The organism is Kitasatospora sp. NPDC015120 (assembly GCF_043080305.1).
In the GTDB taxonomy this organism is placed as follows: Bacteria; Actinomycetota; Actinomycetes; order Streptomycetales; family Streptomycetaceae; genus Kitasatospora.
Map to the genome: position 1 here is coordinate 1 of NZ_JBIBVJ010000012.1, position 226,046 is coordinate 226,046.

General features: G+C 74.4%; 191 protein-coding genes, 7 tRNA genes, 1 other RNA gene, 4 pseudogenes and 1 riboswitch (1 of these 204 running past the window's edge). Of the genes and pseudogenes, 83 read left to right on the forward strand and 120 right to left on the reverse strand.

The window, feature by feature from the left end:
• Window positions 1–146: 146 nt before the first annotated feature.
• From ACF1AK_RS24460 to ACF1AK_RS24475, 4 genes are all read right to left on the reverse strand, one after another.
• Window positions 147–863 carry a nucleoside/nucleotide kinase family protein gene (locus ACF1AK_RS24460; RefSeq protein ID WP_391500968.1) on the reverse strand — a complete coding sequence of 239 codons (717 nt, stop codon included), beginning with the start codon at window positions 861–863 and terminating at the stop codon, window positions 147–149.
• Window positions 864–876: 13 nt separating this feature from the next.
• Window positions 877–1,833, reverse strand: coding sequence for an LD-carboxypeptidase (locus tag ACF1AK_RS24465; RefSeq protein WP_391500969.1), 957 nt, complete (start codon window positions 1,831–1,833; stop codon window positions 877–879).
• Window positions 1,834–1,940: 107 nt separating this feature from the next.
• The gene (gene trpS, locus ACF1AK_RS24470) at window positions 1,941–2,957 is read right to left on the reverse strand and encodes a tryptophan--tRNA ligase (protein ID WP_391501145.1); all 1,017 of its coding nucleotides are present in this window, start codon (window positions 2,955–2,957) and stop codon (window positions 1,941–1,943) included.
• Between the two features lie 328 nt (window positions 2,958–3,285).
• Window positions 3,286–4,731 (reverse strand): APC family permease, encoded by a 1,446-nt coding sequence (locus ACF1AK_RS24475; RefSeq protein WP_391500970.1) that lies wholly within the window; start codon window positions 4,729–4,731, stop codon window positions 3,286–3,288.
• Window positions 4,732–5,215: 484 nt separating this feature from the next.
• Here ACF1AK_RS24475 and ACF1AK_RS24480 point away from each other — a divergent pair, with 484 nt between their 5' ends.
• Both ACF1AK_RS24480 and ACF1AK_RS24485 read left to right on the forward strand, forming a co-directional pair.
• Window positions 5,216–6,322, forward strand: coding sequence for an ABC transporter substrate-binding protein (locus ACF1AK_RS24480; protein WP_391500971.1), 1,107 nt, complete (start codon window positions 5,216–5,218; stop codon window positions 6,320–6,322).
• A gap of 181 nt (window positions 6,323–6,503) precedes the next feature.
• On the forward strand, window positions 6,504–7,643 hold the full coding sequence (locus ACF1AK_RS24485; RefSeq protein WP_391500972.1) for a hypothetical protein: 1,140 nt from the start codon (window positions 6,504–6,506) through the stop codon (window positions 7,641–7,643).
• Here the strand turns inward: ACF1AK_RS24485 and ACF1AK_RS24490 are convergent.
• Window positions 7,610–8,146 (reverse strand): NUDIX hydrolase, encoded by a 537-nt coding sequence (locus tag ACF1AK_RS24490; protein WP_391500973.1) that lies wholly within the window; start codon window positions 8,144–8,146, stop codon window positions 7,610–7,612. The genes ACF1AK_RS24485 and ACF1AK_RS24490 overlap by 34 nt on opposite strands.
• Window positions 8,147–8,391: 245 nt before the next feature.
• Between ACF1AK_RS24490 and ACF1AK_RS24495 the strand changes: the two genes are divergently transcribed.
• On the forward strand, window positions 8,392–9,402 hold the full coding sequence (locus ACF1AK_RS24495; RefSeq protein ID WP_391500974.1) for an ATP-grasp domain-containing protein: 1,011 nt from the start codon (window positions 8,392–8,394) through the stop codon (window positions 9,400–9,402).
• 50 nt (window positions 9,403–9,452) lie between these two features.
• Here ACF1AK_RS24495 and ACF1AK_RS24500 read toward each other — a convergent pair whose 3' ends face one another.
• Both ACF1AK_RS24500 and ACF1AK_RS24505 read right to left on the reverse strand, forming a co-directional pair.
• Window positions 9,453–13,538 (reverse strand): ABC transporter ATP-binding protein, encoded by a 4,086-nt coding sequence (locus tag ACF1AK_RS24500; RefSeq protein ID WP_391500975.1) that lies wholly within the window; start codon window positions 13,536–13,538, stop codon window positions 9,453–9,455.
• A 344-nt stretch (window positions 13,539–13,882) separates the two neighbouring features.
• Entirely contained in the window at window positions 13,883–14,578 is a 696-nt protein-coding gene (locus tag ACF1AK_RS24505) for a TetR/AcrR family transcriptional regulator (protein ID WP_391500976.1), read from the reverse strand.
• A 134-nt stretch (window positions 14,579–14,712) separates the two neighbouring features.
• On the opposite strand from ACF1AK_RS24505, the gene ACF1AK_RS24510 reads away from it, so the two are divergent.
• The 4 genes from ACF1AK_RS24510 (at window position 14,713) to ACF1AK_RS24525 (ending at window position 21,152) form a co-directional block, all read left to right on the forward strand.
• Window positions 14,713–16,401, forward strand: coding sequence for a carboxyl transferase domain-containing protein (locus tag ACF1AK_RS24510; protein ID WP_391500977.1), 1,689 nt, complete (start codon window positions 14,713–14,715; stop codon window positions 16,399–16,401).
• Window positions 16,402–16,516: 115 nt separating this feature from the next.
• Window positions 16,517–18,823, forward strand: a complete 2,307-nt coding sequence (locus ACF1AK_RS24515; protein WP_391500978.1) for a biotin carboxylase N-terminal domain-containing protein — start codon at window positions 16,517–16,519, stop codon at window positions 18,821–18,823.
• A gap of 47 nt (window positions 18,824–18,870) precedes the next feature.
• Entirely contained in the window at window positions 18,871–19,839 is a 969-nt protein-coding gene (locus tag ACF1AK_RS24520) for a hydroxymethylglutaryl-CoA lyase (RefSeq protein ID WP_391501146.1), read from the forward strand.
• Between the two features lie 122 nt (window positions 19,840–19,961).
• The gene (locus tag ACF1AK_RS24525; protein WP_344337279.1) at window positions 19,962–21,152 is read left to right on the forward strand and encodes an acyl-CoA dehydrogenase family protein; all 1,191 of its coding nucleotides are present in this window, start codon (window positions 19,962–19,964) and stop codon (window positions 21,150–21,152) included.
• Between the two features lie 108 nt (window positions 21,153–21,260).
• Here ACF1AK_RS24525 and ACF1AK_RS24530 read toward each other — a convergent pair whose 3' ends face one another.
• From ACF1AK_RS24530 to ACF1AK_RS24540, 3 genes are all read right to left on the reverse strand, one after another.
• Window positions 21,261–22,031 carry a hypothetical protein gene (locus ACF1AK_RS24530; RefSeq protein ID WP_391500979.1) on the reverse strand — a complete coding sequence of 257 codons (771 nt, stop codon included), beginning with the start codon at window positions 22,029–22,031 and terminating at the stop codon, window positions 21,261–21,263.
• A 22-nt stretch (window positions 22,032–22,053) separates the two neighbouring features.
• A complete protein-coding gene (locus tag ACF1AK_RS24535; RefSeq protein ID WP_391500980.1) occupies window positions 22,054–23,916 on the reverse strand; it encodes a hypothetical protein in 1,863 nt (620 codons plus the stop codon).
• A gap of 432 nt (window positions 23,917–24,348) precedes the next feature.
• Window positions 24,349–24,828, reverse strand: a complete 480-nt coding sequence (locus tag ACF1AK_RS24540) for a universal stress protein (RefSeq protein WP_391501147.1) — start codon at window positions 24,826–24,828, stop codon at window positions 24,349–24,351.
• Between the two features lie 707 nt (window positions 24,829–25,535).
• On the opposite strand from ACF1AK_RS24540, the gene ACF1AK_RS24545 reads away from it, so the two are divergent.
• From ACF1AK_RS24545 to ACF1AK_RS24570, 6 genes and pseudogenes are all read left to right on the forward strand, one after another.
• Window positions 25,536–26,675 carry an HAD-IA family hydrolase gene (locus ACF1AK_RS24545; RefSeq protein WP_391500981.1) on the forward strand — a complete coding sequence of 380 codons (1,140 nt, stop codon included), beginning with the start codon at window positions 25,536–25,538 and terminating at the stop codon, window positions 26,673–26,675.
• Between the two features lie 1,488 nt (window positions 26,676–28,163).
• Window positions 28,164–29,166: pseudogene (locus tag ACF1AK_RS24550) on the forward strand (helix-turn-helix domain-containing protein); the annotation flags it as partial.
• A 721-nt stretch (window positions 29,167–29,887) separates the two neighbouring features.
• Window positions 29,888–30,490 carry an oligoribonuclease gene (orn, locus tag ACF1AK_RS24555; protein WP_391500982.1) on the forward strand — a complete coding sequence of 201 codons (603 nt, stop codon included), beginning with the start codon at window positions 29,888–29,890 and terminating at the stop codon, window positions 30,488–30,490.
• A 125-nt stretch (window positions 30,491–30,615) separates the two neighbouring features.
• Window positions 30,616–30,691, forward strand: a tRNA-His gene (locus ACF1AK_RS24560).
• Between the two features lie 180 nt (window positions 30,692–30,871).
• Window positions 30,872–31,318, forward strand: a complete 447-nt coding sequence (locus tag ACF1AK_RS24565) for a DUF4442 domain-containing protein (protein ID WP_391500983.1) — start codon at window positions 30,872–30,874, stop codon at window positions 31,316–31,318.
• Between the two features lie 227 nt (window positions 31,319–31,545).
• Window positions 31,546–32,349, forward strand: coding sequence for a hypothetical protein (locus tag ACF1AK_RS24570; RefSeq protein WP_391500984.1), 804 nt, complete (start codon window positions 31,546–31,548; stop codon window positions 32,347–32,349).
• 77 nt (window positions 32,350–32,426) lie between these two features.
• On the opposite strand, the gene ACF1AK_RS24575 is transcribed toward ACF1AK_RS24570, so the two are convergent.
• The 3 genes from ACF1AK_RS24575 to ACF1AK_RS24585 all read right to left on the reverse strand — a co-directional run bounded on the left by ACF1AK_RS24575 (window position 32,427) and on the right by ACF1AK_RS24585 (window position 34,474).
• A complete protein-coding gene (locus ACF1AK_RS24575) occupies window positions 32,427–32,891 on the reverse strand; it encodes a GNAT family N-acetyltransferase (protein ID WP_391500985.1) in 465 nt (154 codons plus the stop codon).
• Between the two features lie 54 nt (window positions 32,892–32,945).
• Window positions 32,946–33,878 (reverse strand): spermidine synthase, encoded by a 933-nt coding sequence (locus ACF1AK_RS24580; protein WP_391500986.1) that lies wholly within the window; start codon window positions 33,876–33,878, stop codon window positions 32,946–32,948.
• 101 nt (window positions 33,879–33,979) lie between these two features.
• Window positions 33,980–34,474 (reverse strand): hypothetical protein, encoded by a 495-nt coding sequence (locus tag ACF1AK_RS24585; protein ID WP_391500987.1) that lies wholly within the window; start codon window positions 34,472–34,474, stop codon window positions 33,980–33,982.
• Between the two features lie 371 nt (window positions 34,475–34,845).
• On the opposite strand from ACF1AK_RS24585, the gene ACF1AK_RS24590 reads away from it, so the two are divergent.
• On the forward strand, window positions 34,846–36,495 hold the full coding sequence (locus tag ACF1AK_RS24590; RefSeq protein WP_391500988.1) for a tetratricopeptide repeat protein: 1,650 nt from the start codon (window positions 34,846–34,848) through the stop codon (window positions 36,493–36,495).
• A 27-nt stretch (window positions 36,496–36,522) separates the two neighbouring features.
• Here the strand turns inward: ACF1AK_RS24590 and ACF1AK_RS24595 are convergent, their stop codons facing one another.
• Complete coding sequence (locus ACF1AK_RS24595) at window positions 36,523–37,173, reverse strand: histidine phosphatase family protein (protein ID WP_391500989.1); 651 nt, start codon at window positions 37,171–37,173, stop codon at window positions 36,523–36,525.
• Between the two features lie 207 nt (window positions 37,174–37,380).
• On the opposite strand from ACF1AK_RS24595, the gene ACF1AK_RS24600 reads away from it, so the two are divergent.
• The 6 genes from ACF1AK_RS24600 to ACF1AK_RS24625 all read left to right on the forward strand — a co-directional run bounded on the left by ACF1AK_RS24600 (window position 37,381) and on the right by ACF1AK_RS24625 (window position 43,184).
• Window positions 37,381–38,652 (forward strand): hypothetical protein, encoded by a 1,272-nt coding sequence (locus ACF1AK_RS24600; RefSeq protein WP_391500990.1) that lies wholly within the window; start codon window positions 37,381–37,383, stop codon window positions 38,650–38,652.
• Window positions 38,649–40,286, forward strand: coding sequence for a hypothetical protein (locus ACF1AK_RS24605; RefSeq protein ID WP_391500991.1), 1,638 nt, complete (start codon window positions 38,649–38,651; stop codon window positions 40,284–40,286). The genes ACF1AK_RS24600 and ACF1AK_RS24605 overlap by 4 nt, the downstream gene beginning before the upstream one ends.
• A gap of 8 nt (window positions 40,287–40,294) precedes the next feature.
• Window positions 40,295–41,665 carry an AAA family ATPase gene (locus ACF1AK_RS24610; RefSeq protein ID WP_391500992.1) on the forward strand — a complete coding sequence of 457 codons (1,371 nt, stop codon included), beginning with the start codon at window positions 40,295–40,297 and terminating at the stop codon, window positions 41,663–41,665.
• A gap of 277 nt (window positions 41,666–41,942) precedes the next feature.
• Window positions 41,943–42,350: a hypothetical protein gene (locus tag ACF1AK_RS24615; protein WP_391500993.1), complete on the forward strand. Its 408-nt coding sequence runs from the start codon at window positions 41,943–41,945 to the stop codon at window positions 42,348–42,350.
• Between the two features lie 141 nt (window positions 42,351–42,491).
• Window positions 42,492–43,022 (forward strand): bifunctional DNA primase/polymerase, encoded by a 531-nt coding sequence (locus tag ACF1AK_RS24620; protein ID WP_391500994.1) that lies wholly within the window; start codon window positions 42,492–42,494, stop codon window positions 43,020–43,022.
• A gap of 88 nt (window positions 43,023–43,110) precedes the next feature.
• Window positions 43,111–43,184 (forward strand) — tRNA-Lys (locus tag ACF1AK_RS24625).
• A gap of 154 nt (window positions 43,185–43,338) precedes the next feature.
• On the opposite strand, the gene pgi is transcribed toward ACF1AK_RS24625, so the two are convergent.
• Complete coding sequence (gene pgi, locus ACF1AK_RS24630; RefSeq protein WP_391500995.1) at window positions 43,339–45,000, reverse strand: glucose-6-phosphate isomerase; 1,662 nt, start codon at window positions 44,998–45,000, stop codon at window positions 43,339–43,341.
• 245 nt (window positions 45,001–45,245) lie between these two features.
• On the reverse strand, window positions 45,246–46,829 hold the full coding sequence (locus ACF1AK_RS24635; RefSeq protein ID WP_391500996.1) for a Na+/H+ antiporter: 1,584 nt from the start codon (window positions 46,827–46,829) through the stop codon (window positions 45,246–45,248).
• A gap of 198 nt (window positions 46,830–47,027) precedes the next feature.
• On the opposite strand from ACF1AK_RS24635, the gene ACF1AK_RS24640 reads away from it, so the two are divergent.
• On the forward strand, window positions 47,028–47,936 hold the full coding sequence (locus ACF1AK_RS24640; RefSeq protein WP_391500997.1) for an NADP-dependent oxidoreductase: 909 nt from the start codon (window positions 47,028–47,030) through the stop codon (window positions 47,934–47,936).
• Window positions 47,937–48,015: 79 nt separating this feature from the next.
• Window positions 48,016–48,089 (forward strand) — tRNA-Lys (locus ACF1AK_RS24645).
• A gap of 70 nt (window positions 48,090–48,159) precedes the next feature.
• Here ACF1AK_RS24645 and hemC read toward each other — a convergent pair.
• The gene (gene hemC / locus ACF1AK_RS24650; RefSeq protein ID WP_391500998.1) at window positions 48,160–49,095 is read right to left on the reverse strand and encodes a hydroxymethylbilane synthase; all 936 of its coding nucleotides are present in this window, start codon (window positions 49,093–49,095) and stop codon (window positions 48,160–48,162) included.
• Window positions 49,096–49,137: 42 nt separating this feature from the next.
• A complete protein-coding gene (locus tag ACF1AK_RS24655; protein ID WP_391500999.1) occupies window positions 49,138–49,878 on the reverse strand; it encodes a DUF2306 domain-containing protein in 741 nt (246 codons plus the stop codon).
• A 194-nt stretch (window positions 49,879–50,072) separates the two neighbouring features.
• Here ACF1AK_RS24655 and ACF1AK_RS24660 point away from each other — a divergent pair, with 194 nt between their 5' ends.
• A complete protein-coding gene (locus ACF1AK_RS24660; protein WP_391501000.1) occupies window positions 50,073–51,287 on the forward strand; it encodes a sensor histidine kinase in 1,215 nt (404 codons plus the stop codon).
• On the forward strand, window positions 51,284–51,994 hold the full coding sequence (locus ACF1AK_RS24665; RefSeq protein WP_391501001.1) for a response regulator: 711 nt from the start codon (window positions 51,284–51,286) through the stop codon (window positions 51,992–51,994). Before ACF1AK_RS24660 ends, ACF1AK_RS24665 begins: the two co-directional genes overlap by 4 nt.
• Window positions 51,995–52,003: 9 nt before the next feature.
• Here ACF1AK_RS24665 and ACF1AK_RS24670 read toward each other — a convergent pair whose 3' ends face one another.
• Window positions 52,004–53,221, reverse strand: a complete 1,218-nt coding sequence (locus ACF1AK_RS24670; RefSeq protein ID WP_391501002.1) for an MFS transporter — start codon at window positions 53,219–53,221, stop codon at window positions 52,004–52,006.
• Window positions 53,222–53,286: 65 nt separating this feature from the next.
• Between ACF1AK_RS24670 and ACF1AK_RS24675 the strand changes: the two genes are divergently transcribed.
• Window positions 53,287–53,649: a MerR family transcriptional regulator gene (locus tag ACF1AK_RS24675; RefSeq protein WP_391501003.1), complete on the forward strand. Its 363-nt coding sequence runs from the start codon at window positions 53,287–53,289 to the stop codon at window positions 53,647–53,649.
• A gap of 100 nt (window positions 53,650–53,749) precedes the next feature.
• On the opposite strand, the gene ACF1AK_RS24680 is transcribed toward ACF1AK_RS24675, so the two are convergent.
• Window positions 53,750–55,441: a chitinase gene (locus tag ACF1AK_RS24680; RefSeq protein WP_391501004.1), complete on the reverse strand. Its 1,692-nt coding sequence runs from the start codon at window positions 55,439–55,441 to the stop codon at window positions 53,750–53,752.
• A gap of 138 nt (window positions 55,442–55,579) precedes the next feature.
• Here ACF1AK_RS24680 and ACF1AK_RS24685 point away from each other — a divergent pair, with 138 nt between their 5' ends.
• The gene (locus ACF1AK_RS24685; RefSeq protein WP_391501148.1) at window positions 55,580–58,894 is read left to right on the forward strand and encodes a S41 family peptidase; all 3,315 of its coding nucleotides are present in this window, start codon (window positions 55,580–55,582) and stop codon (window positions 58,892–58,894) included.
• A gap of 80 nt (window positions 58,895–58,974) precedes the next feature.
• Here ACF1AK_RS24685 and ACF1AK_RS24690 read toward each other — a convergent pair whose 3' ends face one another.
• Window positions 58,975–59,241, reverse strand: a complete 267-nt coding sequence (locus tag ACF1AK_RS24690) for a hypothetical protein (RefSeq protein ID WP_391501005.1) — start codon at window positions 59,239–59,241, stop codon at window positions 58,975–58,977.
• Between the two features lie 231 nt (window positions 59,242–59,472).
• On the opposite strand from ACF1AK_RS24690, the gene ACF1AK_RS24695 reads away from it, so the two are divergent.
• Window positions 59,473–60,270 carry a phosphoribosyl-dephospho-CoA transferase MdcG domain-containing protein gene (locus tag ACF1AK_RS24695; RefSeq protein ID WP_391501006.1) on the forward strand — a complete coding sequence of 266 codons (798 nt, stop codon included), beginning with the start codon at window positions 59,473–59,475 and terminating at the stop codon, window positions 60,268–60,270.
• Between the two features lie 23 nt (window positions 60,271–60,293).
• Here ACF1AK_RS24695 and ACF1AK_RS24700 read toward each other — a convergent pair whose 3' ends face one another.
• The 4 genes from ACF1AK_RS24700 to snpA (ACF1AK_RS24715) all read right to left on the reverse strand — a co-directional run bounded on the left by ACF1AK_RS24700 (window position 60,294) and on the right by snpA (ACF1AK_RS24715) (window position 64,939).
• Entirely contained in the window at window positions 60,294–62,408 is a 2,115-nt protein-coding gene (locus tag ACF1AK_RS24700) for a phosphocholine-specific phospholipase C (protein WP_391501007.1), read from the reverse strand.
• Between the two features lie 215 nt (window positions 62,409–62,623).
• On the reverse strand, window positions 62,624–63,280 hold the full coding sequence (locus ACF1AK_RS24705; protein ID WP_391501008.1) for a pentapeptide repeat-containing protein: 657 nt from the start codon (window positions 63,278–63,280) through the stop codon (window positions 62,624–62,626).
• A gap of 254 nt (window positions 63,281–63,534) precedes the next feature.
• The gene (snpA, locus tag ACF1AK_RS24710; protein ID WP_391501009.1) at window positions 63,535–64,149 is read right to left on the reverse strand and encodes a snapalysin; all 615 of its coding nucleotides are present in this window, start codon (window positions 64,147–64,149) and stop codon (window positions 63,535–63,537) included.
• A 145-nt stretch (window positions 64,150–64,294) separates the two neighbouring features.
• Entirely contained in the window at window positions 64,295–64,939 is a 645-nt protein-coding gene (gene snpA, locus ACF1AK_RS24715) for a snapalysin (protein WP_391501010.1), read from the reverse strand.
• A 321-nt stretch (window positions 64,940–65,260) separates the two neighbouring features.
• Here snpA (ACF1AK_RS24715) and ACF1AK_RS24720 point away from each other — a divergent pair.
• Window positions 65,261–66,199, forward strand: a pseudogene (locus ACF1AK_RS24720) (LysR family transcriptional regulator); the annotation flags it as partial.
• Window positions 66,200–66,369: 170 nt separating this feature from the next.
• On the opposite strand, the gene ACF1AK_RS24725 reads toward ACF1AK_RS24720, so the two are convergent.
• Both ACF1AK_RS24725 and ACF1AK_RS24730 read right to left on the reverse strand, forming a co-directional pair.
• Window positions 66,370–67,578, reverse strand: coding sequence for a low temperature requirement protein A (locus ACF1AK_RS24725; protein WP_391501011.1), 1,209 nt, complete (start codon window positions 67,576–67,578; stop codon window positions 66,370–66,372).
• 519 nt (window positions 67,579–68,097) lie between these two features.
• On the reverse strand, window positions 68,098–69,804 hold the full coding sequence (locus ACF1AK_RS24730) for an ABC transporter family substrate-binding protein (protein ID WP_391501012.1): 1,707 nt from the start codon (window positions 69,802–69,804) through the stop codon (window positions 68,098–68,100).
• A 399-nt stretch (window positions 69,805–70,203) separates the two neighbouring features.
• Between ACF1AK_RS24730 and ACF1AK_RS24735 the strand changes: the two genes are divergently transcribed.
• The 5 genes from ACF1AK_RS24735 (at window position 70,204) to ACF1AK_RS24755 (ending at window position 75,448) form a co-directional block, all read left to right on the forward strand.
• Complete coding sequence (locus ACF1AK_RS24735; RefSeq protein WP_391501013.1) at window positions 70,204–71,187, forward strand: ABC transporter permease; 984 nt, start codon at window positions 70,204–70,206, stop codon at window positions 71,185–71,187.
• Between the two features lie 138 nt (window positions 71,188–71,325).
• Entirely contained in the window at window positions 71,326–72,282 is a 957-nt protein-coding gene (locus ACF1AK_RS24740; protein WP_391501149.1) for an ABC transporter permease, read from the forward strand.
• Window positions 72,279–74,450: a dipeptide ABC transporter ATP-binding protein gene (locus ACF1AK_RS24745; RefSeq protein WP_391501014.1), complete on the forward strand. Its 2,172-nt coding sequence runs from the start codon at window positions 72,279–72,281 to the stop codon at window positions 74,448–74,450. The genes ACF1AK_RS24740 and ACF1AK_RS24745 overlap by 4 nt, the downstream gene beginning before the upstream one ends.
• A 79-nt stretch (window positions 74,451–74,529) precedes the next feature.
• Complete coding sequence (locus tag ACF1AK_RS24750; RefSeq protein ID WP_391501015.1) at window positions 74,530–75,288, forward strand: DUF4239 domain-containing protein; 759 nt, start codon at window positions 74,530–74,532, stop codon at window positions 75,286–75,288.
• An 86-nt stretch (window positions 75,289–75,374) separates the two neighbouring features.
• Window positions 75,375–75,448, forward strand: a tRNA-Lys gene (locus tag ACF1AK_RS24755).
• Between the two features lie 101 nt (window positions 75,449–75,549).
• On the opposite strand, the gene ACF1AK_RS24760 is transcribed toward ACF1AK_RS24755, so the two are convergent.
• Both ACF1AK_RS24760 and ACF1AK_RS24765 read right to left on the reverse strand, forming a co-directional pair.
• Window positions 75,550–76,485 (reverse strand): alpha/beta fold hydrolase, encoded by a 936-nt coding sequence (locus tag ACF1AK_RS24760; protein ID WP_391501016.1) that lies wholly within the window; start codon window positions 76,483–76,485, stop codon window positions 75,550–75,552.
• A complete protein-coding gene (locus ACF1AK_RS24765) occupies window positions 76,482–77,186 on the reverse strand; it encodes a DUF998 domain-containing protein (RefSeq protein ID WP_391501150.1) in 705 nt (234 codons plus the stop codon). Before ACF1AK_RS24765 ends, ACF1AK_RS24760 begins: the two co-directional genes overlap by 4 nt.
• A 241-nt stretch (window positions 77,187–77,427) precedes the next feature.
• On the opposite strand from ACF1AK_RS24765, the gene ACF1AK_RS24770 reads away from it, so the two are divergent.
• The 3 genes from ACF1AK_RS24770 (at window position 77,428) to ACF1AK_RS24780 (ending at window position 81,538) form a co-directional block, all read left to right on the forward strand.
• Window positions 77,428–77,501 (forward strand) — tRNA-Lys (locus ACF1AK_RS24770).
• Between the two features lie 370 nt (window positions 77,502–77,871).
• Window positions 77,872–80,346, forward strand: a complete 2,475-nt coding sequence (locus ACF1AK_RS24775; RefSeq protein WP_391501017.1) for a transglycosylase domain-containing protein — start codon at window positions 77,872–77,874, stop codon at window positions 80,344–80,346.
• Window positions 80,347–80,431: 85 nt separating this feature from the next.
• Window positions 80,432–81,538: a DMT family transporter gene (locus tag ACF1AK_RS24780; protein ID WP_391501018.1), complete on the forward strand. Its 1,107-nt coding sequence runs from the start codon at window positions 80,432–80,434 to the stop codon at window positions 81,536–81,538.
• A 49-nt stretch (window positions 81,539–81,587) separates the two neighbouring features.
• On the opposite strand, the gene ACF1AK_RS24785 is transcribed toward ACF1AK_RS24780, so the two are convergent.
• The 3 genes from ACF1AK_RS24785 to ACF1AK_RS24795 form a co-directional block, all read right to left on the reverse strand.
• Window positions 81,588–81,902, reverse strand: a complete 315-nt coding sequence (locus tag ACF1AK_RS24785) for a hypothetical protein (RefSeq protein WP_391501019.1) — start codon at window positions 81,900–81,902, stop codon at window positions 81,588–81,590.
• Between the two features lie 69 nt (window positions 81,903–81,971).
• Window positions 81,972–82,760: a signal peptidase I gene (gene lepB / locus ACF1AK_RS24790; RefSeq protein WP_391501020.1), complete on the reverse strand. Its 789-nt coding sequence runs from the start codon at window positions 82,758–82,760 to the stop codon at window positions 81,972–81,974.
• Between the two features lie 114 nt (window positions 82,761–82,874).
• Window positions 82,875–83,237, reverse strand: coding sequence for a chorismate mutase (locus ACF1AK_RS24795; RefSeq protein ID WP_391501021.1), 363 nt, complete (start codon window positions 83,235–83,237; stop codon window positions 82,875–82,877).
• A gap of 305 nt (window positions 83,238–83,542) precedes the next feature.
• Here ACF1AK_RS24795 and ACF1AK_RS24800 point away from each other — a divergent pair, with 305 nt between their 5' ends.
• A complete protein-coding gene (locus tag ACF1AK_RS24800; RefSeq protein ID WP_391501022.1) occupies window positions 83,543–83,971 on the forward strand; it encodes an OsmC family protein in 429 nt (142 codons plus the stop codon).
• Between the two features lie 424 nt (window positions 83,972–84,395).
• A complete protein-coding gene (locus tag ACF1AK_RS24805) occupies window positions 84,396–86,540 on the forward strand; it encodes a putative bifunctional diguanylate cyclase/phosphodiesterase (protein ID WP_391501023.1) in 2,145 nt (714 codons plus the stop codon).
• Between the two features lie 21 nt (window positions 86,541–86,561).
• On the opposite strand, the gene ACF1AK_RS24810 is transcribed toward ACF1AK_RS24805, so the two are convergent.
• Window positions 86,562–87,683 (reverse strand): LLM class flavin-dependent oxidoreductase, encoded by a 1,122-nt coding sequence (locus tag ACF1AK_RS24810; protein ID WP_391501024.1) that lies wholly within the window; start codon window positions 87,681–87,683, stop codon window positions 86,562–86,564.
• 534 nt (window positions 87,684–88,217) lie between these two features.
• Here ACF1AK_RS24810 and ACF1AK_RS24815 point away from each other — a divergent pair.
• Entirely contained in the window at window positions 88,218–88,814 is a 597-nt protein-coding gene (locus ACF1AK_RS24815; protein WP_391501025.1) for a DedA family protein, read from the forward strand.
• Between the two features lie 249 nt (window positions 88,815–89,063).
• Window positions 89,064–90,359: a hypothetical protein gene (locus tag ACF1AK_RS24820; RefSeq protein ID WP_391501026.1), complete on the forward strand. Its 1,296-nt coding sequence runs from the start codon at window positions 89,064–89,066 to the stop codon at window positions 90,357–90,359.
• Window positions 90,360–90,372: 13 nt separating this feature from the next.
• Here the strand turns inward: ACF1AK_RS24820 and ACF1AK_RS24825 are convergent, their stop codons facing one another.
• The 6 genes from ACF1AK_RS24825 to ACF1AK_RS24850 form a co-directional block, all read right to left on the reverse strand.
• Window positions 90,373–91,344, reverse strand: a complete 972-nt coding sequence (locus ACF1AK_RS24825; protein WP_391501027.1) for an alpha/beta fold hydrolase — start codon at window positions 91,342–91,344, stop codon at window positions 90,373–90,375.
• Window positions 91,341–92,390 carry a branched-chain amino acid ABC transporter permease gene (locus ACF1AK_RS24830; protein ID WP_391501151.1) on the reverse strand — a complete coding sequence of 350 codons (1,050 nt, stop codon included), beginning with the start codon at window positions 92,388–92,390 and terminating at the stop codon, window positions 91,341–91,343. The genes ACF1AK_RS24825 and ACF1AK_RS24830 overlap by 4 nt, the downstream gene beginning before the upstream one ends.
• 161 nt (window positions 92,391–92,551) lie before the next feature.
• Window positions 92,552–93,418 carry a branched-chain amino acid ABC transporter permease gene (locus ACF1AK_RS24835; protein ID WP_391501028.1) on the reverse strand — a complete coding sequence of 289 codons (867 nt, stop codon included), beginning with the start codon at window positions 93,416–93,418 and terminating at the stop codon, window positions 92,552–92,554.
• On the reverse strand, window positions 93,418–94,197 hold the full coding sequence (locus ACF1AK_RS24840; RefSeq protein ID WP_391501029.1) for an ABC transporter ATP-binding protein: 780 nt from the start codon (window positions 94,195–94,197) through the stop codon (window positions 93,418–93,420). The genes ACF1AK_RS24835 and ACF1AK_RS24840 overlap by 1 nt, the downstream gene beginning before the upstream one ends.
• Window positions 94,194–94,934, reverse strand: a complete 741-nt coding sequence (locus ACF1AK_RS24845; RefSeq protein WP_391501152.1) for an ABC transporter ATP-binding protein — start codon at window positions 94,932–94,934, stop codon at window positions 94,194–94,196. The genes ACF1AK_RS24840 and ACF1AK_RS24845 overlap by 4 nt, the downstream gene beginning before the upstream one ends.
• Window positions 94,935–95,032: 98 nt before the next feature.
• Complete coding sequence (locus ACF1AK_RS24850; RefSeq protein ID WP_391501030.1) at window positions 95,033–96,295, reverse strand: substrate-binding domain-containing protein; 1,263 nt, start codon at window positions 96,293–96,295, stop codon at window positions 95,033–95,035.
• A 348-nt stretch (window positions 96,296–96,643) separates the two neighbouring features.
• Here ACF1AK_RS24850 and ACF1AK_RS24855 point away from each other — a divergent pair.
• The 4 genes and pseudogenes from ACF1AK_RS24855 to ACF1AK_RS24870 form a co-directional block, all read left to right on the forward strand.
• Window positions 96,644–97,399 (forward strand): annotated as a pseudogene (locus tag ACF1AK_RS24855) (CoA transferase subunit A); the annotation flags it as partial.
• Between the two features lie 72 nt (window positions 97,400–97,471).
• A pseudogene (locus tag ACF1AK_RS24860) lies at window positions 97,472–98,101 on the forward strand (3-oxoacid CoA-transferase subunit B); the annotation flags it as partial.
• A gap of 331 nt (window positions 98,102–98,432) precedes the next feature.
• Window positions 98,433–100,379, forward strand: coding sequence for a glycosyltransferase family 2 protein (locus tag ACF1AK_RS24865; RefSeq protein ID WP_391501031.1), 1,947 nt, complete (start codon window positions 98,433–98,435; stop codon window positions 100,377–100,379).
• 9 nt (window positions 100,380–100,388) lie between these two features.
• Window positions 100,389–102,320: a galactose oxidase-like domain-containing protein gene (locus ACF1AK_RS24870; RefSeq protein ID WP_391501032.1), complete on the forward strand. Its 1,932-nt coding sequence runs from the start codon at window positions 100,389–100,391 to the stop codon at window positions 102,318–102,320.
• Window positions 102,321–102,447: 127 nt separating this feature from the next.
• On the opposite strand, the gene ACF1AK_RS24875 is transcribed toward ACF1AK_RS24870, so the two are convergent.
• The 4 genes from ACF1AK_RS24875 to ACF1AK_RS24890 all read right to left on the reverse strand — a co-directional run bounded on the left by ACF1AK_RS24875 (window position 102,448) and on the right by ACF1AK_RS24890 (window position 106,634).
• A complete protein-coding gene (locus ACF1AK_RS24875) occupies window positions 102,448–103,506 on the reverse strand; it encodes a glycoside hydrolase family 6 protein (protein ID WP_391501033.1) in 1,059 nt (352 codons plus the stop codon).
• Between the two features lie 188 nt (window positions 103,507–103,694).
• The gene (locus tag ACF1AK_RS24880) at window positions 103,695–104,372 is read right to left on the reverse strand and encodes a uracil-DNA glycosylase (RefSeq protein WP_391501153.1); all 678 of its coding nucleotides are present in this window, start codon (window positions 104,370–104,372) and stop codon (window positions 103,695–103,697) included.
• Between the two features lie 168 nt (window positions 104,373–104,540).
• The gene (locus ACF1AK_RS24885; protein ID WP_391501034.1) at window positions 104,541–105,770 is read right to left on the reverse strand and encodes a low temperature requirement protein A; all 1,230 of its coding nucleotides are present in this window, start codon (window positions 105,768–105,770) and stop codon (window positions 104,541–104,543) included.
• Window positions 105,771–105,854: 84 nt separating this feature from the next.
• Window positions 105,855–106,634, reverse strand: a complete 780-nt coding sequence (locus ACF1AK_RS24890; protein ID WP_380290390.1) for an HAD-IIA family hydrolase — start codon at window positions 106,632–106,634, stop codon at window positions 105,855–105,857.
• Window positions 106,635–107,109: 475 nt separating this feature from the next.
• On the opposite strand from ACF1AK_RS24890, the gene ACF1AK_RS24895 reads away from it, so the two are divergent.
• The gene (locus tag ACF1AK_RS24895; RefSeq protein ID WP_391501035.1) at window positions 107,110–108,213 is read left to right on the forward strand and encodes a Gfo/Idh/MocA family oxidoreductase; all 1,104 of its coding nucleotides are present in this window, start codon (window positions 107,110–107,112) and stop codon (window positions 108,211–108,213) included.
• Between the two features lie 51 nt (window positions 108,214–108,264).
• Here the strand turns inward: ACF1AK_RS24895 and ACF1AK_RS24900 are convergent, their stop codons facing one another.
• On the reverse strand, window positions 108,265–108,687 hold the full coding sequence (locus ACF1AK_RS24900) for a type II toxin-antitoxin system VapC family toxin (RefSeq protein ID WP_380290386.1): 423 nt from the start codon (window positions 108,685–108,687) through the stop codon (window positions 108,265–108,267).
• Window positions 108,680–108,964, reverse strand: coding sequence for a type II toxin-antitoxin system Phd/YefM family antitoxin (locus tag ACF1AK_RS24905; RefSeq protein WP_391501036.1), 285 nt, complete (start codon window positions 108,962–108,964; stop codon window positions 108,680–108,682). The genes ACF1AK_RS24900 and ACF1AK_RS24905 overlap by 8 nt, the downstream gene beginning before the upstream one ends.
• A gap of 155 nt (window positions 108,965–109,119) precedes the next feature.
• Here ACF1AK_RS24905 and ACF1AK_RS24910 point away from each other — a divergent pair, with 155 nt between their 5' ends.
• The 5 genes from ACF1AK_RS24910 (at window position 109,120) to ACF1AK_RS24930 (ending at window position 114,142) form a co-directional block, all read left to right on the forward strand.
• The gene (locus ACF1AK_RS24910) at window positions 109,120–109,419 is read left to right on the forward strand and encodes a DUF6412 domain-containing protein (protein ID WP_391501037.1); all 300 of its coding nucleotides are present in this window, start codon (window positions 109,120–109,122) and stop codon (window positions 109,417–109,419) included.
• A 100-nt stretch (window positions 109,420–109,519) separates the two neighbouring features.
• Complete coding sequence (locus ACF1AK_RS24915) at window positions 109,520–110,242, forward strand: YidC/Oxa1 family membrane protein insertase (RefSeq protein ID WP_391501038.1); 723 nt, start codon at window positions 109,520–109,522, stop codon at window positions 110,240–110,242.
• A 111-nt stretch (window positions 110,243–110,353) separates the two neighbouring features.
• Window positions 110,354–111,124, forward strand: coding sequence for a CDP-alcohol phosphatidyltransferase family protein (locus ACF1AK_RS24920; RefSeq protein WP_391501039.1), 771 nt, complete (start codon window positions 110,354–110,356; stop codon window positions 111,122–111,124).
• 317 nt (window positions 111,125–111,441) lie between these two features.
• The gene (locus ACF1AK_RS24925; protein WP_391501040.1) at window positions 111,442–112,704 is read left to right on the forward strand and encodes a serine hydrolase domain-containing protein; all 1,263 of its coding nucleotides are present in this window, start codon (window positions 111,442–111,444) and stop codon (window positions 112,702–112,704) included.
• Between the two features lie 214 nt (window positions 112,705–112,918).
• A complete protein-coding gene (locus ACF1AK_RS24930) occupies window positions 112,919–114,142 on the forward strand; it encodes a serine hydrolase domain-containing protein (RefSeq protein ID WP_391501041.1) in 1,224 nt (407 codons plus the stop codon).
• A gap of 399 nt (window positions 114,143–114,541) precedes the next feature.
• Here the strand turns inward: ACF1AK_RS24930 and ACF1AK_RS24935 are convergent, their stop codons facing one another.
• A complete protein-coding gene (locus ACF1AK_RS24935) occupies window positions 114,542–114,904 on the reverse strand; it encodes an ATP-binding protein (protein WP_391501042.1) in 363 nt (120 codons plus the stop codon).
• Window positions 114,905–115,112: 208 nt separating this feature from the next.
• Here ACF1AK_RS24935 and ACF1AK_RS24940 point away from each other — a divergent pair, with 208 nt between their 5' ends.
• Together ACF1AK_RS24940 and ACF1AK_RS24945 are read left to right on the forward strand one after the other, a co-directional pair.
• Complete coding sequence (locus ACF1AK_RS24940) at window positions 115,113–115,958, forward strand: helix-turn-helix domain-containing protein (RefSeq protein WP_391501154.1); 846 nt, start codon at window positions 115,113–115,115, stop codon at window positions 115,956–115,958.
• A gap of 8 nt (window positions 115,959–115,966) precedes the next feature.
• On the forward strand, window positions 115,967–116,152 hold the full coding sequence (locus ACF1AK_RS24945; protein ID WP_391501043.1) for a DUF397 domain-containing protein: 186 nt from the start codon (window positions 115,967–115,969) through the stop codon (window positions 116,150–116,152).
• A gap of 236 nt (window positions 116,153–116,388) precedes the next feature.
• Here the strand turns inward: ACF1AK_RS24945 and ACF1AK_RS24950 are convergent, their stop codons facing one another.
• Both ACF1AK_RS24950 and ACF1AK_RS24955 read right to left on the reverse strand, forming a co-directional pair.
• Window positions 116,389–116,823: a MerR family transcriptional regulator gene (locus tag ACF1AK_RS24950; protein ID WP_391501044.1), complete on the reverse strand. Its 435-nt coding sequence runs from the start codon at window positions 116,821–116,823 to the stop codon at window positions 116,389–116,391.
• A 71-nt stretch (window positions 116,824–116,894) separates the two neighbouring features.
• On the reverse strand, window positions 116,895–117,476 hold the full coding sequence (locus tag ACF1AK_RS24955) for an NADPH-dependent FMN reductase (RefSeq protein WP_391501045.1): 582 nt from the start codon (window positions 117,474–117,476) through the stop codon (window positions 116,895–116,897).
• Window positions 117,477–117,667: 191 nt separating this feature from the next.
• Here ACF1AK_RS24955 and ACF1AK_RS24960 point away from each other — a divergent pair, with 191 nt between their 5' ends.
• From ACF1AK_RS24960 to ACF1AK_RS24970, 3 genes are all read left to right on the forward strand, one after another.
• The gene (locus ACF1AK_RS24960) at window positions 117,668–118,273 is read left to right on the forward strand and encodes an RNA polymerase sigma factor (RefSeq protein WP_380297096.1); all 606 of its coding nucleotides are present in this window, start codon (window positions 117,668–117,670) and stop codon (window positions 118,271–118,273) included.
• Window positions 118,270–119,298 carry a CU044_5270 family protein gene (locus ACF1AK_RS24965; RefSeq protein WP_391501046.1) on the forward strand — a complete coding sequence of 343 codons (1,029 nt, stop codon included), beginning with the start codon at window positions 118,270–118,272 and terminating at the stop codon, window positions 119,296–119,298. The genes ACF1AK_RS24960 and ACF1AK_RS24965 overlap by 4 nt, the downstream gene beginning before the upstream one ends.
• A gap of 116 nt (window positions 119,299–119,414) precedes the next feature.
• Window positions 119,415–120,089, forward strand: coding sequence for a peptidase inhibitor family I36 protein (locus ACF1AK_RS24970; RefSeq protein WP_391501047.1), 675 nt, complete (start codon window positions 119,415–119,417; stop codon window positions 120,087–120,089).
• A gap of 111 nt (window positions 120,090–120,200) precedes the next feature.
• Here the strand turns inward: ACF1AK_RS24970 and ACF1AK_RS24975 are convergent, their stop codons facing one another.
• On the reverse strand, window positions 120,201–121,727 hold the full coding sequence (locus ACF1AK_RS24975) for an MFS transporter (protein ID WP_391501048.1): 1,527 nt from the start codon (window positions 121,725–121,727) through the stop codon (window positions 120,201–120,203).
• A gap of 164 nt (window positions 121,728–121,891) precedes the next feature.
• Here ACF1AK_RS24975 and ACF1AK_RS24980 point away from each other — a divergent pair, with 164 nt between their 5' ends.
• Entirely contained in the window at window positions 121,892–122,620 is a 729-nt protein-coding gene (locus ACF1AK_RS24980; RefSeq protein WP_391501049.1) for a TetR/AcrR family transcriptional regulator, read from the forward strand.
• A 34-nt stretch (window positions 122,621–122,654) separates the two neighbouring features.
• Here ACF1AK_RS24980 and ACF1AK_RS24985 read toward each other — a convergent pair whose 3' ends face one another.
• The 9 genes from ACF1AK_RS24985 to ACF1AK_RS25025 all read right to left on the reverse strand — a co-directional run bounded on the left by ACF1AK_RS24985 (window position 122,655) and on the right by ACF1AK_RS25025 (window position 131,568).
• On the reverse strand, window positions 122,655–123,431 hold the full coding sequence (locus tag ACF1AK_RS24985) for an ABC transporter permease (RefSeq protein ID WP_391501050.1): 777 nt from the start codon (window positions 123,429–123,431) through the stop codon (window positions 122,655–122,657).
• Complete coding sequence (locus tag ACF1AK_RS24990; protein ID WP_391501051.1) at window positions 123,428–124,387, reverse strand: ATP-binding cassette domain-containing protein; 960 nt, start codon at window positions 124,385–124,387, stop codon at window positions 123,428–123,430. The genes ACF1AK_RS24985 and ACF1AK_RS24990 overlap by 4 nt, the downstream gene beginning before the upstream one ends.
• A 39-nt stretch (window positions 124,388–124,426) precedes the next feature.
• Complete coding sequence (locus ACF1AK_RS24995) at window positions 124,427–125,263, reverse strand: DUF4097 domain-containing protein (protein WP_391501052.1); 837 nt, start codon at window positions 125,261–125,263, stop codon at window positions 124,427–124,429.
• Window positions 125,264–125,373: 110 nt separating this feature from the next.
• A complete protein-coding gene (locus ACF1AK_RS25000) occupies window positions 125,374–125,940 on the reverse strand; it encodes a hypothetical protein (protein ID WP_391501053.1) in 567 nt (188 codons plus the stop codon).
• 168 nt (window positions 125,941–126,108) lie between these two features.
• Window positions 126,109–127,176 carry an adenosine deaminase gene (locus ACF1AK_RS25005; protein ID WP_391501155.1) on the reverse strand — a complete coding sequence of 356 codons (1,068 nt, stop codon included), beginning with the start codon at window positions 127,174–127,176 and terminating at the stop codon, window positions 126,109–126,111.
• An 89-nt stretch (window positions 127,177–127,265) separates the two neighbouring features.
• The gene (locus tag ACF1AK_RS25010; protein WP_391501156.1) at window positions 127,266–128,525 is read right to left on the reverse strand and encodes a DUF445 domain-containing protein; all 1,260 of its coding nucleotides are present in this window, start codon (window positions 128,523–128,525) and stop codon (window positions 127,266–127,268) included.
• A gap of 365 nt (window positions 128,526–128,890) precedes the next feature.
• Window positions 128,891–129,850 (reverse strand): ATP-binding cassette domain-containing protein, encoded by a 960-nt coding sequence (locus ACF1AK_RS25015; RefSeq protein ID WP_391501054.1) that lies wholly within the window; start codon window positions 129,848–129,850, stop codon window positions 128,891–128,893.
• A gap of 31 nt (window positions 129,851–129,881) precedes the next feature.
• Window positions 129,882–130,775, reverse strand: coding sequence for an ABC transporter permease (locus tag ACF1AK_RS25020; RefSeq protein ID WP_391501055.1), 894 nt, complete (start codon window positions 130,773–130,775; stop codon window positions 129,882–129,884).
• Complete coding sequence (locus tag ACF1AK_RS25025; protein ID WP_391501157.1) at window positions 130,768–131,568, reverse strand: ABC transporter permease; 801 nt, start codon at window positions 131,566–131,568, stop codon at window positions 130,768–130,770. Before ACF1AK_RS25025 ends, ACF1AK_RS25020 begins: the two co-directional genes overlap by 8 nt.
• Window positions 131,569–131,899: 331 nt before the next feature.
• Here ACF1AK_RS25025 and ACF1AK_RS25030 point away from each other — a divergent pair, with 331 nt between their 5' ends.
• Entirely contained in the window at window positions 131,900–134,380 is a 2,481-nt protein-coding gene (locus tag ACF1AK_RS25030; RefSeq protein WP_391501056.1) for a transglycosylase domain-containing protein, read from the forward strand.
• A gap of 4 nt (window positions 134,381–134,384) precedes the next feature.
• Here the strand turns inward: ACF1AK_RS25030 and ACF1AK_RS25035 are convergent, their stop codons facing one another.
• From ACF1AK_RS25035 to ACF1AK_RS25045, 3 genes are all read right to left on the reverse strand, one after another.
• A complete protein-coding gene (locus ACF1AK_RS25035; protein ID WP_391501057.1) occupies window positions 134,385–135,563 on the reverse strand; it encodes a winged helix DNA-binding domain-containing protein in 1,179 nt (392 codons plus the stop codon).
• A 109-nt stretch (window positions 135,564–135,672) separates the two neighbouring features.
• Complete coding sequence (locus tag ACF1AK_RS25040) at window positions 135,673–135,975, reverse strand: co-chaperone GroES (RefSeq protein WP_078881937.1); 303 nt, start codon at window positions 135,973–135,975, stop codon at window positions 135,673–135,675.
• A 199-nt stretch (window positions 135,976–136,174) separates the two neighbouring features.
• The gene (locus ACF1AK_RS25045; protein ID WP_391501058.1) at window positions 136,175–136,516 is read right to left on the reverse strand and encodes a DUF3618 domain-containing protein; all 342 of its coding nucleotides are present in this window, start codon (window positions 136,514–136,516) and stop codon (window positions 136,175–136,177) included.
• A gap of 141 nt (window positions 136,517–136,657) precedes the next feature.
• Between ACF1AK_RS25045 and bcp the strand changes: the two genes are divergently transcribed.
• Window positions 136,658–137,134 carry a thioredoxin-dependent thiol peroxidase gene (bcp, locus tag ACF1AK_RS25050; RefSeq protein ID WP_391501059.1) on the forward strand — a complete coding sequence of 159 codons (477 nt, stop codon included), beginning with the start codon at window positions 136,658–136,660 and terminating at the stop codon, window positions 137,132–137,134.
• Between the two features lie 185 nt (window positions 137,135–137,319).
• Entirely contained in the window at window positions 137,320–138,036 is a 717-nt protein-coding gene (locus ACF1AK_RS25055; RefSeq protein WP_391501060.1) for a hypothetical protein, read from the forward strand.
• A 96-nt stretch (window positions 138,037–138,132) separates the two neighbouring features.
• On the opposite strand, the gene ACF1AK_RS25060 is transcribed toward ACF1AK_RS25055, so the two are convergent.
• Window positions 138,133–140,508: a chitinase C-terminal domain-containing protein gene (locus ACF1AK_RS25060; protein WP_391501158.1), complete on the reverse strand. Its 2,376-nt coding sequence runs from the start codon at window positions 140,506–140,508 to the stop codon at window positions 138,133–138,135.
• A gap of 416 nt (window positions 140,509–140,924) precedes the next feature.
• Here ACF1AK_RS25060 and ACF1AK_RS25065 point away from each other — a divergent pair, with 416 nt between their 5' ends.
• The 3 genes from ACF1AK_RS25065 to ACF1AK_RS25075 all read left to right on the forward strand — a co-directional run bounded on the left by ACF1AK_RS25065 (window position 140,925) and on the right by ACF1AK_RS25075 (window position 141,861).
• The gene (locus ACF1AK_RS25065; RefSeq protein WP_391501061.1) at window positions 140,925–141,221 is read left to right on the forward strand and encodes a hypothetical protein; all 297 of its coding nucleotides are present in this window, start codon (window positions 140,925–140,927) and stop codon (window positions 141,219–141,221) included.
• Entirely contained in the window at window positions 141,218–141,769 is a 552-nt protein-coding gene (locus ACF1AK_RS25070) for an HNH endonuclease (RefSeq protein ID WP_391501062.1), read from the forward strand. Before ACF1AK_RS25065 ends, ACF1AK_RS25070 begins: the two co-directional genes overlap by 4 nt.
• 14 nt (window positions 141,770–141,783) lie before the next feature.
• A tRNA-Leu gene (locus tag ACF1AK_RS25075) sits at window positions 141,784–141,861 on the forward strand.
• 62 nt (window positions 141,862–141,923) lie between these two features.
• Here ACF1AK_RS25075 and rdgB read toward each other — a convergent pair.
• The 4 genes from rdgB to ACF1AK_RS25095 all read right to left on the reverse strand — a co-directional run bounded on the left by rdgB (window position 141,924) and on the right by ACF1AK_RS25095 (window position 144,294).
• Window positions 141,924–142,529, reverse strand: a complete 606-nt coding sequence (gene rdgB, locus ACF1AK_RS25080; RefSeq protein ID WP_391501063.1) for an RdgB/HAM1 family non-canonical purine NTP pyrophosphatase — start codon at window positions 142,527–142,529, stop codon at window positions 141,924–141,926.
• Window positions 142,530–142,567: 38 nt separating this feature from the next.
• Window positions 142,568–142,957, reverse strand: coding sequence for a hypothetical protein (locus ACF1AK_RS25085; RefSeq protein ID WP_391501064.1), 390 nt, complete (start codon window positions 142,955–142,957; stop codon window positions 142,568–142,570).
• Between the two features lie 194 nt (window positions 142,958–143,151).
• A complete protein-coding gene (rph, locus tag ACF1AK_RS25090) occupies window positions 143,152–143,886 on the reverse strand; it encodes a ribonuclease PH (protein WP_380294239.1) in 735 nt (244 codons plus the stop codon).
• 174 nt (window positions 143,887–144,060) lie between these two features.
• Window positions 144,061–144,294 (reverse strand): glucose PTS transporter subunit EIIB, encoded by a 234-nt coding sequence (locus ACF1AK_RS25095; RefSeq protein WP_063349220.1) that lies wholly within the window; start codon window positions 144,292–144,294, stop codon window positions 144,061–144,063.
• 381 nt (window positions 144,295–144,675) lie between these two features.
• Here ACF1AK_RS25095 and ACF1AK_RS25100 point away from each other — a divergent pair, with 381 nt between their 5' ends.
• The 4 genes from ACF1AK_RS25100 to ACF1AK_RS25115 all read left to right on the forward strand — a co-directional run bounded on the left by ACF1AK_RS25100 (window position 144,676) and on the right by ACF1AK_RS25115 (window position 150,488).
• The gene (locus ACF1AK_RS25100; protein WP_391501065.1) at window positions 144,676–145,965 is read left to right on the forward strand and encodes a PTS transporter subunit EIIC; all 1,290 of its coding nucleotides are present in this window, start codon (window positions 144,676–144,678) and stop codon (window positions 145,963–145,965) included.
• 407 nt (window positions 145,966–146,372) lie between these two features.
• Window positions 146,373–147,650 carry a PTS transporter subunit EIIC gene (locus ACF1AK_RS25105; protein WP_380294237.1) on the forward strand — a complete coding sequence of 426 codons (1,278 nt, stop codon included), beginning with the start codon at window positions 146,373–146,375 and terminating at the stop codon, window positions 147,648–147,650.
• Between the two features lie 460 nt (window positions 147,651–148,110).
• Window positions 148,111–149,202 (forward strand): LLM class flavin-dependent oxidoreductase, encoded by a 1,092-nt coding sequence (locus ACF1AK_RS25110; protein ID WP_391501066.1) that lies wholly within the window; start codon window positions 148,111–148,113, stop codon window positions 149,200–149,202.
• Window positions 149,199–150,488: an LLM class flavin-dependent oxidoreductase gene (locus ACF1AK_RS25115; protein WP_391501067.1), complete on the forward strand. Its 1,290-nt coding sequence runs from the start codon at window positions 149,199–149,201 to the stop codon at window positions 150,486–150,488. The genes ACF1AK_RS25110 and ACF1AK_RS25115 overlap by 4 nt, the downstream gene beginning before the upstream one ends.
• A 578-nt stretch (window positions 150,489–151,066) precedes the next feature.
• On the opposite strand, the gene ACF1AK_RS25120 is transcribed toward ACF1AK_RS25115, so the two are convergent.
• The 9 genes from ACF1AK_RS25120 to clpS all read right to left on the reverse strand — a co-directional run bounded on the left by ACF1AK_RS25120 (window position 151,067) and on the right by clpS (window position 157,249).
• Window positions 151,067–151,813, reverse strand: coding sequence for an MBL fold metallo-hydrolase (locus tag ACF1AK_RS25120; protein WP_391501068.1), 747 nt, complete (start codon window positions 151,811–151,813; stop codon window positions 151,067–151,069).
• Between the two features lie 186 nt (window positions 151,814–151,999).
• A complete protein-coding gene (locus ACF1AK_RS25125; protein WP_380294231.1) occupies window positions 152,000–152,203 on the reverse strand; it encodes a MerR family transcriptional regulator in 204 nt (67 codons plus the stop codon).
• Window positions 152,204–152,365: 162 nt separating this feature from the next.
• Window positions 152,366–153,334: a PLP-dependent cysteine synthase family protein gene (locus ACF1AK_RS25130; protein ID WP_391501069.1), complete on the reverse strand. Its 969-nt coding sequence runs from the start codon at window positions 153,332–153,334 to the stop codon at window positions 152,366–152,368.
• Between the two features lie 85 nt (window positions 153,335–153,419).
• On the reverse strand, window positions 153,420–153,698 hold the full coding sequence (locus ACF1AK_RS25135; RefSeq protein WP_391501070.1) for a MoaD/ThiS family protein: 279 nt from the start codon (window positions 153,696–153,698) through the stop codon (window positions 153,420–153,422).
• 103 nt (window positions 153,699–153,801) lie between these two features.
• Window positions 153,802–153,921: a putative leader peptide gene (locus ACF1AK_RS25140; RefSeq protein ID WP_317621128.1), complete on the reverse strand. Its 120-nt coding sequence runs from the start codon at window positions 153,919–153,921 to the stop codon at window positions 153,802–153,804.
• 150 nt (window positions 153,922–154,071) lie between these two features.
• Window positions 154,072–154,503 carry a Mov34/MPN/PAD-1 family protein gene (locus ACF1AK_RS25145; protein WP_380294228.1) on the reverse strand — a complete coding sequence of 144 codons (432 nt, stop codon included), beginning with the start codon at window positions 154,501–154,503 and terminating at the stop codon, window positions 154,072–154,074.
• A gap of 54 nt (window positions 154,504–154,557) precedes the next feature.
• On the reverse strand, window positions 154,558–156,015 hold the full coding sequence (locus tag ACF1AK_RS25150; RefSeq protein ID WP_391501071.1) for an amino acid permease: 1,458 nt from the start codon (window positions 156,013–156,015) through the stop codon (window positions 154,558–154,560).
• 243 nt (window positions 156,016–156,258) lie between these two features.
• Window positions 156,259–156,843 carry a DUF2017 domain-containing protein gene (locus tag ACF1AK_RS25155; protein ID WP_391501072.1) on the reverse strand — a complete coding sequence of 195 codons (585 nt, stop codon included), beginning with the start codon at window positions 156,841–156,843 and terminating at the stop codon, window positions 156,259–156,261.
• A gap of 112 nt (window positions 156,844–156,955) precedes the next feature.
• Window positions 156,956–157,249: an ATP-dependent Clp protease adapter ClpS gene (gene clpS, locus ACF1AK_RS25160; RefSeq protein ID WP_350544761.1), complete on the reverse strand. Its 294-nt coding sequence runs from the start codon at window positions 157,247–157,249 to the stop codon at window positions 156,956–156,958.
• Window positions 157,250–157,451: 202 nt separating this feature from the next.
• Here clpS and ACF1AK_RS25165 point away from each other — a divergent pair, with 202 nt between their 5' ends.
• Together ACF1AK_RS25165 and ACF1AK_RS25170 are read left to right on the forward strand one after the other, a co-directional pair.
• The gene (locus ACF1AK_RS25165) at window positions 157,452–158,768 is read left to right on the forward strand and encodes a nicotinate phosphoribosyltransferase (RefSeq protein WP_391501073.1); all 1,317 of its coding nucleotides are present in this window, start codon (window positions 157,452–157,454) and stop codon (window positions 158,766–158,768) included.
• A 182-nt stretch (window positions 158,769–158,950) separates the two neighbouring features.
• On the forward strand, window positions 158,951–159,541 hold the full coding sequence (locus ACF1AK_RS25170) for an isochorismatase family protein (RefSeq protein WP_391501074.1): 591 nt from the start codon (window positions 158,951–158,953) through the stop codon (window positions 159,539–159,541).
• Between the two features lie 22 nt (window positions 159,542–159,563).
• Here the strand turns inward: ACF1AK_RS25170 and ACF1AK_RS25175 are convergent, their stop codons facing one another.
• On the reverse strand, window positions 159,564–160,592 hold the full coding sequence (locus tag ACF1AK_RS25175; protein ID WP_391501075.1) for a hypothetical protein: 1,029 nt from the start codon (window positions 160,590–160,592) through the stop codon (window positions 159,564–159,566).
• Between the two features lie 256 nt (window positions 160,593–160,848).
• On the opposite strand from ACF1AK_RS25175, the gene ACF1AK_RS25180 reads away from it, so the two are divergent.
• Both ACF1AK_RS25180 and ACF1AK_RS25185 read left to right on the forward strand, forming a co-directional pair.
• Window positions 160,849–161,610 (forward strand): hypothetical protein, encoded by a 762-nt coding sequence (locus tag ACF1AK_RS25180; RefSeq protein ID WP_391501076.1) that lies wholly within the window; start codon window positions 160,849–160,851, stop codon window positions 161,608–161,610.
• Between the two features lie 553 nt (window positions 161,611–162,163).
• On the forward strand, window positions 162,164–162,661 hold the full coding sequence (locus tag ACF1AK_RS25185; RefSeq protein WP_391501077.1) for an RNA polymerase sigma factor: 498 nt from the start codon (window positions 162,164–162,166) through the stop codon (window positions 162,659–162,661).
• 49 nt (window positions 162,662–162,710) lie between these two features.
• Here the strand turns inward: ACF1AK_RS25185 and ACF1AK_RS25190 are convergent, their stop codons facing one another.
• Window positions 162,711–163,286, reverse strand: a complete 576-nt coding sequence (locus tag ACF1AK_RS25190) for a DinB family protein (protein WP_391501078.1) — start codon at window positions 163,284–163,286, stop codon at window positions 162,711–162,713.
• Window positions 163,283–163,792, reverse strand: coding sequence for a winged helix-turn-helix transcriptional regulator (locus ACF1AK_RS25195; protein ID WP_391501079.1), 510 nt, complete (start codon window positions 163,790–163,792; stop codon window positions 163,283–163,285). The genes ACF1AK_RS25190 and ACF1AK_RS25195 overlap by 4 nt, the downstream gene beginning before the upstream one ends.
• A gap of 139 nt (window positions 163,793–163,931) precedes the next feature.
• On the opposite strand from ACF1AK_RS25195, the gene ACF1AK_RS25200 reads away from it, so the two are divergent.
• Together ACF1AK_RS25200 and ACF1AK_RS25205 are read left to right on the forward strand one after the other, a co-directional pair.
• Window positions 163,932–164,579: an NAD(P)-dependent oxidoreductase gene (locus ACF1AK_RS25200; RefSeq protein WP_391501080.1), complete on the forward strand. Its 648-nt coding sequence runs from the start codon at window positions 163,932–163,934 to the stop codon at window positions 164,577–164,579.
• Window positions 164,580–164,638: 59 nt separating this feature from the next.
• Window positions 164,639–165,232, forward strand: a complete 594-nt coding sequence (locus ACF1AK_RS25205; RefSeq protein WP_391501081.1) for a GNAT family N-acetyltransferase — start codon at window positions 164,639–164,641, stop codon at window positions 165,230–165,232.
• On the opposite strand, the gene mycP is transcribed toward ACF1AK_RS25205, so the two are convergent.
• From mycP to ACF1AK_RS25235, 6 genes are all read right to left on the reverse strand, one after another.
• Window positions 165,223–166,479 carry a type VII secretion-associated serine protease mycosin gene (mycP, locus tag ACF1AK_RS25210; protein WP_391501082.1) on the reverse strand — a complete coding sequence of 419 codons (1,257 nt, stop codon included), beginning with the start codon at window positions 166,477–166,479 and terminating at the stop codon, window positions 165,223–165,225. The two genes, ACF1AK_RS25205 and mycP, sit on opposite strands and share 10 nt — an antisense overlap.
• 118 nt (window positions 166,480–166,597) lie before the next feature.
• Window positions 166,598–168,130: a PPE domain-containing protein gene (locus ACF1AK_RS25215; RefSeq protein ID WP_391501083.1), complete on the reverse strand. Its 1,533-nt coding sequence runs from the start codon at window positions 168,128–168,130 to the stop codon at window positions 166,598–166,600.
• A complete protein-coding gene (locus tag ACF1AK_RS25220) occupies window positions 168,127–168,579 on the reverse strand; it encodes a hypothetical protein (RefSeq protein ID WP_391501084.1) in 453 nt (150 codons plus the stop codon). The genes ACF1AK_RS25215 and ACF1AK_RS25220 overlap by 4 nt, the downstream gene beginning before the upstream one ends.
• 95 nt (window positions 168,580–168,674) lie before the next feature.
• On the reverse strand, window positions 168,675–169,391 hold the full coding sequence (locus ACF1AK_RS25225) for an endonuclease V (protein WP_391501085.1): 717 nt from the start codon (window positions 169,389–169,391) through the stop codon (window positions 168,675–168,677).
• 178 nt (window positions 169,392–169,569) lie between these two features.
• Window positions 169,570–170,286: an RDD family protein gene (locus tag ACF1AK_RS25230; protein ID WP_391501086.1), complete on the reverse strand. Its 717-nt coding sequence runs from the start codon at window positions 170,284–170,286 to the stop codon at window positions 169,570–169,572.
• Between the two features lie 90 nt (window positions 170,287–170,376).
• Window positions 170,377–171,810, reverse strand: a complete 1,434-nt coding sequence (locus ACF1AK_RS25235; protein WP_391501087.1) for an RDD family protein — start codon at window positions 171,808–171,810, stop codon at window positions 170,377–170,379.
• Between the two features lie 406 nt (window positions 171,811–172,216).
• Here ACF1AK_RS25235 and ACF1AK_RS25240 point away from each other — a divergent pair, with 406 nt between their 5' ends.
• On the forward strand, window positions 172,217–172,633 hold the full coding sequence (locus ACF1AK_RS25240; protein WP_380292894.1) for an SsgA family sporulation/cell division regulator: 417 nt from the start codon (window positions 172,217–172,219) through the stop codon (window positions 172,631–172,633).
• A gap of 32 nt (window positions 172,634–172,665) precedes the next feature.
• Here the strand turns inward: ACF1AK_RS25240 and ACF1AK_RS25245 are convergent, their stop codons facing one another.
• From ACF1AK_RS25245 to ACF1AK_RS25260, 4 genes are all read right to left on the reverse strand, one after another.
• Window positions 172,666–174,066: a glycosyltransferase 87 family protein gene (locus tag ACF1AK_RS25245; RefSeq protein ID WP_391501088.1), complete on the reverse strand. Its 1,401-nt coding sequence runs from the start codon at window positions 174,064–174,066 to the stop codon at window positions 172,666–172,668.
• Window positions 174,067–174,227: 161 nt separating this feature from the next.
• Window positions 174,228–175,886, reverse strand: a complete 1,659-nt coding sequence (locus tag ACF1AK_RS25250) for a cellulose binding domain-containing protein (protein ID WP_391501089.1) — start codon at window positions 175,884–175,886, stop codon at window positions 174,228–174,230.
• Window positions 175,887–176,097: 211 nt separating this feature from the next.
• Complete coding sequence (locus tag ACF1AK_RS25255) at window positions 176,098–177,669, reverse strand: sensor histidine kinase (protein ID WP_391501090.1); 1,572 nt, start codon at window positions 177,667–177,669, stop codon at window positions 176,098–176,100.
• Window positions 177,666–178,391 carry a response regulator transcription factor gene (locus ACF1AK_RS25260; protein ID WP_380292889.1) on the reverse strand — a complete coding sequence of 242 codons (726 nt, stop codon included), beginning with the start codon at window positions 178,389–178,391 and terminating at the stop codon, window positions 177,666–177,668. Before ACF1AK_RS25260 ends, ACF1AK_RS25255 begins: the two co-directional genes overlap by 4 nt.
• 154 nt (window positions 178,392–178,545) lie before the next feature.
• On the opposite strand from ACF1AK_RS25260, the gene ACF1AK_RS25265 reads away from it, so the two are divergent.
• On the forward strand, window positions 178,546–179,097 hold the full coding sequence (locus ACF1AK_RS25265; RefSeq protein ID WP_391501091.1) for a hypothetical protein: 552 nt from the start codon (window positions 178,546–178,548) through the stop codon (window positions 179,095–179,097).
• A 9-nt stretch (window positions 179,098–179,106) separates the two neighbouring features.
• Here ACF1AK_RS25265 and ACF1AK_RS25270 read toward each other — a convergent pair whose 3' ends face one another.
• Window positions 179,107–179,682, reverse strand: a complete 576-nt coding sequence (locus ACF1AK_RS25270; protein ID WP_391501092.1) for a VOC family protein — start codon at window positions 179,680–179,682, stop codon at window positions 179,107–179,109.
• 318 nt (window positions 179,683–180,000) lie between these two features.
• Here ACF1AK_RS25270 and ACF1AK_RS25275 point away from each other — a divergent pair, with 318 nt between their 5' ends.
• Window positions 180,001–180,462, forward strand: coding sequence for an Lrp/AsnC family transcriptional regulator (locus tag ACF1AK_RS25275; RefSeq protein WP_391501159.1), 462 nt, complete (start codon window positions 180,001–180,003; stop codon window positions 180,460–180,462).
• 84 nt (window positions 180,463–180,546) lie between these two features.
• On the opposite strand, the gene ACF1AK_RS25280 is transcribed toward ACF1AK_RS25275, so the two are convergent.
• From ACF1AK_RS25280 to ACF1AK_RS25300, 5 genes are all read right to left on the reverse strand, one after another.
• Complete coding sequence (locus ACF1AK_RS25280; RefSeq protein WP_391501093.1) at window positions 180,547–181,353, reverse strand: S16 family serine protease; 807 nt, start codon at window positions 181,351–181,353, stop codon at window positions 180,547–180,549.
• Window positions 181,354–181,430: 77 nt separating this feature from the next.
• Complete coding sequence (locus ACF1AK_RS25285) at window positions 181,431–182,081, reverse strand: IclR family transcriptional regulator (RefSeq protein ID WP_270146684.1); 651 nt, start codon at window positions 182,079–182,081, stop codon at window positions 181,431–181,433.
• 390 nt (window positions 182,082–182,471) lie between these two features.
• On the reverse strand, window positions 182,472–182,915 hold the full coding sequence (locus tag ACF1AK_RS25290; RefSeq protein WP_391501094.1) for a DUF2752 domain-containing protein: 444 nt from the start codon (window positions 182,913–182,915) through the stop codon (window positions 182,472–182,474).
• Window positions 182,916–182,918: 3 nt separating this feature from the next.
• Window positions 182,919–183,164 carry a TM2 domain-containing protein gene (locus ACF1AK_RS25295; protein ID WP_380292877.1) on the reverse strand — a complete coding sequence of 82 codons (246 nt, stop codon included), beginning with the start codon at window positions 183,162–183,164 and terminating at the stop codon, window positions 182,919–182,921.
• Window positions 183,165–183,431: 267 nt separating this feature from the next.
• Window positions 183,432–185,264 carry a DEAD/DEAH box helicase gene (locus ACF1AK_RS25300; RefSeq protein WP_391501160.1) on the reverse strand — a complete coding sequence of 611 codons (1,833 nt, stop codon included), beginning with the start codon at window positions 185,262–185,264 and terminating at the stop codon, window positions 183,432–183,434.
• 328 nt (window positions 185,265–185,592) lie between these two features.
• Here ACF1AK_RS25300 and ACF1AK_RS25305 point away from each other — a divergent pair, with 328 nt between their 5' ends.
• Window positions 185,593–186,024, forward strand: coding sequence for an SsgA family sporulation/cell division regulator (locus ACF1AK_RS25305; RefSeq protein WP_391501095.1), 432 nt, complete (start codon window positions 185,593–185,595; stop codon window positions 186,022–186,024).
• 111 nt (window positions 186,025–186,135) lie between these two features.
• On the opposite strand, the gene ACF1AK_RS25310 is transcribed toward ACF1AK_RS25305, so the two are convergent.
• Genes ACF1AK_RS25310 through ACF1AK_RS25320 form a run of 3 tightly spaced genes read right to left on the reverse strand, consistent with a single transcriptional unit; the run spans window position 186,136 to window position 190,717 of the window.
• A complete protein-coding gene (locus ACF1AK_RS25310) occupies window positions 186,136–188,742 on the reverse strand; it encodes a bifunctional lysylphosphatidylglycerol flippase/synthetase MprF (protein WP_391501096.1) in 2,607 nt (868 codons plus the stop codon).
• On the reverse strand, window positions 188,739–190,076 hold the full coding sequence (locus ACF1AK_RS25315; protein ID WP_391501097.1) for an alpha/beta hydrolase: 1,338 nt from the start codon (window positions 190,074–190,076) through the stop codon (window positions 188,739–188,741). Before ACF1AK_RS25315 ends, ACF1AK_RS25310 begins: the two co-directional genes overlap by 4 nt.
• On the reverse strand, window positions 190,073–190,717 hold the full coding sequence (locus ACF1AK_RS25320; protein WP_391501098.1) for a class F sortase: 645 nt from the start codon (window positions 190,715–190,717) through the stop codon (window positions 190,073–190,075). Before ACF1AK_RS25320 ends, ACF1AK_RS25315 begins: the two co-directional genes overlap by 4 nt.
• A 437-nt stretch (window positions 190,718–191,154) precedes the next feature.
• On the opposite strand from ACF1AK_RS25320, the gene ACF1AK_RS25325 reads away from it, so the two are divergent.
• Entirely contained in the window at window positions 191,155–192,405 is a 1,251-nt protein-coding gene (locus ACF1AK_RS25325) for a hypothetical protein (protein ID WP_391501099.1), read from the forward strand.
• A 37-nt stretch (window positions 192,406–192,442) separates the two neighbouring features.
• On the opposite strand, the gene ACF1AK_RS25330 is transcribed toward ACF1AK_RS25325, so the two are convergent.
• The gene (locus tag ACF1AK_RS25330) at window positions 192,443–193,882 is read right to left on the reverse strand and encodes an MFS transporter (protein WP_391501100.1); all 1,440 of its coding nucleotides are present in this window, start codon (window positions 193,880–193,882) and stop codon (window positions 192,443–192,445) included.
• A 101-nt stretch (window positions 193,883–193,983) separates the two neighbouring features.
• Window positions 193,984–194,298 carry a DMT family transporter gene (locus ACF1AK_RS25335; protein ID WP_391501101.1) on the reverse strand — a complete coding sequence of 105 codons (315 nt, stop codon included), beginning with the start codon at window positions 194,296–194,298 and terminating at the stop codon, window positions 193,984–193,986.
• Window positions 194,299–194,344: 46 nt separating this feature from the next.
• Window positions 194,345–194,410: riboswitch (guanidine-III (ykkC-III) riboswitch) on the reverse strand.
• Between the two features lie 248 nt (window positions 194,411–194,658).
• Here ACF1AK_RS25335 and ACF1AK_RS25340 point away from each other — a divergent pair.
• Window positions 194,659–194,730 (forward strand) — tRNA-Cys (locus ACF1AK_RS25340).
• A gap of 106 nt (window positions 194,731–194,836) precedes the next feature.
• Here the strand turns inward: ACF1AK_RS25340 and ACF1AK_RS25345 are convergent.
• The 6 genes from ACF1AK_RS25345 to ACF1AK_RS25370 form a co-directional block, all read right to left on the reverse strand.
• A complete protein-coding gene (locus tag ACF1AK_RS25345) occupies window positions 194,837–197,164 on the reverse strand; it encodes a xanthine dehydrogenase family protein molybdopterin-binding subunit (protein WP_391501102.1) in 2,328 nt (775 codons plus the stop codon).
• Window positions 197,161–198,459, reverse strand: a complete 1,299-nt coding sequence (locus ACF1AK_RS25350; protein WP_391501103.1) for a (2Fe-2S)-binding protein — start codon at window positions 198,457–198,459, stop codon at window positions 197,161–197,163. The genes ACF1AK_RS25345 and ACF1AK_RS25350 overlap by 4 nt, the downstream gene beginning before the upstream one ends.
• Window positions 198,456–199,322 carry an FAD binding domain-containing protein gene (locus ACF1AK_RS25355; protein ID WP_391501161.1) on the reverse strand — a complete coding sequence of 289 codons (867 nt, stop codon included), beginning with the start codon at window positions 199,320–199,322 and terminating at the stop codon, window positions 198,456–198,458. Before ACF1AK_RS25355 ends, ACF1AK_RS25350 begins: the two co-directional genes overlap by 4 nt.
• Before the next feature lie 322 nt (window positions 199,323–199,644).
• Window positions 199,645–201,252 (reverse strand): beta-N-acetylhexosaminidase, encoded by a 1,608-nt coding sequence (locus tag ACF1AK_RS25360; RefSeq protein ID WP_391501104.1) that lies wholly within the window; start codon window positions 201,250–201,252, stop codon window positions 199,645–199,647.
• A 90-nt stretch (window positions 201,253–201,342) separates the two neighbouring features.
• On the reverse strand, window positions 201,343–201,621 hold the full coding sequence (locus ACF1AK_RS25365; protein WP_391501105.1) for a DUF3039 domain-containing protein: 279 nt from the start codon (window positions 201,619–201,621) through the stop codon (window positions 201,343–201,345).
• A gap of 82 nt (window positions 201,622–201,703) precedes the next feature.
• On the reverse strand, window positions 201,704–202,288 hold the full coding sequence (locus ACF1AK_RS25370) for a YqgE/AlgH family protein (RefSeq protein ID WP_391501106.1): 585 nt from the start codon (window positions 202,286–202,288) through the stop codon (window positions 201,704–201,706).
• Window positions 202,289–202,587: 299 nt separating this feature from the next.
• Between ACF1AK_RS25370 and murA the strand changes: the two genes are divergently transcribed.
• Window positions 202,588–203,940, forward strand: a complete 1,353-nt coding sequence (gene murA, locus ACF1AK_RS25375; protein WP_391501107.1) for a UDP-N-acetylglucosamine 1-carboxyvinyltransferase — start codon at window positions 202,588–202,590, stop codon at window positions 203,938–203,940.
• A 75-nt stretch (window positions 203,941–204,015) separates the two neighbouring features.
• Here murA and ACF1AK_RS25380 read toward each other — a convergent pair whose 3' ends face one another.
• The 8 genes from ACF1AK_RS25380 to ftsE form a co-directional block, all read right to left on the reverse strand.
• Window positions 204,016–204,297, reverse strand: coding sequence for an HU family DNA-binding protein (locus tag ACF1AK_RS25380; protein WP_030308200.1), 282 nt, complete (start codon window positions 204,295–204,297; stop codon window positions 204,016–204,018).
• Window positions 204,298–204,855: 558 nt separating this feature from the next.
• A complete protein-coding gene (locus ACF1AK_RS25385) occupies window positions 204,856–206,328 on the reverse strand; it encodes an NAD-dependent malic enzyme (protein ID WP_391501108.1) in 1,473 nt (490 codons plus the stop codon).
• Window positions 206,329–206,705: 377 nt separating this feature from the next.
• Window positions 206,706–209,021, reverse strand: a complete 2,316-nt coding sequence (locus ACF1AK_RS25390; protein ID WP_391501109.1) for a HelD family protein — start codon at window positions 209,019–209,021, stop codon at window positions 206,706–206,708.
• Window positions 209,022–209,151: 130 nt separating this feature from the next.
• Window positions 209,152–209,533: a transfer-messenger RNA gene (gene ssrA, locus ACF1AK_RS25395) on the reverse strand.
• An 88-nt stretch (window positions 209,534–209,621) separates the two neighbouring features.
• Complete coding sequence (gene smpB / locus ACF1AK_RS25400) at window positions 209,622–210,098, reverse strand: SsrA-binding protein SmpB (RefSeq protein WP_391501110.1); 477 nt, start codon at window positions 210,096–210,098, stop codon at window positions 209,622–209,624.
• 44 nt (window positions 210,099–210,142) lie between these two features.
• On the reverse strand, window positions 210,143–211,291 hold the full coding sequence (locus tag ACF1AK_RS25405) for a S41 family peptidase (protein WP_391501111.1): 1,149 nt from the start codon (window positions 211,289–211,291) through the stop codon (window positions 210,143–210,145).
• 121 nt (window positions 211,292–211,412) lie between these two features.
• Window positions 211,413–212,324, reverse strand: coding sequence for a permease-like cell division protein FtsX (gene ftsX / locus ACF1AK_RS25410; protein WP_391501112.1), 912 nt, complete (start codon window positions 212,322–212,324; stop codon window positions 211,413–211,415).
• Window positions 212,325–212,400: 76 nt separating this feature from the next.
• The gene (gene ftsE / locus ACF1AK_RS25415; protein WP_380297594.1) at window positions 212,401–213,090 is read right to left on the reverse strand and encodes a cell division ATP-binding protein FtsE; all 690 of its coding nucleotides are present in this window, start codon (window positions 213,088–213,090) and stop codon (window positions 212,401–212,403) included.
• 349 nt (window positions 213,091–213,439) lie between these two features.
• Between ftsE and ACF1AK_RS25420 the strand changes: the two genes are divergently transcribed.
• Window positions 213,440–213,634 (forward strand): hypothetical protein, encoded by a 195-nt coding sequence (locus ACF1AK_RS25420; RefSeq protein ID WP_344325125.1) that lies wholly within the window; start codon window positions 213,440–213,442, stop codon window positions 213,632–213,634.
• Window positions 213,635–213,709: 75 nt separating this feature from the next.
• On the opposite strand, the gene prfB is transcribed toward ACF1AK_RS25420, so the two are convergent.
• The 4 genes from prfB to ACF1AK_RS25440 all read right to left on the reverse strand — a co-directional run bounded on the left by prfB (window position 213,710) and on the right by ACF1AK_RS25440 (window position 219,638).
• Window positions 213,710–214,822 (reverse strand): peptide chain release factor 2, encoded by a 1,113-nt coding sequence (prfB, locus tag ACF1AK_RS25425; RefSeq protein ID WP_391501113.1) that lies wholly within the window; start codon window positions 214,820–214,822, stop codon window positions 213,710–213,712.
• 125 nt (window positions 214,823–214,947) lie between these two features.
• A complete protein-coding gene (locus ACF1AK_RS25430) occupies window positions 214,948–216,207 on the reverse strand; it encodes a serine/threonine-protein kinase (RefSeq protein ID WP_391501114.1) in 1,260 nt (419 codons plus the stop codon).
• A gap of 240 nt (window positions 216,208–216,447) precedes the next feature.
• Window positions 216,448–217,632 carry a ricin-type beta-trefoil lectin domain protein gene (locus ACF1AK_RS25435; RefSeq protein ID WP_391501115.1) on the reverse strand — a complete coding sequence of 395 codons (1,185 nt, stop codon included), beginning with the start codon at window positions 217,630–217,632 and terminating at the stop codon, window positions 216,448–216,450.
• 65 nt (window positions 217,633–217,697) lie between these two features.
• On the reverse strand, window positions 217,698–219,638 hold the full coding sequence (locus ACF1AK_RS25440) for a protein kinase (RefSeq protein ID WP_391501116.1): 1,941 nt from the start codon (window positions 219,636–219,638) through the stop codon (window positions 217,698–217,700).
• 422 nt (window positions 219,639–220,060) lie between these two features.
• Between ACF1AK_RS25440 and ACF1AK_RS25445 the strand changes: the two genes are divergently transcribed.
• Entirely contained in the window at window positions 220,061–222,880 is a 2,820-nt protein-coding gene (locus ACF1AK_RS25445) for an FtsK/SpoIIIE domain-containing protein (protein WP_391501117.1), read from the forward strand.
• Between the two features lie 137 nt (window positions 222,881–223,017).
• Here the strand turns inward: ACF1AK_RS25445 and ACF1AK_RS25450 are convergent, their stop codons facing one another.
• On the reverse strand, window positions 223,018–223,233 hold the full coding sequence (locus ACF1AK_RS25450) for a DUF397 domain-containing protein (protein ID WP_391501118.1): 216 nt from the start codon (window positions 223,231–223,233) through the stop codon (window positions 223,018–223,020).
• Entirely contained in the window at window positions 223,230–224,114 is an 885-nt protein-coding gene (locus tag ACF1AK_RS25455) for a helix-turn-helix domain-containing protein (RefSeq protein ID WP_391501119.1), read from the reverse strand. The genes ACF1AK_RS25450 and ACF1AK_RS25455 overlap by 4 nt, the downstream gene beginning before the upstream one ends.
• A 240-nt stretch (window positions 224,115–224,354) precedes the next feature.
• On the opposite strand from ACF1AK_RS25455, the gene ACF1AK_RS25460 reads away from it, so the two are divergent.
• Together ACF1AK_RS25460 and ACF1AK_RS25465 are read left to right on the forward strand one after the other, a co-directional pair.
• Window positions 224,355–224,792 (forward strand): ATP-binding protein, encoded by a 438-nt coding sequence (locus ACF1AK_RS25460; RefSeq protein ID WP_391501120.1) that lies wholly within the window; start codon window positions 224,355–224,357, stop codon window positions 224,790–224,792.
• 394 nt (window positions 224,793–225,186) lie between these two features.
• Window positions 225,187–225,966 carry a hypothetical protein gene (locus tag ACF1AK_RS25465; RefSeq protein WP_391501121.1) on the forward strand — a complete coding sequence of 260 codons (780 nt, stop codon included), beginning with the start codon at window positions 225,187–225,189 and terminating at the stop codon, window positions 225,964–225,966.
• A 57-nt stretch (window positions 225,967–226,023) separates the two neighbouring features.
• Here the strand turns inward: ACF1AK_RS25465 and ACF1AK_RS25470 are convergent, their stop codons facing one another.
• On the reverse strand, window positions 226,024–226,046 hold the 3' end of the coding sequence (locus tag ACF1AK_RS25470) for a hypothetical protein (RefSeq protein WP_391501122.1). The gene runs 448 nt beyond the window's last position; only the last 23 of its 471 coding nucleotides appear in the window; its start codon lies beyond the right edge, outside the window; its stop codon occupies window positions 226,024–226,026.

Consider the following 226,046-nt stretch of genomic DNA (forward strand, 5'->3'; position numbering starts at 1 on the left):
GGCACGACAAATAAACCCTGAGCCGGAACGCGTCGAAAAGACAACGAAGCGCCTCGGCCCGTAACCGGGAAGAGGTGGTGTTTCAGAGGATTGGCCGCCCCGGGACCGTCCGCGCCGATGCGTGTCCGGTGCTCCCTGCCGAGCGACTAGAGAACACTACGCCCATGCGGGGGCGAAGGCAAACGGCCCACCCGGACGATGCGGGTGCAGACCGCGCGGCCGGCCTTCACGTACTCGCCGTTGGGGTGGTCGTTGCCGGTGACCCAGTGCCGGGCGGCGGCCTCGTCGCGGCCGCCGGCGCGGTGGCGGTCGAGCAGGCGGGCCTCGCGGACGACGTCGTCCGTCTCGACGTACCAGAGTTCGCGCAGCAGTCGGCGGGCCTCGGGCCAGGGGTGGTCGGCGGCGGCGAGGTAGTTGCCCTCGGTGACGACGAGGCGGGTGTGGGGGCGGACGACGTGCCGGGCGGCCACCGGCTCGTCGAGCGCGCGGTCGAAGTCGGGGGCGTAGATGTCCCGGAAGCGGTCGGTGGCGACCCGGTGGAGCAGGGCGATGTAGCCGTGGGCGTCGAAGGTGGCGGGTGCGCCCTTGCGGTGGCCGAGGCCGAGGCGGTCGAGCTGGGCGGCGGAGAGGTGGAAGCCGTCCAGCGGGAGGTAGGCGGCGCTGCCCGGGCCCTCGTGGCGTTCGACCTCGGCGACGAGGTGCCGGGCCAGGGTGGACTTGCCGGCGCCGGGCGGACCGGTGAGCCCGAGGACGGTGCGGGCGTTGCTGCCGGGGCCGCGCAGCAGGCGGAGGGCGAGGGCCGTGAGGCTGTCCGCGTCGAGGTCGGCCACGGCGGGTGTCCCCGTGGAGCGGTCCGCGTTCATGGCCGCACCCTACTCAGCGTTCGGCGAGGGCGGGAAGGTCCAGGGTGAGGGTGCCGGCGTCGGCGTCGAGCAGGGCGGGGACGCCGAGCGGGACGGTCAGGGTGGAGGGACCGTGACCGAAGCCCAGTTCCCAGACGACCGGTAGGCCGAGCGGGCCGAGGCGGTCGAGCATGACGTCCCGGACCCGGTCGAGCGGGCCGCAGCCCTCCCAGGAGCCGAGGGCGATGCCGGTGACGCCGTCGAAGGCGCCGGAGCGCAGCAGCTGGGTGAGGAGGCGGTCGAGCTGGTAGGGGTGCTCGTTGACGTCCTCCAGGACCAGGATGCTGCCGGCGTAGGAGGGCCGGGCGGCGGGGGTGCCGCGTTCGGCGGCGAGGACGTGGGTGCAGCCGCCGGCGGTGATGCCGCGGGCCCGGCCGGGAACGAGGGCGGTGGCGGTGGCCGAGGTGAGGACCGTCGTGGCGGCGGGGTCGAACAGGGTGCGGCGCAGGTGCTCGGCGGTGGGGCCGTCCTCGATGAAGGTGGCGGTGGCGCTCATCGGGCCGTAGAGGGTGGCGAGGCCGAGGCGCTGGGCGAAGGCCTCGTGCAGGGAGGAGACGTCGCTGAAGCCGATCAGGATCTTTGGCCGGACGGCGCGCAGGGCGTCCCAGTCGAGGAGGTCGACCATGCGGTGGACGCCGTAGCCGCCGCGGGCGCACATGACGGCGTCGACGGTGGGGTCGAGCCAGGCGGCCTGGAGGTCGGCGGCACGGTCGGCGTCGGTGCCGGCGAGGTGGCCGAGGACGGGGTGGGTGTCGAGGACGTGCGGGGCGACGGTGACGCGCAGGCCCCAGGAGCGCAGCAGGGCGGTGCCGGCGTCGAGCCGCCGGGGGTCGACGGGTCCGCTGGTGGCGACCACGGCGACGTGGTCCCCGGGGCGGAGGTGCGGCGGGCGGGTCAGTCCTCGGCCGGGAGTGGTCGGGTGGCGGTCCATGGCCGGGTTCCTTCCGGGCGCGGTCGCGGGTGCGACGTGGTCGCGGGTGAGGGGTGGGTCTCGGGGCCGGTGCGGACCGGCCCCGAGAGGTTATGCCCCTGACGCGTTCACAGCGATCCCATGACCTCGCGCACTTCGGCGAGGGTGGCGTCGGCGATCGTGTTGGCGCGTTCGTTCCCGGCGCGCAGGACGTCGCGGAGGTGGCCGCGGTCGGCGGCGAAGTCGGCGCGGCGGGCGCGGATCGGGCGGAGGTGCTCGTTGACGGCCTCGGTGACCGTCCGCTTGAGCGCGGCCGCGCCGCCGTCGCCGATCTCCTCGGCGACCTCCTCGGGGGTGCGGTCCTGGCAGAGGGCGGCGAGCAGGACCAGGTTGGAGACCTCGGGGCGGGTGGCGGGGTCGTAGGTGATGCGGCGGTCGGTGTCGGTCTTCGCGCCCTTGAGGAGCCGCGCGGTGGTGTCCTCGTCGGCGCCGAGCGGGATGGAGTTGCCGCGGCTCTTGCTCATCTTGCCGCCGTCGGTGCCGAGCAGCAGCGGGGCGGCGTCGAGCAGGGCGCGGGGGCGGGGGAAGACGGTGCGGCCGTCGGGGTGCGGGTAGCGCTCGTTGAACCGGCGGGCGACGGTGCGGCTGACCTCCAGGTGGGGCAGCTGGTCCTTGCCGACGGGGACGAGGTCGGCCTTGCAGAAGAGGATGTCGGCGGCCTGGTGGACGGGGTAGGTGAGCATCAGCCCGTTGACGGCGGACTGGCTGGAGTGGGCGATCTCGTCCTTGACGGTGGGGTTGCGGTGGAGCTCGGCGACGCTGACCAGGCTGAGGAAGGGCAGCAGCAGCTGGTTGAGGGCGGGGACGGCGCTGTGGGTGAAGATCGTGGCGCGGTCGGCGTCGATGCCGGTGGCGAGGTAGTCCAGGACGAGGTTCTCGGTGTGCTCGGCGAGGCGGTCGGCGACGTCCCGGTCGGTGATGACCTGGTAGTCGGGGATGACCAGGAACATCTCGACGCCCAGGCGCTGGAGGCGGACGCGGTTGCGGAGGCTGCCGAAGTAGTGGCCGAGGTGGAGCGGGCCGGTGGGGCGGTCTCCGGTGAGGACGCGGTGGGCGCCCGGGTCGCGGCGGACGGTCTCGTCCAGGGCGTCGAAGCCGGCGAGGTCGCCGGGCTCGGTGCGGTCACCGGGCTCGGTGCGGTCACCGGGCTCGGTGCGGTCACCGGGCTCGGTGCGGTCGGCGACGGTGGTGGTGGTCACGGGGTTTCTCCTCGGTACGGCGGTGGTGGCGGCCGTCCGGGGCTCGGGGCCCGTCCCGTCGGAGAAACGCAGCAGGGCCGTCCATCCCGGACGGCCCTGGTCAGGCGTGGCTGGTGGCCGTCCTAGGACGGCCACCAGCTGAGACCTGCGAAGCGCTTCATGGGTTCGAGGATAGCCGGTGCCCGTACGGGCCCGCTCGGCTCCCCGGGGGCCGTCAGTCCTCGACGACGAGGGCGGGCGTGTCCTTGCGGAGCGTCTCGCCGCGGAAGAAGGCGGGCCGGTAGACCCCGTACACGACCATGAGGACCGCGCCGAGCAGCAGGATGCCGACGCCGATGACGAACACCGAGCCGATGCCGAGGACGGCACCGCTGCCGTACTCCGGGTCCCAGGCGTCGGTGAGGGTCTGCAGGAAGACGCCGCTGAGCAGGACGCCGCCGAGCAGCGGGGCGATGCCCTTGACGGCGAGGTCGCGCAGGCTGTCGCGGAGCGAGCGGCGGAAGTACCAGACGCAGGCGAAGGCGGTCAGCGCGTAGTAGAAGCAGATCATCAGGCCGAGCGCCAGGATGGTGTCCTGGACGACGTTCTCGCTGATCACGCTCATGCCGACGTAGAAGGCGGCGGTGGCGATGCCCGCGGCGACGGTGGCGAAGCCGGGGGTGCGGTAGCGCGGGTGGACGGTGCCGAAGCGCGGCGGCACGGCCCGGTAGGCGCTCATCGCGAGCAGGGTGCGGGCGACCGGGATGAAGGTGGTCTGGAGACTGGCGGCGGCGCTGGCGACGACGGCCACGAAGAGCAGGATGCTCCACGGGGAGCCGAGCACGGGGCGGGCCAGGGCGGCGAAGACGTTGTCGGCCGTGTCGGGGTTGCCGAGACCGGTGCCGGTGGTGCCGACGCCGGCGAACATCTGGGCGGCGATCGCGACCAGCAGGTAGGAGCCGACCAGGGTGACCATCGAGATCATCGCGGCGCGGCCCGGGGTCTTGGCGCTGCCGCTGGTCTCCTCGTTCATGGTGAGGCAGGTGTCCCAGCCCCAGTACATGAAGATCGACAGGGACAGGCCTGCGGTGAAGGCGCTGAACGAGCTCACTTCGAGCGGGTTGAGCCAGGAGGCGGAGAAGCCGATCGAGTCGGGCAGGTCGCCGGCGGCGGCCTTGGCGATGGCGATGCCGGAGAACAGCAGCAGGACGGCGAGCTGGAGGCCGACCAGGCTGTACTGGAACCACTTGGTCGCCGTCATGCCGCGGTAGCTCATCGCGGTGGCGGCGGCGATCAACACCACGACGGTGGCCAGGTGCACGGCCTTGTTGTCGTTGAGACCGGCGACGGCACTGCTGCCGGTCATCTCGCCGAGCATCAGGTACAGGAAGTCGGTGGCCACCCCGGCGAGGTTGGACAGCACGATGATCGTGGCGACCGTCAGGCCCCAGCCGGCCATCCAGCCGACGCGGGGGCCGAAGGCCTTGACCGTCCAGGTGAAGGACGTGCCGCAGTCCGGGAAGTCCTTGTTCAGTTCCTTGTACGCGAACGCGACGAGCAGCATCGGCAGGAAGCCGGCCAGGAAGACCGCGGGCATCTGGACGCCGACGGCGGTGACGGTCGGACCCAGCGTCGCGGTCAGGCAGTAGACCGGGGCGACCGTGGAGACGCCCAGGACCACGCTGCTCAGCAGGCCGACGGAGTTGCCCCGTAGGCCCTTGTCCCCCGCTGCCCCCGCTGCCCCCGCCGCCTCCGGCGCAGCGCCGGGGGCTCCACCACTGGCGCCACTGACCGGGGCACCCTGCGGAGCGGCGGGCGCCGTTGCCCGGCCGCTGCTTCCGTGCTCTGAGAGCTGCTGATCAAACACCAGCGCACCCTAGGTGCGGGCGGCGAAGGTTGAGTAGTCCAACCGTGGGTGATCTGAGCCACTCCCTTCGATTTGCCTGAGTGTGATCAGCTGTTGCCCGACGATGCATGGGTTGTTAAGGCGTGTACCTTTATTTCTAAGGGTCGTTACCGAATTGATTTGCTGTGGTATGTCACGGTTTGTGATGTTTCGGGGATCGGCCGGGCCCCCCTCGGACGATCCGGCGGGGACTCCGGCGGGGCCGTCGGATAGGTTTGCCTCACCTAACCCCGACGCACCGTCCGTGAAGGAGTGCCGCGTGTCCCCCACCTCCGGCCGTCCGACCGCCAGCCCCACCCGCCGCACGCTGCTCACCGCGGCCCTCACCGGCGGAGCCGTGCTCGGCCTCGGCGGGCTGCTCACCGCCTGCGGCAGCTCGGGCGACTCCGGCACCGGCGGTTCCGGCGGCACGACCGCCAAGCCCTCCGGGGGTTCCGCTCCGGACCAGAAGTCGGTCAAGCAGGGCGGCGACGACTACGCCGCGGTGATCGAGAAGATGAAGGGCTTCGGCACCGACGCCGCGCCCGGCGTCTACCCCCGGACGATCAAGCACGCGATGGGCGAGACCGTCATCCCCGCCAAGCCGGTCCGGGTCGTGGTCCTCGACACCGGCGAGCTCGACAACGTCGTCTCGCTCGGCATCCAGCCGGTCGGCGTCGTCCACACCGACGGCTCCAAGACCATGCCGTCCTACCTCAAGGACAAGGCCGGCGCCCCGGCCAACGTCGGCACCATCAACAGCCTCAACCTGGAGGCCATCGCCGCGCTCAAGCCCGACCTGATCCTCGGCAGCCAGCTGCGCGCCCAGGACCAGTACGAGCAGCTCTCCAAGATCGCGCCGACCGTGTTCTCGCTGCGCCCCGGTTACCCGTGGAAGCAGAACTTCGTGCTCAACGCGAGCCCGTTCGGCCTGGAGGCGGAGGCCAAGGCCCAGCTCGACGCCTACCAGACGGCGGCCGCGGCGATCGGCGCCAAGCTCGGCGACAAGCGGCCGACCATCACGCCGCTGCGCTTCATGCCCGGCAAGACCCGGCTCTACGCGGAGCTGTCCTTCATCGGCACCATCCTCGGCGACACCCAGCTGCCGCAGCCCAAGATCATGCAGGTCAAGGAGCTCGCGGTGGAGATCAGCCCCGAGCAGATCGACAAGGCGGACGCCGACTGGGTCTTCTACGGCGTCTACGGCACCCCCAGCTCCACCAACCAGGACGCCGTGCTCGGCGGGGCGCTGTGGAAGACGCTCGGCGCGGTCAAGTCCGGGCAGGCCCGGCCGGTCCCGGACGAGACCTGGTTCCTCGGCCTCGGCGTGGCCGCGGCCAACGTCGTCCTGTCCGACCTCAAGGGCTTCGTGGCGCCCGGCGCCTGATCGGCGCTCGGGGGGGGGCGCCCCGGACGGACCGATGGGGCGTCAGGACGCGGGGCGGCCCGGACGGATGGGACGGACGGGGCGGAAGGGTGGCATGCGGCACACGGGGCGGAAAGGCGCTTGGAGCAGATCGCCCGGTACGGGAGGATCGACGGCACCGAACCCCGAAGGGCCCGTGCCAATGACCACGCTCGACCAGACCGCCGCCGACCGGCCCGCGTCGGCCACACCGTCCGCGCCGCCGGTGCCCCCGGTGTTCCCCGCGCCCCCGCTCCCGGACGGGACCGCGGGGAACACCGGGGAGGCGGGGCACACGGGAGTCACCGCCGGGGGTGCCGCACCCGGCGGCGCCTCCCTCTGCTCCATCGCGGCGGCGGGGGCCGACGGCCGGACGGGCGGCACCGCCGGTGTCCTGGCGGGCGGTTCCGTTCCACGGCCGCGCGGCGGTGGCGCCGCCCGGCGGGCCGTCGGGCCGGACGGCGGGCCGAGCAGCGGGCCGGACGGTGCGGCCGGGCCCGGCGCCGACCTCGGGACCGGGCCGGAGCGTGCGGAGGGCGGAGAGGGCGGCGAGGGCTTCGTACGGCTCCAGCAGCGGCCGGCCGCCCGGGACCGCAGCGTTCCCGTGCTGCGGGCGGCCCAGGAGGAACTGCGCACCGTCGTCACCAGGCGCCCCGCGCCGTCGCGCCGGCTGCGCCGGATGCATCCGCAGGCGGCCGGAGACCCCCGGCCGTCCGCCGTGGGCGCCGGCCCGGTGCCCACGGCGGACGTGACGGCCGTCCCGGGGCCGCGCACCGGCGACGACGACCGGAGCGGAGCGGGTGCGCGGGCGACGGGTGCCGAGGCACCGCTGGGCGTCCTGATCGGCGGTACCCCTCAGCTGCCGGAGGCCGCGGGAGGCCCCGGTCCGGCCGGAGCGGCCGGGCGTTCCGCGGAGCGGCCCGCCGTCCGGGCCACCGCCGAACTCGTCCGGCTCGGCCGGGGGACCTGTCTGGTGGTCCTGCCCGCCTGGCGGCCCGCGATCGCCGTGTCGGTGCCGACCGAGCACCTGCTGAACGCCACCGGCCTCGCCTACGAGCGGCTGGCCGGAGCCCGGCTCTCCGTCGTGATCAACCCCGACGCGCTGCACGACCGGGAACTGGAGCCACGGGACTGGCGGGCCGGTGCGCCCGGGCGGCGCGGCGGGCGGCGGACGGTCCAGGACCCGGCCGGGGCCGGAGCCGGAGCCGGAGCCGGAGCCGGAGCCGGGCGGTCGGGCAAGCACGCGGCCGGGCGGCCGGGAACGGGCGGTCAGGACCGGGCGGGCCGGGCGTTCGGGATGTAGCCGAGGTCGACGGGCTCGGGTGCACGGCCGTCGCTGAGCCAGCCCGGTCGGACGGCGGCCAGCAGCTCGGGCAGCCGGGGCGGCCAGAGGGCGTCCGCGTCGGCGTCGGCGAGGTCCTGCGGGGTCCACCAGCGCCAGTCGAGGATCTTGTCGGCGGCGTGCATCGCGCTGACGTCGCCGACCGGGCCCCGGTGCGGGCCGGTGGTGAGGTAGATGTGCTCATGCTGGCGGACGGGTGTGCCGTGCCAGGTGAAGTCGTGCTCCCAGGTGCAGAGCAGCGGGCCGGGTTCGAGGTCGGACCAGCCGGTCTCCTCCCAGAGCTCGCGACGCGCCCCCGTCCACGGCGTCTCGCCGGGTTCGATGCCGCCGCCCGGCATGGTCCAGTGCACGCCGACCTCGCTGTTGTCCGAGCGCAGGAGGAAGACGGAGCCCGACTCGTCCAGGACGACCGTGCGGGCCGCCTGCCGCGGGATCCTTCGCGCGTTGCGCCACAGGTTTCGCATCGGGTCACTCTCGCAGCGGACCGCTCCGGCCGTCGAGCGGATTCCCCGGCGGCCGGAATCCCGGCGGGCGGACTCCCGGCGGGCGGACTCCGCGGACTCCAAGGGCGGCCCGGGCGCGGTCGGCGGGCCCGGCGGAACCGGGCCGTCCGACCGTGGGCCGGGCCGACGCGTCCGAGCGGGTCGAGGCCTGTGACGTCGGGGTTTTGACGGCCCGCCGGTCGGCCGGTGGCCTTACCCTGACGCCCATGCCCGCTCCCGCCTTCCTCCTCCCCTCCCACCCGCTGGACCCGCGCCGGGTCGACCCGCAGTTCGCCTGGGAGGCCAGGCTGCTGCGCGACCTGGGCGGCGAGCACCACCTGGTCGACCACGACGCGCTGCTCGCCGGGGACGCCCACCCGGCCGTCCGCGGCGTGCCGGCGGGGCGCGGGCCGTTCTGGTACCGGGGGTGGATGCTCCCCTCCCACCGCTACGCGGAGTTCGCCGCCGCCCTGGCGGAGCGCGGCGGGCAGCTGCTGACCAGCCCGCCCGGGTACGCCTCGGCGCACGAACTGCCGGGCTGGTACGAGGTGTTCGAAGGGGCCACCCCGCAGAGCGTCTGGCTGCCGGCCGCGGGGACCGAGCCCTTCGGCGGGGCACGGTTGGCCGCGGCCGTCGCCCGGCTCGGCGGGCGGGGGCCGGCGATCGTCAAGGACTACGTGAAGTCCCGCAAGCACGAGTGGGACGAGGCCTGCTTCATCCCCGAGCTGGCGGATCTGCCCGCCGTCGAGCGGGTGGTCGCGCGGTTCGTGGAACTGCAGGCCGAGCACCTGGCGGGCGGTGTCGTGCTGCGGCGGTTCGAGGAGTTCACCCGGGTGGGGTGGGAGACCCGGGCCGCTCCGTCCGGCGACGGGCCCGACGGCGCCTCCGGCGGGGGTCCTGGTGCGGACCGGGACACTGACCGGAGCGCGGCCCGGGGCGCGGCCCGGCACGCGGGCGACGGGCGGCGGCGGGCGGTGGAGGCCCGGGTGTGGTGGCTGGACGGCGAACCGGTGCTGGTCGGACCGCACCCGGACCTGCCCGGCTGCCCCGCCGCTCCCGACCTGTCCGTGGTCCGGCCGCTGGTGCGGGCACTGGGCTGCCGGTTCGTCACCACCGACCTCGCCGAGCGGGCCGACGGCTCGGGCTGGCGGGTGGTCGAGGTCGGGGACGGGCAGGTGAGCGAGCTGCCCCGGGGGATCGATCCCTCGGGGCTGCTGATCGCCCTGCTCGCGGCGTGACCGGGGCGGCGGGACCGCTTCGGGTTCCCGCCGCCGTTCGGTGCGGGCGGTTATCCGACGATCATGTCCGCGGCCGGGGCGGGGGCGGCGTCGCTCCCGCCGTGGCCCTCCGCCACGAACGCCTGCCAGAGCCGGGTGTACACCCCGCCCCGGGCGAGCAGTTCGGTGTGCGTGCCGTCCTCGACCACCCGGCCGTGGTCCAGCACCACGACCCGGTCGGCGCGCTCGGCGGTGGTCAGCCGGTGGGCGATGACCAGCGTGGTGCGGCCGCCGCTCAGCCGGTCGGCGGCGTGGTTGACCGCCGCCTCGGTGGCCAGGTCGAGCGCCGCGGTGGCCTCGTCCAGCAGCAGGACGTCCGGATCGACCAGCTCCGCCCGGGCCAGCGCGATCAGCTGGCGCTGGCCCGCCGAGAGGTTCCGTCCCCGGCCCGTGACCTCGTGGTCGTAGCCGCCGGACAGCCGCACGATCATGTCGTGTGCGCCGACCGCCCGGGCCGCCGCCTCGACCTCGGCCGCCGAGGCGCCGGGCCTGCCGTAGGCGATCGCCTCGCGGACCGTTCCGGCGAACAGGTAGGCCTCCTGCGGCACCACGCCGAGCCGGTGCCGGTACTGCGCGAGGTCGTAGCGGGTCAGGTCCACGCCGTCGACCCGCACGGTGCCGGACGTCGCGTCGTAGAACCGGGCGACCAGCTTGACCAGGGTCGACTTCCCGGCACCCGTCTCGCCGACCAGCGCCACCGTCTGCCCGGCGGGGATCCGCAGGCTGATGCCGGTGAGGACGTCCGGGGCGCCGTCCGCGCCGCCGTTGTAGGCGAAGCCGACCCGGTCGAACTCGATCTCGCCGCGCAGTCCGGCCGGGACCGGCACCGGGTCGGCGGCCTGCGCGGTGCTGGTCGGGGTGCGCAGCAGCTCGCGGATCCGGCCCAGGCCCACGGCCGCCTGCTGGTAGCCGTCGAACACCTGGGAGAGCTGGTTGACCGGTGCGAAGAACAGGTCGATGTAGAGCAGGTACGCCACCAGCGCGCCGACAGTGAGCGTCCCGGCGTCCACCCGCGACGCGCCGACGATCAGCACCAGCGCGGCGGCCACGCTGGAGAGGAACTGCACGAACGGGAAGTACAGCGATATGTAGAGCTGGGCCCGGACGCGGGCGTCCCGGTAGGCGATGCCGCGGGCGACGAAGCGGTCCGTGTTGGTGTCCAGCCGGCGGAACGCCTGGACGATCCGCATGCCGGCCACGTTCTCCTGGAGGTCGGCGTTGACCGTGCTGATGAGGTCCCGGGAGATCTCGTACTGGGTCTTGGACTTCCGGCGGAACACCAGGGTCGCCACCACCAGCAGTGGCAGTACCGCGAAGACCGCCAGGGCGAGTCCGGCGTCGATCACCAGCAGGGCCGCCAGGATGCCGAGGAAGGTCAGCAGGCTGACCACGGCCGTGACCACGCCGGTCTGGAGGAACGAGGTGAGCGAGTCGAGGTCGGTGGTCATCCGGGTCATGATCCGGCCGGACAGCTCGCGCTCGTAGTAGTCGAGGCCGAGCCGGTTGAGGTGGGCGAAGATCTTGAGCCGGAGCGTGTAGAGCACCCGTTCGCCGGTGCGGCCGCTGACCCGGTTCTCGGCGCTCTGCACCAGCCAGTCCAGCAGGACGACCGCCAGGGCGGCGAGCGAGGCGGCCGTGACGCCGGTCATGACGCCCTTGCTGACGCCGTCGTCGATGCCGTGCCGGATCAGGATCGGCAGGACCAGGGCGGCGCCCGCGTCCAGGGCGACCAGCAGCAGGGCGAGGGCGAGCGGTGCGCGGAAGGGGCGCAGCAGGCGGCGGAGGCTGAAGTCGGGGTCGCCGCGCTCGGCGTCGGCGCGGGGGATCGCCGGGGTGTCGGTGGCCGGCGGGAGGGCGGCGACCTGGGCGAGCAGGGCGGGGGCCGCGGTGCGGGCCGCCTTGGCCAGGGCCGGGGTGGGCATCGCGGGGGGTGCGGGCGGCGCGGGGGCGGGGACCCGCTTCGGCGTGCTCGCCGTCGCCGGGTTCGCGCGGTTCGCCGGGTTCGTCGGGCTCGCCTGGTCGTTCGGGTCCGCGAGGGCGGCCGGGTCGGCCGGGTCGTCGGGCTTCTGCGCGGCGGGGGTGCGGCCGGCTTCGGGGTCGGTGATCAGGGCCCGGTACTGGGGACATCGGGCCTCAAGTTCCTCGTGCGTGCCGAGGTCCAGCAGCCGGCCGCGGTCGAGGACGGCGATCCGGTCGGCCAGCTGGAGGGTGGAGCGGCGGTGGGCGATCAGCAGCGTGGTGCGGCCGGCCATGACCGAGCGCAGCGCGTCGTGGATCTCCGCCTCGATCTGCGGGTCGACCGCGGAGGTGGCGTCGTCGAGGAGCAGCACGCGGGGGTCGGTGAGGATCGCCCGGGCCAGCGCGATGCGCTGGCGCTGGCCGCCGGAGAGGGTGAGGCCCTGCTCGCCGACCTTGGTCTCGTAGCCGTCGGGCAGCGCCCGGACGAACTCGTCGGCCTGGGCGGCGCGGGCGGCGGCGACGACCTGCTCGTCGGTGGCGTCCGGGCGCCCGTAGGCGATGTTGGTGCGGACCGTCTCGGAGAAGAGGAAGCTCTCCTCGGGCACGATGCCGACGGTGGCCCGGACCGAGTCGAGGGTCAGGTCGCGCAGGTCGTGGCCGTAGAGCCGGACGGCGCCGGAGGCCGGGTCGTAGAACCGGGGCACCAGCTGCGCGACGGTGGACTTCCCCGAGCCGGACGCGCCGACCAGCGCCAGGGTCTCGCCGGGGGCGAGGCGGAGGCTGAGGCCGTGCAGCACGGGCGCCGGGTGCTCGGGGTCGTAGCGGAAGCCGACCTGGTCGAACTCCAGCGCCACCTCGGTGGTGAGCGGGCCGGCCACGCGCGGGCCCGCCGCGGGCACGGCCGCGGCCGGGGTTCCGGCGGCGTCGGCACCGCGGACGGCGTGGGGGGTCCGTTCGCCGGCACGGTCGTCGACGGCCGGGAGGGAGAGGTCCAGGGTGACGGCGTCCGGGCGCTCGCGGACCAGCGGGCGCTCGTCGATCAGCTGGAGCACGCGCTCGACCCCGGCCCGGGCCTGCTGGCCGACGGTGATGACCATGGTCAGCATCCGGACCGGGCCGGTCATCTGTGCCACGTAGGTGGAGAAGGCGACGAAGGTGCCGAGCGAGACCCGGCCGTCGACCGCGAGCCAGCCGCCGAAGGCCAGCACCGCCACCTGGGCGAGCGCGGGGATCGCCTGCATGGCGGGGTTGTAGCGGCTGTTGAGCCGGATCGAGCGGAGCCGGGCCGCGTAGAGGTGGCCCGAGGCCGCCTCCAGCTTGTCGAGCTCCTGGGCCTCCTGGCCGAAGCCCTTGACCACCCGCACGCCGCCGATCGCCTCGTCGACCACGCCTGCGACGGCCGCGGCCTCCTGCTGGGCGGCCCAGGTGGCGGGGAAGAGCCGCTTGCGGCTGAGCGAGGAGACCCACCACAGGGCCGGGGCCATGACCAGGGCGACCAGGGTGAGCGGCGGCGAGAGCCAGACCATCACGCCGAGCGACATGGCGAACATGATCAGGTAGCCGGTCATCATGGGCAGCATCGACAGCAGCCCGTTGACCAGCTGGAGGTCGGAGGTCGCGCGGCCGACCACCTGGCCGGTGTCCAGGCGGTCCTGGCGGTGGCCGTCGAGCCTGCCGAGCGAGCGGAAGAGGTCGGCGCGCAGGTCGTGCTGGACGTCGACGGCGAGCTGGCCGCCGTAGTAGCGGCGGACCTGGGTGCAGCCGAACACGACGGCGGCCGCGAGCAGCAGGACCACGGCCCACGGGGCGAGCGGGCGGGTGTGCGCGGTGATGACGTCGTCGATGATCACCTTGGTGACCAGGGGCACCAGGGCGGTGACGGCCATGCCGAGGAGGGAGGCTCCGAAGGCCAGCAGCACGCTGCGCCGGGAGCGCCAGCAGTAGCCGAGCAGCCGTCGGAGCCAGCCCCGGCCGTCGCCGGCGTCGTGCTCGCCGCCGGCGGGGGTTCCGGCACCGGCCGTGGTCGTGGGGTCCGGGGCCGCGTCCGGTCGGGCGCGCCCGTCACCGGAGCCGCCCGGGGTGTCGGCTCGGGTGCCGCTCGGCGAAAGCTCCGCCGTAGATCCGTGAGTCTCAGGCATATTTAGGGATGCTAACCATTCCGTCGGGTGGCCGCCATGGAATTTCAGGCCAGGGCGAGCCGGAGGTGCCGGCCCGACGGAGGGGGCAACAGCCCGCAACCTGCGGTGATTCCCGGCGGACCGGACCGGCGCGCCCGCTACCAGGGTCCCCGACCGGGCCGGGGCGGGCCACCGCCCACCGGCTCAGGGCGCCGACCGCCCTTGGTCCTAGGCCGCCGGCCCGAGCGCACGGATCGCACGGATCGCACGGACCGCACGGACCGCACGGACCGGGCACCCCGGCGCGCACCGGCCGGGCGGGCCGGCTCCCCGGACGGCGCAACGCGGCCCGACGGAATCCGGGCTCAGGCCCGGACGGCCTCGGCGTCGGCCTGCGCGGTGCCGGCGGTGGCCCGCGCGGTGTCGGCGGCCACGGCGTCGGCGGCCGCCGAGAAGGCCCCGTGCGCCAGGCTGTGCAGCAGCGCGGCCATCGCGTCACGCGCGAGCCCGGCCCGTTCGTCCCCCTGGGCGGGGTTCGGCCCGTGGCTGTGGGGGGTGGAGTTGATCAGCCCGAAGACGGCGTGCACGGATGCCCGGGCGACCGGCTCGGCGGACGCGGCCGCGAGCGGCGGGTAGGCCTGGCGGACCACGTCGACCCAGAGCTCGACGTAGGCGCGCTGGAGGCGGCGGACGGTCCGGCGGTCCTCCTCGCGGAGGTTGAGCAGCTCCCGGTCGTGCAGGGTGATCAGGTCGCGGTCGTCCAGCGCGAAGTCGACGTGGCCGCCGATCAGCGCGTCCAGCGCGGCGGCCGGCCCCCCGGTGCCGCCCGCCCGGCGGCGGCCCTCCTCCAGCAGCCGCTCGCTGATGCCGACCAGGAGGTCGGCGAGCATGGCGTCCTTGCCGGCGAAGTGCCGGTAGAGCCCCGGGCCGCTGATGCCGACGGCCTTGCCGATCTCGTCCACGCCGACACCCAGGAAGCCCCGGGCCGCGAACAACCGGGCGGCCTCCTTGCGGATCTGGTCGCGGCGCGGGAGCCCGGAGGCGGGTGGAACGTTCGGCATGCGGCCCATCGTAGACAGTGGGGTTATCGGTCGTTAACCTGGGCAGCGGAAGTTAACGTTCATTAACGTGTGGGGGTCGCGGGCTCACCAGGCCCGCCGGCCCACCTGCCGCCGAGGGCAAGGGAGCTCTTGGGATGGTCATCTCCACCGCCGGCGCACCCACCGGCATCAATGGCAGCGCTGCCGCCGGCGCCCCGGGCGCCGCCGCCCCGGCACCCCGGCTGGGCACGGCCGTCGACCCCGGTTCCGAGGCGTACCGGGCGAACACCGCCGCGCACCGGGCACTGGTCGCGGAACTGCGCGAGAAGCTCGGCACGGCCGCGCTCGGCGGCGGCGCCAAGGCCCGCGCCCGCCACACCGCGCGCGGCAAGCTGCTCCCCCGCGACCGGGTGGACACCCTGCTCGATCCCGCCTCCCCGTTCCTCGAACTGGCCCCGCTGGCGGCCGACGGGATGTACGACGGCGCCGCCCCGGCGGCCGGGGTGATCGCCGGCATCGGGCGGGTCGCCGGGCGCGAGGTGGTCGTGGTCGCCAACGACGCCACCGTCAAGGGCGGCACCTACTACCCGATGACGGTCAAGAAGCACCTGCGCGCCCAGGAGGTCGCGCTGGAGAACCGGCTCCCCTGCGTCTACCTGGTCGACTCCGGCGGCGCCTTCCTCCCGATGCAGGACGAGGTCTTCCCGGACCGCGACCACTTCGGCCGGATCTTCTACAACCAGGCCCGGCTCTCGGCCGCGGGCATCCCGCAGATCGCCGCCGTGCTCGGCTCCTGCACGGCCGGCGGCGCCTACGTCCCAGCGATGAGCGACCAGGCCGTCATCGTCCGCAACCAGGGGACCATCTTCCTCGGAGGTCCGCCGCTGGTGAAGGCGGCGACCGGCGAGGTGGTGACGGCCGAGGAACTCGGCGGCGGCGACCTGCACGCACGGACCTCCGGCGTCACCGACCACCTGGCCGAGGACGACGCCCACGCCCTGTCCATCGTCCGCACCATCGTCGCCGGGCTGGGCCCGCGCGCGGCCCGCCCGTGGCCGCTCACCCCGGCCGAGCAGCCCGCCGTCGACCCGGCCGGCCTGTACGGGGCCGTCCCGGTCGACCCGCGCACGCCCTACGACGTGCGCGAGGTGATCGCCCGGCTGGTCGACGGCAGCCGGTTCGCCGAGTTCAAGGCCGAGTACGGCGCGACCCTGGTGACCGGGTTCGCCCGGATCCAGGGCCACCCGGTCGGCATCGTCGCCAACAACGGCGTGCTGTTCGCCGAGTCCGCCCTCAAGGGCGCCCACTTCATCGAGCTGTGCGACCAGCGGGGCATCCCCCTCCTCTTCCTGCAGAACATCACCGGATTCATGGTGGGCCGGCAGTACGAGGCGGGCGGCATCGCCAAGCACGGCGCCAAGATGGTCAACGCCGTCGCCTGTACCCGCGTCCCGAAGCTGACGGTGGTGATCGGCGGTTCGTACGGAGCCGGCAACTACTCGATGTGCGGCCGGGCCTACTCACCCCGCTTCCTGTGGATGTGGCCGAACGCCAAGATCTCCGTGATGGGCGGCGAACAGGCCGCGTCGGTGCTGGCCACCGTCCGCCGCGACCAGCTGGAGGCGCACGGCGAGCAGTGGCCCACCGAGGCGGAGGAGGAGTTCAAGCGCCCCGTGCGCGAGCAGTACGAGCGCCAGGGCAACGCGTACTACGCCACAGCCCGGCTCTGGGACGACGGCGTGATCGACCCGATGGACACCCGGACCGTGCTCGGCCTGGCGCTCACCGCCTGCGCCAACGCCCCGCTCCCGGCACCCGCCCCGTTCGGCGTCTTCCGGATGTAGCGCTCCCTCCTGCGGGCGGCGGCCCACCCGCCCCGCCGCCTCCCCGGTGCCCGGCACCCACCCGGTACCACCACCTCCTTCGTACGGCTCCCCTCGACCCGGAGGAACGCCTCCCATGTTCGACACAGTTCTGGTCGCCAACCGCGGCGAGATCGCCGTCCGGGTGATCCGCACCCTGCGGCGGCTCGGTGTGCGCTCGGTCGCCGTGTTCAGCGACGCCGACGCCGACGCGCCGCACGTCCGCGAGGCCGACGTCGCGGTCCGGCTCGGCCCCGACGGCCGCAGCGACAGCTCCGCCGCCGAGACCTACCTGCGGACCGACCAGATCCTCGCCGCCGCCCGCCGGACCGGCGCCCAGGCCGTCCACCCCGGCTACGGCTTCCTCGCCGAGAACGCCGCCTTCGCCCGCGCCTGCGCCGACGCCGGCCTCGTCTTCATCGGACCTCCTCCCGCCGCGGTCGAGCTGATGGGTGACAAGATCAACGCCAAGGAGGCCGTGCGGGCCGCCGGCGTGCCGGTGGTTCCGGGCAGCCGGGCCACCGCGCCCACCGACGAGGAACTCGTCGCGGCCGCCGAGGAGATCGGCTACCCCGTGCTGCTCAAGCCGTCCGCCGGCGGCGGCGGCAAGGGCATGCGCCTGGTCCGCGACCCCGCCGAACTGCCGGCCGAGATCGCCGCGGCCCGGCGCGTCGCCCGCACCGCCTTCGGCGACGACACCCTGCTGCTGGAGCGCTGGATCGACCGTCCGCGCCACATCGAGGTCCAGGTGCTGGCCGACGCCCACGGCACCACCGTCCACCTCGGCGAGCGCGAGTGCAGTCTGCAGCGCCGCCACCAGAAGCTGATCGAAGAGGCTCCCTCCGTCCTGCTCAATGCCGAGACCCGTGCGGCGATGGGCGCCGCGGCCGTCCGCGCCGCCGAGTCCTGCGGTTACACCGGCGCCGGCACCGTCGAGTTCATCGTCCCCGGCATCGGCCCGGACTCCCCCGCCGCCGGCGAGGGCGTGCGGGACTTCTTCTTCATGGAGATGAACACCCGTCTCCAGGTGGAGCACCCCGTCACCGAACTCGCCGTCGCGGTGGCCGACTCCGCGTCCGCCGACCGGAGCCCCGCTGACCCGGCGTCCGCCGACCGGGCCCCCGCCGCCGGCCGGCCCCGGCGGCTGGACCTGGTCGAGTGGCAGCTGCGGATCGCCGCCGGTGAACCCCTCTCCTTCGCCCAGTCCGACATCTCCTTCCAGGGCCACGCCATCGAGGCCCGGATCTGCGCCGAGGACCCGGAACGGGACTTCCTGCCCACCGGCGGACGCATCCTGCTCCTCGACGAACCACGGGGCGAAGGCATCCGGGTGGACTCCGGGGTCGCCCCCGGGACCGTGATCACCAGCTCCTACGACCCCATGCTCGCCAAGGTCATCGCCTACGGACCCGACCGGCCGACCGCGCTGCGGCGCCTGCGCGCCGCGCTGGCCGACACCCGGATCCTCGGCGTCACCACCAACACCGGCTTCCTGCGCCGGCTCCTCGCCCACCCCGAGGTGGCCGCCGGCCGGCTCGACACCGGCCTGGTCGAGCAGACGGCCCAGCAGCAGCCCGGGCTGCTCGCCTCGCCGTACTCCCCGGCCACCGGCACCGCACCGGACGACGCCTCCTCCGGTTCCCTGCCGCCGGAGGCGCCGGCACCCCTCCACCTCCTCTACTACGCGGCCGCGCTCGCACGGCACCTGGGCCTCGCCCCGCCCGCCGACGCCGACGGCTGGACCGACCCGTTCTCCCTTCCCTCCGGCTGGCGCCTGGGCGGCGACCCGGCCTGGACCACCCACCGTCTCCGCACCCCCGGCCAGGACCCGGTGGCGGTGAGCGTCCGATCGATCACTGCGGGCAACGTAACGGACGCCACTGACAATCCGGGCGACGGCTCCCTGGAGGTCGAGCTCCGGCTCGGCGCCGGACCGGTCCACCGGGCCCGGGCCGGCCGCTCCGGCGACCGCCTCCACCTGACCGTCGACGGCCTGCGGACGAGCTTCGCCCTCACCGCCGGCGACCCCTCCGCACCCGCCGCCGGCCCGGTGACCTGGCTCGGCATCGACGGCGACGCCTGGCCGGTGCACACCCACGACGCGGTCGGCGAGAGCACGGCCGCCGGCGCCGCCCACCACGGCGCGCTGACCGCCCCGATGCCGGGCACCGTCACCGTCGTGAAGACCACGGCCGGGGAGCCGGTCCGCAAGGGCCAGCCCCTGCTCGTCCTGGAGGCCATGAAGATGGAACACGTGATCGCCGCCCCGCACGACGGCACGGTGAGCGAGCTGCGGGCCACCGCCGGCGCCACCGTCGCGATGGAGGAGCTGCTGGTCGTGGTGACCCCCGCCGAAGCCCCGGCGGACGCTCCCGCCGGGGCCCCCGCGCAGGTGCGGTCGTGACCGCCCCCGTGCCGGGCAGCGCCGGCCCCGACCGCGAACCGGACGCCCTGGACCTGGGCCTGCCGGACCCGGTCCGCGCCGCCGGACTGCCCGAGGAGGTGCGGATCCACGAGGTCGGCCCGCGCGACGGCCTGCAGAACGAGGGCACGCTCGTCCCCGTCGAGGTCAAGGCCGAGTTCATCGGCCGGCTCGCGGCCGCCGGGCTGCGCACCGTCGAGGCCACCAGCTTCGTTCACCCGAAATGGGTCCCCCAGCTGGCCGACGCCGAGGACCTGATGCCCCGGCTGGCCGACCTGCCGGCCCGTCACCCCGGTCTGCGCCTGCCGGTGCTGGTGCCCAACGAGCGCGGGCTGGACCGGGCGCTGGCCCACCACGCCACCGACGTCGCGGTGTTCGCCAGCGCCACCGAGACCTTCGCCCGCCGCAACCTCAACCGCTCGGCGGACGAGGCGATGGCGATGTTCCGCCCCGTGGTGGAGCGGGCCACGGAGGCCGGGATCCCCGTCCGGGGCTACCTGTCGATGTGCTTCGGAGACCCCTGGGAGGGCCCGGTCCCGGTCGCCCAGGTGGTCCGTCACGGGGTGCGGCTGCTGGAGATGGGCTGCGCCGAGCTGAGCCTCGGCGACACCATCGGCGTGGCCACCCCCGGCCAGGTCACCGCGCTGCTCGACGGCTTCGCCGCCGCGGGGGTGCCGGCCGGCCGGCTCGCCGTGCACTTCCACGACACCTACGGCCAGGCGCTCAGCAACACGCTGGCGGCGCTGCGCTCCGGGGTCACCACCGTGGACGCCTCGGCCGGCGGGCTGGGCGGCTGCCCCTACGCCAAGAGCGCCACCGGCAACCTGCCCACCGAGGACCTGGTGTGGATGCTGCACGGCCTCGGCATCCGGACCGGCGTCGACCTGCGCGCCCTGGTCGCCACCAGCGGCTGGATGGCCGGCCGGCTCGGACGGCCGAGCCCCTCCCGCGCGGTCCAGGCCCTGCTCGGCACCACCCCGGCCGGTTCCCCGGGCTGACCCGTCCGGACCGGCCCCTCATACTCGTCCGCTCATCACACCGCCCGCCCGTCACACCAGCAACGGCGGCGGTCGTCCCGACCACGCCCGCGCCCACCCGGCGGGGCCCCAGGAGGATCACCATGCTCGACCACCGGTTGAACACCGAGCACGAGGAACTGCGGCGCACCGTGGCCGAATTCGCCCAGGACGTGGTGGCGCCGAAGATCGGCGAGTACTACGAGCAGGGCGAGTTCCCCTACGAGATCGTGCGGGAGATGGGGCGGATGGGCCTGTTCGGCCTGCCGTTCCCGGAGGAGTACGGCGGCATGGGCGGCGACTACTTCGCGCTCTGTCTGGCGCTGGAGGAGCTGGCCCGGGTCGACTCCTCGGTCGCGATCACCCTGGAGGCGGCGGTCTCGCTCGGCGCGATGCCCGTCTACCGCTTCGGGACGGAGGAGCAGAAGCGCGAGTGGCTGCCCAGGCTCACCTCGGGCGAGCTGCTCGGCGCGTTCGGCCTGACCGAGCCCGAGGGCGGCTCCGACGCCGGGGCGACCCGCACCACCGCGCGGTACGACGAGGCGACCGACGAGTGGGTGATCAACGGCACCAAGTGCTTCATCACCAACTCCGGCACCGACATCACCGGCCTGGTCACCGTCACCGCGCTCACCGAACCGATCGCTCGTTCGAGTGAAGAGGGCGAATTCTCCTCGCCACGGCGGGAAATCTCCTCCATCATCGTGCCCACCGGGACCCCCGGGTTCCAGGTGTCGAAGAAGTACTCGAAGGTCGGGTGGAACGCATCCGACACCCGCGAACTGTCCTTTACCGACTGCCGCGTCCCCGCGGCCAACCTGCTGGGCGAGCGAGGTCGCGGCTACGCCCAGTTCCTGCGGATCCTCGACGAGGGCCGCATCGCGATCGCCGCCCTGGCCACCGGCCTGGCCCAGGGATGCGTCGACCAGTCCGTCTCGTACGCCGGTACGCGCCGCGCCTTCGGCCGGCCGATCGGCGCCAACCAGGCCATCCAGTTCAAGCTCGCCGACATGGAGATGCGCGCCCACACCGCCCGCCTCGCCTGGCGGGACGCCGCGTCCCGGCTGCTGCACTCGGAACCGTTCAAGAAGGAGGCCGCGATCGCCAAGCTGTACTCGTCGGAGGCCGCCGTCGACAACGCCCGCGAGGCGACCCAGATCCACGGCGGGTACGGCTTCATGAACGAATTCCCGGTCGCCCGCTTCTGGCGGGACTGCAAGATCCTCGAAATCGGTGAAGGCACCTCGGAGGTCCAGCGGATGCTCATCGCGCGAGAGCTCGGCGTCATCTCCTGAGGCGGCCGCACGCCGCCCCCGCTCCGTCCGCCGGCCCGCCCGGGCCGGCGGACGGGGGGAGAACCTGCATCTGGCCGCCGGGTCGGGGCCGGACCGAGAAGGAAGGAGTCACCCCGGGCCACCCGAGTCGATCTGGTCGTACCGGGTCAGTGCGAGTTCGAACGCCGCCGGCGTGACCTTGACCGCGCCGTCGAACGGGCCGCTGAGCTGGAACACCAGGCTGACCGCGAAGGCCACCGAGGCCCCCACGAACCCCATCAGCACCAGGTTGCGCCCGGTGGCGGTCAGCCCGACCAGCGGCGGCGTCGCCAGCACGAACACCGATCCCACCACCAGACCTCCCAGCACCAGCGTCGGCACCTGCGCGCGGATGTCGGCCAGCCGGGCGTTCCGCCGCGCGTAGACGTCCGTCAGACTCCTCAACACATCGGCCTTGGCGGCCATTTCGGATGCGTTCTGGCTCCGTACGCCGTCCACGGCGATCCGGATCCGGTCGGCCGCCGCCCAGGCCTCGGCACTGCCGTGCCCCTGGCCCATCTGCTCCCACTCGTCCACGATCACCTGGTGGGTGTAGGCACGCACGCGCTGCTGGACCACCGGACGGTCCGGACCCGGCAGCAGCCGTGCCGACCAGTACACCTCGGTGAGCGCCCGGGACTCCTCGTAGGTGTGCTGGCGGGCGGTGTTGAGCTGCTGCCACGCCCCGGCGATGGCGAATCCGGTGAAGAGGGCGAAGAAGCCGAGCACCGCCGCGCCCGCGAAGCCGATGGCGGACGGGTTGGTCGCGCCCTCGCGGGAACCGCGGGACCGGCCGACCAGTGCACCGATGACCAGGGCGAGCGCTGCGCCGGCCAGCGCGGCCACGACATTGACCCACATCTATCGACCACTCCCCCGGCCTTCACTCACCGACGCCACCACCTCCACCGCCACCACCTCCAGGACCATCTCGCCGGCGTTGCCGCACCGACAGGGCGGCGGCCAGCACGACAAGGACGGGGAGCACGATCGCCAACAGCAGCATCAGAACCTCGTCGGTGCCCCAGTCCTCGTCCCAGTCGAACGGTGTGTCGTCCGGGATCTGGGCGGCTGAGGCCGCGTTCCCCTTGGGGCTCGGGCTGCTGGACCGGCCCGGCTGCTCCGGTCCCGTGACACCTGGGCCCTCGCCGGAGCCGGCACCTGCACCCGCGCCCGCGCCCGCACCAGCACCTGCGCCTGCGCCTGCGCCTGCGCCTGCGCCTGCGCCGCCCGAGGCTCCGCCTGCGGCGGCTCCCGGTCCCGCCGCACCGGCCCCGGCGGCCCCGGCGGCACCCCCGGCTCCGGCAGCTCCAGCCGCCCCGGCGGCTCCGCCGGCTCCGGCTCCGGCTCCGGCAGCGGCTCCGGCGGCACCTCCAGCGGCGGCGGCCGCGGCGGCTGCTGCTGCCGCGGCAGCAACAGCGGCAGCGGCGGCAGCTGCCGCAGCAGCAGCGGCACCCCCGCCTGCGGCCGTCACCGCCTGGAACGGGCTGGCGGGCAGCCCGAAGATGGTGGTGCCCGGGCGGTAGGGCACCGCGGATCCCGCTGCTGCGGCGGCGGCAGCAGCGGCCGTTGCGGCTGCCGCGGCCGCAGCCGCTACTGCCGCCGCGACGTTGGGAGCGGCGGCTGCGACGGGAGGGGCCGCCGGGTTCGGTGGTGGCGCGTTGACACCCGGGCTGGCGGACGTGCCCGGCGGAGCAGCGGCGGGGTTGGCGGCTCCGGCGGCCGCCGGAGGGACTGCTGCAGCGCCCGCACCGGCCGGGGCCTCCCCCTCGTACTCACCGGGTGCCTCGGCGGCGACCGGGCGGGGCGGCAGCGGGCGGCCGTCCTGGCCGACCGCGCCGTCGGCCGCCAGGCCGTCGGCCCTCGCCAGGGCGGTGTGCCGGCCGGGCACGGCCTCCCCGGAGGCGGCGCAGTCCAGCGGGTGGCCCGGTTCCAGCAGCCCGCCCGCCGCCTGTCCGGTGCAGCTGACCGGCCCCACCCCCGGGAGGTGGTCCACGACGCTGACCGAACTGATCGGCGAGTCCCCGACGGCGTCGACCCGGTACCGCAGCCGGACGTCGCCGCCGACCACCATCGGCAGGAAGGGAGCCGTTCCAGAGGGTGCCTGAGCGAGGGTCAGGCTCCGGCGCGACGCGGACCGGGCGGCGCGCACCACCACCCCCGTGCCGGTGGGAACCCCGACCCGGGTCAGGGTGATCCCGGTGACCAGCCCTTGGTAGCCGGCCTCCGCGGTCGCGACGGCCGTCGGCATGCCCTTCGGGGCAGTGGCCTCGGCCCGGACCGTGGTCCGCTGCCGTCCGCTGCGGGCCGGCAGGGTGGCCGAGCACTCGACCACGCCCAACGGCGGGAGGGCGAGGGGCTGCTGGTTCCCGCAGACCACGGCCGCCCCCGAGACCTGGGCGTCGGACACGGTCGAGACGGTGAGCGGGTACTCGGCCTGGTTCGTCAACCGGTAGACGCGGAGCAGCTGTTCGTCGGCGCGCACCCGGACGTCGACACCGGTGGCACCGTTGGTGCGGACCTCCAGCCGGACCGCTCCCCGGGCCTCGCCGCCCGCCGGGAGGAGGGCCGGACGGAGGGCCTGAGGGAGCGCCGACGTCCGGGAAGCGTGGGCCGGACCGGCGGGGGCCGGGGCGAGGAGGAGCAGGAGGAGCAGAGCGGGAACGGTGGCGGCGGCACGGGGGAACGGACGGCAGGGGGGACGGCGCGGGGAACGACTCGGCGGCGAGGCTGACCCAACGATCACCGTGTCATTCTTGGCCGCACCCCCACGGCGGAGCGGGCTGCACCGCGCGCCGTCGACGGGGATGACACGTTCGGCCCACACGCGAATGCGCTGGAGTCGGCGATCGGCCGTCCCCCTCCGTCGCGGCCCGGCAGCCATCACACCGACGTCCTCACTGTCTCGGCCCCGATGGGGCTGAGGAACGTCCGGAGGTCGCGGTCGGACTGTTCGGCCGCTCCAAGCGCCATCGGGACGGCACCGTGCTCCACGTCATCCACGTCATCCACGTCGAGGCCAAGGGAGGCTCAGCGGATCCAGCGTGCGCTCGTCGCCCGGAACGCTCCACTGTCACCTCGGTGGCACGGCCGGACGCCCTCCACTCCGGGTGAGGAGCCGGACGACTTGCGACGGCCGGGGCCGGCGGGCCCGGCCCGGACCGGACCGGACCGGCCGTCAGGGGATGACGATCACCGGGCGGTTGGCGCGGCGGGCGAGACGGCCGGAGACCGTGCCGAAGATCTTGCCGAGCAGGCCGTGGGTCGTGCCGACCACAATCGCGTCGGCGGCGAACTCTCGGCCGACCTCCTCGATCTCGTGGCAGATGTCGCCGCCCCGCTCGACCAGGATCCAGGGCACCCCGGCCAGGAAGTCCGCGCAGGCGAGTTCCAGACCGAGCACCTCTGTCCGGTGGTCGGGGAGATCGACGAAGACCGGCGGCTCGCAGCCCGCCCAGACGGTGGCGGGCAGGCGGTTGGCCACGTGCACGATCACCAGGCCGCACTGGGAGCGGCGGGCCATGCCCACCGCGTAGGCGAGCGCCCGCTCACTGGACAGCGAGCCGTCGAAGCCGACCACCACGCCGTGCTGGAAGGCGGGGTCGCAGGACTCGGCGGGGGCCTCGCGGACCACCGGCTCGCCCGCCGCGCCGGGCAGGTCGGAGGCGCTCGGACGCTCGGCGCCCGGTCCCGGCCGGCCCGTCACCGGGGGCTCCGGACCATCGGAGTGCCGGTCGTCCCGCCGCTGGCGGGAGCCTGGGCCGGAGCGGCCCCGGCGCACGAGGTGGCGAAGGGGGCGGGTGAGGCCACCACCCCGGGCGTCCTCGTCCGGTTCCACCGGTAGGGAGGGCTCAGAACCAGCCATGGCACAAGGCTCTTCGAAGGAGATGGGCCGACAGGAGAGGACAACGCTGCCCGCGCGGCAGGCCCGCCCACGGGAAGACGTCGGTCTGCGCCGAGCACCACCGTTTGTGACCTGTTCCTTTCAGAGTACGACGGGCCGGACACGCAGCCCAGCCGCGCGGCCCCGGGGCGGCACTCTTCCCACGAACGAGGGATGCGCGCGCCGCGTCGGCGCGCCCCGCCCGGGCGCGGGAGCGCCCCTCCGGCGTTGGAGGTTCCCTGGAGCTTGACTGAGCGGACCGGGTGGCGCAACAGCTCTCCGGGACACCGTGACCGGACTGTCATGGATCGATGACGATCCGTTGCGGACGGTCACCGGGTAGTGAGCCGAGCAGCGAGGAGACCGGTGGGGCGGGCGGTGCACCCCCGGCCCGGCACCCGTTTCAGCCAAGGGGCACCGGTTCGGGACGCCCTCTGGCATTTGCCAGGTGCATAGGCCTGGGCGCTGGCACCATGCGAGGCATGCCCCTGCTCCTGCTCGACCTCGACAACACGCTGCTCCCCAGGGACGCCGCATTCCGGGCCTGGGCTCAGGATTTTCTGACCGAACGGGCGCTGCCGCCCGCAGACGTCGACTGGCTCGTCACCATCGACGGCGGCGGCTACGTACCGCGCAGCACCGTACTGTCCGCCGCCCGGCGCCGCTACGGCCTCGACGAGTCGCTCGACCGGCTGCTCGCCCACTACCGGCACGGCATCAACGCCTACATCACCTGTCCGGCGCGCAACATCGACGCGCTGCGGGCGGCGCGCGCGGCCGGGTGGACGCTCGGCATCGTCAGCAACGGCAGCACCGGCCCCCAGCTGGAGAAGATCCGCCGCACCGGCCTCGGGCCGATGGTCGACGGCTGGGTGATCTCCGAGGAGGCCGACTGCCTCAAGCCCGACCCGTTGATCTTCGAGATCGCGGCCCGGCGCTGCGGCGTCACACCCACCGGGGACTGGGCCGCGCACACCTGGATGATCGGCGACCACGCCCCCGCGGACATCGCCGGTGCCGAGCTGGCCGGGTTGCGCAGCGTCTGGCTCCACCACGGCCGCCCGTGGGCCGAGCCCGCCTACCGGCCGACGTTCAAGGCGGCCGGCCTGCCGGAGGCCGTCGGCCAGGTGCTGGCCGCCCGCGGTGCTCCGGCGCCCCGGCGGGAGGCCCGCGCGGGAGCCCCTCCCGCTGCGCGCCGCCCCGTCGGCGGCGGCGTGACGCTCGCGCGCCTGGCGGGGCCGGCGGGTGGCGCGGGCTTTCCGCGCCCCCGTGAACGCGGGCTCGCCGGTGTCCGAGCGGCAACCGTCCCCGGGGCGATCTGCGGAACGGGCGCGATCGGGGCGCAGTCCGGCCCCGGCGCGGAGCGGCGGGCGGCGGCGCAGGGCAGCCTGCGCGACGGCGCCCCGCTCCGGCCGTACGCCGCCGAGGGCGGGCACGCGCCTTCGACCGCGCACACCACCGGCAGTGCTTCCACGGCCGCCGAGGCGGGACAGACTGTCCGAAACCGGTCCGACGGGTTTGCCGGGGATGCCGCCACCCGCCCCATGCCGGCGGAACCCCTGGCCGCACTCCCGGTGCGGCCGGACTTCGCGGCGCCCCACCGGCCGGCCCGGGCCGGGTAGCGGGCCTCGGACCGGACAGCAGACCTCGGACCGGGCCCGTGCGAAAGCCGGGCGGCCGCGTACCGCGGGCACGGTGCCCGCGGTACGCGGCCCTCGCCTCCGGCGTCCCGGGCGACGGCCGACGACGGGCCGGCCGACGCATCCAGCAGTGGCCCCGCCGTCTCACCCTCCGTCAGCAGCGCGGCCGCGCAGGGACCTCGGCGCGCGGACGTGGTCGCACCGTTCGGATCCGAGTCGTTCATCGTGCAACCATGTCGCCGCCCGCGGCGTCGTCAGTTCCGGGCGCAGCGCCGCCCGTTCGGGCTCCGCCCGCAGCGTCATGCCCCTCCTGCCGGCGCGGCACGACGGTCCGCCGGCCGTCCCGGCCAGGGCCGGGGCCCGCGCCCAGGGGCGCCGAGCACCGCCCTTGGCCGGTTAGGGCCGGCCGGGGATCTCCGTGGGAGAACGGCGGCCCGAGGCCGCCGAGCACCGTCCCCGAGCTCCGGCACTGGCCGGATGAAGCCTGGGAGGCGCACGCCATGCGGCCGTGCGCCCTCGCGTGCACCGTCTATTTTCAGTCAATCTGGCGCGGCTCCCCCGCCCTTGGGCAAATCCGCAGCCCAGGCGCACCGGCCGGGCACCTCGGAGCCGGACGCCCCAGGACCCGTCCCGCGACAACCAGCCACCGTTGCCCCGGCCCCCTTCCCAGAAGGGTCGACGGCTGCCACGCTTCGTGATCGAATGCATCACGCCAAATTGCCATGTCGACATAGCGTCGGATGGTGAACTTGTCACAACGGCAACGGTCCACCCGATAGATTCGATCTTGGCTAGCAGTGCCGCACCACCACACCACACCACCGAGGGGGCTTGAGCGCCTTGAGCAGGGTGAGCAGGAGCGACGCGGGTCCTGACAGCGGCCAGGCCGTGGCCGGCATCGCGGGTCGTTCCGCGAGAAGCGCCGGCTCCCAGGCCTCCACCGCCAACACCCGTCACTCCGGCACCGCCTCGTACCCCTCCTATTCCCCTGCGGCCCTGTCCGCCCCGGGAGTCCCGTCGGCACCGGGAACCCCGGCCGGCTCGGGCGCCCCACCGGGCGCGGGGAACCCGGCCTTCCCGGCGGCCCCGGAACACGGCGGACGCCCCGTCAGCCGACCGGCCGTCAGCCATTCCGGCGGGTACGGCGGCGGCGCGGACGGCCGGGTCGGAGCGTCGGTTACCGGCCATTCCGGGGGGCACCCGGGCGGCCATTCCGGACCGGACGGGTTCCCGGCCTTCGCCGCCGGACCGTCCGCCACCGCCTTCGGCCCGGGTGCCCCCGGCAACGGCCTCGGACCCGCCCTCCCCGGGCTGTCCGGCCCCGTGTCCGCCGGCGGACTCCCCGCCGGAACGCTCGGCCTCGGCGCCGTCGGGCACGGTGCCGGCGGCCACGGTCCGGCGATGCACGGCCCCGGCGGTCCCGGCGGCCACGGCGGATCCGCCGGCCTCAACGGCTCCTCGACACCCGTGATGGCCGCCGCGCCCCGCAAGCTCTCCGGCCGCCGCCGCCGGGAGACCGTCGCCGTCCTGATCTTCGGCGGCGCACCGATCTTCGAGAGCTCGATCCCGCTCTCGGTCTTCGGCGTCGACCGCCAGGACGCCGGGGTGCCGCGTTACCGCCTGCTGGTCTGTGCCGGCGAGGAGGGCCCGCTCGCCACCACCGGCGGCCTCACCCTCTCCGCCCCGTACGGGCTGGAGGCGCTGGCCCGGGCCGGCACCATCGTCGTCCCGGCCTGGCGCTCGATCTCCCAGCCGCCGCCGGTCGAGGCGATCACCGCACTGCGCAAGGCGCACCACGAGGGCGCGCGGATCATCGGCCTGTGCACCGGAGCGTTCGTGCTCGCCGCCGCCGGTTTGCTGGACGGCCGCCCGGCGACCACCCACTGGATGTACGCGCCCACCCTGGCCAAGCGCTACCCGCGGGTGCACGTCGACCCGCGCGAACTGTTCGTCGACGACGGCGACGTGCTCACCTCGGCCGGCACCGCCGCCGGCATCGACCTGTGCCTGCACGTGGTGCGCAGCGACCACGGCGCCGAGGCCGCCAACGCGCTCGCCCGCCGGCTGGTGGTGCCGAGCCGTCGCAGCGGCGGCGGACAGGCCCAGTACATCGATCAGTCTTTACCCGAGGAGATCGGCAACGACCCGCTCGCCGAGGTGGTCACCTGGGCGCTGGAGAACCTCAACCAGCAGTTCGACGTCGAGGTGCTGGCGGCCCGCGCCTACATGAGCCGGCGGACCTTCGACCGGCGGTTCCGCACGCTCACCGGCAGCGCCCCGCTGCAGTGGCTGATCACCCAGCGGGTGCTGCAGGCGCAGCGGCTGCTGGAAACCTCGGAGCTGTCGGTGGACGACGTCGCGCGCCGGTGCGGCTTCCGGTCGCCGGTGGCGCTGCGCGGGCACTTCCGGCGCCAGCTGGGGGTCTCGCCGGCCGCGTACCGGACGAGCTACCGGGCCCGGCGGCCCGGGGCGGCGGCCGCGGCGTCGGCTCCGTCGGCGGGCGGCGACCTGCGGACGGCCGGAGCGGTCGCGTCGCCCACTGCCGCAGCGGGTGCCGGGTCGGTGCCGGGCCAGCACGGCGGCCACGGCGGGCCGGCCGGGCACGGGCAGACGGCCGTCCCGGGGTTCCCGGGCGGGCCGGGTGCCGCACATCCGGGCCAGCACGGGCAGCCGTCCGGGCCGGGCGTCCACGCGCGGGCCGGGCAGCCGTACCCGCACCAGCAGGCCGGCCATCCGTCGCACCCCGGGCAGCCGGGGACCGGCCGCGGTCCGGCGCGCCCGTCGATGGTCCCGGCGCAGCCCGGGCCCGGCGCGGGCCGTCCGCCCAGGACGGCGGAGCACGCCGCCGCCGAGGACGGGGTCCCGCAGCCGGGTGCGCGCGGCCAGGGCCAAGGGCACCGGAGCGTGGCCGACCGGCCGCAGGACGGGGCGTCGGAGGTCCGGGCCCGGCAGGCCCGGGCGGGCCAGCTGCGTCCGCAGGCCGGCCGGGGCGCCGCGGCGGAGGCCAGGGAGCCCCGCGAGGGCCGCGCCGGACGGGACGCCCGCCCGGCGCACCCCGCCGGTCACCCCGGCCGGGACGCCCGGGAGGGGGACGGTCACGCCCAGGACGAGCACGGGTCCGAGGGCCGCGCCCCGGCGCCGCGCTCGGCTCCCGCGGTGCCCGCGGCGCGTGATCGCGCCGTAGGGTGAGTTGTGTGAATGACCGTTTGGTATGGATCGACTGTGAAATGACAGGCCTCGACCTCGACCGGGACGCCCTGGTCGAGGTCGCGGTGCTGGTGACGGACTCGGAGCTGAACATCCTCGGCGAGGGCGTGGACGTCATCGTCCGCCCGCCCGCCGAGGCGCTGGCGAACATGCCCGAGGTGGTGCGGACGATGCACACCTCCTCCGGGCTGCTGGACGAGCTGGAGCACGGGGTCACGCTGGCCGAGGCGGAGGCGCTGGTCCTCGCGTACGTGCGCGAGCACGTGCCGGAGGCCGGGCGCGCGCCGCTGTGCGGGAACTCGGTGGCCACCGACCGCGGGTTCCTGAGCCGGGACATGCCCGCGCTGGAGAGCCACCTCCACTACCGGATCGTGGACGTCTCCTCGATCAAGGAGCTGGCCCGGCGCTGGTACCCGAAGGCGTACTACAACAGCCCGCAGAAGGGCGGGAACCACCGGGCGCTCGCCGACATCCGCGAGAGCATCGACGAACTGCGCTACTACCGCGAGGCGGTGTTCGTCCCGCAGCCCGGGCCGGACACCGACACCGCGCGGGCGATCGCCGAGAAGTACCAGGCCCCGGCGGGCTGAGCCCGGGGCGCCGGAGGTGCTCGCGCGGGGGAAGGAAAAGCCTGGCGCGAGCACCCTTCCGGATCCTGTAGAGTTCTTCTTGTCGGAGCGGGGATGCCGAAAGGCGGAAGCGGTCCGGACAGATGGTGGGTGTAGCTCAGTTGGTAGAGCACCTGGTTGTGGTCCAGGTGGTCGCGGGTTCGAGTCCCGTCACTCACCCCATCGACCCGAGGGGCCGGTCTCGTCAAGGGACCGGCCCCTCGGGCTTTTTCGCGTTCCCTCACATCGGCGGCGGCCGGGCGGCGGTGGGGTGTGGCGCAGGTCGCACCGTGGTCCGCGTCTCACGCGTTCGTCCCGGTCCGGGTCTGCCACCGGAAGCTACTGGCTAGTAACGTTGCCGCCATGACCACTGCTTCGATCGGCCAGCTGCTCGACTCCACCGTCCCGATGGCCCGGACCCTCAAGCTCGAATACCTGGAGACCACCCCGGAGCGCGCCGTGCTCCGGCTGCCCGACCAGCCCGAGTACCACAACCACGTGGGCGGACCGCACGCCGGTGCGATGTTCACCCTGGCCGAGTCGGCCAGCGGCTGCATCGTGCTGGGCGCCTTCGGTGACCAGCTCTCGCGCGCGGTGCCGCTCGCGGTGAGCGCCGAGATCGCCTACAAGAAGCTCGCCATGGGCGCAGTCACGGCCACCGCCGTGCTCGGCCGGCCGGCCGCCGACATCGTCGCGGAGCTCGACCGGGGCGAGCGCCCGGAGTTCCCGGTGACCGTCGAGATCACCCGCGCCGACGGCGCGGTGACCGGCGTCATGACGGTCGTCTGGACGCTGCGCCCCCACTCCTGAGCGGGGCGGGGCGGACGGTCCGCGCCGGCCGGACCGGGCAAGGCCCCCGATGACTGTCCGTGACGGCGCCCGTGTCCTCCCGGTCCGCCCGCTCGTTGTCGATTCACGTGCGAGCCAAACACGCGACCAGGGGGCCGGAGCCCGACCGACGGACCGTCGGCGGCGGGCGGTGCGGGGCCCGGCGGTGGCTGCCCCGGCCGCGGGCCGTCGCGGCGGGCGGGGCGCTCGTGGCGCAGCTGTGGGGGTTCGGCGCTCCGGTCACCTGCGCGGCCGGCGCCGACACCCTCCCGGAACCGGCCGGTCGCAGTGTCGGCCGGGCCCTGACCGGCGGGGCGGCGGCGCCCGGCGGGACGGCGGAGCAGCCCGGACCGGACCCCTCCGCGGAACTGCTGGACGGGCTCACCGGCGCCGTCCCGGAGGTCGCCGCGGACGTCCTGGCCCTGGAGCCGGCCGCCGCGGCCGGCTCGATCGGCCGGGCGCTCCAGGACCTGATCAGGGCCGGCGGCCTGCCCCTGCCGGGACAGCGGGCCGCCGTGCCGGACGCGTTCGCGATCGCCTCCGGACTGCTGGGCGCCTCGGCCGACCGGGCCCGCCCGGCCGAGGCGCCCGCGGCCGGCGAGGAGAGGCCCGTCGGGATGTCCGGCGGTTCCGCCCGGACCGACGACGCCCGGCCGGCGCGGCCCGCCGGCGCACCGCACGGCCCGGCCGCACCGCCCCCGCCGCCGGTCGCGCCGGACCGGCCCCCACGGCCCGGCAGCGGGCGTCCGGCCCCGGCGGGCAGCGGGAACGGGCTGCCGGCCGGACGGTCCGAGGGCCCGGCGGCCGGACGGGAGCGTGCGGCGGCCGCGCCCGCGGTCCCGGCGGCCGGCGGGACGGCCCCGGTCGCCGGGACCGCGGCCAGGACGGCCGCCGTCACGGTCGCCCACGACACCGCGGGCACCGCCACCGCCGTCCTCGCCCCGATCGCGGCCGGGCTGCTGCTGACCGGCGCCGCGATGTACAAGCACCGGGGCCTGCCGAAGGGGCACTGAGCGGCGCCGGGCCGGACCCGGGGCGCAGGGCGTGGGCCACGGGGCAGGACCACGGGACGGGGACCGGGAGGCGGGGATCAGCGGCCGGGGGTGGACAAGTGCAGGGTGAGCAGGGGAAGTTCGCGGCCGGCGACGGACCCGGAGGGGGTGGTGCCGGTGCGGACCGCGCCCATGGCCAGGTAGAAGGGCTCGGCGTTCGGGTCGGCCCCGAAGGTGATCCGGGCGAAGCCGAGGGCGGTCGCCTCGGCCCGCAGGTGCTCCATCAGGCGGCGGCCGACGCCCCGCCCGATGACGGCCGGTTCGACGAAGAGCATGCCCAGTTCGCCCTCCGGGGGCGTCCCGGTGAGGGTGACGAATCCCAGCACCCGGCCGTCGTCCTCGGCGACGGCCGTGCGGTCGGGGCCGATCCGGTCCGGATGGAGGGTGAGTTCGGCCCGGCAGGCCTCGATGAACGCCGCGTCGTAGCCCCAGTGCGCCTTGGAGCGCAGGGCGAGGGCGCTGAGCGCCGCCGCCTCGTCCGGCCGGGCCGGTCGGATCAGCATGGTGGGTGCTCCTCCTCGTCGGGTCCTCCGGGATCCGGCCCCGGTGCACCGAAGCTAGCGGAAGACCCCCGGGGGCGGGGCCGGGGACGGGGTGGCGGTGGCGTCGGTGGCCGGGACGGCGCCGGCGGCGAAGCCGGCGAGGGCGCGGCCGTGTTCGACCCGGCCGTGGGAGGCGTCGGAGGCCGCCCGGCGGGTCAGTTCGGCCAGGGGGAGCGGGGTGTGCGCGGCGGCCAGGACGAGGTTGCCGAAGCGCTTGCCGCGCAGCACCGCCGGGTCGGCGACCAGGCAGAGTTCGGGGAAGACCGCGCCGAGGGTGGCCACCTGGGAGCGGGCGAACGGCAGGGCGGAGCCGTCGGCGATGTTGACGGCGTACCAGCCGCCGGGGGCGAGCGCCCGGGCGGCCAGCGCCGTGAACTCGACGGTGGTGCAGTGGGCGGGCACCCGGGCGCCGGAGAAGACGTCGGCGATCACCAGGTCGACGCTGCCCTGCGGGGTGCGCTCCAGCACGCCGCGGGCGTCCGCGCCGCGCACCTTGACCTGCCAGCCGCGCTCCAGCGGGAGTTCGGCGCGGACCAGTTCGGTGAGCGCGGTGTCGATCTCGGCGACCTGCTGGCGCGAGCGGGGGCGGGTGGCGGCGACGTAGCGGGCCAGGGTGAGGGCGCCCCCGCCGAGGTGCAGGACGGTGAGCGGCCGGCCGGGCGGGGCCACCAGGTCGACCAGGTGGCCGAGCCGGCGCTGGTACTCGAAGCCCAGGTGGGCGGGGTCGGCGAGGTCGACCAGGGACTGCGGGGCGCCGTCGATCAGCAGCGACCAGGCGTGCGGGCGGTCACGGTCGGGGCGCAGCTCGGCGAGGCCGGAGTCGACGGGGCGGGTGAGCGGGCCCTGGGCGTGGGTGCGCCCGCCGGGGCCGGTGGCGGCGGGCGGGCCGCTCTCGGCGGTGGTGCGGCTGCGGTCCGCGGTGCGGCCGGCCCGGTTGCTTCGTCCCATGCCCCCGATTATCACCGCCACACGGCGGAACCCCGCAGCTCAGCGAGGGCGAGGGCGAGAGCGGGGGCGGAGGCGGAGGCGGGGCCGGGCAGGGCCGGCGGTCAGGCCGGGCCGAGGCCGCCGGCGGCGAGGGTGCAGGCGGCCTCGCAGAGGGCCGAGCGCAGCACCCAGGGGTCGGTGGGGCGGGTGGCGCGGTCGGCGCCGGCGGGGGGCATCACCCAGCGCGGGTCGGTGGCGGGCGGCAGGGGGGCGCCGGCGGTACAGGAGCTGCCGGGCAGGTGCCAGGAGGCCGAGGTCCCGGCCGGGACGAGGAAGGAGACGGTGGCGCCGTTGCTGCTCTGCAGCACGGCGCCGCAGGCCCGGCGCAGCCGCAGGATGTCGACCGCCTCCAGGCCGTGGCGCAGGGCGACCGTCACGGTGTCGAAGGCGGCGACGAGCACGGTGTCGGCGCGCGGGCGGGGGGCGGGGCCGCCGCCGGACGGGGACCGGCCGGGGTCGCGGTCGTCGGCCGACTCGGGCAGCAGGGCGGGGGCGGCTCCGTCGAGCACCCCGCCGACGGCCAGGCGGCGGAACTGCGGTACTCCTGTGGCCGGCATGGGCCCTCCTGTCACCTCGTCGGGACCGGAAGCCGTTCCGCCCGGGTGGGGGTGCCGCCAGGGGCGCGGCAGGGGGGACGGCGGCGGGGGCTTCCGTGTACCAGGACAACGCCGGGTCCGTTCCGCAGGCCACGGGGCGCTTTACAGCAAGCCATGGCATTTCATGGCGGATCCCGGGAACTTTGCCCCGTTTGCCCCGGATTGACGGCACATCGCCCGCGAACCCGCTGTGTCCGTCCGGTGACTCCCGGTACTGTCGTGCCGCACCCGGCCGCCCGCCGGGACCCACCGGCCCCACGCGCGGCGGGGCGGCCCGCCGCCCCGCCGCCGCCCGACCCCGCACCACCACCCGCACCATCACGGAGCGCACCATGGCAGCCACCCCACCGGCCGAGCCGAACCGCCCGTCACCCAACACCGCGATGCGCGCGCTGCGCGGCGACCGCTCGCCGGGCGAGTTCGCCATGGCGGTGCGCCGGGCGGCCCGTGAGATCGGCGAGCACGTCTCCTGCGACGCCCGGTACGTCGGGCGGGTCGAGTCGGGCGAGATCCGCTGTCCCAACTACGCCTACGAGCGGGTGTTCCGGCACATGTGGCCGAATCGCTCGCTCACCGACCTCGGCTTCGTCCCCCGCACCGCGCTGCGCCGCCGCCCGGCGGACGGCGGCGGGGGCGCGGACGGCGGCGGGGGCGCGGGCGGCGCGGATGGCACGGGCGGCGCGGGCGCCGCGGGGGGCGGTCCGCGGGGCGACGGGGCGCCACCACCACTCCATCCGGCGTTCCCGCCGCTGCCCGTCCCCCGCTCGCCGCTCGCCACCCGGCTCCCGTACGCTGCCTCGCCGTACGCGGAACCACCCCCACCGGTCGGGGTCCCGGTGCCGAGGTTCGCGACGGCACCCCGGGGGTCCGACGAACCGCACCCCTGTGACGAGGAGAACGACGACGTGCGTCGCCGTACCTTCCTGGCCGGCGGCTCTGCCGCGCTGGCCTCCGTGATCGGCCTCGACCTGCCCGGCGGGGCCGCCGCGGCCGCCGCCCCCCACGGCGCGGCCGTCCTTCCGGCGCCGCCCGGCGCCGTGGTCCCCGGCCGTCCCTTCCCCGTGCCGCCGCCCCGCAAGGTCGGCGCGGCCGAGGTCCTCGGCGTGGAGCAGGCCGTCCGGGACATCCGGCTGGCCGACGACGCGCACGGCGGCGACGCCCTGTTCGAACAGGCCGGCCGCTCCCTGCGGGAGGCCTATCTGCTGCTCGACGCCTGCGAGTACTCCACCGACACCGAGCGCAGACTCCAGGCCGGGGCCGGCGAACTGGCCATCTCGGTCGGCTGGTTGGCGCACGACTCGAACCGGCTCGGGGACGCCCGCTCGTACTACGCGGAGGCACTGGCCACCGCGCGGATGGCCGGCGATCCCGCGCTGGAGGCGCATGTCTTCTCCAACAGCGCCTTCCTCGCCCGGGACGCCGGGCGCCCCCGCGAGGCACTGCGCGCCGCCCAGGCCGGGCAGTCCGCGGCCCGTCACCTCGCCTCCCCGCGGCTGCTCGCCCTGCTGACGATGCGTGAGGCGGGCGGCTGGGCGCTGCTGCGCGACCGCGGTGCCTGCGAGCGGGCGATCGGCCGGGCCCGCGGGCTGTTCGACCAGGGCCCCCGCGAGACGGACCCGGAGTGGATGTCGTTCTTCGGCGACGCCGAACTCGCCGGGCTGCAGGCCCAGTGCTGGTCCGCGCTCGGGGACTGGGACCGGGCCAGCGAGCACGCCCGGCTGGCCATGGCGCTCCAGCAGCCGCACTTCGTGCGCAACCGGGTGCTCTACACCGCCGAGCTCGCCCACGACCGGCTCGGGCGGGGCGACCTGGCGGGCGCGGCCGAGCACGGGTCGGCCGCCGTCGCGCTGTTCGGCGACGTCCGCTCGGCCCGGATCCGCTCCATGCTCGCCGACACCGCGCAGCGGCTCGGGGAGCACCGGCGGGTGCCGGAGGTGGGGCGGTTCCTGGCCGAGTACGGCGCGGCAACGACGGCCGCCTGAACCTGCGCGGACGGCCGGCGGCCCGGGTCAGTGCGTCAGCGTCTCCAGGTGGCCCTGGTCGTTCCACAGCTCGACCGCCGGGGCGCCGTACTCCCAGGACAGGACGCACAGCGCGGCGGTGCCGAGCTTGAAGCGCTGGGCGTACTCGGGCGGCAGGCCGAGCCAGCGGGCGGTCAGGATGCGCAGCAGGTGGCCGTGGGCGAAGAGCAGCACGTCGCGGTCGGCGCAGTGCATGACCGTGGTGTCCGGGTCCGGCACGCCGTGCTCGGCGTTGAGGTCGGCGAGCAGCGCGTCGACCCGGGCGGCGACCTCGGAGAGCTTCTCGCCGCCGGGGACGCCGTCGCGCCAGATCAGCCAGCCGGGCCGGTCGGTGGCGCGGATGTCGGCGCCGGTGCGGCCCTCGTAGCGGCCGTAGTCCCACTCCAGGAGTTCGGGGCGCTCCACGGCCCGGTCGCCGAAGCCGGCCAGCTCGCAGGTCTCCCGGGCGCGGCCGAGCGGGCTGGTCAGGACGCGGGCGCCGGGCAGGCCGTTCCAGGGCGCCCCGGCGAGCCGGGTGCCGAGCGCCCGGGCCATCGCCCGGCCCTCCTCGGTCAGCGGGATGTCGGTGCGGCCGGTGTGGCGGCCGGTGGCCGACCAGTCGGTCTCGCCGTGGCGGACCAGCAGGATGCGGGCGGGCATGGGCAGGCTCCTCGTGCTCGGGCGGTGCCGTCGGGGCGGTGGCGGCGGTCGGCCTCGCCGGCCGGCACCGGTCTCCATGATCCCCCACCGGCGGAACGCCCACGATCCCGGGCTCCGTCCGCCGGCGGGTCAGGCACCTGCGCATTCGCCGCCAACGCCCCCGTCCGGGGCGGATTGTCGGAGCCGGATGCGACACTGGGCCGCACCATGAACGTCTCGACGAACGCCCCGCTCCGCGGGCCGGCGGAGCCGCTCGCCCAGCGGCTCGCCGAGCTGCGCGGACCGGCGCCGCAGCGCAGTCTGAACGCCCGTGCCCTCGCCGCCCTGGCCGCCAATCCGGGGTGCCACCGCCGCGCCGTGCTGGACGCCGCCGGGGTGGACAAGGCGGCGCTGGCCGCCCGGCTCGGCCGCCCCGCCCCCTTCGGCCGGTCGCCGTTCGCGCTGGCGCGCGGCGTGGTGTTCGAGGCCCGGCTGAAGGAGAACGGCTACGCGGCGCTGCTGGAGCCGCTGCGCGGCCGGCTCGGCATGTCCGAGGACGGCGGCCCGCTGCTCGTGCCGGACCTGCTGCGCTCCTCCGGTCCGGCGGTCCGGGCCGACCGCACGGCGGCCGCGCTGGCGGAGGCGGCCGCCGACGAGCACGCCTGGACGCTGCTCGACCACCCGATGCTGCGGCTGGACGTGGCGGGCTCCACCGCCTACCTGGAGCCGGACGCCGTCGTGGTGCACGGCGGCCGCTGCACGGTCGTGGAGATCAAGTCCTTCCCGGTGCTGGACGGCACCGCCGACCCGGGCAAGGTGGGCGCCGCCGCCCGGCAGGCCGCCGTCTACGTGCTGGCCCTCCAGGAGGCCGCCGCCGCGCTGGCCGGGCGGCCGGTGGACCCGGACCCGTACGCCGAGCAGCGGCTGCCCGGCAGTCCGCGCACCAGCGTGCTGCTGGTCTGCCCGGAGGACTTCGGCAGCCGGCCGACCGCGGTGCCGGTGGACGTGCGCCGCGAACTGGCCACCACCCGCCGGCAGCTGAGCCGGATGACCGGCATCGAGCGGCTGCTGGCGGTGCTGCCGCCGGGGGCGGACCTCGACCTCTCCCCCGGCGCGGACGGCGTGCCGGTCCGGTCGGCAGAGGAGCTGGAGAAGACGGTCGGCACGGTGCCCGCCGCGTACAGCCCGGACTGCCTCTCCACCTGTGAACTCGGCTTCCACTGCCGCGCCCAGGCGCGCTGCGGGGACCGGGTCGAGCAGCTCGGCCGGGGGGTGCGGGGCGAACTCGGCAGCATCCGCACGGTGACCGAGGCGCTGGCCGTCGCCGCCACCGGCCCGGCCGGGTCCGCCCGGGCGGCCGCCGGTGCGGACGGGGACGGGGACGAGGACGAGGACGGCGACGGGGCGGACGAGGCCGCCGCCCGGCTGGCGTACGCCGCCGCACTGCGCGCCGAGGCGCTCGGCCGCCCCGCGCCCGCCGGGGCGGAGGCCGAGCGGTGAGCCTGCTGTCCACCCTGGCCCGGCTGGAGGCCGTGCGCAGCGGCCGGGCCGAGCCGCTGGCGACCGTCCGCCACCGGCACCTCTCCGAGCGCCCGATGGTGCTCGTCCCGCTGACCTCGGCAGGCGAGGACGGCGCGCCGCTGGCCGTGCTGCTGGGCACCGACCGCGAGGCGCCGGCGCTGCACATCGTGCCGCAGCCGCTCAACCGGACGCTGCGCTCGGAGTTCCTGGCCGACCTGGCCGCCGATCTGCTGCCCTACCTGGAGTCCTTCGGCGACGAGGTCGAGCTGATCGAGGGCTCCGAGAAGGATCCGGAGAGCGGGGAGAGGACGCCGGTCGTGCGGGAGCTGTGCGCGGACGCGCCGCAGCTGATCGTGCCGAACAGCGGGGGCGTGCGGTACCTGGCGCTGCTCGGCCGCTCGACCCGGTTCCGCCGCACCGCCGAGGACGAGGACCCGGGCCCGTTCCCGGCCCCCGCCCGGGTGCCGCTGCTCGGCCGCTGGCTGACCCACCTCGCCGAACGGGCGATGGTGCCGGGCTCCAGCCTGCTGCTGCCGGTGACCGGCCTGCTGGCCCGGCACTGGGCCACCGGCCAGAGCCACCTGGAGGACCAGCACCTGGCCGCCCGGCTGGCCTGGCACACCCCGCCGCCGGGGCTGAGCGGCGCGCAGGCCGCCGAGCGGGCCGAGACCGGGCGCGGCGAGGGGGGCCGGCTGCTCCACCCGCCGGCCGGTCCGACCACCGACCCGGTGTTCGACGCCAAGGTGCTCGCCCCGGCGATCGCCCGCTACGACGCGGCCGCGGCGGCGCTGCGCGGGGCCGACGCCGCGGGTGCGGCGGGCGCCGCGGACGCCGCGGCGGCCCGGGAGGCCGTACGGGTCGCCGTCGAGCAGCTGCGCGCCGTCCTGCGCGAGGAGCTGCTGCCGACCTGGCACGACGTCTGGCACGGCCTGGACCTGCTGCGCGCCCTGCCGCCGGCCCGCCACCTGCCCGAGCGCTGGACCGGCGACCGCTGGTCGTACACCGGCCACCGGGACCGGCTGGCGGCCGGGGAGCCCCCGCAGCCGCGGATCGACGACGCCGTGACGGCGGCCCGCAAGCTCGCCCAGCGCGAGCGCGAGCAGGCCCGGCTGGACGTCCAGGAGGCGCTGGACGACCCGCTGGCGATGGCCGGGCACCGGCTGGCCGGGGAGGCGTTCAGCGGGGTGGTGACCGAGGTGGTGCCGGACTACGACACCACCGGCCGCTCCCCCAAGCCGCGGCCGCTGGTGGTCGTGCGCACCGACGACCGCCCGCACGCGGACCCGGGCCGCGAGGTGCACCGGGTCCGCGAACCGGCGGCGCCGGAGGCGGCGGCCGGACCGGCGCAGAAGGCCGTGATCGCGGCGGCCGACCCGCAGGAGGGCACCATCACCGTGCGGCTGCTGTCCGGGATGGGGCGCAAGAAGGAGCCCGAGCCGGGGAGCCTGCCCGAGCCGGGCGAGCGGGTGACCTTCACCCTGTTCGAACTGACGGTCCGGCAGGCCGCGCCGCTGCCCGAGCCGGACGACACGCCGTGGACGCACGGCGGCCCGCCCGGCGCCGCCGTCACCGTGGTGCCGGTCGTGACCGGCGCCGCCGAGGACTGGGAGTGATCCGCCCGATGAGCACCGAGCAGGCCGCCGGCCAGACCCCGGGCGCGGCCGCCGACGCCGCGGTGGCGCGGATCCTGGAGGCGACCGTCCGCCCGGCCGCCGGGGCTCCGCGCGGCGTGGTGGTGGACTCGCCGCCCGGCGCGGGGAAGTCGACCCTGGTGGTGCGCGCCGCCCGGGAGCTGGTCGCGGCGGGCGAGCGGCTGATGATCGTCGCCCAGACCAACGGCCAGGTGGACGACCTGGTCGACCGGCTGGCCGTCAAGGCGCCGGACCTGGCGATCGGCCGGCTGCACGCGGCCGACGCGCGCCCGGGGCCGGAGGTGCTGCGGCACGCCAACGTCACGCCCTCGGACAAGGTCGCCGAGCTCGCCGAGCTGGACGTGGTGATCTCCACCTCGGCGAAGTGGCAGTGGGTGCGGGCCGAGCAGCCGTGGCGGCACGCGATCGTCGACGAGGCGTACCAGATGCGCTCGGACGCGCTGCTGGCGGTGGCCCGGCTGTTCGAGCGGGCGCTGTTCGTCGGCGACCCGGGCCAGCTGGACCCGTTCACGGTGGTCGGCACCGAGCAGTGGGCGGGCCTGTCGTACGACCCGTCGAGCAGCGCGGTGGTCACCCTGCTCGCGCACAACCCGCAGATCGAGCCGCACCGGCTGCCGGTGTCCTGGCGGCTGCCGGCCAGTGCGGCGCCGCTGATCTCCGGCGCGTTCTACCCGTTCACGCCGTTCCGCTCGGGCACCGGCTCGGGCGACCGCTCGCTGACCGCCTCGGTGCGCCCGGACGGTTCGGCGGTGGACGCGGCGATCGACCGGGCCGCCGAGCACGGCTGGGCGCTGCTGGAGCTGCCGGCCCGGCACACCGTGCGCACCGACCCGCAGGCGGTGGCGGCCGTCGCGGCGACCGTGCGACGGCTGCTGGACCGCGGGCTGACGGCGCACTCCGAGCAGGGCTCGGCGCCGCTCACGGCGGACCGGGTCGCGGTCGGCACGGCGCACCGGGACCAGGCGGCGGCGGTGCGGGCGGCGCTGGCCAGGGCGGGGGTTCCGGTGGACCCGGCGGCCGGGCCGGCGGTGACCGTGGACACCGCGAACCGGCTGCAGGGGCGCGAGTACGACGTCACGGTGGTGCTGCACCCGCTGTCGGGGCGGCCGGACGCGACCGCGTTCCACCTGGAGACCGGCCGGCTCTGCGTACTGGCCTCCCGGCACCGCCACGCCTGCATCGTGGTGGCCCGGGCCGGGATCGCGGAGCTGCTGGACGAGCACCCGGCCACCGAGCCGGTGCAGTTGAACGTCCCGGTGGCGTTCCCCGACGGCTGGGAGGCCAACCACCGGGTGCTGCACCACCTGTCCGGGCACCGGGTGCGGCTGGACCGGCCCTGACGACGGGGGGTGGCTCCGGCGGCACGGACGGGCGCGGGCGGCACGGGCGGGCGGCGGCCTGCGGCAGACGCGGGCGCGCACCGGACCGCGGGGGCGTGCGGAAGGCCGCACCGGCTGACGCGCGCTCCCGGCGCGCCGGGCGGGAATAGCGCCCGGACGCGCACCGTTCCGTTACCGGCTGCCGCCGCGAGACAATGGACGACGGCCGCGACCGGGCGGCGCCCGATCCGAGCCGGCCGTCGCCCGCCCCCCATCGAGCACCCGGAGGTGTCCGTCCATGCCCGACTCCCCTGTGCAGGCGTCCGACCCGAGCGGCCCCGCCGCGCCGGCCGGCCCCGGGCCGGGCGCCGGTACGGCGTCCGGCCGGCGGCAGCGCCCGGTGCAGCTGCTGTTCGAGCCGCCGGCCGGCGAACCGGAGCCGGAGCGTTTCTTCGACCTGGAGTCGATCGACGACCCGGCCGAGCTGCTGCGCCGCTCCACCGAGCTGACGCTGGCCTTCCGGGCGGCCGCCGAGCGGGCCACCGACTTCCAGGCGGTCGCTGCCGCGCAGCTGGCGGACCCGCGCCGGTTCGACGCGCTGTCCGCGGCCGAGATCGCGAACCGGGCCGACTGGACGCCGGACTACGCGGCCAAGATGATCGAGTACGGCCGCACGCTGCTCAGCCCCCAGCGGCACGAGGACTGAGCCACCCGGCCGCCCCGGCCCGGCCCGGTCGCCCCTGGCATATGCCGCAGGACGCGGAAGGGTACGCCCCAGCCCGCCCCGCTGTCCGGCGAACCACGCTTTCCCTCCCGGACACGCTCCGGACACCCCACCCTGCTGTCCGTGGACATCTGGACCTACCAATCGGTGGAGTACGTGACCGTGGCCGGTGAGGCCTGGCTCGCCTCCGCCAGCGAGTACCCGCGCAGCATGCGCGCCCTGTGGGAGGCCCGCCCGTGGGCGCCCTCGGTGCTGCCCTGCGGCCGGACCTTCGACGTGATCAGCATGCCGGCGCTGTTCGGGCGCCGGGTCCTGGACGAGCTGTGGGCCTCCGGGCCCGGCTGCGGGCCGGTGGCGGTCGTCCGGGGGCGCACGCTGCTGTTCGTGCAGCCGGGGGCGGCGCCCCGGCTGCGCCGGCTGCTGACCTGGGAGGAGTGGGCCCGGGACGTGCCCCCGCTGCTGTGCCACGGCAAGGGCGACACGGTGACCGTGCCGCCGGTGCAGCGGGCGGCGGACGGCGGGCCGCAGGCGGCGGAACACGGCCGGGGGCGGTGGATCGTCGCCCCGGAGAGCCGGGAGCCGTGGCTGCCGGGGGCCTCCGTGGTCCTCTGGGCCTGCGTCCGGGCGGCCCGGGAGCCGGTCTGCGCGCCCTGAGCGCCCCCGGCCGGGACGGGCCCGGGAGGTGCGGGTATTCGATTTTGGCCGGACCCGGACCCGCTGCTAGAGTCTTCCCTGTCAGCAGGCGCCGCTAGCTCAGTTGGTTAGAGCAGCTGACTCTTAATCAGCGGGTCCGGGGTTCGAGTCCCTGGCGGCGCACAGACAGCCGGAAGGCCCCTCGTGAGAACGAGGGGCCTTCCGGCGTTTCCGGGTCCGGGCGGGAGCCGGTCCCGGCAGGAGCGGGGAGCGGGCGGGTGGAGCGGCCGGCGGGGCCGCCCGCCGAGGCGGACGGCCCGTGCACCGGCCCGGCGGCTCAGCGGCCGCGCAGCTCGCGGTAGCGGGCGACCAGCGCCGCGGTGGAGCTGTCCAGCGCCTCCGTGCCCTCGCCGGTCAGCAGCACCGGCTCGATCCGCTTGGCGAGCACCTTGCCCAGCTCGACGCCCCACTGGTCGAAGGAGTCGATGTTCCAGATCGCGCCCTGGACGAACACCTTGTGCTCGTAGAGGGCGACCAGCTGGCCGAGCACCGAGGGGGTCAGCTCGCCGGCCAGCACGGTGGTGGTCGGGTGGTTGCCGCGGAAGGTCTTGTGCGGGACCAGCTCGGCCGGCACGCCCTCGGCGGCGACCTCCTCCGGCGTCTTGCCGAAGGCCAGCGCCTGGGTCTGGGCGAAGAAGTTCGCGAGCAGCAGGTCGTGCTGGGCGACCAGGCCGGGCAGCAGGTCGGCGACCGGCCGGGCGAAGCCGATGAAGTCCGCCGGGATCACCTTGGTGCCCTGGTGCAGCAGCTGGTAGTAGGCGTGCTGGCCGTTGGTGCCGGGGGTTCCCCAGACCACCGGGCCGGTCTGCCAGCTCACCGGGCGCCCGTCGCGGTCCACCGACTTGCCGTTGGACTCCATGTCCAGCTGCTGGAGGTAGGCGGTGAACTTCGACAGGTAGTGCGAGTACGGCAGCACGGCGTGCGCCTGGGCGTCGAAGAACGCGCCGTACCAGACCCCGAGCAGGCCGAGCAGCAGCGGGACGTTCTCCTCCGGCGGGGCGGTGCGGAAGTGCTCGTCGACCAGGTGGAAGCCGTCCAGCATCTCGCGGAAGGCGTCCGGGCCGATGGCGATCATCAGCGAGAGGCCGATCGCCGAGTCGTAGGAGTAGCGGCCACCGACCCAGTCCCAGAACTCGAACATGTTGGCGGTGTCGATGCCGAAGTCGGCGACGCCCTCGGCGTTGGTGGAGAGCGCGACGAAGTGCTTGGCGACCGCGTCGGTGTCCGCGCGCAGCTCGGTGAGCAGCCAGTTCCGGGCCGAGACCGCGTTGGTGATGGTCTCGATGGTGGTGAAGGTCTTGGAGGCGACGATGAAGAGCGTCTCGGCGGCGTCCAGGTCGCGGACCGCCTCGTGCAGGTCGGCGCCGTCCACGTTGGAGACGAAGCGGACGTCGAGGTCGCGCTGCGCGTAGGAGCGCAGCACCTCGTAGGCCATCGCGGGGCCGAGGTCGGAGCCGCCGATGCCGATGTTGACGACGGTGCGGATCCGCTTGCCGGTGTGGCCGCGCCACTCGCCGCCGCGGACCTGCTCGGCGAAGGCGGCCATCTTGTCCAGCACGGCGTGCACGGCGGGGACGACGTTCTCGCCGTCGACCTCGACGACCGCGCCGCGCGGGGCCCGCAGCGCGGTGTGCAGGACGGCGCGGTGCTCGGTGGTGTTGATCTTCTCGCCGCGGAACATGGCGTCCCGCAGGGCGGCGACACCGGTGGCCTCGGCCAGGTCGCGCAGCAGCGCCAGGGTCTCGTCGGTCACGAGCTGCTTGGCGTAGTCGACGTGCAGGTCGCCGACCTGGAGGGTGTAGCGGCGGCCGCGCTCCGGGTCGGCGGCGAACAGCTCGCGCAGGTGCGTGTCGCCGAACTCCTCCCGGTGCTTGGCGAGGGCGGCCCACTGCGGGGTGCGGTCCAGCGGGGTACGGGCGTCGGCGCGGGTCTCCGACATCGGTGGCTCCTCGTTTCGTCTGGGTGCAGATACCGGCAGGGCCAGGCGGGAGGGTTTCGCGAGGTCGTGCGGGTACTGGGGGTGCGCCGACTCCGTTGACGGCCTTGCCCGGGGCCAGCCTATGCAACGCCGCGGCCCCGGGCGCACATTCCGCGTCCCGACGGTCCGTCGGGATGCCCGCCGTTCGGACGCGCGTCGCGGGGCGGCCGCCCGGCCGTCACCGACCCGCCGTCACCGCCCGGCCGTCACCGCCGTTCGGAGCGCAGGTCGAGGCCGCGCAGCACCTGGTCGACGAGCTCCGGGTCGGCGCCGGGCTCGGCGCGGGCGACCAGCATCTCGCGCCGGGAGGCGGCGATCATCTCCTGCTCGACGCTCTGCGCGGCCCGCCACTGGACGAGCCGCTGCTTGGCCTCGGCGGCCTCCTCCTCCGCGTAGTTCTCGGGGCAGAGCCGGGCCAGCCGGTCGTGCTGGCGGTCCCGCAGCCGGTCGGCGACCTCGGCGGGCAGCCGGTCGGCCTCCTCCAGTTCGCCGAGCCGGCGCAGCCCGGCCTTGGCGGCCCGCCACCAGAGCTGGCGGACCTGCTGCTCGTGCCGGTCGTGGCCGAGGTCGAGCTCGAAGCGCTTGGCCAGCCAGGGCAGGGTGAGGCCCTGGACGAGCAGCGTGAAGAGCACCACGCTGAACGCGATGAAGACCAGCCGGCCGCGCTCGGGGAAGGACTCGCCGGAGTCCAGGGTGAGCGGGATGGCCAGGGCCAGGGCCACGGTGGCGACCCCGCGCATCCCGGACCACCAGAGCAGCACGCTCTCCTGCCAGCTGATCGGGGTGTCCTCCTCGGAACCGGCGCGCAGCTTCTGGGAGAGCCAGCCGGCCGGGAGCAGCCAGAGCAGCCGGACCACCACGACCACGGCGATCACCACGGCGGCGTCGCCGAGCATGCCGGTCCAGCCGGAGCCGGCCTCCTTGAGGACGGTGGCCAGTTCGAGGCCGATGAGGCCGAAGGCGACGCCGGTGATGAGGATCTCGACGATCTCCCAGAAGGCGTTGCCGACCAGCCGGTAGGAGACGGCGTCGGCGTCGGCGGCCCGCTCGGCGAGGTAGAGGCCGCAGACGACGACGGCGAGGACGCCGGAGCCGTGGATCTCCTCGGCCAGGCTGTAGGCGGCGAAGGGCACCAGCAGGTTGAGCGCGACCTGCTGGGTGGGGTCCTCCAGGAGGGCGGCGAGCTTGGTGTTGGCCCAGCCGAGGGCGACGCCGATGACCACCGCGAGGACCGCCGAGAGGACGAAGCGCAGCACGGCCCCGCCGGCCGAGAAGTCGCCGCCGACCACGGCCTCGATGGCCAGCGAGTAGACGACGATCGCGGTGACGTCGTTGAACAGGCCCTCGCTCTCCAGGATGGCGACCAGGCGGCGGGGCAGGCCGACGCTGCCGGCCACCGCGACGGCGGCGACCGGGTCGGGCGGGGAGACCAGCGCGCCGAGCGCGATGGCGGCGGCGATCGGCAGGCCGGGCAGCAGCCAGTGCACGGTGCCGGCCACGGCGGCGGTGGTGACCACGACCAGGGCGACGGCGAGCAGCAGGATCGAGCGGATGTTCGCCTTGAAGTAGCGCACCGAGGAGCGCCGGGCGACGGCGAAGATCAGCGGCGGCAGGACCAGCGGCAGGATCAGCTCGGGCTCGATGGCGATGTCGGGGATCTGCGGGATCAGTGCCATGGCGATGCCCAGCAGGGTCATCAGCACCGGTTGGGGCACGCCGGTCCGGCGGGCCAGCGGCATGGTCACCACGGAGGCGAGCAGCACCAGGAAGAGCAGGGGCAGCTGGCCCACGGGGAACGTCCTCTCGGTGGCGGGCGGGGGATCTGCACGGGAGTGCGGTCCGGACATGGCCCGGGCCGCCGTCGAGGATAAATCCGACAATGATCTCAACTGGGACGACACGCCGGGGAGGGGTTGACCTGAAGCGGACTTCACCCCGCAGGATCGGGGGAACCCGAGGCTCGACAGGACCCGACAGGAGTGCCCGCGATGAAGGCAGTGACCGTCCCCCGGTTCGGCGGCCCCGAGGTACTGCGGGTGACCGCGGTGCCCGACCCCGCCCCCGGCCCCGGCGAGGTGCGGGTGCGGGTCTACGCCGCCGGGGTGCAGCCGGTGGACCTCGCGATCCGGGAGGGCCGGGCCCCGGCCGGCGTCGAGATCGCCCCCGGGCTGATCCCCGGCAACGAGTTCGCCGGAGTGGTGGACCGGCTCGGGGAGGGCGTGCGGGACTGGGCGGTCGGGGACGAGGTCCTGGGCTTCCGGCTGCTGGGCTGCGCCGCCGAGCTGGTCACCGCCGACGCCGCGCGGCTGGTGCGCAAGCCGGCCGGGATGCCCTGGGAGCACGCGGGCGCGCTGTCCGCCTCCGGGCAGACCGCGCACCTCGCGCTCACCGAGCTGAAGGCGGGCGCGGGCGACACCGTGCTCGTGCACGGCGCCGCCGGCGGGGTCGGCACGGTCGCCGTCCAGCTGGCCCGGGCCTGGGGGGCCACGGTGATCGGCACCGCGAGCGCGCGCAACCACGGCTACCTGCGGGAGCTGGGCGCGGTCCCGGTCGCGTACGGCGAGGGGCTGGTCGAGCGGGTGCGGGCGGCGGCGCCGCAGGGCGTGGACGCGGCCTTCGACGCGGCCGGGCGCGGGGCGCTGGAGGCCTCCGTCGAGCTGGTCGCCGACCGGTCCCGGATCGGCACCGTGGTGGACTACCCGGCGGCCCGGCGGCTGGGCGTCCTGGGGATCCGGGGGGAGCGGACGGCGGCCCGGCTGGCCGGACTGGTCGCCCTCTGGGAGGCGGGCGCGCTGCGGCTGGAGATCGCCGAGACCTTCCCGCTGGGGCGGGCGGCCGACGCCCACCGGCTGGTCGGCACCGGCCACGTCCGGGGGAAGGTCGTCCTCACCCCCTGAACGGCTCCCTCCGCGGGCGGGGCTCCGGGCCGATTGTGTGTTTCGGCCGCTGACCAGGTAATGTCTTCCTCGTCAGCAGGCGCCGCTAGCTCAGTTGGTTAGAGCAGCTGACTCTTAATCAGCGGGTCCGGGGTTCGAGTCCCTGGCGGCGCACAGACAGCCGGAAGGCCCCTCGCGGGAGCGGGGGGCCTTCCGTCGTTCCCGGACGGCCCTCCCCCGCCGTTCAGTGCGGGATGGCGGCGATCAGCTCGGAGGCGCCCTGCCGCTTGAGGGCGAGGGCGGTCGCGGTGCCGAGGTCCTCCGGGCTCAGCGCGCCGGCCCACTCGTGGGCGTCCAGGACGTGCTTGCCGTCCGGGGTGAAGACCCGCCCGCGCAGCGAGAGGCGGCCGTCCGCCTCGGCCCGGGCGTAGCCGGCGATCGGCGAATTGCAGTGGCCCTGGAGCACGTGCAGGAACATCCGCTCGGCGCTCGCCTCGCGCCAGGTCGGGTGGTCGCCGAGGCCGGCGACCGCGTCGATGGTGGCGGTGTCCTCGGCGCGGCACTGCAGGGCGAGGATCCCGGCGCCGATCGGCGGGCACATCACCTCGACCGGCAGCACCTCGCTGATCCGCGCGGCCTCGCCGATCCGCTCCAGTCCGGACAGCGCGAGCAGCAGCGCGTCCGCCTCCCCCGCCGCGAGCTTGGCCAGCCGGCTGTTGGCGTTGCCGCGCACCGGGACGCACCGCAGGTGCGGGTGGGAGGCGGCGAGCTGGGCCCGGCGGCGGACCGAGGAGGTGCCGATCCGGGTGCCGGGCGCCAGTTCGTCCAGGGTCAGGCCGCCGGGGTGGACGAGCGCGTCGCGGATGTCGTCGCGGCGCAGGTAGGCGGCGAACACCGTGCCGGCGGGCAGCGGGCGGTCGGCGGGCACGTCCTTGAGGCAGTGCACGGCGAGGTCGGCCTCACCGGCCAGCAGCGCGGCGTCCACCTCCTTGGTGAACGCGCCCTTGCCGCCGAGCCGGGCGAGGTCGCCCATCCAGCGGTCGCCGGAGGTGGTCACCGGCACCACCTCGGTGCGCACCCCCGGGTGCACGGCGGCGAGTTGGGCCCTGACCCGCTCGACCTGGGCGAGCGCCATCGGCGAGGAGCGGGACACGATGCGGATCAACTCTGCGGTGGTCATTGCTGGATGATAGGCCGTCACCCGCCCGGCGGCGATGCCGCTTCACCCGGCCGGCGGCGCGGCGGCGGGCGCGGGGATCCGGGCGATCAGGTGCTCGGCCACCACCAGGTTGATCAGCCAGCACGTCCAGGCGGCGGTGGCGTAGGCCTGCTCGAACGGCACCCCGGCGAGGTCCGCCACCGGCAGCCAGATCCGCAGCGTCGCGGCGGCCAGGACCAGCGCGAACGAGCGGGTGGCCCAGGCCCGGTGGCGGACGAGGTCGCGGCGCAGGGCGGCCCGCCCGGCCAGCGCCGAGGAGAGCAGCAGCAGGACGGCGAGCGCGGTGAAGCCGGCCGGTGCGACGGGGCCGACCAGGCCCGAGGGCGCCAGGAGCAGGCCGCCGGTGCCGGTGGCCAGCACGGCGAGCAGGTAGAGCCGGCCGGTCAGCCGGTGCAGTCCCGGGCGGCAGGCGCGCAGCCGGGGCAGGAACTGCCAGGGGCCGAGCAGCACCGCCAGCACCCCGCCGCCGACGTGCAGCGCGAGCGGGACACGGTGGGCCAGGTAGACGGCGCGCTGCTGGTCGAGGAAGACCTCGGGGTCGAGGGTCAGGTAGCGGGCGGTGAGCAGGGCGGTGGCGAAGGCGAGCACGGTGACCGCCCACCAGCCCGCCCGGCGGCCCCGGCCGGCGGTCGGCCCGGCAGGGGCGGCGGGGGCGGCGGGGGCGGCGGGGGCGGCGGGGGCGGCGGGGACGGCGGGGGACGGACTGGGAGCGGCGGCCGGGGCGCGGGGGTCGGGAGCGTTCATGGCCCGGACGCTACGGACCGCGGGCGCCCGCCCGCGTCCGCCCGGCGGGGTTCCGCGGGCTGCCCCCACGGGGGTGACCGGGCCGGTCCGCAATACCCCACCGGGGCGATGCGCGGGCCGGACGGCCGCCGCTACCGTACGGCCCGTGCGCCCGCACCACCGCGCGGCGGCCGATCCCCCACCCCGGAGCCGTCATGAGTCCTGTGCCGCACACCCCGGCGGCCCCGCCGCCCCGGCCGCTGCTGCCCGCGCTGCGGGCGGTGCGGGCGGTGCCCGCCGGCCGCTGGGACGCCGTCCTGGCCGGGCTGTTCCTGCTCGTGATGGCCGTCGAACGGATCGGCGCGGCGGGCGGGCTGCGGGGCGGGCTGCCGCTCGCCCTCGCCCTGAGCGTGGCGGTGGCCGCCCCGCTGGCGGTGCGCCGGACCAGGCCGCTGGCCGGCTACCTGGTCGGCGCGGCCGCGCTCTCGGCCGAGGCGCTGTTCGTGCTGCCGAGCCCCGTCTCGCCGTACGCCGACCTGGTCGGCCTCTACTCGCTCGGCCTCTACGCGCCCCGGCGCCGTGCCTGGGCCGGCCCGTTCGCCGCCCTGCTCGGGATGGCCGCCTACTTCGCCGACCTCGGCCGGGCCTACCCCGTCATCCCGGCCGGGGTGCTGTTCCTGTGGCTGCTGGGCTGGGCGGTCGGCTACGGGACGGCCCGGCGGGCCGAGCAGCGCGAGGCCGCCCGGCTGCTGCTGCGCCGGGAGGTGGTCGCCGGGGAACGGGCCCGGCTGGCCCGGGAGCTGCACGACTCGGTGGGCCACACCCTGAACGTGGTGCTGGTCCAGGCCGGGGCCGCCCGCCGGCTGCTCGACCGGGAGCCGGAGCGCACCCGGGAGCTGCTCACCGGTCTGGAGCACACCGGGCGGGAGGCGCTCGACGACCTCGACCGGGTGCTCGGCCTGCTGCGGCGCGAGGCGCACGGCCGGGATGCGCACGGCCCGGACGCGGAGGGCCGGGCCGCCGAGGGCCGGGAGCCGGACGGCGCGGCGCCGCAGCCCGGCATCGCCGACCTGGAGCGGCTGGCCGAGCGGCTCGGCGGCGCCGGGCTGCGGGTGCGGGTGCGGATCGACCCGGCCGCCCGCCGGGTGCCGCGCAGCCTGGACGTGTCGGCGTACCGGATCGTCCAGGAGGGGCTCACCAACACGGTGAAGCACGCGGACGCCCGCACCGTCGGGGTCACCGTCCGGTGCGCCGCCGGGCGGCTCGCCGTCGAGGTGTGCGACGACGGGCGGGGCGTGCCCGCCGGGTACGCGCCCGGCCGCGGGCTGCTGGGGGTGGCCGAGCGGGTCTCGGTCCTCGGCGGGCGGGTGGAGCACGGGCCGGGCGAGCCGGGCGGGTTCCGGCTGCGCGCCGAGCTTCCCGTCCCGTGACCGCCGCAGCGGGCCCGGCGGCCGGGCGGGTGCGGGTGGTGGTGGCCGACGACGACGCGCTGCTGCGTGCCGGGGTCTCCCTGGTGCTGGAGACCGACGACCGGATCGAGGTGGTCGGCGAGGCGGCCGACGGGCTGGCGGCGGTGGCCCGCTGCCGGGAGCTGCTGCCGGACGTGGTGCTGATGGACGTCCGGATGCCCGGGATCGACGGGGTGGAGGCGACCCGGCGGATCGCCGCCGCCGGGCTGCCCACCCGGGTGCTGGTGCTGACCACCTTCCACCACGACGACTACGTCTGGGGGGCGCTGCGGGCCGGGGCGGCCGGCTTCCTGCTGAAGCGGGCCTCGGCCGAGCGGCTGATCGACGCGGTGCACACCCTGGCCGGGGGCGAGTCCGTGCTGGACCCGGCGGTCACCCGGGACCTGGTCGCCCAGATGGTCGGCCGGGGCGGCGAGCGGCCCCCGCCGGAGCCGGAGGACGCCCGGCTGGCCCAGCTGACGGCGCGCGAGCGGGAGGTGCTGCGGCTGGCGGCCGAGGGGCGCTCCAACCGGGAGATCGCCGCGCTGCTGGTGCTCGCCGAGTCGACGGTGAAGACCCACATGAAGCGGATCCTGGCGAAGATCGACGCCCGTGACCGGGCCCAGGCGGTGGCCATCTCCTACCGCGGCGGGCTGATGCGCTCCCGGGACCCGCTCGGCGGCCACTGAGCCCGCCGGTCACCGCCCGCCGCCCGGGCGGCGGGCCGGGAAGCCGTGGGTGCGGGCGGCGAGGACGACGGCGAGCACCGGCAGCAGCAGGAGCAGCGCGGTCCACGGGAGCGAGCCGGTGCCGAGCCGGTCCAGCAGCAGGCCGCCGGCCACGCCGCCGCCGGCCATCGCCGCGTTCCACAGGGTGACCAGCATCGCCTGCGCCGCGTCCGCCCGCTCGCCGCCCGCGTCCCCGGCGGCGGTCTGCAGCAGGGTGGGGACGCCGCCCCAGCCGAGCCCCCAGAGCACGGCGGCGGCGTACACGGCGGCGGCGCTGCCGGCCGCGAGCCCGAGCACCGCGGCCGCGGCGGCGACCAGCAGGGTCGAGGCGAGGGTCAGCGCGCGCAGCCGGCGGTGGATGTGCGCGCCGGTGAACCAGATGCCCGCCAGCGAGGCCACGCCGAAGGCGAGCAGCACGGCGTCGGTGGCGCCGCCCATGCCGCGCCGGTCGAGGAAGGGCGCGATGTAGGTGTAGAGGACGGTGTGGGCGAGGACGAAGACGAAGGTGACGGCGAGCACCGGGGTGACGCCGGGGACGGTGAGGGCGCGCAGCACCGGGGCCCGCTCGCCGCGGGCCCGGCCGGGCACCTCGGGGACGGAGGCGGCGATCCAGCCGGTGACGGCGAGGGCGACGGCGGTCATCAGCAGGAAGGCCACCCACCAGCCGAGCACCTGGCCGAGGAAGGTCCCGGCGGGCACGCCGAGCGACAGGGCGAGCGGGGCGCCGGCCATCGCGACGGCGATGGCCCGGCCCTGGAGTTCGGGGGGCGCGAGCCGGCGGGCGTACCCGGCGAGCAGGGCCCAGGCGAGGCCGGCGGCGACCCCGGCGACGAACCGGGCGGCCATGGTGAGCGGGTAGTTCCCGGACAGCGCGGTGACGGTGTTGGCGGCGGCGAAGCCGAGCATCGCGGTGAGCAGCAGGCGCCGCCGGCCCCAGCCGGCGGTGGCGGCGGTGAGCGGGACGGCGGTGAGGGCGGTGCCGAGGGCGTAGACGGTGACGGACTGGCCCATGGCGGACTCGCCGACGCCGAGGTCGGCGCTCATGGCGGGCAGCACGCCGGCGGGCAGGGTCTCGGTGAGGGCGGTGACGAAGACGGCGGTGGCGAGGGCGAGGAGGGCGGGCAGGGGGAGCCCGGCCGGCCGCCGGTCGGCGGCGGGTCGCTCGGTGGTCCGCGGGGAGGTCGGCATGGCCGTTATGCTCAAACGCTCACATTGATGTGAGGGTCAACGCGACCGGCTGTGAGGTGGGCCACATGCGGATCGGGGAGCTGTCCGAGCGGACCGGGGCGTCCCGGCGGCTGCTGCGCTACTACGAGGAGCAGGGGCTGATCGCGGCCGCGCGCTGTGCGAACGGCTACCGGGCGTACGAGGAGTCGACGGTGGACCGGGTGCTGCAGATCCGGGGGCTGCTCGACGCGGGGCTGCCGACCAGGATCATCAAACAGATCCTGCCCTGCCTCAGCAAGCCCCGGACGATCCACTTCGAGGACGCCACGCCGGAGATGATCGCCACTCTGGAGCAGGAGCTGGCGGGGATGAGCTCGCGGATCGCCTGCCTGACCCGCAACCGGGACGCGATCGCCGGGTACCTGGCGGCGGTGCGGGTGGGCCGCTGAGCGACGGGTTCGGGTCCCGTCGCCCAGCGGCCCGTGGGCCAGTGGCCCGTGGGTCAGTGGCCCGTGGGCCGGTCCGGCTGCCGGACCGGCCGGCGGGCCGTCAGCGGCGGAAGTAGCTGTCGAAGTTCTTCGAGAACTCCCGGCCGCCGAACTGGTCCCAGTTGATCGACCAGGTCATCAGGCCGCGCAGGCCGGGCTGGGCGCCCGCCTTCGGGACGTAGCTGCCGCAGTTGGCCAGCTTGGTGAGGCAGTCCAGGGCCTTGTTGACCTCGGCCGGGGCGACGTAGCCGTTGCCCGCGTTGGTGGTGGCCGGCATGCCGATGGCGACCTTGGACGCGGGCAGCGCCGGGAAGACGTTGTTGGCGTTGCCCGCCACCGGGAAGCCCTTGAGCAGCATGTCGGTCATCGCGACGTGGAAGTCGGCGCCGCCCATCGAGTGGTACTGGTTGTCCAGGCCCATGATGGAGCCGGAGTTGTAGTCCTGGACGTGCAGCAGGGTCAGGTCGTCGCGCAGGGCGTGGATGACCGGCAGGTAGGCGCCGGCCCGCGGGTCCTGGCCGCCCCAGGGGCCGGAGCCGTAGTACTGGTAGCCGAGCTGGACGAAGAAGGTCTCCGGCGCCATGGTCAGCACGAAGTTCGGGCCGTACTTGGCCTTGAGCGTCTTGATCGCGGAGATCAGGTTGACGATGACCGGGCTGGTCGGGTTCTTGAAGTCGGTGTCGCCGGTCTGGAGCGACAGCGAGTGGCCCTCGAAGTCGATGTCCAGGCCGTCCAGGCCCCACTTGTCGATGATCGCCGACACGGAGCTGACGAAGGCGTCCCGGGCGGCGGTGGTGGTGAGCTGGACCTGGCCGTTCTGGCCGCCGATCGAGATCAGCACCTTCTTGCCCTTGGCCCGCTTGGCGGCGATGGCGGCCTTGAAGTCGGCGTCGGACTCGACGCCCGGGCACTCGGTGACCGGGCAGCGGTTGAACCGGATGTCACCGGAGGTGACCGAGGTCGGCTCGCCGAAGGAGAGGTTGATGAAGTCCCAGGAGTCGGGGACGTCGGCCATCTTGGTGTAGCCCGCGCCGTTGGCGAAGCTGGCGTGCAGGTAGCCGACCAGGCTCTTGGAGCCGGGCGGCGGCGTGGTGGGCGTGCCGGTGGGCGTCTCGGTCGGGGTCACGGTGGGCGTCACGGTCGGGGTGACCGTGGGGGTGACCGTGGGCGTCACGGTGGGGGTGACCGTGGGGGTGGGCGTGACGGTCGGGCTGGGCGCGCCGGGACCGTCCAGCGAGACGTCGTCCGCGTAGTAGGTGCCCTGGCCGTACCAGCCGTGGGTGTAGACGGTGGCGCTGGTCTGGGTGGCGCCGGTGGTGAAGGTGGTGGTCAGCTTCTGGTAGCCGCCGCCGGTGCCGGGCGTCCAGGTCGAGGTGCCGCCGTCCACGCCGAGGTAGACGTACGAGCCCTTGAGGTAGGCGCTGAGCGTGTAGGTGGTGTTGGGCGCGACCGTGACGGTCTGCGCGCAGCGGGCGGTGTCGCCGGCCGAGGCGGCGGCGGCCAGCGCGTAGCTGCCGCCGTGGGCCTGGCCGGTGACGACGCTGCCGGTGCCGGCGGCGCAGCTCCACGGGCCGAGGGAGCCGCTCTCGAAGCCGCCGTTGACCAGGAACTCGCCGGCCGAGGCGCTGGGCGCGAGGCCCAGGGTGAGGCCGATCATGGTGGCCGCGGCGACGGCCGAGGCGGTGCCGGCGGCCAGCGCGGTGCGGGTGCGGCGGCGGGGGGCCGCGGCGGGGGTGACAGGGGTTCTGCGCATGTGGGGGACTCCTTGCGGAGGGCGCGGTCGTGGGGGGTGTCCGGGCATGCCTGGGCGCGCACCGGTGGTGGGGGAACGGCGCGGCCGGGCAGACGAGTTGGACTAGACCACTGAAGTGGATACGGCCGTACGGTGTCAATGGTCCAGACCGGTTCCGGCCCCGGTCGCAGGGACGCCGGGGCCCTTCCGGTTGCCGCGCGTGACACCCCGTCGAAGCATGGAGGGGTGACGTCGCCCGGCTACCTCCGCTACCCCCACCTGCGCGGGGGCCTGCTGGCGTTCACCGCCGAGGACGACGTCTGGATCGCCCCGCTCGACCCCGGCGCCGCCGCCACCGGCCGGGCCTGGCGGGTCAGCTGCGACCGCACCCGGGTCAGCCACCCCCGGCTGTCCCCCGACGGCCGCACCCTCGCCTGGACCGCCTGGCAGAGCCTCGCCCCCGAGATCTGGGCCGCCCCCGCCGACGGCGGCGAGGCCCTGCGGCTCAGCCACTGGGGCAGCCAGGACACCCGGCTGCGCGGCTGGCTGCCGGACGGCGAACTGCTCGCCGTCACCTCGTACCACGAGCCCTTCGGCCACTACACCTGGGCGCACGCCCTGCCCCCCGACGGCCGCCCGCCGCGCCGGATGCCCTGGGGACCGGTCGGCGACGCCCAGGTCGGCCGGGCCCACACCGTGCTGCTCACCGGCGCCGCCCCGCACGAGCCCGCCGCCTGGAAGCGCTACCGGGGCGGCGCCACCGGCCGGCTCTGGGTGGACGGCGAGCAGATCCTCCCCGACCTTCCCGGGCACCTCGCCTCCCCCATGCCGGTCACCGCCGCCGAGGGCGACCGGATCGCCTTCCTCTGCGACCACGAGGGCGTCGGCAACCTCTACTCCTGCCGCCCCGACGGCACCGACCTGCGCCGGCACACCGACCACGCCTCCTACTACGCCCGCGAGGCCGCCACCGACGGCGTGCGGATCGTCTACCAGCACGCCGGCGACCTCTGGCTGCTCGACGGCCTGGACGCGCCCGCACCGCGCCGGCTGCACGTCCCGCTCGGCGGCGCCCGGGCCGGCCGGCGCCCGTACCAGGTGAGCGCCGCCTCGCACGTCAAGGACCTCGCCTGCGACGCCACCGGGCGGGCCGGGGTGATCACGGTGCGCGGCAGCCAGTACTGGCTGACCCACCGCGACGGCCCGGCCCGGGCGCTCGCCGACACCCCCGGCGTGCGCACCCGGCTGCCGGTGGTGCTCGGCCGCACCGGCGAGGCCGCCTGGATCACCGACGCCGAGGGCGAGGACGCGATCGAGATCGTGCCGCTGCCCGGCCACGAGCACGCCCCCTCGCAGCACGGCCGCCGGGTGCTCGCCGTCGGCCGGATCGGCCGCGTCCTGGAACTCACCGCCGCCCCCGACGGCGCCCGCCTCGCGGCCACCACCTCCGACGGCCGGCTGCTGCTGGTCACCGCCGCCGACGGCGGGGTGCGCGAACTCGCCTCCTCCGGCCACGGGCCGGTCACCAGCGCCCGCTTCTCCCCCGACTCGCACTGGATCGCCTGGTCCCAGCCGGCCGCCGGCCGCTCGCTGCGCCGCATCCGGCTCACCCGCGCCGACGCCCCCGCCCCGGTCACCGACGTCACCGACGGCCGCTTCGAGGACGAGCAGCCGGTCTTCACCCGGGACGGCCGCTACCTGGTCTTCCTCTCCTGGCGCGGCTTCGACCCCGTGCACGACGTGCACACCGGCGACCTCTCCTTCCCGCTCGGCTGCCGCCCCTACCTCGTCCCGCTCACCACCGGGACGCCCTCACCGTTCGCCGCCCCCGCCGAGGACGGCGCCCCGCACGGCGACGGCGGCGGCGACGGCACCGTCGAGGTGGACGCCGAGGGCATCGGCGAGCGGCTGATCCCGTTCCCGGTGCTCGCCGGCAAGTACTCCGCCACCGACGCCGTCCGGGGCGGGCTGGTCTGGCTGCGCTGGCCGATCTCCGGCGTCCTCGGGCAGACCTTCACCAACCCCGACGACACCTCCGGCCGCCCCTCCCTGGAGTACTTCGACCTGGCCCGCGGCTCGCGCTCCACACTCGCCGACCGGCTCGACGGCTACGCGGTCTCCGGCGACGGCGGCTCGGTGGCCGTCTACGCGGCCGGCACCCTGCGGATCGTCCCGGTCGCCGCGCCGTCCGCGGGCACCACCGTCGACCTGCGGCGGATCACCCACACCGTGCACCCGGCCGCCGAGTGGCGCCAGGCCTACGCGGAGGCCGCCCGGATCGTGCGCGACCAGTTCTGGGACGCGGGCATGTGCGGGCTGGACTGGCCCGCCCTGACCGCCCAGTACGAGCCGCTGCTGGAACGGATCGCCGGCCCCGACGACTTCGCCGACCTGCTGCGCGAGCTGCTCGGCGAACTCGGCACCTCGCACGCCTACGTCACCCCGTCCCGGCGCGGCGAGGGCCCCGCGCTCGCCCAGCAGCCGCTCGGCCTGCTCGGCGCCAACGCCCACCGCTCCTCCGACGGGCGCTGGCTGGTCGACCGGATCCTGCCGGGCGAGTCCTCCGACCCGCGTGCCCGCGCCCCGCTCGCCACCCACGGCGTGCGGGCCGGCGACGAACTGCTCGCCGTCGCCGGGCGGCCCGTCGACCCGGTGCGCGGCCCGCTGCCGCTGCTCGCCGGCACCGGCGGCACCAGTGTCGAACTCACCCTGCGCCGCGGCGGACCGGACGGCGCCGTGCGCCGGATCACCGTCACCCCGCTCACCGACGAGCGGGCCATCCGCTACCAGGACTGGGTGGCCAAGCGGCGCGCCCTGGTGCGGGAGTTCAGCGACAGCCGGTGCGGCTACCTGCACATCCCGGACCTCGGCGGCTCGGGCTGGGCGCAGTTCAACCGGGACGTGCGGCGGGAGCTGGACAAACCCGCGCTGGTCCTGGACGTGCGCGGCAACGCCGGCGGCAACGTCTCCGAACTGGTCCTGGAGAAGCTCACCCGCCGGGTGCTGGCGTGGGACTTCAGCCGCGGCCGGGAACCGGTGCGCTGGCCGCGCGACGCACCGCGCGGGCCGGTGGTGGCGCTCGCCGACGAGGCCACCAGCTCCGACGGCGACGTCATCATCGCCGCCATCCGGCTGCTCGGGCTCGGCCCGGTGGTCGGCACCCGGACCTGGGGCGGGGTGGTCGGCATGACGGGGCGGCACCTGCTCGGCGACGGGACGCAGATCTCGGTGCCGAAGAACGCCTCGTGGTTCACCGGCGGGCTCGGCTGGTCGGTGGAGAACCGGGGTGTCGAGCCGGACGTGCACGTGCTCCGGGCGCCCCGGGACTGGGCCGCGGGGCGGTACCCGGAGCTGGTCACGGCGGTGCGGCTGGCCCTGGAGCTGCTGGACGACGCGCCGGCCGCCGTCCCGCCGCCGGCGGACACGCCGCGCCCCGACCTGCGGCGCCCGCCGCTGCCGCCCCGGGAACGGTGATCCCCGGGGGCGGTGCGACGGGCGGACGGTGCAGCGGGGGACGGTGAGGCGGCGGACGGTGAGGCGGGCGCAGCGGGCGGTCAGCCCCAGGGGTCGCCCTCGGCGGTCATGTCCTGGCGGGCCCGCTCCTCGGCCTCCCGCTCGTCGGCCGCGGAGGCCTCCTGCACCTCGCGGGCCTTCTCCGTCTCGGCGCTGAAGGCGTCGACGGCCTCGTCGTGGGCCAGCGCGGCGCGCTGCGCGGCGTCGGTCCTCGCGGTGGTGTCCCGCTCGGCGCCCGCCGCGAGCGAGGACCTGCTCTCCTCGGCGGTCTGCGGGGCCCTGTGGCGGAACCTGTCGAAGATTCCCATGACTCCTCCTCCGGGCGAATTCCGGACTGCCCCCACTCTCACACCGCCGGGCCCGGCGCGCACCCCCTGCCCGCACCCGCCGCCCGGAGCCGCCGGCCGGACCGGCGCCGCCGGGGCACCGTTGAGCCGTTGGTCCCTGGTCGCGGGCGCCGAAAGGCCGTAGCCGTCCCGGCGGGGCCGGAGGGAGGGTGGAGCCGTCAGCCGGTCCCGATCCCACCCCTGGAGCCCGCCGTGACCGTCGCCGCCCGCCCCCGCGTCCCCCGCCCGAGTGAGGAGCCGCACGGCGGACCGCGCCGGCTGGTCGGCTCACTGGCCGCGCTCGACGGACGGCAGGCCGGCGTCCACGACCTGCTGCTGATGCAGTGCCCCAGCTCGCTGCGGCCGCTCGGCGGCGGACCGCTGCCGGACTGGGCGCGCCAGGTGCTGCGGGCGCACCCCTGGGTGACCGTCGGGCGGGCGCCGGCCGTGGCGGGCACCGCCGCGGACACCCCGCACCCCGTGCGCTGCACCCGGGACGTCTCGGCCGCACCGGAGACCTGGCTGCCGGTGATCGTGCGCGGCCCCCTGCGCGGGCAGCGGCTGGACGCGCTGGCGCCCCGGGCCGCGGTGGCCCGCACGCTGCGCCCCGAGCAGCTGCCGGGGCGGCTCTCCCTGCTGTCGCCCGAACGGGTGGCGGCGGTCCCCGCGCTGACCGTGCTGCCGCTCGCCGGACAGCTGATCGCCGACCACCGGCTGGCCTGGGGGCCGATCGGCGCGATCGGCTACGAGCTGGCCACCGGCGAGCCGGTGGCCGGACCGCTGAGCCCGCTGCGGCTGGTGCTGCGCGCGCCGCAGCCGGTGAGCCGGCGCGACGCGCTGCAGCTGCGGCGGGCGCTCAGCCGGCTGCGGGTGCCGGTCCAGGCGGAGCTGGAGACCCGGCACGGCGCGGTGCTGCTGGCCGAGTACGCGGCCTCGCCGCTGTCCCTGACCCTGCTCACGCCCGACGGGCCCCGGGAGGTCCACGACCCGTGGTTCCCCCGGGGCCTGTGAGGCGGTGACGCGCCCGCCGGGCCTCAGCCGCTGACGCTGGCGGCGCCGGTCTCCAGGTGACCGGTGAACCGCTGCGACCAGGTGCTGTCGGCGTTCACCGTGACGGTGAAGTCGTACCAGCCGTTGGTCAGGGCGACGGCGTTGAAGAAGTCGCTCACACTGCCGCCGGCCGGCACCTGGTACGTCCAGGGGCCGTCGGTGCGGTAGTTGGTGGACGTGAGGGTGAAGGTCAGCGCGGTGGTGCCGGTGTTGGCGAGCCCGAAGTACACCGCCGGCTTGCCGCTGCCCGGTTCGACGGCGTACCAGCAGGTGACGGCCGCGTTCCGGCCGGCCTTGGTGGCGTCGCCCTTGAAGCGGCGCAGGAAGCGGTTGGGGCCGATCACGCTCAGGTCGTACTGGCCGTTGCCGTAGCCGGTGCCGCAGTTGAAGAAGTCGCTCTGGCTGCCGCCCGGGTCGACGGTGTACTGCCAGGGACCGCCGCTGCGGTAGGCGTTGGCGTACGCGGCGAAGTGGGCGGACTTCGTCGCCACCGCGCCCTGGTTGGCCATCGTCAGCCAGACCTTGATCACGCCGCCGGAGCCGAACTCCAGGTGGTCCAGGACGGCGTTCGGCTGGTGGGGCAGGGCGCGGGCCGGACGGGTCCCGATCTCCTGGGCGGGCAGCTTGTTGTCGACCGGGGCCGGGTTGGGCAGCGGCCCGCAGGTGGCCATGCCGACCACCGCGCCGGCCGTGGCGGGCAGCGTGGGCAGGCCGTACACCGGGTTGGCGAAGTCGAACAGGCCGGTGAGGTCGCCGCAGACCCGCCGGCGCCAGTCGCTGATGTTGACGCAGGCGGCGGGCTTGCCGATGGCCGCCGTCCACTTCTCCAGGAAGCGCAGCACCGAGGTGTGGTCGAAGACCTCGGAGGAGACCCAGCCGCCGCGGGTCCACGGGGAGACGGCGATCAGCGGGACGCGGAAGCCGAGGCCGATGTTGGTGCCGTTGTAGAACTCGCCCGGGGTGCCGGCCGGGGCGGCGGGCGGCGGGACGTGGTCGAAGAAGCCGTCGTTCTCGTCGTAGTTGAGGAGCAGGACGGTGGAGTTGAAGACGTCCGGGTCCGCGTTGAGCGCGTCGATCACCTGGTGGACGAAGTGCGCGCCGTCGGCCGGGGTGGCGTACGGGTGCTCGGAGACCTCCTGGTTGGGGACGATCCAGGAGACCTGCGGGAGGGTGCCGGCCAGCACGTCGGCCTTGATCGCGGCGACGATGTCGTCCGGGGTCCGGCCGGTGACCTTGGGCACGGAGCCCATGCCCTTGACGGCGAGCGGGCTGCCGGCCGGCGCGCCGGCGAACTGGCTGAAGTAGGCGAGGGCGTTGTCGCCGTAATTGTCGGCGGCGTTCTGGTAGACCTTCCAGCTGACGCCGGCGTTCTCCAGCGCCTCGGCGTAGGTCTGCCAGCGCAGGCCCTTCTCGTCGCCGCCGTCGTAGGCCGGGCCGCCCGCCGCGCCGGACGGGTCGATCTGGCCGGACCAGTGGTAGGTGCGGTTGGGGCCGGTGGCGCTCAGCACCGAGCAGAAGTAGGCGTCGGCGATGGTCCAGTTCTCGGCCAGCGCGTAGTGGAACGGGATGTCCTGGCGGGTGAGGAAGCCCAGGGTGCGGACGTTGCCCTTGGCCGCCACCCAGGAGTCCAGCTTCCCGCCGTTCCAGGCGCGGTGCTGATCGCTCCAGCCGTGGCTGAGGTCCCCGTTGCACTGGGCCAGCCGCTGCGGGTCGGCGCCGCCGGCCGGCTTGGTGAGGCTGAACTGCCACGGGTACTGGCGGGCCAGCAGGCCGTTGGGCTGGTTGAAGACGGAGTAGCCGCCGGCGATCTGGACGGCGGAGCGGTCGGCGAAGCCGCGCACGCCGCGCAGCATGCCGAAGTAGTGGTCGAAGCTGCGGTTCTCCTGCATGAGAATCACGATGTGCCGCGCGTCGGCGAGGGTGCCGGTCTGCGACAGCGCCGCCGACGGCGCGGCGGCCGGCGTGCCCGCCGGTGCGCCCGCCGGTGCGCCCTCGGCCGGGGCCGCCCCGGCGCCGGTGGTTCCGGCACCGGCCACGGCGAGACCCGCGGCGGCGGCACCGGACAGGGTCACGAACTTCCTACGGCTCAGCTCGGCCATCAGCCCAGCCCGTCCCTTCACTGGAGGTTGTGCACACAAGTCGGGGCCCACTCGACCGCGCAGCATCCTCCACCCGCCCGAACCTCCCCACCAGGGGCGGGCGGCAGGGTTGGCGCACTGTTCCCCCCGGGGTCGCCGAACGACGTGCGGCTGAACGGAGCCGGACGTTCCCCCGACCGGCGGCGGACGGCGTCGACGACCTGCGGGGGGCGCCCTCAGGCCTTCACCGTGATCCCCAGGGCCTGGGCGAACCGGGGGGCCAGTTCGAAGAGCTGGGTGGGGCTGATCAGGGCGCCGCGCAGGCCCTGGTGGCCGTCGGGGAGGCCGAGGGCGACGGCGCCGCGCAGATCCACCTTGCTCAGGACGGCACCGCGCAGCCGGACCTCCTCCAGGGTGGAGCCGGGGAAGGTGACGTCGGTGAGCTTCGCGTCGCCGAAGTCGACGTCGCGCAGCAGGCAGTCCTCGAAGACCACGTCGCGCAGCACGGCCGCGCGCAGGTTGACCGCCTCCAGCTTGCAGCCGCGGAACACCACCCGGCGCAGCGCCGAGCCGTGGGCGGCGATGCCGGCCAGCACGCCTCCGGTGACGGCGCTGTCCTGCCACTCGCTGTCGGCGAGGTCGCAGGCCACCCAGCGGCCGGCCTGCACCCAGACCTCGTTGAACCGGGCCTGGCGGAGCTTGACGCCGCTCAGCGCGACGCCGGTGAGGGCGCACTCCAGGAAGGTGGCGCCGCCCGCCGCCTGGTCGGTGTACTCGCCGCCGTCGAAGTGGACGGTGTCGTAGCGCCCGTCGCTGCGCAGCGGGCCGGTGTGCGAGGTCAGGTGGCCGGCGTGGGGCAGGTCTTCCAGGCGGTCGGGAACGTGCTGGGGCATGGCGGAGGCACCTCGCGGTCGGCGGCGGACGGGTCGTGGTCCTGGTCCGCATGCTCGCACGGGGTACCGACAGTCCGGAGCCGGCGGGCGCGGCGGCCCTCCGGCGCGAGCGGGCGCGGCGGTGACACGGTGGGGCGCGCACCGCCGGCCCTGCTCGGGTACGCCACGGGGGCGGGAACGCACGCGGGGCGGCCCGGTCGCCGGGGTTGCGGCGACCGGGCCGTCACTGCGGTGCGCGGGCGAGGCCCTGGCGGTTACCGCCAGAGGGAGTTCACCCGGGAGCGCTCGGTGGTGTTCGGGTACGGGTTGGTGCAGGAGGTGCCGGGGCCGCCGCCGGACATCAGCTCGCTGCACGGGCCCGAGTAGTGGTCCGGCAGGCCGAGCACGTGGCCGGTCTCGTGGGCGGTGACGCGCACCGAGTTGTACTGCCGGTTCTGCGCGTAGTCGAGGAAGATGTAGCCGCGGCCGTGGCCGTCGGTGCTGGCGTAGGAGCCGCGCGAGTCGTTGCCCTCGTAGTAGCGGAAGTCGGCCGCCGTGCCGGAGCGGAGCTGCACGTTGGTGACCGAGCTGTTCCAGATCTGCGCGCTCTGGGCGATCTGGTTGCGGAAGGTGGGCGCGCTGCTGGCGTCGTAGGTGACGGTGACGGCCAGCAGGAACGGGTTGGCGGCCTGCTTGGCCCGCGCGGACTTCATCACGGCCTCGAAGAACGCCTGGTTGTCGGCATTCTCGGCGGCCGAACCGGCGTAGGCGGTGCCGGACGCCGTGTAGCCCTGGGCCGGCGCGGCGACGGCGCCGGTCGGCAGGGCGGCCAGGCCGGCGGCGAGCGCCAGGCCGAGGGCGGCGGAGAACGTGCGCGAGACACGGTTCATGTGGGGGCTCCCGTTCACGGGTCGAGGGGTGGGGGTGAAGGTGGTGCGGTGGGGCGGACGGGCACGCTCCCGACCGGCCGGAGGGGGTCGTCCGGTCGGCGCACGCCGGGGGGCCGCCGGGGAGGCGGCCGTCGAAGGGGCCGGGTCAGCCGGCCAGGCCGTACCGCCACAGGGAGTTGACGCGACTGCGCTCCGCGCTGTTGGGGTACGGGTTGGTGCACGACGGACCGGGGCCGCCGCCCGACATCAGCTCGCTGCACGGACCGGAGTAGTGGTCCGGCAGCCCCAGCACGTGCCCGGTCTCGTGCGCGGTGACGCGCAGCGAGGAGTACTGCTGGTTCTGGGTGTAGTCGAGGAAGATGTAGCCGTTGCCGTGGCCGTCGGTGCTGGCGTAGGAACCGTTGTCCGGGTCGTCGCCCTCGTAGTAGGCGAAGTCGGCGTTGCCGCCCTCCTGGAGCCGGACGTTGCCCACCGAGCCGTTCCAGATCTGCGCGCTCTGGGCGATCTGCGCGGCGAAGGAGGGGGCGTTGCTCGCGTCGTAGGTGACGGTGACGGCCAGCAGGAACGGGTTGGCGGCCTGCTTGGCCCGCGCGGACTTCATCACGGCCTCGAAGAACGCCCGGTCGTCCGCCTTGCCCGCGCCCTCGGCGGCCGCGCCCGGGGTGTAGTGCCGGACGGCTCCGGGGGCGGCCGCCGGCGCGGCGGTGGCGGCGGTCGGCAGGACGGCCGCCGTTCCCGCGGCCAGGACGAGTCCGAGTGCGACGGAGAGCGTGCGCGGCACACGGTTCATGTGGGGGCTCCGCTTCGCGAGTGCGCCGCGGGCGGTGGGGGCCGGGCCGCGGGCAACGGATGAATGCTTGCTGCCCCCAGAGCTTCGGCCAGGCCGGCGGCCCGGCGGATGATGTCAACCGGCGATAGCCCGGACCAATCACCGCACCGTCCGGCGATCCGTCCGGCGATCCGTCCGGCGCTCCGTCCGGTGCTCCGTCCGGGGATCGATCCGGGGACCGCCGCGGCGGGGCCGCCGTCGCGCGCCACTCGACCGGACAGCCTGTCATGTCCCTGGCGCAAGACCGTTTCGACCGTTACGCTCCCCGGTGTGGAGCTCGACGTGAGACACCTGCGGGTGCTGTGCGCGATCGCCGACACCGGAAGCCTCCGCAAGGCCGCGCTGCAGCTCGGCATGACCCAGCCGTCGCTCACCACCCAGCTGCACCGCATCGAACGGGCCGTCGGCGGCACGCTGTTCACCCGGGAGCAGACCGGCAGCCGGCCCACCGCGCTCGGCCACTCCGTGCTGTCCCGGGCCAGGCCGGTGATCGCCGAGATGGCGGCGCTGGTGGCCGCCGCCCGCCAGGAGGCCCGGGAGGCGGCCGGGGGCGAGCGCGCCCGGCGGCTGCGGATCGGCAGCGTCGGCAGCCGGGCGGTGGCCGCCTGGCTGCGCCGGCTGCACGAGCGGCTGCCGGAGACCGACACCACCATCCAGATCGACATCTCGGCCAACGCCCTGCTCCGGATGATCGCCGCCGACCAGCTGGACGTCGCCTTCGTGCACGAGAGCGAGGGCTTCCCGCTGCGGCTGCCCCCGGACGCCGAGCACCGGGTGCTGCTCGCCCGCGAGCCGCAGTTCGTCGCGCTCGCGGCCGGCCACCCGGCGGCCGCCCGGCCGGTGGTGCGGCTGGCCGAACTCGCCGAGGACACCTGGATGGTGGACCCCACGGCCGACCACGAGTACGCCGCGATGCGCCGGGTGTTCCGCGCCGCCGGGCTCAACCCCCGGGTGGTCCAGGTGCGGGACAACGCCACCGCCGCCGAACTGGTCGCCTCCGGGGAGGCGGTCCGCCCCTGCCAGCCGACCTCCCTGCCCGGGCCGGGCAGCGTCGTGCGCCGGCTGCACGGCGACCCGCTGGCCGTGCGGCTGCTGCTGGTCTGGCGGCCGCGCGCGCTCGGTCCGCCCGCCCGCGACGCGCTGTACGAGGAGCTGCGGGCGGCCTACTCCGACCTCGCCCAGGCCAGCCCGGCGTACCGGGCCTGGCTCTCCGCGCACGACGAGGTGCTGCGCGCCCTGCCGGGGCCGCCGCCGGACCCGCTCCGCGCGAACGGGCCCGCGGTGCTGAACGGCGCGGGCCCACCGGACGGGACGGCCGGCCGGGCCGGGGAGCACCCCCGCGACGGGCAGCCGCGGGAGGGCTCACCGCGGCGCCGCGGCCCGGTCCTCGTTCAGCGCTCCCTCGCCTGCAGCGCCACCCCGGCCGCGACCGTGACCGCCGTCACCAGGCCCGCCGCGAGGACGCCGGAACCGCCCGCCGCCGTGCAGGCGAGCACCGCCACCGACGCCACCGGGAGCAGCGCCAGCTGAACCGCGCCGGTCTTGGCGTGCCGGGCGTGCAGCGCCCAGACGGTGAACAGGTAGAGCGCGGTCGGCACGGTCACCGTCGCGGTGGCGGCCGTCTCGGAGATGTGCGCCTTGTGCACGGCCGATTCGACCGCCACCTCCAGACCGGCGCCGATCGCCGCCGCCGCGCCGAACACCAGGTAGTGGCCGTACCCCCAGAGGAACGCCTGGCGGCTGGACCGCAGGTGCTCGTGGACCGGCCGGGCGAAGTAGATCCACCAGGCCGAGAAGCAGATCAGCAGACCGCCGGCCGCGACCGGCAGCAGCCGGCCCAGCCCCTCGTGCTCGTCCACCGCGGACTGCACCGCCACGGTCGCCGCCGCCACCGTCTCGCCGAGCACGATCAGCGTGAACAGGCCGTACCGCTCGGCGATGTGGTGCGGGTGCCAGGGCGTCTGCAGCCGCAGTTCGGCGATCGCCGGCACCGCCAGCTCGGCCAGGATCCCGACCGGGATCACCACCGTCCGCACGTCGTGCGGCAGCAGCATCACCACGCCCCAGCCGATCTGGCAGAGCGTGATCCCGGCGGCGTAGCGCAGCGCCACCGCACGGGCCGGCCCCTCCTCGGCGGCCGCCGCGCGCAGCCACTGGGTGACCATGGCCAGCCGCATCACCACGTACCCGAGCACCACCAGCACGATGTCCTGGTCGGCGAAGAGCCGCGGCACGCCGGCCGCGAGGACCAGTACGCCGGCGATCTGGACCAGGGTGGTGATCCGGTAGGGCACGTCGTCGCAGTCGTAGGCGGAGGCGAACCAGGTGAAGTTCATCCACGCCCACCAGATGGCGAAGAAGGCGAAGAGGTAGCCGGTCAGGCCGTCGCCCCAGTGACCGCCCGCGAGGTCGTGGGCGAGCTCCCGGCCGGCCTGGCCGACCGCGACCACGAAGCAGAGGTCGAAGAAGAGCTCCAGCGGGGTGGCGACCCGGTGCGGCTCGTTCCGGCTGCGCGGGACCATCCGGCGCACCGGGCGCGGATCGGCGGGGTGCGGACCGACGGGGTGCGGACGGGGGGAGGCGGGGGAATCACTGCTCATGGACGGGGCTCCGGACTCCGGGCGGGCGGACGGTACCCGCCGCATCCTGGCAGCGCGCCGGACCCGGTGCACGCACCCGAGGGCGCCGGAGAGCACCGGTTGTTGACCAGGAGTGCACAAGGGGCCGGCGAGTCCCACGGCTGACCGGTTATGTCCCGATATGTCCTGTCGTCAGCGAGAGTTGACGCCCCGGTGCGCGAACCGGGTGACAGCACGGCGGGTTTCCGGACGCGCCCGCGCGGTACGGCGTGACGGTCCGGACCGCCCGCTAGATTCGTCCCCGGTTCGAAGCGCGGCCCGGGGACGACCCCGCGGCACGGGCGGCCTGCGGGCATCGCGGAAGGTCAAGGCGGGTGGCAGGAGAGCGGGGGCGGCGACGCCGGTCCCCGTGTGTCCGCACCACCGGCCTCGTGATCACCGCGCTGCTCGCCAGTGCCCGTCGTACGCCCGTCCGGCCGCCGGGCGCCGTCCGAGCGGTCCCGGCCGCGGCACCGGTTCCGGCCCCGGCGCCGGCCCCGGTCACTTCTCCCAGCCGACCTTGCTGTAGTCCGAGCTGGCCAGCCCGAACGCCCCGTAGTTGGCGAGCCCCTTGCGGGCCGCCACCACCGTCGGCCGCTGGTACAGCTCGTAGGTGTGGCCGAGCTCCCAGATCCTGGCGTCCGCCTGGTTGTAGAGCTTCGCGGCCTCCACCGGGTCGATCGTGCCGGCCGCCTTCTTCAGCAGCGCGTCGATCTCCTCGCTGCCCAGCTTGGAGTAGTTGCCGAAGACGTTGTCGCCCTGCGGCAGGCGGAAGTTGGTCAGGCTGCTGGAGAGCGGGAACGAGTCGGTGTTGCGCCAGCTGGCGATGTCCCACTTCCCCGGGTTGACGTACTTGGTGAAGAAGTCGTTGGCCGCGACCTTGTCGATCTCCACCTTGACGCCGACCGCCAGCCACATCGCCTGGGCGGCGGTGGCGAGGTCGACCTGGGCCTGCGGGGTGGACTCGTTGAGCACCCAGTGCAGGGTCAGCGCCTGGCCGTCCCTGGTCCGGGGCCGGCCGCTGCCGGCGTCCTGCCAGCCGGCCTCGTCCAGCAGCTTCTTCGCCGCGGCCGGGTCGAACTTCGCCCACTCGCCGGAGTTGTCCTGGTAGCCGGTCTGGTTGGGCATGAAGATGTGGTTGCCGAGCGGCTTGAACTCCACCGGCACGCCGTTGTTGGCGATCTTGACGAGCGCGTTCCGGTCCAGCGCCCGGCCGAGCGCCTGGCGGACCTTCACGTCCGCCAGCGGACCGCCGCCGCCGAAGGAGATGTGCACCTCGTCCCACGGACTGGCGGACCGGATCACCGCGTCCTTGGCGTCCTTGAGCTGCCCGTACGCGGTGGCGGTACCGGCCGCGGCGAAGTCGATCTCGTTGTTGAGGAAGGCCTGGGTGGTCGCCGACTGCGCCATCACCCGGAAGGTGATCTTCTCGACCTTGGGCTTGGCGCCCCACCAGCCCGGGTCCGGGACGAGCGTGAGGGTCTGCGCGGTCTTGTCGAAGGTGCCGGCCTTCAGCGGGCCGGCGGTGATCGGGATCCGCTCCACCCAGCCCTTGTTGAAGTCGTCGGCGGTGGCGATCCCGGCGGCCGGGACCAGCGGGCGGAAGAGGTTCTGCCAGTCGGCGTAGGGCTCGGAGAAGGTCACCTTGACCTCGGCCGGGTCCGCGCCCTGTTCGACGGCGGAGATCAGCTCGTAGCCGGCCGAGTCGGCGATGTTGTAGCCGTCCTTCTTCCCGTTGGTGGCCTCCCAGTCGGCCTTGAAGTCGAGGTAGCTCAGCGGCTTGCCGTCCGACCACTTGGCCTTCGGGTTCAGCTTGTAGGTGATGACCTGCGGCGAGGCGGAGGTGACCTTGGCGTCCACCAGGTAGTCCGCGACCGGCTTGAAGGCCCCGGTCTCGTCGGTGCTGAACAGGCTCGGCTCCAGCGTGCGCATGATGTCGACCGCGTCGCCGTAGCGGCCGTCCACCTGGAACGGGTTCCACTGGGTGATCCACTGGTACAGCGGGAGGCGCACCTCGCCGCCGTCGCGGACCTGGTCCAGCGGCTTGGCGTTGATGTCGATCGACGCCTGCCCCGGCGCCGCGCCGGTGGACGGGGTGTCCGCCGGACCGCCGCCGCCCGAACTGCACGCGGTGGCCGCCAGGGTGACGGCGAGGGCGAGGGCGGCGGCGCGGCCGATCCGGCGCGCGGGCGTGGCGGAAGCGTCCATGAGGGTCCCCCCGGTGATGTCGGGCACGTGGTGAGAGGTGGGCGTCGCGAGGTGTGGCGAGGCTTGATCGTGGGCAGCCAAGTCGGTGCCGGGGACCGAACGTAACAGCCGATCAGAACGAGTACCAGGGGGCGGAGTTGACACCTGATCCGAACGAAACCGGGCGCAACACGACCGCAACACCGCGGCCGCCGGCCGGTGCCACACTCTGAGCTGCGCCTTCCCGAGCACGGTCGGGAACCACGGCCGACCGCCCCCGCCCGCGGCTCCCCGCGGCGGCCCGCACCCCGGGACGGCCCCGCACGCCGGGGCAGTCCCGCACCCTCGTCCCCGACCCGAAGGCCACCCTCCGATGCCCACCAGACGCGTCGGCCCCGCTCCCACCCCGGGCGGCCGCTGATGCTCCGCTACCTGACCAAGCGGCTCGCCTACTACGCCGTCCTGCTGGTCGCCGCCGTCTTCCTGGCGTACGCGCTGGCCGGCGCCGCCCTGCAGCCGCGCGCCTACTTCGAGGCCAAGGTGCCGCGCCCGGCCGCCGCCTCGGTCGAGCGCCAGCTCACCGACCTCAACCTGAACGACCACACCCCGGTCGTCCGGCGGTTCGGCCGCTGGGCCGGCGGTCTGCTGCTGCACGGCGACCTCGGCCGCACCATCCACGACACCCCCGTGATGGACGACTTCCGCCGCCGGGTCTGGGTCTCGCTGCGGCTGCTGCTGGTCGGCAGCCTGCTCGGCATGGTGCTCGGCGTCGCCGCCGGGGCGTGGAGCGCGGTGCGCCAGTACCGGATCTCCGACCGGCTGCTGACCGTCCTGTCCTTCGTCCTGCTCTCCACCCCGGTCTTCCTGGTCGCGCTCTTCCTCAAGAACGGCGCCATCGCCGCCAAGGACGCCGTCGGCCACGAGGTCGTCCCCTTCACCGGGTACGAGACGCCCGGCCTCACCGGCGGCCTCGGCGCGCACCTCGCCGACTGGGCGCTGCACCTGCTGCTGCCCACCCTCTCGCTGGCGCTCGGCGGCCTCGCCACCTACAGCCGCTACCAGCGCGGCACCATGCTCGACGTGCTCGGCTCCGACTACCTGCGCACCGCCGAGGCCAAGGGACTCACCCGGGGCCGGGCACTGATCAGGCACGGGCTGCGGACGGCGGTCGTGCCGATGTCGACGATGTTCGCCTACAGCTTCCTCGGCATCTTCACCGGCGCCGCCTTCACCGAGACCATCTTCGGCTGGCACGGCATGGGCGAGTGGTTCATCCAGTCCGTCAACGAGCAGGACGTCAACGCGGTCGTCGCGGTCAACCTGTTCGCGGCGGTCGTGGTGCTCGCCTCCGGGCTCCTCGCCGACACCCTGCACGCCGCGCTCGATCCGCGCGTACGGGCCTGACCGAGGAGGAACGCCGTGACCGCCGCGATCACCGGACCCGCCGAGCCCGTCGAGCCCGTCGAGCCCGCCGGACCCGTCTCCCCCGCCGAACCCGGAACCGGCACCGGGTCCGGGCCCGGGACGACCGGCCGGGGGCGGATCGTCCTCGCCCGTCTGCTCGCCGCCCGCGGGGCGGTGGCCGGCGCCGTCGTCGTCCTGCTGCTGTTCCTGCTGGCCTTCGCCGGCCCCCATCTGACGCCCTGGGACTACGCCACCCCCGACTACGGCGCGCTGCGCCGGCCGCCGTCCGCCACGCACTGGTTCGGCACCAACGGGATCGGCCAGGACGTCTTCGCCCAGACCCTGCGCGGCCTGCAGAAGTCACTGGTCATCGGCCTGCTGGTGGCGCTGTTCTCGACCGTGCTGGCCTCCCTGGTGGGCGCCTGCGCCGGCTACTTCGGCGGCTGGACCGACCGGCTGCTGATGTTCCTGGTCGACCTGATGCTGGTCTTCCCGAGCTTCCTGGTCATCACGATCGTCTCGCCCCGGCTGAAGGGCGCCGGCTGGCTCGCCTTCGTCCTGCTGCTCGCCCTGTTCAACTGGATGATCACCGCCCGGGTGGTCCGCTCGATGACGCTCTCGTTGCGCGAGCGGGAGTTCGTCCGCGCCGCGCGGTTCATGGGCGTCCACCCGCTGCGGATCATCACCCGGCACGTGCTGCCGAACGTCGCCTCCTTCCTGATCATCGACGCCACCCTCGCGGTCGGCGGCGCGGTGATGAGCGAGACCGCGCTCTCCTACTTCGGCTTCGGCGTCAAGGCGCCGGACGTCTCGCTGGGCACCCTGCTCGCGGCGGGCACCAGCGAGGCCCCGGTCTTCCCCTGGCTGTTCTACTTCGCCGCCGGGCTGCTGGTGCTCTTCGTCCTGGCGGTCAACCTGATCGGCGACGGGCTGCGCGACGCCCTCGACCCCACGTCCGAGGCCGCCCGCCGGCCCCGGCGCTCCCGCCGCTCGCGCTCGCGCGGGCGCGGCCCCGACCACGGTGACCGCGGTGACCACGGAGGCCGCAGCGAGCACGGGCACGACCGCGCCACGGGGAAGAGGAGCCGCGCGTGACCGGCACCACCGCACCCGCCGCCCCGGCCGCCGCCGGCACCCCGCTGCTGCAGGTGCGCGACCTGCGGGTCGACTTCGGCGGCCCGCGCGGCACCGCCGCCGTCCCCGCCGTGCGCGGCGTCGACCTCACCCTGCACCGCGGCGAGACCCTCGGCATCGTCGGCGAGTCCGGCTCCGGCAAGTCCGTCACCGCGCTGGCCGTCCTCGGCCTGCTGCCCGGCACCGCCCGGGTCCGCGGCTCGGTCCGGCTGGACGGCCGCGAACTGCTCGGCCTGCCCGGGCGCGACCTGGCCGCCGTCCGCGGCCGGCGGATCGCCATGGTCTTCCAGGACCCGCTCTCCGCCTTCACCCCCGTCCACCGGATCGGCGACCAGTTGACCGAGGCCCTGCGCATCCACCGGCCCGGCCTCGGCCGGACCGCCGCCCGCAAGCGGGCCGCCGAGCTGCTCGACCTGGTGGGCATCCCGGCCCCCGACCGCGCCCTGGACGGCTTCCCGCACGAGTTCTCCGGCGGCATGCGCCAGCGCGCCATGATCGCCATGGCCGTCGCCAACGACCCCGACGTGCTGCTCGCCGACGAACCCACCACCGCGCTCGACGTCACCATCCAGGCGCAGGTGCTCGACGTGCTGCGCACCGCCCGCCGGGAGACCGGCGCCGCGCTCGTCCTGGTCAGCCACGACCTCGGGGTGATCGCCGGGATGGCCGACCGGGTCGCCGTGATGTACGCGGGGCGGGTCGTCGAGACGGCCGGGGTCGACGAGCTGTTCGCCGCGCCGCGCCACCCGTACACGCTCGGCCTGATCGGCGCCGTCCCCCGGCTGGACGGGCGGCGCGGACCGCTGGTCCCGATCCCCGGCACGCCCGCGCCGATGGCCGGGCTGCCGGACGGCTGCGCGTTCGCCGACCGCTGCCCGCTGGCCGAGGACCGCTGCCGCACCGGGGAACCGCCGCTGACCGGCGCGGACGGCCACCTGGCCGCCTGCGTCCGGGCCGCCGACCTCGCCGAACGGCGGCCCGCGCCCACCGAGGTGTACCCCGTGCCGCCGCTCCCGCCGGCCGCCGGCGCGGACGTCCCCCGGGCGCAGCGCCCGCCGGTCCTGGAGGTCCGCGGGCTCACCAGGACCTTCCCGCTGGTCAAGGGCACCGTCTTCAAACGCCGGATCGGCTCGGTGTACGCGGTGGACGGCGTCGAGCTGTCGGTCCGCGAGGGCGAGACGCTCGGCCTGGTCGGCGAGTCCGGCTCCGGCAAGTCCACCACCCTCTTCGAACTGCTGCGCCTCGCCGCCCCCGAGTCCGGCCGGATCGAGCTGCTCGGCCGGGACACCGCCACCCTGTCCCGCGCCGAGGCCCACCGGATGCGGTCCCGGCTGCAGATCGTCTTCCAGGACCCGATGGCCAGCCTCGACCCCCGGATGCCGGTCGGCGACATCGTGGCCGAACCGCTGCGCGCCCAGCGGGCCGCGAAGGACGAGATCGCCCGCCGGGTGCCCGAACTGCTGCGCCAGGTGGGCCTCGACCCGGCGCACGCCCTCCGCTACCCGCACCAGTTCTCCGGCGGGCAGCGGCAGCGGATCTCCATCGCCCGCGCGCTGGCCGTCCGGCCCCGGCTGCTGGTGCTCGACGAGCCGGTCTCCGCGCTGGACGTCTCGATCCAGGCCGGGGTGCTCAACCTGCTCCAGTCCCTCAAGGCGGAGCTCGGCCTCTCCTACCTCTTCGTCTCGCACGACCTCTCGGTGATCCGGCACCTCGCCGACCGGGTCAGCGTGATGTACCTCGGGCGGACGGTCGAGGAGGGCGGGGTGTCCGAGGTCTTCGACCGGCCCCGGCACCCCTACACCCGTGCCCTGCTCTCCGCCGTCCCGCTGCCGGACCCGGCCGCCGAACGCGCCCGCAGCCGGGTGCTGCTGGCCGGCGATCCGCCCTCCCCCACCGTCCGGCACGCCGGCTGCCCGTTCCGGGCCCGCTGCCCCGTCCACCCGGGGCTCGGCGCGGCGGCGCGCGAGCGCTGCGCGAACGAGGCGCCGCCGCTCACGGCGGCGGACGGCCCGGCCGGACGCTCGGCCGGCGGACCGGGGGGCGGACCGGCCGGCGGACCGGTTGCCGGCTCGGGGGACCGCCCGGCCGACGGCGGCCACCGGGCCGCCTGCCACTTCCCGCAGGGGTGAGGGGGCCGTCGGCCGGGCACCTCCGAACGGCGGACACCCCGCCTGGCGGGCGCCCGGCCGCCGTGCGACAACTGCTGGTATGACCTGGCCCAACCTGACGATCCTGGTCGGCTCGCTGGCTATCGCGACCGTGGTGCTCCTGCTGCTGCCCCGCTTCGTCTCCGCCGAGGCCCGGAAACCGCACAACGACGTGACGGCGGCCATCTTCGCCATGGTCGGTGTGCTCTACGCCGTCCTGCTCGCCTTCGTGGTGATCGTGGTCTGGGAGGCCGCCGACGACGCCCGGGCCACCACCTTCCGCGAGGCCGACCAGCTGGCCGGCCTCTACTGGACGTCCCGTCAGTTCGACAGCCCCGCGGGCATCGAGCTGACCAACCTCACCCTCCAGTACGCCCACAACGTCATCGGCGACGAGTGGCAGCTGATGGCCCGCCACCGCACCGACCCGCACACCACCGAGCTGGTGTACCGGATCCGCGACACCACCAACGCGCTGCAGCCCGTCGACTCCCGCCAGCAGGCGCACTTCAACAACGCCCTCCAGCACGTCGAGGGCCTGGCCAGCGAGCGCCGCGCCCGGCTCACCCAGGTCCAGGACGCGGTGCCGCCGCTGCTCTGGGTGCCGCTGATCGTCGGCGCGGTGCTGACCGTCGGCTTCGCCTTCGTGTTCGGCATCTCCAGCATCCGGCTGCACCTCGCCATGGTGCTCACCATGACCGCGATGATCTGTGTGGTGCTGATCGTGATCAAGGAGATGAACTACCCCTTCGACGGTGTGAACGCCGTCCAGCCCGACGCGTTCCAGGTGTTCCTGAGCCGGCTGCCGGCCAGCCGCTGAGGCCCGCCCGTGGTCACTCCCGGTCACCGGACGGTGCGGATTCGGCGGATCGGCCCGACGCCGTGTAATGTCGTCCAGGTCAGCAGGCGCCGCTAGCTCAGTTGGTTAGAGCAGCTGACTCTTAATCAGCGGGTCCGGGGTTCGAGTCCCTGGCGGCGCACCGACGGTCGAAGGGTCCTCTCGCAGCAGCGAGGGGGCCCTTCGGCGTTCCCGGCACCGGCGGGCCCCGACCCGGCGGGACGGGGTCGGGCCGCGCCCCCTTCAGCGGGTGGTGTCCAGGACCGCCGAGGCCACCGCGTCCGGGCGGTCGAACATCAGCAGGTGCCCGGCCGGGGCGGTGCTGCGGTACTCGGCGCCGAGCAGTGCGGCCAGGTCCCGCTGGGCGGCCAGCCACTCCCGGGTGCGGCGCCCGCGCAGGCCGTCGTCGGCGGCGAGCACGGTGACCGGCAGGTCCGCCGGCAGCGGAGCCGTCCGGCGCAGGGCCGCCAGCTCGGCCGCCGCGTCCAGGTAGCGGGTGTTCTCCCGGAGCAGCGCCCGCAGGGAGCGCCCGGTGCGGTAGCAGCGACGGACCAGCGGCGCGGGCGCGAGGTCCTCGCGCCGCACGGTGGTGGCCCGGGCCGCCAGCCGGCGCACGGCGGGCCCGAGCAGGTACGGCACGGCGGCGGCGGTGGCCGCCCGGGCGGTGGCCCGCGCCGCGAGATCGCGCAGGGCGGGGGCAGGGCGCGGGTGCGGATCGGGCTCGACGCTGCCGTCCAGCAGCACCAGCCCGGCCGTCCGCCCCGGGTACAGCCGGGCGAAGGCCTCGACGTGGAACGCGGCGAGCGAGTGCCCGGCCACCGTGCACGGCCCGGGCAGGGCGAGGGCGTCCAGGACGGCCCGGATCCGGTGCGCCTCACCGGCGGCGGCCGGCCACCGGCGGTCGGCCGGCTCGGGCGCGCTGAGGCCGTAGCCGGGCCGGTCGAACCGGACCACGGTGCGGTACGGGGTGAGGAAGGGGACGACGAGGTCCCAGTCGAACCAGCTGCTGCCGAGCCCTCCGGTGAGCAGGCACACGGGGCCGCGCCCCTCGGCCCGGACGTGCAGGGGTATGCCGTCGATCCGCAGGACGAGCCCGTCGTCGGCGGGCCCGCGGGAGGGGCGCCCGCGGGAGGGACGGGCGCCGGAGGGGCGGGCACCGGAGGGGCGGGCACCGGTCATGCCGGCTCCCGCCGCCGGTCGGTCCGGGGGCGGCCGGCGGGGGCGGCCCCGGGTTCACCGGTGCCGGGCTCCCCGGCGCCGGGGCGGAGGGCGGCCGCGAGCAGGGCCAGCCACAGGGCGACCAGCAGCACCTGGAGGCGCTGGCCGGCGCCCAGCGCCCAGGTGCCGCGACCCGCCTCGAAGGCCGCGATCGCGCCGAGGCTCCACCCGGTGGCGAGCAGTTCGGCGCCCAGCAGCCACGGCCCGTACCGGCGCACCGGCGGCCACCAGCCGTACCGCCGGGCGGCGACGGTGAGCGCGGTCAGACCGCCGAGCGCGCCGAGCACGGCCAGGCTGCTGGTCACGGCGTGGGCGGTGTGGGTGGCGGGGACGAGACCGGCCGTCTCGCGGGCGGCGCACATCTCGTCGCTGGTGGGCGCGCAGCTCAGGGGCAGCCGGGAGTCGGCGGCGGTGGCCGCGCCGAACAGCGCGAGCGCCGCCCACCCGGTCACCGCCCACGGCCGCCGGCCACCGGGCAGGGCCAGTGCGGCGGCCGCCAGCACCGCGAGCCCGGCGACCAGGTCGGTGGCCCGGAAGAGGCCGCCCAGCGGCTGGTCCTCGGCGGCCAGCTCGCTGAGGTACGCCTGGACCGGGTCGAGCCCGGTGCTGAGCACCACTTCCAGGACCCACGCGGTGTACGCGACCGCGCTGAGCAGCAGCAGGGCGGCGACGGCGCCGGTCCGGGTACGCGCACCGCTTCGGGTACGCGCGCCGCTTCGGGTGCGGGCGCGGGCGGAGCCGAGCCGAGCGCTCCGGCGACCGGGGTGGGAGCTGGGCACGTTTCCACCCTAACCGGCGGTAAACCCCGCCCCAACCGGGAGGAAACGGGCAGGACGGCCCCGGTGACGCCGCCGGTGGTTCGAGGCATCCTCCGGAAGCGTGTATTGTTTTCTCCGTCAGCAGGCGCCGCTAGCTCAGTTGGTTAGAGCAGCTGACTCTTAATCAGCGGGTCCGGGGTTCGAGTCCCTGGCGGCGCACCGACACCGGGGAGCCTCTCGTACACAGCGAGGGGCTCTCCGGCTTTTCGCTGCCCATTGACGTCCGATTTGTGTGTGATGTCGGTCTCGCTTCCGGCCGTCGTGGAGCCAACCGGTACCTTCGGCGCGTTCTGGGCTGTAAACCGGAAAAGGGGCAAAGGTCCCCGACCGCCGACGATCCCGGCCGCGCGGGCCGGCACGCTCCCCAGCGTCCTGCCGCCCGCGCGGCCGCCCGCCCGCAGGAAAGGCCGCCGCTTTGTCCCGTACCGCCCCCAGCGGCGCGCCGCGCATCCGCTTCCGCGAACCGAAGGCCCGCCGGCCGCGCCGGCCCCGACGCACGGGCTGGCGCAGACTGATACCCACCTGGCGGATGACCCTGATCGGCTTCGCGACCGCGCTGCTGCTCGGGGTCGGCCTGTTCGCGCTCGGCATCGCGCTGGTGAAGGTGCCGGACGCGCACGCCGCCGCGACCGCCCAGAGCAACACCTGGCTCTACCAGGACGGCTCGGTGATCGCCCGGACCGGCGAGACCAACCGGCAGAACGTCGGGCTGGACAAGGTCTCCCCCGCCGCGCAGCACGCCACGCTGGCCGCCGAGGACCGCAACTTCTACCACGAGGGCGCCGTCAACGTGCCCGGCCTGGTCCGCGCCGCCCTCAACACCGCCAAGGGCGAGGGCACCCAGGGCGGCTCCACGATCACCCAGCAGTACGTGAAGAACACCTACCTGAGCCAGAAGCAGTCGATCACCCGCAAGGTGAAGGAACTCTTCATCGCGATCAAGGTGGACGCCACCGAGAGCAAGGACGAGATCCTCTCCAGCTACCTCAACACCTCCTACTACGGGCGGGGCGCCTACGGCATCCAGGCCGCCGCGCAGCAGTACTTCGGCGTCGACGCCTCCGCGCTCGACGCCGCCCAGGGCGCCTACCTGGCCGCACTGCTGAACGCCCCGAGCGCCTACGACGTGGCCACCGCCACCCCGGCCGGCAAGCAGAACGCCGTCAACCGCTGGAACTACGTGCTCGACGGCATGGTGAAGGAGGGCTGGCTCTCCGCCGAGGAGCGGGCCGCCACCACGTTCCCCGAGGTCAGGGACCCGCAGGCGCAGCTCGGGCTGTCCGGCCAGGCCGGCTACCTGGTCAACGCGGCGACCGAGTACCTCACCACCAACCAGATCATCGGCGAGTCGGAGCTGGCCAAGGGCGGCTACACGATCAAGCTGACCATCGACCCGAACCGCCAGCAGGCCCTGGAGAACGCCGTGCAGGCCCAGCTGCACGACACCCTGAACCCGGAGAAGCGGAAGAAGGACGCCGCCGCCCAGCCCGGCGCCGCCTCCGTGGACCCGAAGACCGGTGCGGTGGTCGCGCTGTACGGCGGCGTCGACTACACCAAGCACTACGTCGACAACGCGACCCGGCGGGACTACCAGGCGGGCTCGACCTTCAAGGCGATCGCGCTGGCCGCGGCGCTGGAGAACGACGCCAAGACCCAGTCCGGCCAGACCATCACCCCGCGCACCGTCTACGACGGCACCAGCGGCCGCAAGGTCCGCGGCGGGAAGGGCACCCCGTACGCACCGCCGAACGAGGGCGACAAGAGCTACGGCCAGATCACCCTGCAGCAGGCCACCAACTGGTCGGTGAACTCGGCCTTCGCCCAGCTCGCCCAGGACACCGGGCTGTCGAAGGTGCGGGACACCGCGATCGCGCTCGGCCTGCCCAGCAACACCCCCGGGCTGGACCCGGTGCCCTCGATCCCGCTGGGCACCGCCACGCCGAGCGTGCTCGACCTGGCGGGTGTGTACGCCACGCTGGACAACGGCGGCAAGCAGATCACCCCGTGGCTGGTGCAGTCGGTGGACCACGAGGGCGCGCCGATCGCCCTGCCCGCGCACAAGGCCACCCAGGCGATCAGCGAGCAGACCGCGCGCGAGGTCACCTCGATGCTCCAGGGCGTGGTGAGCGACCAGGGCGGCACCGGCTGGCGCGCGAAGGACCTGAGCCGTCCGGCGGCGGGCAAGACCGGGACGACGGACGACCAGAAGTCGGTCTGGTTCGTCGGGTACACCCCGGAGCTGGTCACCTCGGTCGCGCTGTTCGGGCAGGACCCGGGCACCGGCGCGCAGGTCAGCCTGAGCGGCACCGGCGGGATCGACGGCGCGGCGGGCGGCCAGTACCCCGCGAAGATCTGGACCACCTACATGAAGGCCGCCCTGAAGGGGCAGCCGGTCAGCGACTTCCCCGCTCCCCCGGGTGCGGACTACTCCTCGCGCAGCGGCTCGGGCTCCTCCGGGGCGGGCTCCTCGTCCGGTCCTTCGAGCACGCCGTCGAACACCCCGAGCGGGTCGGCGACGCCGTCCGGCGGGTCGTCCTCGCAGTCCGGCCAGGGCGGTTCCGGCTCCGGGGGCGACTCGGGCTCGACGCCGTCCACCGCGCCGTCGACCGGCCCGACCACCGCCCCGCAGCCCTCGGGCGGCGCCGGCGGCTCGGGGCCGGGCGCCGGTTCCGGCGCGGGTTCCGGCTCGGGTTCGGGTGCGGGGTCGGGCTCGGGGTCGGGCGCTGGATCCGGGTCCGGGTCCGGCGGGTCGGGCACCGCGCCGACCCAGCCGACGGCGCCGCAGCCGAGCAGCAAGCCGACCAAGCCGACGGAGCCGACCGGGGGAACGGGCGGCTCGGGGTCGGGCACGGGGTCGGGTTCCGGCTCCGGCACGGGCTCGGGCACGGGCTCCGGCTCCGGCACGGGGTCGGGCACGGGGTCGCAGTCCGGCGGCGGCACGGGGACGGACGCGGGTGCCGGGGCGGGGTCCCCGGCCGGGGCCGGCGCCGCCTCCGGTGGGTGACGAGCGCCGGCGGACGGTGCCGTGCAGGACCGAATGACGGAATGACCCCTTACCGGATGGCCGGTGCGGCTGTCACAATTCGTCGGTGCACAGCTCCGACCCCCTGCTCGGCCGCTCCCCCGGCCGAACCCTCGGCCTCACCCTCGCCCTCGTCTCCGCGTTCGCCTTCGGCGGCTCCGGCACCGCGGCCAAACCGCTGATCGAGGCCGGGCTCTCCCCCCTCCACGTGGTCTGGCTCCGGGTCACCGGCGCCGCCGTCGTCCTGCTGCCGCTGGCCTACCGCCACCGCGACGCCGTCCGGCGCCGGCCCGGCCTGCTGATCGGCTTCGGCCTGCTCGCCGTGGCCGGAGTCCAGGCCTGCTACTTCGCGGCGATCTCCCGGATCCCGGTCGGCGTCGCCCTGCTGATCGAGTACCTCGGCCCGCCGCTGCTCATCGGCTACGTGCGGTTCGTCCAGCGCCGGCCGATCAGCCGGGGCGCGGCGATCGGCGCGGGCGTCGCGGTCGCCGGGCTCGCCTGCGTCGTCGAGGTCTGGAACGGCCTGAGCTTCGACGCGCTCGGCGTCCTGTTCGCCCTCGGGGCGGCCTGCTGCCAGGTCGGCTACTTCGTGCTCGCCGACGCCGGCAGCCGGGGCGAGCGCCCGGTCGACCCGATCGCCGTCAGCGCGTACGGCCTGCTGATCGGCTCGATCGTGCTCACCGCCCTGACCCGCCCCTGGGAGGCGGACTGGGGCAGGCTCGGCGGGGACGTCGTGATGAACGGGCACAGCCTGCCCGCCCTGATCCCGGCCGCCTGGATGGTCCTGGTCGCGACGGTGCTCGCCTACCTGACCGGCGTGGTCGCCGTCCAGCACCTGTCGCCGCCGGTCGCCGGAGTGGTGGCCAACCTGGAGGCCGTCGTGGCCACGATGCTGGCCTGGGTCCTGCTGGGCGAGCACCTGGGCCTGCCGCAGATGGCCGGCGGCCTGCTGGTGCTGGCCGGGGCGTTCGCCGCCCAGGCGAGCAAGCCCGCCGCGCCCGCCGGGGCGGACCTCGCGGCGGCCGCAGCGTCACCGGCCGGGGCCGCGGGGGCGGGGGCGGGGGCGGGGGCGGCCACGATACCGGCCGGGGCGACCGCCCTCGGCGAACGGCTCGCCCGGGCCGCCGAGGCGCAGACCCGCCGGACTCGGGAGCGGGGGCGGGAACGGCGCTAGTGCTCCGACGGCAAAGGCTCACCGGGTTTGCCTGCACTCCTGGCGAGGACTACTTCTTGCGCCGGCTCTCGATCTCGGCAGACAGCACGACCATGTCGTGCAGATGCGCGTAGTACGTGGCCGCGTACTCGTCGTCGATCGCCGGAAGGACCTTCCGGAACGCCGACGTCAGCCGCGTCAGGCGCGCGTGGGCCTGTTCGCCGAGCAGGTCTGCGTGGACGCAGGCGGCGTAGGCATAGGCGTCCGAGTCGAGCATCACCATGTCCCGGCCCTCGATGTCCAGGCCGCGGAAGCCGGGCGGGAACGGCCTGGCCATGTGCTCTGCCATCATCTGCGCAAGCGCGCCGAGCTTGTCGTCAAGCATGGGGAGATCCTGCCAGGCGACCCGGCGAACCTCTGCGGTCACAGCACTGGCACCGCTGCCCGGCCCGGGTCAGCGGCCGACCCAGCCGAACCAGTCGAAGTGGTTGAGCGGCCACACGACGGCCGACACCGGGCCGACCACGTTGTCCACCGGCACGGCCCCGCCACCGGGGCCGCGCTGGTGGTAGCGCGAGTCCGCGGAGTCGCTGCGGTGGTCGCCCTCGACCCAGACGTAGCCCTGCGGCACCGTCACCGGGCCGAACTCCAGCCCGGCGCAGGAATCGTCCCCGGGGTGCAGGTACGGCTCGTCGACCTTGGCGCCGTCGACGGTCAGCGTGCTGCCCGAGCACTGCACGCTCTGCCCGCCGGTCGCGATGACCCGCTTGACCAGGTAGTTGTCGTCCTTCGGCGGCACCAGGCCGACGAAGGAGAGCACCGAGCCCAGTGCGTTGGTGACGGGGTTGCCGCCGGTCGGCTGCGGCGGCAGCCAGTCCCCGGGGTCCTTGAACACCACCGGCTGGCCCCGCTCGGGCTCCCAGCCGGTCAGCGGGGCGAGCTTGTTCACCCCGACCCGGTCGCCGACCCGCAGGGTGTTCTCCATCGAACCGGAGGGGATGGTGAAGACCTGGAAGAGACAGGTCTTGATCAGCAGCGCGACCACCAGGCCGACCGCCGCCATCGCCGGGATCTCGATCCACCACGGCCGTGGCCGGCGGCCGGACCGACGGCCCTTCGGCGGCCTGCTCCGACGGCCCTCGGCGGCGCGGCGGGCCCGCCGCGCCTCGGCCCGGCCTCCGACGGGGGCGGCGGGCCCGGCCCCGGCGTCGCCGCCGTGCGTATCGGGCAGGTTCACCGCCATCGTCGCTGCTCCACTCTCCGGCTGCGGGGGAACCTGCACGCTACGCCAAGCGGGGATCCAGGCGAAATCGGACGTTTACCCGCGCCAGACATCCCGCCGGGCCGGGCGCGCTGGTCAGGCGGAGGCGTTCGCGCCGGTCACGGCGTCGCTCGCGATGGCCTCGTGGTGGCGGATGACCTCGGCGATGATGAAGTTGAGGAACTTCTCCGCGAACACCGGGTCCAGGTGCGCACCGGCGGCCAGCTCGCGCAGGCGCTTGATCTGGGTGCGCTCGCGGGCCGGATCGGCCGGCGGGAGCTTGTGCTCGGCCTTGAGCCGGCCGACCCGCTGGGTCGCCTTGAAGCGCTCGGCCAGCATGTGGACCACCGCGGCGTCGATGTTGTCGATGCTCTCGCGCAGGCTGGTCAGCTCGGCCCGCACGGCATCGTCGACCCCCTCGGGCAGTCCGGCGTCGGGGGTCGTGGGGTGGTCCGTCATCGGGGCGGCTCCGCGGCTCTCTCGGTGGTGCGCCCGACCGTGCGGCGGCCGGGCCCGGGCCCGGGCCAATCTAACAGGGCGCCCGGCGCGGGCCCGCACCGTCCGGCCCAACGTCCACGATGCGGACGGCCCGCGAACCGCCCGGCCCGCCGTGAGGGACGGGGGTGTTACGGACGGGGGTGTTTTCGGACGCGGTGGCCCGGTGCGCTACTTGTGGCGCGCCCCCGGCCTGCCCGTAGGCTGGGCGCGGCATGACCGGACGTGACGAGTCAGCAGTTCCTCAGTAACTACCGGAGGTACCGATCGTGGCAACCACCCGCACCGCCCGCACCGCTTGGGAAGGCAACCTGGTCGACGGCAAGGGCCAGGTGACGTTCGCGTCGTCCGGCATCGGCGAGTACCCGGTCTCCTGGCCGGCCCGCGCCGAGGCCCCGAACGGCAAGACCAGCCCGGAGGAGCTCATCGCGGCCGCGCACTCCGCCTGCTTCTCGATGGCCCTCTCGCACGGCCTGGCCGGCGCGGGCACCCCGCCCACCAAGCTCGACACCCAGGCCGACGTCACCTTCCAGCCGGGCACCGGCATCACCGGCATCCACCTGACGGTCACCGGCCAGGTGCCCGGGCTGGACGAGGCCGGTTTCGTGAAGGCCGCCGAGGACGCCAAGGCGAACTGCCCGGTGAGCCAGGCCCTGGCCGGCACCACCATCACCCTCACGGCCAACCTGGCCGGCTGACCTCCCGGGCGTCCCGCCCACGGCCCCGGCCGGGCGCACGTCCGGCGCCGAATCGGAGCCCGAGGGCGCACTCCTGGAGCACACGCCCCCGGTGCACATCATGTGATGTGCACCGGGGGCGTCCGCATGTATCACCGCACTTGCTCCCAAACCAGACGAATCACCCTGGCGGCGGTCACCGCGCGTTGCCATCGCGTCCTATGATCGGCCGCAGCGCCCTGTTCCTCACGGTTCCTCAGGCGGGTTCCCACCCGGCCGCTCCGTCCCGAGCGTCCCGCAGCGGAGTCCGGCCTCCGCGAGTGCGGCAGAGTGCGAGCCGGCCGCCGAAGTCGGGTGACCGGCCGGACCAGCGTCAAGCGTCAGCAGCGGACGGGAGCATGCCGTGCCGGGCCAGAACGAGGGGGCCGACGCACACCACCCAGGCGTGCGGCACGAGGACCCGCGGCCACGCCGCCTCCTGCCGCCCGCCCTCCCCGCCACCCCGGCCAACGGCACGGCCCGGGCCGCTCTGGCCGACCCCCGGCAGGCCCAGGCCGACGACGGCGCCCTCCACTGCCCCGCCTGCTCGGCGCCGCTCACCGACGGCGCGCACCGCGTGCCGGACAGCGGCGGTCCGGACAGCGGCGGTGCGGACGGCGGCGGTGCGGACGGCCGGGCGGTGGCCGAGGGCGACGACCCCCAGCTGGCCGCGCTGCGGGCCAGCGAGTCCCGGCTGCGGGCCGCCTTCTGCGACGCCGGCATCGGCATGGCCCTGATCGATCCCGAGGACCGGATCATCGAGGTCAACCCCGCCTTCGCCGCGCTGACCGGCCGCACCGTCGACGAGCTGGTGCGGACCCACATCCACGAGATCACCGATCCCGAGGGCATGCCGCGCCGGCTGTTCCGTGCGCTCGCCCACGGCGAGCACGACCGGATTCGGGTCGAGAAGCAGCTCAAGCACCGCACGGGCCGGACGGTGTGGACCAAGGTGACCGTCTCGCTGATCCGCGACACCGAGGGCAGCCCGCTGTACACGCTCGCCCTGGTCGAGGACATCACAGAGCAGCGCCGGCTCGGCGACCGCCTGGAGTACCAGGCCCTGCACGACCCGCTGACCCGGCTGCCCAACCGGACGTACTTCTTCGAACGCCTCGACGCCGCCTGCCTCACCCCCGACCGGTCGGCGGGCCCGGGGCAGGGGGCCGGGGCGGGGTCCGCCGAGGCCCCGGCGGCCGACGGGCGGGCGGCCGACGGACCCCGGGTCGGCGTCTGCTACCTGGACCTCGACGGGTTCGCCGCGATCAACGAGGCCCTCGGCCACCACATCGGCGACCAGTTGCTGATCGCCGTCGCGACCCGGCTGCGGCGCGGCTTCTCCGAGCACGGCACCCACCTGGTCGCGCGGATGGGCGGCGACGAGTTCGCCGTCCTGGTGACCGGCAGCCGGGGCAGCGACCAGCTCACCGACCTGGCCGCCCGGATCCTCGACGCCCTGGAACGCCCCTTCGACGTGGCCGGCCACCGGCTGGTGGTCACCGCCAGCGTCGGCGTCGTCGAACGCTCCGTGCACGAGACCACCCCGACCGACCTGGTGAAGGACGCCGACGCCACCCTGTACTGGTCCAAGGCCGACGGACGGGCCCGCTGGACCCTCTACGACCCCGACCGCGGCGCCCACCAGCTGACCCGCCAGCTGCTCGCCACCGCGCTGCGCCCGGCGCTGGAACGCGGCGAGTTCACGATCGAGTACCAGCCGCTGGTCGGTCTGGCCGACGGCGCCGTACACGGCGCCGAGGCCCTGGTCCGCTGGCGCCACCCCCGCTACGGGACGCTCTCGCCGGACCGCTTCATCCCGCTCGCCGAGGAGTCCGGGGCGATCGTGCCGCTCGGCAAGTGGGTGCTGGAGGAGTCCTGCCGCCAGGCGCGGCGCTGGCTCACCGAGTTCCCCGAGACCGAGACCTTCGTGAGCGTCAACCTGGCCGCCCGCCAGATCTGGGACTCCGACGTGGTGGCCGATGTCGCCCAGGCCCTCGACCGCACCGGCCTGCCGGCCCGGCTGCTGCAGCTGGAGATCACCGAGAGCGCACTGCTGGGGCCCGGCGGACGACCGCTCCAGGCGCTCCAGGCCCTCGCCGACATGGGCGTGCGGATCGCGATCGACGACTTCGGAACGGGCTACTCGAACCTGGCCTACCTCTCCCGGCTGCCGGTGCACGTGCTGAAGCTGGACGGCACCTTCATCGAGGGGTTCCGCGACCCGGCCCCGGCCGCCGCCGGCGGCCGGCCGGAGCTCCCCGAGCTCCGCTCGCGGCGGAGCGACGCCGACGAGCAGATCGTCGGCGCGATGGTGCAGCTGGCCCACACCCTCGGCCTGACCGTGACCGCCGAGGGCATCGAGAGCGCCGCCCAGGCCGAGCGGCTGCGCCTCACCGGCTGCGACACCGCCCAAGGCTGGTACTTCGCCCGCCCCGGCGAGGCCGAGCTGGTCGCGGCGATACTCCGCGACGGCCGCGACGGCCGGGACGGCCAGGAGGAGCGGGCGGAGCGGGAGGGCCGGGAGGGCCGCGACGCCCCGGACGGGCGCTAGCCGGGGCCTTCAGCGGTCCACTCAGCCGGTCGCGGTCGCGGTCCGGGGACCGGACAGGCCGTACGCCTCGGCGATCAGGCCGTAGGACCGCAGCCGCGCCTCGTGGCCGTGGATGTGCGAGGTGACCATCAGCTCGTCCACCCCGGTCCGCTTGCGCAGCGCCTCCAGCCCGTCGGCCACCTCACCCGGCGCGCCCAGGACGACATTGCCCAGCCAGTCGTCGATGAAGTCCGCCTCCACCGGGCTGTACGGGTAGGACTCGGCCTCCTCGGGCGTGGGGATCGGGCCGGGATTGCCCCGGCGCAGGCGCAGCATGCCGAGCGCCGCGGAGCGGGCGAGGCGGCGGGCGGAGGACGCGTCGTCGGCGGCGACCGCGCTCACCCCGATCAGCGCGTACGGCTCGTCGAGGACCGCCGAGGGCCGGAACTCCGAGCGGTAGAGGTCGAGCGCCGGCAGGGTGTTCGCGCTGCTGAAGTGGTGCGCGAAGGCGAACGGCAGGCCGAGCCGGCCGGCCAGCTGGGCGCTGAAGCCGGAGGAGCCGAGCAGCCAGACCGGCGGCCGTCCCTCCCCCTTCGGAACGGCGGTGAGCCGCTCGTACGGGTGTCCGGCGGGGAAGCTGCCGTCGAGGAAGTGGGTCAGCTCGGCGAGCTGGCGGGGGAAGTCGTCGGCGCCCTCGCCGAGGCCCCGGCGCAGGGCCCGCGCGGTGGCCTGGTCGGTGCCGGGGGCCCGGCCGAGCCCGAGGTCGATGCGGCCGGGGTGGAGCGCCTCCAGCAGGCCGAACTGCTCGGCGATCGCCAGCGGGGCGTGGTTGGGCAGCATCACACCGCCGGAGCCGAGGCGCAGGGTGGTGGTGTGGGCCCCGAGGTGGGCCAGCAGGACCGCGGGCGTGGAGCTGGCGACGCCGGGCATGCCGTGGTGCTCGGCCACCCAGAAGCGGTGGTAGCCCCACTGCTCGGCACTGCGGGCGAGAGTGGTGGTCGCGGCGAGCGCCTCTGCGGGCGTGTGGCCGGCCCCGACGGTGGCCAGGTCGAGGATCGACAGCGGGGCGGGCGCCGTTCCCCGGGCGGTGCCCCGGATCGCGTCCGCGGCCTGCGGCCCCGCGCCGTTCGCCCGCCGGTTCTCCTGCCTGTCCTCGGTCGTCATGCCGTCCGTCCTCCTGGCCGTGTTCGGTGCCGTCCGCCGGTGCGGTCCACCGGCGGCGCCCATCGGTGGCGGTCGGTGCCGCTGCCGGTGCCGACACTGGTCAACCCCGCTCCCGGGTCCGCTTGTTCCCCGGCCCGCGCCCGAGCGGGGCTGACAGAGAGCTAGCGGACGAACACCCGTGGCGACTTCACGCCAGCGCGGGAAGTCGCCAGCCCGAGGGCTCGCGGTCGGCGGCCGGCGTCCGGCAGGCTAGGGCTCAGGCGGATCACCCAACCGGATCCGCACTCACCAGCAAGATCGTCGGGCTGGACCAGCGCCGACCGATCCCCGCGAGCCCCCGGAGCGGCACCCCGCCCCGGGGGCTCGTGCCATGGGCGGCACCGGGAGGAACGGACCGGGCCCGGGGCCGGGGCCCGCAGCCCGCGGCTTGCGGCTCGTCGCACAGCCGGGGTGCTTCATGGCATGAAAAGTCGAGGCGCTAGCGTTGTCCCTTGCAACCACTGCTCCCCCGGGCAGCCTGGAGGAAGTAGGGACATGGACATCGCGACGCTGGTCGGATCCTCGTGGATCTGCGCGCTGGCGCTCTGCGCCGTCCTCGGTGACGCCTTCCTCCCCTTCATCCCCAGCGGGACCCTCGTCATCCTCGCGGTGCTCAAGACGGCACAGATAGACGGCGCCCCCGTGATGCTCGGCCTCGGGGTGGCCGCGGCCTCCTTCCTCGGTGATCTGCTGCTCCTCCGGCTCGCCCGTCGCGGCGCGCCGATGGTCAGCCGGCGCCTGGAGCACCGTCCGAAGCTGGCGGCCAGCGTGGCACGGGTCCAGCAGGCCCTGGACGAACGCACCACCCGGGCGGCGGCGGCCATGGTGGTGATCGCCCGCTTCGTACCGGCCGGGCGGACGATCCTCGACCTGGCCATCGGCCACTCCCCCGCCCACCCCCACCGCTTCCTGCGGTGGTCGGCGCTGGCCGCGATGATCTGGGCGGCCTACATCGTGACCCTGGGCTGGCTCAACAGCCACTGGTTCGAAACCGCATGGCTGAGCCTCGCGGTCTCCTGCACGGCCGCCACCGTGGTGAGCACCGCCATCGCGCGGGTCGTGCGCCGCAATCGCCGGCTCTCCCTCGACTGACGCCGCGACGGCAGCGCCCTCGGAGCTCCCCTTCCGCGAAACGGGCGAAGCGTCACAGGACGGCAACAGAAGACATTTCTTCGCATCCCGCACAGGTGTGCCACGCGTGTTCAGTGCCGGCGAACCTCGGGTCTTTGGTGCCCCCCGCGTTCGCGTGACATGCTAACGACGGATAATCAATCAATTGTCCGATATGACCGGCGCGGCCTCGGTCTGGCCGCCACCCGGTCCGGACACTCAGGGGAGACGATGGCCAGCATCTCGCGCAGGACCGTGCTCACAGCCACCGCCGCGACTGCGGCTCTCGGAGCGGTGGCGGCCTGTTCCGGGGGCGGCTCGGGCTCGGCCGATCCCACCGGATCCGCCTCGGGCTCCGTCCCGGCCCCCACCACCGGCACAGGAAGCACCGCCCCGACCACGACCGGCACCCCCACCGGGACCCCGGGCAAAGGCACGCCGATCGGGGACGGGTCGACCTCGGACACCGGAGCGCAGCCGAACCAGCCCAAGCCGGAGAAGCTCAAGCCGGGCGAGCGCCCGCCGCAGTTCGTGGTCTTCTCCTGGGACGGCGCCGGCGCCACCGAGGACGGGCAGTTCCCCCGGTTCCTCAAGCTCGCCGAGGAACACAAGGCCTCGATGACCTTCTTCTTGTCCGGCATCTACGCCCTGCCGAAGGGCAAGGCCGACCTGTACCACCCGCCGAAGCACGCGGTCGGCGCCTCCGACATCCCCTACCTGTCGGACGGTGCGGTGAAGAACACCCTCAAGCTCATCAGCCAGGCCTGGCTGGCCGGCCATGAGATAGGCACCCACTTCAACGGCCACTTCTGCTCGACCCGCCCGGACGGCAACGGCGTCAACAAGTGGACCCCCGAGGACTGGCAGAGCGAGATAGACCAGGCCGTCGGCTTCGTGACCCAGTGGCGGACCAACACCGGATTCACCGACGTCGACCCGCTCCCCTTCGACTACAAGAAGGAGCTGGTCGGCGGGCGCACCCCCTGCCTGGAGGGGCAGAAGGCCCTGCTGCCGACCATCGCCAACCTGGGGTGGAAGTACGACGCCAGCTCCTCGGGCGGCCAGCAGATCTGGCCCCAGAAGGTGCAGGACGGCAAGATCTGGGACCTCCAGCTGCAGAGCATCCCCTTCCCGGGACACACCTTCCAGGTGCTCTCCATGGACTACAACATCCTGGCCAACCAGTCCGCCGGCAGCACCAAGGGGGACCCGGCCAAGTACGACGAATGGCGCACCCAGGCCCGGGACGCCTACCTGGCCGGGTTCGACCGCGCCTACAACGGCAACCGCGCGCCGTTCTTCATCGGCAACCACTTCGAGCAGTGGAACGGCGGCATCTACATGGACGCCGTCGAGGAGACGCTCAAGACCATCGCGGGCAAGCCCGACGTCCGGCTGGTCTCCTTCAAGCAGCTCGTCGAGTGGCTGGAGGTCCAGGACCAGTCCACCCTGCGCAAGCTGCGCACCCTCAACGTCGGACAGGCGCCGGCCGGCGGCTGGGAGTCCTTCCTGGGCGCGGCCGGCTGACCCGTCGCGGCGCCTAGTCGGTGGCGGGGCCGGCGGCGGCCGTACCGAGCGCGGCACGGACCACCGCCTCGGCCCCGGCGGGGCTCCAGACGATCGAGTAGTGGTTGGTGTCCGGCACCCAGGACATCCGGACCGGGTGGGTGCCGTCCAGCCCGGCGTCGTCGAGCCGCTTCTCGTCGTACAGGCCCTGCGGCTCGTCGAACAGGCCGCGCTCCGCCCGGATCAGCTCCCCCGGGCAGGGCAGCCGGTGCACCGCGGCGGCCGCCTCCTCGTCCAGGAGGACCTGCGCACCATCGGTCTCGATCGCCGCCAGCACGCAGGAGGAGCGCAGTTCGGGTTCGTCGCCGACGAGATCGCGCTGGATGTAGGCGTCGATCCCGTCGGACCAGTCGGCGGCGAAGGCCGGGTGCCGCTGCCAGAACTCGCGGTACGCCTGCCGGTCGGGGAAGGTCATCGACAGCCGTGCCAGCGCCGGCCCGAGCACGGCGGCCAGGGCGTCGTCCTCGGCCACGCCCTCGGGCAGCGGGAAGGTGACGGCACCGTCGACCAGCACCACCCGGCTGACCAGCTCCGGGTGGCGGACGGCCGTCAGGGCCGTCACCCACGCGCCCATGGAGTGGCCGGCCACGACGGCCGGCCCCAGGTCCAGCGCGGTGATCAGGGCCGCCACGTCGTCGGCGTGGCGGGTCAGCCCGTAGGGCCCGCGGAGGCCGCGGCTGCCACCGCGCCCGCGCAGGTCCGGCGCGATCAGGGTGGCCCGGCCGTCGAGCCGGCGGGCGACCTCGAACCAGGCGAGGGCGTTGGCGGAGATGCCGTGCAGCGCCACGACGGCCGGGGCGCCGGGCACGGTGGCCGGCCACCGGAGCACCGACAGCTCCCCGTCGGCGACGGGGACACTCAGCTCCTCCGGCGCTGCCGGCCCGGTCGCCGGGTCGGCCGACGGGTCGGCCGCCCGGTGTATCGGCGGGTTCTCGGACTGGCTCATGCTGGACCACCTCCGGTGGACTGGGGCTTGGCGGCATGGATCCGGGCGGGCACCTTGGCCAGCCCGCCGGGCAGGACGTAGACCACGGCGACGAAGAGACCGCCCAGCAGGAAGAGCGGCTGGGAGAGCGGGACGCGCAGGACCGCCGGCAGGTCGGCGACGGCAGCGGAGGTGGCGAGGTCGCCGAGCCGGTGGCCGGCCCAGGTGTAGATGACCCCGCCGAGCAGCGGGCCCCAGCGGGTACCGGACCCGCCGAGCACGACCATCACCAGCAGCGAGAGGGTCGCGTCCGACGTGGCGGCCTGCGGAGTGGCGCCGCCGGTGAGCAGCAGGTAGACCACCCCGCCCGCCCCGGCGAGGCCTCCGGCGAGTACGAAGGCGATCAACTTGTAGCCGTAGGGCCGCAGTCCGAGCACCTCGACCCGGCGTTCGTTCTCCCGGATGCCCTCCCAGACCCGGCCGGCCGGGGAGCCGACGGCCCAGTGGACGACGGCGAGGGTCAGGACGAGGTAGGCGAGGGCGATCCAGTAGAGGTTGGCGGTGTTCTCGATGCCCAGGAGGGCGGCGGGCAGTCGGTCGGCCGGCGCCGACCGGCCCTCCTCGCCGCCTGTCAGCCCGCCGGGGTTGCGCTGGACGAGGATCGAACCGGCCTGGGCGAAGGCCAGGGTGACCATGGAGAAGCCGATGCCGGTGACGCGGAGGCTGACCGAGCCGAGCAGCAGGGCCAGCGCGACGGTGCATCCGATGCCGAAGACGGCCGCCGCTGCGAACGGCAGCCGGAGCTCCAGCATGGCGAGGTCGGTGGTGTAGAGGCCGGTCGCGAAGTAGAGCGCGTGGCCGAAGGAGAGCAGTCCGGTACGGCCGAGCAGGAGGTCGTAGCCGGAGGCGAGGGCCCCGTAGAGCAGGCACAGGGCGATGAGTTGGAGACTGCCGGGGCTGCCGAGCGGACCGTCGAGCAGACCCGGAACGGGAAGCGCACTGTATGGGGCGACAAGGAGCAGGATCAGCAGAGCGATCGGCCACGATCGTAGCCCTCGGCGCAGGATTGTCGAGCGATTTGTGATCGATTCACCTGTTCGAGTGATTCCGGCCCGTTCGGGGCCTCCTGGACGGCTTTCGGCGGCGTTGTTGTCAGTGCCGGGTCGTACGGTCACGGCAGTGCGGTCGCCAGCGGTGCCGCCGGTGCTCGCGGCGGGGGTGTTCGCCCTCACGCGAGCCTCCCGGTGAGTCCGCGGGGCCGTACCAGGAGCAGGACGGCCAGCAGGACGACGACCGAGAGGTCGCCGAGGCCCGCGGCGGTGTAGTAGTTGGCGAACTGCTGCACCAGGCCCACGCACACCGAGGCGACGGCGGCCCCGGTGACGGAGCCCATGCCGCCCATCACGACGACGACGAAGGCGAAGACGAGCAGGCCGGTGCCCTGGCCGGGATTGACCGAACCGAAGTAGAGGCCGCCGAGGGCGCCGCCGAGCGAGGCGGCGGCGCCCCCGATGGCGAAGACGAGTGTGAACGCCTTGCGGACGTCGATGCCCAGCGCGGTGACCATCGCCCGGTCCTCGACGCCGGCCCGGACGATCAGCCCGTAGCGGGTACGGGCGAGGAACACCTTCAGGGCGAGCAGGAGCAGCACGGCGGCCGCCACCAGTACGAAGCGGTTGACGGGGACGGTCGCACCGAGCACGTGCCAGGTGCCGGAGAGCAGCGCCGGCTGGGGGAAGGGGCGGGCGTCGGCGCCCCAGATCCCCATCAGCAGCGCGGGCACGGCCAGCCCGACGCCGACGGTGGCGAGGATCTGGTCGCGCGGGCGGCTGTAGAGCGGGCGGATCAGGGCGAGTTCCAGCAGAACGGCGGCGGCCGTTCCGACCAGCGTGCCGAAGGGCACGGCGAGCCAGAAGGAGAGTCCGGCCTCGGCACCGGCCCACCAGGTGGCGTAGGCGCCGACCGAGAGCAGGGCGCCGTGCGCGAAGTTGAGCACGTCCATCAGACCGAAGATCAGCGACAGACCGGAGGCGACCAGGAAGTACAGCGCACCCAGGCCAAGACCGGTACAGGAGAGGAGGACGACGGTGTCCATCAGGGGTTCAACTCCGTAGTGGTGTGGACGGCGGCGCCGCCGGGGCGGCGGCCGCCGACGCCGAGCAGCCGGCGGGCGGCGTCCTCGTCGGCCAACAGCGCGGCGGTGTCGCCCCGGTGGGCGGTGCGGCCGTCGGCCAGGACGGCGCAGGTCCCGGCCAGCCGGCGGACCAGCGCGAGGTTCTGCTCGACGAGCAGGACCGGGACGGCCTGTGCCGCGCGGGCCAGGACGTCCGCCACCTCGGCGACGATCTTCGGCGCCAGGCCCTTGGTGGGCTCGTCGGCGATGATCAACCGGTTCCGGTTGAGCAGGGTCCGGCCGATGGCCACCATCTGCTGCTGCCCGCCGGAGAGTGTCCCGGCCAACTGGCCGGCTCGCTGTTCGAGTTCGGGGAACAGCTCGTGGACCAGCCGGTAGTCGGGCTCGGAGCCCCCGCCCCGCTCGGCGAGGCGGAGGTTCTCGGCGACCGTCAGGGCGGCGAAGATCCCGCGGTCCTCCGGGGCGTAGCCGATGCCCTGGCGGACCACCAGATGCGTCGGAAGGGAGGAGAGTTCGGCGCCGGCGAAGCGGATGCTGCCGGTCCGCGGCACCAGGCCCATCACGGCCTTGACCGTGGTGGTCTTGCCGGCGCCGTTGCGGCCCAGCAGGGCCGTCACACCGGTCGGCGCGACGTCGAAGTCGACGCCGTGCAGGATGTGCAGGCCGTCGATGACCACCCGCAGACCGCGGACGGAGAGGAGGGAGCGGTCAAGGGCGGCGGAGTCGTGGCCTTCGGTCACAATGCCTCCCCAAGATAGGCCTGTTGGACGGTCGTATCCGCCATCACGGTGTCCGGCGCGTCCAGGGCGAGCAGCGTGCCGTGGTGCATCACGGCGAGCCGGTCGGCCAGGCCGAGCAGGACGTCCATGTGGTGCTCCACCATCAGCACGGTGCGGCCGAGATCGCGATGGACGGAACGGATGAGGGCGGTGAGGGCCGGCACCTCCTCCGCGCTGACCCCGGCCATCGGTTCTTCCAAGAGGATGAGCCGGGGGTCGGAGACCAGCAGGACGGCGAGTTCGAGCTTGCGCTTCTCCCCGTGGGAGAGCGCGCTCGCCAGGGTGTCGGCGCGGTGGGCGAGTTCGGTGCGCTCCAGGGTCTCGGCCACCTGCTCCGGGTAGCGGCCGGCGCGGCGCCAGAGCCGGTACGAGACCCGGGGGCCGGCGGCGGCCTGCGCGGCGAGGCGGACGTGGTCCGCCACCGTCATTCCGGGCCACAGGGAGGAGGTCTGGAAGGTCCGGCCGAGGCCGCGGCGCGCACGGGCGTGAACGGGCTCGGCGGTGATGTCGGTGCCGTCGAGTTCGAGCCGGCCGCGGCTCGCCGGGCAGAGGCCGGAGATCAGGTTGAACAGGGAGGTCTTTCCTGCGCCGTTGGGCCCGATGAAGGCGATGAACTCACCCTCCGGGACGGTGAAGGAGACGTCCTCGATGATCGGCACACCCCTGACGGACCAGCCCAGGCCGGTCGCCCGCAGCACCGGGGCGGCGGCCGGGGCCGTCGCGGAGGACGGAGAACCGGCGTGCGGGGCCCGCGGGGAGGAGGGAGGAGCGGAGGAGGAAGGCCGGGACACGGTGATCAGCCCGCCATCGGGGTGACCGGCGGCGCTGCCTCGTCGGCGGTCAGCGTCTTCTCCACCGAGGGCTTGGCGGCCGCACCGGAGCCCGTGAGCCGGACCTGGAACATCGGCTGGAGGAGGGCGTGGTCCTCGGCGCGCACCGTGGTGCGGCCCTTGACCCCGTCGAAGCTCCACCCTTCGAGGGCCTTCACCAGGGCGGCGGTGTCGTCGGCCGAGCCGTGGTTGGCCTCGACCGCGTGCACGATCATCTGGGCGGCGGTGAAGCCGTCCGGGGTGAAGATGTCGGACTTGCCGCCGGCAGCGGTCACGGCCTCGTCCATGGCCTTCTCCACCGGGGTGCCGGCGGCCCCGCCGAAGTAGTGGTTCAGGAAGGATATCTTCTCGCCGGCCGGGCCGAACAGCGGGTAGGAGGCGGCGAGGTCCAGGCCGGTGACGACCTTGGTGTCGGCGAAGACATCCTGCTGGTTGAGCGCCGTCCAGAGGGCCGCCGAGGTGTCACCGGCCCAGGCCACGAACAGCAGGTCGGGCTTGGCGCTCCTGGCCTGGGTGGCGAACGGAGTCAGGTCGGTCGCGCTCGGCGGGGCGAGCACCGCGTCGACCGTGGCGCCCTGGGCGCCCAGCACGCCCTTGACGGCGGCCACGTTGGCCTGCCCGAACGCGTTGTCCTGGGCGAGCACGGTGACCTTCCGGCCCTTGGCGTCCCCGATGAACGAGGCCGCCGTCCGGATGTCCTGGTAGGACTGGCGGCCGGAACGGAAGGTGTAGGTGTTGAGTCCGGTGACCTTGTCGGCGGCGGCCGGGCCGCTGATGAAGAGCACCTTGTTCTGGGCGGCGATCGGGCCGACCTGCAGGGCGACGCCGGAGGCGGTGGAGCCGGCCAGGATCTTGTGGCCCTTGCCGATGAGGTCCTTGGCGGCCGACACCGCCTTGGCCGGGTCGCCCGCGTCGTCCTGCTCCTCGACCTCGATCCGGTGCCCGTCGACCGTGCCGGTGCCCCGGGTCGCGTAGCTCAGCCCCGCCTTGAAGCCCTCCAGGTACTGCTTGCCGTACGCGGCGAGCGGGCCGGTCTTCGAGTACACCAGGCCGACCTTGACCGGGCTCCTGGATCCGGCGCCGTCCGCCGCGGCGGTGCCCGCGGTGCCGGCCTTGGCGCAACCGGCGGCGAGGAGGACGCAGGCCGCGACGGCGGCGAGCCCGCGCGCGGGGCGGGCTCCGGAGCGGGCGCCGGAGCGGGTCCGGGCGGGGGCTGTCGAGCTGCGCATGGTGACCGGCTCCTGAGGGTGGCGTGGGGGTGGTTGCCGGAACCGTAGGTGGGGTGTGCGGGCGGCGACATGTGCCCGGCCCACGGATCGGCCTGCGCCACTGTGGCGGTCGGCTCCATACCGCCCGCCGGTCGACGGCCCGACGGCACCCCGGTGTGGTGGCCCGCCATGAGTCCCCGGCGGGGCGTGGCGGCGGCCGCCATGGCCGGACGGGGCCGGCCGGGGCGACGGTTGGCACGGCGGCGGAACACGGCCCGACGCCGACCCGGATCAGGGCCCGGATCAGGCCGGGGCAGAGCCGCCGCACGCCATCCCCCTCCCCCCCGCTCCCCTCCACGAGGTGACACCTTGGACAAGGTCCTGGACTCCGCCGCCGACGCGGTCGGCGACATCCCCGACGGCGCGGTCCTCGCCGTCGGCGGCTTCGGCCTCTGCGGCATCCCCAGCACCCTGATCGGCGCGCTCGCGGCCACGCACACCACCGGGCTGCGGGTGGTGTCGAACAACTGCGGGGTGGACGACTGGGGGCTGGGGCTGCTCCTGCGGGCCGGGCGGATCGCCCGGATGACCTCCTCCTACGTCGGGGAGAACAAGGAGTTCGCGCGGCAGTACCTCTCCGGCGAGCTGGAGGTCGAGCTGACGCCGCAGGGCACGCTCGCCGAGCGGTTGCGGGCCGGCGGCGCGGGGATCCCCGCGTTCTTCACCCCCGCCGGGGCCGGCACCCAGGTCGAGGAGGGCGGGCTGCCGTGGCGGTACGCGGCGGACGGGTCGGTCGCGGTGGCCTCACCGCCGAAGGAGGTCCGGGAGTTCGGCGGCCGCCGCCACTTGCTGGAGGAGGCCATCACGGCGGACTTCGCCCTGGTCCGCGCCGAGGTCGCCGACCGGCACGGCAACTGCGTGTTCCACGCCGCCGCCCGGAACTTCAACCCGCTCTGCGCCATGGCCGGGCGGATCACCGTGGTCGAGGCGGACCGGATCGTCGAGCCGGGCGAGCTGGACCCGGACGCCGTCCACCTGCCGGGGGTGTACGTCGACCGGGTGGTCGCGGCCGACCCGGAGGACCGCCGGATCGAGCGGCGCACCGTCCGCGCCGCAGACGGCGCGCATGCCACTCCCGCCCCGACCACCACCGACCCCACCACCCCCGCGCCGACCACCACCGACGCCCGGAACGCGCTCGCCGCCCGGGCGGCGCGCGAGCTGCGCGACGGCCAGTACGTCAACCTGGGCATCGGACTTCCCACCCTGATCCCCGGTCACCTGCCGCCCGGCGTGCACGTGGTGGTGCACTCCGAGAACGGCGTCCTGGGCGTCGGCCCGTACCCGGTGGAGGGCGACGAGCACCCGGATCTGATCAACGCGGGGAAGGAGACCGTGACGCTCGCCGCCGGGGCCTCGTCCTTCGACTCCGCGTCCTCCTTCGGCATGGTCCGGTCGGGCCGGATCGACGTCTCCGTGCTCGGCGCGATGCAGGTCTCGGCCGCCGGGGACCTCGCCAACTGGACGATCCCCGGCAGGACGGTCAAGGGCATGGGCGGCGCCATGGACCTGGTGCACGGTGCCCGGCGGCTGATCGTCGTGATGGAGCACACGGCGCGCGACGGGTCGCCGAAGATCGTCGAACATCTGTCACTTCCCGCCACCGGCCTCGGGGTTGTGGACCGGATCGTCACCGACCTCGCGGTGATCGACGTGACCCCCGAGGGCCTGCGGCTGGTCGGGACGGCACCCGGGGTGACCTCCGACGAGGTGCGGGCGGCCACCGGGGCCGTCCTGCTGCCACCGGGCGATTCGGCTCCCGCATAGCACCGATCCGCCTGCGATTGGCCGGGAATCGCCATGTCCACATGCCCGCACGTCGATCATTCCCCGGACCGGTTGCAATCGGGCGGCCCCTCCGCGACAGTTGAGGAATCCCGGGGATCCCGGCATCCCCGGAAGGGAGTCCGGGGCCGCCGGAGCCTCAGGAATCCCGGAAGCGGAGCGGTTCGCCGCACGTCGGCCCGGCATCGGCGCGGGGCTCCGGGGGACCGGTCGTCCGCCGCCGTGCGACCGCGCGGCGGACCGGGTCGCACACCCCCGGTCGGAGTACGCACCAGAGGCAGGCCCGCGCGGCCGGCCACGAGGGGGAGCGCACATGGCCGGGCCGTTCTCGCGCCGGGCGCGGGACGCGGGACCGCCCGCTCCGCCCGCCCCGCCGGAGCCGGTCGCCGTGCCCGAAGCCCCCTACGACTACGCCTACTTCAGTCACCTCGCCGGCCCCGCCACCGAAGTCACCCCGGCCGACACCCCGGCCGGGGAGCCGTACCGGGTGCGGTACCGCAGCCTGCTGAGCCGCGAGCCGCATCGCATCCGGGCCGCGCTGCTCCTGCTGGCCGCGCCCCTGGTCGAGACGGTGCTGCTGGTCTGGCTGCTCCAGCCGGGGCACTGGCCGGTCCGCCCCGGCGAGACCGACACCTGGCTGCTGGTCGGCGACAAGGTGATGATCGGGATCATCGCGGTGGTCGAGGCGTTCCGGCTGGTCAACGTCGTCTCCAACGCCCATGCGACGCTGGCCGCTCGCGATCCCGTCCCGGTGACGCCCGAACGCGGCACCCGGGTCGCGTTCCTCACCACCTTCGTCCCGGGCAAGGAGCCGCCCGAGATGGTGCGCGCCACGCTCACCGCCGCACTGGCCGTCCGGCACGACGGGCCGTACCAGGTCTGGCTGTTGGACGAGGGGAACGATCCCGCCATGCGCGAGCTCTGCGAGCAGCTGGGCGTGCGCCACTTCAGCCGGGACGAGATCCCGCAGTGGAACACTCCCAAGGGCCGGTTCCGCGCCAGGACCAAGCACGGCAACTACAACAGCTGGCTCCAGGCGTACGGCGCCGACTACGACTTCTGGATCTCGGTGGACACCGACCACGTGCCGCTGCCCGAGTTCTGCGAGCGCATGCTCGGCTACTTCCGCGACCCCGACGTGGCGTTCGTGGTCGGCCCGCAGGTCTACGGGAACTACCGCAGCTCGGGTTCGCTGGTCACCAAGTTCTCGGAGAGCCAGCAGTACCTGTTCCACGCCCTGGTCCAGCGGGCCGGGAACCGCTACGGCGCACCGATGTTCGTCGGCACCAACAACGCCGTGCGGCTGGAGGCGCTGCGCTCGATCGGCGGTCTCTACGACTCGGTCACCGAGGACATGGCCACCGGCCTGGAGTTCCACCGGCGCCGCAACCCGGCCACCGGCGCGCGCTGGAAGTCGGTCTACACGCCGGACGTGCTGGCGATCGGCGAGGGGCCGTCCTCCTGGACGGACTTCTTCTCCCAGCAACTGCGCTGGAGCCGGGGCACCTACGAGACCCTGCTGACCCAGTACTGGCGGGCGGCGCGGGGGCTGTCGCCGGGACGGCTGCTGAACTACACGCTCCTGGTCTCCTTCTACCCGATGGCCGCGCTGACCTGGCTGCTCGGCGGGGTCTCCAGCGTGCTCTACCTGGGCTTCGGCGCCTCGGGCGTCCATGTGTCCTCCGAGGTCTGGATGGCGCTCTACAGCGACGCCGCCGCGCTGCAGATGCTGCTCTACACCTGGAACCGCAAGCACAACGTGAGCCCGCACGAGCCGGCGGGTTCGTCGGGGGTGGCGGGCATGGTGATGTCGGCACTGTGCGGCCCGGTCTACGCGGCCTCGCTCCTGCAGACCCTGCTGCGGATCCGCAGCCGGTTCGTGGTGACCCCGAAGGGCGCCTCGACCAGCCCCGACCGGCCGGCCACCTTCCGCCTCCACCTCTTCTGGGCCGTGGTGTTCGGCGGCGCCGTCGCGGCCTCCTTCCGGACCGGCCACGACCACGTCGCCATGCGGGCCTGGGCCTGCCTGGCGCTCTTCCTCAGCGTGCTGCCGATGCTGCTGCTCGCCGCGGACGCCGTGCGCCGCCGCCGGGCCCGGCCCGTCTCCACCCTCGCCCTCACCTCGGCGGGAGCAGCCGCCGACCCGCCCCACGTCCCCGCATCCGCACCCGCACCAGCACCAGCACCAGCACCAGTCACGAACACGAACACCGACACGGACACGGACACCGCAGAGCCCGCACCCGCCACGAGGGGATGACGAACCACCGTGAAGATCCGCCACACCGGCCGCACCCGGCGCTTCGCCCTCGGCAGCACCGTCGCCCTGACCGTGGCCGGGATGAACGCACCCGCCGTGCTCGGCTTCGCCACCGGCCAGTACCACCACTACGTCATCAACCGCCCCGCCTACAAAGCGGAGTACGGCCACTGGCAGACCCTGGTGCTCCCCGCCGAGTTCCGGATCAACGCCATCCACGCCGCCCTGCTGCGCACCGGCAAGGTGCTGATCATCGCCGGCTCCGGCAACAACCGGAAGGACTTCGACGCCGGCACCTTCAAGAGCCTGCTCTGGGACCCTGCCGCCAACACCTACAAGGCCGTCCCGACCCCCGCCGACATGTTCTGCGGCGGCCACACCGCGCTGCCCGACGGCAGGATGCTGGTGGCCGGCGGCACCCGTCGCTACGAGGCGCTGGACAGCGCGGTCAAGAAGGCGGCCGGCACCATGCGGGTCCGCAACGAGGACCCGGACGCCGCCCGCAGCCTCCCCCGGGGCACCGTCTTCCGCGCGCCGAACGGCCGCGAGTACGTCTCCACCGCCGACCTCACCGTCCCCGCCGCGACCAAGACCGGCTCCGGCGCCGCGACCGTCGTCAAGGCCTCCGAGGTGAAGGTGTTCGCCGAGGCGGTGGCACCCGGCCGGGAGTCGGTGCTGGACTCCCCGGCCCAGTACACGATCAAGGGCCTGACCGGCGCCGACGCCCGGAACCTCTACGGCACGGCCGACCGGATGACCCTGGAGAAGCAGGACTACCAGGGCATCCGCGCCGCCTTCGAGTTCAACCCGGACACCGAGATGTACGAGCAGGTCACCGACATGGCCTACGCCCGCTGGTACCCGACGCTGACCGGACTGGGCGACGGCCGGGTGGTCACCGTCTCCGGGCTGGACGACACCGGCCAGATCCTCAGCGGCAACGACAACGAGATCTACGACCCGGCGAGCCGGACCTGGTCCAAGGCGCCCGACCGCTACTTCCCGACGTACCCGTCGATCTTCCTCACCGCGTCCGGCAAGCTCTTCTACTCCGGTTCGAACGCCGGTTACGGGCCCGCCGACAAGGGCCGCGAGCCCGGCCTCTGGGACCTCGCCGACAACAGCTTCCACCCCGTCCCCGGCCTGCGCGACCCGCAGCTCACCGAGACGTCCTCCTCCGTCCTGCTGCCGCCCGCGCAGGCGCAGAAGGTGATGGTGCTCGGCGGCGGGGGCGTCGGCGAGTCCCCGCTGTCCACCGCCCGCACGGACATCGCCGACCTCGCCGCCGCCCGGCCCGTGTTCACCCCGGGCCCCGACCTGCCGGCCGGCGGCACCCGGTACCTCAACAGCGTGATCCTGCCCGACGACACCGTCTTCACCACCGGCGGATCGAGCGACTACCGGGGCAAGCACCGCAGCGACCTGCTCAAGGCGCAGACCTACCACCCGGACACCAACACCTTCAGCACCGCCGCCGAGCCCGCCATCGGCCGCAACTACCACGCCGAGGCCCTGCTGCTGCCCGACGGCCGGGTGGCGGTGCTCGGCTCCGACCCGCTCTTCAACGACAAGGCGGGCACCGAGCCGGGCACCTTCGAGCAGCGGATCGAGATCTACAGCCCGCCCTACCTGTTCCACGGCGAGCGGCCCCGGCTGACCGGCGCCCCGGCCGCCGCCGCACTCGGCGGCACCGTCCGGGTGACCACCCCGGCGCCGGAGGGCGTCGTCACCGCCAAGCTGGTCCGGCCGAGTTCGGTCACCCACGCCACCGACGTCGAGCAGCGCTCGGTGGCCCTGGACGTCACCGCGCGCACGGCGGACGGCGTCACGCTCTCCCTGCCCGCCAACCCCAACCTGCTGCCGCCCGGCTGGTACATGCTGTTCGTCACGGACGCCGCCGGAACCCCCTCGGAGGCCCGCTGGATCCAGGTCACGCCCTGAGCCGGGAAAGCCTTGAGCCGAGGAATGCCTTGAGCCGGGGAGAGCCCTGAGCCGGGAAAGCCCCGGACCGGGGAAGGCCCCGAACCGACAGGCGCCGAGCCGCCGAACCGCCTGCGCGGCCGAGCCGCTATCCCGCCGTACCGGCGACGGCCCCCGTCAGTCCCAGCGCGTACGGGAGCCAGAACTCACCGGCCGGCGGCTCGCCGCGGCCGCACTCGCCGTCCGACTCCCCCGGGTTCTTGATCCAGAGGTAGGCGTCGACGCCGGGCCGCCCGGTCTCGGTCGTGGGCGGCGCGCCGAGCGCACGGCCGGGCGGGTTGCACCACGCCTCGGCGTCCAGCGGGCCGTTGCCGTTGCGGCTGGTGTCGACGACGAAGTGCTTGCCGTCCAGCAGGGCGGACAACTGCCCGCCGTACGCCGCGTTGCGGTCGGTGGTGAAGAAGTTGGAGACGTTCACCGCGAAGCCGTCGGCCGCCGCGATCCCCGACCGGCGCAGCGCCCCGGCCAGTGCGGGGAGGTCCTGCGTCCACCCGGGGTTGCCCGCGTCCAGGTAGACCCGGACCTGCGGACGCTTCTTCAACTCCTGGACAGCGAAGGCCAGCAGACCGTACCGCTCGGTGGCGGCATCGCCCTTGACGCCGCAGTTGTCCAGGGTGTGCGCGATCGCGTCCGGCTCCAGCACCACCCAGGCCCGGCGGTCGCCGAGCGCCTCCGCGAGGCCGGTGATCCAGGACCGGTACGCGGCGGCGTCGGACGCGCCGCCGGCCGAGTAGAGGCCGCAGTCCCGGTGCGGGATGTTGTACACGACGAAGACGGGTGTGCGGTCGACCCGGGCGGCACTGCGGCTCACCTGGTCGGCGATGTCCCGGGCCGCCTGGTCGCCGAGCCAGTGCGCGGACGGCTGGGCGGCGATCCGCAGCAGGCTGTCGGCCTCGGCCGTCCGGCCCTGGCGGCGCAGGGCGGCCGACTGACGGGCCACGGGGGTCTGGTCGGAGACGTAGAAGGTCTGGCCGGGCAGCTGCGGCAGCGTGCCGGCCCCCGCGCCGGACGGAGCGGGCGCGGCGGGCGCGGCGGCCGTCGGACTCCCGGCGCCGGAGGGCCCCCCGGGAACGTCGGCGCTGCTCCCGGAGCCTGCCCCGGCGCACCCCACGACACCCGTCAGCAGTCCCAGCAGCGCCGCCCCCACGGCCGGCCGGAATCCCGCCCCTCGACCCACTCGGCGCACGTACCGCCCCTCCCCCTGCCCGGTCCGGGCGACCCGGCGGGCCCCAAGCTTCGCACACCGGGCCGCGCCCGCCGCCCACGATCGGGTGAACGGCGGGCGCCGCCGGGCCGCGAGACGCCCCGTCGGGCGGGGCGAGGGGGCGTGACGGCTCAGGCCTGCTTGAGGTCCGGGATCCGCCAGTCGATCGGGTCGACGCCGAAGCCCTCCAGCGCGGCGTTGATCTGCGAGAACGGCCGGCTGCCGAAGAACAGCTTGGCGGACAGCGGCGACGGGTGGGCGCCCTGGACCACCACGTGCCGGCCGGTGTCGATCAGCGGGAGCTTCTTCTTGGCGTAGTTGCCCCAGAGCACGAAGACCACCGGCTCCTCGCGCGCGCTCACCGCCTTGATCACCGCGTCGGTGAACTTCTCCCAGCCCTTCGCCTTGTGCGAGTTGGCCTCGTGCGCGCGCACCGTGAGCACCGCGTTGAGCAGCAGCACGCCCTGCTCGGCCCAGTGCATCAGGTAGCCGTTGTCGGGCGCCGGGATGCCGAGGTCGGCGTCCAGCTCCTTGAAGATGTTGCGCAGCGACGGCGGCGTCTTGGTGCCCGGCAGCACCGAGAAGCTCATGCCGTGCGCCTGGCCGTCGTCGTGGTACGGGTCCTGGCCGAGGACGAGCACCCGGACCTTCTCGTACGGCGTGGCCTCCAGCGCGGAGAACTCCTGCCCGCTCGGCGGGAAGACCTGGTGCTCCGCGCGCTGGGCCGCCACGAAGGCCGCCAGCTCCGCGAAGTACGGCTTCTCCGTCTCGGCACCCAGCACCCCGCGCCAGGACTCCGGCAGTTCCAGGCCGGCACCCGCTTCCGCCCCGCCCACGTTCGCCTCGACCGTCCCCGCCTCGACCGTGTCCGTCACGACGACCTCTACCTCCCACCGGACGGCCGCTCTCCGCGGCACCGCCCCGACCTGCGGGCGCGTCGCGCCCCTCGCGCCGTACGCCCTCTTCCACCCCGAACGCTACACAGGCCCACCGACAGCCGGGTCCCCGACCGCCTCACCGAGCGGCTCACCGACCGGCTCACCGAGCGGCTCACCGAGCGGGTCCCCGGCCCCCTCCCCCGCCGCCCCGCGGCCCGCCCCGCCGGCCGCCGCCCGCGCCACCCGCAGGTGCTCGACGACGTTCAGCGCCACCAGCACCACCGCGAGCGCCAGCAGCGCGGTGATCGCCGGCCAGCGCACCATCACCGGCGCGAGCGCCAGCACCACCGCGGCCGCCCCGAGCCGGGTCGTCGCGACCGACCGGAACATCATCCAGCGCGTGTAGCCGAAGGTCAGCAGGTACAGCCCGCAGCCCCCGTAGAGCAGCGCCACCGAGCCCGCGCCGAGCGCCCGGCGCGGATCGGCCACCGTCTCACCGAAGCCGACCGCCACCGCGATCACCCCGGCGACCAGCGCCAGGTGCCCGTACTGGAAGACCCGGCGCACGACGTCCCGGCGCGAGTCGGCGACGACCACGGCGTAGTGCATGGCGTCGGCCGCGTAGACGAAGTACTGCCACCAGAGCCCGGCCGAGATGGTGAACGCCGCGGTGACCGCGAGCAGTTCGGCCGCGTCCAGGCGGGCCGCCGCCGCGGTGGCGCCGATCCCGACGATCGACTCGCCGAGCGCGACCAGCAGGAACAGCGCGAAGCGTTCCGGCATGTGCGCGGGGTGGTAGGAGACGTCGGCCAGCCGGCGGCGGAACACCAGCGGCGCGGACAGGTCGCAGAGCGCCGCCAGCGCCCAGAGCCAGACCCGCGGTCCCTCCGGCAGCAGCCCGCCCACCACCAGCAGCGGCCCGCTGACCAGCACGCCCACCCCGTACGGGCCGCGCCAGACGCCGGGGATGCGGACCAGCAGGAGCAGCAGCACCACCCGGGCCGCCCAGTACCCGGCGCCCAGCAGCACGCCCCGGCCCCCGTACGCCCCGGGCACGGCCAGGGCCATGACCAGACCGGTCAGGCCGACGGCGAGGATGCCGAGCCGGTCCCGCGCGTTGTCGACGTCCCGGATGTTGGCCTGCACGGTGGTGCCGACCCAGCACCAGTAGACCGGGACGAACACCACCAGCGCCCGGGCGACGCCCGCCCAGTCGTGGTGGTGGTGCAGCAGCCCCGACACCTGGGTGATCGCGAACACGAACACCAGGTCGAAGTACAGCTCCGCCCAGGTGACCCGCTTCTCCGCCGGCTCCCCCGCGCTGCCCATTCGTCCTCCCCGACGCACACGGCGAACGGGCCCCGCCCCGGGCCGTCATGGCCGGGGCGGGGCCCGCAAACAGCAGTGCCGAGGCTAGACCAGCTCGACGAGGTCCGCGATCGACTTGACCACCCGGGTCGGCCGGTACGGGAAGCGCTCCACGTCGGCGGCGGCGGTGAGGCCGGTGAGCACCAGGATGGTCTCCATGCCGGCCTCCATGCCGGCCACGATGTCGGTGTCCATCCGGTCGCCGATCATGACGGCGGTCTCCGAGTGGGCGCCGGCCGTGTTGAGCGCCTCGCGCATCATCAGCGGGTTGGGCTTGCCGACGAAGTACGGCTCGACGCCGGTCGCCTTGGTGATCAGCGCCGCGACCGAGCCGGTGGCCGGCAGCACGCCCTCGGTGGACGGGCCGGTCTCGTCCGGGTTGGTGCAGATGAAGCGGGCGCCCTGGTTGATCAGGCGGATCGCCTTGGTGAGCGCCTCGAAGCTGTAGGTGCGGGTCTCACCGAGGACGACGTAGTCCGGGTTGTTGTCGGTCAGCACGTAGCCGGCCTGGTAGAGCGCGGTGGTCAGCCCCGCCTCGCCGATCACGTAGGCGGTGCCGCCGGGGCGCTGGCCCTTGAGGAACTTGGCGGTGGCCAGGGCCGAGGTCCAGATGCACTCCTCCGGCACCTCCAGGCCCATGCCGGCCAGTCGGGCGCTGAGGTCGCGCGGGGTGTAGATGGAGTTGTTGGTGAGGACCAGGAACGGCTTGCCGGACTCCCGCAGCCGGCGCAGGAACTCCTCCGCGCCGGGAATGGGGGTGCCCTCGTGGATGAGGACACCGTCCATGTCGGTCAGCCAGGACTCGATGGGCTTGCGGTCTGCCACGTGCGTGTCTCCCGAAGTCTTGCCATGTCATGCGATGGTCGTACGAAATTGCGGCGCATCGCCGTCACCGTTGCGCCTCCCACCGGCCGGACCCTCCTCGGGACACCGGACCGCCGGGGGTACTGCTGGCTGCCCCAACCGGCCACAGCCTAATCCGCACACCTGGCCGACGGCAGTGCGTCCCGCTGGACGGAACGGACCCGGCCCCGCCCGCACGGGTCGACATGCTCTCCTCAAGGGCTCCTTAAGGCCTCCCTAACCGCAGCGATGCCCCTCGGCAGCGCGGCCCGGCACGGCTACCGTGAACGCCACGCCGCCGCGTCCCCCACCGCGGCGGCGGCACAGTCTCCGCGCACGCCCCCCGGACACCGGGCACCGGGCACCGCCCGGACGCCCCCGCACCTCCCCGCCGCGGGGACCCGCGCCGGACGCCGGAACCCGGGCCGGACGGGCCCGCCGTGGTTGAGTAGGGCGCATGACGACCTCCGCGCGCCGAGCCCCGGCCACCCCCTCCGGCAACCACCCGCCCTTCCGCGTCGGTCTGATCGGCTACGGCCTGGCCGGCTCCGCCTTCCACGCCCCCCTCATCGCCACCACCCCGGGGCTGCGGCTGGACGCGGTGGTCACCGCCAACCCCGAGCGCCGGGAGCAGCTGCGGCGCGAGCACCCCGGCGCCCGCGCCGTCGACACCCCCGAGCAGCTGCTCGCCGACCCGGAGGCGCTCGACCTGGTCGTCATCGCCTCCCCCAACCGCACCCACGCCCCGCTCACCCGCGCCGCGCTGGCCGCCGGACTGGCCACCGTGGTCGACAAGCCGCTGGCCGGGACCGCCGCCGAGGCCGCCGAGCTCTGCGCGCTCGCCGAGGCGGACGGCACCCTGCTCACCGTCTTCCAGAACCGCCGCTGGGACGGCGACTTCCTCACCGCCGCCCGGCTGGTCCGCGAGGGCGCGCTCGGCCGGGTGCACCGCTTCGAGTCCCGCTTCGAGCGCTTCCGCCCCAAGCCCAAGCCCGGCTGGCGCGAGCTCGCCGACCCGGCCGAGGTCGGCGGCACCCTCTACGACCTCGGCAGCCACCTCGTCGACCAGGCGCTCACGCTCTTCGGGCCGGTCGACACCGTGTACGCCGAGATCGACGTCCGGCGCGACGGCGCGGTGGTCGACGACGACGCCTTCCTCGCCCTCACCCACGCCGACGGCACCCGCTCCCACCTGTGGACCAGCGCGCTCGCCCCGCTGGTCGGCCCCCACCTGAGGGTCCTCGGCGACACCGCGGGGTACGTCAAGTCCGGCATGGACCCCCAGGAGGCCGCCCTGCGTTCCGGCCTGCGCCCCGACGCCGCGACCCCCTGGGGCGCCGAGGACCCGGCCCGCGACGGCGTGCTCGGCACCGACGAGTCGGCGGTCACCGTGCCCACCGAGCCCGGTGACTACCCCGCCTTCTACGCGGGCGTCGCCGCCGCCCTGGCCACTCCCGGCACCCCGCCCCCGGTCGACCCGCGCGACGCCGTCGCCACCCTCGCCGTCCTGGAGGCCGCCCGCGCCTCCGCCGCCACCGGCTCCACGGTCCGCCTCGGCTGACCCCGCGTCGGCCCGCCGCCGGACACCCGGCCGGCCCCGGCCGGAGGCCGGTCAGACGCCGATGACCTCGACGGCCGAGCCCAGGCCCTTGAAGTCCGCGAGGTTGCGGGTGTACAGCGGCAGGCCGTGCGCGGAGGCGATCGCGGCGATCATCAGGTCGATCCGGCGCGGGCGCGGCTGGCGCCCGGCGGCGATGGTCAGGGTGACCAGGGTGCCGTAGCGGGCGGCGGCGGCCGCGTCGAAGGGCAGCGGCTCGAAGTCCGCCATGGCGGCGCCCAGCACCTCCATCCGGGCCGCCCGGCTGACCGGGTCGCGGGCCATCGAGACGCCCTGCTGCAGTTCGGCGAAGGTGATCGCGGTCAGCTCCGGCACGGCCGGCAGGTCGGCCGGGCTGAGCAGGGCGAGGTCGATGTAGACACAGGTGTCCAGCACCCCGGCGGGCCGGCGCCGGGACGCCCTGCGCCGCTCAGCCACGCGGCCGCTCGAACGGATCGCCGTCCTCGTCCCCGACCAGCTCCTCGGGCCCGAAGTAGTCCTCGGCCTCCTTGCGCATCTCCTGGTAGTCCACCCGCGGCAGCTTCACGTGCCGCGCCACCAGCTCCTCCGCCGTGAGCCGGCGCCGCCCCGCCACCGGCCGCAACTCCGCGACCTCGACCCCGTTCCTGGTGATGTGGAAGATCTCCCCCGCCTCCACGGCGTCCATCACCGCGGCGGAGTTGTTCCGGAACTCCCGCTGGGTAATCGTCTTCATCCCCCCACGGTAGCCCCGTGTAGCACCCGCGGCTACACCTCCGCGCGCACCGGTCCGTCCGGTCGGCCTTCCTGAACACCGGGAACCGGGGCGGGGGCCCGATCGTCTTCCTGCTCCGAAGGCCCGGATCCGGGGCGCGGGAGGAGGGCAGGGACGTGACGGTGGTCGCGATGCTGCTCGGCGTGCTGCGGGTGCTGGGCGGGGGCGGGTGGCTCGCCGAGGGCGGTGGGTCGCTGACCTCGGTGGCGGCCGCGGCCGCCGTGGTGCTGGTGGCCGGGGCGGTCGCGGGGGCGCTGGTCGTCGCGCGGCTGCTGGGGGCGCGGGCACCGGCGAACGTGCGGGACGGGATGCTGCGCAGGCGCGCGTTCCGGACGGCGTTCCTCCCGCAGCGCGATCCGGACGCCCGGGGCCGACGGCGTCCGAGGGCGCCGGGAGCGGCCCCGGCGGCCGCGTAGCGCTCGAAGCACCCCCTCGAAGATCCGCCAACGGATCCGCAGCCGCGGCCGTCCTCCGTCGACCACTCGTACCCCGAGACCCCGGAGGGCTCGCTCCACCATGTCCGTTCTCACTGTGCTCGACCCGGCCGTCGGCCTGGCCCACGATGCCGTCGCCGCGCTCGCGCAGATCGCCCCGACGGCGCTCGCGATCGTCCTGTTCACCGTCTGCGTCCGGTTGGCGCTGCACCCGCTGGCCCGGGCGGCGGCGCGCGGCGAGAAGTCGCGCGCCCGGCTGGCGCCGCGGGTCGCCGAGCTGAACCGCCGGCACGAGGGGCACCCGGAGAAGCTCCGGGCGGCGCTCGCCGAGCTGTACCGGGAGGAGAAGGCCTCGCCGTTCGCAGGGTGCCTGCCGATGCTGGTGCAGATCCCGTTCTTCTCGGTGATGTACCGGCTGTTCACCACCCCGAACGACCTGCTCGGCCACACCCTGTTCGGCGCCCCGCTCGGTCTGCACGTGGGCGCGGCGCAGGGCGCGGGGCAGTGGGCGGTGTTCGCCGTGCTGTACGCGGGTCTGGCGGCGGTGGCGTACGCCGGCTTCCGGCGGGCCCGGCGCGCGCAGGGCGAGCAGGCGGCGAAGGCGGCGGAGGACGGGGGCGCGCCGCCGCAGCCGGGGCTTGCGGTCCTGCCGTACCTGTCCTTCGGCACGGTCCTGTTCGCCGCCCTGGTGCCGCTGGCGGCCGGGGTCTACCTGCTGACCACCACCGCCTGGTCCGCCGCCGAGCGCGCCTGGCTGTACCGGGACGGCGCGCCGGAGCCGGCGGGCGGCGTCGCGCTGGTGTGACGCCCGGGTCGGAGGGAGCGCCGGGCCTCCTCTAGCCTGTGTGATCGTTTGGCCCGGTCGGCCGGACGATCACACAGGTGGGACCAGACGGACGAAGGGAAGGGTCGGACCATGACGGTCGCTGCTCCGGCGTTGGCCGAGTTGCGGGAGGTCTGCCAGCCGCAGGCGAAGCTCGCGAGCCGCAACGGGGAGCACTGGGCGGGGCGGCTCTACATGCGCGCCGTCTCCCTGCGGGTCACCCGGCAGCTGGTGCGGACCTCGGTGTCGCCCAACACGCTGACCTGGGTGATGGTGGTCTGCGGAGTGGGCGCGGGGGCCGCGCTGCTGATCCCGGGGCTGCCGGGCGCGGTGCTGGCGGTGGTGCTGATGCAGGGCTTCCTGCTGTTCGACTGCGTGGACGGCGAGGTGGCCCGCTGGAAGAAGCAGTTCAGCATGGCCGGGGTGTACGTCGACCGGCTCGGCGCGTACCTGGCGGACGCGGCGCTGATGATCGGCGCGGGTGTCCGGGCGGCCCGGGGCGGGTCGGAGCTGTGGGTGTCGGTGGGCCTGGCGGCCGCGCTGGGCGTGGTGCTGCTGAAGGCGTCGACCGATCTGGTGGACGTGGCGCGGGCGCGCAGCGGGATGGCGCCGGCGGACGAGGAGTCGACGCAGCCGCGCTCGCAGGGCATCGCGACGGCGCGCCGGCTGGCGTCGGTCTTCAAGATCCACCGGGTGACCAACGGCATCGAGGCCTCACTGGTGCTGCTGGCGGCGGCGGTCGTGGACGCGGCGGCCGGCCACACCGACCCGACCCAGGCGACGGTCGCCGCGATCACCGTGATCACCTGGGGGATGGTGGTCGCGCACCTGGCGTCGATCCTGTCCTCCTCCCGCCTGCGCTGAGCCGAACGCCGCGCCGGCCAACGAGCCGGCCACCGAGCCGGCCACCGAGCCGGGCGCACCGACGGCGCGCCGACCCCCGGGCCGGCGCGCCGTCGCGCGTTCCCGGGGCGCCCTGGCCGCCACCGCGACGAGCACCCGCGGACGGTTGCGTCAACCCCGCTGATGCCGATCGGCCCTCCCGCCACCCCCGCCGTTCGGCCGGGTCGCGCCCTCCCCGAGAGGGCTTCCGGGGCCGGTCCGCAGGACGACGCGGATCACCCCAACCTGTGCGAACTTGGCGACAGGGGGCCGGAGTTCGGCCCCGGGGAGGGATCGCCATGAACGTCGCACGCACCACTCGCACCACCCGCACCACCCGCGCCGTACGGCTCGCCGCCGTCGCGCTGGCCGGCGCGACCGCCATCACGCTCGCCCCGACGGCGGCCCTCGCGGCCGACGCCGCGAGCGGGCCCCCCGCCGCGACGGCAGGCGCCGCCGCGCGGGTCGACCTGGACCCCGAGCTGCGGGCCCTCGTGGAGCGCGGCTCCTCGACGGCGGCGCTCGCCGAGGCGCGCGAGAACGGCCGCCGGGTCTGGCGCGGCGCCGCCGGGGTCAACGACCTCGACTCGCGGCGGCCGGCCCGCGCCGACGGCCGGTTCCGGATCGGCAGCGTGACCAAGACCTTCGTGTCCACGGTCGCCCTGCAGCTCGTCGACGAGGGGAAGCTCCGGCTGGACGACCCGGTGGAGCGCTACCTGCCGGGCGTCGTCCCGAACGGCGGCGCGATCAGCCTGCGGCAACTGCTCAACCACACCAGCGGCCTGTCCGACTACCTGGACGATCCGCGCTTCCTCTTCCAGGACGTGCCGACCCTGCGTTCGTACGTCGCCCAGCGCCGCTGGACGACGTGGAGCACGGACCAGCTGATCGAGGTGGGCGTGCAGCGGGCGCCGTACTTCCCGCCCGGGCAGGGCTGGCACTACTCCAACACCAACTACGTCCTCATCGGCGAGGTGATCCGCAAGGTCACCGGGCACAACTGGCGGACCGAGGTGGACCGGCGGATCGTCACACCGCTGCACCTCGACGACACGGTGTTCGCGGGCACCCGGACGGGCATCCCCGGCCCGCACGCCCACGGGTACGCCCAGCTGCCGGAGGGCCCGGCCGACCTCACCCGGATCAACCCGAGCTTCGGCGACGCGGCCGGCGACGGCATCTCCACCACCGCCGACCTCAACCGCTTCCACGCCGCCCTGTTCGGCGGGAGGCTGCTCTCCCCGGCCCGGTTCGCGGAGATGACGACGGCCGTCCCCGCGCCGATGCTCGGCGCGCACTACGGGCTGGGACTGATCCGCTACGACCTGCCCTGCGGGGAGATCTGGGGCCACACCGGCGGGATACCGGGCTACAACACGATCTGGCTCGGGTCGAAGGACGGCACGCGGCAGTTCTCGCTCTCCTTCAACGTCCCGCAGGGGTCCGAGACGAACGACACCTTCACCACGCTGAATGCCTTCATCGAGAAGGCCTCGTGCGGCCCGGCCGGGGCCACCACGAAGAGCGCCACGGCGAACTCGCCGCTGCAGTTCCTGCGTTGAGCGGCCGGCCGGACGGCGGGGAGGGGGCGGCGTCAAGCCCGGTGACGCCGATCGGCCGGCGCGCCACCCCCGCCGTTCGGCCGGGTCCCGGGATACCTCTGACGGACGGCCGGGGGCCTTCGAGGCCGGTCCGCAGGACGACGCGGGACGGGCCGCACGGATGCGAGCCTGAGTGCCGAGGGCCCGAGGTCCGGGCCGGGGAGGGTGGTTCACCATGGCGTTCGCCCATGCTCAAGCGGCGCGCAGGCACGGCCGGCCAGCGATGCGGACGGCCGCCGTCGCACTGGCCGGGGCGGCGGTCGTCACGCTCGCGCCGTCGGCGACGGCAGCCGCACCGGCCGGCGTCGACGCCCAGGCCCAGTTGCAGGCGTTCATCACGGACGGCTCCTCGACGGCCGCGTTCGCCGAGGTGCGGCAGGACGGCCGCCGGATCTGGCGCGGCGCGGCCGGCACCGCCGACCTGGACACCGGGCAGCCGGTCCGGCCGGACGGCCGGTTCCGGATCGGCAGTGTCACCAAGGCGTTCGTGTCGACGGTCGTGCTCCAACTGGTCGCCGAGGGCCGGCTGCGGCTGGACGACCCGGTGGAGCAGTACCTGCCGGGTGTCGTCCCCGGCGGCGGCGCGATCAGCGTGCGCCAACTGCTCAACCACACCAGCGGCCTGTACGACTACCTGGAGGATCCGCGGTTCTTCTACCAGGACGAGGCGAGCCTGCGCGACTACGCCTACGGGTCGCGCCGCTGGCAGGACCACCGGCCCGAGCAGTTGGTCGCGATCGGCGTCGCGCACGCGCCGTACTTCGCGCCGGGCCAGGGCTGGAAGTACTCGAACACCAACTACGTCCTGGCCGGGATGGTGATCCGCAAGCTCACCGGGAACAGCTGGCAGAGCGAGGTCGAGCGGCGGATCGTCGCACCGCTGCACCTCGGCGACACGGTGTTCCCCGCCTCCGAGACCGGCCTGCGCGGCCCGCACGCGCACGCCTACGCCAAGCTGCCGGAGGGTCCGGCGGACATCACCCGGCTCAACACGACCGTCGCCGACGCGGCGGGCAACGGCATCTCCACGCCCGCCGACCTCAACCGCTTCCACGCCGCCCTGTTCGGCGGCAAGCTGCTGCGGCCCGCCGAGCAGGCGGAACTGAAGCGCACGGTGCCGACCGGCTCGGGCACCACGTTCTACGGACTCGGCGTGGCGCAGGCCGACTTCGGCTGCGGTCCGCTGTGGGGCCACGACGGCGGCCTGCCGGGCTGGGGCACGCTGCTGTTCGGCACGGCGGACGGCAAGCGGCAGGTGGCGCTGTCGTACAACCCGTACGAGGGCACGGACCCGTCGGGCCTCGATGCGGCGGTGGTCGACGTGGCGGTCAGGACGCTGTGCGACGGCACGAAGGCGGCTTCGGCCGACGCGGCGGCCGGACTGGCGGCGCTGCACTGAGGTGACGTCAGGGAGGCTCTGAGGTAGGTGAGTCAGCCGTTCACCGGCTCCCGGCAGGGCCCCCGGATCCGGCGTGCGCTCCGGGGAGGAGTGGCGACCCGTCGATCGGCAGATGGACGGGCGCGGTCCGCCGCGGGGACGATGATCGGGCCACGGCCGTCGCCGCCCCTGTCCACCCCTGCGGCGGAGGCGGCGGGGCAACGGCCGTGGCCGGCGCGTCCGACCTGGCCGACCGGGCAGCCGGTCAGGTCGGGCGCGCGCCCCCGGAGGGGGGCTGCCCGGGTATGCGGTGGTCGTGGTCGCGGCGGCGGTGGCGGTCGTGGAGGGAGTCCGACCGCAGACGGCAGACGGCGCCGACGACTGCGGCGGTGATGATGAGGGTCAGTAGCCCGATCATGGTCAGGCGGCGCGGTCGAACTCGAACCAGACCAGCTTGCCGCGCTTCTGGGGGTCGGCGCCCCAACGGTGGGTGAGGCCCTGGACGAGTTGGAGGCCCCGGCCGGACTCGGCGAGGGAGTCGGGGGTGCGGGGGTCGGGGAGGTCGGAGGAGTTGTCTCCGACGGAGACGCGGATCGCCCGGTCGAGGAGCAGGACGAGGACGACGGGCGAGGCCGTACCGCCGTGGCGCCAGGCATTGACGATCAGCTCGACGAGCGCGAGTTCGGCGTCGGCGATGACGTCGGAGTGGAAGCCGGCGAGGGTCATCGCCGTACGGAGGGCCTCGCGGGAGACGGTGAGGGAGGGGGTGTTACGCGTACACATGGGGACTCCCAGCGGTGTAGGTGGGGGCGCACCGGAGGGAGGCATGAGGGTGCCAACTGCCCGGGTGAGGGACGTGGATGACTATCCGTCCGGTGAGCGGTGCATCACAGACTGTAGGGCAGAGATAGGCAAATTTGCCAGCCAGCCGTAGAAAGTGTGCCTAGTTGTGAGTTGGACTGGCATACTCACATCGGTGGATGCTTGGCACATGCCACCTACCCCAACCGCACGCCGAAAGCGGGTCGGCATCGAGCTTCGGAAGATGCGCGAAGCCGCCGGCCGCACATCAGGAGATGCCTCCGCCGTTCTGGGCGTGGACCGAAGCAAGATCACGCTGATCGAGCAGGGCACTTACCCGATCAGTGCCGAGCGGGTGATCGCTCTCGCCGAGGCGTACGAGGAGGGCGACGCCGAGTACGTCGATGCGGTGGCCGCCATGGCCTCCGACAAGTCGAAGGGCTGGTGGGAGGAACACAGAGGGCTTGTTCCTGCGGGGATACTCGACATCTCCGAAGTGGAGCATCACGCACGCGGTCTCGCGACCTATCAGATCTGCCATGTGCCTGGGCTGATGCAGACAGAGGACACGGCAAGGGAGATATTCCGTGAGGTCTATCCCCCGCTTCGGCCGCTGAACATCGAAGCACGGGTGGAGAATCGCGTTCGCCGCGCCGAAATCCTGTCTCGCAGCGATCCGATCGACTACGAGGCGATCGTGCACGAGGCCGCGCTGAGGATGGAGTTCGGCGGAACGAGTGTGGCAAGAGCACAGCTCAAGCACATGCTGATGCTCGCCGAGCGGCCCAACATCACCTTGCGCGTTCTGGAGTTTCGATCAGGAGGCTTCAAGGGTGCAGGCCAGGCCGTCATGTATGCGCGAGGCCCCGTAGCCCGCCTCGACACGGTCCAGCTGGACTCCGTGGGATCGCCGGCCTTTCTGACCGAGGTGAACCAACTTGAGAACTATCGGAACATCATTGGTGCCATGCGCGAGCGCGCTCTCGGTCCGACCGAGTCGTGCGACTTCATCTCCGGCATCCTGAAAGGCCTGTGAGGAAACCAGTGGAAGAACTCCCTTGGCGTAAGCCCAACCTCTGCGGCGACGGCAACAATTGCCCGGAGGTGGCCATCACCGACGACGCCGTCTACGTCCGGAGCAGCCTCCACCCCTCCTCCATAGCCCGGCTGACCCTCGCGGAATGGCGCGACCTCGTGACCGGCATCCAGAACGGCGAATTCCACACCTGACACCACCCCTCGGCCGCGCGCGGGGGCCGGCGGGGGCCGGGGGGGGGCGCCCCGCCCCCCCCCCGGCCCCACCAACAAACACGGCCGCCCCGCGCGGCCCCCCCCCCCCCGCGCCGCTCGGCGCCCCCCGCGCCCGCCCCCCCCCCCCCCCCACACCCCCCCCCCCCCCCCCCCCCCCCCCCCCCCCGCCCCCCGGGCCGCCCCCCCCCCCCCCCGCCAGGGACCCGGCTGCACCATCACCTGCTTCCGGCGGCTCCGGACGGCACCCCGCTCCGTTCGGCACGCGGGTCCGCCTGCAGGAACTCCAGCGTGGCCAGTTCGTTCACCGTCTCGTGCAGCCGGCTGATGCGGTCCCGGCCGATCCGGACGAGTTCCTCCCCCGCCGCCGCCCACCGGTCGAGATCGGGCGAGAGCGGCGGAATGCCGGCGAGGATCCCGGCACTCTCCTTGAGGGTGATTCCGACGCGTTGCGCAGCGAGTGCGAGTTTGATCCGGCAGACCGCGTCGACGGTGAAGCGGCGGGCGTTGCCGCTGCTCCGGTACCCGCTGATCACGCCGTAACGCTCGTAGAAGCGGACCGCGTTGGCCGTCACCCCCGCGGCCCTCGCCAGCTGTCCGACCGTCAGAGTGGCATGGCTCGCTTCGTGGCCGGAATTCCCGGTGGTGGTCATGGCATACGTCCCGCGTCCGAGGGTGGATCGTGCCGGTCCAGTGTCCCAGCGGCGCGGCGGGGGCCGCCTGCTCACGTCCGGGCGGCCAGGCCTGCGCGGACCGGGCGCAACGCCACCGCCCAGGTGCGCAGTTCCTCCATCGTCGCACCCAGCGCCTGCGCCGTACCCGGCGGAGCGACGAACCGGCCCTCGACGTCGAGGTGCTCCCACGGCATCGGCAGCAGCACCGACTCCCGGACCGTGGTGGCGCGCAGTTCCGGAAAGACCGTCCGCAACTGCTCGACGGCCCTGATCCCGCCGGAACCCCCGTACCCGACGAACGCGACCGGCTTGTACGCCCACTCGGTGAAGTGCCAGTCGATCACGTTCTTCACCGGCGCCGGGAAGCTGTGGTTGTACTCCGGGGTGAGGAACACGAATCCGTCGGCCTCCGCGAGCCGGCCGGCGATCGGGGACGCAGCCGCGCCTCCCGGTCGCATCTCGTGCATCGGCAGCGGGACCGCGGCGAGGTCGATCATGTCGACGTCGAGCCCGTCGATCGCGGTGAGCTCGCGCTCCAGCCACGCGGCGAGGGGATCGGCCATCCTGGGCCTGCGCACGCTCCCGATCACCACGGCGACCCGGATCCGGTCCTTGGCGTTGTCTTCTGTCATGACGTCGACGCTAGACATTCGCCTATGGGCGAACTCAACCCGACCGCCCGGGCCGCTCCCCGCTCCCCGCTCCCGGGGCCGCGGGCCGCGGGCCGCGGGCCGCGGGCCGGTGTCCTCTCTCTCCCGCCTTTTCCCAAACTTCTCTGGAACCACCTCCGCCCTGCGGACACCAGATCTGCGTGGAGTCCTCCTTGTCCAGTAAGCAGACGCAGGCCGGCGAGCGCCAGCTGTTCGCCGAGCTCTACGATCAGCACGCTCGCACGGTCTTCGCGCACGCGTACAGGTCCACCGGGGACCGCGACCTCGCCGACGACATCGTCTCCCTCACCTTCCTCGAAGCCTGGCGGCTCCGCAGAAAGCTCCGTGACGAGGTCCTCCACCCCCGTGCCTGGTTGCTGGCCATCGCCACCAACGTGCTCCGCAACACCGCCCGCACGGCCCGCCGGCACCGGGACGCGATGTCCCGCCTGCCCCGGCGCGATCCGATCCCCGACTTCGCCGACGAAGTGGTCAGCCGGATCACCGACGCCAACACGGCGGCCGCCGCCGTCCGCGCGCTCGACCAGCTCGGCGGGCCGGAGCGCGAGGTCTTCACCCTCGTCGTGTGGTCCGGGCTCGGCTACGCCGAGGCCGCCCGGGCCCTGGGCATACCCGTCGGCACCGTCCGCTCCCGGCTCTCGCGCGTCCGGGACAAGCTCCGCCGGATCGTCGACGCCGAGGATCCCCCTGCACCACCCCGGGTCGGCCTCGCCATCAGCCATCAGTCCGTGGGCCACCACCAGGAAAGGCGGCCATGAGCACCACACGCACCGACCAGTCCGAGTGGAACGAACACAGCGAGCGCCGTGAACTCGCCCGGCTGCTCCCCCCGCCGCCTCACCCGGAACCCTCCCCCTCGCAGCTGGCCCTCCGCCGTGACATCCTGCTCGCCGAGTTCGCCCGGCCCCGCCCCTTCTCCGCCCTCACCGCCCGCTGGCGCGGCCTCGTCGCGGTGACCGCCATCGCCACCGCCGCCGCCATCACGGCCGTCACGCTGGCCCCCGAGCCCTCCTCCTCCCAGGACCCGCGGCCGACGGCCACCGCGGCCTCCGTGGAACTCCTCGACCGGATCGCCCGGGTCGCCTACGCCCAGCCCCAGCCCCCGGCGCGGGACGGCCAGTTCACCTACCTGCGGACGATCGCCCGCACCAGCACGCTGACCGAGGCCGCCGACGGCGCCATGGCGCGCACCGATGCCACCACGGAGACCGAGCGCTGGACCGCCGTGGACGGCAGCACCCCCGGCCTGGTGCGCCGCGACGGCGCCGACACCTCCCTGCCCGCCGTTCCCCGCGGCTCGCTGGACTCCCCCACCTACCGCCTGCTGACCACCCTGCCGGCCGACCCCGACGCCCTGCTGAAGCTGATCTACACCGATGCCGGGCCGAACCACGGCTCCGGGTCGGGCTCGACCGCCGGAGCGGACCACGAGGCCTTCATCGCCATCGGCGACCTCCTGCGCGACTCGGTCGTCCCGCCCCAGACCGGCTCGGCGCTCTACCGCGCCGCCGCCCGCATCCCGGGCGTGGTGGCCGTGGAGGACTCGGTGGACGCCGCCGGGCGGCACGGGGTGGCCGTGGCCCGGGTGAACGACGGCCGGCGCTTCGAGTGGATCTTCGACCGGACGACCCTGGGACTGCTCGGCACCCGCACCGTCCTGGTGAAGGACGGCCCGTGGGGCAGGTCCGGCGACGCGGTGGAGTCCACCGCCGTCCTCGCCCGGGGCATCGTCGACGCCCCCGGTGGCACGGCTCCGGCGGAATCCGTGGAATCAAGCCATTGAGCCAATTCGGCCAGCCATTGACCGGTCCTCGTCGGAACTATTGTGCGAACGGCCGAACCGGCGTTGGGTTCGTGGCAGCACAGTCCTGCCACGACTCATCAGGGGAGAAGTTGACCGTGCGTTCCTTCCGCATGCTCGCCGTCGTCACCGCGGCCGCCGGCGCGCTCGCGCTGGCGGCCCCGGCGGCCACGGCGACGCCCGTGCCGTCCGCGCCGACGGCCCCGCCCGCCGACGCCCGGCAGTCCGCCGGTTCGGCGAAGGCGACGCCGTCCGAGCCGGTGATCGCCACCTACAAGGGCGAGAAGATCGACCTGGGCAAGGGCTGGAACGGCGCGCGGGTGTGCACCGAGGTGACGGGCGGTGCCGTCTATTGCCACGACAGCGTCGCCGAGGCCGACGCGGCGCTCGCCGTCATCGACCCGGCGCTCGCCGGGGCCGCCAGGACCGCCAAGGCCGCACCGGCGGCGGCCTCCGGCGTCGTGCTGACACCGCAGGCGACCTCCGACTGCGGCTACGGCTGGGCCTGCCTCTGGGAGCACTCCACCTTCTCCGGCACCCTGCTGCGCTGGTCGCAGCCGGGCACCAAGTACCTCTCCGACTGGTCGTTCCGCGACATGGCCAGCTCCGCGTGCGTGTACCGCTCCGTCGGCGACATGCAGATCTACGACGACCGGACCCTGCAGCCGGACCCCTCGCTCAACCTGTCGAACGGCTACTGCTACGACTTCACCGGCCTCGGCTACCCGTACGGCGGCAACTGGAACGACAAGGTGGACTACATCAACCTGTAGCCCGCGCCCTCCGCGACGCCCGAAGGCCGGCCCCCTCCGCGACGCCCGAAGGCCGGCCCCCTCCGCGGGGTGCCGGCCTTCGTCGTGTTCCGCCGTCCGGGTGGCCGCGGGTCACACCGCCAGTTCGGCGACGTCCTCCTGCGGGGCCTGCGGGGCCTCGGGGGCTCCCGGCGCGGCCGGCTTCTTGTTCCGCAGCACCACCGCCGCCAGCAGGGCCGCCGCCAGGACGCCCGCCGCGCTGACCGTGAGGGTGGTGGACATCGCCGAGGTGAACGCCTCCCGGGCCTCGTGGGCCAGGCCCGGGTCGCCCTTGGCGCCGGCCTCGACGAGCGCGCCGAGGATCGACTGCCGGGCCTGCTCGGAGGAGCCCACCGGCATCCTGTCGGCGTAGCCGCTGGCCAGCAGCGAGCCGAGGATCGCGATGCCCAGTGCGGTGCCGGCCTGCTGGATGGTGTCGTTCAGGGCCGAGCCGACGCCCGCCTTCTCCGGCGGGATCTCGCCCATCAGCGCGCCGACGGCGGCCGGCATCGCGAGGCCGGCGCCCAGGCCGAGCAGGGCCAGCGCCACGGCCGGGACGGTGAAGCCGGTGTCCGCGTCGACGGTGCTCAGCAGGGCGAAGGAGCCGGCCATCAGGCCCATGCCGACCAGGACCAGCGGGCGGAAGCCGATCCTGGCGGTGAGGCCGGCGCCGGCGCCGTTGCCGATCAGCGCGGCGACCGCCATCGGCACGAAGGCCAGGCCCGCCTTGACCGGCGAGTAGTCCAGCACGAACTGCAGGTACTGGGTGAGGACGAGCAGCAGACCGCCGTTGCCGATCTGCACCAGGGTCAGCGAGAGCGAGCCGCCGCTGAAGTTGCGCCGCCTGAAGAGCGCCAGCGGGACCATCGGCTCCGCCACCACGTTCTCCCAGACCGCGAAGCCGCCGAGGGCCGCCACCGCCACCCCCAGGGAGACCAGCGCGTTGCCGCCGAACGCGCCGTGCTTGGGGATCTCGATGATCCACCAGATCAGTGCGGTCATGCCGACCGCCGACAGGACGGCGCCCAGCGGGTCCGGCTTCTGCCACGGCCCCCGGGACTCGGGCATCAGGACCAGCGCGGCGGTGATCGCCAGCACCACCACCGGCACGTTGATGAAGAAGATCGAGTGCCAGGAGAAGTGGTCGATCAGCACACCGCCGAGCACCGGGCTGCCGACCAGGCCGAGCATCGAGACCGACCCCCAGGCCGCCATGGCCTTGCCGCGCTCGTCCTCCTCGAAGACGGTGATCAGGATCGACAGGGTCGAGGGCATGATCAGCGCGCCGCCGACGCCCATCGCCACCCGGCTCGCGATGACCTCACCGGGGTTGGTGCAGACCGTCGCGGCCAGCGAGGCCGCCCCGAAGAGCAGCAGGCCGAGGATCATGACCTTCCGCCGGCCGAAGCGGTCGCCCAGGCTTCCCGAGGTCAGCAGCAGGCCGGCGAAGACCAGGATGTAGGAGTCGAGGATCCACTGGGTGTCCTGCGCGGTGGCGTTGAGGTCCTCGGTCATCGAGGGCACCGCCACGGTCAGCGCCATGCCGTCGACCACCAGGACGAGCGTGCTGAGACACAGCACGACCAGGATCCACCAGCGCCGCGGATTACGGCCTTCCATGCGTTCTTCCCCTCCGAGAGTGCGACGGTGCGCACGATGTTCCGTCAACGCGCACACTGTACGCATCGCGGAACGGTGTGCGCAATCCTGTTTCCTGTACGCTTCCTGCGAACGCTGTACGCAGGGATGTCCTTGCGCCGATTCCCTTGAGGGAGGACCGGCCGATGGCCGACATCACGAATCCGATCCCGTCCGTGTGGGCCCGCCGCCAGCGCGAGGCCGAACAGCCCGCGCTCAGCCGGGAGGCGATCGTCCGCGAGGCGATCGCGATGCTCGACGCCGACGGGGCCGAGGCGCTCTCGATGCGCAAGCTCGGCGCCCGCCTCAACGCCGGCGCGACCTCCCTCTACCGGCACGTCGCCACCAAGGACGAGCTGATCGAACTCGCGGTGGACGAGGTCTTCGGCGAGATCCCCGTCCCGGACCCCGGCGCGTCCGACTGGCGGGCCGACGTCATCGCGACCTGCGAGTCCTTCCGGGCCACCACGCTGCGCCACCGCTGGCTGGGGTCGGTCATCGGCCAGGCCGGGCTGGTCTACCTGGGCCCCAACCTGATCACCGTCTCCGAGCGGATGGCCGCGCTCTTCTCGTCCGCCGGCTTCCCGGAGCCGTCCCGGGCGATCGACACCGTGCTCTCCTTCGTGCTCGGGATGAGCACCACCGAGGCCGCCTTCCTCACCACCGTCCAGCGCAGCGGTCAGAGCGAGGCCGAGTTCATCGCCCGCCTCATGCCCTCCGCCCAGGAGGCGGTGGCCGGGCACGAGTTCCTGGCCGGGGCGTTCGCCGAGGCCGCGGCCAACGCCGTCACGGACCCGGCCGTCCTGCGCTACGAGAAGTTCTCCTACGGCCTGAACGTCATCCTCGACGGCCTGGCCCTGCGCCTGCCGCGCTAGGGTCCGCCCCGCCGGGCCGCGCGCCCGCCCGCGCTCAGCGCCTGACCGGGCGGCGGAAGGCGGAGCGGGCCCAGAGGAACCCGACGACGGTGAGCCCGGTGCACCAGGCCAGCGAGACGACCGCGCTCGACCCGATGGCCGTGCCCGTCAGCAGCCCCCGCAGGGTCTCGATGAGCGGTGTGAACGGCTGGTACTCCGCGAACCGGCGCAGGGCGGTGGGCATCGACTCCGGCGGCACGATGGCGCTGCCCACGAAGGGCAGGAACTGCAGCGGCATCGGCAGGTTGCCCGCGCTCTCCGGCGTCCTGGCGACCAGGCCGATGCCGGCCGACACCCAGGTCAGGGCGAGCGTCACGAAGAGCAGCAGCCCGGCCGCCGCCAGCCACTCCCAGGGACCGGCGTCGGGGCGGAAGCCCATCGCGCAGGCGGCCAGGACGACGATCAGCAGCCCCAGCATGGTCTGCACGACGCTGCCCAGCACGTGCCCGGCCAGGAAGGCCGAGCGCGAGACCGGCAGCGTCCGGAAGCGGTTGACGATGCCCTCGGTCATGTCGACGCAGACCCCGACCGCCGTCACCAGCGAGCCGGCGGTCGCCGCCATCAGCACGATGCCGGGCGTCACGTAGTCGATGTAGTCGCCGCCCCCGATGCCCGTGCCCAGGGCGTCGCCGTAGGCGTAGTTGAAGAGCAGCAGGATCATCACCGGCATCAGCACCACCGAGAAGGTCATGGCCGGATAGCGCTGCGCGTGCTTGAGGTTGCGCCGCAGCATCGTCAGCGATTCGCCCACGGCGCGGGACAGGGCGCTCACCGGACGTCCCCCCGCGCGGTCAGGGTCAGGAAGACGTCGTCGAGGTCGGGGGTGTGGACGGTGAGCGACTCGGCCCGGACGGCCGCGTTGTCGAGGGCGTCGAGGACGGCCTTCACCGTGACGATCGAGTTGTCGCCGGGGATCGAGAGGGTCAGCGCCTCGGTGTCCGCGGCGGCGTAGTCGAACAGGGCGGCGGCGGCCGCGAGTTCGGCGGGGCCGCAGAAGTGCAGCCGGAGGTGACCGCCGGGGATCCGCCGTTTGAGCTCCGCGGCCGTGCCCTCGGCGACGATCCGGCCGCCGTCGAGCAGGGCGATCCGGCCGGCCAGGCGGTCGGCCTCCTCCAGGTACTGGGTGGTCAGGAGGACGGTGACGCCCTGGTCCTGGACCAGCCCCTCGATCAGCTCCCACATCGTCCGCCGGCTGCGCGGGTCCAGCCCCGTGGTCGGCTCGTCGAGGAAGATCACCCGGGGGCCGCCGACCAGGGTCATGGCGAGGTCCAGCTTGCGCCGCATCCCGCCGGAGAGGGTGACGGCGGGCTTCCCGGCGAACTCGGCGAGGTCGAAGCGCCGCAGCAGGTCCGCGGCCCGCCGGCGCCCCTCCCGCCGGCCGAGGTGCTGCAGATCGGCCATCAGCAGGAGGTTCTCCTCGGCCGTCAGCAAATGGTCCACGGCCGCGAACTGGCCGGTGAGTCCGATCACCGACCGGACCCGGCCGGCCTCCCGGACCACGTCGTGGCCGGCCACCCGGACCACCCCCGCGTCGGCCGGGACGAGCGTGGAGAGGATCTCCACGACGGTGGTCTTGCCCGCGCCGTTGGGCCCGAGCAGGGCGAACACGGTGCCTTCCGGGATCCTCAGGTCGATGCCGTCGAGGACCGTCCGCCCGCCGTAGGCCTTGCTCAGCCCCACGGCGGAGATCGCTGCAGCCGGCCCGAGCGTGCCGGTGATGGTGGTCATGCTGGTCACTCCCCCCTGTCCGATGGCCGGCCGGGCCGGTCAGGCCCGCCGGATCACGATGTCGCCGAGCTGGGTACGGGCCCGCACCTCAAGCGTCTCGACGGCCTCGCCCGGCACGTCCGAGGCCTCCAGTGCGTTGCGGACGCCGCCGACCTTGGTGTGCACGTCGAGCCAGGCGGCGGTGCCCTCCCGGATGCCGATCTCAAGGTCACCGATGGAGGTCTGCAGCACGGTGCGGCCGCGGACCACCTCGCCGATCCGGATGGTGCCGTGGGCGGACTTGGCGTCGACGCCGGCCAGCGCGGTGCCGACGGTGATGGCGCCGTTGGAGGAGTTGGCCCGCAGTTCGCCGCCGACCGTGCCGACGACCGTCTCGCCGTTGAGGTTCTTGACCGTCAGGGAGCCGGCGACGCTGTCGATCTCGATCCGCCCGGAGGACAGCACCTCGGCGTCCCCGTCGGCCCGCCCCAGCCGGACCTCCCCGTGGTCGCTCCGCAGGTGGACGGTGGCCGCCTCGTCGACCTGGATGCGGCCGACCGAGGTCTTCAGCCGGCAGTCGCCGAAGACGCCCTCCAGCAGGAAGTCGCCCATCGGGACGTCGCCGCGGACGTCGGAGCCGGCCGGCACCTCGATCGTGACGTCGATCGACCCCGCCCGGCCGAAGATCGACCGCTTCTTCGGGGCCTTGAGGACCAGCGCGCCGTTGGCGCAGGTGACTTTGGTCTGCTCGGCGATCCGGACGTCCATCTCGGACGCCGGGTCGGCCGGGCGCACCTCGACGACCGTGTCGGTGCGCTTGGCCGCGGTGATCCGCACCGAGCCGATGTCGAACTCCAGGATGACGCCGATCGGGTCGAGGGTGTCGAAAGAAGGCATGGCTGTCCCGTCCTCGTGGCTCTGTCCTGCGGCTGCTTCGCAGGTGGAAGAAGGTGAGAGTGAGCGGATGGCGAGTGGATGGCGGATGGATGGCGCGGTGGGCGGACGGACTAGCGGACCCAGCCGGTGAACCCCTGGCCGGCGACGCGCCTGGTCCGTGGCTCGGGCCGCGCGGGTGCGCCCGGGTCCAGCGCGGCGGCCACGGCCCGGACCAGCCAGGCGTTCACCGAGAGGCCCTCCTGCCCGGCGGCCTCCTCGACCCGGGCCTTGAGGTGCGCGGGAAGCCGGAAGTTGATCCGGGCGGTGTTGCCGTCGTCGGCCGCCTCGCCCGGGCCGCCGGAGGAGCCGGCCGACGCCATGCCTGGCACCATCGGTGGCACCGGCGGCGCCAGCCCGGCTCCGGCGGGCTCCGCGTCGTGGAAGGAATCGGCGCCCACCGGCACCGAGACCACGAACTCGGGGTCGAGCCCGCGCAGCCGGACGTCCACCGAGCCCGGCGCCAGCTCCCGCGTCACCTCCCCCATGGCGTCGGAGAGCGCGTTCAGCAGGGTGAGCCGGGCGGCCGATTCCAAGGGCAGGGTCAGGCGCTCGGCCAGGGCGCGAGCCTCGTCCCCGCCCGCGCCCGCGGCCACCGCGAGCTCGTGCCGGAGGTTGTCGACGTACGGCGTGAGATCCATGACTAGAGAATGGCACACCTATGGCGCCATGTCGAGCCTTTTTGGCGCCATGCGATGGCACCACTCGAACGAGTGAGGGGCACCACCGGCTGTCCGGGGGCGCCCGGACAGCCGCCGGGGCCCCGCCGGCATCCGCCGACGAGGCCCCGGTGGAGCGGGAACCGCAGGTCAGACCTGGCGCCACCGCGCCAGGTGGGCGTCGATCTCGCCCGCCAGCCGGGCCTTGCCCGGGGCGTCGAGGAAGGAGGCCTCCACCGCGTTCTTCGCCAGCGCCGCCACCCCGGCCTCGTCCAGGCCCAGCAGCCGGGCCGCCACCGCGTACTCGGTGTTGAGGTCGGTGCCGAACATCGGCGGGTCGTCGCTGTTGACGGTCACCAGCAGCCCGGCGTCGGCCATCCGCGCGATCGGGTGGTCCTCGATCCGCTCCACCGCGCGGGTCGCGATGTTGGAGGTCGGGCAGACCTCCAGCGGGATCCGGTGCTCGCCCAGGTGGTCGAGCAGCGCCCGGTCGTGGACCGCCTGGGTGCCGTGGCCGATGCGCTCGGCGCCGAGCACCCGCAGCGCGTCCCAGACCGTCTCCGGCCCGGTGGTCTCGCCCGCGTGCGGGACGCTGCGCAGGCCCGCCGCCCGCGCCCGGTCGAAGTAGGGCTTGAACTGCGGGCGCGGGACGCCGATCTCCGGTCCGCCGAGACCGAAGCTGACCAGCCCCTCCGGGGCCAGGTCCACGGCGAGCCGCGCGGTCTCCTCGGCGGCGGCCAGACCGGCCTCGCCGGGGATGTCGAAGCACCAGCGGAGGACCACCCCGAGGTCCTTCTCGGCGCGCAGCCGGGCGTCCTCGATGGCCTCCATGAAGGCGACGTCGGGGATGCCCCGGCTGACCGAGGAGTAGGGGGTGACGGTCAGCTCGGCGTAGCGGATGTTCTGCCGGGCCATGTCCTCGGCGACGCCGTAGGTCAGCGCGCGGACGTCCTCGGCGTCGCGGACGAGGTCCACGACGCTCAGGTAGACCTCGATGAAGTGCGCGAAGTCGGTGAAGGTGAAGTACTCGGCGAGCGCCTGCGGGTCGGCGGGCACCCTGGCCCGGCCCTCGTGGCGGGCGGCCAGTTCGGCGACCACGCGCGGCGAGGCCGACCCGACGTGGTGGACGTGCAGCTCCGCCTTCGGCATCGCGGCGATGAACGCCTCGATCGAGCGGTCCGCGGGGGCCGCGGCGGCGCTCGCGCTGGGGGTTCCGATCCGACTTCCGTCCGGCTGGACCACGGTGGTGCCCTTCTCTGGTTTCTCCGCGCGTTTCGGCAGTGTTCGCAAGGATAAACAGACCGGGCTCAGCCGCCGAGCGCGACCGCCACGGTGTGGATCAGCAGCCCGGCCAGCGCGCCGACCACCGTGCCGTTGATCCGGATGAACTGGAGGTCCCGGCCGACGTTGGCCTCGATCTTGCGCGAGGCGTCCTCGGCGTCCCAGCCCGCCACCGTCTCGGAGATCAGCGAGGTGATCTCGGCCCGGTAGGTGTCCACCAGGTACTGGGCGGCGTCCTGGAGCCAGCCGTCCGCCTTGGCCTGGAGCTTGGCGTCGGTGGCCAGGCGCGCGCCGAAGCTGCGCACGCCCTCGCGGATGCGCCGGCGCAGCTCGCTCTCCTCGTCCTCGGCCGCGTTCAGCACCAGCGAGCGGACGGCGGCCCAGGTGGAGGCGATGAGGTCCTGCACCTCGGGCCGGGCGAGCAGTTCGCCCTTGGCCCGTTCGACCCGGGCGATGGTCTCCGGGTCGGTCTGCAGTTCGGTGGCGAAGTCGGCGAGGAACTTGTCGATCGCACCGCGCGCCGGGTGCTGCCGGTCGTCCCGTATGTCGGTGACGAAGCGCATCAGCTCCTTGTGGACCCGCTCGCCGACCTGGTGGTCGATGAACTTCGGGGTCCAGCCGGGGGTCTTCTGGGTGACCCGCTGGACCACCTCGGCGTGGTTCTCGGTGAGCCAGTCGTGCGCCCGGACGGTGATCAGGTCGACCACCCCGTGGTGGCCGCCGTCCGCGACCACCTTGCCGAGCATCCGGCCGGCCGGTTCGGCGACCGAGGTGGCGGCGGCCCGCCGGGTGACCGCCTCGGCGACCACCGCCTGCACGTCGTCGTCGCGCAGCACCGCGAGCACCCCGCGCAACGCCGCCGAGGCCTCCTTGGTGACCCGCTCCGCGCTGCCGGGCGCGGCCAGCCACTCGCCGAGCCGCCGGGCGATGCCGAGCGCGGCGAGCCGGCCGCGCACCACCTGGCCGGAGAGGAAGTTCTCGCCGACGAAGTCGCCGAGCGAGCGGCCGAAGGCGTCCTTCTTGGTGGGGATGATCGCGGTGTGGGGGATGGGCAGGCCGAAGGGCCGCCGGAACAGCGCCGTCACCGCGAACCAGTCGGCCAGCGCACCGACCATGCCGGCCTCGGCGGCGGCGGCCAGATAGCCCGCCCAGGCGCCGGCTCCGGCCGCCTTCGCCCAGGTGGCCAGGGCGAAGACCAGGGTCGCGAGGGCCAGCAGGCCGGTCGCGATGGTCTTCATCCGGCGGACGCCGCGTCTCTTCTCCTCATCGGCCGCGGTGAACCGCATCCCGGGGCCGGTCCCGCTGAAGGCTTCGTCGCTCACCCCGCCAGTCTGCCCGGTACCCGGCGCGAACGGACGGCGCGCCCGGATGTCGCGCGCCCTCCGGTGGCCGGGCCCCCCCCGGCGGGGGGGGGCCCGGCCACCGGAGGGCCGGGGCGCAGCGGGCGCCGATCTGCCGGGGGATCAGCCGGAGCCGGCCCGGTGGACCGCCCGGACCGGCCCGGGGCGCCGGTCCGCGCAGGTACCGGTCCGCGCGGGTGCCCCGTGCCGTGTCGCCCGGTCGACCAGGCGACACGGCGACACGGCACGGGGCCACGTCCGCCACCCGCACGCACGGGCGGCTCCGGACACCCGCCGCCCCGGCCGGGCACTCAGCCGATGGCGACCTCCGCGTACATCCGGGCGATCACGTCCTCGATCGCCGGCTCGCGCACCGAGAGGTCGACCAGCCGGTAGCGGGCCGCGACGGCCGCGACCACCGGGGCGGCGCTCTGCTGGGCCGGGAAGGCCAGCCACTGGCGCGGGCCCTCGACCCGGACCACCCGGGCGCCGGGCACCTCGATCGGCGGGCGGGCCTCGGCCAGGTCGACGACCAGCGTCCGCTCGCTGTCGCCGACCGCGTGCAGGCCCTCCAGACCGCCGTCGTAGACCACCCGGCCGTGGTCGATCACCATGACCCGGCCGCAGAGCTGCTCGATGTCGGTGAGGTCGTGCGTGGTCAGCAGCACGGTGGTGCCGCGGTCGCGGTTGACCTCGCGCAGGAAGTCGCGCACCTTGCCCTTGCTGATCACGTCCAGGCCGATGGTCGGCTCGTCCAGGTACAGCACGGCCGGGTCGTGCAGCAGGGCGGCGGCGAGGTCGCCGCGCATCCGCTGGCCGAGCGAGAGCTGACGCACCGGCGTGTCGAGCAGCGCGCCGAGGTCGAGCAGTTCGACGCAGCGTTGCAGGTTGGCGCGGTACCGGCGCTCGGGGATCCGGTAGAGCCGGCGGGCGAGTTCGTAGGAGTCGCGCAGCGGGAGGTCCCACCAGAGGGTGGTGCGCTGCCCGAAGACGACGCCGATCCGCCGGGCCAGCGCGACCCGCTCCCGGGCCGGGTCGACACCGGCGACGCGCAGCCGTCCGGCGGTGGGCACCAGGATGCCGGTGAGCATCTTGATGGTGGTGGACTTGCCGGCGCCGTTGGGGCCGATGTAGCCGACGCACTCGCCGGCCCCGACGGTGAAGGTCAGTCCGTCGACGGCGCGCACCTCGCGTTTCTCGCGCCTCAGCCGGCCGGCCTTGGCGCGGACGGTGAAGGTGCGGCGGACGTCGTCGAGTTCGATCAGTGCCATGGGTCTTCCTCCGGACGGGCGGGATGCGGGGTCAGCTGCCGGCGCCGCGGTAGGCGCGCAGTCCGGTCCGCCAGACGAGGCCGGCCACGGCCAGGGCGAGGACGGCGGCCAGCGGCGAGGCGAACCGGAAGGCGGCGGGCAGGCCCAGCGGATCGGGCTTGTCGAGGATGTGCAGGGCGGGCAGCCAGTTGACGAAGGCCAGCGGCACGCCGAAGACGGTGCCGGCGACCAGTTCCTTGGCGAACACCGTCGGCGGGTACTGCAGCACGGTCGCGCCGCCGAAGGTGAAGGAGTGGTGCAGTTCCCCGGACTCGCCCCACCAGAACTGCAGGCTGGCGAAGCCGATGAAGACCGCCGCGAAGATGAGGGCGCCGCAGAACAGCAGCACGGGCACCAGCAGCACCCGGTCCCAGGTCCAGCGGACGTCCAGCACCCACAGCGACCAGCCCAGCACGGCCGCCGCCTGCACGGGCCGGCCGAGCCGGCGCAAGGAGAACCGTTCGGCGCAGATCTGGGCGAGGGCGGGTGCGGGCCGCACCAGCATGGTGTCCAGGGTGCCGGTGCGGATGCGCTGGCCGAGGGCGTCGACGGTGCCGACGAACAGGTTGGCCGTGCCGAGGGCGAACGCGGAGGTGCCGTAGAGGAAGCCGAGTTCGGGCAGGTTCCAGTCGCCGAGGCGGTCGGTGTGCTGGAACATCAGGATGATCACGACGAAGTCGAGGAAGGTGATGAGGACGTTGGCGACGGTCATCATCACGAACGACGCCCGGTAGGTCATCAGCGCCCTGGTCCACATGGCGGCGGTGAGCCACCAGGAGCGCAGCGCCCACGCCGTCCGGGCGGCCAGCGGGTCCCGGGCCCCGCCCAGTCCGCCCAGTCCGCCCGGCCCGCCGGGCTCACGGGCCGTCAGGGTCGGGTCAGCCACCCTGGACCACCACCTTGCGGGTCGCGAGCAGCTGGACCAGCCGCCCGGCCGCGAGCAGCACCAGCGCCCAGGCCAGCTGGAAGCCCAGGGCGCCGAGCAGGCCGGTGCCGGTGACCCGCTCCAGGAAGACGTCGGTCGGCACCTTCACCAGTGCCGCCCAGGGCAGCACCGGGGCGAGGGAACCCAGCCAGCCGGGGAAGAGCGCCAGCGGCAGCAGCATCCCGGAGAAGAAGATCGACACCATCACCGCCAGGGTCCGCACCCCCTCCGAGTCGTGCAGCCAGAAGCCGGTGAGCGCGACGAGGAAGCGCACGCCGAAGCTGACCACCACCGCGAGCAGCACCGACAGCAGGAAGACCACCCAGGTCAGCGGGTGTTCCGGCATCCGGGTGCGGAAGACCAGGGCGCCGACCAGCACCGGCGGCACGCCCCGGCCGAGCAGGTGGAAGGCGGCCCGGCCGAGATCGGTGGCCAGCCACCACCCCTGGAAGTCCACCGGCCGGTAGAGGTCGACGGCGATGTCGCCGGTGCGGAAGCGCTCCTGGACGTCGTCCTCGAAGCCCCCGCCCAGCACGGCCACCGTCATCAGCAGGGCCTGGCTGACCCAGATGTAGGTGACGGCCGCGGCCTCGTCGTAGCCGCCGAGACCGGGGCGGACCTTCCAGAGGGCCAGGAAGGTGTAGGCGAGGATGAAGCCGAAGACGGTGTTGGTCAGGGCGCCGGCCAGCGTGGCGGCCCGGTAGGTGGAGAAGCGGCGGAACGCACCGCGCAGGACCGCGGCGTACAGGCCCAGGGCGGCGCGCACGCCGCCGGGATCGGGAGGCCGGAGCTCGGCCTGCGACGGCTCAAGCTTCTGCATATTGTCTCCTTATCGACAAATGGCGGCACAGGAAGACCCCTGTCCGCGACAGCGCACGCCGAACCGGCCCCGACCGGCACGCCCCGGGGGTCCCGGGACACAGCGGGCGGAGCTCGAACGGGCCGAAGAACCCGAAGTGGCTGCGCTATCTGGTTTGCACCTTTCACCGTACTGCGGCGAGACCACGCCCGCACCCGGTTTTTCCATCACCCGACCGGAGCCGCCCGGGCGCCTGACCACCAGTCAAATAGCACATAATCTCCGCATGACCCTGAGCACCAGCCGCCGCCGGGCCGGACGGGCCGCCCGACGCGAGGCACGCCGCGCCCTCCCGCTCCGGCGACGGCTGCTGCCCACCTGGCGGGTCACCCTCGGCACCGTCCTCATGACGGCCCTGCTCGCCGCCGGCGCCTTCGCCGTGCTCTACGCCGTCGTACCGCTGCCCGACCCCAACGCCCAGGCCGTCGCCCAGAGCAACGTCTACCTCTACGCCGACGGCGTCACCGAGATCGCCCGCACCGGGGCCGTCAACCGCACCGACGTCACCATCGACCGGATCCCGGTCAGCACCCGGCAGGCCGTCGTCTCCGCCGAGGACCGCACCTTCTACCAGAACCGCGGCATCGACCTGACCGGCATGGTCCGGGCCGGCTGGAACACCCTCACCGGCCAGGGCATGCAGGGCGGCTCCACCATCACCCAGCAGTACGTCAAGAACTACTACCTCACCCAGAGCCGGACCATCGAGCGCAAGGGCCGCGAACTGCTCATCGCCCTCAAGGTCGACCAGCAGCGCGGCAAGGACGAGATCCTCGCCGGCTACCTCAACACCAGCTACTTCGGCCGCGGCGCCTACGGCATCCAGAGCGCCGCCCGCGCCTACTACGGCGTCGACGTCTCCGAACTGACCCTCCCGCAGAGCGCCTACCTCGCCGCCCTGCTCCAGGCCCCCAGCGTCTACGACGTGAAGACCGCCACCCCCGCCAACCGCGAACGGGCCGTCGCCCGCTGGCACTACACCCTCGACGGCATGGTCCAGCTCGGCTTCCTCGGCGCCGGCGAACGCGCCGCACTCGACTTCCCCGACCCGATCGACCCGCAGCCCGCCACCGGCCTCGCCGGCCAGGCCGGCTACCTGGTCGGCGTCGCCGACGACTACCTGGTCGGCAGCGGCATCCTGGACAGCGCCACCCTCAAGGCCGGCGGCTGGCGCATCACCACCACCTTCGACCAGCAGAAGCAGGACGCCTTCGCCCGCGCCGTCCACGACGAGCTCACCGACGAACTCGACCCCGCCGCCCGCCCCGGCACCGACACCGACGTCCGGGTCGCCGGCGCCTCCGTCGAACCCTCCACCGGCCGCGTCGTCGCCGTCTACGGCGGACCCGACTACGCCAAGCAGCCCTACAACGACGCGCTGCGCCAGGACAACCAGATCGGCTCCACCTTCAAACCCGTCGACCTCGCCGCCGGCCTCACCTCCAACCACAGCAACGGCGACGGCCTGCCGATCACCACCGAGACCCGCTACGACGGCACCAGCGAACGCCCCGTCACCGACGGCCCCACCCCCTACGCGCCGCCCAACGAGGACGACCTCGACTACGGCCCCATCACCCTGCGCCAGGCCATGGTCAAGTCCGTCAACTCGGTGTACGCCCAGGTCGGCGTGGACGCCGGGCTCGACCACGTCCGGGAGACCGCCCTCCGGCTCGGCATCCCCGCCGACGTCCCCGGCATGGACCCGGCCAACACCTCGATGACCCTCGGCACCGCCACCCCCAGCGCCCTCGACCTGGCCGGCGTCTACGCCGCACTCGCCAACCACGGCGGGGCCCACCGCCCCTGGTCGGTCGCCGCGCTGGAACGGATGAACCCCGGCACCGGCCCGGTCGACGCACCGCAGCTGCCCGGGCACGAGGCCGCCGCCGCCCTCGACCGGGGCACCGCCGACGCCGTCACCGACGTCCTGCGCGAGGTCATCAGCGCCCACGGCACCGGCGCCGCCGCCCTCGACCTCGGCCGCCCCGCCGCCGGCAAGACCGGCACCACCGACTCCGACCTCTCCGCCTGGTTCGCCGGCTACACCCCCGAACTCGCCACCACCGTCGGCCTCTTCCGGGAGAACCCGAAGACCCACGCCAAGGAACCGCTGGCCGGCACCGCCGGCTACGCCCGGATCAACGGCGGCGCCTTCCCCACCCGGATCTGGACCGCCTACATGGCCGAGGCCCTGGAGGACACCGCCGTCCAGACCTTCGACCTCGAACCCAGCCGGGGCAACACCCGGCCCACCGCCGACCGGCCCACCGGGACCCCGGCCACCACGGCCACGGCGACCACCACCCCCACCGCCCCCGCACCGTCCCCGGACCGGACGGGCGGCCGCGACGGCACCGTCCAGGCCCCGGCCGCACCGGCGGCCCCGGCCGTCCCCGCCGCCCCGGCCGCGCCCCGGCGGCCCACCACCACCGCCACCGCACCCACCGCACCCACCACCGAGCCGGCCCCCGACCGGACCACCACCGCCCCCGGACCGTCCACCCCCGCGGAACCCGCCCCGCAGGACCCCGCGCCCCCACAGCCCGCCCCCAGCACCCGGCCCACCACCGACCGGCCCACCGCGGCCCAGCCGACCACCGCCCCCGGCAAGGCCCCGGACCCGACCCCGCCCGCCACCCTCCCGCCGCCCGCCACCCCCAGGCCCCCCGCCACCGCCCAACCCGCCACCCCTCCCCCGGCGTGACCGCTCAGGCCGACAGCTCGCGCTCCAGCGGCGTCCGGAACCGCGGCGTCACCCTGACCTCCCCCAGCCAGCCCGCCAACCGCTCCGCCTGCGCCGCGACCGCCGCGACCGCCCCCGCCCCGACGTCCTCGAACAGCCGCCACACCACCTCGCCGTCCGACCGCTGCGCCCAGCCGCCGACCACCCGGCCGCACCACCACACCGTCGGCCCCGCGTTCCCCGCCCGGTCGAACAGCGCCGGCACGTCCTCCGGCCGCAGGTACCAGCCCCGGCCCCGCCAGCCCATCACCGCCGGATCCAGCGCCGGCAGCAGCGCCGCCCACGGCTCCGGCTCCGCCACCGCCCCCTCGTCCCCCGGCAGCACCAGACCCACCGCGCCGCCCTCCAGCGCCACCTCCACCACCCCCAGGTCGGCCAGCGCCCGGCGCACCTCCCCCAGCGTCCAGCCCGTCCACCACGTCACATCCTCGACGGTGCCCGGCCCGTACGCCGCCAGCCAGCGCCGCACCACCTCCGCCTTCGCCTCCCGCACCGGCACCTCCGGCCAGGGCGCCACCGGCGCCCACGGGTAGCTGCTGCTCAGCCACGACCCGCGCGGCCGGCACCGGCGCACGTGCCCGTCCGAGGCCAGCAGCCGCAGCAGCCGGCTCCCCACGCTCTGCTTCGCCTCGTACGGCTTGCCCGCCGACATCAGCATCGTCTCGCGCAGCGCCGGCACGTCCGCGCCCAGTTCGGCCGTGGTCGCCTCGCCGCGCACCGCCAGCGCCGCCAGCACCTCCCGCTCGGTCCGCGCCAGCCGGGCCTCGCTCCACCCCTCGGCGAACTCCCCGAGGTGCTTCAGCAGGGTCGCCCGCTCCTTGGCCGCGATCTGCCGCGCCGCCGCCGCGCTCACGTACGGCGCGAACTCCTCGGTCACCGCGAAGAGCGTCCGCCGCATCGACAGCAGCTTCACCAGCGAGACGTCGTCGTACAGCGCCCGCTCCACCTCGGCCGCCGACGGCTCGCGCAGCCGCGCGCACGCCGACAGGTACACGGTCGCGGCATCGGTGGCGTGCAGCCCGACGACCGCGTCGGCCACCTCCTCCACCCGCGCCGCCCGCCGCCCGGGCGCCAGCAGCAACCGCCGCCCCAGCCGCGCCCGCCGCTGTCCGTCGCCGACCGGAACCGCTCCGTTGATCGCCATGGGCGGATCCTAGGGCCCGCCGGACGCCCCCGCCGGACCCCGGACGCCGCCCGGAGACGCCGGTGGGCCGCCGCGCCCTCGGCACGGCGGCCCACGCAGGCCCCTCCGGTTACAGGTACAGCCCGGTCGACCCCTCGGTGTCGCCGAAGCGCATCGCCGCGACGGCGTGCAGGTCGCGCTCGCGCAGCAGGACGTAGGTGGCGCCGCGGACCTCGACCTCCAGCTTGTCCTCGGGGTCGTACAGCACCCGGTCACCGGGCTCGACGGAGCGCACGCTCTGACCGACGGCGACCGCCTCCGCCCAGGCGCAGCGCTTGGAGATCTCCGCGGTCGCCGGGATCAGGATGCCGCCGGTGGAACGGCGCTCGCCCTCGCCGGCCTCGGTCTTCACCAGCACGCGGTCGTGCAGCATCTTGATCGGGAGCTTCTCGCCGAGCCGGTCGTGACGCGGCGCGTCGCCCTCGGCGGGGAGGGACTGCTGGGTCGGTTCGTCGTTCGTACTCACGACCCCGAAGGTACCGCTCCCGGGCGCGGCGTGTGAGGCCGGCCCGGCAGGCGAACGGCCCCGGGCCGGGCACCGGGTGCCCGGCCCGGGGCGGACCGGGCGGCGCTCAGCCCTTGCGGCGCCTGCGCGCCGAGGCGACCAGCAGCACCAGGCCGACGCCGACCAGCGCGGCCGGGACGATCCGCTCCTTGCGCGGCTGCCCCTTCTCGTCCACGAACTGCGCGCGGGCCTGCTCGACCAGCCCGCTCGCGGCCACGTACGCCCGGCCGGCCTTCTCCTCGACGGCGGCCACGGCCTTCGCCTTGACCTGGGCGGAGATCGTGGTCGGGTGCACGCGCACGGCGAGCTCGTCCAGCGTCGCCGCCAGCTGGGTGCGGGTCCGGGTGATGTCCGCCTCGATCTGGGCGGTCGTCCGCGCCGACTTGTCCGTACTGCTCGCCTCGCCCACTCGGGCCACCCCATTCACTGATGTTCGTCCTGTGCGACTGACCCAGTGTGTCAGCTGCCACGTGGGGCCGCGCGGCCCCACCCACCATCGGAGGTAAGTTTGCCGTGGTACGACCGCCCGTCCAGCACCAGGAGAAACCCCGTGAGTGAGCGTCTCCAGCCCGGCGACACCGCGCCCGCCTTCACCCTGCCCGACGCCGACGGCAACGAGGTGTCCCTCGCCGGCCACCTCGGCCGCAAGGTGATCGTCTACTTCTACCCGGCCGCGCTCACCCCCGGCTGCACCAAGCAGGCCTGCGACTTCACCGACAACCTGGAGGTCTTCTCCGGGGCCGGCTACGACGTCATCGGCATCTCGCCGGACAAGCCGGAGAAGCTCGGCAGGTTCCGCGAGGCCGAGGACCTCAAGGTCACCCTGCTCTCCGACCCGGAGAAGAAGGTGCTGGAGGCCTACGGCGCGTTCGGCGAGAAGAAGCTGTACGGCAAGACCGTCACCGGGGTGATCCGCTCCACCGTCGTCGTGGACGAGCAGGGCAAGGTCGAGCACGCGCTGTACAACGTCAAGGCGACCGGCCACGTGGCCAAGCTGCTGCGGGACCTCAAGGTCGCGACGGACTGACGCACCGCCCGGGCGCGGCGGCGGCGGATGACGGTTCGTCACCGCCGTGTCCCGGTGCTGTCCGCGCTCTGCCCGGGACCTGTCGGCGCGGGCCCGGAACCCTCTAGCGTTCTGCTCACCGGGTGCCGGTCGCCCCGGGTCCCGTCCCTGTTCACAGGAGTAGAGCCGTGCAGAGTGCCAGATCCGTGTCCACCGCCCGTGTCGCCGTCGCCGGCGCGATCGTCGCGGCGCTCGCGCTGACCGCGTGCGGGCCGGAGAACGACGACACCGCCGCACCGCCGCCGAGCACCGCGGCCACCCCGGCCGCGACCGCGCCGGCCACCGCGACCGGCCGGCCGACCTCCGCCGCCCCGGCCGCGCCCACCTCCGCCGCACCCACCACCGCCGCGGCCACCTCCGCCACTCCGGCCGCCCCCGCCTCCGCGGCCCCGGCCGGCAAGCGCCAGGTGGTCGAGGCCAGGACGGCCGGCGGGCTCGCGAAGACCATCGGCCAGGACGCGGTCTCCGACGTCGCCGTCGACCCGGGCGAGATGCGCGAGAACATGCACATGGTGCTCTCCAACTTCGACCGCCCCGGCCAGACCTCCGGCCGCCGGATCCTGCTGATCGCCGTCGACAACATCCCCGAGGACCCGGCCAAGCGCCGCGAGCACCTCTGGCGCGGCATGATCGACTACGCCCTGCAGAACGGCTCCACGGGCGATCCGACCACCGCCACCCCGTTCCCGGCCGGCCCGCTCGGCGGGTCGCTGGAGTGCCTGAAGCTGCCGGAGGCGCCGACCACCGACGTCGTCTGTGGCTGGTCCGACACCTCCACGGCCGGCGTCGCGCTGTTCCCGAAGACCACCCCGGCCGAGGCCGCCGCCCTGTTCGCCAAGATGCGCGGCGACATCGAGAAGTAGGCCCGAGCGGGCCCGGGCACGAAAGCAGCGGTGGCGGCGCACCCCCCGACCGGGTGCACCGCCACCGCCGTCTCTCACCTCAGGCGTCCGCTGTCATCAGCAGGTGCCGAGGTCGCTCCAGACACCCCAGGCGCCGCTGGCGCTCGGGTCGTCGCCCTTGGTCCACCACTTGTTCTGGTAGTAGTGGCCCTTCCAGGAGACCTTGGTCGGGGTCGCGTAGGTGGCGCCCGCGTCCCAGCTCGGCGCACCCGCGCAACCGGCCGGCGTGGTCGGCGGCGTCGTGGGCGGAGTGGTCGGCGGCGTGGTGGGGGGCGTGGTCGGCGGCGTCGTGGGAGGCGTCGTCGGCGGGGTGGTCGGCGGAGTGGTCGGCGGAGTGGTCGGAGGCGTCGTGCCGCCGTCCACCGCACCGCGGGTCAGGTCGCCCTTGAGGCCGTACAGCGTGCCGCCCACGTTGACCGTCCAGTTGGACGGGGTGGACACCGGCAGGTAGTAGACGAAGTCCATGTCGATCGACGCGCCCGGCGCCAGCGACTGCCAGCCAGGCAGCTTCACCGAGACCCGGTTGTAGGTGCCCTTGAGGCCGCCCACGTTGCCGGTGCCCGGGTGGTCCTGCTTGATCACGGTCAGACCGAAGCCGGACTGGTCCTTGGCGTTGCCCGGGGCCGAGTTGCTGTAGTCGAACTGGAACTCGGTCCCGCCCGGCAGGGTCGTCGTCGAGTTGTTGACGATGTGGATCTTCGGGTTGATCGGGTAGTTCGAGTCACCCAGCGCGAAGTTGGTGAACGACACGTCGATCGGCAGGGTCTGCTGCGGCAGCGCGATCGTCGAGCGGGTCGCGCCGTACGGCGAGGCCGCCTTGAACTTGTCGTACATCAGCGTGGTCAGCGTGTCACCGGGCACGTACTGGCCCTTGCCGCCGTTGGCGGTCGCGTCCCACTTGTAGTCGCCCGCGAGCTCCCAGATCATCGTGCCGCCGGCACCCTGGTTGACGACGTAGTCGGCCTTGGCGGCGATCGACTGCTCGTCCTCGGTGGACAGGTACACCTTCTTGGCGTCGTTCCACAGCCACGGCGCCACCAGGGTGGAGCTGTAGTTGCGCACGTAGCTGCCCTGCAGGGCGGTGTCGGTCACGCCGTACTTGGAGAGGTAGTCGGGCACGACGCCCTTCTCCAGGTTCTTGGCGTGCCACATCGGGTTCGACCCGGCCGGGGACTCCTTGCCCGCGTCGTCCTTGTCGTTCCAGATGTTGTCGATGCCGACCGCGCCGTCACCGCACGAGGTCAGGCCGGAGCCGACCGGGCAGGTGGTCGCGGCGGCGGTGCCCCAGAGGCCGTTGGTGCCGCCCTGGACGTTCTTGAAGCCGCGGGTGTAGTACGGCAGGCCGACGTTGATCCGGCCGGCCGGCATCGCGCCGCGGAAGTAGTGGTACGACCAGTCGGCGTTCAGGTAGCCGATGCCGCCGTACTGACCGGTGCCGTAGACGTTGGCCGCCGCCAGCTCGCCGTCCTTGCCGTCGTCGAACAGCGCGGCGTTCGGGCCGACGTACTTGTTCCAGGAGCCGTGCAGGTCGTACGACATGATGTCGACGTAGTCCAGGTACTGCGCGATCTGGAAGGTCTCCATGCCGCGCAGCAGGTAGCCGGACGACGGGGCCGCGACCGAGAGCAGGTAGTGCTTGCCGTCGGCGGCGCCGGCCCGGTCCAGCTTCTCGCGCAGCGTCTTCATCAGCGCCGCGTAGCCCTTGGCCAGCGAGCCGCGCTTGCCGTTGGCGAGCTGCCAGTCCAGCGGGTTGCCCGCGTCCTTCATCGAGGTCGGGTACTCGTAGTCGACGTCGACGCCGTTGAAGCCGTACTTCTTGATGAAGTCGACGGCCGAGTTGGCGAAGGTGTCGATGCCCGCCTGGTTGACGCTGCCGTCGGGGTTGACGGTCATCGAGTAGAAGCCGCCGGAGTTGACGCGCTTGCCGTCGTCCCCGAAGTACCCGCCGGTCTCGGTCCAACCGCCGACCGAGATCATCGTCTTGACGTTCGGGTACTGCTTCTTGTACTTCGTCAGCAGGTTGAAGTGGCCCTTGTAGGGCAGCGACGGGTCGAGCTCGGCGCCGGGCACGCCCGGGAAGGACATCCCGGTGGCCGCGTTGTCCGGGCTGTCGGTGCCGACGGACAGCTTGTTGTCCGAACCGACGTGGGCGAACGCGTAGTTGAGGTGCGTGACCTTGTCCCACGGGATGTCGCTCACCAGGTACGGCTTGGTGCCGTCCTTGCCGGTGCGCCAGCTGGTGAAGTAGCCGATGATGCGGCGCTGGTGGTCCGCGCCCATCTTCTCGCGGCCGTTGGTGTCGTAGACGCTGCAGTACGGGACGTCGACGCCCGGGGTGGCGTAGAGGCCGTCGGGGCGACAGGCGGCATTGTCGACGGTGGCGGACGCCTGGGACGGCGCCGCGCCCAGCGTGGCCACCAGCAGGCCTGCCATCGCGGCAGCCGCCAGCGAGGCCAGGCCGGCGCGGGCCGCCGGGCTCGTGGAACGACGGGCAGCGGTGGGACGCCGCTCCGCCGAGGATCGGATCAACACTCGGTCCTCCGGGCAGAGTGTCGGCGCGTGCCTGTGGGGGAGCACGCACGTGGGGGAAACCAGATTGGCGCCGAAGCTATGTGGTCTGAACCACATAGGTCAATAGGTCTGTACCAATTGGTAATCAATTCCCCAACATCCCCGGTCGAACGGCCGATTGTCGACGGTCGCCGACACCCCACCAGCCCCAGTCGCCCCTACGCCCCTCCGCATGCCGACCACCTCGCCCGCCCACCGGCCGCGCCCCCGTGACCGAACGCCCCGCCGATCGTTCACCCACCCGGGGGGCGGGCGCGCACGAGCCCGGAGGGGGAGCCATGGCGGTCAAGTACACCCGCGAACTGCTGACGGCGGTCGCCGCGGAGTCGTCCAGCATCAACGACATGATGAGACGCCTGGGCGTGCCGATGGCGGGCGGCACCCACAGCTACCTGAGCAAGCGGTTGCGGTACTACGGCATCGACACCTCGCACTTCACCGGCGGCAGGCCCGCGTACGAGCGCCGGCGCTACAGCCGGGAGCAGCTCGCCGAGGCCGCCGCGCGGACCACCGGGATCGGCCCGATGCTGCGCGAGCTGGGCGTCGTGCCGTACGCAGTGCCTACTCCTACATGAAGCGGCGGCTGGCCGAGTTCGGCATCGACACCTCGCACTTCACCGCCCCGCACGGCACCGGGGAGGGCTCCGGCGACGATGTGATCGCGGCCGTCCGCGAGCAGTCCAGCATCGCCGGGGTGATCCGGGCCCTCGGCCTGCGCGAGGGCGGCGGGGCCCGCAAGCTCGTCAAGGACGCCATAGCCCGCCACGGGCTGGACACCGGCCACTTCACCGGCTCGGCCCACAACCGGGGCGCGAGGACCGGCCCCCGGGTCCGTCCGGAGGACCTCCTGGTGGTGCTGCCGCCCGGCAGTCACCGTGTTCCCGGCGACCGGCTCCGGGCGATGCTCGTCCACATCGGCACACCGGAGGTCTGCGCCGGCTGCGGCACCCCACCGCTCTGGCGAGGCCTTCCGCTGACGCTGGAGGTCGACCACATCAACGGCGACCGGCTCGACAACCGGCGCGAGAACCTGCGGCTGCTCTGTCCGAACTGCCATGCCGTCACGCCGACGTACTGCGGACGGAACCGCAGGACTGTTATCGGCGCATCCGACAGCCGGTAGGCTTGTGCTGGCGTGCGCCCGTACCCCAGCTGGCTAGAGGGCTGCGACTTAGGATCGCAGTGTCGTGGGTTCGAGTCCCACCGGGCGTACCAAGCAAAACGGCCCGTTTGCCTTCGGATCGAAGGCAAACGGGCCGATGTCCTTTCCGCGGTCCTCAGCCGAGGAGGGTCTGCACGACCGGGGCGAGGGCGCGGAAGGCCTGGCCGCGGTGGCTGATGGCGTTCTTCTCGGCGGGGGTGAGTTCGGCGCAGGTGCGGGACTCGCCGAGGGGCTGGAGGATCGGGTCGTAGCCGAAGCCGCCGGTGCCGGCGGGGGCGGTGCGCAGGGTGCCGAGGAGGCGGCCCTCGACGACGCGCTCGGTGCCGTCGGGGAGGGCGAGGGCGGCGGCGCAGAAGAAGTGGGCCCCGCGGTGCTCGGGGGCGATGTCGGAGAGCTGGGCGAGCAGCAGGTCGAGGTTGGCGCGGTCGTCGCCGTGCTTGCCGGACCAGCGGGCGGAGAAGATGCCGGGGGCGCCGTTCAGGACGTCCACGCACAGGCCGGAGTCGTCGGCGACGGCCGGCAGGCCGGTGGCGCGGGCCAGGGCGTGCGCCTTGAGCAGGGCGTTCTCGGCGAAGGTGACGCCGGTCTCGGGGACGTCGGGGATCTCGGGGTAGGCGTCGGCGCCGACCAGTTCGACGTCCAGGCCGGCGTCGCCGAGGATGTCGCGCAGTTCGGCGACCTTGTGCTGGTTACGGGTGGCGAGGATGAGTCGAGTGGTCATGAACCCACCCTAAACCGGACGGGAGGGGTGATCCCGCGTCAGCCGACGCAGACCTTGGTGAGGTTCGAGGCGGCGTCGCCGAGCGGCTTGAAGTCCGGCACCTGCTTGTTGTTGACCGCCTGCTGGACCTTGTCGACCTGGGTGCCGAGGTCGGTGATGGCCTGGGCGACGTCGGTGTCCTTGGAGTTCTTGCCCAGCTGGTCGAGGTCGTTCTTCAGCTTCTGGATCGCCTGCCCGGCGGCGGCCGCGTCATTGCTCGCGTTGCCGTAGGCGTCGCGGACCTCGTTGATGTCGTCGGCGATCTTGACGGTGGTGTTGCCGCAGTCGATCGCCTTCTGGGCGGCGGAGCAACTGACCGCGCTGAGCGGGAGGATGGCGATCAGGCCGGCCACGGCGAGCATGGTGGGGCGGGCGATGCTCTGGGGCATCCGGTCCTCCTGGGTGCGCGGGTATCCGGAGGGGAAGGACGCGCGCTGAGGGGTGCGCGGTTCCCGCAACGGGTGCTGCTGCGGGAACCGTACGGGCTCCGGACCCGGCGTGTACAGCGGCCGGGCCCGGAGCCCGGTGATTTCCGGAAACCCAAGCGGAGGCGTTGCCTCAGGGGGCAGGAGGCCCCGGAGGGTCAGGCCTCCAGCTCGCCCAGGACCTTGCGCTGGACCTCGTCGAGCTCGGCGCAGCCGAGGGTGCCGAGGTCGAGCAGGCGGTCGAGGAGCGCGCGGTCGAAGGGGGCGCCCTCGGCGGTGCCCTGGACCTCGACGAAGCGGCCGTCGGAGGTGCAGACGATGTTCATGTCGGTCTCGGCGCGGACGTCCTCCTCGTACTGGAGGTCGAGCATCGGGACGCCGTCGATGATGCCGACGCTGACGGCGCTGACGCCGCCGGTGATCGGCTTGCCCTTGGCGCGCAGCAGCTTGCGCTCGCGGGCCCAGGTGACGGCGTCGACGAGGGCGACGTAGGCGCCGGTGATGGCGGCGGTGCGGGTGCCGCCGTCGGCCTGGAGGACGTCGCAGTCGAGGACGATGGTGTTCTCGGCGAGGGCGCGGTGGTCGACCACGGCGCGCAGCGAGCGGCCGATGAGCCGGCTGATCTCGTGGGTGCGGCCGCCGAGGCGGCCCTTGACGGATTCGCGGTCGCCACGGGTGTTGGTGGCGCGCGGGAGCATGGAGTACTCGGCGGTGACCCAGCCCTCGCCGCTGCCCTTGCGCCAGCGCGGGACGCCCTCGGTGACGCTGGCGGTGCACAGCACCTTGGTGTCGCCGTAGGAGATGAGGACGGAGCCTTCGGCGTGCTTGCTCCAGCCCCGTTCGATGGTGACGGGGCGGAGCTGGTCGGGGGTGCGGCCGTCGATGCGTGACATAGGCACCGAGCGTAGTCGGTTTCGGCGGGTGTTCCGGGTACGTTCCGAGGCGTCCCGGGACGTCCCGGGGCGTCCGGGTCTGCCCGGGAGGGCGGGCAGGGGTGCCCGGACGTGCCGCGGCCCGCCGGCCGGAGGGGCGGGCGGGCCGGGCGGAGCGGGCCGGGTGGGCTCAGCTCACATCATGTCCTCGATGTCGGCGGCGATCGGGTCGGCGTCGGTGCCGATGACGACCTGGATCGCGGTGCCCATCTTGACGACGCCGTGGGCGCCGGCGGCCTTGAGCGCGGCCTCGTTGACCAGGGAGGCGTCCTTGACCTCGGTGCGCAGGCGGGTGATGCAGCCCTCGACCTCTTCGATGTTGTCGATGCCGCCCAGACCGGCGACGATCTTCTCAGCCTTGCTGGCCATTGCTTTCTCCCTCTGTCGCGGCCCGTCGGCTGCTCTGCCGGGTGCCGTCTCCTGCGCGGTGACCTCGGTCACGGTGACGCGTGGTCAGTGGTCGGTCGTGCCGTGGCGTGCTGCGGAGCAGCGCGACCAGCATGACCCGAGCCGGACCGATATGCCACGTTAGTCCACTTTCGGCCTATTCCGGCGCGCAGACCCAGGACGAACGTCCGAGGATGACGAGCAGTGGGGCCGTCTCCCGGCGCGCGGCCTGCGTCCCAAAAGTGGTCTACACCAATATATGTGTACTCCGATGAACGCAGGAAGGGCCCCGGGTGTTCCCGGCCCCCGCCCGAGGCTCCCGGCGGGGGCCACCGGCCGGACACTGCACTCGGAGGGCGAAGGATGAGTTCGGCAGGCGCCACGGCACCGCGGACCACGTGGTGGCACACCTTCTACGGCGGCCTCCAGAAGATGGGCCGCTCGCTCCAGCTGCCGGTGGCGGTGCTCCCGGCCGCCGGCATCCTCAACCGGCTCGGACAGGACGACGTCTTCGGCAAGGACGGCCTGGGCTGGGACAACGTCGCCAAGGTCTTCGCCGCGGCCGGCGGCGCGCTGCTGGACTCCTCGCTCGGCCTGCCGATGCTGTTCTGCATCGGCGTCGCGATCGGCATGGCCAAGAAGGCCGACGGCTCGACGGCGCTGGCCGCGGTGGTCGGCTTCCTCGTCTACTACAAGGTGCTGCACGCCTTCCCGGAGCACTGCAAGCCGCCGACGGTGCTGGTGAGCGACCAGTGCGTGGACTACACCTCGGCGAAGGCGGCGGCCGCGACGTACCAGAACCCGGGCGTGCTGGGCGGCATCCTGCTCGGCCTGATGTCGGCCTGGCTGTGGGTGCGCTTCCACCGCACCAAGCTGGTCGACTGGCTGGGCTTCTTCAACGGCCGCCGGCTGGTGCCGATGATCACCGCCCTGGTCGGCATGCTGCTCGCCGTGGTGGCGGTCTGGGTGTGGCCGCCGATCGGCCGCGGCCTCAACACGTTCAGCCAGGACCTCGCCGACCTGGGCGCGGGCGGCGCGGGCATCTTCGGCGTCTTCAACCGGGCCCTGCTGCTGATCGGCATGCACCAGCTGCTGAACACCTTCGTCTGGTTCCAGTTCGGCGAGTTCACCAAGCCCGACGGCACGGTCGTGCACGGCGACATTCCGCGGTTCCTGGGGGGCGACCCGACCGCCGGGCAGTTCCAGTCCGGCTTCTTCCCGATCATGATGTTCGCGCTGCCGGCCGCCGCGCTGGCCATCGCCCACGCGGCCAAGCCGCACCGCCGCAAGGAGATCTACGGCCTGATGCTCTCGGTCGGTCTGACCTCCTTCGTGACCGGTGTCACCGAGCCGATCGAGTACTCCTTCGCCTACATCGCCCCGGCGCTGTACGGCGTGCACGCGTTGCTGACCGGCGCCTCGATGGCCGTCACCTGGGGGCTGGGGGTGCACGACGGCTTCAGCTTCTCGGCCGGCCTGATCGACTACGTGATCAACTGGGGGCTGGCCACCAAACCGTGGCTGATCATTCCCATCGGGCTCGGCTTCGCCGCCGTGTACTACGCGCTCTTCCGCTTCATCATCGTGAAATTCAACCTGAAAACGCCGGGGCGGGAGGACGAGAGCGAGGTCGAGGACGTGACCAAGGCATAAACCGAGCGTCACCGAGCGCGAATCCGAAAAGGCTCCCGGACCGGCGGTCCGGGAGCCTTCGGCATATCCGGCCGGGCCCGCGGCCCCGGCGCCGAGGCTGCCCCGCGGGACGGCGCGGCCGCTCGGTGACCGGCCGGTGACCTGCCGTGGAGTCCTCGGCGGCGGAGGCTTTTTGTTGCGCAAATAGCCAAAATACCAATCACGGCGGGTAATCAAGATCGTCGATCCGCAACTAGGTTTCGATTTCATAGCGCTTCCCATCTGCGGCGCTTTCGAGGGTTCCCCGGCACCTCCGCCCGTGCTACAAAACTGGTCTACACCACGTGTGGTGTAGACCAGTTCGCGGTTCGGCCCCCTGTGCACCTTCCCCCCGACCGACCCGCCCTTGCCGTTAGGAAGCCACCCCCATGAGTCAGTCTGCGCAGGCACCGGCGCCCGCCACGGCTCCGGCCGCACCCAGTCCCACGAAGAAGTTCGGCCAGAACCTGCTCCAGGGTCTGCAGAAGATCGGCCGCAGCCTCCAGCTGCCCATCGCCGTTCTCCCCGCCGCCGGTCTGCTGATGCGTCTGGGCCAGGACGACGTCTTCGGCAAGGACGGCCTCGGCTGGAACAAGGTCGCCGCGGTCTTCGCCACCGCCGGCAACGGCGTCTTCGACAACCTGCCGCTGCTCTTCGCCGTGGGCATCGCCATCGGCTTCGCCAAGAAGGCCGACGGTTCGACCGCCCTCGCCGCCCTGGTCGGCTTCCTGGTCTACAAGAACGTGCTGACCGCGTTCCCGATCACCGAGGGCCACATCGCCGACGGCAAGTGGGTCGCCGCGACGTACCAGAACCCCGGCGTCCTCGGCGGCATCGTGATCGGTCTGCTCAGCGCCGTGCTGTGGCAGAAGTACCACCGCACCAAGCTGGTCGACTGGCTCGGCTTCTTCAACGGCCGCCGTCTCGTCCCGATCATCATGGCCTTCGTCGGCACCGCCGTCGGCGTCCTGTTCGCCCTCACCTGGGGCCCCATCGGCGACGCCATCAAGAGCCTGAACGACACCCTCATCGGGGCCGGCGCGTTCGGTGCCGGCGCCTTCGGCCTGGTCAACCGCGGCCTGCTGCCGGTCGGCATGCACCAGTTCGTGAACTCCTACGCCTGGTTCCAGACCGGTGACTTCACCAAGGCCGACGGCACCGTCGTGCACGGCGACCTGACCCGCTTCTTCGCCGGTGACCCGACCGCCGGACAGTTCATGTCGGGCTTCTTCCCGATCATGATGTTCGCCCTGCCGGCCGCCGCGTTCGCCATCGCCCACACCGCCAAGCCGCACCGCCGCAAGGCCGTCACCGGCATGATGCTGTCGCTGGCGCTGACCTCCTTCGTGACCGGTGTCACCGAGCCGATCGAGTTCGCCTTCGTCTTCATCGCCCCGCTGCTGTACGTCATCCACGCCATCCTCACCGCCGTCTCGATGGCCGTGACCTGGGCCCTCGGCGTGCACGACGGCTTCACCTTCTCCGGCGGCCTGATCGACTACCTGCTCGCCTGGAGCAAGGCCACCGACCCGTGGATGATCATCCCGCTCGGCCTGGTCTTCGCCGCGATCTACTACTTCCTGTTCCGCTTCGCGATCGTGAAGTTCGACCTGAAGACCCCCGGTCGCGAGGACGACGACGAGGTCGAGGACGTCACCAAGGCCTGACCCCCGCACCACCGCACGCCGCTCACGGCCCCGCCCCGCCACCCACTCCCCCGGGTGGCGGGGCGGGGCCGTTCGCGCGCGCCCGGAGCGGACGCCCCGGGTGTCCACCGCGACGGCCGCCCGCTGAGACGGCGGTTGACGGATCCGCGGACCCGCTGGTCAACTGAAGCGGTGAACGCCCCCCGCCCGCTGGTGACCCGCAGCCACATCGACTTCGGTCGCGTGTGGTCCGCGGCGTGTCGCGGCTGACCCGAGCGTTCCCCCCGCCGCCGCCCGGCTGACGTCCCCGCCGCGCCCGGCCCGCGCACCACCCGTCATCCGCGACCGCCCGCACCCCGGGCGGCCCGGCCCGTGCCCGCCCACCCGCACACCCGCCCGCACCGCCCCCCACCGGGGAACCGCGGGCCGCTCCGCGACCGCCGCACGCCCCGTTTCCGTCCCAGGAAAGTCAAGGCCACCCATGCCCCGCCAGCTGCACCTTTCCGCCGCCCTCGACAGCCCCGGCCACGTCGACGCCGCCCACTTCACCGCCCTCGCCCGCCTCGCCGAACGCGCCTCGCTCGACTTCGTCACCCTCGACGACTCCTACGCCCCCGAACCGCGGCGGCTGGACGCGCTCGCCACCTTCGCCCGGCTCGCGCCGGTCACCCGCGGCCTCGGCCTGGTCCCGACCGTCACCACCACCCACACCGAGCCGTTCCACACCTCCATCGCGGTCAACACCCTGGACTGGGTCAGCGAGGGCCGGGCGGGCTGGCTGGTCGGCGTCTCCGACACCGAGGCCGAGGCCAGGGCCTTCGGCCGCAAGGACGCCGCCCCGGCCGACGAGCTCTGGGCCGAGGCCGCCGACGCCGCCGAGGTCGCCAGCCGGCTCTGGGACAGCTGGGAGGACGACGCCGAGATCCGCGACGTCGCCACCGGCAGGTTCGTCGACCGCGCCAAACTCCACTACATCGACTTCGAGGGCCCGCACTTCTCCGTCCGCGGCCCCTCCATCACCCCGCGCCCGCCGCAGGGCCGCCCGGTCGTCGCGGTCACCGTCACCGCCGCCGACCTCGCCCCGGACGCCGGCCCCGGCGGCCGCGCCCGGGTCGCCACCGCCGCCCGCCACGCCGACGTCGCGCTGCTCGACGCCCCCGACCGGGCCACCCGGCTCACCGCCGCCACCGAACTGCGGCTGCGCGGCGGCGAGGCGCTGCGCGTCCTGGCCCGGATACCGGCCGCGCTGCCCGACGCCGCCGCGGCCGCCGCCCTGCTCACCGAGATCACCGAGGGCGGCGGCGGGGTCGACGGCTTCCACCTGGTGCCCGCCGAGCCGGCCCGCGACCTCGCCGCGCTCGCCGAGCACGTCGTACCGGAGCTGCGCGGGCGCGGCCTGTTCCGGGGCGGCTACACCGGCCGCACCCTGCGCGAGCACCTCGGCCTGGCCCGCCCCGCCAGCCGCTACGCGCTCGCCGCGACCATCGCCGCCCCGGCTGCCCCCACTGCCCCGCCCGCCCCCGCCGCCGCTTCCACCGGCACCCCCGCCGCGACCGCCGAGGTGACCCGATGACGGACCGCCCGCTCAAGCAGATCCACCTCGCCGCCCACTTCCCCGGCGTCAACAACACCACCGTGTGGAGCGACCCGGCCTCCGGCAGCCAGATCGCCTTCGACTCCTTCCGCCACCTCGCCGAGACCGCCGAACGCGGCCGCTTCGACTTCTTCTTCCTCGCCGAGGGTCTGCGGCTGCGCGAGGTCAAGGGCCGCATCCACGACCTGGACGTGGTCGGCCGCCCCGAGTCGATCACCGTGCTCGCCGCGCTCGCCGCCGTCACCACCCACCTCGGGCTGGCCGCGACCGTCAACGCCACCTTCAACGAGCCCTACGAACTGGCCCGCCGGTTCGCCTCCCTGGACCACCTCTCCGGCGGCCGGGCCGCCTGGAACGTGGTCACCTCCTCCGACGCGTTCACCGGCGAGAACTTCCGCCGCGGCGGCTTCCTCGACCGGGGCGACCGCTACACCCGGGCGGCCGAGTCCGTCGCGCTCGCCCGGGCGTTCTGGGACGCCGCGGGCTCCGGCACCGTCCGCCACCAGGGACCGCAGTTCGACGTCGAGGGCACCCTCTCGCTGCCCCGGCCGCCGCAGGGCCACCCGGTGGTGATCCAGGCCGGCGACTCCGAGGAGGGCCGCGAGTTCGCCGCCGCGGCCGCCGACGTGATCTTCAGCCGGCACTCCACCCCGGCCGCCGGCCGGGCCTTCCACGCCGACGTCAAACGGCGGCTCGCCGCGTACGGGCGCAAGCCGGACGAGCTGAAGATCATGCCCGGGGTCACCTACGTCCTGGGCGACACCGAGGAGGAGGCCGTCGAACGGGCCGCCGCGATCCGCCGCGCCCAGGTCGGCCCAGCCACCGCGATCGCCTACCTGGAGCAGGTCTGGGGCATCGACCTCTCCGACCACGACGTCGACGGCCCGCTGCCGGCCGTCGACCCGGTCCGCGACTCCTCCCTCGTCCAGGGCCGCACCTCGCTCGGCGACCCGCTGGAGATCGCCGCCAAGTGGCGGGCGGTGGCCGCCGAGAAGCGGCTCAGCAGCCGCGAGCTGGTGATCGAGGTGACCGGTCGGCAGAGCTTCATCGGCACCCCGGCGAGCGTCGCCGAGCAGATCGACCAGCAGGTGCAGAGCGACGTCGCGGACGGCTTCATCCTCGTCCCGCACCTCACCCCCGGCGGGCTCGACGACTTCGTCGACCGGGTGGTGCCGCTGCTCCAGGAGCGCGGGGTGTTTCGCACCGAGTACACCGGCACGACACTGCGCGACCACCTCGGCCTGCCGGTCCCGGGAAGGCCCTGACGTCGCGGCCGGGCGGCCGGTCCGGACGGCCGCGAGCTGCCCCGGCACCCTGCCATGACGGCCCGTCATGGCCGTTGCGCCGGAAGGGCTTTACCGAGGTCATGGGCCACCGGCCGGAAGGGCTCGGACGGTTCGGCGACCAGCCCCGGCTCCCGGACGCGCCCGAGCACCGCCGGGCGGCGCAGCGTGCCCCCGCGGGCAAGGGCGAGGCGTTCCCGGGCGCGTGTGCCCGCCGGGCGCCGGGCCGGAGAGGTCCTGCCCGGGGCGCAGCGCGAGCGCCCCGGTGCGGGCGCCGCGGGCGGCGTCCTGCGGCAGGGCGGCGATCCGGTCGGCGCCGCGGACGACGTCGAGCGCGGCGCCGGCGCGGTGGCGGTCCCGGACGGGCAGGCCGCCGGTGTGCGGGCCGGTCCGTCGCGTCGCGGGCCCGGTGCAGGGGCCGACCGGGTCGGTGACCTGGCGGTCGGCGTCGAGCGGCAGGTGCCGGACGGCGGTGTTCCCGGTGGCGGCGGCCTGCGAGGCGGCGGTGACCGGTGCGCACGGGTACCACCGGCGCCGGCGGGCGTTCGTGGAGCGAGCGGTCAGACCTCGTAGACCGCGCCGGGCCGGGCGATGTCGACCGGTCCGGCGTAGGCGGCGGCCGCGTCCCGGCGGTTGAGTTCGGCGTCCGTCCACGGGGGGATGTGGGTGAGGACGAGCCGGCGGGCGCCGGCCGCGGTGGCGTGCTCGCCGGCCTCGCGGCCGTTGAGGTGGACGGCCCGGTAGGTGTCGCGGCCGTCGAGGTAGGCGGCCTCGCAGAGGAAGAGGTCGGTGTCCCGGGCGAGCTCGACGAGCTCGGCGCTCTCCCCGGTGTCGCCGGAGTAGACGAGGCTGCGGCCGCCGTGTTCGAGCCGGAAGGCGAAGGCGTCCACGGGGTGGTTGACCTGCGCGACGCCGATCCGGAAGGGGCCGAGGTCGAAGCGGCCGGGGGTGAGGGTGCGGAACTCGAACACCTCCTTCATCCCCGGGTTCTCCGGCATGTCGTAGGCGCGGGCCATCCGTGCGGCGGTGCCGGCCGGTCCGTAGACGGGCATCGGGTCGGGGCAGCCCTCGGCGCGGTAGTTGCGGGCGACCCAGTAGGCGCACAGGTCGACGCAGTGGTCGGCGTGCAGGTGGCTGAGCAGGACGGCGTCGACGTCGTAGATCGAGACGTACTTCTGCAGGGCGCCGAGCGCCCCGTTGCCGAGGTCCAGCACGACGCGGTAGCCGTCGGCCTCCACCAGGTAGCTGGAGCACGGCGAGTCGGCGGACGGGAAGCTCCCCGAGCACCCCACCACGGTCAGTTTCATCCGAGCCCCTCCGCCCCGACACGTCCTGGCTGCCGCTGGTCATGACAGCGGGCCGGGGATACCGGCCGGAGGCGCTGCCCTGCGCGTGTTGTCGAGGGTAAGGGCGGACCGGCGCTTTGCCCCCGTCTCCGTGCCGTGCTGTGGCTGGAATCACCAGAACGCCGGGGAGGCGGGGGCGGGGGCGGGTCAGCGGTGGCCGGGGCGCCGGCGGGCCCAGTCGCGGATGGTGCGGGGGTACCAGCGGGGGTGGCCGCCGGCGTCGACGAGGTCCGGTTCGGGCAGCAGTCCGTGGCGCCGGTAGGTGCGCACGGTCTCGGGCTGGACGTTGATGTGGCGGGCGATCTCGGCGTACGACCACAGGTCGGTGCCGCGGCTCACGGGGGGTCTCACGGGGGGTCACCTCCGCTGGTGCGTGCGGGGACGTTCGTGAGCAGCCTTTCCGGACGGTGCGGGAATCCCCGCCCCGGACCGGACATCGTGGTCGTACCGTGACGAACCGGAAGCACGACGGGGACATATCCCCCGTTCGCGCGGAGGGGGACCGGAGCGGGCCTACGCCCAGAGCTGGCCCTGCAGCGCCTCGACGGCGGCCTCGGTGGACTCGGCGGTGTAGATCCCGGTGGACAGGTACTTCCAGCCGCCGTCGGCGACCACGAAGACGATGTCGGCGCGCTCGCCGGCCTTGGCGGCCTTGCGGCCCACCCCGATCGCCGCATGCAGGATCGCGCCGGTGGAGACGCCGGCGAAGATGCCCTCCTCCTGGAGGAGTTCACGGGTGCGCCGGACGGCGTCGGCGGAGCCGACCGAGAAGCGGGTGGTGAGCACCTCGGCGTCGTACAGCTCGGGGACGAAGCCCTCGTCGAGGTTGCGCAGGCCGTAGACGAGGTCGTCGTAGCGCGGCTCGGCGGCGACGATCCGCACCCCGGGGACCTTCTCGCGCAGGAAGCGGCCGACGCCCATCAGGGTGCCGGTGGTGCCGAGGCCGGCCACGAAGTGGGTGACGGTGGGCAGGTCGGCGAGGATCTCGGGACCGGTGCCGGTGTAGTGGGCGCCGGCGTTGTCGGGGTTGCCGTACTGGTAGAGCATGACCCAGTCGGGGTGCTCGGCGGCGATCTCCTTGGCCATCCGCACGGCGGTGTTGGAGCCGCCGGCGGCGGGCGAGGGGATGATCTCGGCGCCCCACATGCGGAGCAGTTCGCGCCGCTCCTCGCTGGTGTTCTCGGGCATCACGCAGACCATCCGGTAGCCCTTGAGCTTGGCCGCCATGGCCAGCGAGATGCCGGTGTTGCCGCTGGTGGGTTCGAGGACGGTGCAGCCGGGGGTGAGCCGGCCGTCGGCCTCGGCGCGCTCGATCATGTGCAGCGCGGGGCGGTCCTTGATGGAGCCGGTGGGGTTGCGGTCCTCCAGCTTCGCCCAGAGGGTGACCAGGCCCTCGGTGTTGCCCGGTACCGCCGCGGACAGCCGGGGCAGACGGACCAGCGGGGTGTTGCCGACGGCTTCGAGCGGGCTGTCGTAACGCAAGGGGTCCTCCGGCGGGCGGCGGTGGGGTTCGGTGAGGGCGGCCCGGCCCGCCCCGGGCGGTGCGCGGGGCGGGCCGGGCGGGTGGTCAGCGGGCGCCGCCGGCCACGGCGGGCAGGATGGTGACGCTGTCGCCGTCGGCGAGGGTGGTGGAGATGCCCTCCAGGAAGCGGACGTCCTCGTCGTTCAGGTAGACGTTGACGAAGCGGCGCAGCTCGCCGCCCTCCAGCAGGCGGGCGGCGATGCCCGGGTGGCGGGCGTCGAGGTCGTGGAAGAGTTCCCCGAGGTTGCTGCCGGTACCCTCGACGGCCTTGGCGCCGTCGGTGTAGGTGCGGAGGATGGTCGGGATGCGGACCTCGATGGCCATGGCTGCGCTCCTGTGCGAGTCGTGAGGTGGGTGGGCCGCAGTGGGCGCGGCAGGGCGTTGCGGCCCGGGGCGGTGGTGTCCGCGGGCGGGCCGGACGGGCGGCTCAGCGCGAGCGCGCCGGCGTGCCGGGACAGATGGCGCCGGCGTGCCGGCACAGGTCGATGTGCAGGCGCGCCACGAGGCGGGTGCCCGGGGCCTGGTTGCTCACATCGACGGAACGCATGGGCTCATCGTATAGATTCCCGGGCCCGCTCCTCCATGCCCGTCTCGTGATGCGGATGAGTCCGTCCCTCATCCCGAGACGGGCCGGGAAAGGCAGCGGCCCGCCGACCGCTCGCGGGCGGTCGGCGGGCCTCGCCCAGGTGGGTGCGGGTCAGGCCGGGTAGGCCTCGACGACCTGGACGTCTTCCTCCGTGATCACGCCGTCCACGATGCGGAACGAGCGGAACTGGTACGGGTCGTCCGGGCCGTTGCCCTCGGCGGTCGAGACCAGGACGTAGTGGGCGTTCGGTTCGGAGGCGTAGCTCACGTCGGTGCGCGAGGGGTAGGCCTCGGTGGCGGTGTGCGAGTGGTAGACGATCACCGGCTCCTCGTCCCGGTCGTCCATCTCGCGGTAGAGCTTGAGCAGGTCGCCCGAGTCGAACTCGTAGAAGGTCGGCGAGCGGGCCGCGTTGAGCATCGGGATGAACCGCTCGGGGCGGCCGCTGCCCTCCGGCCCCGCGACCACGCCGCAGGCCTCGTCCGGGTGGTCGGCGCGGGAGTGGGCGACGATCGCGTCGCGCAGTTCTCGGGTGATGGTCAGCATGGCGCCAGGATAGCCACGCCCCGGCGACGGGTCGCCGGGGCGTCCGAGGCGCGGTCAGCGGGGGCCGGCACCGCCGTCGTCCGGCACGTGCAGGTGGTCGTGGGCGACGGCGTGCACCGCCGCGGGGGCGCGGCGCCCGAGCCCGCGGTAGCCGGCCACCAGCAGCACGGCCCAGACCGGGAAGACGTACAGCGAGATCCGGTTGTCGCGGTCGAGGCCGATCAGCACGACCACCACCGCGAGGAAGGCCAGCGCGGCCCAGCTGCTCCAGACGCCGCCGGGGGCCTTGAAGGTGGGCGGCGGCAGGTGGCCGCCCTTCCAGGCCCGGCGGTAGCGGATCTGGCAGATCAGGATCATCGCCCAGGTCCACAGGCCGCAGACGGTGGCGACCGAGGTGATGTACTCGAACGCCTTGGCCGGGACGAGGTAGTTGAGCACCACGCCGACGCCCATCAGCAGCGCGGAGACGGTGATCGCGGCGGCCGGGGTGCGGTGGGCGTTGAGCCGGGTCAGGCGCCCGGGGGCCTGGCCGCGCAGGGCGAGGTCGCGCAGCATCCGGCCGGTGGAGTACATGCCGGAGTTGCAGGAGGAGAGCGCGGCGGTGAGCACCACGAAGTTGATGATGCCGGCCGCGGCGGGGATGCCGATCTTGCCGAAGGTGGCGACGAACGGGCTGACGCCGGGCTGGAACTCGGTCCACGGGACGAGCGAGAGGATGATGACCAGGGCGCCGATGTAGAACAGCGCGATCCGCCACGGCAGGGTGTTGATGGCGCGCGGGAGGGTCTTCTTGGGGTTCTCGCTCTCGCCGGCGGTGACGCCGACGAGTTCGACGCCCAGGTAGGCGAACATGACGATCTGCAGGGTCATCACGGTGGCGCCGACGCCCTTGGGGAAGAACCCGCCGTCCTGCCACAGGTGGGTGACCGACGCGGTGTCGCCGGCGTCGCTGAACCCGAGGGTGAGCACCCCGATGCCGATCAGGATCATGCCGATGATCGCGGTGACCTTGACCATGGAGAACCAGAACTCGATCTCGCCGAAGATCTTCACCGAGATCAGGTTGGCCCCGTAGAGCAGCACCAGGAAGCAGAGCGCGGACAGCCACTGCGGGACGTCCGGCGCCCAGAACTTCACGTAGACGGCCGCCGCGGTGGTTTCCGCCATGCCCGTGACAACCCAGAAGAGCCAGTACGTCCAGCCCGTCACGTAGCCGGCGAAGGGGCCGAGGAACTCCCGCGCGTACTCGGCGAAGCTGCCGGCCACCGGGCGGTAGGTGAGCAGTTCGCCGAGCGCCCGCATGATCGCGAAGATCACCACGCCGGCGACCGCGTAGGACAGGATCAGGCTGGGGCCGGACTTCGAGATGGCGGTGCCCGCACCGAGGAACAGGCCGGTGCCGATGGCGCCGCCGATGGCGATCATCTGGATCTGGCGGCTGCCCAGACCCCGGTGGTAGCCCTCGTCGTCCGGTTTGGCGTCGACGACCTCGTCGTAGAGCTGTTCGGCCATGCTGCACCGTCCTGGATGGGATGTCGCGGGTGGGAGTCGCGGGGTGGGGAGCAGCAGTCGTACCACGCACGGTCCGGATAGCGGTGTCCATCTGAGCGATATTTGAGCATGCCCTGATAGGGTTTCGCCCGTTTTGGACGGAAAAGCCCCGGCCGCTCGTCCACCATGCGGACGAGCGGCCGGGGCCTGCCCCGAACGGGGGAGGGCCGGTCCGGAGCGCACCCCGGAGCCTCGGCGGGGGCCTCAGCCGGCGATCGCCTCCAGCAGCGACTCCTGCAGCGCGCCGAGCCACAGGTAGGCCATCACCAGCGGCTTGCGGTCGTCGGTGTCCGGCAGGTCGTACAGGCCCCGCTCGTCGTCCTCGGTGACCTCCAGCCGCACGCCCAGGGTGAGCCGCAGGTCGTTGAGCGCGCCCAGCCAGCGCAGGCACGCCTCCGCGTCCAGGGTGACCAGGCCGCCCTCGCCGCCCAGGCCGTCCAGCGCCCGGACGACGTGCAGCGCGTCCTCGCGCTTGCGGGCCCGCAGGTCCAGCTCGGTGTAGCGGCGGAACTCCCCGGCGGCCTCCCGGGCCTGCGGGTCGGCCGGCCCGTCCGGGTCCCCGTAGGCGTCCGGGAAGAGCCGGGCCAGCGCCGGGTCCTCGGGCGCCCTGGTCGGCCCCTCGGCGAACAGTGCCGCCAGCGGATCGCCGGGGCCGTCCCCGTCGCCGCCCGGGCCGGGGCCGATCAGCTCCAGCATCTGCACTTCCAGCGAGCGCAGGATGGAGGCCTCCAGCTCGTCCAGCGCGAGCACCGCGCCCCCGGCGCCGGCACTCTCGAACAACCCAGCCATCGGTATCGGTCAGCCCGTCCTCGTCGGTTCCAGTGGTCCGCGGCCGCGCGGCCGCGGGAGCGGCCGCCCGGTGCGGCCGGCCGCACGGTCAGTCGCGCGGTCGGTCGTGCGGTCAGTCGTGCTGCAGGGTCGCCCAGAGGCCGTAGCCGTGCATCGCCTGCACGTCGCGCTCCATCTCCTCGCGCGAGCCGCTGGAGACCACCGCCCGGCCCTTGGTGTGCACCTCCATCATCAGCTTCCGGGCCTTCTCCTTCGGATAGCCGAAGTAGGCCTGGAAGACGTACTGGACGTAGCTCATCAGGTTGACCGGATCGTTGTGGACGATGGTGACCCACGGGGTGTCCGGCTCCGTCACCGGTACGCCCTCGACCTCCGGGCGCTCGATCTCCACGGGCGCGACACTCACCGCCGGATCCCTCCTGCCGCTCATTCGGTTCCCGGGTGGCTCCCACCCGGCCTTCACGTGGCTTCCACGTGCCCCTCCAGCCCCATGCTGCCATCCGGGGGACCGGCGGGCGATTCCGCCCCCCCGCGGCCGCGACGCGCCGGCCGGATCTCCGGACCGAGAAATCGTCACATTGACGCTAAGGGGTAGTAGCATCATCCTCATGGACGCCACTTCCGTGCCCGCGGCCGGCTCGACCGCGCTGCTCACCGACCGCTACGAGCTCACCATGCTGCAGGCCGCCCTGCGCAGCGGGGCGGCGCACCGCCGCTCCGTCTTCGAGGTGTTCACCCGCCGGCTGCCCGCCGGCCGGCGCTACGGCGTGCTGGCCGGCACCGGCCGGGTCCTGGACGCGGTGGAGAACTTCCGCTTCACCTCCGCCCAGCTCGACTGGCTCGCCGACGGACGGGTGGTCGACGAGGACACCCTGCGCTTCCTCGCCGACTACCGCTTCACCGGTGACATCCACGGCTACCCGGAGGGCCAGGTCTACTTCCCCGGCTCGCCGCTGCTCACCGTCGAGGGCAGCTTCGCCGAGGCGGTGATCCTGGAGACGGTGATCCTCTCGATCCTCAACCACGACTCCGCCATCGCCGCCGCCGCCTCCCGGATGACCTCCGCGGCCGGCGGGCGCCCGGTGATCGAGATGGGCGCCCGGCGCGCCCACGAGCGGGCCGCCGTCTCCGCCGCCCGTGCCGCGTACGTGGCCGGCTTCGCGGCCACCTCCGACCTGGAGGCCGGGTTCACCTACGGCATCCCGACCACCGGGACCGCCGCCCACGCCTTCACCCTCGTCCACGACAGCGAGCGGGACGCCTTCCGGGCGCAGATCGACTCGATGGGCCGGGGCACCACCCTGCTGGTGGACACCTTCGACCTGGGCGAGGCCGTGCGCACCGCCGTCGAGGTGGCCGGCCCCGAGCTGGGCGCCGTGCGGATCGACTCCGGCGACCTCACCCTGCTCGCCCACCGGGTCCGCCGCCAGCTCGACGAGCTCGGCGCCACCGGCACCCGGATCATCGTCACCTCCGACCTCGACGAGTACGCGATCGCCGCGCTCGCCGCCGCCCCGGTGGACGGCTACGGCGTCGGCACCAGCCTGGTCACCGGCAGCGGCGAGCCGACCTGCGCGATGGTCTACAAGCTGGTCGCCCGCGCCGCCGGCGAGGACGGCCCGCTGGTCCCGGTCGCCAAGCGCGCGGCCGGCGGCAAGACCAGCATCGGCGGGCGCAAGTGGGCGGCCCGGCGGCCCGACGCGGACGGCGTCGCCGAGGCCGAGGTCGTCGGCACCGGGGCCGTCCCGGACGCGCTGGTCCCGCATCTGCTGCAGGTGCCGCTGGTCAAGGCCGGCGAGGTGGTCGGCCGGGAGCCGCTGGAGGCCGCGCGCGAGCGGCACGACCGGGTCCGGGCGGCGCTGCCGCTGTCGGCCACCCAGCTCTCCAAGGGCGACCCGGTGCTGGCGACCGAGCTGCACGTGTGACGGCGCCGCACGGGCGGCGGCCGTTCGTGGACGGGGGAAGGGCCGGGCCCGCCCCGGGCCTTCCGCCCCCGGATGCCACTGCCTACAGTCGACCGTAGAGTTCCCCCGTACGGACCGTGAGACTCCCTCACGTCCCCTGCCGCGTCCCGCGCAGGACCCCACCAGACCGAGGAATGCCAGCCATGCACCGGGCACTGATCGTCGTCGACGTGCAGAACGACTTCTGCGAGGGCGGCAGCCTGGCCGTCGCCGGCGGGGCCGAGGTGGCCGCCGCGATCACCGATCTCATCGCCGAGTCCGCGCCCGGCTACCGGCACATCCTCGCCACCCGCGACAACCACATCGACCCGGGTGACCACTTCTCCGACCACCCCGACTACGTGCACAGCTGGCCGGTGCACTGCGTGGCGGGCACCGAGGGGGTCGGCTTCCACCCCAACTTCGCCCCGTCCGTCACCTCCGGCGCGATCGAGGCGGTCTTCGACAAGGGCGCCTACGCGGCGGCGTACAGCGGCTTCGAGGGCGTGGACGAGAACAGCCTGGGCCCCGCCGAGTGGCTGCGCGAGCGTCAGGTCACCGAGGTGGACGTGGTCGGCATCGCCACCGACCACTGCGTCCGGGCCACCGCGCTGGACGCGGTGCGGGCCGGATTCACCACCCGGGTGCTGCTCGACCTGACCGCCGGGGTGGCCGCGCCGACCACCGCCGCCGCGCTGGACGAGCTGCGGGCGGCCGGGGTGGAACTGGTCGGCACGCCGGTCGTCGGGGGCTGAGCGCCGGGATCCGGCTCCCGGCTCAGTGCTCGGTGACCAGCAGCTCCACCACGTCGGTCCCGCCGCACCGCAACGCCTCGCGCAGTTCCGCGCCGACCGCGTCCGCGTCCTCGGCCAGCCGGGTGCCGCGGACGCGCACCACCCGCACCCCCAGGTACTCCATCCGGTGCCGGCCGCCGCGCACCCAGGCCGCCTCGCCGTCGCTGACGCAGCGCAGCTCCGGGTCGACCTCGACCGCCACCCCCGCCGAGGGCCAGTAGAGGTCCGGCACGGCGACGAAGGTGCCGCCGCGCATCCGCAGCTCGGGGCCGGTCAGCGGGACGGGCAGCAGCCACTCGTCCACCAGCTCGCCGACCCGCTCCAGCACCCGGTCCCGCTCCGCGGCCAGCAGGCCGTCCAGCACGGCCCGCACCCGGGGGTCGGCGGTCAGCCCGGACTCGGCCAGCTCGGCGGCCAGCTCGTGCACCGGGCAGCGGAGCTCGGGGCGGCGGACGGCCTCGCAGAGCACCTCCCGGACCGGTGCCGGACCGGCTCCTCCCCCGGCGTCCCGGCCACCGGACGTCCACTCGCCCAGCGCGTCGGCGACCGCCCGGGCCACCGGCGCGCAGGCCAGCCCGTGCACCGAGCGCGCCACCAACTCGCGTTCGGTGCGCCGGATCCGCACCTCTCCGGCGTCCTTCAGCCGCCGCTGGCGGGGCACCAGCACGTCCACCCCGGTGACGGCGGGCAGCCGGGGCACCGCGGCGAAGCCGTACAGCGCGAGCGCGGCCGTGCCGGTGATCACCGCCCCCGCCCGGCGGCCCTCCTCCCCGCCGTTCTGCGCCGCGTAGAGCAGCGCCGCCCACATCCGCTGCTCCGGCGAGGGGTCGCCGGACTGCAGCAGGTAGACCCGGGGCAGCAGCCGCTGCCAGGGGCCGCCGCGGCGGCAGTGCTCGCTGATGATCCGGGCCGGCACACCCCGGGCACGCAGCTGGCCGGCGGTGAGGACGTTCTGCTGACGGCGCGCCAGTTCCTCCAGGGACGGCGGCGGCACGGGAATGCGGTAGCTCATGCCGACACCATCCCCAAGGTCCCGGAGCCGGGCGTGGCCGCCTGACGCACTGTTACCCAACCGTCGTGAAACCGGGATCAGGCCGCACTAAAGTCCTCATACCCTCACCCATTCGGAGGAATGGGTGATCAACCGCTTGTCATATCTGATCATCCTCGATCGGCCACCAGGCCGTCTGACCCTGCGTGATCAAGCACATACGGCGAAGTCACCTCCGGGCGTCACTCCAGCCCGCCGGATTGCCTACCCTTAGTACATGTCACGTGACGAGACCGCCGGCCTCCGCGCGGCCCAGCTCCGCCTCGGACGCCTGCCCGGATACGTCCGCCGGCCGGACCCGGCCCGCCGCAGCGGCGCACAGGGCCATACCTACAAGAAGGGATGGGAGGTCCGCTTCACCGCACGCAGCGAGGCGGAGATAGCGGAGATCCGCGACCTGGTGGTCGCCGCCGGGTTCGCCCCCGCCCGCCCCTTCTTCAAGGGCCACCAGCTGATCCAGCCCGTCTACGGGATGGCCGCCGTCCAGGCGTACCTGGCCGCTAGACAGGCGGCCGAGGAACAGGCGGCGCGCGCCGCCCACGGGCGGGCCCGGCGGGGCTCCGGGGCGGCACGCCTCCGGACCGCCGCCAAGGCCGCGCACGAGGGCGCCCGCGAGGCCGTGCGCGAGGCCGCCCACGACGCCGTCCACGACGCCGTCCACGAGGAACAGGAGGCCCAACAGGTCCAGCACACCCAGGAGATCCCGGAGACCCGGCAGGACGCCGGCCGGGCGGGCGTGGAGCACGCGACCGCCGAGCACGGGGCCGCGGACGTCCGCGGCCGGGAGCACGAGCGGGAGCGGGAACGGGAGCGACTGACCGCCGCCACGGAGGCGGCCGGGACCGCAGGGGCCGCGGCTGCGGCGGCCGCGCGACTCGTCCGCCGCCGGGCGGTCGAGGCCTTCCCCGCCCAGCTCGCCCGGGGCACCTCTCCGGACGACCGGGTCACCCCCGCGGAGAGCCGCCGCACGATCTCCTGACCGTTCGTCAACTTCTCGCTCGCACACGGCGGTACGCCGTCGAAGGGCCGGGCACGCGGGACGCGTGCGACGGGGCCGGCCCATCACCCCGCCCCCTCCCGGAGGCGCCCGCCGGCAGGCCCGCTCGCGGCTCCGCCGCAGCCCGGAACGGCACGTCGCGCCCCGGGGCGGCGCACGGACGGTGGTGCGCCCGGTGGTGCGGGCGCGGCTTCGCGCCGCAGACGTGGACGAGAACCGCCGGACCGCCTACGGTGGCACATCACACCCTCCGCGGTGGCGTGCCGACCGGCCGCCGCCGCCGGCCGCGCCACCCCGCTGACCGGCCACAACGCTCCGCACCCACGCCTCTGACACCACTGCGCACCACTCCCCGCCCGTCCGCCACCGCCGCATCGCCCGCCGACCCTCCGGCCGGCCACCGCCGGAACCGGCCGAGCGGCGGCGCCTTCCGGGCAATCCAGCCGATTGGTAACCCAGCGCACCGAGCGCCTACCGTAGAGTGAGCACAGATGATCGACCGTCAGAAGCCCATCTCACTTGCCGAGAAGCCGAGATGACCCAACGTCATGACAGCACCGCCGAGCCGCCCCCGGAGGCCGGTGAACCCGCCGTACCGCTGGAGTTCGCGGCGTTCTGCGAGCTGCACCGACCGCGGTACCTCAGCTACGCCCGGGTCTGGCTGCCCGACCCGGACCGGGCGGCCGGCGCCGTCCAGCAGGCGTTCGCCGAAATCGCCGTCCAGTGGCGGGAGTTGCTGGGAAGCTCCAACCCCACCGCGCACGCCTGGCAGATCCTGCGCGACACCGTCGGCGACCACACCCGGCAGAGCGGCCCGCTCTCCGGCCCCGTCGACGAGCGTGCCCACCCCGGCGGCCAGCAGCGGCCCGGCGCCCAGGACCGGCCCGGCCGCCCCGCCGACGACGACCTCGCCATCCTGCACTACGTCGTCGGCCTCGCCGCCCCGGAGATCGCCGACGTCATCGGCACCGACACCGCCAGCGTGGCCGGCCGGCTCCGCCGCACCATGCTGCGCGAGGCCTCCGGGTGGTGAACCCCGCACCGGGACGGCCGTGAGCCGGTGACGCCCCTCGCCGGCTCCCTCAGACCCGCTCACCCGTGACGTCGTACAGGTGGTGGACCGGGTCGTGGATCAGGTAGCGGGAGAACGACTCCACCGTGAAGCGCGCCCCGTCACTGCGGTTGCCGGTGCGCCCCCACTGCGCGCCCGACACCCCCGCGAACGCCGCCGCCAGCACCTGCGCCGCCCCCTCCAGCTCCTCCGCCACCACGGCCGGCCGCTGCTCGCCGTACCGCTCGGCGACGGCCGTCTCGTCCTGGTCCCAGTTGGGGAACAGCGGGTCGTCCTCCTCCAGCATCAGGTTCAGCCGGACGTGGAACAGCCGGAAGACGTCCCGGACGTGACACGCGTACTCAAGGTCCGACCAGACCTCCGGGCGCGGCCGGCGGCGCAGCTCCTCCGGCTCGCCGGCCAGCACCCGCACCCAGCCCTCCGCGTTGGCCAGGATCATCCCGGCCACGTCCTCCCGGACGACCGCGCCGGCGTCCAGCCCGCAGTCCGCGCAGGGGCGCTCCAGCACCCACGTCCAGTCCTTGGTGTCGGGGACGATCCCGTCGTCGACGGCCGTGGTACCGCTGCTCTGCTCCGAAGTGGTCATGCGCCCAGGATGGCCGCGCCCGCACCGCTCCCACCAGCGGTTTCGCCGCCAGCGGGCACCGAAATCCTGCCAGCGCCGTCCGCGCCGACGCCCTCCGCGCCGCCCTTGCCCTCCGCGCCGCCCTTGCCCTCCGCGCGCTCCGCGGCCGCGCGGGCGGCGAGCAGCTCGGCCAGGTTGGCCCGGCTCCAGTCGCACACGGCGTCCATCGGCCCGAGCAGCGTCCGGCCGAGCGGCGTCAACGCGTACTCCACCCGCGGGGGGTTCTCCGGGTACTCCGTCCGGCTGACGACCCCGTCGTGCTCCATCGACCGCAGCGACTCGGCCAGCACCTTCGCGGTGATGCCCGTCAGCGGCACCCGCAGCTCCGAGAACCGGCGCGGACCGCCCTCCAGGCAGCGCACGATCCGCCACGCCCACTTCTTGCCACCCAGCACGGGAACCCGCTGCACCGGGCAGTGCGGGTCGAAGAAGTCCGGCGGCAACGGTGCGGGCACGGTCCGAGTCATGCCCCGACGGTAACCGAACGGGCCTGCCCGCCGGTACCGTTGAAGTAACCGGCACCCCCCGTTCTACCGTCACGGCGACGGCGGGCGGCGATCGGCGCCCCCGCCCCTGCCCCGCCACCGGCGGACGGACGGAGAGCCCGTGAACCCCACCATCGATGTCATCGTGTTCGGCGCCGGCGGCCAGGTCGGCCGGGCCGTGGTCGCCGAGGCCCGCCGGCGCGGCCTGACCGTCACCGCCGCCGTCCGCTCCCCCGAACGGCACGCCGGCCTCGCCGGCCCCGGGACCACCCTCGTCCGCTGCGACGTCACCGACCCCGACGCCGTCGCCGCCGCCGCCCGCGGCCACGCCGCCGCCGTCAGCACCGTCTACACCCCCGACGTCCCCTCCGGCGCGTCCTACCGCGCCGCGGCCCGCGCCCTGGTCACCGGCCTCGACGCCGCCGGGGTCCGCCGGCTCGTCCACGTCGGCGTTGCCACCACCCTGGAGACCGCCCCCGGCGTCGCCGTCCACGACGACCCCGCCTTCCCGGAGGCCCACCGCGCCTTCTCCCTGGGCCACGCCGCCGTCCTGGACCTCCTCCGGGACTCCCCCGCCGCCCTCGACTGGGTCGTCGTCACCCCGCCCCTGGACCTCGACCGCACCGCCCCCGGCACCGGCCGCTACCGGACGGGCGGCCCGCAGGTCCTCGGCACGCGGATCGCCCAGGCCGACCTCGCCACCGCCGTCACCGACCAGCTCACCGGCCCCGCCGCACGCCACCGTGAGCAGATCGCCGTCGCCGAGTGAACCGCCCGGCGGACAAAACCGGTGGAGGGAGCGGGGCGTTCCGCTCCACCCTGGACACCATGCCGAACTCCGCCCCCGGCCCCCGAGCCGCCTACGACCCCGGTGCGCTCGCCCGCAAACCCACCCTGCCCGGCGCCACCGTCACCCTCGTCCCGCTCGCCGCCCGGCACACCGACGCCATGTGGCGGTTCACCGACGACGAGGAGACCAACCGCCTCACCGGCACCCGGCGAGCCTTCACCCACGACGAGATCCGCCACTGGTGCACCACCCGCCCCGACCAGCGCGACCGCCTCGACCTCGCCGTCGAGGACCGCGCCACCGGCCGCTTCCTCGGCGAACTCGCCCTCAACGACGTCGACGCCGACAACGCCTCCGCCCACTACCGGATCGCCCTCACCCCCGACAGCACCGGCCGGGGCATCGGCACCGAGGCCACCGTCCTGCTCCTGCGCCACGCCTTCGGGACCGTCCGCCTCCACCGCGTCGAACTGGAGGTCTACGCCTACAACCCCCGCGCCACCCGCGTGTACGAGAAGGCCGGCTTCCGTCACGAGGGCCGCGCCCGCCAGGCCCACCACTGGGCCGGCGAGTACCACGACGTCCTCCGGATGGCCGCCCTGCGGCCCGAGTGGCTCGCCGCTCACCCCTGATGCGGCGGCCACTGCTGCGGCGGTGGCGGATACCCCTGGTACCCCGCCGCTGCCGCAGCGGCGTCGGCCCGCTCCTGGCGGCGCCGCCCGCGCACCACCAGCAGCACCCCCACCGCGACCCCCACCAGCACCACACCCGCGAGCGCCGCCACGCCCCGCAGCACCCACGTCACCCCGCGGTTCTCCTGGTTCGCGGGCACGGTCACCGGCGGCGGCGAGTCCCACTCCTCCTCCTGGGCCGGCGGCACGGACGGAGCCGCCTGCGCCTCCGCCCGCCCGGCCAACGGGTTCTCCCGCGGACCGCCGTCCACCGCCGGATTCGCCTCCAGCGCCTTCGCCGGTGACAGCACCCCGTAGCCGTAGCGGTTGTTCGGCACCGCCGAGCCGTCGGGGGGCGGCGTGGCGGACTTGATCATCCGGTTGATGACCTGCCCGGCGGAGAGGTCCGGGTACTTCGCCCGGATCAGCGCGGCGGTGGCGGAGACGTAGGCGGTGGCGTCGGAGGTGCCGTTGGCGACGCCGTGCGCACTCGTCGACTTGGCAGTCGCCCGGGGGATCTCGGCGCCCGGCGCCACCACAGTGGTCTCTGGGCCGAAGCTCGATTTGCTCCAGACCTGACCGTTCCGGTCCACCGCACCGACCGCGACGACCCCGGGGAAAGCGGCCGGATACTCCACGGGGCCGCCCGCGTCACCGCTGTTGCCCGTACCCGCGACGAGAACCACGTCCTTGTCCACCGCGTACTTGACCGCCGCACGCTCCTCGGGATCCTGCCCGGTACGCCCGCTGATGGACATGTTGACGACCTTCGCGCCGTGGTCGACGGCGTAGCGGATCGCCTTGGCGACCTGCGACCGGGACGCGGGTTGGTCCTCTCCGAACGAGATCCGAATCGGGAGAATCTTGGTCTTCGGTGCCAGGCCCATGATGCCGGCTCCTGCTCCACGGCCGTGGCCGGCGATGAGGCTCGCCATACCGGTGCCATGGCCGTTGCTGTCCACCGTGCCGTCGGTGTTCTCGCCGGTGAAGTCCACCCCGGCGAGCACCTGACCCGTCAGATCCTGATGATCCTTCAGTACGCCACTGTCGATGACGGCAACCGTGACGCCCTCGCCCTGCGAGACCGGCCAGACCACCGATTCCGCACGGTACGCCGCCAGGGGCCACTGGGAGTCTCGCACGCTGTCAGCATGAGCCGGCCCCGTGACCACCGTGGCCAGCAGTCCACCCGCCAGCAGCACGGCCACCCCGCGGCTCAGACGCCAGCTCCTCAAGTCCCGCCACCCCACTCAGCGCAGAGGCCGCCCCTCGGCCCGGACGGCCACGGGGCAACCGATCGATCGGCCCGGACCCGAAGGCCGCGCGTCATTCCACCACGTTCGGATTGACCGGGTCGTCCGACACCCAGGTCTCCTCGTCCTCGACGAGGTAGTCGGGACGGCCCCGCCTCTTCTCGTCGTCCTTCCGGCCTCGGTCGGCGCTGCCCAGCGGAATCATGGGGGCCTGTGTCAGCGGGCCGCCCGAACCTGCCGCACCTGTCTCCGGCCGGATACGCCCGCGCGCGCCCAGGCCGGATCCACCCTCGGTGAACGCATGCTTGCCTCCGCCGCTCCTGCCGGACCGGTCCCCGACCCCGACGACCGTGCCTCCGGGATGACCGGCTACGCCCTCAGCCCCGCCCCGGCCCCGGACGGAGCCCGCGCCGACGGACCCGCCACCGCCCGCACCAGGCATGCCCTCGGCGCCGAAGATCGCACCACTGCGGCCGGCACCGGACCGGCCGGGTGCCCCGTCTCGGCCGCCGCGCACAACCTCCGGACCGGCTTGCCCGCTCCAGCCGGCGCCGGGAGCCTGCCCCTGCCTGCCGGCGGAGCCGAAGGACTGCGGAATCCCGTTCGGCTGGGACGCGCCTCCCCCGGGGCCGCCTTGCGGTGCCGCAGATTGTGCGACGGGGCTGTGGGGCAGGGGCTGGCTTCCGCCGCTCCCTGGCGACCCGAGTATCGACGTGCCACTCCCCCCGGACGCCGCCGGAGCCGACATGGCGGACGTGCCGTCCACCACGGTCCCGGCACCGAACTTCGCCGGAGCGGCTTTGGTTGGTGGCATCGCCACCCCGCCCTTGACCCCGGGGTCGGCGGGGGCCGACGGTGTCTTCGACAACGACGGGCTCGGCCCCTGCGGGTTCGAGCGCCTCTCTGCGCCACCGCTCCGAGGGTTCGCCACCACCCCCTCCCGCGGACGGGACACCGGCCCGGCGCCCGCGCCGATGTTGCCGACCCCTACCCCGCTGAGGAAGCCGCCCACGGCCGCGTAGCCACTCGCGCCGGCATCACCCGGCTCCGTGATGTCGTCGACCGGATTCGAGGCCCCTGGCTTCGGCGCCGCGCCCGGGGGTGGCGGGGGCTTCAGCATCGGGGTGGCGGTCCGGTAGTGCATGGCGAGGGTCTGCAGGACGGTGGCGGCTTCGCCCTTCTTCTGGTCGGCGATGGCCGTGCGGGAGTCCTCGTCGTCGGCGCCGAAGAGGGAGGAGACGGTGTCACTCACGCCGTCCTTGACCTGCGCCCAGCCGCTGGGCTCCTCGGGCATGTCGCGCTTGGCCTTGGCCATGGCCTCGGAGACCGCCTTGAGCGTGTTGGCCGCGTCGTTGGCGTAGGAGGCGGTGGTGTTGATGGTGGCGGCGAGGTGGAGCATGCGGGCGTGGAAGGCGTCGCTGGTGCTGCCCTCCCACGAGGTGGCGGCCTCGGTGCTGGCGCGGGTGAGGGTGGCCCGGATGGCCTTGAGGGTGTCGGCGGCGCGGCGCCAGGGGTCGGCGGCGGCCATCACCTCGCCGGGGTTGAGGGCCTGGACCATCCGGCGGAGTTCGGCGTGGCTGTAGGCGCCGAAGTCGGTGTACGTCATCGGACGCCCTTCCCGTCGTCGTGCCGGGCCGGCGCGGTGGTCCAGGCGTAGGCGCCGTAGCTGGTGACGGAGGGGTCGGCCACCGACCAGCCGTCGTCGGCGAGCTTCAGCCTGCCCCTGGTCCGGTGCTCCTGTTCCTCGTAGTTGGTCGCCGTGAGCTCGGCCTTCTTCTGGGCGTCGTCGACGGCTTCCTGGAGCTGGTTGAGGACGTCGCGCAGACCGTCGCGCATGGTCTGGTAGCGGCTGCGCAGTTCGGCGGCCTCGGCGAAGGTGCCGAGTGCGCTGGGGCCGATGCCACTGCTGCCGTGGGCCGTGTTGCCGTCGGCGTGGTGCTGGAACTCGGCGAGCAGCAGCCGCACTTGGGCCGCGAAGGCGCGCAGCTGTTCGACTTCGACGCGGTAGCCGCGCCCCGCCCCGCCGGTCGATCCCGTTCCGTTCCCCGTTGCCACGTGCGGCGCCTCCCCCGTGCGTCCGGCCGGTGTGTCGTTGACGGTGCTGGTGCGTGAGTCATGTCTAACACACGACCCGTACCCCTGGTGGGCCGTCAGTTCACGTCCGGTGTACGGGCCGTCGCGGCGAGGGCGCGACGGCAGAGCGAGTCGGCGTGCCGGGTGGTTTCGGGCAGACGGTAGCGGGGGGTGAGGGCGAGAACGGTCCCGACGGCCTCGGCGAGGCCGATGCGGTGGCCGACGGAGACGAAGACGGGTTTGACGCCGGGCCGGGTGCGCAGGGCGCGGCCGACCTCCTCGCCGGTGGCCGGGTCGGTGAGCGGGGTCGAGTCGCCACGGGCGGGGCCGGGGTCGCGGTGGTCGAAGGTGAACGGGGTCTTGGCGACGCCGAGGGTGCGCAGTCCGGTGAGGACGCCGAGGTGGCTGGCGAGGCCGAGGCGGCGCGGGTGCGCGAGGCCGTAGCCGTCGCAGACGACGGTGCCGGGGCGGTGGGTGAGGGCGGCCAGGGCGTCGAGGACGGCGGGGAGTTCGCGGAAGGCGAGCAGGCCGGGGATGTAGGGGAAGGCGATGCGACCGGTGGCGGTGGTCTCCTCGACGACGGCGAGGGTGTCGCGGTCGAGGACCACGGCGGCCGCGACGACCAGGTCGCGGGCGTCGTCGTAGGCGACGTCGACGCCGGCGATCAGCCGGTCGTCGCCGTCCGGGCCGGCGGTGGTGCCGGGGGCGCCGGACGGACGGACGAGCGGGCGCAGGCGGGCCTGTTCGGCGAGCGCCTCGGCCTCGGTGGTGGGCCAGTCGGCGGGGACGGGCACGGCGGTTCCCCCTGGGGTGCGCGGAGCGGTGGTGCGGTCGGGCCCACCGTACCGAGCGGGGCGGACGGCCCCGGGGGCGCGTCCGCGGGCGCACGCCCCGCACGCCCCGCACGCGGCCGACCGGCGCGCGGAGCGCCGCACGCCGGTCGGGAGCACCGGAGCGACCCGGTCCGCCGGTTCAGGCGGTGGAGACCACCACCGTCTTGGCGGCCTTGTCGTGGATGCACTGCCGGTAGGGCTTGTCGAAGACGCCGAACAGGCCGTCGATGAGCCACCAGAGCCCGGCGCAGCAGAGCACGGCGGGCAGGACGAAGACCGCCGCCCTGGTCCAGGCGGCGGACTGGGTCGGGGAGTTGCCGTCGACGAGCATGGCGACCCGGATCTTCATGGCCTTCTTGCCGAGGGTCTGCCCGTCCCGGCCGAGCATGACGCCCTCGTAGACGAGGTAGAGCGCGCAGGCGAGCCAGAAGGCGCCGGCCGAGCCGGAGCGGTCGGTGAGGCTGGCGAACGGCAGGACCAGGAGCAGGGCGACGACCTGCACCAGCAGGTAGTCGATCAGCCGGGCGAGGATCCGGTTGGGCCAGCTGCCGAGCGGGGGCATGCCGGGGACGGGGCCACCGCCGGGCGCACCGTACCCGGCGGGGCCGTAGCCGGGCGGGGGCTGGTCGTACGGCGACCGGCCGTAGGGGTTCTGGCCGGAGGGAGCGCCGCCGTAGGTGCCGCCGTACGCGCCGGGGCCGTCACCGGCGGGCGGCGGGGTGGCGGAGGGCGGGGTGCCGTACGGGTCCGACGGCGTACCTTCCGGCGTGCCGCCGCCCGACTGCGGGGGCTGCTTGCCGAAGGAGGGCTTGCCGCCCCCCTCCGGCTCGGGGCCTGAGGGGTTGTAGGTGCTCATGCCCCGAGTAGAACATCACACATTGTACGAACTTGGGATATTGACTCCGTTTTGTCCGACGGGACCACCGGGGGTGAGGCCGGCGGAGCCTCACTGCCGGACGACCCGGGTGCGGGCCGCCCGGTCGTGCCAGCCGCGCCGCGCCGGGCGGTCGAACAGCGGCCAGAGCAGCCCGGCCGGCAGCAGCATCGAGAGCTGCCGGACCAGCCACCGGACCAGGGAACGGCCGATCCCCGGACGGCCCGGAGCGCCGCCCGCCGCCGTGCGGCCGACCGCGACCACCCGGATCCGGGCGAGCCGCTTGCCGAAGGTCTGGCCGGTGCGGGCGGTCGGCAGGACCTCGTAGAGCAGGCCCACGAACAGCAGGATGCCGAGCAGGACGGCGGCCTTGCCGGCCACCGTGCCGTCGACCAGCCAGACGTCGATCTGGCGGTGGGTGAGCCGGCTGGCCATCCGGGCCCGGTCCAGCTTGCGCTGGAGGTGGGCCTCGACCGAGCGGCCGAGCGGGACGCCCGCGGCGACGGCGACCACGGCCAGCACGGCGGTGTCGACCAGCCGGGCGGCGAGGCGGCGGCCGAGCCCGGCGGGTTGCGGCGGCGGCGCGGCACGACGTCGGGGGGTGGCGGCGGGCCGGGGGGCGGGGGGCCGCACCGCGGCGGGCGTAGTGGCGGCGGGCGGGACGGGTTCGGCGTCCGCCCCGGCCGCCGCCTCCACCGGAGGAGCTTCCGGCGACGCCGACACCGACGGCGACAGCGCCCGCGACGGCACCGGAGCCGGTTCCGGAGCCGGAGCCGGTTCCGGAGCCGGAGCCGGTTCCGGAGCCGGGCCGGGGCGCGGGCCGGGCGGCTCGGGGACGGGCACCGCCCCGGCGGGCGGCACCTCCGCCGCCTCCGGCAGCACCCCCCAGGACACCCAGCGCGACTCGTCGCCCGCCTCCCCCAGCCCGTGCTGCGCCCGGGGATCCGCCTGCCACCCGGCCGGCTCCGGCGCCGGCCCGGTCTCCGGGCAGGGCTCCGGGAACGGCTCCGGCAGCAACACCGCGCCCGCCGGCGGCACCGGCTCCGCCCCCGGTCCCGGCACCCGCTCGAACGCCCGCCCGGCCCCCACCGCCCCCGCCGCGGGTGCCCGCTCCCCGCCGCGCCGGAACACCGGCCCGTTCTCCGGCACCACGAAGGTGAACGACGCCCCGCCCCCGGTCTGGTCCAGGTACACCGGCCCGCTGTCCCCGCCGGACGGCGTCCGCCGCCCCTCGGGCTCCCCCGCCGCCTCGGCGGCCACCGCCACCGGCGGCGGCACGTACCGCCCCGCCCCGCCCCCGGCGGCGGACGCCCCCGGGCGGCGGGTCGTGTACCGGGGCGGTGGGAGCACCTCGCCCTCGGCCGGGGCGGGCCGGCTGGTGCCGGGCACCCAGGCCGAGCCGCCCCAGTAGCGGACGTAGCCGGGGATGGAGGGGTCGGGGTAGTAGCCCGGCGCGGGGCCGGCGGCCGTGTCCGTGCTGCCGCCGGCGAGGGGCCGGTCCGTCATGGGGGCTCGCTTTCCTGGCAGGCCGATGCGGCGCGCCCGGCGAGGGGCGCGCGCGACGGTGGCACGGGCGACCCGGGTGGCTCCGCCGCCGGCGCGCGAGGGGTGCCGCCGAGGAGGCGGACAGTCGCCGGGCAGTCACAAAGGGTAGTACCTCCGCGGGCGGAGGACGTGAAGTTGGCCATTCACCGGACAGGCCGGGGCCGCCCACGGTAAGGAAGACGGCGCGTACGCCCGACCACGCGCCCCCGAGGTCCAGCGTTCACCACTCCCCGCACCACCGCCGACGGATCTCCGCAAGAAATCCCGGGAATTCCCGGAAACCTGTGTAAGAGCGCTCCCCGACCGCGCTCTCCAAGGTCACAGGGCCCGCAACCGGGCACGAACCGCAGGCAGAGAGGAACCGATCATGGAGCGCCCGACGAGCGTGGTCGAGCACGAGCTGGAGCTCAACCTGGTGCTCTCCCCCGAGCACAGCGTCCCCGTGCCGGCCCGGCTGTCGTACGGCAGCCACGACCCCTACGCCGTGCACATCACCTTCCACCTGGACACCGGCTCGCCGGTGACCTGGGTGTTCGCCCGCGAGCTGCTGGTGGAGGGCACCTTCCGGCCCTGCGGCCAGGGCGACGTGCGGATCTGGCCGACCCGCTCGGGCCGGCGCAGCGTGCTCTGCCTGGCGCTGAGCTCGCCCGCCGGGGACGCGCTGCTGGAGGCGCCGCTGCCGGCGGTGGCCGCCTGGCTGGAGCGGGCGCACCGGCTGGTGCCGCCGGGCAGCGAGATGGCCGCGCTGGACATGGACGGCTCGCTGGCCGCCCTGCTCGCATGAGGCGCCGCACCGCCCCCGGCGGCCCGGGCGGATCAGCGGGCCGCGGGGGCCTGCTGACGCTCGCGCGCGGAGTCCGGTCGTCCCCCGCCGCGCTGGCCGGGCAGCGCCGCCGCGGGCGCGCCGGCCGCCGCGCGCCGGGCGCGCACGCGTAGCGCGGCGGCCAGCAGGAAACAGATACCGACGAGCGGGTAGACCGAGGTCGGGACCTGACGCAGCGGCGACAGCTCCAGCACCAGCGCGCCCTGCGGCTTGGCGAGCCACATCGCGAAGGACAGGAAGGCGATCAGCACGGCCGCGAAGGCGGCCCGCCAGCGGACCTTCCGGACGGCGGCCGGACGGGCCCGTTCGACCGCCGCCTCGCAGCCGAGCAGGACGAGCACCGGCACGCACCAGACCCAGTGGTGGGTCCAGCTGATCGGCGAGATCAGCACGGCGGTGACGGCGGTACAGCAGACGCCCCAGGCCTCGGAGCGCGACAGCCAGCGCGCGCTGCGGGCGGCCCGGGCGGCCACGCCGAGGCCGGCCACCGCGACGGCGGCGGCGGCCAGGGTGGCGACGGTGCCCGGTTCGGCGGTGTGCAGCAGCCGGGCGACGGCGCCGCTGAGCGCCTGGTTGTCGACGATCTCGGTCTTGCCGACCCGCGAGGAGTCGTAGAGGTACGTGGTCCAGAAGCCCCAGGTGGCGTCGGGAAGGACGAGCGCGCCGAGCAGGACGGTGCCGAGGAAGGTCGCGCCGGCCACGAGGGCGGCCCGGATCCGGCCGGTGAGCAGCAGGTAGACCGCGAACAGGCCGGGGGTGAGCTTGATACCGGCGGCGATGCCGATCGCGACGCCCTTGCTGCGGCGCCCGTCCGGGCGGGTGAGGTCCCAGAGGATGAGGCAGGCGAGGGCGAGGTTGATCTGGCCGTAGCGCAGCGTGGTGTAGACGGGTTCGAGCCAGACGCCGGCGCCGGTGACCAGGATCACGCCGATCGCGCGCAGGTCCCGGCGCGGCCAGCCGACCAGTTTGAAGGACAGGTGGGCGAAGAGCGCCAGCAGTCCGAGGTTGCAGAGCGTGACCGCGACCCTCAGGAACGGGATCGGGAACCAGGTCGTCGGCACGAACAGCATCGCGGCGAACGGCGGGTAGGTGGCGGGCAGGTTCCACTGGGTGACGCGCAGCCCGTAGAGGTCCTCGCCGTTGGCGACGGCGGCGCCCTCGGCCCGGTAGACGATCATGTCCACCATCGAGGTGTGCGCGAAGTGCCGGACCACCGCGTAGGCGAGCAGGGAGAACAACGCGACCGCGGAGACGGCCAGCAGCGGGCGGCGCGGGGCCTCGCGCAGGGCGCGCAGGGGTGCGCCGAGGGCGGTGCGCAGCCGGTCCGGCCGGGAGGCGGGCGCCCGGTCCGGTGCACTGGGCACCATGCCGCGCTCGTCTTGCACCGCTGTCACTCTTCGCTCCGTCCGCCGGTCGGCCAACCAGCGACGATACCCGATGCCCCGCGGCCGGTCCGGATCGGGCTGGTGACGCAACGTGACCACCCGGCCATGGTGCCGGCCGGCCGTGCCCCGTTGCGGTCGGGGCACGGACGGCCGGAGTCGGTGGGGCGGGGTCAGCCGGTGTAGGCGCCGAGGGCCCGGGTGAAGTCCAGCGGCTGCTGGACGATCGAGCTGCAGCTGGCATCGGCGTACGGCTTGGCGCCGCCCTCGCAGGCCTTGTCGCGGGTGCCGGACCACATCGACAGCCAGGCCAGGTGCTTGCTCTTCGCGAAGTCGGCGAGCTGCTTGGCGTCGGCGACGGTGAAGACCTCGCTGGCGACGTCGTTGACGCCGATCATCGGGGTGACGGCGACCTTGCGCCAGGCGGCGGCGTCGTCGAGCCCGAGCACGCTCTTCACCTGGGCCTGGGTGGCGGTGGCCGCGGCGATGGCGTACTTGCCCATCTGGCCCTGCGGGTCGGGGGCGACGCCGTCGCCGAAGTCCATCGCCATGACGTTGACCGCGCTGATCGCCACGCCGTTGTTCTTGGCGTCGGCGATCAGGTTGACGCCCTCCTGGGTCAGGCCGGAGGGGAGCACGGGGAGGGTGAAGGAGACCTCCAGCGCCTTGCCCTTGGCGGCGGCGTTCTTCTGGAGCTGGACGATGGCCTGGGCGCGGCGGGTGTTGGCCGCGGCGTTGGCGATCGCGCCGCCCTCGACATCGAAGTCGATCTTGGTCAGTCCGTAGGCGTCGACGGTCTTCTGGTAGAGGGCGGCGAGGTCGGCGGCCGAGGTGCAGGCGAGGGCCGGCTCGCTGCCGTTGGCGCCGCCGAAGGAGACCCGGACGTCGCCGCCGATCGCGCGCAGGGCGCCGATCTGGGCGGCCACCGCGTCGGCGGAGAGGTCGCTCACGCCGCCCCACTTCGGGGTGCAGCCGCCGCCGGAGACCACGAAGGCCAGGTTGAAGTCCTTGACGCCACTGGCCTTGGCGGTGGCGACCAGGTCGTAGGGCGGGTAGAGCGAGGTGTCGACGAACGGGGAGAAGCCGGCGCCGCCGGCCGGGGCGGGGGTGCCGGTCGCGGTGGCGGTGGGCGCCGGGGTGGTGGGGGCGGCCGTGGTGGTGGCGCTCGCGGTGGCCGTCGGGGCCGGGGTGGTCGGCCGGGTGGTGGCCGTGGCGGTCGGGCTCGGCGCCCCGGTGGTCGGTGCGGCGGTGGGCGTGGCGGACGCGGTGGCCGTCGCGGAGGCCGAGGCCGACGGCGCGGCGGTGGCGGTGGCGGACGGGGAGGCCGTCGCGGTGGTGGTCGGCCGGCCGGACGGGGTCGGCACGGTGCCGTCGCCGGGCTTGCAGGAGGCCCGGTTGATCAGGCAGTTGCCCGGTTCGCCCTGCGCGGCGCCGGAGCCCTGGGCGACGAAGCCGACCACGATGCTCTTGCCCGGCTCCAGCCGCTTGCTCCACGCCTCCGGCCGGACGGTGATGTGCTGGCCCTCGGCGGTGAAGGTGGCGTTCCAGAGCGAGTCGATCTTCGCGCCGGCCGGCAGGTCGAAGCTGAGCGTCCAGTCCTCGATGGCGCTGCTGTCCGGGTTGGTGACCAGGTACTGGCCGGTGAAGCCGGAGTCCCAGCTGCTGGTGCGGCTGTAGACGGCGCCGAGCGAGGCGGCGCTGGCCGAGGAGGCGAGGACGACGACGCCACCGGCGACCAGGGCGGCGGCCACCGCGGAAGCGCCGAGCAGCACGCCCTTGCGGCTGCGCCGACGGCGGCCACCGGGGCGGCGGTGGGGCTGCTGGGTCGTCATGGGGGCTTACCTCCGGGGCTGGCAGGTGGGCGGCCGGGTGACCGACGCCGATGACGCTAACGGCGCCGAATGGCCGGAAACCGCCTGCTGAGCCAGGGGTAGAACTCCCTTACGGTGCGCTTAAGAAAGAGGGGAGCGAGCCCTCCCCCCGGCCCCCCGGGGCCCCTTCCGAGCGCCGAAACCTTTCGCCATTCGCCCGCGACCACCCCGTTCAGCGCGGGAACAGCGGCCCGCGGCCGCGGCGTCTTCCGGCCCGCACCGGGGCGGCGCCGTCCTGCCGCAGGCGCAGCCGCAGCCGGATCTCGGCGCCGCCGAGCACGGCCGAGGCGCCGAGCGCGAGGTCGCCGCCGGTGGCCTCGGCGAGCTTGCGCACGATGTCCAGCCCGAGGCCGGTGGAGCCCTCGCCGCCGTGGCCCTCGCCGCGCTTCAGCGCCGCCTGCGGGTCGGTGAAGCCCGGGCCGGCGTCCCCGACCAGCACGATCACCGAGCTCTCGGTGGGCAGGACGTCCACCGAGAAGGCGGTGCCGACCGCGGTGTGCCGGAAGACGTTGCCGAGCAGCGCGTCCACCGCCGCCGCGAGGTCGCCGCGCTGGACCGGGACGGGCGTCTCCTGCTCGGCGCCGGTCAGCTGCCAGGGGCGGCCCTCGTCCTCGGCGAGCGCGGACCAGAAGCCGACCCGCTCGCGGATCACCTCGGCGGCGTCGCAGCCGACGGTGACGGCCGGTGCGTCCTCGGGCGCCCGGCGGGCCGAGCGGATGATCTGGTCGACCTCGCGCTCCAGCTGCGACACCGCGTGCCGGGTGGCGTCGGCCGCGTCGCCCTCGCCGAGCGACGCGGCGTTCAGCCGCAGCACGGTCAGCGGGGTGCGCAGCCGGTGCGACAGGTCGGCGGCCAGCTCCCGCTCGGCGGCGAGCAGCTGGACCACCCGGTCGGCCATCGTGTTGAACGCGTGCGCGGCCTCGTGCAGTTCGGCGGGGCTGCCGGCGGCCTGCTTGCCCTCCACCGGCACCCGCACGGCGAGGTCGCCCGCGCCGAGCGCGCGGGCGGCGGCGGCGAGCCGGCGGGCCGAGGCGACGATCCGGGCGCCCATCCGGTCGGCGACCAGCACCGAGATGGCGACCAGCCCGAGCGCGACGCCGGAGAGCACCTGCCAGGCGGTGGCGACGCCCCGGGTGAGGTCGTCGTCGGCCACGAACACCTCGACCACGGCGGTCCGCGCGGTGTCCACGGCGAACGGCTGGAGCAGCGCGAAGCCGCCCGGCACCTGAACGGTGAACGAGCGCCCCTGGAAGCCCGCGGTGGCCACGTCGGCGTCCAGCGCCCGGACCTCGCCGATGGTCGCGCCGGCGGCCGGGCTGGAGGCCGCGGCGGCGGCCGTCCCCGCCGTCCCCGCCGTCCCCGGCACGCCCTGGGCGCCCTGTGCGCCCACCGTCGTCCCCGTCCCGCCCGGCGCCGCGGCCACCCCGCCCGCGGCGCCGGCCGTACCGGAGGCGGTGCCCGACCCGGCGGCGGACTCCGGCGGCGGCAGGTGCACCGCCATCCGCCCCTGCCCGCCCGCGTCCGTGGAGGCCACCGCCCGGACGATGGCGTCCTCTTCGGTGGTGATGGCCAGCGCCGGGCCGAGCGCCGCGGCCTGCCGCTCGGCGGCCGTGAACGCCCGGTCCCGGGCGGTCTGCTGGACCATCAGGCCGAGCGGGATCAGGAAGGCCAGCGCGACCATGGTGGTCCCGGCCACCGCGGCCTTGATCAGCGCCCAGCGCAGCGAGTGCCGCAACCGCCTCATGTCCGGCGCTCCACGGGGACGGGCCCGGACCCGGTGGCCTGTCCGGAGGCCTCCAGCCGGACCCCGACCCCGCGCACGGTGTGCAGGTAGCGCGGACTGGACGCGGTCTCGCCGAGCTTGCGGCGCAGCCAGGACAGGTGCACGTCGATGGTCTGGTCGCCGCCGTAGGTCTGCCGCCAGACCTCGGCCAGGATCTCCTTGCGCGGCACCACCACGCCCGGCCGGGCCGCGAGGAAGGCCAGCAGGTCGAATTCACGGCGGGTCAGGTCCAGTGCCCGGCCGTCCAGGGAGGCCTCCCGGCGCTGGAGGTCGATCGCCAGCCCGCCGACCCGGAGCACCTGGCTGACCGGGGCCGCCCCGCCGCCGAGCCGGCGCAGCACGGCGGCCATCCGGGCGCTCAGGTGCTCCCCGGAGAACGGTTTCACCAGGTAGTCGTCGGCCCCGTCGTTGAGCAGCCGGACGATCTCCGCCTCGTCGTCCCTGGCGGTCGAGATGATGACCGGGACGTTGGTCAGGCCGCGGATCATCTTGAGCGCCTCGCTGCCGTCCAGATCCGGCAGGCCGAGGTCCAGGATCACCAGGTCGCAGCCGACCTGGGCGACCTCGCGCAGCGCCTCAAGTGCCGTGCCCACGCTGCGAACCGCGTGGCCGGTGTCGGTCAGGTGGCGGATGAGGGCGGATCGTACGAAGGGGTCGTCCTCGACCACGAGCACTGTTGCCATGGGCCTGCACGGTACGCCATCGGCCCCGATTGGTCTGTACCTCGGGTTGGTTCGCGCCGGTCTGTGCGGGGCCGGCCGCACTTGTGCAAGTTCCCTGGGGAAGTGCCGGGGCGCCCGCCTGTGCGCCGGGGAGATACGGCAGGATGTGCGCACGATGCGGAACGGACTGGTACAGCTCGGCGCCTGGGCGGCGGCCACCGGGGCGGCGGTGGCGCTGTCCTGGCTCGGTGTGCACACCGTGCTGACCGGCGCCGCCTTCGAACAGCCCACCGCGCTGTCGCTGCCCTCGCCGGCCGCGGCCGACGGGCCGAGACCCACGCCGACGCCCTCGGCGACGCAGCCGCAGCCGGCCGGCCGCACCGAGCCGGCCGCGACGCCGTCCACCGGCCGGGCGTCGGCGCCCCCGGCCAGGGCGACGGCCTCCGCGCCCCCGTCGCCCACCGCGACGGCCACTCCCCGCCCGGCACCGGCCACCAGCACCACGTCCTCCGTGCACAGTTATCCCGTCCCGGGCGGCCGGGTCGCCGTGGACCTCCAGTCCGACCACGCCTCGCTGGTCTCGGCGACGCCGGACTCGGGCTGGCAGATGCAGGTCTGGAACGGCCCGCAGTGGTTCCGGGTCGACTTCACCAAGGACGACCAGGCCAACTCGGTGATCGTCTCCTGGAACGGCTACCCGCCGAGGGTCGACCGGGTCGTCCGCTGAGCGGGCCGGTCACCAGCGGTCGAAGGGCACGTAGCCCGGCAGGTAGGGCCCGCGGTACCGGGAGCGCTCGACCAGGGTGTGTCTGGTCCCGCCGGGCACCTCGATCGCGGCGAGCAGCACGGTGCCGTAGGCGTCCCGCACCTCGTAGGGCTCGGCGAGCGAGGCGGCGCCCCGGTCGACGGCGTAGTCGTACGCGTAACAGACGTCCGGCACCGCCACCGCGAGGTCGATCACCCCCTCGCCGTGCCGGGCGAGGTGCCCGGCCAGCTCCCGGCCGCGCGGCCCGATCGCCCGGACCAGCGAGGTCAGCACGAACCTGGTCCCGGGCGCCCGCAGCACGTAGGAGACCGTCTCCGGCTCGCCCGTCTCGGGCCCGGCGTACGCGGTGCAGCGCAGCCCGAGCGCGACCGCGTACCGGCGGGCCGCCCGCTCGGCGTCGCCGACCGCGAAGACCACCGCGTCGGCGCGGCCCATCGGGAGCAGCCCGGGCTCCTCCGCGCCCGCCGGGACGGGCGCGGACGCGCCGGGGCCGGCCGGGTCCGGGCCGGCGGCGAGCAGCACGCGTTCGGCGGCGGTGTCGGTCATGTCGGCTCTCCCGGTCGGGGTGCGGGACCACGGGTCGCCCCCGGCGCCCCGGGGTGGGGACGGGTGCACGGGGTTGTGGCTGGAGGGTGGCGCCGGGCCGACGTCCGCGCAACTGTTCCGTTTCCTCCTGGTCAAGCTGTGCTCCGGGACGGGACAATCGGACGCACCGCTGTACAGAATGCCCACCGGAGGACGGAGCCCTCGATGCCCCCCGCCCACTCCCCCAGCTCCCCGGGCGCCCTCGGATCGTCCAACTCGCCTTCCGGGCACGGACATTCCGCAGCGCCCGGCGGCCCTGCCGGGAGCACCAACGACGCGATCGACGTGCTGGACGGCCGGCTGATCCGGCTGCTCGCCGAGGAGCCGCGGATCGGGGTGCTGGAGTGCTCGCGCCGGCTCCAGGTGGCGCGCGGCACGGTGCAGGCCCGGTTGGACCGGCTCCAGGCGCGCGGGGTGATCGGCGGCTTCGGCCCGGAGGTGGACCCGGCGGCGCTGGGCTACCCGGTGACGGCCTTCGCGACCCTGGAGATCTCCCAGGGCCAGGGGGCGGACGTGCGCGCGCACCTGTCGGCGGTGCCGGAGGTGCTGGAGCTGCACACCATCACCGGGCACGGCGACATGATGGTGCGGATCGTGGCCCGGTCGAACGCCGATCTGCAGCGGGTGATCGACCGGGTGGTCGGCTTCGACGGGATCGTCCGCTCCTCGACGGCGATCGCCCTGGAGAACCCGGTGCCGTACCGGATCCTGCCGCTGGTCGACCAGGCCGCCGCCGAGTAGTCGCGGAGCCGCGCGGACGGCGGGCGCGGCGCAACGGACGGGCGCGGCGCGGCCGACGGGCGCGGACCGCCGGGCGGACGCGGCTCAGCAGGTGGCGACGGGCCCGCCGGCGTGCAGCGCCTCCAGCGCCGAGACCGACTCCGCCAGCGTGCCGACCGGCACCAGCCGCAGCCCGGCGGGGGTGTTCACCTTGGCGTCCGCGCACTCGTCCTTGGGCAGCAGGAAGACGGTCGCGCCGTCCCGGGCCGCCGCCTGGGTCTTCAGCGGCACCCCGCCGACCGGGCCGACCACGCCCTGGTCGTCGATGGTCCCGGTGCCGGCGACGGTCAGCCCGCCGGTGAGGTCGCCGCCCTTGCCGTCCCCGGCGAGCTTGTCGATGATGCCGAGCGCGAGCATCTGGCCGGCGCTCGGGCCGCCGATGTCGCCGAGGTCGACCTTCACCTTCACCTGGGCGGGCGACAGCCCGAGGTAGGAGAGCGCGGCGGCGGTGGCGGCGTCCTGGGACTCGGTCATCTGCTGGGCGGTGACCTCCTCGGCCTTGGCCGGGTCGCCCTGCGGGTAGACGGTCTCGGTGGGCCGCACGGCCTCGTCCTCGTCGAACCAGGCCCGCAGCGAGCGCCAGAAGGTGTTCCGCTCCCCCGGGTTGGTCGCCGAGATGGTCACCATCCGCAGCTGCCCCCGGGGGGTGCGGACCGGCGCGCCGGTGATGGTGAGCACCGGCCGGTCCTGGTAGCTGCCGAGGGTGTCCGCGGTCACGCCGGGGAAGGTCAGCGTGTACGGCAGCGGGACGAACGCGGCCACGCCGAACAGCGCGGTGACCAGGGCTCCGCAGAGCGCGAGGGCGCGGGTCCGGGGAGAGGTGAGGGCCGGGGGCAGCTTGGTGTCGGACACAGGGGCATCCAAACACACCGGGGCCGCCCGGCGGGCACGCACACGGCCACCCGGACGGCCCCCGCCCCGCCGGGCGGTCAGCGCAGGGCGTCGGCGACCTCGGTGGCGGCCTCCACCACCCGGGGGCCGACCCGCTCCGGGACGAGCCCGTTGAGCATCACCACGCCGACGCTGCCCTCGATGCCGCTCAGCCCGAGCAGCGCCGCGGCCGCGCCGGACGCCCCCGACTGCTCCTCCGCCCGGGTGATGACGAAGCCCTGCTCCGGCCGGCGCTGGCTCGGGAAGGCCCGGGCCTCCAGGATCGCCCGGCCGGCCGCGCTCTCGCCCAGCGGGTGGCGCAGCCCGGTGCGGTAGGCGACGTGGAAGTCGGTCCAGCTGGGTTCGACGACGGCCACCGCGAGCGCCTCGTTGCCGTCGACCAGGGTGAGGTGGGCGGTGGCGCCGAGGTCCTCGGCGAGGCTGCGCAGCGCGGGCAGCGCCGCCTCGCGCAGCAGCGGGTGGACCCGGTGGGCGAGCCGGAGCACGCCCAGGCCGACCCGGGCGCGGCCGCCGATGTCCCGGCGGACCAGCCCGTGCTGCTCCAGGGTGGCCAGCAGCCGGTAGACGACGGTCCGGTTGACGGCGAGGCGGGCCGCCAGCTCGGTCACGGTGAGCCCGCGTTCCGAGTCGGCGAGCAGCTTGAGGACCCGGACACCGCGGTCCAGGGTCTGGGAGGTCTCTGCAGTCACGACACGCAATTCCTTTCCGCGGCGGGTCGCGGATCGACTGACCGGTCCACGACTCGGATGTCGCGCGCAGGTGGGTGGCCGCGCTCGGGCCGCGGAGAGTCGTCCTTGACGTCCTGGGGCCCTGCGGCGCCCGTCTCGCGGGGGTCGCCCGGCGGGAGAGCGTGTGGGAAAGGTAGTGAAGGAATTGCGGCGGCGGAAGTGTTTGTCCAAAATTCGGGCAAGATCAACTTTTCACGCCTCGTCAAATCAGGACAAAGCAGAACGAACAACCCCGACCAGGCGTTCGCAGGTTCGACCACAGTCCGAGTTCCGGACGGATCGGCCGGCGTCCGGTCAGAAGGCGTCAGAACAGGTCGTACCGGAACGGATCGTGTCGCAGGGGACGCCGGGTCAGAGCAGATTGCGCAGGACGGTCCAGCCGGCCGCGACCCCGAGCAGCACGGCCGTCCCGCGCCGGCCGAGCGGCGGCTGCCAGCTCCGGCCGGCCAGGCCGTGCCGCAGCCAGACCAGGTAGAGCCCGGCCACCAGGGGCAGCGCGAGCAGCAGCGCCGCGTTGTCGTGCCAGGCGGCGGCGAGGTCGCCGTGCAGGAGGTCGTAGGCCATCCGGGTGCCGCCGCAGCCGGGGCACTGCAGCCCGGTGACCTTGCGCCAGGGGCAGAACGGCAGCGCCTGCCCCGGCCGGTGGGGGTCGCGCGACCACAGGTACGCGGCACCGGCCGCGCCGCCGGCCAGCACCGCGACCGGCGCCCAGGCCGTGCGCAGCCGTCCGGGAACGGCGAAGCCGCCCCGGCCGGTGTGGCCGGGGCGGCGGCGCGCCTTCGCGGACGTGGCCAAGGCTCAGCTGCGCAGCAGACGGCCCTGGGCGTCGGTGCGGTCGTTGCTGGTGAGGAACAGGATGCCGTCGATCAGCGACCAGACACCGAGGCCGCCGCAGGTCAGCAGCTGGGCGATGCCCATGCCGATGTGGCCGGTGTAGAAGCGGCCGACACCCAGGCCGCCGAGCAGGATCTGCAGGACACCCGCGACGACCTTCGACTTGTCGGAGAGCTCGGGCTGCTGGGCGTAGGGCTGCTGGTACGACACGTTCGGTGTACTCCTTGAAAGACAGACAGGCCCGGGCGCACGACGGAGCGTCATGTCCCCCCGGGTCGGTGAGGTGCCGACCGGAATCACCGGGGGCTGCGACGGCCGGCCCCGGACGGGGGGCGTGCGGCGTCGGCGGCCCGGAGGCGGCGCGGCACGCGGAACACTAGCCGATCATCCGACCGAATGTCTCCACAAATCCTTCGCGTATATCCGAACGTCATGTGACCTTTACGGTCCCGCGGTCCGTTGCGCGCCGACGGATCGTTACTTCGCCCACTCCCTGATCCTGGCGATCCGCGCCTTCAGCTGATTGGCCGTCGCCTGCGCGGTCAGCGGACCGCCGCACTGCCGGCGCAGCTCGTTGTGGATGGTCCCGTGGGGCTGGCTGGTGCGGTGGTGCCAGGCGGCCACCAGCGCGTTCAGCTCCTTGCGCAGCTCGCGCAGCTCCTGGTGGGTCACCACCGGCCGCTGCTCGGCCGGCAGCTCCAGCAGGTCGGCCTCCTCGGCCGGCTTGCCCTTGCTCCGCTGAATCTGCCGGTGCTGGCGCTTCTGCAGCAGCATCTGCACCTGGTCCGGCTCCAGCAGGCCCGGGATGCCGAGGTAGTCCTCCTCCTCCTCGCTGCCCGGGTGCGCCTGCATCCCGAACTCCATGGCGTTGTAGAGCACCCGGTCGAAGACCGCCTCGGAGCCCAGCGCCTCGTAGGAGAACTCCTCGCCGCCCGCGCCGTCGGGGCCGTCGTTGGCCCGCTCGGCCTCGGCGAGCAGCCGGTCCTCCTCGTCGAAGAGGCCCTCGCCCTCCTTCTTCGGCCGGTCCAGCACGTGGTCGCGCTGGAGCTCCATCTCATTGGCGAAGCCCAGCAGCATCGGGATGGTCGGCAGGAAGACGGAGGCGGTCTCGCCGCGCTTGCGGGCGCGCACGAAGCGTCCGACGGCCTGGGCGAAGAACAGCGGGGTGGAGATCGAGGTGGCGTACACCCCGACGCAGAGCCGGGGCACGTCGACGCCCTCGGACACCATCCGCACCGCGACCATCCAGCGCGAGGTCCCGGCCGCGAAGTCGGAGATCCGCTTCGAGGCCTCGGTCTCGTCGGAGAGCACCAGGGTGACCTTCTCGCCGGTGATCCCGCGCAGCATCTTGGCGTAGGCGCGGGCCACCGTCTGGTCGGTGGCGATCACCAGGCCGCCGGCGTCCGGGATCGCCTTGCGGACCTCGGTGAGCCGGCGGTCGGCGGCCTGCAGCACGGAGGGGATCCACTCGCCCTGCGGGGAGAGCGCGGTGCGCCAGGCCTGGGCGATGAGGTCCTTGGTCATCGGCTCGCCGAGCCGGGCCTCCAGCTCGTCGCCGGACTTGGTGCGCCAGCGCATGTTGCCGCTGTAGGAGAGGAAGATCACCGGGCGGACGACGTGGTCGGCGAGCGCGTGCCCGTAGCCGTAGGTGTAGTCGGCGACCGACTTGCGGATGCCGTCGCCGCCCGCCTCGTACTGGACGAACGGGATCGGGTTGGTGTCCGAGCGGAACGGCGTACCGGTCAGCGCCAGCCGCCGGGAGGCCGGCTCGAAGGCCTCGAAGCAGGCCTCGCCCCAGGACTTCGAGTCACCGGCGTGGTGGATCTCGTCCATGATGACCAGCGTCTTGCGGGCCTCGGTCCGGTTGCGGTGCAGCATCGGGTTCACGCCGACCCCCGCGTAGGTGACCACGATGCCGTGGTACTCCCGGGAGAGCGGCCCGGAGGAGTACGCCGGGTCCAGCTTGATGCCTATCCGGGCGGCGGCCTCGGCCCACTGCTTCTTCAGGTGCTCGGTCGGCGCGACCACGGTGACCTGCTGCACCAGGTGGTTGTGGAGCAGGTAGGAGGCCAGGGTCAGCGCGAAGGTGGTCTTGCCCGCGCCCGGCGTCGCGACGGCGAGGAAGTCGCGCGGCTGGTTCTCGATGTACTTGTCCAGCGCCCCCTGCTGCCAGGCCCGGAGCTTTCCCGCGGTGCCCCAGGGGGCACGGCCGGGGAAGGCCGGGGACAGGTGGTGCGAGGAGGCCGGCGCGGCTTGGCCGGCGCCCCGGACGGGCGCGTGCGGCTCCTGGGCGTCGGAGAAGAGCGGCATCGGGGCGGCGGCAGTACTCACGGTCTCCGAGGGGGGATCGTCGCAGGCCGGAGGCGGTTTTGCAGCCCCGTCCCACGGTCGGGCGGCGTTCGGACAACCCGCCCAGCGTACCGGTCCCGGGGCCGTTCGGGCGGCCGCGGCGGGGCCGGGCGGGGCGCGGTCGGGCCCGGTCGGCGGCGGGTTCGGCCGGAAATCGATGTGACGTGTATCACCCGGGAAAGTCCGGAAAACGCGGTAAGCGGAACCCCCTCCACCGCCTCTCTTCCGGGTGAGGCCGCCCCAACCCCACAGCCGCCACCGGCCTCCCACCCCACAGAAGGGAACCGCCGTGCACGCCATCGCCGAAGAGACCGTCCAGGCCCGCCTGATCCTCTCCGCCCACCGTTCCGTCCGGCTGCGGGTCACCCTGACCTACCTCCCGGACGACCCGCTCGCCGTCCGGATGGCCTTCCCCGCCGAGTTCTCGCTGGACGATCCGGCCGACGGGGGCCCGGACTGCGACGACATCGTCTGGGTCTTCGCCCGCCCGCTGCTCGCCGCCGGCCTGGAGGTGCCCACCGGCATCGGCGACGTCCACGTCCGGCCCGCGCTCGGCCGCCGCACCGTGGTCGAGCTGCGCGCGCCCGAGGGCACCGCGATGGTCCAGTTCGACACCGCCGACCTGCGGCGCTTCCTGTGGCGCAGCCGCCTGCTCGTCCCCGAGGGCGAGGAGCACCTGCACCTGGACGCCGACCGCGCCCTCGCCCAGCTGCTCGGCTGAGCGGCCCGGCGAGGTGTCGGCAGCCGCCCGGGACCGGGCCCGGGCGCCTGCTGCTGCCACCCGCCCACCCGCCTCCGGGGCGGGCACGTGACCGGGCCGCTCCGGCGCCCCCTACGCCGAGAGCTTGCGCATCAGCCGCACGCCCTGCGCCGGCGTGAGGTGCGGCAGGTACGCCTTGCCGATCGCCCGGGTGATGCTGGGCAGCGCGGCCGGGTCCGGGTAGGCCATGTACATCGGCCGGTACTCCGGCTGGAACTTCGCCTTGAACGCGAGCAGGGAGCGGAAGCCGTACACCGGCTCCAGCGCCCGGCCCAGCCAGTCCAGCGTCTTCTGCAGCCCGGTCGGCGGCTCCTTCTCGGAGCGGGCGAGCGGTGCGCCGGAGAGCGAGAGGAAACGCGCGCCCTCCTGCTTGAAGCCCAGCGCGGCGGAGGCGATCAGGAACTCGGTGACGCCGCGGAAGCCCTCCGAGCGACGGCGCATGAAGTCCAGCGTCCAGCCGACCGTCTCGCCGTTCTCGTAGACCGGCATCCAGCTGGTCAGCCCGTGCACCGTGCGGTCCTCGCCGACGGCGACCAGCAGCCGCACCGCCGGGTCGGCCAGCTCCTCCAGGCCGCCGAGGGTGAAGCCCATCTCGGGCAGCCCCTTCTCCGAGACCCACTCCTCGGAGATGGCCCGGATCTGCTCCTTCAGCGCGAGCGGCGCCTCGTCGTAGGACCACCACTCGGCGGTGATGCCCTGCTTGCCGGCCTTGTTGAGCGCGGTGCGGATGTCCTGCCACTTGCGGCCGGTGAACGCCAGGCCCGGCAGCGCGACCACGGTGTCCTCGGCGACCTGCAGCGAGCGCCAGCCGAGCTGTCCGGCGGCGGCCCTGGTCTCCGGGGTGACGCTGTAGAAGCACGGCGTCCAGCCGCGCGCGTCGCAGTACCGGGCGAATCCGGCCACCGCGCGGGCGCGCGCCTCCGGCTCGCCGAACGGGTCGCCGGTGGTCAGCGCCACGGTGTTCAGCACCCGGTAGGCGACGGCCGCCCGGCCGTCCTCGTCGAACCAGTAGTGGTTGCCGTCCCAGGTGGTGATGAAGGAGAGCGTGCCGCCGCCGTGCTCGGTGAGCAGGGTGCGGGCCCGCGCGGCGTCCTCGGCGTCGACGTGCACCACCGGCCGGCGGAAGACCATCAGCAGCGCGCCCAGCGCGACCGCCCAGAAGGCCGGCCCGCAGTACGTCTCCAGGATCCGGGCGAACGGGCCGACCGCGATCGGGTAGTCGGGCAGCAGGTCGTTGTAGGCGGGCGGCAGGTACTGGGCGGGGAGCCCGGCGACCAGCCCGCCGAAGGTCGCGCCCGGCTCGAACTGCCCGGCGACCAGCACGCCCAGCCCGGTGTACGCGGCGCCGGCGAGGACCAGCGCGCCGCCGAGCACGGCGGCCAGCCGGCCGAGCACCGCGCGCGGCAGCCGCAGCGGGAAGCGCTTGCGGGTGGCCAGCAGCAGGCCGGCCGTGAGCAGCGGCAGCAGCAGCGCCTCGACGACGTACTGGAAGGCGCCGCCCGAGCCGGTGCCGGACTCGGTGAACAGCCAGACCAGCATGGCGGCCCAGAGCAGTTCGGTGGCGACGGTGATCCGCCAGGCGAGCCGCAGGCCGCGGCGCAGCCCCTCGGCCAGCACCAGCAGCAGGGCCGGGAAGAGCGCCGCCATCAGCCGGGCCGGGGTGTCGAAGATCCGCTCGACGGCGTGCGCGCGGGCGCAGTCGTGGGCCGAGACGGCGCAGAAGTCGGCGACCTCGTCCGGGCTGAGCCGGTGCGAGAGGTAGATCTCCGAGAAGGTGTTGAACGGGCCGGCCGCGTTGTCGTACAGCGAGGCGATCAGCGGGCCGAGGGCGGCGGCGACCAGGCAGAGCGCCACCAGCACCCGGGTCTCGGTGTGCGAGGAGCGGTGCGAGCGCAGGTGCGGGCGGCCGCGGGTGAGCAGCGCGCCGGCGGCCAGTCCGGCCAGGGCGCCGGAGAAGCGCTGCACGCTCTGCAGGTGCCCGACGTACAGCGTCATCACCAGCGGAACCAGCACCACCAGCAGGTGCAGCCGGCGCCGCCAGAGCACGGTCAGCCGGTAGCCCAGCACACCGGCCAGCGCGAACAGGCCGACGCCGGGGCCGACGGCGGTCTGGCCGACCACCGAGGCGGTCCACTGCTCGCCGAACGCGGCCCCGGCCGCGACCACGCCGGTACCGGCCAGGGTGCCGGCCAGCTGCCCGGCGACCACCACCCCGAGGGTGCGCAGCGGGCCGAGCCGGCGCTCGGCGGCCGGGGCGACCAGGAGCAGCAGCAGGCTGGTGAAGACGTAGGCACCGGTGCCGGAGCACCAGAACAGCGAGGTGAACGGCGTCCACCAGCGGCCCGCGCCGAGGGTGGGGGTGCCGACGCCCACCTGCTCCAGCAGGGCCCCGGACGGGCCGCGGCCGAGGCTGCCGGTGGCGGCGCCGACGGCCCAGAGGCCGACCAGCAGCACCAGGGTCAGCGGGGCCTCGCCGAGCCGGACGGCCACCCGGGCGCCGAGGCCGGCGGCGGCTCCGGCGAGGCGCCGCGGGGAACGCGGGGCGGGGGCCCCGGGGCCGGGGGCGGAACCCGTGCCGCGGGACTGCTCGGGGACCCTGGGGCACGGCTGTTCGCCGTCCCGCCGCGGCTTCCGTTCGCCCACCGCGCCGCGGGCGGGTGCGGAGCCGAGCCGGATCACCGGGTCATCCCGGTCTGCCGGCCGAGCCAGGGCAGGTTGCGGTCGAGCGCCTCGCGGAACACCGTCCAGCTGTGGCCCCCGGGGATCGGCTGGAACTCCACCTTCATCCCTGCCTTCTGCGCGGCGGCGTACATGGTCTCCTGCTGCGGGCGGAAGTCGTCGTCACCGGCGCCGACCGCGAAGACGCCGGCGGTGTCCGGGTACCGGCGGGTGGCCATCAGCTGCGCCGGGTCGACGGCCGCGAAGGCCTTCTCGTCGCCGTCGAAGGCCTTCTCGACGGTCTCGCCGTGGCTGCCGAGGGTGGGCTCGTCCTGGCCGGAGATGTCGATGAACGAGCCGTAGACGTGCGGGGCGTTGACGGCCAGCTGGAGCGCGCAGGTGCCGCCGAGCGAGGCGCCGCCGATGGCGAGGGCGCCGCGGCCGGCGGCGGTCTGCAGGTGGCCGCGGATCCAGTCGGGCACGTCCTCGGCGAGGTAGGTCTGGGCCCGGGCGACGTTGGAGTCCATGCAGAGGCTGTTGCCCCACATGGTGGCGATCTGGTCCACCATCACCACGATCGGGGCGAGGCCCCGGTGCTCGGCGGCGAAGGCGTCCAGCCGCTCCTGCATGCCGCCGGAGTTCACCCAGTCGGACGGGTTGCCGGGCTGGCCGGCCATCAGCACCAGCACCGGCAGCAGCGGCCGGGGGCTGGCCTGGTAGGCGGGGGGCAGGTAGACGTAGGCGTCGCGGGCCTCGAAGCCGGACCTGGTCCCGGGGATCGGGGCGGTCGAGACGGTGCCCTTCTCGGGCAGGCCGGCCGGGGCCTGCCAGACCTCCTCCAGCACCTTGCCGGCCGGCACGGCGACCACCTCGGGCGCCTTGCCGGTGGTCAGCGCCTGGGTCCTGGGCGCCAGCATGACGCGGGCCGTCGGGTACTGGTCGAAGCCGCGGTTGACCTGCGAGGCCGCCATCAGCACGACCAGGACCGCACCGCCGGCCGCCAGGAACCGCCGCCGGCCGGGCAGCAGCGGGGCGCGGAAGCCGGCCAGGGCCAGGGCGAGGACGGCGAGCGCGACCCAGCCGAGCACGTAGTCGGGGGTGCCCTCGGGGAAGGGGTGCCACCACCCGTCCACGACGATCTTGATCGCGGCGGTGACGGCGGCGGTGAGCAGCGCGGCACCGGCCGGGCGCAGGCCGAGCCAGCGCCGGTCGCGGGAGAGGGACAGCAGCGCCAGCGAGGCGCAGCCGGCGGCGAGCACGGCGTACGGGATCGGGCCGCGGGTGAGCGGCCAGTCGAGCGGGTTCCAGCGAACGGCGAGTTCGGTGGCGGCGGTGGTGAGGGCGAGGGAGGTCATACCGGTTTCCCGGGACGCGTGGTGTCGGCGAGGAAGCCGTAGGCGACGACGTTGCCGTCGTAGCCGTGCTCCTCGCTGAAGCCTCCGCCGCAGGTGATCACCCGGAGTTGGGCGTCGGCGGCCTGGCGGTACACCCGCTCGTCCGGGAAGTCCTTTCGGTCGTGCACTTCGATGGCGTAGAGCTGGTAGACGGCGGTCCGGCCGTCCTCGCGGAGGATCTCGATCCGGTCCCCGCGGTGCAGGGCGCCCAGGTGGTAGAAGACGGCGGGCCCGCTGTCGTTGTCGACGTGGCCGGCGATGATCGCGGTACCGCGCTGCCCGGGGGCGGCGCCGTCCCGGTACCAGCCGGCGAGGTTGCGGTCCTCCTGCGGCGGGGTCTGGAGGCGGCCGTCCCGGTCAAGACCGAGGCCGGTGACCGGGGCGTCGAGCCGGACGGCGGGGATGCGGATCCGGGTCGGCCGGGAGGGGCCGAGCGGCGGCACCACGGAGACCGGGGCGAAGCCGGTGAGGGCCTGCCCGGCACCGGGGGCCGGGGGGAGCACGGCGGACGGGCCGTCGTGCAGCAGCCACGCCCCCAGCACGAGCGCGGCACCGGCCGCCAAGGTGCCCGGCCACGGGCTCCTGCTCTGCTGGGCGCCCACCGGCGCTCCCCTCTGCTGACGTCGGACCGGTCACCGGTTCCTGGGAAGTTCCTGGGAACCATGCAACCGGATCGGACCCTATGCCACATTCATACGTTGGTCGTACTCACTCCCGCCGATCGGCAGGGCCAATGGGGCATCACCCTGCCCCTAGGGGCGAGACGTCACCGTCACGCCACCCTCCGGTCACCTGGCGGTTCCCAGGAATGACGACGATCTCTTCATCGGACACTCAGGAACGCCGTCCCGGTTGCATCCTTCGGGCGATGAGTTCCGACCGCCCGTGGTGCAGCATTGATCGATCTCGATCGCATGCCATGCTGACCCCGTTCACAGGCCTATCACCGCACTTGTCCGACCGGGCCCCGGCCGCCCGGAGGACCGCGCGCCGTGCCTGCCGTGCCCCGCCCCGCGCACGCCCCACGAACGGAGTGACCATGGACGCCCTCTCCCGTCGCACCCTGCTGGCCGCGGGCGCCGCCGGCGCCGCCGCCCTCGCCGCGGGCTGCGGGGCCCGGAGGGACCCGGGCGACGGGCAGGCGACCACTCCGGCCCCGGCCCCGGCGCCGGCCACCCCGGCCGAGGACCACGCGGCGGTGCCGACCGAGGCGGCCAAGCCCCCGGTCACCCTGATCGGCGACGGCTCCACCTCGGACACCGGCCCCCAGCCGGGCCAGCCCGTCCCCGACGTGCTGCAGCCCGGACGGCGCCCGCCGCAGTTCGTGGTCTTCTCCTGGGACGGCGCCGGCGAGCTCGACAACGGGCTGTTCGCCCGCTTCCGCCGGCTCGCCCGGGAGCACAACGCCTCGATGACCTTCTTCCTCAGCGGCCTCTACCTGCTGCCGGAGTCCCGCAAGGACCTCTACCGCCCGCCGCAGCACAAGGCCGGCGCCTCCGACATCGGCTACCTGAGCGACCAGCACATCCGCGACACCCTGGAGAACCTGCACGCCGCCTGGACGGAGGGCCACGAGATCGGCACCCACTTCAACGGCCACTTCTGCGGCGCCACCGGCGTCGGCAAGTGGTCGCCGGAGGAGTGGGACAGCGAGATCCAGCAGGCGATGGACTTCGTGATGAACTGGCGGACCAACACCGGCTTCACCGACCTGCCGGCCCTGCCGTTCGACTACCGCAAGGAGCTGATCGGCAGCCGCACCCCCTGCCTGGAGGGGCAGCGCAACCTGCTGCCCACCGCCGTCAAGCGCGGCTGGCGCTACGACAGCAGCGGCAACGGCACCCAGACCTGGCCGCAGAAGATCCAGGGCGGCGCGCTGTGGGACCTCCCGCTGCAGTCCATCCCGTTCCCCGGGCACACCTTCCAGGTGCTGTCGATGGACTACAACATCATGTTCAACCAGTGCGGCAGCAACACCAAGGCCGACCCGTCGCTCCACCCCGGCTTCCAGACCCAGGCCCGGGACGCCTATCTGATGGGCTTCGAGCGCGCCTACACCACCAACCGCGCGCCGTTCGTCATCGGCAACCACTTCGAGGAGTGGAACGGCGGCATCTACATGAACGCCGTCGAGGAGGTGCTCGGGGCGATCGCCGGACGGCCCGAGGTCCGGCTGGTCTCCTTCCGCCAGCTGGTGGACTGGCTGGACGCCCAGGACCCGGCGGTGCTGCGCAAGCTGCAGACCCTCGGCCCCGGCCAGGCCCCGGCCGGCGGCTGGGAGAGCTTCTGACGCCCCGCCCGCCGGGCCCCCGCCGCCGGCCGGTTCCTCAGCCGGCCTTGCGGACCCGCCCCGAGACCAGCGCGCCGAGCAGCGCGACCCCGGTCATGGTCAGGAAGATCACCGCGAACGCGCCGGTCGAGCCGGTGCCCGCGGCGCCGTCGTGGGCGGCGGCCACCGAGCCTCCGCCCAGCGCCGCGAACAGCACCCCGGACAGGCCCACCAGCAGCACGTTGCCCAGCGCGTCGCTCACCTGGAGCGAGGCCGAGTTGGCCCCGGCGTCCTCCGGCGTCGACAGCTTCATCATCAGCACGCTGACGCTCGCGACCGTCAGGCCCATGCCGATCCCGCCGACGCCCCAGGCGACGGCCGCCACCCAGGCCGGCACCGCCGGGACGAGCACCAGCGAGGCCCCCGCGATGGCCACCGCGGTCAGCACGAAGCCGCCGCGGATCATCAGCGTGCGGTACCGCTCGGCCCCCGGCCGCCCCTGGATCCAGGAGCCGAGCGCCCAGGACAGCCCGCCGCTGGTCAGGGTGAGCCCGGCCAGCGTCGGCGACAGGCCGCGCTCGGTCACCATCATCAGCGGGATGAACGCCTCGGCCGCGAAGAACGCCCCCGCCGCGACCCCGCGCAGCAGGATCACCGTCGGCAGTCCGCGCCCGGCCCGCAGCGTCCCGGCCGGCAGCAGGCCGAGCACCGCGGGGAGCAGCAGCGCCGCCCCGGCGACGGCCGGCAGCAGACCGACCAGGTCCAGCCGCTGGCCCGCGTACTGCAGCAGCCCGGCGCCGAGCGCGGCCATCGCGGCCAGCCCGGTGCGGCGGCGGTCGAACGCGGCGCCCCTGAGCACCGGCTGCGCCTTCTCCGAGCGGCGCAGCGCCGGGCCCATGACGCCCAGCGGCAGCAGGATCAGCGCCGGCACGGCGAGGAACACCCAGCGCCAGCCGAGGTGCTGGGTGACCGCGCCGGAGACCACCGGGCCGATGATCGAGGGCAGCACCCAGGCGGAGGAGAAGGCGGCGAACACCGCGGGCCGCAGCCGTTCGGGATAGGCCCGGCCGACCACCACGTAGAGCGCGACGATCACCAGGCCGCCGCCGAGGCCCTGGATCGCCCGGCCGCCGACGAAGATCCACATCCCGGGTGCCGCACCCGCCACCAGCAGGCCCGCGCCGAACACCGCGATGCCGGTGAACAGCGGTTGCAGCGGGCCGCTGCGGTCGCACCACTGGCCGGAGACGACCAGCGCGAACAGGGTGGTGGTGAAGTAGCCGGAGAAGGCGAAGGCGTACAGCCCGAGCCCGTCCAGCTCGCGGGCGGCCACCGGCATCGCGGTGTTGACGGCCGTCGCCTCGAAGGCGATCACCAGGACCACCGAGACGATCCCCAGGGTCAGGGCCCGGAAGCGGTCGCCCAGCACCCCGCCGCCGGGGTCGGTCGGCATCGGGACGGGATCGGTGTCGGCCGGGGCGGCGGAGGCTGTGGTCATACGTATGATCGTAAGGCGCGTCCAGCCCGTTGGCCCCTGACTCCGGTCGGGATTCCGGCTCCGCCTCCGGTCCTAGGACCGGGCCTGGGGTGGGCGCGGGGTCAGTGCAGCACCTTGAGGCCCACCACGCCGGAGACGATCAGCAGCAGACAGCCGATCCGGGCCAGGGTCACCGCGTCACCCAGCACCGCCATGCCGTAGAGCGCGGTGCCGACCGCGCCGATGCCCACCCACACCGCGTAGCCGGTGCCGATCGGGATCGAGCGCATCGCGTACGCCAGGCCGCCCATCGACAGCGCCAGCGCCACCCCGAACACCACGGTCGGGACCAGGCGGGAGAACCCCTTGCCGGCTTCCAGGGCAACCGCCCAGACGGTCTCCAGGATGCCGGAGAGAACCAGAACGAGCCAAGCCATGACGATCGCACCTTCCGCAGTCGGCAGCGGCCGGGTTGCCGCTGTCACTGCGCCGTCTTGTCCTGACCGGGTACGACGCGCTCGTCCGGGGCGGTCCGCGCGGGACCCGCCTGTCCCCGACGGTAGCACACACCTCGCCACACGGAATTTACAAAAGGATATTGACGTTCCGCCCGGCATTCCGCCAAACTGAATTCACCAACACGGCGGACGACGACAGGAGTCGGACATGGACAGGAAGACGGCGGCCCCCGCGCCCCGCACCTGCGCCCCCGCTCCCCTCTGTTGTCGCGCCTGTCGCTGCTGCCGCTGCGCCTGAGGCGCCCCCGCAGTCCAGCCTGTCACCAGTTTCACCCCCATGGCCGTGTGCCCGAGTGGTTGAGGGAACCGCCTGCAAAGCGGTGTACACGGGTTCGATTCCCGTCATGGCCTCCGAAAACGAATTGCCGGTCGGCGCGAAAAGCGCCCGCCGGCAATTCGTCATGCATTTCCCCGGGGAATTCGACGGGCCCTCCCGGCGAATTCCCCGGCCGGCCGCTCAGGCGGTGACGGCGTCCTCCGGGCGGATCGGAAGCCGGCCCACCGGCAGACCGGTCGCGGCGCGCACCGCCGCGGCCACCGCCGCCGGTGCGGTCACCGCCGGCACCGCGCTGACCGCCTTGGCCCCGAACGGCGCCACCACGTCGCGCTCCTCCAGCAGGGCGGCGACCCGGATCTCCGGGGTGTCCAGCGCGGTCGGCAGCCGGTAGCCGGTGAGCGAGGGATTGGCCAGCAGACCGCCCTCGGTGCGGAGGTCCTCCAGCAGGGCCAGCCCGACGCCCTGGGCGACCCCGGCCTCGATCCGGTCCTCGATCTGCCGCGGGTTCAGCGCCCGGCCGACCTCCTGGGCCACCGTCACCTCGACCACCCGGACGGCGCCCAGCTCGATGTCCACGTCGACCACCGCGCGCATCGCGCAGAACGCGATGGAGACGAAGGCGTCGCCCTGCCCCGCCTCGTCCAGCGGCTCGGTCGGGTGCGGGCGGCACTGCGCGGTCGCCCAGAGCTCCTTGCCCTCCAGCGCCTCGGCCACCGGCATGCCGAGCACCCCGTCGTACGAGGTGATCTTGCCGTCGGCGATCTGCAGCAGCTCCGCGGACATCCCGAAGTTGGCGGCGATCGGCTGGAGCAGCTGGTGGCGGACCATCAGCGCGGCCCGCTCGACCGCGCCGCCGGACACCCAGGTGTGCCGGCCGCGGGCGGACGGCCCGGCCACCGACTGGTCGCTGTCGGCCGGGGCGATGTACACCTCGCCGACGCCCAGCACGCTCTGCACGATCTGCCGGGCCAGCGTGGCGAAGCCCTGGCCCGCGTCGACCGCGGCGCAGATCACGGTGGCGTGGTCGCCGCTCACCCGCACGGTCGCGGTGGCGACCTCGTCCTCGCCCTCGGCGCCCAGCATGTGCACCATGCCCAGCGCGTAGCCGATGCCGCGCCGCACCGCGGCCGGGTCCCCGGCGCCGCCGGGCCCGCCCGGCAGCAGCCACTCGGCGTCCGGGTCGTCCACCGGCAGCGCCGGCAGCGGCTCGGCGGCGACGGCCTCCAGCAGCGCGCCCACCGGGGCGGGGCAGGTGACGGCCTGTCCGGTGGGCAGCGGGTCGCCGGTCGCCATCACGTTGCGGCGGCGCACCTCCACCGGGTCGATGCCGACCCGGGCGGCCAGCTGGTCCAGCTGCGACTCGTAGGCGAAGCACGCCTGCAGCGCGCCCTCGCCGCGCATCCGCCCGGCCGGCGGGTTGTTGGTGCGCACCGCCCAGGCGTCCACGAAGACGTTGGGGCAGTTGTAAGGGCCGACCGAGAAGGCGGTGGCGGCGGCCAGCGCCTCGGCCGAGACGTCGGCGTAGGCGCCGCCGTCCAGCAGGATCTGCGCCTCGACCTTCACCAGCCGGCCCTCGGCGTCCGCGTGGTGGCGGTAGCGCAGCAGCGCCGGGTGCCGCGAGGCGTGGGTGTGGAAGGACTCCTCACGGGTGAGCGTCATCTTCACCGGGCGGCCGGTGCGCAGCGCCAGCAGCGCCAGGGTGACCTGGAAGGACGGGTCCTCGCGGTCGGAGGTGGCGCCGGGCACACCGGTGACCACCAGCCGGACCCGGTCCGGCTCCAGGCCCAGGCAGGCGGCGGTGCGGTCGCGGTCGCCGTGCGGGTCGGTGGAGGACAGGTGCAGCTCGACCCCGCCGTCCGGGCGCGGCACGGCCAGGCCCGCCTCGGCGCCCAGCGGCGCCGGGTCCTGGCGGCCCACCTGGTACAGGCCCTCGACGACGATCTCGCCGGCCGCCTCCGGGTCTCCGGTGCGCAGCGGCAGGTGGCGGAAGAGGTTGCCGTCCGGGTGCAGCGGCGGGGCGGTGAAGGCCTGCTCGGGGTCGGTGACGGCGTCCAGCGGTTCGTAGTCGACGGTGATCAGGCCGACCGCGAGCCGGGCGGTGTCGGGGTGGTCGGCGGCGACCGCGGCCACCGGCTCGCCGTGGTGGCGGACCACTCCGGCGGCGAGGACCGGACGGTCGGCGACGATCGGACCGGTCGGCGCGCCGTCCGGCAGGCCGTCCGGGCCGGCCGGCAGGTCGGCGGCGGTGACCACGGCGTGCACGCCGGGCAGGGCCAGCGCGGCCGAGGTGTCGATGCCGCGAATGCGCGCGTGCGGGTGCGGCGAGCGCAGCACCGCGCCCCACAGCAGGCCCTCGGCCCACAGGTCGGCGGCGTACGGGTAGATGCCGAGCGCCTTGGGCAGGGCGTCGCTGCGCAGCGGGGAGCTGCCCAGGCCGAACGGCTCCGTCGTGCCGCCCGCGTCGCCGTCCTGCTGGAGTGCTGCGCCGATGTCGGTAGGCGACGTCATGATGCGTGGTCGTCCTCGGGGAGCCGGATGCCGTGGGCGGGGGTGGCGCCGTACGGGACGCCGGCGGGGGCGGCGCCCCCGGCCGGGGCGCCGCCGTGCGGGGGCGTGGGGATGTACGGCGTGCCGTGGGCGGGGGTGCCGCCGTCGTGGCCGGGCTGCTGCGGGTACCCGGCCGCGTCGTAGCCCGGCAGCGGGGTGCCGGCGGCCGGGGTCTCGTACACGGGCCCGTCGTAGGCCTGGCCGTCGTAGACCGGAGCGTCGTAGCCGGGGGCCTGGTCGTAGCCGGGCTGCTGCGGGTAGCCGGCCGTCCCGGGGTAGCCGGTCCCGGGCGGGTAGGTGCCGTGCGCCGGGGTGGTGTCCGCCGGGTACGGGCCGCCGGGGTGGGCCGGGTGGAAGCCGGTGGAGCCGTCGGCCGGCGGCGGGACGTCCCGGACCGGGGCCAGCACGGTGGTGTCGTACACCCCGCTGTCGTAGCCGCCCGGGCCGTCGGCGGTGCCGTACGGCGCGCCGGGGGCGGGGGCGGCCGGCTCGGCGGGGGGCTGCGGGACGTGCTCGATCCAGGCGTCGCCGTCGGTGTACACCGGCAGGTCGGCGGCGGTCGCGGGCTCCTCCGCGGCGGGCCCGGCGGCGGGGGCCGGGTCCGGGGCGGGCACGGGGGCGGGGGCGGGGGCGGGGGCCGCCGCGGCCCGGTCGCCCTCCTCGGCGGCGGGCGCGGCGTCCGCCGCCCCGGCCTCCGCCGCGCGCGCGTCGGCGACGCTCTGCACGGCGGCCAGCGCGCCCCGGTAGCCGGTGCACCGGCAGAGGTTGCCGCACAGCGCCTGGCGCGCCTCGACCTCGGTGGGCCGGTGGTTGCGCTGGAGCAGGTCGTGCACGGCCATCGCCAGGCCGGGCACGCAGTAGCCGCACTGCACCGCGCCGGACTCGGCCAGCGCCTGCTGGACGTCACTGGCGCCGCCGGCGGCCGACAGGCCCTCGACGGTGTTGATCTCGCTGTCCTGCGCCAGCGCGGCGGGCACCAGGCAGCCGGCCACCAGCTGCCCGTCGACCTGCACCGAGCAGGCCCCGCACTCGCCCTGCTCGCAGCCGTCCTTGGCGCCGGCCAGGCCGAGCCGCTCGCGCAGCACGTAGAGCAGGCTCTCGCCGATCCAGGCGTCGCTGACGGGCCGTTCGAAGCCGTTGACCCGCAGGGTGTACGAGGTGGTCGGCCGCAGCTCGCGGCTGACCTGCGGCGCGTGGTCGTGCGCGTGGTCGAGCAGCCCCGCGTCCAGGGCCTCGATGGGGTGGTCTGTGGTCACTTGAGCGCCCTTCCCAGTGCCCGGCGGGCCAGCACGGCTACGGTACGCCGCAGACGGACGGCGGCCGCGCTCGGCCCCTCGGTGACGGCCTCCCAGGCGCCCTCCGCGCCGTAGCCCTCGGGGACGCAGGCGGCGGCCACGTAGTCGCCGAAGGCGGCGGTCGCGGCGGGGTCGATCTCCCGCGAGCCGTCCCAGTCGATGCAGCCGGCCACCCAGGCCTCGGCCTCCAGCGGCCGCAGCGGCACCGGGGCGACGGCGCCGACGGCGCAGCGCACGGCGCGCCGGGCGGGGTCGAGGACGAGCGCCACCGAGGCGGTGGCGCGGGCCGGGCCGCTGCGGCCGGTGGCCTTGAGGAACACCTGCGGGGCGTGCAGCAGCGGGACGCGCACCCAGGTGAGCAGCTCGCCGGGGCGCAGCGGGTCGAGGCCGGTGAGCAGGTGGCTGACCGGGACCTCGCGGGTGGCGCCGGCCCGGGCGAGGGTGACGCTGGCCTCCAGTGCGGCGAGCACCGGGAGGGTGTCGCCGGCCGGGGCGGCGGTGGCGATGTTGCCGCCGAGGGTGCCGACGTTGCGCACCTGCGGGGGGCCCGCGGTGCGGGCGGCGTCGGCGAGCGCGGGGATGAGCGCGGCGAAGTCGGGGCGGTCCATCCGGGCGTGGGTGAGCCCGGCGCCCAGCACGGCGGTGCCGCCGTCCTCGTAACGCCAGCCGCGCAGTTCGGTGATCCGTCCGAGGCCCACCAGGGCGGCGGGGCGCAGGCGCCCGGCGTTGACGGCTTCCATCAGGTCGGTGGCGCCGGCCACCGGCACCGCGGCCGGGTGAGCGGCCAGCGCTTCGACGGCCTCGTCGAGGGAGGCCGGCAGCATGATCGTCCGGTTCACCTGGGTCCCACCGTGCTCCACTTGCTCATCGATCGCCTGCCGCCCGCGGCCCTGGACCGGGTGTCCGCTCCGGCAGCCCGGCCTGGCCCGTAGGGTACGGGCGATCGGGCCGGGTTGGGCAACTCTGGCACACAATGCTCGATGATCATTTCGGGACGGGCGAACGGTACTGCCCGATTGGGACCGATACCGGGCGGTATCCGACCCGGTCCGTACCGGACCGGGTCGGATGTTCATCTGTTCTTGACGTCCGACGCCTGCCCGGAAGTTCCCGCGCGCATCGTCCGTCCGCCCTCCCGGCGTGCCGTCAGACCACCGGCGGAAGCCCCTCGATCGGCCGGCCCTGGACGCCGGGCCAGGTCTGCCACGGGTGCGGACCGGCGGCCGGGCGGTACTCGACGCCCAGCGCGTCCAGCACCTCCAGGTGGCCCGCCATCCGCCGCTCGAAGCCGGCGAAGTCGCGCGCGGCCGGGTCCGTGGGCAGCGCCGACCAGGCGACCTCGGCGAAGGCCACGAGCCGCGGGAAGACCCGGTAGTCGATGTCCCGGGCGCTGTGCATGAACTCGCTCCACACGTTCGCCTGGGTGCCGATCACCCGGCGGGCCGCGGCCTCGTCGAGCTGGGGCGGCACCGGCTCGAAGCGGTAGACGTCCTCCAGGGTGCGCACGAAGCCGACCGGGATCGGCTCGTCCTCGCCCGGCGCCTGCCGGTGGTCGAGGTAGACGTGCTGCTCCGGGCACATCACCACGTCGTGCCCGGCCTCGGCGGCGGCGATCCCGCCGCCGTAGCCGCGCCAGGACGACACGGCGGCGCCGGGGGCCAGGCCGCCCTCCAGGATCTCGTCCCAGCCGATCAGCCGCCGTCCGCGCTCGGCCAGCCAGCGGCCGAAGTGCCGGATGATGTGGCTCTGCAGCTCGTCCTCGTTGGCCAGGCCCAGCTCGCGCATCCGCGCCTGCGCGGCGGCGCTCTCCTTCCACTGCTCCTTGGGGCACTCGTCGCCGCCGAGGTGGATGAACTCGGACGGGAAGAGCTCCAGGACCTCCTCCAGCACCCCCTCGAAGAACCGCAGGGTGGCCTCGGAGGCGTTGAGCACGTTGTGGCTGACGCCCCAGTCGGTCCACACGCCGAGCGCCGAGGTGTCCACCACGTCGGTGTTGCCCAGCTCGGGGTAGGCGGCCACGACGGCCTGGGTGTGGCCCGGCAGGTCGATCTCGGGCACCACCGTGACGCCCCGCTCGGCCGCGTAGGCGACGATCTCGCGCAGGTCGGCCTGGGTGTAGAAGCCGCCGTGCGGGCGGTCGTCACGGCGCTGGCCGGCCCGGTAGCCGACCATCGAGCGCTCGCGCCAGGAGGCCGTCCCGGTGAGCCGCGGGTAGCGCTTGATCTCCACCCGCCAGCCCTGGTCGTCGGTCAGGTGCAGGTGCAGCACGTTCAGCTTGTGCGCGGACAGCTGGTCGACGAAGCGCAGCACGTCGGCCTTGGGCAGGAAGTGCCGGGCGACGTCCAGCAGCGCGCCGCGCCAGCCGAACCGGGGCGCGTCCTCGATGTCCACGCCGGGCAGCACCCACTCCGAGCGCAGCGGGGCGCGCCGGTAGGCGTCCGGACCGAGCAGCCGGCGCAGCGTCTGGGCACCCCAGAGCGCGCCGGCCGGGCCGCCGGCGGTGATCACGGCGTGGCCGGGGCGCACCGAGAGCCGGTAGGCCTCTGCGGCCAGCGTGTCGTCGTGGACCAGTTCGACGCCCTCACCGGGCCGCCCGGGGGCGAGCGGCAGGCCGGTGGCGGCGCTCAGCGAGGAACGCAGCCACCGTTCGGCCCCGGCCAGTTCCGGCGGCGCGGTCAGGGTGGTCGTCGAGTCGAGCGGGAAGTCCTGGTCCGGGAGGCGGACGGAACTCACGGGGGCGGGAATGAGGTCCATTGCGCCATCCTCCCCCGGCCCGGGCGACTGGCATAGACCACCCGGCAATCGCCGCGCTATGCAAAACGGCGGTGCGAGGAGCGGAACGGCCTACTCGCCCTTGTCGTCGCCGCCCTGCGGCTTGCCGATGCCGTCGTAGATCTCCTTGCACATCGGACAGACCGGGTACTTCTTCGGGTCGCGCCCGGGCACCCACACCTTGCCGCAGAGCGCCACCACGGGGGATCCGGAGAGAGCGCTCTCCATGATCTTGTCCTTCTGGACGTAGTGCGCGAAGCGCTCGTGGTCGCCGTCCCCGTGGGACACCTGCGGGACGGGCTCGACCAGGGTGCCGGTGCCGAGGCCGCGCTCGGGCTCAAGAGTGCTCATGGGTGCCAAGTCTATGGGCGCCCCGCGAGACCGGGCCAGTGTCGCGGCCCCGGCCCGTGTCATGCCGCGTCCGGCGGCCGCCTCAGTTGAGCGTCGGGTCGTCCGGGTAGCTCGCCAGCAGGGCCAGCGGACCGCGCTGGCGGCGCAGCACGGCGCGCCAGAGCCGCTCCGGCTCGGGGCTGGAGATGTCCCCCGGCTCGCAGTCCACCAGGTACCAGGCTCCGGTGGAGATCTCCGTCTCCAGCTGCCCCGGCGCCCAGCCCGCGTACCCGGCGAAGATCCGCAGCGCGCCGAGCTCGCCGGCCAGCACCTCGGGCGGCGCCTCCAGGTCCACCAGGCCGATCGCGCCATGCACCCGCCGCCAGCCGAGCGGTTCCCCGGTGCCCGGCTCCCCCGGCGCCACCGCCAGGCCGAGCGCCGAGTCCAGGGCCACCGGTCCGCCCTGGAACACCACCGCCGGCCGGCCGACCAGCACGCCCCAGCCGTCCAGCACGCTGCCGACCTCCACCGGGGTCGGCCGGTTCAGGACGACGCCGAGCGCCCCCTCGGCGTCGTGGTCGAGGAGGAGCACCACCGCCCGGGCGAAGTTCGGGTCGGTGAGCACGGGCGTCGCGACGAGCAGACGGCCGGTGTGGGACCGGCCTGCGTGCGAATGGGCCGCCGTCATGCCCACATGATCCCGCAGAACCCCCGGCGGCGGACACCCGAAGACCGGCGGGCCGGGGAACGCGCCGCGAACACCCGTACGGCCGCACCGGCGCGCGCCGCGCGGCCCGGGGAGAGCACCATCACGGGAGAGGCTCACGGGAACCATCGGCACGACCACTACCATCTACTGATGGTGGACGCCCGTCCACGGTGCCGATTCGGTCACGCCGGGGGCCCGACGCGCCCGTGCAACCGTTCCACCGCATGGCTCGTCGCCGAGCCGCACCCACTCCTCTGGCACCCCGGATTGCGAGAACGATGACCGACGACGTCCTGCTGGTCCACGGCGGAAACCCGCTCGAAGGCGAGATCCGCGTCCGCGGTGCGAAGAACCTGGTGCCCAAGGCCATGGTCGCCGCCCTGCTCGGGCAGGGTCCCAGCAGACTGCGCAACGTCCCGGACATCCGCGACGTCAAGGTGGTCCGCGGGCTGCTCCAGCTGCACGGCGTCACCGTGCGCACCGGGGACGAGGAGGGCGAGCTGATCCTCGACCCCTCGCACGTGGAGAGCGCCAACGTCGCCGACATCGACGCGCACGCCGGCTCCTCGCGCATCCCGATCCTGTTCTGCGGCCCGCTGCTGCACCGCCTCGGCCACGCCTTCATCCCGGGCCTGGGCGGCTGCGACATCGGCGGGCGCCCGGTGGACTTCCACTTCGAGGTGCTCCGCCAGTTCGGCGCCACCATCGAGAAGCACCCGCAGGGCACCTACCTGGTCGCCCAGCAGCGGCTGCGCGGCACCAAGATCGAGCTGCCCTACCCCTCGGTCGGCGCGACCGAGCAGGTGCTGCTCACCGCGGTGCTCGCCGAGGGCGTCACCGAGCTGCGCAACGCGGCCATCGAGCCGGAGATCGTCGACCTCATCTGCGTGCTGCAGAAGATGGGCGCGATCATCACCCTGGGCACCGACCGCACCATCCTGATCACCGGCGTCGACGAGCTGGACGGCTACACCCACCGGGCGCTGCCGGACCGCCTGGAGTCGGCCTCCTGGGCCTGCGCGGCGCTGGCCACCAAGGGCGACATCTACGTCCGCGGCGCCCGCCAGCTGGAGATGATGACCTTCCTCAACACCTTCCGGAAGGTCGGGGGCGCCTTCGAGGTGGACGACGAGGGCATCCGCTTCTGGCACCCGGGCGGCGAGCTCAAGGCGATCGCGCTGGAGACCGACGTGCACCCCGGCTTCCAGACCGACTGGCAGCAGCCGCTGGTGGTCGCGCTGACCCAGGCGACCGGGCTGTCCATCGTGCACGAGACGGTGTACGAGTCGCGGCTGGGCTTCACCGGTGCGCTGAACCAGATGGGCGCGCACATCCAGCTCTACCGCGAGTGCCTGGGCGCGACCCCGTGCCGCTTCGGCGCCCGCAACTTCCTGCACTCCGCGGTGGTCTCCGGCCCGTCCAAGCTGATCGGCTCCGAGCTGGTCATCCCGGACCTGCGCGGCGGCTTCTCCTACCTGATCGCGGCGCTGGCGGCCGAGGGCACCTCGACCGTGCACGGCATCGACCTGATCAACCGCGGCTACGAGAACTTCATGGACAAGCTGCGCGACCTCGGCGCCCACGTCGAGCTGCCGAGCGAGCGGGCCGGCGAGGAGCTGGTCGGCGCCTGACCGGCGCCCCCGCCGACGACGGGAGGCCGGGTCCCCACGAGGGGGACCCGGCCTCCCGGGCGTTCAAGGGGTGGTTCAGGCGCCCTTGGCGGCTTCCTTCAGCTTGGAGCCGGCGCTGACCTTGGCGCTGTAGCCCTCGGGGATCTGGATCGGCTCGCCGGTCTGCGGGTTGCGGGCGGTGCGAGCGGCACGGTGGGTGCGCTCGAAGGTCAGGAAACCGGGGATGGTGACCTTCTCGTCGCCCTTGGCGACGACCTCGCCGACGATCTCGGCGAAGGCGGCCAGAACGGCGTCGGCGTCCTTGCGGGTCACCTCGGCGCGCTCGGACAGCGCGGCCACCAGCTCACTGCGGTTCATGTGTACTCCTGTGGTCTGTTCGCTTGCGGTGTACGGGGGCCCATCGGTGCTCCCACCGGGGGCACCCGGATGGGCCGCAGGTCCGCACACTGTGCTCATGCAGGCAATGCGTGGTCGCGGGCCGGGTCCGCACCCAGTGCCGCGCGCCGTGCCGTCGAAGGCCCGCCTGCCTGCCCGGATACGAATCCTGCCCCGACCGGCCCCGAGAATGCCAATCGGGCCCCGGCAGCACGACCCGAACAGCGCCCGCCCGCCGGAGGTGTGACGCTCCGTCGGCTCCGGCGGACCGGGCGCGGGCGGCGGTCGGGAGGACACGCCGGAAGACCAGGGGGACGTTCCGTACTTGTCGGACACGCCTGCCCCGTGCAGGGCTACCGTACGCCCTAGGTCCGACAAGCCCAAACACGCCCCTCGCCCTTGTGTCGCAAGGGTTCGGGGCGGGAACGGGCGGGTACGACCGCTAATCGGGCATTTGACCGATCCGCGACACATCGCAACCGGCCGCCGCGGGAGCGTGCCGCCGGGTCCGGCGCAGGGATCCGGCGGCGCGGTCCGGCGTCAGAGCCGCACGGCCGGGAAGGAGGAGGTGTCGAGGGTGCCGACGATGCCCGGGGTCGGACGGGACGGGGCGGGCTCCTCCGAGGCGGCGGCCAGGGCGGCCTCCCGGACGGCGGCGGCGACGGTCTTGGCGACGTCCTTGTGGAACACGCTGGGGATGATGTAGTTCGGGTTGCGCTCCTCGTCACCGACGGTGGCGGCCAGGGCCCGGGCGGCGGCGATCATCATCTCGGTGTTGACGGTGCGGCTCTGGGCGTCCAGCAGGCCGCGGAAGACGCCGGGGAAGACCAGCACGTTGTTGATCTGGTTCGGGAAGTCGCTGCGGCCGGTGGCGACCACCGCGGCGGTCTGCCGGGCCACCGCCGGGTCGACCTCCGGGTCCGGGTTGGCCAGCGCGAAGACGATCGCGTCCGGGGCCATGGTGGCCAGGTCGTCGCCGTCCAGCACGTTCGGGGCCGAGACGCCGATGAAGACGTCGGCGCCGGCCACGGCCTCCTTGAGGCTGCCGGTGCGGCCCGAGCGGTTGGTGTGCTCGGCGATCCAGCGCAGGCTGTCGTTGAGGTCGTCGCGGCCCTCGTGGACCACGCCCTTCACGTCCGCCACGGTGGCGTGCTCGACGCCCGCCGCCATCAGCAGCTTGAGGATCGCGGTGCCGGCGGCGCCGGCGCCCGACATCACGACCCGGATGTCGCCGATCTCCTTGCCGACCACCTTGAGCGCGTTCATCAGCGCCGCCAGCACCACGATCGCGGTGCCGTGCTGGTCGTCGTGGAAGACCGGGATGTCCAGGGCCTCGCGCAGCCGGGCCTCGATCTCGAAGCAGCGCGGCGCGGAGATGTCCTCCAGGTTGATGCCGGCGAAGCCCGGGGCGATCGCCTTGACGATGGCGACGATCTCGTCGGTGTCCTGGGTGTCCAGGCAGATCGGCCAGGCGTCGATCCCGGCGAAGCGCTTGAACAGGGCCGCCTTGCCCTCCATGACCGGCAGCGCGGCGGCCGGGCCGATGTTGCCCAGGCCCAGCACGGCGGAGCCGTCGGTGACCACCGCGACGCTGTTGCGCTTGATGGTGAGGCGCCGGGCGTCCTCGGGGTTCTCGGCGATCGCCAGGCAGACCCGGGCGACACCCGGGGTGTAGATCATCGAGAGGTCGTCACGGTTGCGGATCGGCAGCTTCGAGGACATCTCGATCTTGCCGCCGAGGTGCATCAGGAAGGTGCGGTCCGAGACCTTGCCGATGGTGACGCCGTCGATCGCCCGCAGCTTCTCGACGATCTCCTCGCCGTGCGCCACCGAGGAGGCGGCCACCGTCACGTCGATCCGCAGCGCCTCCAGGCCGGAGGCGGTCACGTCGAGGCCGGTCACCGAGCCCCCGGAGGACTCCACGGCCGTGGTGATCGCGCTGACGGCGTTGCCTCTGGCCGGCACCTCCAGCCGCACCGTGATCGAGTTCGAGACACTGGGCACCGTCGCCATCGACGTTCCTTCTTCCGTCCGTCCGTCCACGAGGTCGACCGTTCGCCGGGGTCCCTCGCCTGCGCATGCTAGACATCGATGGTCGCACCAACCGGGGCGTAGTCAGAAATAACGTTCATTGAGTGTGCGGACCCGACAACTTCTTGCCTCCACGGCCCGATGCGTTACATTGGACGGGACACCGGCTCGATCCAAGCCCCCGGGCCCAACCTTCGTCCCTTCGAGGGACCACTTGCCGCGAGGCGAGCATGGCGGGTCGGTGTCGTAGCTTCTGAAGGCCCCTCACCCGCCGGGTGGGGGGCCTTCGCCGTGGTCACGCGCCGTGGTCACGGCCGGTCGGGGGCGTGCGGCCGGCCGCACGCCCCCCGGCCCCGGCGTCAGTCGCGCAGCAGCGCGGGCACCCCGGCCGCGTCCGGCAGGTCGTCCGGACCGGACAGCACGGTCAGCCGCTGGGTCGCCCGGGTCAGCGCCACGTACAGCACCCGCAGGCCCGCCTCCGACTCGCCGGCGATCCCGGTCGGGTCGGCCACCACGGTCGCGTCGTACTCCAGGCCCTTGGCCTCCAGGCTGCCCAGCGCCACCACCCGTTCGCCCAGCCCCTCGGCCCAGCCCGCCGCCTCGGCCCGCCGGTCCATCGGCACCACCACGGCCACCGTGCCGTCCACCTCGCCGAGCAGCCGCTCCAGCTCGGCCCGGGCGGCCGCGCCGAAGGCCTGCGGCGAGGGGTCGGTGACGGCCGCGAAGCGCGGCTCGACGCCCACCTCGCGCACCGCGCTCGGCGACGGCGTGCCGGGCGCGGCCAGTGCCAGCACCTTGGCCGCCACCTCGGCGATCTCGGCGGGGTTGCGGTAGTTCACGGTCAGCGTGAAGCGGCGGCGCGGCTTGCCGGACAGCACCTCGTCCAGCGCGGCCTGCGCCTCCTCCGGGAACGGCCAGGAGGACTGCGCCGGGTCGCCGACGATGGTCCAGGTGGCCATCCGGGAGCGGCGGCCGATCATCCGCCACTGCATCGGGGTGAGGTCCTGCGCCTCGTCGACGATCACGTGCGCGTACTCGACGCGCTCGACGGGCACCCGCTCGCGCTGCCGGGCGGAGCGGTCGGCGAAGGTGGTGACCTCCTCCAGGCCGCTCAGCAGGTCCACCGCGTCCACCTCGCGGACCTTCGGGCGGGCCGGCTCGCCGAGCAGCACCTGCAGTTCGTCCACCAGCGCCACGTCGTGCGCCGACAGCGCGCCCTCGCCGCGCTCCGACAGGTGCCGCCAGGACGCCGCCAGCACCCTCGCCTCCTCCGGGGTGACCGCGCGGCGGGCGATCCGGTTGATGTGCCGGGCCTGCTTCAGGGTGCCGAGCACCCGGCGCGGGGTGACCGCGGGCCACCAGGCGTCCAGGAAGTCCAGGAACGGCGCCTCGTCCGAGACGTACTCGTCGAAGGCCTCCTTCTCCTCCTGGCGCTGCTCACGGGCGTAGTGGTCGGCGGGCCTGGGCAGGTGCCGGGTGGCCTGCTGCCAGAGCGCGTCCAGCAGCAGCCGGCGGGCGCGCGGGCGCAGCAGGTTGAGCGGGGTGCCGCCGGAGCCGACGACGTTGCCGCGCACCGCCTTGAGCCGGCCCGCGTCCAGCCTCAGCACCTCGCCGCGGGCGACCACCTTCAGCTCCTGCGGCGCGCCCAGTTCCAGCGCGGCCCGGGCGGCCCGGCGCAGCAGCTGGACCATCCGCGCCGAGCCCTTGATCCGGGCCGCCTCCGGGGTGTCGTAGGTGCCCGCCTCGATGCCGTCGACCAGCGAGCCGACCGCGCGGATGGCGACCTGGCCCTCCTCGCCGAGCGAGGGCAGCACGCCCTCGGTGTAGGAGACCAGCAGCGGGGTCGGCGAGACCACCAGGATGCCCCCGGCGTAGCGGCGGCGGTCCTGGTAGAGCAGGAAGGCCGCCCGGTGCAGCGCCACCGCGGTCTTGCCGGTGCCGGGGCCGCCGGTGACCAGGGTGGCGCCGGCCGCGGCGGCGCGGATGACCTCGTCCTGCTCCCTCTGGATGGAGGAGACGATGTCGCGCATCGAGTGGCTGCGGGCCCGGCCGAGCGAGGCCATCAGCGCGCCGTCGCCGACCACCGCCAGTTCCTCGCCGTCCAGGGTGGGGGTGAGGTCGGGACGCAGCAGGTCGTCCTCGACGCCGATCACCTTGCGGCCCTTGGAGCGGATCACCCGGCGCCGGACGACCCGGCCGGGCTCCAGCGGGGTGGAACGGTAGAACGGCGCCGCGGCCGGGGCCCGCCAGTCGATCACCAGCGGACCGTACTCGGCGTCCAGCACCCCGAGCCTGCCGATGTGCAGGGTCTCGGCGACGGCCGGGTCGGCCGGGTCGAGCGGGGTGTTGGAGGGGATGCCGTGCTCCTCCGGGGCGTCGGCCCGCTGGAGGTCGATGCGGCCGAACAGGAAGTCCTCGAACTCGTTGTTGAGCCGCTGGAGGTGGGCGCCGGCCCGGTACACCTGGGCGTCGCGCTCGGCGAGCGCGCCGGGGGTGCCGACGTGCACGCGCTTGGCGGCGTCCTCCAGGATGTACTCGGCCTCGGCGAGCTTCTCCTCCAGCCGCCGGTAGACGGTGTCGAGGTGACGCTGCTCGCCGGCGATCTCGCGCTCGCGCACGGTCTCGTGGTCGGTGGCGGCGGTGTCCGTGGTGCTGGTGTCCGTGTTGCTCTGCATGGCCTCGGTGGTTGCGGCGGAATCCGGCTCCGGGAAACGAGCGGACGGACGATCCTACGCCCCGGCCGCGGGAAACGTGAAGGCCGCCCTCCGCAACGCGGTGGACGGCCTTCACAGTGTGAACATGGGGTGGTGGAGATGCCGGGAATCGAACCCGGGTCCAGTGGAGTCAATTCAGGGCTTCTCCGAGCGCAGTCCGCTGTGCTTTTCTCGGCCCTGGCGGTCACACGGACAAGCCGCCAACAGGCCCAGCTGCTGTTTGATTTCCCGTCCGCCCCCGCAGCCCGGGCGGACGGTTGAGTTCCCTAGATTATGCCAGGGTCCGGGTCGGGAACCCCCCGGTCTGACACCCAAGCGCTATCGGTGCTTATTAGGCAGCGAGAGCGAACTGCTGGGAATCGCGCTTAGAGTTGGCGATTATTTTTTTGCGACACGTGGTTAACGAGATCATTGCCGCGTTCCTCGGCTCGCTTCCCCTGTTTCAACATCCCCTGTCGAAACCGATCATCCCCATGTTTTGTTGAGAAACAGCGCGGACGGTCTCCCGTCCGTGGTGCTGGGCCCCATGGTACGCGAGGCGACCAGCGAGGGTCCAGCCGATTAACGCTGGCGCCGCCGGGCGGCCGCCACCGCGCGCGCGGTCTCGCGGATGTCCTGCTTCTCGCGCAGGGTCTGCCGCTTGTCGTACAGCTTCTTGCCGACCGCGAGCGCCAGTTCGAGCTTCACCCGGCCGTCCTTGAAGTAGAGCGAGAGCGGGACGAGGGTGTGGCCGGCGTCCCGGACCTTCGTCTCGATCTTGCGGATCTCCAGCTTGTGCAGCAGCAGCTTGCGCTTGCGCCGGGCCGCGTGGTTGGTCCACGTCCCCTGGGTGTACTCGGGGATGAAGACGTTGTCGATCCACGCCTCGTGGTTCTGGATGTAGGCGTAGCCGTCGACCAGGTTGGCCCGCCCCTCGCGCAGTGACTTCACCTCCGTGCCGGTGAGCACGAGACCGCACTCGTAGGTGTCGAGGATGGTGTACTCGTGTCGCGCCTTCTTGTTCTGCGCGATCAGCTTGTGTCCGGTTTCCTTTGCCATAGCGCGGTCATTCTCGCACCTCCGCCCGGTGCCGAGCAGCCCCTTTACGCACGCGTCCCGAGACCGGCCAGGACCCGCAGCGCCAGCGCCGCGGCGTCCTCGGAGGCGTCCGCCGGGACGTCCGGGGCCAGCCCGGTGCCCTCCGGGGAGCGGCCGGCCGGGGTGTAGTAGCGGCCGACGGTCAGTTCCAGCACCGCGCCGTCGGCGAGCCGGCTGGGCTGCTGGACGGTGCCCTTGCCGAAGGTGCGCCCGCCCACCACCACCGCCCGGCCGCGGTCCTGGAGGGCGCCGGTGAGCAGTTCGGCGGCGCTCATCGTGCCGCCGTCGACCAGCACCACCAGCGGGGTGCGCTGGTCGCCGCCGGGCGGGGCGGTCAGCTCCCGGACGCCCCCGCGGTCCTGGTACGAGCCGACCGGGCCGCCGTCCAGGAAGACTCCGGCGGTGCCGGCCGCCTCGTCGACCAGCCCGCCGGAGTTGCCGCGCAGGTCGAGCACCACGCCGGCCCGTGCGCCGCGCACGGCGGCGCGCACCTGCTCGGCCACACCGGAGGTGAAGGCCCGCACCGCGATCCGCACCGCGCCGCCCGCCAGGTGCTCCACGGTCACCTGCTGGCTGTCCAGCAGGGCGCGGCGCAGCCGGACCTCGCGCTCCTCGCCGTCCTGGCGCTGCACGGCCAGGACCACCTCCGAGCCTGGCCGGCGCTCGGCGCCCTCGCGTCCGCGCAGCCGGGCGACCACCTCGGTGACCGGCAGCCGGTCCGCCGGGTCGTCGCCGATCCGCAGCAGCCGGTCGCCTGCCGCGATCCCGGCGGCCGCCGCCGGCCCTGCGGTCAGCACCTGGGAGACGGTGGTGACGCCGTCCTCGCCGCGGCCCACGGACAGGCCCACGCCGAGGTAGCGGCCGTCCAGGCCCTGGCTGAACTCGGCGTACTCCTGGGCGCTGTAGTACGCGCCCCAGCGGTCGCCGGTGGCACCGATCAGGTGCTCGGCCTGCTGCTCGGAGAGGTCGGCGCCGGCCGGGTCCTGGCCGGCGCCGATGGTCGCGGCGGCGGCCCGGGCGGTGTCGGCCGACGGCGGACGCGGCGTCACGCCGGGCTCGCCCCAGGCGCCGGTGGCGGCCCCGGCCAGCAGGACCACGCCGAACACCAGGCTGAGGGTGGCCAGCTGACGTACCGCGCGGGGAGAGACGGGCATGGACCGGAGTCTAGAACCTCCCGGAAACGCCGCAGCCCGGAAGCGGCGGCGGCGGAACGCCGGCGGCCCCGGACGGCGCAGTGCCGTCCGGGGCCGCCGGGCCGTGCGGGTCGTCGCGGACTCAGACCTTGAGGTACTTGCGGAGGGTGAAGAAGGCCGCGATGCCGGCCATGCCCATACCCACCACGACCAGCAGCGGTATCACCGCCAGCACCGAGGACAGGCCGATGAAGTGGATGAACTGCACCCGCTCGGCGAGCCAGTTCTGGACGAAGAAGTGGCCGCAGAGCAGCAGGCCGGAGGCCATCACCGCACCGAGCAGCGCGGAGAACGCGGCCTCCGCGATGAACGGCATCTGCACGTAGAAGTTCGAGGCGCCGACCAGGCGCATGATGCCGGTCTCGCGCCGCCTGCTGTACGCCGACACCCGGACGGTGTTGACGATCAGCAGCAGGGCGACGAAGAGCATCAGCACCATGATGACGAAGGCCGCCGTCTGGAGGCCGTTCAGCAGGCCGAAGAGGTTCTCCAGGATCTTGCGCTGGTCCTCGACCGACTTCACGCCGGGCTTGCCGGCGAAGGCGCTCTGGATGACGTCGTACTTGGTCGGGTCCTTGAGCTTCACCCGCCAGGACTGCGGGATGGCCTCCGGGCCGAGGACGGAGATGAGCGGGTTGTCCGGGTTCATCTCCTTCCAGTGCTTGTACGCCTCGGCGGAGTTCTCGAAGGTCGAGGACTGCACCACCGAGTCCATCTTGTCGAGCTGGGTCTTGATGTCGGCGATCTGCTGGTCGGTGGCCGCGCCCTTGTCGCACTGGGGCGAGTTCCGGGCGTCGGCCTTGGTGCAGAAGTAGATGCTCACCTCGACCTTGTCGTACCAGTACCCCTTCATCGAGTTGACCTGGTCGCGGACCAGGAGGGAGGCACCGGCGAGGGCGAGGGAGAGCGCGACGCTGACGACGACCGCGATGGTCATCGTCAGGTTGCGGCGGAGACCCACACCGATCTCCGACAGGACGAACTGGGCGCGCATGCGTTCAACAACTCCAGGGTCGGTACTGCTGGTCGGGCGAGGCGGGCGGGCGGCCCACGGGGTCAGCGCCGAGCGGTCAGTGCTGGTACCCGTAGACGCCGCGGGCCTGGTCGCGGACCAGCAGCCCCTTGTCGAGCTCGATGACGCGCTTGCGCATCTGGTCGACGATGGCCTGGTCGTGGGTGGCCATCAGCACGGTGGTGCCGGTGCGGTTGATCCGGTCGAGCAGCTTCATGATGCCGACCGAGTTCTGCGGGTCGAGGTTGCCGGTGGGCTCGTCCGCGATCAGCAGCATGGGGCGGTTGACGAACGCCCGGGCGATCGCCACGCGCTGCTGCTCACCACCGGACAGCTCGCCCGGCATGCGGTCCTCCTTGCCGCCGAGGCCGACCAGGTCGAGCACCTCGGGCACCACCTTGCCGATGGCGCTCTTCGGCTTGCCGATGACCTCCAGCGCGAACGCGACGTTCTGCGCGACCGTCTTGTTGGGCAGCAGGCGGAAGTCCTGGAAGACGGTGCCCAGCTGGCGGCGCATGTGCGGCACCTTCCAGTTGGACAGCTTGCCGAGGTCCTTGCCCAGGACGTGCACCTCGCCGCTGCTGGGGCGCTCCTCCCGCAGGCACAGGCGCAGGAAGGTGGACTTGCCCGAGCCGGACGAGCCGACCAGGAAGACGAACTCACCCTTCTCGATCTCCAGCGAGACGTTGTCCAGGGCGGGACGGTTCTGCTTGGGATAGGTCTTGGAGACGTTGTCGAATCTGATCACGGCTGCATCACGGAGGCCATCCTAGGCGGCGCCAGTCCTGGGTCGGTCCGCCCCTCGGCATGCCCGGCCCGGGGCGGGCGAGGGGAGCGGAACGGCCGCTCCCGGCTTGGGACCATACGCGAACGGGCGCCCGGCCCGCAGGTTCGGCCGCGACAGGGGCGCGGGGCCGGGGGAGAATGCCCCGGTATGCCCCGAAAATTGGGAGCCATCTCACAGCCCGGGGGCCGGAACGCCCGGAACCTGGCACAGTGGAGGGTGCGGTCGGGCACGACCGCTCCGCCGCACAGGGCACGAGAAGGAACCAAGGCCCGGTCCGGTGCGTTTGCAGTAGCAGCGAGGAGGAGATCGCATGACCTGCGACCATCTGGTGTGCGCCCACTGCAACGGCCGCGTCAGCGAGGGCCGCTGTCCCGCGTGCCGTGCCACCCGGGCCCGGCTGCAGGAGCAGCAGGGCCCGTTCGCCGCGCTCTCCCCCGCGATGCTGCTGGCCGTGCTGGCCGGACTGCTCGCGGTGGCGCTGATCGCGCGGCAGGCGCTGGCCTGAGACGTACGTGCACGCGAAGGCCCCCGACCGGTGAACCGGTCGGGGGCCTTCGCTCTTCCGTCGTACGGGCCGCCGCTACTGCGCGGCGGTCTCGCGCTGCTTCCTCCAGCGGATGCCGGCCTCGATGAAGCCGTCGATGTCGCCGTCCAGCACGCCCTGCGGGTTGCCGACCTCGAACTCGGTGCGGACGTCCTTGACCATCTGGTACGGGTGCAGCACGTAGGAGCGCATCTGGTTGCCCCAGGAGCTGCCGCTGTCCTTGAGCGCGTCCATCGCCGCCTTCTCCTCCTGGCGGCGCCGCTCCAGCAGCTTGGCCTGGAGGACGTTCATCGCGGACGCCTTGTTCTGGATCTGCGAGCGCTCGTTCTGGCAGGACACCACGATGCCGGTCGGCAGGTGCGTGATGCGCACCGCCGAGTCGGTGGTGTTGACGCCCTGGCCGCCGGGGCCGGAGGCGCGGTAGACGTCCACCCGCAGGTCCGACTCGTCGATGTCGACGTGGTCGGACTGCTCGACGACCGGGAGCACCTCGACACCGGCGAACGAGGTCTGCCGGCGGCCCTGGTTGTCGAACGGGGAGATGCGGACCAGGCGGTGCGTGCCCTGCTCCACCGAGAGGGTGCCGTAGGCGTACGGGGCCTTGACGGTGAAGGTCGCGGACTTGATGCCGGCCTCCTCCGCGTACGAGGTGTCGTACACCTCGGTGGGGTACCCGTGCCGCTCGGCCCAGCGCAGGTACATGCGCATCAGCTGCTCGGCGAAGTCGGCGGCGTCCACGCCACCGGCCTCGGCGCGGATGTTGATCAGCGCCTCGCGGGCGTCGTACTCGCCCGACAGGAGGGTGCGGACCTCCAGCTCCTCGACCGCCTTGGCGACGGACGTCAGCTCGGCCTCGGCCTCGGCGCGGGTGTCCGCGTCGTCCTCGGCCTCGGCCAGCTCGAACAGGACGCCCAGGTCTTCGATGCGGCCGCGCAGGCTCTCGACCCTGCGCAGTTCGCCCTGGAGGAAGGAGAGCCTGCTGGTCACCTTCTGCGCGTTCGCGAGGTCGTCCCACAGGTCGGGGGCGGCTGCCTCCTCCTCCAGACGCGCGATGTCGGCCCGGATCTTGTCCAGGTCGAGGACGGCCTCGATCGACCCCATGGTCGTTTCGAGGTTCTTGAGCTCTTCGGAAGGATCGACGGCTGCCACGCCCCCAGGGTAATGGTTCCCGGGGGGCTTCTGACGACCGCGGGGGCGTCCGGTCCGCGCACGACCCGCCCGCGGGCCCCCTCCGGGCCTCCCCCGGGCCTCCGAAGGGCCCTGCCGGCGGCCCGCTACGGGGCCCGTGGCGCCGTGGGGACGGTGGCCGGGCGGGGGCCGGAGCCGGGGTCCGGGGCGCTGGCGGCGAAGGCGGTCCAGGCCGCGGCGGCGCCGGCCAGCAGCAGGACCACCGCCAGCAGCACGGCCAGCACCCGGCGGCGGCGCAGCAGCGCCCGGCGGTCCCGGCGGTGGGCCGCGCCCGGGGCGGTGCGCTGGGCCCGCGACTCGGCCGCGTAGGAGGCCAGCTCGTGCGCGGAGGGGCGGCGCAGGCTGGTGTGGGTGTCCCGGGTGGAGTCCGGGGCGGTGCCGGGCACCAGCGGGACGGCCGGGCCGCGGCGGCGCTTGTGGGTGCCGGGCGCGGCGTCCACCTCGGCGTACACCGCCTCGCCCGGGGTCAGCTGCTCCTCGACGGGCGCCCGGCCCTGCTGCGGGACGGCCAGCACCGGCAGCCCGGCCAGCGCGGGCAGCTGCTCGCGCAGCCGGGAGGCCAGCTCGGCGGCGCGCAGCCGGGAGGCGGGGGCCTTGGCCAGGCACTCGGCGATGATCCGCCACAGGCCGTCGGGCAGGCCGGGGATCGGCGGCACCTGCTCGGTGACGTGCCGGCGCAGCACCGCGCCGGTGTGGCCGCCGCCGAACGGGGTGAAGCCGGCCAGCAGCTCGTAGAGCACGGTGGCGAGGGCGTAGATGTCGACGGCGGCGCGCGGTTCCAGGCCCTCGATGATCTCGGGGGCGAGGTAGTCGGGGGTGCCGATGATCCGGGTGGCGCGGGTGCGGCGCGGGGCGTCGACCAGCCGGGCCACGCCGAAGTCGGTCAGCTTGGCGCGCGGGGCGCCGCCGGGGCCGGGGGCGGCGGTGAGGTCGAGCAGGACGTTCTCCGGCTTGACGTCCCGGTGCACGATGCCGGCCGCGTGCGCGGCGGCCAGGCCGTCGGCGACGTCGGCGATGACCGAGGCGGCGAGCTGCGGGGGCAGGGCTCCGTCGCGCTCCAGCCGGGAGCGCAGGTCGGTGCCCTGGACGAGCTCCATCACCAGGGCGAGGTCGCTGCCGTCGACGACCATGTCGCGCACGCCGACCACCCGGGGGTGGTCGAGGCTGGTCAGCGCGGCGCGTTCCTGGACGAAGCGGCCGACCAGCACCTGGTCGGCGGCCAGGTCCTCGCGCAGCAGCTTGACCGCGACCGGACCGTCCGGGCCCTCGCCCAGCCAGACCGTCCCGGCCGAGCCCCGGCCGATCACCTGGTGGACGGTGTAGCGGCTGCCGATCTTGCGTGCCAATGCTGCTCCGTGGGCGGCGGGAGCGCTCCGGGAGGGTCCGGGGCGCTCGGTGGGGCGGGACAACAGCGACCAACCTACGCGCCCGAACGCCCTCCGCGGGCCGCCTGGGGCGCCTGGCGGGTACCGGACGGCGGGAAATCTCGTGAATTGTCGATAAAGAGCCAATCCTGTCGTGCGGCCCGGGCGGGTGCCGGCGGGGCGGGCGGTCCGGGACGGCGACGCCCCGTCCCGGGCGCTGCGTCAGACCACGGTGGCCGGCAGCGTCCAGCGCTGCCCCGGTGATCCGTCGCAGCCGGCCAGATCGGCACCGCCGCCCGGCACGGACCCGGCCGCAGGGTCGCGCAGGCAGCCCGCCGCGCCCTGGTTCCAGAGCGCGCCGGCCAGGCCGGCCAGCCAGACGTGGTACGGGGAGCCGTTGCACGGATTGAGCGAGGCCGCGTTGCCGTTGGTGCCCAGGCACTTGCCCGCGTGCCGCAGCGTGCCGTCGGTCTCGACCGTCCACCGCTGGTCGGCAGAGCCGTCGCAGGGCAGCAGGGCGACCGGCTCGGGGCCGCCCGCCACGGTGCCGGGCAGGTCCGCCAGGCACTGGCCGCCGGGGGCGCCGACCGGCCCGGTCGGGCGGCCCGGGCGGACGTCGGTGGAGAAGGAGTCGGTGCGCAGTCCGGCGCCGCCGCTCCAGAGCTCGAAGCCCGCCTCGATCGAGACCAGGTACCAGGAGGGGTCGACGACCCCCCGGGCCACCGCGTCCCGGACGAAGGCCCGCAGGTCGAGGTCGGTGACCGAGGTGGTCGGCGTCTGCGCCTGGTAGGCGACCATCGGCCACTGCCGGCCGTTGGCGGCGATGGTCAGCTGCCAGCTGGTGTACCCGGCCCCGGCCACGTACGCGGTGGACCCCGTGGGGCCGGCCCCGGCCGGGCGGCGGTCCAGCCAGATCATCAGCTCGGCCCCGTCCGGCTGGCCGTTCGCCGCCGGGGTGGCCGGGGTGGTGTGGAACCACAGGTCGTACGCCACGTTGAAGTCCCCGCCGGCGGGCAGCGTGGTGGACCAGCTGCTGGTCGCCCGGCCCAGCTCGGAGACCCGCAGCGGCAGCGCGCTGCCGGTGGAACAGGTGTTCCAGTGGCAGCCGTCGAAGATCTCCGGGTAGGCGACCGGGCCGGCCGGCGGGCTCGCCGAGGCGTTCGACGACAGCACCGTGAACCCGGGGCCGCCGTCGGTGCCCAGGCACATGGCCGTGCCGGGGCCGTAGGCGTTGTTGTCCACCACGTACCGGCCGCCCGCCACCGGCACCGTCTCGTACTGCCCGCAGTGCGGCGTCCACGCCGCACCGGCCGCCGCCGGTCCGGCCGGCAGCAGCGCCCCCGCGACGGCGAGCAGAGCGCCCAGCAGGGCCGCTCCCCACCGGCCGGACGTGTGTCGCACCTTCATCGAAAGCCCCCCGGGACCGGTTGTCCTGCTGTGTGCTCTTCGTGGTTCCTCGCGCGCGTCCCCGGTCAGTTCTTCGCGCTGCTGAAGATGTCCGTCACCCAGTCCTTCGCGCTGGTGAACCAGTCCTGCACGTCGGCCCAGTACTCGGGCAGCGGGGTGAAGTTCCACAGCGCCACCACGGCCAGCGCCAGCACCAGCAGCACCATCAGACAGCCCTTCAGGCAGCCCAGGCCCGGGATGTACATCCGGTTGCGGCTGCGCGGGCGCGGCTCGCGGCGCGGCGCCTCCCGGGGCGCCTCGCGCGGCGGCTCGGCGCGGCGCTGCGGGGGCTCGCGGTGCTGCGGCGCGGGCGGCTCGGCCCGGCGCGGCGGGGCGGCGGGGGCCGCCTGCTGCGGGGCGGGACGCTGCGGGGCCGCCGGGGGCTGCTGCTGCCGCTGCCGGCCGCCGTACGGCGGGGCCGGCTGCGGGGGCTGGTTGTAGCCGCCGGGCGGCTGCGGGCGGCCGTCCGGACCTCCCTGGCCGCCGTGGCCGCCCTGGTAGGGCGGCGGCGCGACCGGGGGGCGCTGGGCGTAGCCGGGCGGCGGGGCCTGCCGGTAGCCGCCGGGCGGCTGCTGGCCGGGGTGCTGACCCGGGTGGCCCTGGTGCCGGCCCGGCTGCTGGTAGCCCTGCGGGGCGCCCTGGGGCGGGCGGCCGGCCGCCCCGGCCTGGTAGGGCGGCGGCGCGACCGGCGGGGCCTCGAAGTCCTCGGGCCCGAAGTAGGCGATCTCGGTCTGCTGGTTGCGGTCCCGGGCCGCCCGCAGCTGGGTCTGCCACGGGTGCGGGGTCTCGGCCTGCGGCGGGCCGGGCGGGGGCGGGGGCACCGCGGCGGGCGGCATCACCCGGGTCGCGGCCGCCGGATCGAACGGGGGCGGCTGGGTGCCCATCACCCGGGTCGCGGCCGCCGGGTCGTACTGCTGCCCCTGGCCGGGCCGGTCCTGCTGACCGGGCTGCTGGCCGGCCGGGAGCACCTGGGTGCGGTCCTCGGCGCCGGACGGCACGCCCCCCGGCAGCCCCCCGGGCACGCCCACCGGCGCGCCCGGCACGGCGGCCGGCTGCGGGTCGGGCGCGAGCAGCGCGCCGACGGCGAGCGCCGCGTCCACGGCCGCCGGGGAGGCGTGCACGCCCACCCCGGCCGCGACCACCCGCAGGGCGCCCGCCAGCGACACCGCGCTCGGCCGCTGCGCCGGGTCCTTGCGCAGGCAGCGCTCGATCACCGTCCAGAGCGGCTCCGGCATGGTCGACGGCCGCTGTGGCTCCTGGGCGAGGTGCGCCTGGAGGATCGCCAGCGGATTGTCGCCCTGGAACGGCTGGCGGCCGGTGACCAGCTCGTACAGCATGATCCCGGCGCCGTAGACGTCCACCGCGGAGGTCTGCGGCCGGCCCTCGGCGGATTCCGGCGCGACGTACGCGGGGGTGCCGACGAACTCGTGGCTGCGGGTGATCCCCGGGGAGTCGGCGAGCCGGGCGATGCCGAAGTCGGTCAGCATCGGGTGCATCTGCTCGGTCGCGTCGACGACGGCGGTGGCGAGCAGCACGTTGGCCGGCTTGAGGTCGCGGTGCACGATGCCGTCGGCGTGGCTGGCGGCCAGCGCGTCGGCGACCTGGGCCATCAGCAGGGCGCCCGCGATCGGGCTGAACGGGCCCTGCTCGCGCAGGTAGCGGGCCAGGTCGGGGCCGTCCACGAGGTCCATCACCAGGGCCAGCAGCTCGCCCTCGACGACCAGGTCGCGGACCTTGACGATGTTCGGGTGGGTCAGCCGCAGCAGCACCGAGCGCTCCCGCAGGAAGCGCATCACGACGTCCGGGTCGGCGGCGAGCTCCTCGCGCAGGATCTTGATCGCCACCAGCTGCCCGGGCGCGCTGCCGGGTACCTCGACGTCGGCGCGGACCCGGCCGCGCCAGACGGTGCCGGTGGCTCCCCGTCCGAGGGTCTCCTCCAGCAGATACTTGCTGCCGACTGGCCGCACTCGCACTCCTCGTCGTGCCGCCCGCGCGGGGCGCTCCTCCGCCGGTGCGGTGAGCCTGCCGGGCCCGTGTTCCGGCCACTCTAACGGGGTCCGTGGACGTTTCGGAGGCGACCGGCAGGGGCGTTCGCCCGGGTTGGGGGACATCCCCTACGGGAAGACCCGGAGCGTTCGCGGACGGTTCCACGGCGGTCGCGGGCTCTGCCCTTCCGGGCGCCGGTTGACCTGATTCTCCGTCGCCTCCACCATGGCGATGATCGCAAGATCGTCAAATCCGGTACGGTGCGCGGACTGTCCGTGACGGATGGCAGGATGACACTCGCCACTCTTGTGGCCCAAGCGGTGTCGCGGCCATCCCCGCTCACCCGCAGCGGCCCGAGGCAGCGGCACAAGGCGTCACACCAGCAGAAGGGACCGCGGGCGAGATGCAGATCCGGCTGACCGTCCTCCGACCGCGCAGCGGCCCGGCAGCCGCCGGCTCCGCCATCCCCTATGTGGACGTGCTGGTCACCGCTCCCGTCGGCACCGCGCTCGGCTCCCTGGCGGGCGCCCTCGCGGGCGCCGTCGGCGTACGCGGGCCACGGGCGGCGACCCATGTGCACCTCTACGCCGGGGCCAACCGGGTGGACGAGCACACGCTGCTCGGCCACCCCCCGCTGCTCGACGGCGCCGTCCTCTCCCTGAACGAGCCGGACCCGACGGCCGACGACCCGGACGACACCCCGGCCGCCGCCGAGCTGCGCGTCGTCGGCGGACCCGACGCCGGCGGGGTGCACCGCCTGCACGGCCGGGAGATCCGGGTCGGCCGCTCCGGCGAGGCCGACGTCCCGGTCGACGACCCCGACGTCTCCCGGCTCCACCTCGCCCTGCACCTCGCCGACGACGGCACGGTGAGCGTCCGCGACCTCGGCTCCACCAACGGCACCACCGCCGACGGCCGGATCGTCCCGCCCGGCCCGCCCGAGGAGGCCGTCCCGCTGGACGGCACCGCCCTGCTGCGGATCGGCGAGACCACCCTGCGGGTCACCGCCCCGGAACCCCGGGACATCTCCGGGGCGCCCGTCCGCGCCGCGCTGCCCGACGGCCACGGCCACCTCCAGCTCGCCGCCCCGGCCCCGGTCCGCCCCGCGCCGCCCGCCGCCGAACCGCCCGCCGCCCCCGAACCGCCCGCCGGGCGCGGGCGCGGCCTGCTCTCGCTGCGGCTCGGCCGCTCCGCCGCCGAACCGGCCGAGGAGAGCGCCGAGCGCCACCACGCCGCCGTCCGCACCCGGCAGGCCGCCGCCCAGCGCGAGCGCTGGCCCGACCTCGCCACCCTGCTGCTCAACGCCCTCGGCCCCGGCCCCCGGCTCTGGGAGCGCGGCCCCGGCCACCCCGACGCGCTCACCCTGCGGCTCGGCACCGCCGACCGGCCCGGCGGCCCCGGCACCTCCCCCGGCACCGTGCTGCCCGCCGTGCCGGTCACCGTCGACCTCCAGACCGCCGGCAGCCTCGGTCTCAGCGGCCCGCGCGAACGCCTCGACGCGCTCACCCGCGCCGTCGTCGCCCAGCTCGCCGCCCTGCACCCGCCGACCGGGCTCAGCCTGGTCGTGGTCGACGCCGACCCGGCCCGCCCCCCGCAGGACCGCGCCGACACCTGGGCCTGGGCCCTGTGGCTGCCCCATCTGCGCCCCGCCGAGGGCCAGGACTGCCGGCTGCTGCTCGGCCTCGACGACGAGCAGGCCACCGCCCGGCTCACCGAACTCACCGCGCGGCTCAGCGGCCCGGTCGGCCTCGGCGGCCACCCCGCCACCGTCGTCGTGGTCGACGGCCGCCCGGGCACCGAGTCCGCCCGGCTGGCGCTGGACCTGCTGCTGCGCCAGGGCCCGGCCGTCGGCATCTTCCCGGTCTGCCTCGCCGAACAGCCCGAACTGCTGCCCCGCGGCCTCGGCGCCACCGCGCTGATCACCGGCGAGGTCGGCACCCAGCTCTCGCTCGACCGCCCGGGGCCGGTCACCCGCGGCCGCGAGACCCTGCACGAGGTCTCCCTGGACGCGGTCTCGGACGCCTGGGCCGAGCGGCTCGCCCGCGTCCTCGCCCCGCTGCGCGAGGCCGCCCCGGCCAACCGCGGGCCGCTGCCGGACGCGCTGCGCCTGCTCGACCTGCTCCAGCTGGACACCGTCACCCCGGCCAAGCTCTCCGCCCGCTGGGCCGCGCACGCCGGCGGCATCGGCGCCGCCACCGCCCTGCTCGGCACCACCCGCGACGAGCTGTGCGTGCTCGACCTCGCCGACCCCGAGCTCGCCCTCCCCTCCCCCGACCCGGGCGGCCCCCACCTGCTGATCGGCGGCGCCCGCGGCTCCGGGAAGACCGAGCTGCTGCGCACCCTGGTCGCCTCGCTGGCCGCCTCCGAGCGGCCCGAACGGCTCGCCGTCAGCATCGTCGAGGGGCGGGCCACCGAGGACGGCCTCGCCGGGTGCAGCGAACTGCCGCACGTCACCGGCCGGGTCAACGCCGCCGCCGACCCGCGCGCCGCGCTGCTCGCCGCCGAGGCGCTGGAGGACGAACTGGCGCTGCGCGAGCAGCTCTTCGACGGGCTGGACTTCGCCTCCTGGCACGCCGCCCGCATCCTCGACGGCGAGCCCGTCCCGGTCCCCGCCACCGTCGGCGCCCCGGCCGCCCCGGCCGCCACCCCCCGCGTCATCCACCCGCGCAGCCCCGACTCCCCCGGCGCCGCGGCGGCCGCCCCCGCCGCCGGGCCGTGCCCGCCGCGCCTCGTCGTCGTGGTCGACGACTACGACGCCCTGCTCTCCCCCACCTCCCCGGTCGGCCGGCCGCTGGCCCGCGCCCTCGCCGCCGTCGCCCGCCGCGGCGGCCCGCTCGGCATCCACCTCGCCGTCACCACCGGCCGGCCCGACGAGACCACCGGCACCGAGGTCGACGAGGCCGCCCTGCTGCGCATCGCCCTGCGCACCGACGACCCGGCCGACTCCGACCTCCTCATCCACCTCGGCGACGCCGCCGCCCTCCCCGAGACCACCCCGGGCCGCGGCTACCTCCGTCTCCCCGACGGCGGCGTCACCGCCTTCCAGACCGCCCGCATCAGCGGCCGCATCCCCCGCACCGCCACCCTGCGCCCCACCGTCGTCGCCATCGACCCCCTCACCCTCGGCGCCCCACCCGCCCGCCGCCCCGTCCGCGAACTGGGCAACGGCCCCACCGACCTCGCCCTCCTCGCCAGCGCCCTCCAACGCGCCGCGGCCCGCTGAGGCTTCGAGGGGATGGAAGAAAACAGAGAAGTGATTGACCAGGCCCTGGCCGCGCCCCGGATGGGTCACGGCCAGGGAGGAATCGAAACGAACAGCGGGCCCGCGTCCAAGGACGCGGGCCCGCCGATGAAGAACACTCACTCGCCGGCGCAGAACTCCCCCGCACGGACACCCGCGACGAAGGCCGCCCAAGCATCGGGCGCGAACAGGAGAGTGGCGCCTAGAGGGTCCTTGGAGTCACGAACGGGGAGCACCCCGGGCACTCCGTCCGCGACCTCGATGCACTCGTTGTCGGGCCCACTGAACGTGCTCTTCCTCCACCTGGCCAAAGAGTGGTCAAAGGGCTGGGTCATGCGCCGAACTCCTTGATCGAGTTGATCAGTTCCAGGGATTCCACAGGTGAAAGCGCCTTGGTTCGAACATCGTCCCAGAGCCCCTGATACGCCTCCACCTCCTTCACGCCCTCAAGCCACATCGATCCCGACGGGTTGTCCAGGAGGACGACATCCATCGCCGCCTCGGACGGGAACCCGAGAATCACATATGGTCCCGCCATGCTGGCGTGCGCTCCGACCCGGAACGGAACCACCTGGACGGTCACGTTTGGCATGCCCGCCGATCTCGCCAGGTGGTCGAGCTGCGCCTTCATGACGTCCCGGCCACCGACCTGCTGGCGCAGCGCCCCCTCGGCCAGAACCACCCAGACCGACAGCGGGTCCTCGGCGGTCAATCGGTTCTGGCGTATCAACCTGACTGTGACGAACTGCTCGATCTCCTCCGGCTTCTTCCACCGCCGCCCAGCCACCGTGAGCGCACGCGCGTAGTCCGGCGTCTGCAACAACGCGGGGATCATCTGGCTCTGGAAGGTCCGCACCGACGATGCGGCAGCCTCCAACTCGATGAAGTCGCGGTAGGTGTCGGCGAGTACATCGCCATACTCGCTCCACCAGCCGCTCCCGCGTCGCCGCTTGTTCGCCGCGCGAGCCAGCTCGGCGAGACGCGCTTGAACTGCCTGTTCATCGACTCCGTACAGGCGGAGCATCGCGGTGAGATCAGGGCCCCGCACCGGGCTGCGGCCGTTCTCGATTCGCGAGATCTTGCCCTTGGTGCAGTCCAGTTCGACGGCGACCGCCGCCGTCGTCAGGCCGGCGCGCTCCCGCATGGTACGCAGCTCATCGCCCAACTGCCGCCCCAGCACCGTCGATGGCGCACTCGATGGACGCTCTCCCTGCATTCGACCCCCTCTGATCGACAGCCAGTCTGCACCCCGAGCAGCTCATGGAAAGCCAATTCACCGTTTCTCCGGGAAACGTTGCAAACGATCTAGAAACCAGAGCATGCTACGTGGAGTAGACGGTTGCAGCACAAAGCGTAATCGCTGCGGTCGACGACCGGGCATCCCTATGCCCAATACCTGCCTCCGGGCTGCCAGTTCGCCCGGACATCCCTCAACCCCACCGGAGGTGGCTCCCCCATGCCCGGAACCGACAGGCCCACCGACCCCACGGCCGCCCGCGACGCCTGGTTCCCCCGCTCCCGCAGATCGGCGTGGCTCGCGCGGCGGATGCTGCGCGAGTTGCTCGACACCGTGCCGGGTGGCCAGGACTTCCTGGAGGTGGGCGAGTTGCTCACCTCGGAGCTGGTCGGCAACGCCGTGCTGCACTCGGGGATGCCGGGTCGCCTGATCCGGGTGTCCTTCGACGTCGATGACACCCGCCTGCGCATCGAGGTGCACGACGCGAGCGACCACCCTCCCGTCCCCCGACGGCCGGCCGCGACCGACGGCTGCGGCCGCGGCCTGCTCCTGGTCCAGGCCCTCTCCCTCGCCTGGGGCCACTCCCCCCGCCCCAACGGCATCGGCAAGGTCGTCTGGTGCGAGTGCGGCCCCCACCCCATCGGAGCCGCCACATGACCCCGATCCCCCAGGGTGAGGCCGAGGGCCACCGCCCTCGGCCTCACCCCAAACCAAAGGTCACCGCCGAGTTCAGCTTGGCGCCCCACCTGCATGCAGAGGTCGACCCCATCCGTCAGCCCACCATCTCTCAGCACTGCGACAGTTGACGGAGAGTGGGGCAGGACAGCGACAGCAGGCTTCGACCCGCAGGACACCCGAGAACCGTACTGCACCCCTCCAGTACTTCGCACTCTGCGTGGTGGATGTGCTACGTTCCGCATTATCAACAGAACATAGAAGACCCCGGCGGTGCTACCAACACCCCGGGGCCCGGCACCAGGAGCAAGACCTCCAGATGCAGATTCATCGTAGCGCCCACGCGCGCTCATTCACCGTGCTTCCCAACGGCCTGTTGCAGGATCGCCGCCTCAGTTACACCGCGCGCGGGCTGCTCGCCGATCTGCTCTCCCGGCGTGATGGCTGGCGCGAGGACGGGCGGCACATGGCGGACACCAGCACCCAGGGGCGCGGCGCCGTCCGGCGGGCGCTCAAGGAGCTCACCGAGGCCGGGTACTACCGGGTCGTCCGCGTCCGGCTGGCCGACGGGACCATTCGGTCCGAGGCCCACGTCTTCGACGTCCCGCAACGCGCGGCACCGGGTGTCGCCCGTCCGGTCGCCGGTGGGCGGGAGACCGGCCGCACTGACGCCCTTCCTGAAAAGAACCCGGAAGAAGTACCCACCCTCCCCGTCGAGTTGCCCGACGAGCAGACCCGGGCGGCGGTGGCGGCGCTCTTCCGCGCGATCCGCCCCGAACCGCGTCTGCGGCTCGGCGAGCCCGAGGCGCGGACGCTCGCACCGCTCGTCGGCCAGTGGCTCGAACGCGGCAGCACCGCCGTGGAGTTGGCCCATGCCCTGCTCCCGGGCCTGCCTTCACCCCTGCATTCGCCCGTCGCGATCCTCCGCGACCGCCTCCAGCGCAAGCTGCCACCCCCACGCGCCGAGGCCGCTCCCCCGGCCTACGCCGAGTGCCCCGGCTGCCATGACCCGGTTCCCCGCCCCGGCCTCTGCCGCGCCTGCGCCGGCCTCGTGCCCAGACCGGCCGCCCCCGTCGAATCGACCACCGCCGGCGTTGCCCGCGCCCGCGCTGCCCTCCGAGGGCAACGCGGCCTCACCACGGCACCCGGCTGTTGAGAACGGCCCCGGGGTCCCCCGAACCCCGGGGCCGCGTCCACCCCCGCTACCTGCCGGTCAGCAGGGCACCACGGCGTCGA

Coding starts and splice junctions, on each gene's coding strand:
- ACF1AK_RS24460 (WP_391500968.1), bottom strand. CDS start 863: ATGAACGCGGACCGCTCCACGGGGACACCCGCCGTGGCCGACCTCGAC.
- ACF1AK_RS24465 (WP_391500969.1), bottom strand. CDS start 1,833: ATGGACCGCCACCCGACCACTCCCGGCCGAGGACTGACCCGCCCGCCG.
- ACF1AK_RS24485 (WP_391500972.1), top strand. CDS start 6,504: ATGACCACGCTCGACCAGACCGCCGCCGACCGGCCCGCGTCGGCCACA.
- ACF1AK_RS24490 (WP_391500973.1), bottom strand. CDS start 8,146: ATGCGAAACCTGTGGCGCAACGCGCGAAGGATCCCGCGGCAGGCGGCC.
- ACF1AK_RS24495 (WP_391500974.1), top strand. CDS start 8,392: ATGCCCGCTCCCGCCTTCCTCCTCCCCTCCCACCCGCTGGACCCGCGC.
- ACF1AK_RS24500 (WP_391500975.1), bottom strand. CDS start 13,538: ATGCCTGAGACTCACGGATCTACGGCGGAGCTTTCGCCGAGCGGCACC.
- ACF1AK_RS24505 (WP_391500976.1), bottom strand. CDS start 14,578: ATGCCGAACGTTCCACCCGCCTCCGGGCTCCCGCGCCGCGACCAGATC.
- ACF1AK_RS24510 (WP_391500977.1), top strand. CDS start 14,713: ATGGTCATCTCCACCGCCGGCGCACCCACCGGCATCAATGGCAGCGCT.
- ACF1AK_RS24515 (WP_391500978.1), top strand. CDS start 16,517: ATGTTCGACACAGTTCTGGTCGCCAACCGCGGCGAGATCGCCGTCCGG.
- ACF1AK_RS24525 (WP_344337279.1), top strand. CDS start 19,962: ATGCTCGACCACCGGTTGAACACCGAGCACGAGGAACTGCGGCGCACC.
- ACF1AK_RS24530 (WP_391500979.1), bottom strand. CDS start 22,031: ATGTGGGTCAATGTCGTGGCCGCGCTGGCCGGCGCAGCGCTCGCCCTG.
- ACF1AK_RS24545 (WP_391500981.1), top strand. CDS start 25,536: ATGCCCCTGCTCCTGCTCGACCTCGACAACACGCTGCTCCCCAGGGAC.
- ACF1AK_RS24565 (WP_391500983.1), top strand. CDS start 30,872: ATGACCACTGCTTCGATCGGCCAGCTGCTCGACTCCACCGTCCCGATG.
- ACF1AK_RS24575 (WP_391500985.1), bottom strand. CDS start 32,891: ATGCTGATCCGACCGGCCCGGCCGGACGAGGCGGCGGCGCTCAGCGCC.
- ACF1AK_RS24580 (WP_391500986.1), bottom strand. CDS start 33,878: ATGGGACGAAGCAACCGGGCCGGCCGCACCGCGGACCGCAGCCGCACC.
- ACF1AK_RS24585 (WP_391500987.1), bottom strand. CDS start 34,474: ATGCCGGCCACAGGAGTACCGCAGTTCCGCCGCCTGGCCGTCGGCGGG.
- ACF1AK_RS24590 (WP_391500988.1), top strand. CDS start 34,846: ATGGCAGCCACCCCACCGGCCGAGCCGAACCGCCCGTCACCCAACACC.
- ACF1AK_RS24595 (WP_391500989.1), bottom strand. CDS start 37,173: ATGCCCGCCCGCATCCTGCTGGTCCGCCACGGCGAGACCGACTGGTCG.
- ACF1AK_RS24600 (WP_391500990.1), top strand. CDS start 37,381: ATGAACGTCTCGACGAACGCCCCGCTCCGCGGGCCGGCGGAGCCGCTC.
- ACF1AK_RS24610 (WP_391500992.1), top strand. CDS start 40,295: ATGAGCACCGAGCAGGCCGCCGGCCAGACCCCGGGCGCGGCCGCCGAC.
- ACF1AK_RS24615 (WP_391500993.1), top strand. CDS start 41,943: ATGCCCGACTCCCCTGTGCAGGCGTCCGACCCGAGCGGCCCCGCCGCG.
- pgi (WP_391500995.1), bottom strand. CDS start 45,000: ATGTCGGAGACCCGCGCCGACGCCCGTACCCCGCTGGACCGCACCCCG.
- ACF1AK_RS24640 (WP_391500997.1), top strand. CDS start 47,028: ATGAAGGCAGTGACCGTCCCCCGGTTCGGCGGCCCCGAGGTACTGCGG.
- hemC (WP_391500998.1), bottom strand. CDS start 49,095: ATGACCACCGCAGAGTTGATCCGCATCGTGTCCCGCTCCTCGCCGATG.
- ACF1AK_RS24655 (WP_391500999.1), bottom strand. CDS start 49,878: ATGAACGCTCCCGACCCCCGCGCCCCGGCCGCCGCTCCCAGTCCGTCC.
- ACF1AK_RS24660 (WP_391501000.1), top strand. CDS start 50,073: ATGAGTCCTGTGCCGCACACCCCGGCGGCCCCGCCGCCCCGGCCGCTG.
- ACF1AK_RS24670 (WP_391501002.1), bottom strand. CDS start 53,221: ATGCCGACCTCCCCGCGGACCACCGAGCGACCCGCCGCCGACCGGCGG.
- ACF1AK_RS24675 (WP_391501003.1), top strand. CDS start 53,287: ATGCGGATCGGGGAGCTGTCCGAGCGGACCGGGGCGTCCCGGCGGCTG.
- ACF1AK_RS24680 (WP_391501004.1), bottom strand. CDS start 55,441: ATGCGCAGAACCCCTGTCACCCCCGCCGCGGCCCCCCGCCGCCGCACC.
- ACF1AK_RS24685 (WP_391501148.1), top strand. CDS start 55,580: ATGGTCCAGACCGGTTCCGGCCCCGGTCGCAGGGACGCCGGGGCCCTT.
- ACF1AK_RS24690 (WP_391501005.1), bottom strand. CDS start 59,241: ATGGGAATCTTCGACAGGTTCCGCCACAGGGCCCCGCAGACCGCCGAG.
- ACF1AK_RS24700 (WP_391501007.1), bottom strand. CDS start 62,408: ATGGCCGAGCTGAGCCGTAGGAAGTTCGTGACCCTGTCCGGTGCCGCC.
- ACF1AK_RS24705 (WP_391501008.1), bottom strand. CDS start 63,280: ATGCCCCAGCACGTTCCCGACCGCCTGGAAGACCTGCCCCACGCCGGC.
- snpA (WP_391501009.1), bottom strand. CDS start 64,149: ATGAACCGTGTCTCGCGCACGTTCTCCGCCGCCCTCGGCCTGGCGCTC.
- snpA (WP_391501010.1), bottom strand. CDS start 64,939: ATGAACCGTGTGCCGCGCACGCTCTCCGTCGCACTCGGACTCGTCCTG.
- ACF1AK_RS24725 (WP_391501011.1), bottom strand. CDS start 67,578: ATGAGCAGTGATTCCCCCGCCTCCCCCCGTCCGCACCCCGTCGGTCCG.
- ACF1AK_RS24730 (WP_391501012.1), bottom strand. CDS start 69,804: ATGGACGCTTCCGCCACGCCCGCGCGCCGGATCGGCCGCGCCGCCGCC.
- ACF1AK_RS24735 (WP_391501013.1), top strand. CDS start 70,204: ATGCTCCGCTACCTGACCAAGCGGCTCGCCTACTACGCCGTCCTGCTG.
- ACF1AK_RS24750 (WP_391501015.1), top strand. CDS start 74,530: ATGACCTGGCCCAACCTGACGATCCTGGTCGGCTCGCTGGCTATCGCG.
- ACF1AK_RS24760 (WP_391501016.1), bottom strand. CDS start 76,485: ATGACCGGTGCCCGCCCCTCCGGTGCCCGCCCCTCCGGCGCCCGTCCC.
- ACF1AK_RS24775 (WP_391501017.1), top strand. CDS start 77,872: ATGACCCTGATCGGCTTCGCGACCGCGCTGCTGCTCGGGGTCGGCCTG.
- ACF1AK_RS24785 (WP_391501019.1), bottom strand. CDS start 81,902: ATGCTTGACGACAAGCTCGGCGCGCTTGCGCAGATGATGGCAGAGCAC.
- lepB (WP_391501020.1), bottom strand. CDS start 82,760: ATGGCGGTGAACCTGCCCGATACGCACGGCGGCGACGCCGGGGCCGGG.
- ACF1AK_RS24795 (WP_391501021.1), bottom strand. CDS start 83,237: ATGACGGACCACCCCACGACCCCCGACGCCGGACTGCCCGAGGGGGTC.
- ACF1AK_RS24810 (WP_391501024.1), bottom strand. CDS start 87,683: ATGACGACCGAGGACAGGCAGGAGAACCGGCGGGCGAACGGCGCGGGG.
- ACF1AK_RS24815 (WP_391501025.1), top strand. CDS start 88,218: ATGGACATCGCGACGCTGGTCGGATCCTCGTGGATCTGCGCGCTGGCG.
- ACF1AK_RS24820 (WP_391501026.1), top strand. CDS start 89,064: ATGGCCAGCATCTCGCGCAGGACCGTGCTCACAGCCACCGCCGCGACT.
- ACF1AK_RS24825 (WP_391501027.1), bottom strand. CDS start 91,344: ATGAGCCAGTCCGAGAACCCGCCGATACACCGGGCGGCCGACCCGTCG.
- ACF1AK_RS24835 (WP_391501028.1), bottom strand. CDS start 93,418: ATGGACACCGTCGTCCTCCTCTCCTGTACCGGTCTTGGCCTGGGTGCG.
- ACF1AK_RS24850 (WP_391501030.1), bottom strand. CDS start 96,295: ATGCGCAGCTCGACAGCCCCCGCCCGGACCCGCTCCGGCGCCCGCTCC.
- ACF1AK_RS24865 (WP_391501031.1), top strand. CDS start 98,433: ATGGCCGGGCCGTTCTCGCGCCGGGCGCGGGACGCGGGACCGCCCGCT.
- ACF1AK_RS24885 (WP_391501034.1), bottom strand. CDS start 105,770: ATGGGCAGCGCGGGGGAGCCGGCGGAGAAGCGGGTCACCTGGGCGGAG.
- ACF1AK_RS24895 (WP_391501035.1), top strand. CDS start 107,110: ATGACGACCTCCGCGCGCCGAGCCCCGGCCACCCCCTCCGGCAACCAC.
- ACF1AK_RS24905 (WP_391501036.1), bottom strand. CDS start 108,964: ATGAAGACGATTACCCAGCGGGAGTTCCGGAACAACTCCGCCGCGGTG.
- ACF1AK_RS24915 (WP_391501038.1), top strand. CDS start 109,520: ATGTCCGTTCTCACTGTGCTCGACCCGGCCGTCGGCCTGGCCCACGAT.
- ACF1AK_RS24920 (WP_391501039.1), top strand. CDS start 110,354: ATGACGGTCGCTGCTCCGGCGTTGGCCGAGTTGCGGGAGGTCTGCCAG.
- ACF1AK_RS24925 (WP_391501040.1), top strand. CDS start 111,442: ATGAACGTCGCACGCACCACTCGCACCACCCGCACCACCCGCGCCGTA.
- ACF1AK_RS24930 (WP_391501041.1), top strand. CDS start 112,919: ATGGCGTTCGCCCATGCTCAAGCGGCGCGCAGGCACGGCCGGCCAGCG.
- ACF1AK_RS24935 (WP_391501042.1), bottom strand. CDS start 114,904: ATGTGTACGCGTAACACCCCCTCCCTCACCGTCTCCCGCGAGGCCCTC.
- ACF1AK_RS24940 (WP_391501154.1), top strand. CDS start 115,113: ATGCCACCTACCCCAACCGCACGCCGAAAGCGGGTCGGCATCGAGCTT.
- ACF1AK_RS24950 (WP_391501044.1), bottom strand. CDS start 116,823: ATGACCACCACCGGGAATTCCGGCCACGAAGCGAGCCATGCCACTCTG.
- ACF1AK_RS24955 (WP_391501045.1), bottom strand. CDS start 117,476: ATGACAGAAGACAACGCCAAGGACCGGATCCGGGTCGCCGTGGTGATC.
- ACF1AK_RS24965 (WP_391501046.1), top strand. CDS start 118,270: ATGAGCACCACACGCACCGACCAGTCCGAGTGGAACGAACACAGCGAG.
- ACF1AK_RS24975 (WP_391501048.1), bottom strand. CDS start 121,727: ATGGAAGGCCGTAATCCGCGGCGCTGGTGGATCCTGGTCGTGCTGTGT.
- ACF1AK_RS24980 (WP_391501049.1), top strand. CDS start 121,892: ATGGCCGACATCACGAATCCGATCCCGTCCGTGTGGGCCCGCCGCCAG.
- ACF1AK_RS24990 (WP_391501051.1), bottom strand. CDS start 124,387: ATGACCACCATCACCGGCACGCTCGGGCCGGCTGCAGCGATCTCCGCC.
- ACF1AK_RS24995 (WP_391501052.1), bottom strand. CDS start 125,263: ATGCCTTCTTTCGACACCCTCGACCCGATCGGCGTCATCCTGGAGTTC.
- ACF1AK_RS25000 (WP_391501053.1), bottom strand. CDS start 125,940: ATGGATCTCACGCCGTACGTCGACAACCTCCGGCACGAGCTCGCGGTG.
- ACF1AK_RS25010 (WP_391501156.1), bottom strand. CDS start 128,525: ATGCGGTTCACCGCGGCCGATGAGGAGAAGAGACGCGGCGTCCGCCGG.
- ACF1AK_RS25015 (WP_391501054.1), bottom strand. CDS start 129,850: ATGGCACTGATCGAACTCGACGACGTCCGCCGCACCTTCACCGTCCGC.
- ACF1AK_RS25030 (WP_391501056.1), top strand. CDS start 131,900: ATGACCCTGAGCACCAGCCGCCGCCGGGCCGGACGGGCCGCCCGACGC.
- ACF1AK_RS25035 (WP_391501057.1), bottom strand. CDS start 135,563: ATGGCGATCAACGGAGCGGTTCCGGTCGGCGACGGACAGCGGCGGGCG.
- ACF1AK_RS25040 (WP_078881937.1), bottom strand. CDS start 135,975: ATGCTGCACGACCGCGTGCTGGTGAAGACCGAGGCCGGCGAGGGCGAG.
- ACF1AK_RS25060 (WP_391501158.1), bottom strand. CDS start 140,508: ATGGCAGGCCTGCTGGTGGCCACGCTGGGCGCGGCGCCGTCCCAGGCG.
- ACF1AK_RS25065 (WP_391501061.1), top strand. CDS start 140,925: ATGGCGGTCAAGTACACCCGCGAACTGCTGACGGCGGTCGCCGCGGAG.
- ACF1AK_RS25070 (WP_391501062.1), top strand. CDS start 141,218: ATGAAGCGGCGGCTGGCCGAGTTCGGCATCGACACCTCGCACTTCACC.
- rdgB (WP_391501063.1), bottom strand. CDS start 142,529: ATGACCACTCGACTCATCCTCGCCACCCGTAACCAGCACAAGGTCGCC.
- ACF1AK_RS25085 (WP_391501064.1), bottom strand. CDS start 142,957: ATGCCCCAGAGCATCGCCCGCCCCACCATGCTCGCCGTGGCCGGCCTG.
- rph (WP_380294239.1), bottom strand. CDS start 143,886: ATGTCACGCATCGACGGCCGCACCCCCGACCAGCTCCGCCCCGTCACC.
- ACF1AK_RS25095 (WP_063349220.1), bottom strand. CDS start 144,294: ATGGCCAGCAAGGCTGAGAAGATCGTCGCCGGTCTGGGCGGCATCGAC.
- ACF1AK_RS25100 (WP_391501065.1), top strand. CDS start 144,676: ATGAGTTCGGCAGGCGCCACGGCACCGCGGACCACGTGGTGGCACACC.
- ACF1AK_RS25105 (WP_380294237.1), top strand. CDS start 146,373: ATGAGTCAGTCTGCGCAGGCACCGGCGCCCGCCACGGCTCCGGCCGCA.
- ACF1AK_RS25110 (WP_391501066.1), top strand. CDS start 148,111: ATGCCCCGCCAGCTGCACCTTTCCGCCGCCCTCGACAGCCCCGGCCAC.
- ACF1AK_RS25115 (WP_391501067.1), top strand. CDS start 149,199: ATGACGGACCGCCCGCTCAAGCAGATCCACCTCGCCGCCCACTTCCCC.
- ACF1AK_RS25120 (WP_391501068.1), bottom strand. CDS start 151,813: ATGAAACTGACCGTGGTGGGGTGCTCGGGGAGCTTCCCGTCCGCCGAC.
- ACF1AK_RS25135 (WP_391501070.1), bottom strand. CDS start 153,698: ATGGCCATCGAGGTCCGCATCCCGACCATCCTCCGCACCTACACCGAC.
- ACF1AK_RS25140 (WP_317621128.1), bottom strand. CDS start 153,921: ATGCGTTCCGTCGATGTGAGCAACCAGGCCCCGGGCACCCGCCTCGTG.
- ACF1AK_RS25145 (WP_380294228.1), bottom strand. CDS start 154,503: ATGCTGACCATCACCCGAGAACTGCGCGACGCGATCGTCGCCCACTCC.
- ACF1AK_RS25150 (WP_391501071.1), bottom strand. CDS start 156,015: ATGGCCGAACAGCTCTACGACGAGGTCGTCGACGCCAAACCGGACGAC.
- ACF1AK_RS25155 (WP_391501072.1), bottom strand. CDS start 156,843: ATGGCTGGGTTGTTCGAGAGTGCCGGCGCCGGGGGCGCGGTGCTCGCG.
- ACF1AK_RS25165 (WP_391501073.1), top strand. CDS start 157,452: ATGGACGCCACTTCCGTGCCCGCGGCCGGCTCGACCGCGCTGCTCACC.
- ACF1AK_RS25170 (WP_391501074.1), top strand. CDS start 158,951: ATGCACCGGGCACTGATCGTCGTCGACGTGCAGAACGACTTCTGCGAG.
- ACF1AK_RS25175 (WP_391501075.1), bottom strand. CDS start 160,592: ATGAGCTACCGCATTCCCGTGCCGCCGCCGTCCCTGGAGGAACTGGCG.
- ACF1AK_RS25180 (WP_391501076.1), top strand. CDS start 160,849: ATGTCACGTGACGAGACCGCCGGCCTCCGCGCGGCCCAGCTCCGCCTC.
- ACF1AK_RS25185 (WP_391501077.1), top strand. CDS start 162,164: ATGACCCAACGTCATGACAGCACCGCCGAGCCGCCCCCGGAGGCCGGT.
- ACF1AK_RS25190 (WP_391501078.1), bottom strand. CDS start 163,286: ATGACCACTTCGGAGCAGAGCAGCGGTACCACGGCCGTCGACGACGGG.
- ACF1AK_RS25195 (WP_391501079.1), bottom strand. CDS start 163,792: ATGACTCGGACCGTGCCCGCACCGTTGCCGCCGGACTTCTTCGACCCG.
- ACF1AK_RS25205 (WP_391501081.1), top strand. CDS start 164,639: ATGCCGAACTCCGCCCCCGGCCCCCGAGCCGCCTACGACCCCGGTGCG.
- ACF1AK_RS25215 (WP_391501083.1), bottom strand. CDS start 168,130: ATGACGTACACCGACTTCGGCGCCTACAGCCACGCCGAACTCCGCCGG.
- ACF1AK_RS25230 (WP_391501086.1), bottom strand. CDS start 170,286: ATGAGCACCTACAACCCCTCAGGCCCCGAGCCGGAGGGGGGCGGCAAG.
- ACF1AK_RS25235 (WP_391501087.1), bottom strand. CDS start 171,810: ATGACGGACCGGCCCCTCGCCGGCGGCAGCACGGACACGGCCGCCGGC.
- ACF1AK_RS25240 (WP_380292894.1), top strand. CDS start 172,217: ATGGAGCGCCCGACGAGCGTGGTCGAGCACGAGCTGGAGCTCAACCTG.
- ACF1AK_RS25250 (WP_391501089.1), bottom strand. CDS start 175,886: ATGACGACCCAGCAGCCCCACCGCCGCCCCGGTGGCCGCCGTCGGCGC.
- ACF1AK_RS25255 (WP_391501090.1), bottom strand. CDS start 177,669: ATGAGGCGGTTGCGGCACTCGCTGCGCTGGGCGCTGATCAAGGCCGCG.
- ACF1AK_RS25260 (WP_380292889.1), bottom strand. CDS start 178,391: ATGGCAACAGTGCTCGTGGTCGAGGACGACCCCTTCGTACGATCCGCC.
- ACF1AK_RS25265 (WP_391501091.1), top strand. CDS start 178,546: ATGCGGAACGGACTGGTACAGCTCGGCGCCTGGGCGGCGGCCACCGGG.
- ACF1AK_RS25270 (WP_391501092.1), bottom strand. CDS start 179,682: ATGACCGACACCGCCGCCGAACGCGTGCTGCTCGCCGCCGGCCCGGAC.
- ACF1AK_RS25300 (WP_391501160.1), bottom strand. CDS start 185,264: ATGCCGCTCTTCTCCGACGCCCAGGAGCCGCACGCGCCCGTCCGGGGC.
- ACF1AK_RS25315 (WP_391501097.1), bottom strand. CDS start 190,076: ATGACCTCCCTCGCCCTCACCACCGCCGCCACCGAACTCGCCGTTCGC.
- ACF1AK_RS25325 (WP_391501099.1), top strand. CDS start 191,155: ATGGACGCCCTCTCCCGTCGCACCCTGCTGGCCGCGGGCGCCGCCGGC.
- ACF1AK_RS25330 (WP_391501100.1), bottom strand. CDS start 193,882: ATGACCACAGCCTCCGCCGCCCCGGCCGACACCGATCCCGTCCCGATG.
- ACF1AK_RS25335 (WP_391501101.1), bottom strand. CDS start 194,298: ATGGCTTGGCTCGTTCTGGTTCTCTCCGGCATCCTGGAGACCGTCTGG.
- ACF1AK_RS25345 (WP_391501102.1), bottom strand. CDS start 197,164: ATGACGTCGCCTACCGACATCGGCGCAGCACTCCAGCAGGACGGCGAC.
- ACF1AK_RS25355 (WP_391501161.1), bottom strand. CDS start 199,322: ATGCTGCCGGCCTCCCTCGACGAGGCCGTCGAAGCGCTGGCCGCTCAC.
- ACF1AK_RS25360 (WP_391501104.1), bottom strand. CDS start 201,252: ATGGACCTCATTCCCGCCCCCGTGAGTTCCGTCCGCCTCCCGGACCAG.
- ACF1AK_RS25365 (WP_391501105.1), bottom strand. CDS start 201,621: ATGAGCACTCTTGAGCCCGAGCGCGGCCTCGGCACCGGCACCCTGGTC.
- ACF1AK_RS25370 (WP_391501106.1), bottom strand. CDS start 202,288: ATGACGGCGGCCCATTCGCACGCAGGCCGGTCCCACACCGGCCGTCTG.
- murA (WP_391501107.1), top strand. CDS start 202,588: ATGACCGACGACGTCCTGCTGGTCCACGGCGGAAACCCGCTCGAAGGC.
- ACF1AK_RS25380 (WP_030308200.1), bottom strand. CDS start 204,297: ATGAACCGCAGTGAGCTGGTGGCCGCGCTGTCCGAGCGCGCCGAGGTG.
- ACF1AK_RS25385 (WP_391501108.1), bottom strand. CDS start 206,328: ATGGCGACGGTGCCCAGTGTCTCGAACTCGATCACGGTGCGGCTGGAG.
- ACF1AK_RS25390 (WP_391501109.1), bottom strand. CDS start 209,021: ATGCAGAGCAACACGGACACCAGCACCACGGACACCGCCGCCACCGAC.
- smpB (WP_391501110.1), bottom strand. CDS start 210,098: ATGGCAAAGGAAACCGGACACAAGCTGATCGCGCAGAACAAGAAGGCG.
- ACF1AK_RS25405 (WP_391501111.1), bottom strand. CDS start 211,291: ATGCCCGTCTCTCCCCGCGCGGTACGTCAGCTGGCCACCCTCAGCCTG.
- ftsX (WP_391501112.1), bottom strand. CDS start 212,324: ATGCGCGCCCAGTTCGTCCTGTCGGAGATCGGTGTGGGTCTCCGCCGC.
- ACF1AK_RS25420 (WP_344325125.1), top strand. CDS start 213,440: ATGACCTGCGACCATCTGGTGTGCGCCCACTGCAACGGCCGCGTCAGC.
- ACF1AK_RS25435 (WP_391501115.1), bottom strand. CDS start 217,632: ATGAAGGTGCGACACACGTCCGGCCGGTGGGGAGCGGCCCTGCTGGGC.
- ACF1AK_RS25445 (WP_391501117.1), top strand. CDS start 220,061: ATGCAGATCCGGCTGACCGTCCTCCGACCGCGCAGCGGCCCGGCAGCC.
- ACF1AK_RS25450 (WP_391501118.1), bottom strand. CDS start 223,233: ATGACCCAGCCCTTTGACCACTCTTTGGCCAGGTGGAGGAAGAGCACG.
- ACF1AK_RS25455 (WP_391501119.1), bottom strand. CDS start 224,114: ATGCAGGGAGAGCGTCCATCGAGTGCGCCATCGACGGTGCTGGGGCGG.
- ACF1AK_RS25460 (WP_391501120.1), top strand. CDS start 224,355: ATGCCCGGAACCGACAGGCCCACCGACCCCACGGCCGCCCGCGACGCC.